Raw genomic sequence first — 183,540 nt, forward strand, 5'->3', positions numbered from 1 at the left:
CCTGCCGTCGCTGGCCCGGCTCGCCCCGGGCGCCCGGCTGCTGGTGCCTTTGGGGGCGCTCCGGGCGGTTCCGGGGCTGCGCAGGCTCACCGCGCTCGACATCACCGAGATGGCGCCCGGCGACGTGACGTCCGTCGGACCGCTGGCGGTGCGGGCCGTGCCCGCGCTGCACGACGGGCGGCGGCTGCCCGTGGGGAGGCGCCGCGCGCCCGCCCTCGGTTACGTGGTCGAGGGTGAGGCGCGCACCTACTTCGCCGGGGACACCGGCCTGTTCGAGGACATGGCCAAGGAGACCGGCCCGGTGGACACGGCACTGCTGCCGGTGGGCGGCTGGGGGCCGTACCTGGGCGAGGGGCACCTGGACGCGGGGCGCGCGGCCGAGGCGCTGGCGCTGCTGGGCGCGGCGCACGCGGTGCCGGTGCACTACGGCACGTACTGGCCGATCGGGATGGACGCCGTGCGCCCCCACGAGTTCCACGCGCCGGGGCACGAGTTCGAGCGGCTGGCGGGGCGGCGCGCGCCGGAGGCGGTGGTGCACCGGCTCGGGCACGGCGAGAGCGTGCGCCTGGGGGCCGCGCGGTGACCTCCCCCGCCGCCCTCGTGCAGACGGCCGGCGGCCTGGTGCCGCCGGCGGCCGTGGCGCCCGAGTCCACCCAGCAGGCGATCGGGTATCCGTCGCTGTTCCTGCTGGTGCTCATCGGGGCGCTGGTGCCGGTGGTGCCGACGGGCGCGCTGGTCAGTTCGGCGGCCGTGGTCGCCTTCCACCGGACCGCGCCGTTCCCGATGGCGCTGGTGTTCGTGACGGCGTCGCTGGCCGCCTTCCTCGGCGACGTGGCGCTGTACTGGCTGGGGCGGCGCGGGATGACGTCGAGGAACGGGTCGCGCTGGCTGGAGGCGATCCGGGACCGGGCCCCCGAGGAGCGGCTGGCGCAGGCCCAGCAGAAGCTCGCCGACCACGGCGTGGCGGTGCTGGTGCTGTCCCGGCTGGTGCCGGCCGGGCGGCTGCCGGTGATGCTGGCCTGCCTGGTCGCGAAGTGGCCGCTGCGGCGTTTCGTACGCGGCAACCTGCCGGCCTGTCTGGCCTGGGCGGCGACCTACCAGCTCATCGGCGTCCTCGGCGGCTCGCTGTTCGCCGAGCCCTGGGAGGGCGTGCTCGCGGCGATCGTGCTGACCGTGCTGATCAGCGTGGCCCCGGCCCTGTGGCGGCGGGTACGCCGCACGCCCGCCGGCTGACGCCGCCGGTCACCCGAGCACCCGCGACCCGCCGACCGGCAGGTCCCACAGCCGGTCCCGGGGCAGCCCGGCCGCCTCCCAGGCGGCGCGGACCCGGGTGAGCGGTTCCAGGACCGGTTCCGCGGAGAGCACGAAGGTGCCCCAGTGCATGGGCGCCATGTGCCGCGCCCCCAGGTCCTGGGCCGCGCGCACCGCCTCCTCCGGGTCGCAGTGCACGTCGGCCAGCCACCAGCGCGGGTCGTACGCGCCGATCGGCATCAGGGTGAGGTCGATGCCCGGGTAGCGGCGGCCGATGCGGGAGAACCAGTGGCCGTAGCCGGTGTCGCCGGCGAAGTGCACGCGCCGCCCGTCGGGGGCGGTGAGCACCCAGCCGCCCCACAGCGAGCGGCAGGTGTCGGTCAGGGTGCGCTTGGACCAGTGGTGGGACGGCACGAAGTCGAAGCGGACGCCGTCCAGTTGCGCCGCCTCCCACCAGTCCAGCTCGGTGACGCGGGTGAACCGGCGGCGGTGGAACCAGCGGCCCAGGCCCGCCGGCACGAACATCGGGGTGTCGCGCGGCAGCCGCCGCAGGGTGGGGGCGTCCAGGTGGTCGTAGTGGTTGTGGCTGATGACGACCGCGTCCACGCGGGGCAGCGTCTCCCAGGCCACCCCGACGGGTGTGACGCGGGCGGGCGTGCCGAGGATGCGGCGGGACCACACCGGGTCGGTGAGCACGGTGAGCCCGCCGATCCGCACCACCCAGCTGGCGTGGCCCGCCCAGGTCACGGCGAGCGTGCGGGCGTCCACGTCGGGCACCGGGCCGGGGACGTACGGCAGGCGGGGGATGTCGGCGAGGCCCTCGGGGCCGGGCCGCACCGCGCCCTCGCGGGCGAAGCGGGCGAACGCCTTGAGGCCGGGCAGCGGGGCGGTCAGCCGGTCGTGGAAGGTGCGGGGCCACACCCGGCGCTCGGCGAGCGGGCGCGGTTCGGCGAGCGGGGGGTGGGGGCGGTCCTCGCGGGCCGGGGCCGGGGGGCCGGCGTCCGGTGCCGTGGTCGTCGTGCCGGTCGGCTCGTGCCGCTGCGTCATCGAGAGGACTCCCATCGCCGAGCGTCGTCACGGAGGTCGTCGAAGACCGACATCACCCGGTGCAACGCGCGTCGCACCCATGGCAGTTCCGCCGGTTCGTCCGCGTCCAGGCACTCCGCGCGCTCCTCGGGCGTGGCCCCCAGCAGGGGCGCGGTGCACAGCCGCACGCGCGGTGTCTCGAGGTCGTCGCCGAACCGGTGGCCGCCCGCCGCGGGCATGCCCGACCGGCCGGTGAGGAAGTCCTCCAGTTCCTGGGTGTCGCCGACGCCGCGCGCGGCGAGCGCCGGCGCCAGGGGGGTGAGGTCCACGTAGAGGTGCCGGCCGCACTGCGGGGGCCGGGCCACCGCGCCCGCGGCGACGACGGCGCGGTGCGCGGCGGCGGCCACGCGCGCGTGCGCCCGTACGGACGCGGCGACGCGGGCGGTGACCGGCTCGGGCTCGGACAGCGCGTACCCGGCGGCCGCCGCGACGGGCGTCGCCACGCACGCGTCGAGGGCGGTGAGCACGTCGAGGACGCGCGCGTGCAGCGCGCCGCCCTCCGGGCCCGCCGGGAAGCGGGCGACCGCGGCGGGCCAGCCGGGCGGGAGCAGGGAGCCGGCCAGGTCGGTGACGACGGTGACGTGGTCGGGCAGCATCTCGGCGGGGCTGAGCAGCACCGTGCCGCGCGGGTCGTGCAGCGTGTCGCGCCAGGTCTCGTCGCTGATCAGGTGCAGCCCCTCCCCGGCCGCGGCCTGCAGCGTCTCGTGCAGCAGGTCGGGCGGGGCGACGGTCGCGGTGGGGTCGTCGGCCACGGACAGCACCAGCAGGCGCGGGTCACGGCCCTCGGCGCGCATCCGGCGCACGGTCTCCAGCAGCGCGTACGGGTCGGGGACCCCGCCGCTCTCCGCGGGGGTCGGCACATGGAACACGGGTCGGCCGAGCAGCCGCGCGTACGGCGCCCACCAGGCGGTGCACGGCCGCGGCACCAGGACGTCGCCGTCGATGGCGGCGGTCAGGGCGGTCAGCAGGGCGGGCGCGCCCGGGGCGAGGGCCGTGCGGTCCGGGCGGGCGGGCAGTCCGCGCCGCTCTCCGTGGCCGCAGGCCGCGTCGATGAGCGCGGGGCCGCCGCCGACCGGTTCGGGGCCGCCCCAGGAGGCGGCCGCCGCCAGCACCCCGGCCAGCTCGGGCAGCACCGGCAGCCCGTCCTCGGGGAGCGGCGGCCCGAAGCGGACCGGGCCGTGTCCTTCCGGATCCGTCCGCCGCATCGCCACCTCCGCGCAGTTACCGGTGCCCCGGCGCCGTCTCCCGGCGTCCGTCCGCGCCGCCCTCGGCGAAGTCAGTACCCCGTGATCGGCCCGTCATGAGCGCGGCACCGCATCGGGTGCGTCACCGCACAGCCGTACGCCGTCCGGCGGGCACGTCAGCCGCGCGCCCGGCCGGTGCGCCGGCGGTGCAGGCGGTGCGCGGCGGCGCCGAACGCGCCCGCGATCAGCAGACCGCCCGCGACCTGGGCGGGCACGGAGTCGGTGAACGCGCCGCCCCCGCCCGCCTGGACGCCCTGGTGCGCGGTCGGCGACGGGCAGGGCGTCGTCGTCGGCTCGTGGGTGGGGGGCGGATTGTGGGTGGGGTGGCCGGGGGCCGGCTTGTGGGAGGCGGTGGGCGAGGTCGTGGGCCTGGGCGGAGCGGTCCGGAACGGGTCCGCCTCGGGGCCGGTGGCCTCCGGCTCCACGGCCGTACGGGGCGGGGCCTTGTGGTCCGTGGTCCCGGTGTCCGCGGCGTACGGATCGGCGCCGTGGGGGTCCGTGGCGTACGGGCCCGTGGCGTCGGGGTCCGCGGCTCCGGGGTCCGCCGCCGTGGCCACCGCGCCGGGTGCGCCTTCCGCGCCCTGGGTCCCGGCGCGCTCCTCGGCGTCGGCGTCGGCGTCGGCCTCGGCGTCGGCGTCGGGAATCAGTTCCTCCCAGGCGGTGTCGCCGGACCCGGCCGGGTCGAGGGCTGCGGGCGGCTCCTCGGCCGGCTCGGACGCGAGCGGGTCCGCTTCCCCGGCCTCCCCGGGCGTGAGGCCCTCGGAGGCGTCCAGGGACTCCGCGCCGTAGAGGTCCGCCTCGGTGAACTCCTCCACCAGCGTCCCCGCCCCGGACTCCTCGGCCTCGTGCGTGTCCGCTCCCGCGGGGCTCGGCGCCGCGCTCCTGGACGCGTGCCCCTGCCATCCGTGCCCTCCGGCCGGGGACGCGCACGGGGAGGGGGACGCCCAGGCGCCCGCGCTGCCGGGGACCGTCACGGCGGACGCGGCCGGTGCGAGCGCGCCGAGGACGGTGCCGGCGACGGCGGCGACGGACAGGGCACGGGCGGTGCGGCGCATGGTGCGGGCTCCTTCGGCGACGGCTGGGGGCGCGGCGGTCGCCCCGGTGCCATCACAGCCCGCCCGCCCCGGCCGCGCGCGCGGCCGGGCACCATTCGCGGGACCGGACGCCCCCGTGCGGGTGAAGGACGGTCAGTCCTCGCGGCGCCGGTCCCCCGCGTCGCCGGTCCCCCGCGGTGCTCACTCCTCGTCGGCGTCGCCCATGACCTGCTCCCGCACCCGGCCGCAGCTCCGGCTGATCAGCCGGGAGACGTGCATCTGGGACAGGCCCAGCTCCTGCGCGATGCTGTTCTGCGTCATGTCGTCGAAGAAGCGCATGTAGAGGATCGCCCGCTCGCGCTCCGGCAGCTCGGCCAGCCGGTCCTTGACCGCCTGCCGGTCGACCACGGTGTCCAGCGCCGGGTCGGGGCCGCCCAGGGCGTCGCCCAGCGAATAGCCGCCGTCGCTGCCGGGCATCTCGGCGTCCAGGGACAGGGCGCTGAAGCTCTCCGCCGCCGCCTGCCCGGTGCGCACCTCGTCCTCGCTCAGCCCCGCGCACGCGGCGATCTCGGCCACGGTGGGGCTGCGTCCCTGGACGGTCTGGGAGAGGTCCTGGACGGCGTGCCGGACGCGGTTGCGCAGTTCCTGCACGCGGCGCGGGACGTGCAGGGTCCACATGTGGTCGCGGAAGTGCCGCTTGATCTCGCCGGTGACGGTCGGCACGGCGTAGCTCTCGAAGGCGTTGCCGAGCTCCGGGTCGTACCGGTCGACGGCCTTGACCAGGCCCAGGGCCGCCACCTGGCGCAGGTCGTCGTAGCTCTCGCCGCGGCTGCGGAACCGTCCGGCGAGGCGGTCGGCCATGGGGAGCCAGGCCTCCACGATCTCGTCCCGCAGCGCGTCGCGCTCGGGTCCGTCGGGCAGGGCGGCGAGTCTGCGGAAGGCCGCCGCGGTGTCGGGGGCGTCGTGGTGGGGGTGCGTCTTGGTGCCGGTTCGGCTGGGCATGGTGCGTCGCCAACTCCCTCGGAGGTGCTCGGGGACGGACGGTCACCGTGGCGGAGGCACCCACCGGGACAGGCGCGTCCGGGCGGTCGTCGCCGCCATCACGGACGTGCCTCCTGTCCGAAGCACTTCGTGTGCGCGTGCCCCCGTATCAGCCGTGCAAACCTCCCACGGGCGTGTCACGTGGTTCCGGGTCCGCGTCCCGGGGTGGCAGGACGTAGTCCTCGTAGCGGCCCAGCGTCAGGAGCACGCCGAGCATGAGGGACGGGACGAGCAGGGCGAGCACCGCCATGGCCGGTCCTTCCGGGAGCCGCGTGGGGGGCGTGCCGTCCGGGTCACCCCCGCCGCCGGCGCCAAACCCCGGCGGGCCGGGTCCGCCCTCCGGATCCGGCCCGGATCGCGGTGTCGGCCCGCGCTCCTCGGGTACGCGGTGCGCACCCCCGAAGGATCTGGAGGGAGACATGCAGCGAGGCAATGACCGGCTCAGCGTCCACCGCGACGACGAGATGAAGCACGAACTGCAGGGCCTGCTGCGGTCCGGACACCCCACCCGCACCGAGGAGTGGCACGACCCGGAGCCGTACGCCGACGACGACCCCGCGGTCACGCGCGGACCCGTGACGCCGGGCCGCGACCCGTCGTCGCTGGAGTCGGTGCGACTGGAACTGGCCCGGATCCTGACCCGCGGGGACTTCCCCGCGGGTCCCCGTGAACTCATGCGTGCCCTGGACCGGCGGTACGCGCCCGACGCGCTCGTCGAGGCGCTGGAGCGGCTGTCCCGGAAGGACCGCTACGACAACGTCCAGGAGCTGGCCGAGGCGCTGACCCGGGTCCGGGAGACGGAGACGGCGTGACCGGAAGGGAGGCCGGCCGGCCATGGCCGAGTTCGTGAAGGACGTGATGACCCCCGGCGTGGTCGCGGTCCGCCCGGACGCCTCGGTCGTCGAGGCCGCGCGGCTGATGCGCGGCCAGGACATCGGCGACGTGGTGGTGGCGGACGGACAGCGCGTCGTGGGGGTGGTCACCGACCGGGACATCACCGTGCGGGCGGTGGCCGAGGGCCGGGACCCGTACGGGGTGAGCGTGGGGTCGGTGTGCACGCCGGACCCGCTGACGCTCGCCCCGGACGACACGGTGGCGTCGGCCGTCGCCCTGATGCGGGAGCACGCGGTGCGCCGCATCCCCGTGGTGGAGGGCGGACTGCCCGTCGGGCTGGTGACCCTCGGCGACCTCGCAGAGGCCCGGGAGCCGGGGTCGGCGCTGGCCGACATCAGCCGCGCGGAACCCGACGGCGCCCGCTGACCGGCCGGCGCGACGGAGACCGTACGACCGACAGAACGAAGAACGAAGAACGGATGAAGGGACGTGGCGCCACCATGCGCATCGCATTTCTGACCGCACCCGAGGGCGTCGAGCAGGTGGAGCTGACCGAACCCTGGAAGGCGGCCGAGCAGGCGGGCCACGAGCCCGTCCTGGTGTCGACCGAATCCGGGGAGATCCAGGCGTTCAACCACCTCGACAAGGCGGACACCTTCCCCGTGCAGGAGGTCGTCGGGGACGCCTCGGCGGACTCCTTCGACGGGCTGGTGCTGCCCGGCGGGGTCGCCAACCCGGACTTCCTGCGGATGGACGACAAGGCCGTCGCGTTCGTCCGGGACTTCTTCGAGCAGGGCCGGCCGGTGGCCGCGATCTGCCACGCGCCGTGGACCCTGATCGAGGCGGACGTCGTCCGCGGCCGGGTGCTCACGAGCTGGCCGAGCCTGCGGACGGACCTCGGCAACGCGGGCGCCACCTGGGTCGACGAGCAGGTCAAGGTCTGCGACCACGGACCGAACAAGCTGGTCACCAGCCGCAAGCCGGACGACCTCAAGGCGTTCTGCGAGACCTTCCTGGAGGTGTTCGCGGCGGAGCGCGCCTCCTAGAAGGCGCCGCGCGAGCACTGGACGGGAGCCCCGCGCGAGCGGGGCTCCCGTCCTCGTTCAGCTGCCCGAGGCGGTCGGCGTGGCGGAGTCCCCGGCGGTCCGCTCACGGGCGCCCTCGCGGGTGCGGCCCGGCGCGACGGGGCGGCGCGGGTTGCGCCGCAGGTACTCGCCCTCCAACTGCGCCATGCGCTCGTTGTGGGCCCGCAGCGCGTCGTCGGAACCGTACAGCAGCGTGTCGTGGCGCGTGCGGTGGATGGTCTCCAGCTCCTTCATGAGCTGCTGGTCGTCCAGGCGGTTCGGGTCGACTCCGGTCATCGTGGTGTCCCGCTCCTCGTGTGCGTTCATGCGCCCCGGGTACCCGCCCGGCGGCACAGGCACCACCCCCGAACGGCAACCGGGAGGGAACCATGGATCTCGCATTCCTCGCTCCGCTCTACGAACGTCCCGGCCCCTGGGCCTCCGTCTACGTCGACACCTCCCGGCGTACGGAGAGCACCCCGCACGAACGGCAGCTGACCGCGGAGGCGATGGCGCGCGAGCTGGCCGACCAGGGCGCCGACGAGGCGACCTGCACCGCGGTGCGGCACGCGCTGGAGGAGCTGCGGCACTCCGGCGAACCGCACGGCCGCGCCCTGTTCGCCCGGGACGGCGAGGTGGTGCTGGATCCGCCGCTGGCCCGGCCGCCGCGGCGGGACGGCGCTGAGTGGGCGCCGCTGCCCCGGGTCGCGCCGCTGCTGGAGCTGGCGGGCGAGGACCCGGTGTGCGTGGTCGCGTACGTCGACCGCGCGGGCGCCGAGTTCGAGCTGCGCAGCGCGCTGGGCCGGGAGGACGCCGGCTCGGTGACCGGGCAGCAGCATCCGCTGCACCGGACCAGCACCGGCGACTGGTCGGTGCGCCACTTCCAGCTGCGGGTGGAGAACACCTGGGAGCACAACGCGGCGGAGGTGGCGGACGCGCTGGCCGTCTGCCAGGAGGAGACCGGCGCCGACCTGGTGATCCTGGTCGGCGACGACCGTGAGCGGCGGGCGGTGCGCGAACGGCTGCCGCAGCGGCTGCACGGCCTGGTGGTGGAAGCGTCGCACGGCGCCGGGAGCCGGCTGCTGGACGAGGACGTGGAGCGGCTCCGCGCCGAGCACGTGCGGGACCGTGCCGCGGCCGAGCTGGAGCGGTTCCTCGCCGCGCGCGGCCGCGACGGCGAGGGCCGGGCGGGCGCCGCGGAGGGCGTGCCGGCCCTGGTCGAGGCGGCCCGGGAGCACCGGATCGAGGAGCTGCTGATCCGGCCGGACGGCGCCGACGCGCACCGGGAGGTGTGGATCGGTGAGGACCCGGACCAGCTGGCGGTGCGGCGCACCGATCTGAAGATCCTCGGCGAGCAGAACTCCTGGGCGGCCCGCGCGGACGACGCGCTGATCCGGTCGGCGGTGGCGACGAACGCCTCCGCGCTGTCGGTGACCGCCGCCCCGGACGCCGGGGACGACGCGCCGGTGGGCGGGCTGGGCGCGCTGCTGCGCTGGTAGCGCGCCGCCCGCCGGCGGTCAGCGCGCGCGTTCCACCCGCCGCTCGTCCCAGACCGGTTCCGGGGTCTCGCGGACCCTGCCGTCGCTGCCGAAGACCAGGAAGCGGTCGAAGGAGCGGGCGAACCAGCGGTCGTGCGTGACGGCGAGGACGGTTCCCTCGAAGCCCTCCAGGCCCTCCTGGAGGGCTTCCGCCGATTCCAGGTCCAGGTTGTCGGTGGGCTCGTCCAGCAGCAGGGCCGTGACGCCCTGGAGTTCCAGCAGCAGGATCTGGAAGCGGGCCTGCTGCCCGCCGGAGAGCCGGTCGAAGGTCCGCTCCGCCTGCTGGGTCAGCTCGTAGCGGCGCAGCCGGGACATGGCGGCGCCCCGGTCCTGGGCGTGCTCGGTCCACAGGATGTCCAGCAGGGTGCGGCCGACCAGCTCGGGGTGGGCGTGGGTCTGCGCGAAGTGGCCGGGCACCACGCGCGCCCCGGTCCGCCAGGCACCGGTGTGCGCGACGTCCTCGCCCGCGAGCAGGCGCAGGAAGTGCGACTTGCCGGAGCCGTTGGAGCCGAGCACCGCGACCCGTTCGCCGTAGAAGACCTCCAGGTCGAACGGCTTCATCAGGCCGGTCAGCTCGAGCTGTTCGCAGGTGAAGGCGCGGACGCCGGTGCGGCCGCCCTTCAGGCGCATCCGGATGTCCTGCTCGCGCGGCGGCTCCGGCGGGGGTCCCGCCTCCTCGAACTTGCGCAGCCGGGTCTGGGCGGCGCGGTAGCGGGAGGCCATGTCCGGGCTGTTCTCCGCCGCCTGGCGCAGCGTCAGCACCAGCTTCTTCAACTGGGCGTGCTTCTCGTCCCAGCGCCGGCGCAGCTCCTCGAAGCGGGCGAAGCGCTCGCGCCGGGCCTCGTGGAAAGTGGCGAAGCCGCCGCCGTGCACCCAGGCGTCGGCGCCGGCGGGCCCCGGTTCGAGGGAGACGACCTTCTCGGCGGCGCGGGCGAGGAGTTCCCGGTCGTGGGAGACGAAGAGGACCGTCTTGCGGGTCTCCGCGAGGCGCTCCTCCAGCCAGCGCTTGCCGGGCACGTCCAGGTAGTTGTCGGGCTCGTCGAGCAGCAGCACCTCGTCGGGGCCGCGCAGCAGCGCCTCCAGCACCAGCCGTTTCTGCTCGCCCCCGGACAGCGTGTTCACCTGCCGCCACTGGGCCTTCTCGTAGGGGACGCCCATCGCGGCCGTGGTGCAGATGTCCCACAGCGTCTCGGCCTCGTAGCCCTGGGCCTCGGCCCAGTCCGCGAGCGCCTGGGCGTAGCGCATCTGGGCGGCCTCGTCGTCGACCGTCATGATCGCGTGTTCGGCGGCGTCGACGGCGCGGGCGGCCTCGCGGATGCGGGGCGGCGCCACGGACACCAGCAGGTCGCGCACGGTCGTCTCGTCCCGGACCGAGCCGACGAACTGCCGCATCACCCCGAGGCCGCCGCTCACGGTGACGGTTCCGCCGTGCGGTTTCAGCTCCCCGGACAGCAGGCGCAGCAAGGTGGTCTTGCCCGCTCCGTTGGGACCCACGAGGGCCACGACCGCGCCCTCCCCCACCCGGAAGGAGACGTCGCCGAGCAGCGCCCTCCCCTCGGGGAGGCAGTACTCCAGGTGCGCGGCTTCGAGGTGTCCCATGGGCGCGATTCTGCGGGGCGCCGGGAGCGGTCGGCAACGGGTTTTCCCCGGCCCTCCCCACTCATTGGTCCCACTATATGAGACTTAGGTCTCATCATGTGGCCGCCGCACATAGGGTGGGCGTCCTCACGACGGACGAGGGAAAGGGGTGGGCCCGCCATGCCGCACGCACGGGAGACCGCCGTCTACACGCACGGGCACCACGAGTCGGTGCTGAGGTCGCACACCTGGCGCACCGCGGAGAACTCGGCCGCGTACCTCCTCGGGGCGCTGCGGCCCTCCATGCGGATCCTGGACGTCGGGTGCGGGCCCGGCACCATCACGGCCGGCCTGGCCGCGCGGGTGCCCGACGGGCACGTCACGGGCCTCGACCGGGAGCCCGGCGTCCTGGAACGGGCGCGCGCGGTGGCGGACGGGCGAGGGCTGACGAACGTCGGCTTCGTGACGGGCGACGTGCACGCGCTGGACTTCCCCGACGACAGCTTCTGCGTGGTGCACGCGCACCAGGTGCTCCAGCACGTGGGCGACCCGGTGGCCGCGCTGCGCGAGATGCGGCGGGTGACGAGGCCGGGCGGGTACGTCGCCGTCCGGGACGCGGACTACGCCGCGATGGCCTGGTACCCCGCGGTCCCCGGCCTGGACGACTGGCTGGACCTGTACCGACGGGTGGCGCGGGCCAACGGGGGCGAGCCGGACGCGGGCCGGCGGCTGAAGGCATGGGCCCTGGCCGCGGGGTTCACCGACGTCACCGCGTCCTCGGGCACCTGGACGTTCTCGACGCAGGAGGAACGCGCCTGGTGGAGCGGGCTGTGGGCGGACCGCACGGTGGCGTCCGCGTACGCGGAACGGGCCGTGGACGGCGGGCACGCCACCCGCGAGCGGCTGGAGGCGGTGGCCGCCGCGTGGCGGGAGTGGGGCGCCCGGGAGGACGCCTGGTTCGCCGTGCCGCACGGCGAGATCCTCTGCCGCGAGGACGCCTGAGCCGGCGCGCGGGGCTGCCCCGGGACTCAGTCCCGGGGCAGCAGCGGACCGAGCGGCCCGAGGTCGAGGTTGAGGTCCTCGGGGCGCAGTCCGTAGCGGTTGCGCAGCTCGGCCATCCGGTCCTCGAGCAGCATGAGGGTCAGTCCGACGCGCTCCTCCTGCTCCTCGGTCAGGTCCCCCTCGTCGAAGCGGCGCACCGCCTGGCGCTCCATGAGCTGGCGCAGCAGTTCCACGACGGTCAGCACCAGCTTCACCAGGTCGCGCTCGACCGTGTCCGGCTCCAGGTCGAGGCGCCGGCGGGGCCGGCCGGCGTGCGGTCCGGCGGGACGGGCTGCCGCCGGCTCCGGGCGCGCGTCGAAGGAGGCCGCAGGGTCCAGGGGCGAACGCCCCTCGAAGAGGTCGGCGTCGGTCACCGTGACGGGGTCCGGCGCCTCGGGCGGGCGCTCACGCGGGTCGTCGGTCACAGCGGCTCCTCGAAGGGCGAGGGGACCTGCTGGTTCACCGAGCTGATCAGCGCGTTGAGGTCGATGCGGACCAGGTCGACGTCCGCGATCCGCAGCGTGATGTCACCCGTGATCACCACGCCGCCGGCCAGCAGCCGGTCGAGCAGGTCGACCAGGGCGATCTCACGCCGTTCGACGACGGTCACGTGGTCTCCTCCCCGGCGGCCCCCTCACCGGCGGTCTCCTCCCCGGCGAAGGAGTAGGCCGCCCACGGACCGGTGAGCTCCACCCGCAGCCCCGGGGCGTCGTCCTTCGTCCGGTCCACCTGCTCCACGAACGCCTCCGAGTCACCGCGCGGCACCAGGTAGGCGGCGTTCAGGACGTTGCGGCCGCGGGCGCCGGACAGGGCGGGGTTCTGCGGCGCGTGCAGCCGGGAGTCCTCGGCGACGGCGGCCAGGGTCTCGTGCAGCCGGGTCGCGAAGGTCTCCGCCCGCTGCCACACCTCCTCCCGCGACCGCGTCTGCTGCCGGCGCAGGCGCAGGTAGTCCCGGCCGGACATGGCCGCGGGCTTCGACGCGGGCCGCGCGGGGGTCGGCTCCGGCTCGCGCTCGGACTCCAGGAACACCTTGACGCCCCACTCGACACGGCCCTCCAGCCGGTCCAGCCGGCGCAGGAAGTGCTCCTCACGCGCCTCGATCATCGACCGGAGGCCGCTGTCGTCGCGGAACACGGTGCCGAGCCGCAGCGGCAGCGGGGTGGTGACGGTGGTGAGCGCGTCGATCACCCCCTGGTGGGCCCGCGCGACCGCGGTCAGCCAGTCGAGGTCCTCCAGGTGCGCGCGCAGCGGCTCCTCGGCGAAGTCCTCCTCGGGCACATGGCTGACCACGGCCACCAGGCCGCGGTGCGGCACCAGCCGGGGCGGGTCGCCGGCCACCCCGGTCAGCTGGGCCTGGAGCGGTGTGCCGAAGGGGCGGCAGACCGCGTAGACGTAGCGCAGTCCGGTCACGGGGCCTCCTCCTCCGCGCGGCGCGGCTCCAGCTCCTCCAGCCGGGCCAGGCGCTCGCGCAACTCGGCGTTCTCACGCGCCAGTTCGTCGCGCCGGGCGCGTGAGGACAGCGCCGGGTCGGACTCCCACCAGTCGATCCCCATCTCCTTGGCCTTGTCCACGGAGGCGACGACGAGACGCAGCTTGATGGTGAGCAGCTCGATGTCCAGCAGGTTGATGCGGATGTCGCCCGCGATCACCACGCCCTTGTCCAGCACCCTTTCCAGGATGTCGGCGAGATTGGCGCTGCTGCCCTGGCCGTACGTGTCGGGGAGTCGGCTGGGAGTGGTCATCGACGGCTCCGGCCCTCGGGCTCCTCGTCACCGGTCTCGTCGGCCGGCTCGTCGTCCTCGTACTCCTCGTCATCGTCCTCTTCGTCGACCTCGTCCTCGTACTCCTCCTCCGGGGGCACCCCCTCCTCGTCCTCGTCCTCGTCGGCGGCGGCTTCCTCGTCCTCGTCCTCGTACGGGTCGTCGGGCTCGGGGCCGCCGGCCTCGTCCTCGTCCTCGTACGCGTCCTCGGGCTCGGCGTCTTCGTCGGCCTCGTACTCGTCGTCCTCGTCGTACGCGTCCTCGGGGGCGCCGTCGCCCTCACCGTCCCCGCGGTCCTCGTCGTGCTCGTCCTCGGGTGCGGTGTCGTCCTGGCCCTCGGCCCCGGAGTCCTCCTGCTCGCCCTGTTCCTCCTCCTCGGCCAGGGCGTCCTCGTGGCTGCGGACCACCTCGCCGTCGCGGATCTCGCCGCGCCAGCCGTCCTCGGCCTCGCCCTTGAGCGTGATGAAGCGGGCGAAGTTCTTCAGGTCGAGCCGGGCGCGGCGGCCCTGGGCGCGCCAGATGTTGCCGGTCTTCTCGAAGAAGCCCGAGGGGTAGTACTCGAGGACCAGCAGGACCCGGGTCAGGTTGTCGGCGATCCGGTGGAAGGAGACGACGCCCTTCATCGTGCCCTTGGCGCCCTCCGTGGACCACGCGATGCGGTCGTCGGGGACCTGCTCGTTGGTCGTCGCCTTCCAGCTGCGGCTGGACCACCAGATCTTCGCCTGCCAGTCCGACGTGGTGTCGTCGGACTTGCCGGCGCTCTTGACGCCCTTGGCGAAGGTGCTGAAGTCCTGGTACTGCGTCCACTGGTCGTACGCCGTGCGCAGCGGCACCCCGACGTCGATGTACTCGATGATGACGGTCGGCTTGTTGCCGGACGACTTCTTGCGCTTGCCCTTGCCGCCGCCGAGGTTCTTCAGGGCGCCCTTGACGTTGTCCTTGGCGCGCGTGGCGCCGAGTTCGACGGCGGTGCGCAGCGGGCCCTTGCCCTCGGCGAGCTTGCGGCCGCCGTCGGCGGCGAGCTTGGCGAAGCCCGGGCTGTTGCCCTCGGCGATGTCGTTGAGCTTGTTGGTGGTCTCGCCCAGCTTCTGGCCGACGCCGGTCAGCAGCCGGGTGGCCTGGGCCGCGAGGTAGTCCTGCAGCTCGCTCTTGAGCCGGTCCGCGGCCTCGCTGTGGGCCAGGTCGGACAGGGGGTTCTTCGTGGCGCCGTCCGCGCCGTCGCGTGCGGCGGACGTGGCCCGTCCCAGGGTCTCGGTCATCACTCACCGCCTCCCTTCGAACTGCGGGAACGGGTGCCGCCGCGGGAGGCGGACGCGCTCTTCTTCGCGGCCGTCTTCTTCGCGGCCGTCTTCTTCGCGGCGGTCTTCTTCGCCGGCGCCGCCTTCTTCGCCGGGGCGGCCTTGCGGGCCGGAGCCCTGCCGGTCGCCTTGCGCGCCCTCCGTCCGGTGTCCGGCTCGTCGTCCCTGCCGTCGGTGTCCTCGGCGCCGTCCGTGTCCTCGGCGCCGTCCGTGTCCTCGGCGGCTTCGGCGTCCTCGGCGTCGCGGTCCCGCGAGCCGCCGGTGTCCTCGTCCTCCTCGTCCCGGTCCCCGGAGCCGTTCCCGGCCAGCCGGCCGCGCACGTCGGCGGTGCGGCCGTGCAGCCGGTCGGCGAGCGAGCTGATCTGCCGTTCGACCAGCGCGCCGGAGGCCGCCTTGCCGACGCCGCGCAGGTCACCGCGGAGCTGGTCGCCCAGCTCCTTGAACTGCGGGTTGTCGCGGAGCTGCTGCGACACCAGGTCGGCGACCGCCCGCGGGCTGAGGTTGAGCTTCTTGCCCGCCACCAGACCGCCGACGGCCAGCGCCATTTTCAGCTTCTTGGTCCGCCCGAGCAGATATCCGGCCCCGATGGCGAGGCCCATTCCCGTTCGATTCATTGGTGTGCCGTCCCGTCCCCAGTACCCGCGCCCGTGCGCGTCGCGATCTCCAGCCGATCGAGGAGTGCGTCCTCCTGCTCGTCGAACTCCTCCTCGGTGATCTCCCCGGCCTCCAGCAGCTCCTCCAGCCGGGCCAGCTCGGCACGGATGGTCGCGGGGTCGTAGTAGATGCGTTCCGCTTCCTGCAGGACCTGCCGGATGGCCCAGGCGCCGCCACGCGCCGGGGCGAGCGGCAGCAGCAGCACCTCCGAGATCAGGCCCATGTCGTCACCCCGCTCCGGTGTCCGCCGCGCCGGCCGTCGTGCCCGCCGGCTCGGCGGGGCCGGGCTCGACGAAGCTGTACGGCGGCAGCGGGCCGTTCAGACGTATCTCCAGGTGGGGCATGTCCTTGCGGGCCTGCTCCACCGCGGCCAGGAACTCCTCCGCCGTCTCGCGCTTCACCAGGTACGAGACGTTGGCGAGCCAGCCCGTTGACTCGGGGCCCACGCTCTCCGCGTCGGCGATGCCCCGCAGCGCGTTCTGCAGCGCGGCGCCGTCCTCGGACTCCCGGGCCTTGACCGCTTCGGCGACCATCTCGCCGAGGCGGATCTTGTCGTCGTAACTGCCGCCCCCGGACTGCCGGTTGGCCTCCGCGAGAGCACGGATCTCCGGGTTCGACGCCATGACGTGGTGCAGGACGGCCTCTTCCACGTGGTTGGCCTTGACGTTGTACTCGACGCGGCCGTCGAGGGCGCGCAGCCGCTCCAGGTAGTGGTCGGCCCGCTCGGCGAGGACGTCGGTGACGGACTCGTCGTCCGGGGCGACGCTGCCGAACCGCATCGGCAGGACGCAGCCGCCCGCGCCGATCTCGCTGAGCACGTTCTGGTGCGCGAGCAGTTCCCTGCGCTTGGGGCGCAGCCCCTCGGGCGCGTCGCTGACGACGGCCGCGAGGTCGCCCTGGGTCAGCACCCGCACCGGGTGCGCCGGGTCACCGACGCCGCCCATGCCCTCCGGCAGGGCCGGGTGCGAGGCCGCGGTGATGCCGTAGACGTAGGTGCTCACTCCTGCTCCTCCTTCCGGCGGGACGTGCTCTTGCGGGCCCTCGGCCGCGATTCGGTCTCGCCCTCACGGGACTGCTTGAAGGCGTCGGAGATGGTTTCGGCGGCCCCGGAGAGAGCGCCCTTGGACTTGCCGCGGGCACCGCCCTCGGTGACCTCGCCGACGATCTCGGGCAGGCCCGGGCTCTTGCGGGGGCCGGCCTCGAGGTCGAGGCGGTTGCACGCCTCCGCGAAACGGAGGTAGGTGTCGACGCTCGCCACGACGACACGGACGTCGATCTTGAGAATCTCGATGCCGACCAGGGACACGCGCACGAATGCGTCGATGACGAGCCCCCTGTCCAGAACAAGCTCAAGCACGTCGTAAAGGCCGCTGCTGCCGCCTCCACCGCCGGACTGCTGTGCCGGTACGACTGTCATGCCGGCCATTCCTCCTTGTTGTCGGTGGGTGTGTTGTCTGTGCGTGTGTTGTCCGCGCCCGTGCTCACGCGGGGGCGGCCTAGCGGCCGCCGGACCTGCGCGCGTCGGAGCGTCCCCGCTCGTAGCGGCGGACCCTCCGGTACCCGGTGAGCTGCCCGTCGGGGTCCAGCTCCACCTGGTAGCTCGCCATCAGGCTCATCGTGTCGGGCACCCGCTCCAGCTCCAGGACCTCGACCTCCAGCGACCAGCCCTCCGAGGTCTGCTCGAAGGACGACACGGACTCGGCCTCCATGCCGGTGAGCTCCGCGAGCTGCCCGCGCGCCTGGCGCAGCACCTCCATGGGGCTCGGCCGTTTCCGCTCCGTGGTGCTCTCGGTCGTCCCGCTCCCGGTTCCGGTTCGCTTGCGGGGTGCGGTCTGCTTACGGGGCTTGCGTGAGCTTCGGACCTCCTGCGAGTCCTGGCTCTCCTGCGTGTCTTGGGGTTCCTGTGAGTCTTGGGGTTCCTGTGAACTCCGTGAATCTTCGGTGTTCTTCGTGTTCGACATGACCACCTCCCCCTCCGTGTGGCCGCAAGTGTGTGCGCCAAACCTCCGTGGACTCACCCGTTCGCCACGCCCGGCTCGCCCCCGGCCGGCGCGGGGGCGGGTCCCGGGCGGCCCGTGGGTCAGCCGCGCAGTGCCGCCAGCCGGCGGCGTGCCGGGGCGAGGGAGCGGCCCTTGCGGGACAGCCCGGCCCACGGCTTCGTGTCCGCCTGTTCGACGGCGTTCCCGACCGTCCAGCGGCGGGCGTGCAGCTCCGGGTCGTCGAGCTGCTCCCAGGTGACCGGGGCGGCGACGGGCGCGCCGGGCAGGGCGCGGACCGTCCAGGGGGCGACCGCGGTCTGCGCGTAGGCGTTGCGCTGCACGTCAAGGTAGAGCCGGTCGCCGCGGTCCTTCTTGCGGGCCGCGGTGGTGAGCCGGTCCGGGTGGGCGTCGGCCAGCGTGTCGGCGACCTCGCGGGCGAACTCCCGTACCGCGTCGAAGTCCTGGCCGCCGTCGAGCGGCACGATCACGTGCAGGCCCCGGGACCCGGTGGTCATCAGGGCGGAGGGCAGGTCGAGTTCGCCCAGCAGCTCCCCCAGCAGCCTGGCGGCCTCCCGTACCGCCTCGAAGTCGTCGCCGGACGGGTCGAGGTCGAAGACCAGCCGGTCCGGGCGGTCGACGGCGTCGGCGCGGGACAGCCAGCGGTGCAGGGTGATGCTCGCCTGGTCGACGAGGTAGAGGAGGGTGGCGGTGTCGTCGCACACGGTGTGCGTGACGGTGCCGTCCTCCTTGGCGACCTCGGCCCGGGTGATCCAGTCCGGGTAGCTGTCCGGGGTGTTCTTCTGCATGAAGGCCGGGCCGCCGATGCCGTCGGGCCGCCGGTCCAGCATCAGCGGCCTGCCCCGCAGGTGCGGCAGCATGTGGCGGGCGACGGCCCGGTGGTAGTCGACGAGGTCGCCCTTGGTGTACTCCCGGGCGCCGTCGACGCCCGGGAGGAGCACCTTGTCCGGGCGGCGGATCTCCACCCGGCGGCGGCCGGCCCGTACGGTGCGCGAGCCGCCGTCGCTCACGACACGATCGCCTCCCCCACCAGCAGCCGGCCGGCCGCGGCGATCGACGCGGCGTCGATCCCGGCGGCGTGCAGCTGCTCCTCCGGGGAGGCCGAGCCCGGCATGTTCCGCACGCCGAGCCGCACCAGCCGCGGCACCGGGCGTCCGTCTCCGAACGCCTCGGCGACCGCGTCGCCGAGTCCGCCCTCGGGGTGGTGGTCCTCGACGGTCATCAGGCAGCCGGTCTCCTCGGCGGCGACGCGCAGGGTCTCCCGGTCGACCGGCTTCACCGAGTACAGGTCGACGACCCGCACGGCGATGCCCTCCTCCGCGAGGGCGTCGGCGGCGGCCAGCGCCTCGGGCACGGTGACGCCGGCGGCGACGAGGGTGAGCCGGTCACGGTCGGAGGAGCGCAGCACCTTGCTGCCGCCGACCGGGAACTCCTCGTCCGGGCCGTAAATCACCGGGCTCTCGCCGCGCGAGGTGCGCAGGTAGCGGATGCCCTCCATCCCGGCCATCGCGGCGACCAGGCGGGCCGTCTGATTGGCGTCGCACGGGTACAGCACGGTCGAGCCGTGCACGGCCCGCATCATCGCCAGGTCCTCCAGACCCATCTGGCTGGGTCCGTCCTGGCCGATGGCGACGCCCGCGTGCGACCCGACGAGGTTGAGGCCGGAGCCGCTGATCGACGCCATGCGGACGAAGTCGTGGGCGCGGGTGAGGAAGGCCGCGAACGTGGACGCGAACGGGTTCCAGCCGCGCGCGGCGACCCCGACGGCGGCCGCGACCATCTGCTGCTCGGCGATGTAGCACTCGACGTAGCGCTCGGGGTGCTCCTTGGCGAAGAACTCCAGGCGGGTGGAGTCGCCGACCTCGCCGTCCAGGGCCACGACGTCGCCGCGCGCGGAACCGAGGGCGGCCAGCGCCTCGCCGAAGGCGTTGCGGGTGGCCACCTCCTCGCCCTTGTCCCAGCGGGGCAGCTCGGGCGTCGCGGTCCGCCGGGCGGGGGCCGCGCCGTCGGCGGGCGGCGCCTGGACGGTGATCCGCAGGTCGCGCGGGCCGCCCAGTTCGGCGACGGCGTCCTCCTCCTCGGGCAGCGGCTTGCCGTGCAGTCCCTCCCGGTCCTGCACGGACTCCACGCCCTTGCCCTTGAGGGTGCGGGCGAGGATCGCGGTCGGCTGGCCGCGGGTGGACAGGGCCTCCCCGTAGGCGCGGTCCACCGCGTCCACGTCATGGCCGTCCACCTCGACGGTGTGCCAGCCGAACGCCTGGAAGCGGCGGGCGTAGGCGTCGAGGTCGTGGCCGTGCCGGGTGGGGCCGCGCTGGCCCAGCCGGTTGACGTCCACGATCGCGGTCAGGTTGTCGAGGTTCTCGTACGCGGCCTGCTCGGCCGCCTCCCACACCGATCCCTCGGCCAGCTCGCTGTCGCCGCACAGCACCCACACCCGGTAGTCGGCGTGCTCCAGTCGCTTCCCGGCGAGCGCGATGCCGACGCCGACGGGCAGGCCCTGCCCGAGGGAGCCGGTCGCCGTCTCCACCCAGGGGAGCTTGCGGGGCGTGGGGTGGCCCTCGAGGCGGCTGCCGTTCCCGCGGAAGGTGAGCAGCTCCTCGTCGCCGATGGCGCCGACCGCCTTGTAGGTGGCGTACATCAGCGGGGAGGCGTGGCCCTTGGAGAGGACGAAGCGGTCGTTGGCCGGGTGGTCGGGGCGCTCGAAGTCGTGGCGCAGGTGGTGGGCGAAGAGGACGGCCATCAGGTCGGCGGCGGACATCGACGACGTGGGGTGCCCGGAGCCGGCGGCGGCCGCCGCCCGGACACTGTCCACCCGCAGCTGTTGTCCGAGCTCGACGAGTTCACCGGTGTTCATGCGTCTCCTTCGGTAAATCGGTCGGTACGCCGGACGGGGCCGGGCGCCACGTCCGGGCCGGGGGCCGGCTGGCCGGGTGGCGGGGCGAGGCCGGGCCCGTCGCCGACGGGCTGGTTCTTGGCGGGCTCGCCACCCGGCTGGTTCTTGGCGGGTTCACCACCCGGCTGGTTCTTGGCGGGCTCACCGCCCGGCTGGTTCTTGGCCGCTTCACGGCCCGGCTGACTCCTGGCGGGCTCGCCGCCCGGCCGGTTCTTGGCGGGCGCACCGCCCGGCCGGTTCTTCGCCGGCTCGGCGGCCTTCGCGCCGCCGGGGGGCCGCCCGTTCTCGCGGGGCCCGCCGGGGACGCGCGCGACCTCGGGGGACGCGGTGTCCAGCGGGACGGACCAGGACCGGACGAGGCCCAGCTGCACGGCCTGGCGCGGCAGGACGGCGTCCAGCAGCCAGTCGGCGGCCACCCGCACCCGGTTGCCGGGCATCGCGGCCAGGTGGTAGCCGCGGGTCACCGCGCCGGCCGCCGCCCCGGAGAGGTTGACGCCGAGCGGGTTGGCGGCGGCCTTGACGCCGCCGAGGTCCACCACGAACCCCAGGTCCTTGTGCCGGTACGCGTGCCGCTCCCCGTCGCCGAAGGACGCGGCGATGTTCCGCGCGCACACCTTGCCCTGCCGCCAGGCGTGCTGGGCGGTCATCGGGGTGTACGAGCCGGGGTTCTCCAGGTCGGGCACGGCGGCCGCGTCACCGCAGGCGAACACCTCCGGCCGGCCCGGCACCTGCAGGTGCGGGTCCACCAGCAGCCGGCCGCGCTCCATGGGCAGCCCGAGGGACTCGGCGAGCGGGTCGGGGCGTACGCCCACGCACCACACCAGGGTGCGGGTCTCCACGAACTCGCCGTCGGTCAGCAGCACCCCGTCGGGCGTGGCCTCCTTCACGGAGGTGCCCATCCGCACGTCGACGCCCCGCTCCCGCAGCACCGTGTCGGCGGTGCGGGAGAGCCGTTCGTCCAGCTCGGGCAGGACCCGGTCGGCGATGTCCAGCAGGATCCAGCGGGGCCGCACGCCGGCGCGCAGGGGCTGCTTGGCGACCTGCGCGTCGGTGAAGAGCTGTCCGTGCGCGGCGACCTCGGTGCCGGTGTAGCCGGCGCCCACGACGACGAAGGTGCACCGCGAGGAGCAGCGCTTCGGGTCGTCCGTGGCGGCCGCCAGCTCCACCTGGCGGGTGACGTGGTCGCGCAGGTACAGCGCCTCGGGCAGACCGCGGAAGCCGTGCGCGTGCTCGGCGACGCCCGGGATGGGCAGCAGCTTGTTGACGCTGCCGGCGGCGAGCACCAGACGGTCGTAGGAGAGGGTGCCGCCCTCCCCCTCGGGGCCGGTGTAGTGCACCTGGCGGGCGTCGAGGTCGATGTGGTCGGCCTCGCCCAGGACCAGCCTGACGTGCGGCAGCGTCCCGGAGAGGGACACCGTGACCCGGCGCGGCTCGAGGACGCCGGCGGCGACCTGGGGAAGCAGGGGCAGGTACAGGAAGTAATCGGTGGGGTTGAGCAGCACGATCTCGGCCCGGCCCTTGGCCAGTTTCGACAGGGTCCGGGCCGTGCGGTACCCGGCGAAGCCGGCACCGACGATCACAATGCGGGGTCGACTCACGGTTCGCCTCCGGCGCGGTCGCGTACGTCGGGAGCCTTCCGCGTCCCCCCGAGCGGGACCGCCAAACGTCGGGCCGGTTTCCGCGGGGCGGCCCGGGTACCCGGCCCGGGACCCGGACGTCCCATGTCAGGGAGGCACCCCCATGCCCCGGTACGGCTATTTCCTCTCGTGCGAGCAGTACGGTCCCGCGGAGCTGGTCGAGCAGGCGCGGATGGCCGAACAGGCCGGGTTCGAGGCGCTGTGGATCTCGGACCACTACCACCCGTGGAACGACGCGCAGGGGCAGAGTCCCTTCGTCTGGTCCGTGATCGGCGCGCTGTCCGAGGCGGTGTCCCTGCCGGTCGGCACGGCGGTGACCTGCCCGACCGTGCGGACGCACCCGGCGGTCGTGGCGCAGGCGGCGGCGACCGCCGCCGTGATGTCACCGGGCGGGTTCAGGCTGGGCGTGGGCACGGGCGAGGCGCTGAACGAGCACATCGTCGGCGGTCCCTGGCCGCCCGCGCACGTGCGTCTGGAGATGCTGGAGGAGGCCGTGCAGGTGATACGCCGGCTGTTCTCCGGCGAGGAGGTCAACCACCGCGGCACCCACTACACCGTCGAGAACGCCCGGCTCTACACGCGGCCCGACGAGCCGGTGCCGATCGACATCTCGGGCTTCGGCCCGGCGGCGACGAAGCTCGCGGCACGGATCGGCGACGGCTACATCACGATGATGCCGGACACCTCGATGGTGGAGCAGTACCGCAAGGGCGGGGGCGGCGGGAAGCTCGTCAGCGGCGGCACGAAGGTCTGCTACGGCACCGACCGCGAGGAGTGCGTGCGCACGGTGCACCGGCTGTGGGCGAACGAGCAACTGCCGGGCGAGCTGGGGCAGATGCTGCCCTCGCCGAAGCACTTCGAGCAGGCGCAGACCCTGGTCACCGAGGACATGGTCCGGGAGAACCGGGTGTGCGGCGACGACGTCGACGAACACGTCGCGGCACTGCGCGCGTTCGCCGACGCGGGCTTCGACCGGATCTACGTGAACCAGATCGGTCCCGATCTGCGCGGCTTCTTCGACTTCTACCGCACGAAGGTGCTGCCGCAGTTGCAGCAGGGCGACTAGCGGGGCCGGGCGCCTCGCGTGCGGCGGGTCAGCCCCGGTCGCCGTCCGGGGTGCGGTCGGCGCCGACCGTCGGCGGGGTGGACGGCACCGGGGGGACGGGGGCGGATCCCGTACCGGGGGCGGGCACCCGGCCCGCGGTGGCGGCGCCCGGCGTGTCCGGGCGGGCCGCCGTGCGCAGGACGAAGGCGACCGCGGCCAGGATCACCGCCGTGATCAGGGCCGCCGCCCAGCCCGGCAGGACCAGGTCGAGGGCGAGGCCGACGGAGAGGGCGACGGCCGCGCCGGCGTACAGGGCGGCGGCGCCGGAACCGGCGTAGAGGGCCGCCCTGCGGCGCTGCCCCCGCGTCTGCTCGCGCAGTTCGGCCCGTACGGACTCCCGGGCCACGTGGGCCAGTTCGTCCACCAGGTGCTTGTCCAGATGCTGCATGTGCTCCAAGCGCTGCATGCCGCCTCGGGTACCCGTACCCGGGGCGCCGGTAACTCGCCCCGCGCGTACGGCCGGAGAGAGCGGTGCGGAGACCGCCTGCCCTCCGCCCGCCGCCCGGACCGTCCAACTAGGCTCGGACACATGGAGATTCTGGGTGCCACACTGCGCGTCTGCGTCGACGACATCGAGACCGCCATCCCCTTCTACGAGCGCCTGGCGGGCGGCCGGGCCCTGCGTTTCGAGCGGGGCGGCGTCCAGGTCGCCGCAGTGGGCTGCTTCCTGCTGATGAGCGGTCCCGAGGCCGAGTTGGAGGTGCTGCGCAAGGTCGCCGCGACCATCGCGGTCACGGACGTCGACGAGACCCGCCAGGTGCTCGAGGAGATGGGCGCGGCCGTCCTCGCCGGACCGCTGCCCACCCCCGTCGGCCGCAACCTGATCGCACGCCACCCGGACGGGGCGGTCTACGAGTACGCGGACCGCCGCTCCTGACGCGCCGTCATGGCACGGGCCGCATCCGGAAGTCGTACCGTTCGGGCAGCGGTTCGTCCGTGAGCCGTGCCCACAGCCGTCCGATCACCTCGTCGCCCTCGCGCAGGTCGGCCACCTCGAAGCCCGCGTCGAACACGACGCGGGCCTCCTCGTGCCGCCCCTCGGCGAGCAGCAGCCCCGCCTCGATCAGCCGGAAGCGCCCGCGGGCCCGGGTCTTCGGGGGCAGCCGCTCCCACACCGACCGGGCGTCCGCCGTGCGCCCCACCGCGAGCAGCGCCTCGATCGCCTCCCGCCCGAGCGCGGCCACGACGGCGGTCCACTCCCCGTCCGCGTCACCCCCCGCGCCCCCGGCCCCGCGGCACAGGTCGTCGAAGGCCTGCACGTAGCGGTCGGCGGCGCGCTCGGGGTGGCGTTCCTCCCGGTCGGCGACGGCGAGGCAGCGCAGCACGGGCCAGGACGGTCCGTCCTGCGCCAGCCCCCGCTCCCAGCTGCGCACCGCCTGGGCGCGGTCGCCGCCGTGCCACTGGGCGACGCCCAGGTGGTACTCGGTGAGTCCGGTCGCGGGCGCCGTCTCCAGCATGTCCCGCCAGTGCCGGGCGACCAGCGTCCCGCCCGGCGGCCGGCTGTCCGGCGGCTCGGGGAAGGAACCGGCGCGCAGCAGGTGCAGCCAGGGCTCCTGCTCCTCGCCCAGGGTGCTCGCGTCGAAGGGCGTGCCGGGCAGCTTCCAGCCGGCCCGCAGCACTTCGAGCGCGCCCCACCCGGACCCGGCGGCCAGCCTTTCGCCCGGGTCGGTGTCGGCGGACGGCAGCCAGGCCGCGTACGCCGCGTCGACGTCCGCGCGCGGCAGCACGTCCTCCAGCCGGGCCTCCGCCCCGTCCAGGACGGCGCCCCACTCCCCGTCGCGCCGCGCCTCGAACGGCCCGTACGCCTCCAGCCAGGACACCTCGCTCTCCGGCTCCAGGCGCACGTGTTCCAGCTGGGTGCGGGCGAGTCCGGCCTGGATCTCGCAGTAGCCGCCGGTGCCGGGCTCGGTGAGCCACCGCTGCCAGCTCCGCCCGCCGGGCCCGCGGCCCCACACGAACAGCTTCCGGCCGCGCAGCGTGTCGGTGGAGGTCTGCACGAGACCGTGGCCGCCGGCGTCCAGCGCGGCGATCCAGCGCCGGCGCCGCTCGGGGACCTCGTAGAAGTAGTCGGCGGCGTAGGTGCTGTTCGGCGGGTAGGTGCGGTCGACGCCGTCGTGCTCCGGGACGGGGACCCGGCGCAGGCGCTGCTCGTAGCCGAAGTTGTGTGCCTCCTCGGCGGGGGCGAGGACGCGGCAGTCCTCGGGGACGGCGATGTTGGACCACCAGTACGTCGGGGTCTGCCGCTCGTGCGGATTGCGGATCCGCGCGCCGACGTACAGGAAGTCGGAGCCGTCCGGCAGCCACAGGTCGACCTGGAAGGGCAGGTCGCGCAGTCGCTCCCACTCCCACAGGCGCAGCATCTCCCCGCCGTCGGGGGCCGGGACGCGGGCCGCGTGCACGGGTGAGCAGGACAGGGTGGTGTGTCCGGTGGCGCCGATGTTCCACTCGATGCCGCCGGAGAACCAGGCGCCGTTGAGGGCGAAGTTGGCCGGTTGGAACACCGGGTTCACGTAGAGCAGTTCGCGGTCGGCGGGCTTGTGGACGAGGGAGGCGATCCGGCCGCCGAGGCCGGGCAGGACGGTGGCGCGCAGCCGGTCGTTCTCGATGACCAGGGCGTCGAGGGTCCGGGGCGCGCGGTGCCGGTCGTAGCCGTCGCGGACCGGGACCGGCAGCAGGCTGCGCAGCGGGGCGTAGCCGATCTGCCGGGCCATGTCGCGCGGCAGATCCTTCTTGTCGCGGTCCTCGATGCGGTGGATCTCGTCGAGGGGACGCAGGGCGGGCAGCGGGTTGTCGGCGCCGAGGTGCGCGGCCGGCAGCGTGAGCACCTGATGTCGGATGGTCGTCACGGTCTCCATGGAAGCCGTCGGACGCCCGCCTGAACAGGGGCCGTGCCGTACGGCTTCCGCGCGGGGCGCGGTCAGCTCTCCCCGGTCAGCATCTCGCTGGTGAGCGCCCAGCGTTCGTGGTCGCGCCAGGCTCCGTCGATGAAGAGCATCTTCGGGGAGAAGCCCTCCTTGCGGAAGCCGCAGGCGCGGGCGAGGGCGAGGGAGGCGGTGTTGCCCGGCTGCACGTTGATCTCCAGCCGGTGCAGCCGCATCGGTCCGAAGGCGTACCGCACGACCAGGTCCAGCGCCTCGCGCATCAGCCCGCGTCCCGCCGCGTGCGCGAAGGCGCCGTAGCCCAGCGCCCCGCAGAGGAAACCGCCCTCGACGATGTTGTTGATGTTGACGAACCCGGCGAGCGCACCGTCCGCCTCCTTCTCGCAGACCAGGAACCCCGCCTTGGTCCGGTCCTCGATCAGCCGCTGCGCGTAGACGGCGTAGGCGGCCGGCGTGTCCGGCGGGAACAGCCACGGGTGGTGCAGGTCCTTGCTCTCCCGGGCCCGCGCGGTGAACTCGGCGGCGTCGTCGTAGGTGAAGTGGCGCAGCCCCACGCGGCGGCCTTCGGTGAGGTAACGGGAAGCGGTGTGCGGCACCCTGTCACCCTACGACGGCCGCCGTTCCCGCGTGCCGGACAGAGGCACGCCCCCCACCCGGCACGGGGCCACCCCGGCGCGGCCTCGTGGCCGGCACGGGGCCACCCCGGCGCGGCCTTCCGCCCGGCGCGGGTCATCCCGACGCGCCCTCCCGTCCCTGCGCGCCCGCTCAGCTCAGCGCCGGTTCGTCCAGCGTCAGGGTGCCCGCGTCCGCGTCCAGTTCGGCCGCGACGCCGAACGGCAGCGTCAGCGCGTCGTCGCCGTGGCCGAACCCGAACTGCTCGGCGACCGGCACCCCGAGCCCGCCGAGCCGGTCGGCGAGCAGCGCCCGCACCTCGTCGTACGGGCCGCACTCCGCCCAGGAGCCCAGCAGTATCCCGGCGACGCCGTCGAGCATCCCGGCGCGCAGCAGCTGGGTGAGGCAGCGGTCGAGACGGTAGGTCTCCTCCCCCACGTCCTCCAGGCACAGCAGTCCGCCGCGCGCGGAGGCGCGGGTGTGCGGGGTGCCGATGCCGCCGGCGATCAGGGAGAGGCAGCCGCCGAGCGTCACCCCGCGGGCCCGCCCCGGCACCAGCACGGTGCCGTCGGAGCGGATCGTGCGGACCGTCTCGGGGGCGAGGAGGGTGGCCCGCAGGTGTTCCTGGGCGCGGGCGCTCTTGATGAAGTCGGCGCCCGCGGCCATCGGCCCGTGCAGGGTGACCAGGCCGAGCCGGACCGCGAACGCCTCGTGCAGGGTGGTGATGTCGCTGAACCCGACGAACGCCTTGGGCCCGGCGGCCCGCATCGCCTCCCAGTCGAGGGCGTCGACCATGCGCTGCGCCCCGTAGCCGCCGCGTGCGCAGATCACCGCGTCGACGGCCGGGTCGCACCAGGCGTTCTGCAGGTCGGCGGCGCGGTCGGCGTCGGTGCCGGCGAGGTAGCCGAACTCGCCGTGCCGGTCGAGGACGTGCGGAGCGGCCACGGGGTCGAGACCCCAGCCGCGCAGCACGTCGAGCCCGGCCGCGAGCCGCTCCTCGGGGACGGGGCCGCTGGGGGCGACCACGGCCACCCGGGCGCCGGGGGCGAGGCGGGGCGGCCGCCGCAGCGGGGCGAGCGCGCTCACGGCTCCAGCTCCAGGACCGGGACGCCGGGCGCCTTCAGCCCGAACACCTGCGCGTACAGGGACAGCTCGGCCTCCAGGGCGCGCACCATGGTCTCCGCCCGGCGGAAGCCGTGGCCCTCGCCCTCGAAGGTGAGGTAGGCGTGCGGCACGCCCCGGCCGGCCAGCCGGTCGAGGAACCGCTCGCACTGCACGGGCGGGCAGATCACGTCGTCCAGCCCCTGGAGCAGCAGGAAGGGCACGCCGAGCCGGTCGGCGTGGGTGACGGGCGAGCGCTCCTCGTACCGCTCGGGCACCTCGGCGCGCGGGCCGATCAGGGTCTCCAGGTACTGCGATTCGAAGTCGTGGGTCTCCCCCGTGCTCCAGCCCGTGAGGTCGAGGACCGGGTAGATGATCGTGCCGCAGGCGTAGACGTCGGTAGTGGTGAGCGAGGCGGCGGTGGTCCAGCCGCCGGCGCTGCCGCCGCGGACGGCGAGCCGGTTCCGGTCGGCGGTGCCCTCCTCGGCGAGGGCCAGCGCGACGGCGGCGCAGTCCTCGACGTCGACCACGCCCCACCGGCCGCGCAGCCGGTTGCGGTAGGCGCGGCCGTAGCCGGTGGAGCCGCCGTAGTCGACCTCGGCGACGCCGATGCCGCGCGAGGTGAAGTAGGCGATCTCCAGGTCGAGCACCAGGGGCACCCGGCCGGTGGGGCCGCCGTGCGCCCAGATCACGTAGGGGGGCGGCGCGTCGGCGGGGCCGGCGCAGTCCGGGTTGCGCGGCGGGTAGACCTGGGCGTGGATCTCCCGGCCGTCGGGCCCGGTGAAGGTGCGGACCTCGGGCTCCGGGTAGTAGGCGGGGTCCACGGCGTCGCGGTGGGCGGCGCCGATCACGCGGGCCCGGCCGGTGCGGGTGTCCAGCTCCACCACCTCGTGGGAGCTGCGCGGTCCGGCGCCGACGGCGACGACCCGCTCGCCGAGCGCGGCGAGGGTGGGGCCGAACTCGCTCCACGGGCCGACGGCGTCGACGACCTCGCGGGTCTCCGGGTCGAGCACGCCGAGCCGCTGGGCGCCCTTGCCGTGCAGGACGGCGATCAGCCCGCCGTCCAGCGGGGCGAACCAGCGCAGGCCCAGCTTCCACAGCGGCCCGCCGAACTCCTCCGGGCGCGGGCAGACCGGCTCCCCGTCCCGGTAGAGGTTCCACCAGCCGGTGCGGTCGCTCGCGTACAGCAGGCGGTTGTCGTGGGTCCAGTCGGCCTGGGGGACGGACTCCTCGGGCCCGCCGGCCACGGCGCGGGCGCCGGTGAGGGTGCCGTCGGCGCGGACGTCGGCGACGATCAGCTCGGTGCCGTCCCACGGCATGCGGGGGTGGTCCCAGCCGATCCAGGCCGCGCGCGTCCCGTCGGGCGACAGCCTGGGCCCGGTGACGAAGCGGTGCCGCTCCCCGGTCAGTTCCCGCACCGCGCCCCGGTCGTCGGCGGCCGATCCGTCGAGCGGCACGGCGGCGAGCACCCGGCGCACGTCGCTCGGGCCGTCGCCGGTGAACTCCTCCAGGACGCACCACACCTCGCCGCGCTCCGGCAGCACGGTGGGCTCGGCCCAGCGCAGTCCCAGTCCCACCGGCGACACCGGTGTGAGCGGGCGCGGTTCGCCGCCCGGCTCCCAGCGGTAGAGGCGCTGGTCGGGGAAGTGCGCGAACACCACGACCGGGACGCCGTCGCGCACGGCGCCGGCCCAGGGGCGGCCGCCGTACTCGATGACGCGACTGCGCACGTTCCACGGCGCGGGCAGGACGGACTCCTCGGTGCCGTCCGCGTGCCGCCGCACCAGGGTGCGCCGGCCCGCCTCGGCGGGCCGGGGCTCGGTCCACCACACCTCGTCCCCGACGAAGTCCGCGAACTCGGGGCTGCCGTCGTGGGCCGCGGCCGTCGCCGCGTCGACCGGCGAGGGCCACTCGCCGTACGCCAGGGTCTGCACTGTTTCCCCCACTCGCTCAGGCCGACCGCAGGAACCGGTCGAGCACCTGGACACCGAACCGCAGCGCCTCGACCGGGACGCGCTCGTCCACCCCGTGGAAGAGGGCCTGGTAGTCGAAGCCCTCGGGCAGCTTCAGCGGCGCGAAGCCGTAGCCGGTGATGCCGAGGCGGGCGAACTGCTTGGCGTCCGTGCCGCCGGACATGCAGTACGGCACCGTGTACGCCTCGGGCGCGAACGCCTGGACGGCCTCCCGCATGCGGGCGAACGTCGGCGAGTCCACCGGCGCCTGGAGGGCGATCTCGTGGTGGACGAACTCCCAGTCGACGTCCGGGCCGGTGAGCCGGTCCATGGTGGCCCGGAACTCCTCCTCGGTGTCCGGCAGGAACCGCCCGTCGACGTGCGCGACGGCCTCGCCCGGGATCACGTTGACCTTGTAGCCCGCGTCGAGCATGGTCGGGTTGCTGCTGTTGCGGACGGTGGCCTCGACGAGCTTGGCCGCCCCGCCGAGCTTGTCCAGCACGGCGTCCACGTCGGACAGGTCGGTGTCGATGCCGTACACGGCGGCGATCTCGGTCAGCGCGGCGCGCACCGTCGGGGTGAGCCGCAGCGGCCACTCGTGCTCGCCGATGCGGGTGAGGGCGGCGGCGAGGCGGGTGACCGCGTTCTCCCGGTTGACCTTGGAGCCGTGTCCGGCCCGGCCGCGGGCGGTGAGCCGCATCCAGCCGGTGCCGCGCTCGCCGGCCCCGATCGGGTAGAACTGCCGGCCCTGGCCGTCGTGGAAGGTGTACGCGCCGGACTCGCTGACGCCCTCGGTGCAGCCCTCGAAGAGGTGCGGGTGCCGGTCGGCGAGGAATCCCGCGCCGTCCTCGGCGCTGGCCTCCTCGTCGGCGGTGAACGCGATGACGACGTCCCGGCGGGGCCGCACGCCCTCGCGCGCCCAGGACCGCACCACGGACAGGATCATCGCGTCCATGTTCTTCATGTCGACGGCGCCGCGTCCCCAGACCACGCCGTCGCGGATCTCCCCGGAGAAGGGGTGCACGCTCCAGTCGGCGGGCTCGGCCGGGACGACGTCCAGGTGGCCGTGGAGCAGCAGCGCGTCGGCCGACGGGTCGGTGCCCTCCAGCCGCGCCACGACGTTGGTCCGGCCCGGGGTGCGCTCCAGCAGGACCGGTTCCAGGCCGGCCTCGGCGAGCCGCGCCGCCGCGTACTCGGCGGCGGGGCGTTCCTGGCAGTCGCCTCCGCCCCGGTTCGTCGTGTCGATCCTGATGAGGTCGGACGTGAAGGTCACGACCTCGTCCAGGGCGAGCTGGTCAGCCATACTGCTCCTCCACCGCGGCCGAGGCGATCGTGGTGACCGCCTTGAATGTGCGGATCGCGTCGTACATGGTCTCGCTGGTGTAGATCACCTTGCGCTCGCCGCCGCGGGTCACGCCCGGCACGACGGTGACGGAGGTGGCCAGGTGCTCGGCGTCGAACTCCACCGCCACGGTGAAGGGCCCGCCCCGGACCGGCTCCCTGCGCACCGCCAGCGCGGCCGCCTCCTTGGCCGCCGCGTGGATGTCGGCCGCCGTCCGGGAAGGGGTGCGGCACACGGCGGCGTACCGCGAGACGTGGTCCTTCACGGCGACCTTCAGCGCCTCGGGCGCGTAGCCGAGGGCGTCCTCGCAGGCCACGTCGTCGCCGGTGACGAGGATCACCGGGACGCCGTACTCGGCGGCCACGTGCGCGTTGAGCAGGCCCTCGCTGGCCCGGACGTCGTTGAGCCAGACGCCGGTGACGGAGTTGGCGAGGAAGGTGTGCGCGAGGACGCCCTCCATGCCGGCCCCCGCGTGGTAGCCGACGAAGGCGATGCCGTCGACGTCGCCGCGCTGCACGCCCTCGACCATGGACAGCGCCTTGTGCCGGCCGGTGAGCATCTCGGCGCGCTCGTCGAGCCGCTCCAGCAGCAGGTTGCGCATGGTCCAGTGGGCCTCGTTGATCAGCACCTCGTCGGCGCCTCCGTCGAAGAAGCCCCGCACGGCGGCGTCCACGTCCGAGGTGAACATCGACCGGCACCGCTCCCACTGGGGCGTCCCCGGCAGGACGTCGGCCGGCCAGGTGACACCGGTGGCGCCCTCCATGTCGGCGCTGATGAGGATCTTCATGCGGCACACGCTACGTGGTCCCGCACCGGTCCGGCCACCCTGTGGATAACTCTCACCGGTCCAGACCACTGACGCCCCATACGGTCCGGGGTCCGCGCCTTCGACCTGCGCGGATGCCCGGCCGGTCCTACCGTGAACGGGGACGAACGCCCGTCACGGAGCACAGGAGCGTCGCATGCACGGCACCCGGAACCCGCTGGACGGAAGGACCGCCGTCGTCACCGGAGCGGCACGCGGCCTGGGCGCGGCACTGGCCCGGGAGCTGTCCGCACGCGGCATGAAGGTGGCGCTGCTCGGGCGGGAGGAGCGGACGCTGCGGCAGGTGCGGGACCGACTGCCCGGCGAGGGCGGCTGCTGGGAGGTCGACGTCACGGACGACCAGGGCCTGGCGGAGACCGGCGCGGAGATCCGGGCACGCCTCGGGCCGCCGTCCGTCGTGGTCGCCAACGCGGGGGTGGCCGAGGGCGGGCCGTTCCCCGAGTCCGACCCGGCCGTGTGGCGCCGGGTGATCGAGGTGAACCTGATCGGCAGCGCGGCCACCGCCCGCACGTTCATCGGCGACCTGACCGGCACCGGCGGCTACTTCCTCCAGGTGGCCTCGCTGGCGTCGATCGGCGCGGCGCCGATGATGAGCGCGTACTGCGCGTCCAAGGCGGGTGTCGAGTCGTTCGCGCTCTCCCTGCGGGCGGAGATGGCGCACCGTCACGTGGGCGTGGGCATCGCCTACATCAACTGGACGGACACCGACATGATCCGCGGCGTGGACGAGCACGCGGTGCTGCGCGAGCTGCGCGGCCACATGCCGCCGCCGGCGCGGAAGGTGTACCCGGTGGAGCACGTGGCGCGGCGGCTGGCGGACGCGGTGCGGCGGCGCCGTCCGTCGGTGTACGTGCCCGGCTGGCTGCGCGCGACCCAGCTGGTGCGGGCGGCGATGCCGCCGGTGGTGACGGCGCTGTCCCGGCGCGAACTGCCGCGGTTGGCCGCCGCCGAGCCGTTCGAGGCGACGGGCCTGCTGGGCGCGGGCGGCCTCGCGGACCAGGCCGCGGCCCGAAGCCGCCGGACGCCTTGACCGACACGCTCCCCGGACGGCGCACGGTCGGCGCCCGTCCCCTCCGCGCTCCTCAACGACGTGTGCGCACACCACGGTCGACCATCGCCGCATAGGCGCGGGCCACATTGTGGACGGACCTGACGCGGACCACACTGCCGGACACCGCTCGGCGCACAGTGATCACCCGTGACGGACCGCGCCGCCGGAGTCGTCCGCCGTCGCACCGAGGGGGACGCGGCGGACGCCGCGGCCGGGGGACGACAGGAGTGGACCGGAGCCGCGGAGGGGGACGGCTCCGGTCCACCGGTACGGGGGCGGAACGCTCAGTCCTCGTGCCCCAGTTGCAGGTCGCGTTCCGTGCGGCCCCCGCCGGCCACCTGGAGCACGGTCGCGACCGGCGGGTAACCGGCGGCGATGACCGTGTACCCGCCGGAGGACAGGTCGACGAAGCGGAAGGTGCCGTCGGGTCCGGTGGTGAGGGTGTCCACGACGTTGCCCGCCGCGTCCAGCAGCGTGACCCGCGCGTCCTCCACCGGCCGTCCGCCGCCCGCCCGCACGGTGCCGCGGAGCACCGCGCCGCCCGCCAGCTCGACGTCCTGCCGGGTCTCGCGGGCGGCCTGCACGGTGACGGGAAGCGCCGCCGGGCGGAAGGCGGGGGCGCTGGCGGCGAGGGTGTACTCCCCCGCGACCAGCTCGGTGATGACGTAGCCGCCCTCGCGGCCGCTGCGGGTGCTGGCGACGACCTCGCCGTGCACGTTGGTGAGGGTGACGGCGGCGTCGCGCACGGGGGTGCCGTCGGCGGTGAGGACACTGCCCGCGAGCCGGCCCGCGCCGCCGAGGACGACGTCGAGCTCGACGGGCCGCTCGCCGACGGTCACGGAGACCGCCTGCGGCTGGTGACCGCCCGCGGCGGCGATGAGCACGTACGAGCCGGGTCCGGGGGCGGCCAGCGCGTACCGGCCGTCGGCGCCGCTCGCGCCGCGTCCGGTCTGCCGCCCCTGGACGTCGATGAGGGTGAGCGCCGCGTGGGGCACGGGGGTGCCGTCGGGGTGCTGGACGGTGCCGCAGACGGGGATGCCGCCGCTCTGCGCGCTGCGCGCCTGCGGCACGCGCGCCTCGAACCGCGGTGCTTCCTGGGCCGGGTCGGCGGTGGGGGCGTGGTGGGACACCAGTGGTTTCTCCTTGAGGAAGAAGGCGATGAGCAGGCCGAGGACGAGCACCGGCACGAGGTAGAGGAAGATGCGCGGCATGGCGTCCGCGTAGGCCTGGACGTAGGCGTCGCGCAGCTCGGGCGGCAGGGCGTGCACGAGCTCGGGAGTGATCGACTCGGCGTCGGCCGGCGCGCCGGCCGCGTCGGCGGGGAGCCGCTCGGCGAGCGCGTCGGTGAGCCGGCCGGCGAACAGGGTGCCGAAGACGGCGGCGCCGACGCTGCCGCCGATCCGCCGGAAGTAGTTGTTGGCGCTGGTGGCGGTGCCGAGGTCCGCGGGGCGGACGGAGTTCTGCACGGCGAGGACGAGGACCGGCATCACCATGCCGATGCCGGCGCCGAGGACGAACATCCAGACGCTGTAGTGCAGCCGGGGGGTGCCGGTCTCCAGGCGGGACAGCAGCCACATGCCGACGACGGACAGGGCGGAGCCGACGATGGGGTGGCTGCGGTAGCGGCCGGAGCGGCTGATCATGTGCCCGGAGACGACGGAGGTGCCGACGATGCCGCCCATCATGGGCAGCATCAGCAGGCCCGACTCGGTCGCCGAGGCCCCGTCGACCATCTGGAGGTAGGTCGGCAGATAGCTGGCGGCGCCGAACAGGGCGACGCCGATGACCAGGCCCACCAGGCCGGTGACGTTGAAGACGGAGTCGCGGAACAGCCGCAGCGGGATGAGGGGTTCGGCGGCGAAGCGCTCGACGGCCAGGAAGGCGGCGGTGGCCGCGACGGCGCCGGCGGCGAGGCCGAGCACGACGCGGGAGTCCCAGGCGTACTCGGTGCCGCCCCAGCTGGTCAGCAGCACCAGACAGGTGGAGGCGGCGGTCAGCAGCAGGGTGCCGAGCACGTCGAAGCGACGCCGTCCGGCCGGCTTCGGCAGTTTCAGCACCAGGGCGACGACCGCCATGGTGACGAGGCCGAACGGCACGTTGATGTAGAAGCACCAGCGCCAGGACAGGTGGTCGGTGAAGTAGCCGCCGAGCAGCGGGCCGGCGACCGACGCGAGTCCGAAGGCGGCGCCGATCAGCCCCATGAAGCGGCCGCGCCGCCGGGCGGGCACGATGTCCGCGATGATCGCCTGGACGCCGATCATCAGGCCGCCCGCGCCGACGCCCTGCACCGCGCGGTAGGCGATGAGCTGGTCCATCGTCGTGGCGCGGCCGGCCAGCGCGGAGCCGACGACGAAGACCAGGATGGCGAACTGGAAGACGCCCTTGCGGCCGAGCTGGTCGCCGAGCTTGCCGTACACCGGCAGTCCGACGGTGGCGGTGAGCAGGTAGGCGGTGATCGCCCAGGACATCTTGTCCAGACCGTGCAGCTCGCCGACGATCTTCGGCAGCGCGGTGGCGACGATCATCTGCTCGAGCGCGGCGAGCAGCAGCGCCAGCATGAGCGCGAGGAAGACGAGCCGGACCCGGGCGGGGCTCAGGGCCGGCCCGGTCCCCGGGGCCGGGGACGGCGGGTCCCCGGCCGGTGGCACGGGGGACGGCGGCCCCCCGGCCGATGGAGCCGTGACCGGCTCGTCCTGCGTCAGAGTGATCCCGCCCACGTGCCGCTCCCCTCGTCGCACCGCCGGCCAATTCCCGCGTGAAAGCGACAACTACGAGCAAGCGCGACGAGTTACGGCACAGAGTCGGTCCGCCGAGAGATCACCCGAACCGGTGACGGGAGCGCCAACTCCATCTCGTATGAACGGAGTTGGCGGCGACCGGACCTACTGCGTCTCGACCTCGCCGGCCAGCCGGGCCAGGACGGCGTCGTGAATACGGGCGAGACCCTTGGGGGCGAAGGTGCGCTCGAAGAAGCCGCCGATGCCGCCCGCGCCGTCCCACACGGTGGTCACGACGACCCGGGCGCGGCCCTCGCCGGCCGGGGTGACCCGCCAGGTGGTGACCATGGAGGAGTTGCGGTCCTTCTCGACCAGCTCGCCGTCGGTGGGCTCGGTGACCTCCAGGAGGCAGTCGCGCACCCGCTTGCTGGTGGCCTGGAGCTTCCAGTGCACGAGGGTGCCCTCACCGTCGCCGCCCTCGCGGACCTCGTACTCGCTGAACTGCTCGGGCAGCAGCTTGGCGCGGGTGCCGCTGTAGTCGGCGAGGGCGTCGAACACCGTGTCCGCGTCCGCCGCGACGATCCGCTCCGTAGTGGACTCGACCTGCGCCATCGCATTCCTCCAGGGCTGGGCTCTCCAGGGTCGGGGCAAGCCAACCACCCCCGCGCCCGGCCGCCCAAATCGGGGTTCCGTAACTGACCGAAGATGTCGCTCGCACGATCAAGGGAACACGTGTTCTATTCTGTGCGCAGCGACCCCGAGGAGGCGTCATGCGCTGGGAGAACCTCTCACCGGACTCCGAACACAGCCGTGCCGACACCGCGCTGTTCGGCGCGGAGGCGGTCACGACCCGCACCTTCGACACGCCCGAGTTCCGCGGGATCACCTTCCACGAGATCCGGGCCCGCTCCGTCGTCAACCGGGTGCCGGGCGCCTCCCGCATGCCGTTCGAATGGACGGTGAACCCCTACCGGGGCTGCTCGCACGCGTGCGTGTACTGCTTCGCCCGCAAGACCCACAGCTACCTCGACCTCGACACCGGGCTCGGCTTCGACAGCCAGATCGTGGTCAAGGTGAACGCGCCCGAACTGCTGCGCCACCGGCTGGCGTCCCGCTCCTGGCACGGCGAGCACATAGCCATGGGCACCAACGTCGACTGCTACCAGCGGGCGGAGGGCCGGTACCGGCTGATGCCCGGGATCATCGAGGCGCTGCGCGACCACGCCAACCCCTTCTCCCTCCTGACCAAGGGCACGCTGATCCTGCGCGACCTGCCCCTGCTGCGGCAGGCCGCCGAGGTGACCGACGTCGGCGTGTCGGTGTCGGTCGGGTTCACCGACGAGGAGCTGTGGCGCACGGTCGAGCCCGGTGCCCCGGCTCCCGAACGGCGACTGGACGTGGTGCGCGCCTTCACGGACGCCGGCATCGGCTGCGGGGTGCTGATGGCGCCGGTGGTCCCGTTCCTGAGCGACCGGCCGGAGCAGCTCCGGGCGACCGTGCGGGCCGTCGCGGCGTCGGGCGCCGCCTCGGTCACGCCGCTGGTGCTGCACCTGCGGCCCGGCGCCCGCGAGTGGTTCATGTCCTGGCTGGCCCGGCACCATCCGCACCTGGTCGCCCGCTACGAGCGGCTGTACGCGGAGGGCGCCTACGCGCCCCGGTGGTACCAGCGCCGGATCACGCGTCAGGTGCACGACCTGGCCCGCGAGTACGGCATCGGCCCGGCCCGTGCGGGCGCCCCCCGCCGCGTCCCGGCCCCGGAGCCGGAAGGACCGGAACCGGAGCTGCCGGCCCAGCTGACGCTGCTCTGAGGGCATCCGGGCGCATCCGGCGGCCCGATTGGGTCAACAACCGGCGGAACACGTTCAGGTGGGGCGCCACACCGGGACGATGCCGCGTGAACCGTGAGCCTCGCGGTCCGCGACACCTCGTCCTGGGAGAACCATGAAGAAACGCGCAGCCGTGCTGTGCGGCGCCGCCGCCGTCGTCGTCGCCTCGGGCCTCACGGCCGTGCCCGCCGAGGCCGGCGCCCCGCACGCCCCGGAGACGTTCCGCGCCGCCGCGCCCGCCTGGAAGAAGTGCGGCACCGACGACCACCCGACGTTGCAGTGCGCGTCCGTCGAGGTGCCGCTGGACCACGCCGAACCCTCCGGGCGCACCATCACGCTGGCGCTGTCGCGCATCCCGCACACGGCGAGGAAGTACCAGGGCCCGCTGCTGGTGAACCCGGGCGGCCCGGGCGGCAGCGGACTGACGCTCGCCGGGTTCGTGGCCGCGTCGCTGCCGGAGAAGGTCGCCGCCGAGTACGACGTCATCGGGTTCGACCCGCGCGGGGTGGGCGACAGCCGCCCCGCGCTGGACTGTGTGCCGGGCCACTTCGACGCCGTGCGCCCCGACCCGGTACCCACCTCGCCCGAGGTGGAGCGGGCCAACCTGGACCGCGCGAAGTCCTTCGCCGAGGCCTGCGGCCGCAAGTACGGGGACCTGCTGCCGCACATGACCACCGCCGCCGCCGCGCGCGACCTGGACGTGATCCGGCAGGCGCTGGGCGCGGAGCGGATCAACTACTTCGGCTACTCCTACGGCACCTACCTCGGCACCGTGTACGCCAAGCTGCACCCGCAGCGGGTGCGGCGGCTGGTGCTGGACTCCGTGGTCGACCCCACCGGCGTCTGGTACGACTCCAACCTCGACCAGAACCAGGCGTTCAACGCCCGCCACCGCGCCTTCATGGACTGGGTGGCCAAGCACGACGCGACGTACCGCCTGGGCACGGACGCGGAGAAGATCGAGGCCGCCTGGTACGCGATGCGGTCCGCGCTGAAGGAGGACCCGGCCGGCGGGAAGGTCGGCCCGGCCGAGCTGGAGGACACCTTCGTCCCGGGCGGCTACTACAACGGCTACTGGCCGTACCTGGCCGAGGCGTTCGCCGCGTACGTCCACGAGAAGGACGCACAGCCGCTGGTCGAGGCGTACGAGAACTTCGGCGCGACCGACGTCGCCGGGGACAACGGGTACAGCGTCTACACGGCGGTCGAGTGCCGGGACGCCGCCTGGCCGCGGGACTGGGCGCAGTGGCGCAAGGACAACTGGGAGATGTACGAGCGGGCGCCGTTCCTGTCCTGGAACAACGCCTGGTACAACGCGCCGTGCGCGTTCTGGCCGGTCGAGTCGGCGCGGCCGGAGCGGATCAACACCACCGGCCAGGTGCCGCCCGCGCTGCTGTTCCAGGCCACGGACGACGCGGCCACCCCGTACCAGGGCGCCGTCACCGTGCACCGCCGGCTGGAGCGCTCGAGCCTGGTGGTCGAGTCGGGCGGCGGCAACCACGGGGTCACACTGAGCGGGAACGCCTGCCTGGACCGGCACCTGGCGGCCTATCTCGCCGACGGCACGGTGCCGCGCGGCAGCCACGGGGACGCCGACGCGGTGTGCGCGGCCCTGCCCGACCCGAAGCCGCTGACGTCGAAGGCGACCCCCGGCACGGCCCGCGGCTCGGTCCTCCACGGCCTCCTCGGCTCCCGCATCTGACCCGGGGAGATCCGGGGGCGGGCGCGCGGCACGGTGGGCCATGATGACCCGCATGACCCACCTGACCCGCATACCCGCCCCCGGCGGAGTGGCCCCCGCGGCCCAGTACACGCACGTGGTGACGGGCACCGGCCGCCCGGTCGCCGTCTCGGGCCGGCTCGCCCTGGACGAGGACGGCACGCTCGTCGGCGAGGGCGACGCCGGGGCCCAGGCCCGCCAGGTCTTCGAGAACCTGCGGCGGTGTCTCGCGGCGGCCGGTGCGAGTTTCGACGACGTCGTGAAGCTCACCTACTTCGTCACGGACATGGCGCACATGCCGGCCGTCCGCGTGGCCCGCGCCGCCCACCTCCCCGACGACCGCCTCCCGGCGGCCTCCGCCGTCCAGGTCGCCGCCCTGGTCCGCCCGGAGTTCCTGCTGGAGGTCGAGGCTCTCGCGGTGGTCCCGGAATGACCGGCACGCGCATCCGCCCGATGACCGCCGACGACTGCGCGGCGGTCGCCGGGATGCGGGTCCGCGGGTGGCAGTACGCGTACCGGGGGATGATCCCGCAGGAGTACCTGGACGGGATGGACGTCGCGGCGGAGGCCGAGCGGCAGCGGGCGCGGCTGGCGGCCGGGGACGGCAGCGTGGTCGATCTGGTCGCCGAGGCGGCGGACGGCGCCCTCGCCGGGTGGGCCGCGTACGGTCCGTACCGGGACGGCGACGTGCGCACCGGGGACGGCGAGCTGTACGCGCTGTACCTGCCGCCCGAGCGCATCGGACAGGGGGTGGGGCGCGCCCTGCTGACCGAGGTGACCGGCCGGTGCGCGGCGGCCGGCCGGCCGCGGGTGTTCCTGTGGGTGCTCGAGGGGAACGCCCGCGCCCGCCGCTTCTACGAGGCCGCGGGCTACCGGGCGGACGGCGCGGAGGAGGCCTTCGAGGTGGCCGGGGTCGCGGTGCCCGAGGTGCGGTACGTGCGGCGCCTCACCGGCTGATCCGTCCCGTTCCCGGCGTGTGCCAGGTCTCATGTGAGCCACCTGGCTCCGGGGTCCGGCAGCGGTGTGACGGTCCGTCACCCGCTAGCGCCGTCCGGGGATCCGTCCGCGCGCACCCCCCTGGCGCGGGATGCGGGCCAGGGCGCGCACCGCCGCCTCCGCCAGCACCGGATGGGCGAGGGCCTCGTTCAGCACGGACTCCGCGCGGGGGTCGCCGAGTTCGCCCAGTCCCTCCACGCAGGCGAGCGCGACCCTGCGGTAGGGGTCGTGCGGGCGCAGCCGGCGGCGGAGGGTGGTGATCAGGGCCGGGACCGCCTCGGGGGCGCGCAGCTCGGTGAGCAGGCGGACCGGGTGCAGGGCGTAGGCCACGCGGAGTTCGTTGGTGGCGAGGGCGGCGGCGGCGCGGGCGGTGCGCGGGTCGCCGAGGCGGACCAGGGCGTGCGCGGCGGCGGCGCAGCGCGGCGGGTCGCGGTGGTTGAGGAGGAGCACCAGCGTCTCGAACGCCCGCCGGTCGCCCGCCGTGCCCAGCCGGAACGCGGCCAGTTCACGTGCCCACAGCGGCTGTCCGGGAGCGGTGAGGACACCGGCCAGGAGATCGTGGTCGTCCGTGGCGGCCAGCCGCTCGTACACCGCCGTTCCGCCGGACTCCGCCCGTAAGCGCTCCGTGAGCGTTCGCAGCTCTTCGTCCATGCGACGAGGTTAGGCCGGTCACACCGGACGCGGGAGCCACCTCACAATTCCGGGGGCTGGCGCGCTCGTTACCCGCGGGTTAAGCTCAGACGAGCGAGTTACCCACTCGCATCCTCCTCACGGCGGTCTGGTGACGCGGCCGCTGTGAGTCGCAGTCGGTTCGGTGCCCCGTGCACCGCAGTACGGCTCGGCCCCCGGGACAGGGCCGGCCGGATCCACCGCCGTCTCCTCGGCGGTCCGGGCGTGTGCGCTCGCAGCCCGGCCCACACCCGCATCCACGCACGCACCCGGTGCGCCCTCCGGCGCACCCGGGCGTCGCTTCCGTCGTCACCCTCATTCCTGGAGTCCCGCGATGGCCACTCCCCCGTCCCACACCCCCTTGTCCCCGCTCCGGACCGTCGCCGTGGTCGGCCTCGGCACGATGGGCACCGGCATCGCCGAGGTCCTGGCCGCCGCCGGCCGCGACGTGATCGGCATCGACGTCAGCGAGGCCCAGGCGGCGAAGTGCGTCGCCGCCCTGGAGGCCTCCACCGCCCGCGCCGTCGAGCGCGGCCGGCTGACCGGGCGGCAGCGCGAGGAGCTCCTCGCCCGGGTCACCACCGGCACCGACCTCTCGGCCGCGGCGCCCGCCGACCTGGTGATCGAGGTCGCCCCGGAGTCGTACGAGATCAAGCAGCAGATCTTCCGGGAGCTGGACGGCGTCGTGCGGCCGGACACCGTCCTGGCCACCGGCACCAACGCGCTGTCCGTGACCCGGCTCGCCGCCGACTCCGCCCGCCCGGAGCGCGTGCTGGGCATGCACTTCTTCAACCCGGCGCCCGCGATGAGGCTGGTCGAGGTCGTCTCCAGCGTGCTGACCGCGCCCGCCGCCGTCACCGCCGTCACCGACCTCGCCCTGGACCTGGGCAAGGAACCGGTGGCGGTCGGCGACCGGCCCGGATTCGTCGCCGACGGCCTCCTGTTCGGCTACCTCAACCAGGCCGCCGCGATGTACGAGGCCAGGTACGCCTCCCGCGAGGACATCGACGCCGCGATGCGGCTGGGCTGCGGCCTGCCGATGGGCCCGCTGGCGCTGCTGGACCTGATCGGCATCGACACCGCCCGCACGGTCCTGGACGCCATGTACGCCGCCTCCCGCGACCGGCTGCACGCCCCCGCGCCGATCCTCAAGCAGCTCAGCGAGGCGGGCCTGACCGGCCGCAAGGCGGGCCGCGGCTTCTACACGTACGAGGCGCCCGGCAGCGGCGCGGTGGTGGACGACGCCCTCACCCCGCGTGCGGACGGCCCCTCGGTCCCCGGCCGTCCGGTGCGCTCGGTGGGCGTGGCCGGCTCGGGCACGATGGCGTCCGGGATCGCCGAGGTCTTCGCCAAGGCGGGCTTCGAGGTCGTCCTGGCCGCCCGCGGCGAGGAGAAGGCGCGGGCCGCGAAGGCCCGCGTCGGGAAGTCGCTGTCCCGGTCGGTCGACAAGGGCCGGATGACCGCCGAGGCCGCCGCGAGCACCCTGGACCTGATCCGTCCGACGGGCGCCTACGACGACTTCGCCGACGTCGACCTCGCGGTGGAGGCGGTCGCCGAGGACCTGGAGGTCAAGCGGCAGCTGTTCGCCACGCTGGACAAGGTGTGCAAGCCGGGCGCGGTGCTCGCCACCACCACGTCCTCCCTGCCGGTCGTCGCCTGCGCCCGCGCCACCTCGCGTCCGCAGGACGTGATCGGCATGCACTTCTTCAACCCGGCGCCGGCCATGAAGCTGGTCGAGGTGGTGCGTACGGTGCTCACCGCCGACGACGTCCACGCCACCGTGCGCGAGGTCTGCGGGACGATCCGCAAGCACGCCGTGGACTGCGGCGACCGGGCCGGGTTCATCGTCAACGCGCTGCTGTTCCCGTACCTGAACAACGCGGTCAAGATGGTGCAGGAGCACTACGCCACCCTGGACGACATCGACGCCGCGATGAAGCTGGGCGGCGGCTATCCGATGGGCCCGTTCGAGCTGCTGGACGTCGTCGGGCTGGACGTGTCCCTGGCCATCGAGAAGGTGCTGCACCGCGAGTTCCGCGACCCGGGCCTGGCCCCGGCGCCCCTGCTGGAGCACCTGGTGGCCGCGGGCTGCCTCGGCCGCAAGACCGGCCGCGGCTTCCGCGAGTATGCCAAGCGCTGAGCGGTATCCCGGCGAGCCGTTCCAGGGCGGCGCCGAGTGGGGCGGGCTGCTGGACCCCGGCCGGTTCCCGCCGCCCGCCCGCGGCGCCCCTCCCCCGCCCCCCGGGGGCGGGGGAGGCCCCGGTCACGCGCACCGTGCCGCGCGCATGCAGTACGTTCAGGGCATGTCCCAGCCCGCCAAGTCCGTACGTACGCCAGCCACGACCGAGCCGCCGGAGTCCACCGCCGGCTCGCGTGCCGCCGCCCAGCGGCTGAAAATGCGCCGGGAGCTCGCGGCCGCCGCGATGGAGCTGTTCGCGACCAAGGGGTACGAGGCGACCACCGTCGACGAGATCGCGGCCGCCGCCGGGGTGGCCCGCCGCACGTTCTTCCGCCACTTCCGCTCCAAGGAAGAGGCGATCTTCCCCGACCACGACGACACCCTGGTGCGCGCCGAGGCGGTGCTCAACGCCGCTCCCGCGCACGAGCACCCGCTCGACACGGTGTGCCGGGGCATCAAGGAGGTCATGAAGATGTACGCGGCGCGGCCGGACATCTCGGTCGCCCGCTACAAGCTGACCCGCGAGGTCCCGACGCTGCGCGAGGCGGAGATCGCCTCGGTGGCCCGTTACGAGCGGCTGTTCACCCGCTATCTGCTGGGCCACTTCGACGAGCACGCGCACGACGACGACGCCAACGACGACCCGCTGCTGGCGGAGGTCGCCGCGTCCGCGGTGGTCACGGCGCACAACCACGTGCTGCGGCGCTGGCTGCGGGCGGGCGGCCAGGGCGACGTGGAGGCGCAGCTGGACCACGCCTTCGCGATCGTGCGGAGGACCTTCGGCACCGGGATCATGGCGGGCCGGCGCTCCGCCGCCCCGTCGCGGCCCCCGGCGGCCACGTCCTCCGCGCAGGGCGAGGTGCTGGTGACGGTGGCCCGCACCGACGCCCCGCTGGAAGAGGTCATGCAGGCCATCGAGCAGGCACTCAAGGAGCGCTGAACCGCCCTCCACCGCTGTGATGACGGCCACCCCCCGGGGTGGCCGTTTTGCCATGTCAGGGGCGCTTTTCACCCGTGTTTCCGAGGCGCTTCGATCGATCATCGCTCATCTGAGGCGTAAAGATTTCACCTGAGAGCAAGTTCTGGCACGCAGTGCCTTGCCGACTGACACGGCGTGCCATACGTTGAAGGGGTCCGGGCGAGTCCCGGCGGGTCCACCACCCGCACGTCCGGACGCCTGCGTCACAGGCACCCTCCCGCGCAACCACGCGCTGCCGAAGCACCACCCGCCGAACCGACGGCACCCCTCACCCTCAGCAGCACACCGACGTAACCCTCAGCGCCCCTCCCTCAGGGCGCCCGTCGCCGGAGGCAACACCGTGACCGTCAAGGACATCCTGGCCGCGATCCAGTCGCCCGACTCCACGCCGGAGGACTTCGCCGCCCTGCCGCTCCCCGAGTCGTACCGCGGCGTCACCGTGCACAAGGACGAGACGGAGATGTTCGCGGGCCTCGCCACCCGCGACAAGGACCCCCGCAAGTCGCTCCACCTGGACGACGTGCCGCTGCCCGAACTGGGCCCCGGCGAGGCCCTGGTCGCCGTGATGGCCTCCTCGGTCAACTACAACTCGGTGTGGACCTCGATCTTCGAGCCGCTGTCCACCTTCGGGTTCCTCGAGCGCTACGGCCGCACCAGCGAGCTGGCCAAGCGCCACGACCTGCCGTACCACGTCATCGGCTCCGACCTCGCGGGCGTCGTGCTGCGCACCGGCCCCGGCGTCAACTCCTGGAAGCCCGGCGACGAGGTCGTCGCCCACTGCCTGTCCGTCGAGCTGGAGTCGTCCGACGGCCACAACGACACGATGCTCGACCCCGAGCAGCGGATCTGGGGCTTCGAGACCAACTTCGGCGGACTCGCCGAGATCGCGCTGGTGAAGTCCAACCAGCTGATGCCCAAGCCGGACCACCTCACCTGGGAGGAGGCCGCCGCCCCCGGCCTGGTCAACTCCACCGCCTACCGGCAGCTCGTCTCCCGCAACGGCGCCGGCATGAAGCAGGGCGACAACGTCCTCATCTGGGGCGCCAGCGGCGGACTCGGCTCCTACGCCACCCAGTTCGCGCTGGCCGGCGGCGCCAACCCGGTCTGCGTCGTCTCCAGCGAGCAGAAGGCGGACATCTGCCGCGCCATGGGCGCGGAGGCGATCATCGACCGCACCGCCGAGGGCTACAAGTTCTGGAAGGACGAGCACACCCAGGACCCCAAGGAGTGGAAGCGCTTCGGCAAGCGCATCCGCGAGCTCACCGGCGGCGAGGACATCGACATCGTCTTCGAGCACCCCGGCCGCGAGACCTTCGGCGCCTCGGTCTACGTCACCCGCAAGGGCGGCACCATCACCACGTGCGCCTCCACCTCGGGCTACATGCACCAGTACGACAACCGCTACCTGTGGATGTCCCTGAAGCGCATCATCGGCTCGCACTTCGCCAACTACCGCGAGGCCTGGGAGGCCAACCGGCTCATCGCGAAGGGCAAGATCCACCCGACCCTGTCGAAGGTGTACTCCCTGGAGGACACCGGCCAGGCCGCCCACGACGTGCACCGCAACCTCCACCAGGGCAAGGTCGGCGTGCTCTGCCTCGCGCCCGAGGAGGGCCTCGGCGTGCGCGACCACGAGAAGCGGGCCCGGCACATCGACGCCATCAACCGCTTCCGGAACGTCTGAGGGCGGGCGGAACCATGACAGAGCGCCAGAAGGACCGTCCGTGGCTCATGCGGACGTACGCCGGCCACTCGACCGCCGAGGCGTCCAACGAGCTGTACCGGCGCAACCTCGCCAAGGGCCAGACAGGGCTGTCGGTCGCCTTCGACCTGCCGACCCAGACCGGCTACGACCCCGACCACGTCCTCGCCCGCGGCGAGGTCGGCCGGGTCGGGGTGCCCGTCGCGCACCTCGGCGACATGCGCCGGCTGTTCCAGGACATCCCCCTGGAGCAGATGAACACCTCGATGACGATCAACGCCACCGCCATGTGGCTGCTGGCGCTCTACCAGGTCGTCGCCGAGGAGCAGGGCGCGGACATCACCAAGCTCCAGGGCACGACCCAGAACGACATCGTCAAGGAGTACCTGTCCCGCGGGACGCACGTCTTCCCGCCCGGGCCGTCGCTCCGCCTGACGACCGACATGATCGCGTACACGGTCTCCCGCATCCCGAAGTGGAACCCGATCAACATCTGCAGCTACCACCTGCAGGAGGCCGGGGCCACGCCGGTGCAGGAGATCGCGTACGCGATGTCCACCGCGATCGCCGTGCTCGACGCGGTGCGCGACAGCGGCCAGGTGCCGCAGGAGCGCATGGGCGACGTGGTCGGCCGCATCTCCTTCTTCGTGAACGCGGGCGTGCGCTTCATCGAGGAGATGTGCAAGATGCGCGCCTTCGGCCGCATCTGGGACACCCTCACCCGCGAGCGGTACGGCATCGAGAACCCCAAGCACCGCCGCTTCCGCTACGGCGTCCAGGTCAACTCCCTCGGGCTGACCGAGGCGCAGCCGGAGAACAACGTCCAGCGCATCGTGCTGGAGATGCTGGCCGTCACCCTCTCCAAGGACGCCCGCGCCCGTGCCGTGCAGCTGCCCGCCTGGAACGAGGCGCTGGGCCTGCCCCGCCCCTGGGACCAGCAGTGGTCGCTGCGCATCCAGCAGGTCCTCGCCTACGAGAGCGACCTGCTGGAGTACGACGACCTCTTCGAGGGGTCGAAGGTCGTCGAGGCCAAGGTCGAGGAGCTGGTCGCCGAGGCGACCGCGGAGATCGGGCGGATCCAGGAGATGGGCGGCGCGATGGCCGCCGTGGAGTCCGGCTACCTCAAGTCCCGGCTGGTCTCCTCGCACGCCGCGCGCCGGGCCCGGATCGAGTCCGGCGAGGAGAAGATCATCGGGGTCAACGCCTTCGCGTCCACCGAGCCCAACCCGCTCACCGCCGACCTGGACACCGCCGTCCAGACCGTCGACCCCGCGGTCGAGGCCCGGGTGATCGCCTCGCTGCGGAACTGGCGCGACACCCGCTACCAGCCGCCCTTCAACCACCCGCGCCCCTGCAAGGCGCTGGAGAAGCTGAAGGAGGCCGCGCGCGGCACCGAGAACCTGATGGAGGCCACCCTGGAGTGCGCCCGGGCCGGCGTCACCACCGGCGAGTGGGCCGGCGCGCTGCGCGAGGTGTTCGGCGAGTTCCGGGCGCCGACCGGGGTCTCCTCGGCTCCCGTCGCGGTCGCCGCCGAGGAGGGCTCCGCCCTGTCGGAGGTCCGCCGGAAGGTGGAACGCACGGCGCGGGACCTGGGCGTGGGCAAACTGCGCTTCCTGGTCGGCAAGCCGGGCCTGGACGGCCACTCCAACGGCGCCGAGCAGATCGCCGTACGGGCCCGCGACGCCGGGTTCGAGGTGGTCTACCAGGGCATCCGGCTCACCCCGGAGCAGATCGTGGACGCCGCGCTGGCGGAGGACGTGCACGCGGTGGGCCTGTCGATCCTCTCCGGATCGCACGCCCAGCTGGTGCCGGACGTGCTCGAACGGCTCCGTGTGGCCGGCGCCACGGACATTCCCGTGATCGCCGGTGGCATCATCCCCAGCGGTGACGCCGAACAGCTGCGGGCCGCGGGAGTCGCCGCGGTCTTCACCCCGAAGGACTTCGACATCACCGGGATCATCGGCCGCATCGTCGACGAGATCCGCACCGCGAACAAGCTCGACCCCCTGGAGGTCCCCGCATGACCGCCCGCCCGTCGCCCGCCACCGCCCTTCCAACGGGCGGCTCCGCCGCACAGCCCCCTGTCGACCGCCTCCGCCCCCGGCGTTCCTGCCTGGCGGTGCCGGGCTCGAACCCGCGCTTCCTGGAGAAGGCCCAGGGCCTCCCGGCGGACCAGGTCTTCCTGGACCTGGAGGACGCCTGCGCGCCGCTCGCCAAGCCCGAGGCGCGGCACACCGTCGTGAAGTTCCTCAACGAGGGCGACTGGACCGGCAAGACCCGCGTCGTGCGCGTCAACGACTGGACGACCGAGTGGACGTACCGGGACGTCGTGACGGTCGTCGAGGGCGCGGGACCGAACCTCGACTGCATCATGCTGCCGAAGGTGCAGGACGCCCAGCAGGTCGTCGCGCTCGACCTGCTGCTGACGCAGATCGAGAAGACGATGGGCTTCGAGGTCGGCCGCATCGGCATCGAGGCGCAGATCGAGAACGCGCGGGGGCTGAACAACGTCAACGAGATCGCCCAGGCCTCCCCGCGCCTGGAGACCGTCATCTTCGGCCCGGCCGACTTCATGGCGTCCATCAACATGAAGTCGCTGGTGGTCGGCGAGCAGCCGCCCGGCTACCCGGCGGACGCCTACCACTACATCCTGATGAAGATCCTGATGGCCGCCCGCGCCAACGACCTCCAGGCGATCGACGGCCCCTACCTGCAGATCCGCAACGTCGACGGCTTCCGCGAGGTGGCCGGCCGTGCCGCCGCCCTCGGCTTCGACGGCAAGTGGGTGCTGCACCCCGGTCAGGTCGACGCCGCCAACGAGGTCTTCTCGCCCTCGCAGGAGGACTACGACCACGCCGAGCTGATCCTGGACGCCTACGACTACTACACGTCCGAGGCGGGCGGCAAGAAGGGCTCCGCGATGCTCGGCGACGAGATGATCGACGAGGCCAGCCGCAAGATGGCCCTGGTCATCGCGGGCAAGGGCCGCGCCGCCGGCATGCGGCGCACGTCGACGTTCGAGATCCCGGAGGCCTGACCGGCATGCAGTTCGGACGCACCTACGAGGAGTTCGAGGTCGGGGCGACGTACAAGCACTGGCCGGGCAAGACGGTCACCGAGTACGACGACCACCTCTTCTGTCTCCTCACCATGAACCACCACCCGCTCCACATGGACGCCAACTATGCGGAGAGGACGACGGACTTCGGCAAGAACGTCGTCGTCGGGAACTACATCTACTCGCTGCTGCTCGGCATGAGCGTGCCGGACATCTCCGGCAAGGCGATCGCCAACCTGGAGATCGAGTCGCTCAAGCACGTGGCGCCGACCTTCCACGGCGACACGGTCTACGGCCAGACGACCGTGCTCGACAAGTGGCCGTCGAAGTCGAAGAACGACCGCGGGATCGTGTACGTCGAGACCAAGGGCTACAAGCAGGACGGGACGCTGGTCTGCGTGTTCCGCCGCAAGGTGATGGTGCCGACCGGGACGTACACCAAGGAGCGCGGCGGCGAGCAGCCCGGCCGCCCGGAACTCAGGGAGCAGGAGAAGTAGCCATGGCGCGACTCGCCCAGACGGCCGGTCTGACCGACGTCCAGCAGGAGATCCTCTCCACCGTCCGGGACTTCGTGGACAAGGAGATCATCCCGGTCGCCACCGAGCTGGAGCACCGCGACGAGTACCCGCAGCAGATCGTCGACGGGCTCAAGGAATTGGGCCTGTTCGGCCTGATGATCCCCGAGGAGTACGGCGGTCTGGGCGAGTCCCTCCTCACGTACGCGCTGTGCGTGGAGGAGATCGCCCGCGGCTGGATGTCGGTGTCCGGCATCATCAACACGCACTTCATCGTGGCGTACATGCTGAAGCAGCACGGCACGCGGGAGCAGAAGGAGCACTTCCTTCCGCGGATGGCGGCCGGCGACGTCCGCGGCGCCTTCTCGATGTCGGAGCCGGGCCTCGGCTCCGACGTGTCGGCCATCACCTCCAAGGCGGTGAAGGACGGCGACGCGTACGTCCTCAACGGCCAGAAGATGTGGCTGACGAACGGCGGGACGTCCTCCCTGGTGGCTGTTCTGGTGCGAAGTGACGAAGGACACCCCGAGGGCGCCGCGCCGCACAAGTCGATGACCACCTTCCTGGTGGAGAAGGAGCCGGGCTTCGGCGAGGTCCGTCCGGGCCTGACCGTCCCCGGCAAGATCGACAAGATGGGCTACAAGGGCGTCGACACGACCGAGCTCATCATGGACGACCTGCGCGTTCCCGCCGATCGGGTGCTCGGCGGCGTCACCGGCCGAGGTTTTTACCAGATGATGGACGGCGTGGAGGTCGGCCGCGTGAACGTCGCGGCGCGTGGCTGCGGCGTCGCGCAGCGTGCCTTCGAGCTGGGCGTCCGGTACGCCCAGCAGCGTCACACTTTCGGCAGGCCGATCGCCCAGCACCAGGCCATCCAGTTCAAGCTGGCGGAGATGGCTACCAAGGTGGAGGCCGCGCATGCCATGATGGTCAACGCAGCACGCAAAAAGGACTCCGGGGAACGAAACGACCTTGAGGCAGGGATGGCGAAGTACCTCGCCTCCGAGTACTGCAAGGAGGTCGTGGAGGACGCCTTCCGGATCCACGGCGGCTACGGCTTCTCCAAGGAGTACGAGATCGAGCGCCTCTACCGGGAGGCCCCGATGCTGCTGATCGGTGAAGGCACCGCCGAGATCCAGAAAATGATCATCGGCCGCCGACTGCTCGAAGAGTATCGATTCCAGGGTTGACAGGGGCCAGATGTCCGGATACGGGGTGTTTTCTTGAGGAAGAGGATCACACCCCGTATGCGTTCTTCGGCCGCCGACTTGGTTGCCTGGCTTACCCAGTTGCGGCCCGGAGCCGCTACGATCGCCGGAAAGCCGCCGTCCCCCGCAGTTGCGCGGCATCATCCGCTACGAAGGTCATCCATGCCCCACAGCCAAACCTCTGCACACCGCGACAGCCTCGCCGGCGTACGCCTCGCGCGCGGAGCCTCGCCGTGGCTTCTGCCGACCGTCGCCACCGCAGCCGTGAGCCTGCTGCGCGCCCGCCGCTCGGGCGCCGCCAAGGCCGTCGCCGTCCCCGCCACCGCGCTCGCGGCGGGGATGCTGTGGTTCTTCCGCGACCCCGAGCGTGAGGTCGCCCAGGGCCGCGTCATCTCCCCGGCCGACGGTGTGGTGCAGAGCATCATGCCCTGGAAGGACGGACGCACCCGCGTCGCGATCTTCATGAGCCCGCTCAACGTCCACGTGAACCGCGCCCCCCTGGCCGGCACCGTGACGTCGGTCGAGCACATCCCCGGTGGCTTCGTTCCCGCCTTCAACAAGGAGAGCGAGAACAACGAGCGCGTGGTGTGGCACTTCGACACCGAGCTCGGCGACATCGAGATGGTCCAGATCGCCGGCGCGGTGGCCCGCCGCATCGTCCCCTACGTGCCCCAGGGCACCAAGGTCGAGCAGGGCGAGCGCATCGGCCTCATCCGCTTCGGCTCACGTGTCGACATCTACCTGCCCGAGGGCGTCGAGGTCGATGTCGAGGTGGGCCAGAAGACCGTGGCTGGGGTGACTCGCATTGACCGTGGTTGATCCAGAGACCCAGGCGGGCTGGGTGCCGAAGACCGACGACGCGGACGACGACGAGGAGATGCCTCTGTCGCTGCGCCTGTCGATAGCGGACACCCTCACACTGGGCAACGCCACGTGCGGCTTCATGGCGGTGTACTTCACCACCACGGGCATCCTGATCCCGCACCTGCAGGGCAGCCAGGAGACCGGCATGGCCCGCCACAGCGCGGCCACCGCGGTCATCCTGATGCTGTGCGCGGCGGTCTTCGACCTGTTCGACGGCCTGGTGGCGCGCAAGCTGCGCTCCTCGCCGATGGGCGCCGAGCTGGACAACCTCTCGGACCTGATCAGCTTCGGCCTCGCGCCGGCGTACTTCGTCCTCGTCTACGGCATGGTCGCGGACGACGCGCACCAGAGAGTGGCCGCGGTCGGGGCGATCGTGGTGCTGCTGGCGGTGGTGCTGAGACTGGCGCGGTTCTCCTGCGTCACGGTGAAGGACGGCACCTTCCAGGGCATGCCGTCCCCCTTCGGGGCGCTGACGGTCGTGTCGATCGTCCTCCTCGAGCTGCCGTTCGTGGCGACGCTGCTGGCGATCATCGGCACGGCCTGGCTGATGGTGAGCCGCGTCGAGTACCCGAAGCCGCGGGGGCGCCTCGCCGTGGCGATGCTGTCGTGGATCGTGCTGTCGATGGGGCTGCTGGCGGCATGGGCCTTCGACGCGCCGAGCGGGCAGCTGCTGCTGCAGACCGGGTGCGCTCTGCAGCTGGTGATGGGGGCGGTGATTCCGCTGTTCGCGACGGCGCGGCGGGTGAACAACTTCCGCGACAACCGTCGCGAGGCGAGGGCGGCGCAGTTGCCGTAGCGCCGGCGCGCGGGCTTCACGGGCCCTGGACCCACGGTGTGGGTCCAGGGCCCTTCGCCTTTTCTGCCCGCCCACCCGGCCCGGGTGTTCGAAGGCGGCCGTCAGGCGCCCTCGGCCCGTCCGGCGTTCGAGGGCGAGGCCCGCCAGTGCCGATGCGGGGAGCCGGAGGCGGAGCCCCCGGGACGGGGAGGGCGAGGGCGGGGGGCGAGGACGCCTCAGGTGAGGTGATCGCGGGCGATCCGCTCGCCCGTGCGCTCCAGAAGCGCTCCCGCCTCGGCGACGCACACCGCCACGTCCGGCTCCAGGTCCGTCAGGGCGTACGCACGCCGGATACCGGCCTCGCCCAACACCTCGGCCGGCAAGGCCAGCCGCCCGCACACCGCGACCACGTCCTTCCCCGCCGCCCGCGCAGCCGCGGCGACCCCCGCCGGCGCCTTCCCGTGCAGCGTCTGCGCGTCCAGCGACCCCTCCCCCGTGATCACCAGATCCGCCCGCTCCAGCGCGGAAGCGAACCCCAGCACGTCCAGCATCACCTCGATACCGGGACGGAACCGCGCCCCCACCAGCAACGCCCCGAACCCGAGGCCCCCCGCCGCCCCCGCCCCCGGCGACGCCGCCGGCGCGGAAGCGTCCAGCACCTTCACGAAGTGCCCCAGCGCCGCGTCCAGCCGCTCCACGTCCCCCGGCGAGGCGCCCTTCTGCGGCCCGTACACCGCCGCCGCGCCCTTCGGCCCGGTCAACGGATTGTCGACGTCGCTCGCGAGCACGAACTCCACCGACCGAAGCCGCGGGTCCAGCCCGGACAGATCCGCGGTCGCCACCTCCGCGAGCGCCGCGCCCCCCGGCCCCACCGGATCCCCCGACGCCGTCAGGAACCGCGCGCCCAGCGCCGTCAGCATCCCGGCCCCGCCGTCGGTCGTCGCGCTGCCGCCGACGCCGAACACGATGCTCCGCGCCCCCGCGTCCAGCGCGGCCCGCAGCAGCTCCCCGGAGCCGTACGTCGACGCGGTGAGCGGCGCGAGGACCCCCTCCGGCAGCCGCTGCAGCCCGCTGGCCTCCGCCATCTCGACGACGGCGGTGCCGTCCCGCAGCGCGTAGGCCGCGGTCACCTCGTCGCCGAGGGGTCCGGTGACCCGCACCTCGTGCCGTGCGAACCCGGCCGCCACGGCCGCCGCGACGGTGCCGTCGCCGCCGTCGGCCACCGGCAGCGCCTCGACCTCGAGGTCCGCCCGGACCCGGCGCAGCCCCGCGGTGACCCGCTCGGCGACCTCCACGGCCGTCAGCGACCCCTTGAACTTGTCCGCGGCGACCAGCACCCGCTGTGCCGACGGCGCCGTACACGTACCTCTTCCTGCAGCGTCCGCCACTTGCCTTCCCCTCGCTCATCGGGCCCCGCGCCCGTGCCGGGGCCTGTCGCGCCGCTGCGACCCTAACCGCCGGGCGCCGGGCCCGTCATGCCCCGACCGGCCCGTGGACCGGCACACAACCGTCCGGAAACGGGTAGACCGGTCCCATGACCGCCACGACCGACGTGACCCACGGAGCCGGGCTCGCCGACCGCGTCCTCGGCGGCTGGCTGGGCCGGATCGCCGGCAACATGCTCGGCAAGCCGGTGGAGCAGGGCGAGGTGTGGACGCGGGACCGCATCGACCGCTACCTGCGGGCGACGGACGCGCTGCCGCTCACCGACTACCTGCCCGGCCCGCCGACGGAGGACGACGCACGGGCGCTGCGCCCGGAGTGGCGGGCTTGCGTGCGCGGCCGGGTGCACGGCAGCTGCCGGGACGACGACGTCGACTACGCGATCCTCGGCCTGCACCTGCTGGAGACGCACGGCTTCGGCTTCAGCACCGAGCAGGTCGGCGACCTGTGGCTGCTGCGGCTGCCGTACCTGCAGACCTTCACCGCCGAGCGGGCGGCGTACCGGAACCTCGCCAACGGTCTGCGGCCGCCGCTGACGGCGACGTACGAGAACCCGTACCAGGAGTGGATCGGCGCGCTGATCCGCGCCGACGTGCACGGCTGGACCTCGCCGGGCGCCCCGCGCCGGGCCGCCGCGCTGGCCCGCAAGGACGCGGTGCTGTCCCACACGGGCAACGGGGTGTACGGCGCGATGTGGGCGGCGGCGCTGGTCGCGGCGGCGTTCACGGCGCGGACGGCGCGGCGGGCGGTGGACGAGGCGCTGACGGTGGTCCCGGCGAGCAGCCGGCTGGCGCGCACGGTGCGCCGGGTGACGTCGCTGCACGAGAGCGGGCTGCCGTGGGAGGACACGCTCACCACGCTGGAGGAGGAGACGGCGGGCTTCGGCTGGATCCACACGGTCCCGAACGCGGCCGTGATCACCGCCGGTCTGCTGTACGGCGACGGCGACTTCTCGCGGAGCGTCGCGCTGACGGTGCGGGGTGGTCTGGACACGGACTCCAACGGCGCGACGGCCGGTTCGGTGGCGGGCGTGATGTGCGGGGCCGCGGCCGTGCCGGACCAGTGGAAGGAGCCGCTTCAGGACACGGTGCGCAGCGCGGTCTTCGGGTTCGACGGGGTGCGGATCAGCGAGCTGGCGGAGCGGACGCTGCGGCTGGCGCAGGCGGAGACCTGAGCCCGTGGCGCCGCCGGCCGTGCTCCGGCGCGTGCGCCCGCCGTGTCGATCTTGGGACGGCGTGTGCTGCCGTGCGCCCGGGCGGGCGGACCGCGACCGTCCCGGCGGGGCCCGCGACGGCCGTTACCCTTCCCGCATGACCACCACGCAGGACACCCAGGACTTCGCCGCCTACATCGCCTCCCTCCCCCGTGTCCTCGCCGGGGCCGCCGCCCTCTTCCGCGACGCGCGGGGGCGGGTGCTGCTCGTCGAGCCGAACTACCGGGAGGGATGGGCGCTGCCCGGCGGAACGATCGAGTCGGACGACGGGGAGAGCCCGCGCGACGGGGCGCGGCGGGAGACGGCCGAGGAGATCGGCCTGGACCGGCCGCTGGGGCGCCTCCTGGCGGTGGACTGGGTGCGGACGCCGGGCGTCCCGCCGCTGGTGGCGTACCTGTACGACGGCGGTGTGCTCGGCGAGGACGAGCTGAGGGCGATCCGGCTGCAGGAGGAGGAGCTGCTGTCGTGGCGGCTGGTGGAGCGCGAGGAGATCACCTCGCACCTCCCCGGCTCCCTGGGCCGCCGGGTCCTCGCCGCGCTGGACGTGCTCGCGGACGGTTCGGGCACGGCGGAGCTGGAGGACGGCCGCCGGGTGCACTGACCCGGCAGGAATGCGCTCGCCGGACGTGCCGCGTCCGCCCTACCCTCGTGGCATGAGCAAGCCCCTCGTCGCCCTCCTGACCGGAGCCGGTGTGAGCACGGACTCCGGCATCCCCGACTACCGCGGGCCGGCCGGACTGTGGCGCCGCGACCCGGACGCCGAGAAGCTCGTGACATACGCGTACTACATGGGCGACCCGGAGATCCGCCGCCGGTCGTGGCGGATGCGGCAGGAGACCTTCGCCGCGCTGCCCGAGCCGAACGCCGCCCACCGCGCGGTCGCCGAGCTGGCGCGGTCCGGGGTGGCCGTGCGGGTGATCACCCAGAACGTGGACGGCCTGCACCAGCTCGGCGGCATGCCGGACCGCAAGGTGCTGGAGCTCCACGGCACGGCGCGCAGCGTCGTCTGCACCACGTGCCGGGCGCGGATGCCGATGGAGGACGCCCTGGCCCGCCTGCCGGCCGGCGAGGACGACCCGCCCTGCACGGACTGCGGCGGCATCCTCAAGCCGGCGACGGTGATGTTCGGCGAGGCGCTGGACCCGGCGGTGCTCGGCGAGGCGGTGGCGATCGCGAAGGCCTGCACGCTGTTCCTCGCCGTCGGCACCAGCCTCCAGGTCCACCCCGCGGCGGGCCTCGCCCAGGTGGCCGTCGACCACGGCGCCCGCCTGATCGTCGTCAACGCGGAACCGACGCCGTACGACGCCCTGGCGGACGAGGTCGTACGGGAACCGATCGGCACGTCGCTGCCGGCGCTGCTGCGGCGGATCGCCGCCTAGAACAGGGCCGTCCCGCGTTCGAAGTCCAGCAGGCGCCGCTTGCGGTCCAGGCCGCCGCCGTAGCCGGTGAGACTGCCTGTGGAGCCGACGACCCGGTGGCACGGGACGATGATGCCGACCGGGTTGCGGCCGTTCGCGAGGCCGACCGCGCGGGAGGCCTTGGGGTTGCCGAGGACGCCGGCGAGCTGGCCGTAGGTGCGGGTCTCGCCGTAGGGGATGCGCGTCAGCTGCTCCCACACCCGGCGCTGGAACGGGGTGCCGTGCAGGCGCAGTGGGACGGTGAACTCCTTGAGCTCACCCGCGAAGTAGGCGGCGAGCTGCTCCTTGGTCTCGGCGAAGGCGGAGGGCGCGTCGTCGGGGACGCCGAAGGTCTCCTCCGCCGGGCGGTGCCGCTGGTCGGTCATGTAGAGGCCGCACAGCACGCCGTCGTCGGCGACGAGGGTCAGGGGACCGTAGGGGCTGTCGGTGACGGTGTGCTGTCTCATCGGAGGGGAGTCCTCGGGGTGCGTCAGGCCGGAAGGAAGTTGACGGGGTGGTCGTCGGTCGCCCAGAGGTACTGGACCGCGTAGGCACGCCAGGGGCGCCAGGCGGCGGCGCGGGCGGTGAGGGCGGCCGGGGTGGAGGGGAGACCGAGGGCGCGGGCGGCGCGCCGGACGCCGAGGTCGGTGGGGAGGAAGGCGTCGGGGTCGCCGAGGGCGCGCATGGCGATGACGTCGGCCGTCCAGGGGCCGAAGCCGGGGAGGGCGAGGAGCGCGGCGCCGGTCTCGGCCCGGTCGCTGTCGGGGCCCAGGCGGAGATCGCCGTCCGCGAGCCGGCGGACCAGGGTGGTGAGGGTGGTGCGGCGGGTGCGGGGCATGGCGAGGGTGTCCGGGTCGAGCGCGGCCAGCTCCCCGGGCGTCGGGAAGAGGTGGGTGAGGCCGCCCTCGGGGTCGTCGACCGGGGTGCCGTGCGCGGTGACCAGGCGGGCCGCGTGGGTGCGCGCGGCGGCCGTGGACACCTGCTGTCCGAGGACCGCGCGGACGGCGAACTCCGCCTCGTCGACCGTGCGCGGCACCCGGCGGCCGGGTGCCTTGTCGACCAGGGGCGCGAGCACCGGGTCGGCCCGCAGCTGCTCGTCGACGGCGACCGGGTCGGCGTCGAGGTCGAGCAGGCGGCGGCAGCGGCTGATGGCGACGGTCAGGTCCCGGGGGTCGCTCAGGGCGAGCCGGCAGGCGATGTGGTCGGGGCGTGGGGCCAGCGCCACGATGCCGTGTCCGTACGGGAGCCGCAGCGTGCGCCGGTAGGAGCCGATGGGGGCACCGCCCACGCCTTGAGGGCTGTGGGGGAGCCACTCCTCCACGCCCGGTACGGCGGTGGCGGCGAGGTGGCCGAAGAGGTTGTCGGGGTTGAGCGGGGCGCGGAACGGCAGGCGCAGGGTGAGTGTGCCCGGGGTGTCGCGGGCAGAGGCGTCCCGCGGGGTCCGGGCGCGCAGTTCGCCGGGGGTGAGCGCGTACACCTCGCGCACGGTGTCGTTGAAGGCGCGGACGGAGGAGAAGCCGGCCGCGAAGGCGACGTCCGCCATCGACAGGTCCGTCGTCTCGACGAGCGTCCGCGCGGTCTGCGCGCGCTGGGCCCGGGCCAGGGCGAGGGGTCCCGCGCCCAGCTCGGCGAACAGCTGGCGTTCGATCTGCCGGGTGCTGTAGCCGAGGCGGGCGGCGAGTCCGGGGACGCCCTCGCGGTCGACGACGCCGTCGGCGATCAGCCGCATGGCGCGGGCGGTGAGGTCGGCCCGCCGGTTCCACTCCGGGGAGCCGGGGCTGGTGTCGGGGCGGCAGCGTTTGCAGGCGCGGAACCCGGCCCGCTGGCAGGCTGCCGCGCTCGGGTGGAACACCATGTTCTCCGGCTTCGGCGGGACCACGGGGCAGCTGGGCCGGCAGTAGATGCCGGTGGTCAGGACGGCGGTGTAGAACCAGCCGTCGAACCGCGCGTCCTTCGACCGCACGGCGCGCACGCAGCGCTCGGTGTCGGTGTACATCCCCTGATGCATGTCTCAAGGATCGGGCATCGGGGCGCGGCCGGTCTGGCGGATTTCCGACATGCACGTCGCGGGTGGGTGCGGCTCACCGGGTGGGTGCGGCTCACCGGGCAGGTGACGGCTCACCGGGCAGGTGACGTCAGAAGCTCCCGCATCGTCTCCGCCGCCCGCACCGCCGCGTCCCCGCAGCAGTTGTTGAACAGGACGTGGAGTTCGTCCGTCTGCCGTGCCGCGCGGCGCAGGCGCGGGACCCAGGCGGCCAGTTCGGTGACGTCGTAGTCGTGGCGGAAGCGGTCCTCCTTGCTGCCCCTCCCCCACGCGCCGCTGCGGCCGTGGAACCGTACGACCGCCAGGGCGGGGCGGGTGACCGGGACCACGGGCGGCAGGGAGGCGGTGAGGCCCTGCGCCATGTCGGTGCCGACCGCCGTCATGTCCAGGGAGGCCAGCAGCTCCCGCGTCTCCTCGGCGCGTTCGGGGTGCCACCAGGACGGGTGGCGGAACTCGACGGCGAGCGGCCACCCCTCGGTGCGTTGCGCGCAGTCCTCCAGGACCCGTTCGGCCGGGGCGCCGGGGGTGAACCAGGGCGGGAACTGGAACAGCACGGCGCCCAGGCGTCCGGCCGTGCGCAGCGGGCCGATCGCCTCCGCGAAGCGGCCCCACACCTCGTCCAGCAGGGCGGGGTCCGCCGGTCCGCGTGCGGGCGCCCGGCCGCGCAGGTCGGCCGGGAGCGCCTCGGGGCGGGTGGGGTGCCCGGTCAGCAGGGAGAACGCCTTCACGTCGAAGCGGAAGCCGTCCGGGGTGCGCTCCACCCACAGTTCGCTGTTGCGGCGGCGCGGCAGCGCGTAGTAGCCGGAGTCCACTTCGACGACGGGCAATCGCTCGGCGTAATGCCGCAGCCGCCCTTCGGCGTCGCGCCGTCCGCGCGGATACCAGCCGCTCGTCACGAGCTGGCGGTCCGTCCAGGAGCAGGCGCCGACCAGGATGTCACCCATGGGAGCCCGGTTACCCCGGGCTCCCGTGAGTGTGCCCTGTTACTCGGTGGCCGTGGGCCGGCGGGAGAGGGCGAGTGCCCGGTCCGGGCCGGTGAGCGGGCGCAGCCGGTAGGTGTAGGCGTAGTCACGGTCCGCGAAGAGCTTGAACTCGTCGTGAGTGTGCGCGCCCCAGCTGTCGTCGCCGCCCACGCCCATCTGCCGGTGGTTGACCCGCAGGACCACCGCGTCGCGGGGGGTGAGCTGGTAGTCGTGCCGGACCCCCGCCGACAGGTCCTCCGGGGTGAAGTGCGAGGCGTTGATCTCCACGAGGGGTTCGCCCGTCACCAGCAGCCCGCGCCCCCTGCGGTCGGTGAGGGCGGCCCAGCGGACGCCGGTCTTGTTGCCGTTCTCCTGCGGGCGGATGTACGGCGTCCACTGCTCGGCCACGGTCGAGGAGTAACGGCCCACGTCGGTTCCGGTGTTGCGGTCCCAGTGGTTCTCCTCGGGGCCGCGCCCGTAGTAGTGCAGCCGGTCCAGGCGGCGGGGCAGGAACAGCAGCGTGCCCACCTCGGGGAGGTACGGCAGGCTCGCGGCGCCCGGGTGGAGGGTGTGGTCCACCTTGATCTCGCCGTTGCCGAAGACGGTGTACGTGGTGGAGTACGCGGACTCCACCGTGGTGGGAAGGGTGCCGGTGACGCGGATCTCGACGGCGCGGTCGCCGAGCGGCCGTACGGTGACGTCGGTGACCGTACGGCGGGCGCCCGCGTCGCGCCAGGTCCGGTTGCGCAGGTGCTGGCCGTTGCCCCGGTCGTTGTCGGTGGGGGCGCGCCAGAAGTTGGGCGCCGGTCCGGAGGTGAGCAGACGCGTACCGTCCGCCTCGTAGTCGGTGAGGAGGCCGGTGCGGCGGTCGACGGTGACCGAGAAGCCCTCGCCCGTGATGCGGACCTCGCGGTCGTTCGCCTCGTGCCGCAGGGCGGGGACGCGGGACAGGGGTACGGGCGCGACCGCGGGGGTGTCCGTGTCGAGCGGGAGCTGGTGCCGGGCCACCTCGAAGCCGGCCTCGGCCCAGGGCGTGCGCTGCCGGGTGGTGAAGGACAGCTGGAGGAAGAACTCCGTGCCCGGAGCCGGGTCCCGGGGCAGGCGCACGGGCAGCTCGACGCGCTTCTCGGAGAGCGGCTCCACGTCCAGCTGGTCCCGGGTGAGCCGTCCGCCGCCGATCACCTCACCGTCCGCGACGAGTTCCCAACGGCCCTCGAATTCACGGACGCCGGTGAACAGGTACTCGTTGGTGAGGGTGACGGCGCCCGGTCCGCCGCCGGGGGTGCGGACGGCGCCGATGGCCTGGTGGACGCGTTTGATCTCGGCCGCCTTGCCCCCGAGTCCGCGGTCGGCGGTGACGATGCCGTCCGCCACGAACGCACCGTCGTTGGGGTTGTCGCCCCAGTCACCGCCGTACGCGAGGAAGGTCCTGGCCTCCGGGCGTTTCCGCTCGGTCCTCACGGTGGCGGCGTCGAACCAGAAGCGCACGCCGTCGTCGCCGGGGCCCCGGTCCTCGGAGGCCAGTTCGGCGGCGGTGAGGGCGCGGGCGTAGACGCGGGCGCGGCGGATCGTGCCGTCGAACTCCCGGGTCTGGTCGTCCGCGTCGGAGGCGAGGGACAGCGGGGCGGTGTTGCCGGTCGGCCGGCGGTCGGTGGCGCGGGTGGCGCGGACCGCGCCGTCGACGTGCAGGGTGAGGGTGCCGGCGTCGGCGTCGAACACGCCCGCGACATGGTGCTCTCTGCCGCTCCAGTCGTCCGGCACGGGCCAGTTGACGGCGATCCACTGGCCGTCGGAGTGGATGAAGAACTCCACCCTGCGGTCGGTCTGTTTGAGCGCGTACTGGGTGTCGCCCTTGGCGACGATCGGCTGGTGGTAGCCGGGCACGCCGGGGGTGAACCACGCCTCCAGGGTGAGGGAACCGGTGAGGTCGAGGCTGTCGTGGCGTTCGAAGACGGTGATGCCGGACAGGCCCTGGTCCCGGTCGAGGCGGCCGCGCGTGGCGAGGATCTCGCCGCGCAGCGCGGCAGGCCCCGACTCGGTGAGCAGGACGCGCTCGGGGACGGGGGTGCGGAGGGACTGGTCGGCGAAGTCCCAGATCCAGCCGCCCTGGAGGACGTCGTGCCGGCGCACGACGTCCCAGTACTTCTTGAAGTTGCCGTTGGAGTTCCCCATCGCGTGGGAGTACTCGATCATCACGTACGGCCGGGTGTCGGCGGTGTCCCGGGCGCGCTGCTCGACGCGGCCGGGGCTCTCGTACATCCGGGAGCGGATGTCGCTGATGCCGGGCCGGTCGTCGCCCTCGTACTGGATGACGCGGGTGGGGTCGTACGAGCGGATCCAGTCGTGCATGGCGGTGAAGGTGCTGCCGCCGCCGGCCTCGTTGCCGAGCGACCAGATGACCACCGAGGGGTGGTTCTTGTCGCGGTGGACCATGTTCTGCGCGCGGGCGACGCACGCGGCGGTCCAGTCGGGGTGGTCGCCCGGGTAGCGGTCGCGGATGCCGTGGGTCTCGAGGTTGGTCTCGTCGACGAGGTAGAGGCCGTACTCGTCGGCGAGTTCGTACCAGAGCGGGTGGTCCGGGTAGTGCGAGGTGCGGACGGAGTTCATGTTCAGCCGCTTGACGATCGTGATGTCCCGGACCATGTCCTCGCGGGTGAGGGCGGTGCCGCGGGCCGGGTGCATCTCGTGGCGGTTGGTGCCGCGGAAGGACACGGGGCGGCCGTTGATCCGCATCAGCCCGTCCTTGAGCGCGAACTCGCGGATGCCCACCCGGTGGGAGAGGGTCTCGACGACCGTGCCGGACGGGTCGCGGAGCTGGAGGACGGCCGTGTAGAGGTACGGGTCCTCCGCCGACCACAGCCGCGGGTCGGGCACGGCCCGGGACGCCCGCACGGTGACGTCCCGGCCGGGGCCGGCGCCGGTGAGGTCGGCGGTCCGCCGCAGCGGCCGCGACCACACGGCGTGTCCGCGCGTGTCGTACAACTGCGTCTCGACGGTGTACCGGCCGCCGCCCGCGTCGTCGCCGTACGCCCGCACGTGCGCGGTGACGTCCAGTCGGGCGGCGCTGCAGGTGTCGTTCAGCGGCGTCTCCAGCTTGAAGTCGCGCAGGTGCACGGGCGGGGTGGAGTACAGGTGGACCGAGCGGAAGATGCCGCTCAGCCGGATCATGTCCTGGTCCTCCAGCCAGTCGCCGTCGGCGTAGCGGTACACCTCGACCGCGATCTGGTTGGTGCCGGGACGGAGGCGGTCGGTGACGTCGTACTCGGAGGGCGTGTAGGAGTCCTCGTCGTAGCCGACGAGTTCGCCGTTGATCCACACGTAGTGCGCGGACTTCACGCCCTCGAAGTGGAGGAAGACGCGGCGGCCGCGCCACCCGCGCGGGACGGTGAAGGTGCGGCGGTACTGGCCCACCGGGTTGTAGCGGGTCGGTGCGGCGGGCGGCTGGGGCTCCTCGCCGCGGCCGTTGGGGCCCCAGTAGGGGTAGGTGATGTTCAGGTAGATCGGGAAGTCGTATCCGTGCAGCTGCCACACCGACGGGACGGGGACGGTGTCCCAGTCGCGGTCGTCGGTGTCGGTGCGGTGGAAGTCGGGGTCGCGGTCCTCGGGCCGGTCCGCGTAGGCGAACTTCCAGGCGCCGTCGAGGTCGAGGCGGTACGGCGAGCGGGTGCGGTCGGCGGCGAGCGCCTGCGGCACGTCGGCGTACGGCATGAGGGTGGTGTGCGGGGGTTCGGTGCCGAGCCGGAAGACGCCGAAGTCGTTCCACTCCGGGGGGCCGTCGACGGGCGCGGGGCGCGGGCCGGCCGCGTGCGCGGCGCGGTACGGGGCGGACAGGGCGAGGGCGCCGAGCACGGCGGCGCCGGACTCCAGGAGACGGCGGCGGCTGACCACCGGCCGGACGGGGCGGGCGGGACCTGCGGCGGGAGACACGTGCGGATGCGGCATGACCGTGGCCTTCCTCGGTGCGACAGGGCACTGCGCGGACTGAGGGCGCGCCGGATCCCCCGGCGGCGCGGCGTCACGGCGGCGACGTCACGTCGGAGGAGAACCACGACGGGTGGTGACGGTGCGACTACGGGGCCCGTCACACCCTAGACGAATGAGCCCGATGTTCTCAGTGGTCGTAGGCGATCAGGGACCGTCCGTCCTCGGCGCCGGTGGTCCGGTCGTGCCAGATGCCGGCGGTCCCCCCTGGACAGGGACGGCGCCCCACGGCCTCCCCTCCCTCACGCGGTCACGGAGCACCGGGCCGAACGACCGACCCGGAAGCGGGCGGACCGGGCACCACCGTCCTGCGGCCCGGCGTCCTGGGCACCGGCCGGCCGGCGGTCGCGTGCGGCACGGAGACCTCCTCGGGCCGCGCCGGCCGGGGGAAGGACGGAACGGCACGGGTCATACCCGAGGGCGGCCGGCCGCGGGGGCGGTGCGAGGGCCCCGGTCCGCGGAGGCAGCCGACGGCGATGACCCGAAGGAGTGAGGGGAAAGGGCGGCGTGTGGACGGCGCGTCCCGCTGGACGGCCGCCCAACGGGACGCAGGGCCCCGGCCGGCGGCTGCCCGTCCCCGGTGAACCGGCGGCCCTCCGGGGGACGCGCCCCCGGTGGCGGCGCCTGCCGGCCAGTGGCCCCGGGGTCGCCCCGAAGAGTGAACGTCCCCTGACCGCGTCACCGTGCGCGGTGATTCGGCTACTGTCCGACGCGTGATCCGTGCGATGCCCCCCGCTGCACCCCGTCCGCGTCCGGCCCGGGCGCGGACGATCGCGTCCGGCCCCGTCACCGGCCGGCCGGACGCCGGTGCCCAGGGGCGTATGTGCTGACCGCGGTCACCGGTGCCACCGGCTTCCTCGGTCTGCACCTGGTACGGGAGTTGCTGGCGCGTCGGCAACGGCTGCTGCTGCTCGCCCGCCCGCATCCGCTGCCGGCGCCCGTGCGCGTGGAGCGGTTCCTGCGAGCGTGCGGCGCGGACGCGGAGGAACTGCGGACGGCGCGCACGCACCTGCAGACGCTGCAGATCACGCTGGAGGACGGCTTCCTGGGGCTGGGCCGGGAGCGCTTCCAGCGGCTGGCGGACCGCGTCGGCGCCCTGTGGCACTGTGCGGGCGACATCTCCTTCGGCGCGTCCCTCCAGCAGGCGCGGCGGACCAACGTCGACGGGACCCGGCACGTGCTGCGGCTGCTGACGGCCGGGGAACGGGAGCCCCTGCTGTGCCACGTCAGCACGGTCGCCGTGGCGGGGGCCCGTCCCGACGGGATCGTCGAGGAGAAGGAGCTGGACGCCCCCTTCGGTTTCAACACTCCCTACGAGCAGTCGAAGTTCGAGGCCGAGGGCCTCGTCCACCGCTGGGTCCGCGAACACGGCGGCCGGGCCCTGGTCTTCCGCCCCAGCTGCCTGGCCACCCACCGCCCCGCGCACCCCGACCGCCCCCGCCACCCCCTTCAGGTGCTCGCGAGGCAGGTCGGTGCCGTGCTCCGCCGGCACCCCGGACTCGTCAGGACACCCGGGCCGGTGCCCCTGCCGGTGCCCGCGGGCGCCGGCACCAATGTCCTGCCGGTCGAGCACGCCGCGTACGCGATGGCGGAGGCTGCCGCCCGGCACACCGGCGACCAGCCGCGCGTCTACCACGTCGTCAACCGCCGCAACCTCCCCATGACCGAGGTGATCGCGGCTCTCGGCGGTCACTTCGGCGTCCCCGTGGACACCACCTGGCGTTCCCTGCCGGGACCACAGGACGTGCGGCACACGCTTCCCGCGTACGCCTACTGGCTGTCGTTCTCCCGCACCTACGAGGACGCCCACCTGGCCCGGCTCGGACTCGCCTGTCCCGGCCGGCCCGTCGTCGACCGGGACTACGTCGCGGCGGCCCTGCACTGACCGGCGCCTCAGGGACCGCCGCCCCCTCCCCTCACCACGACCGCAAGGAGACCGTGTTGCGCACGCCGCCTTCCCCACGGCACGACATGCCCGTCGCCCTCGTCGGAGCCGCCTGCCGCCTGCCCGGCGGCATCACTTCACCGGACGAGTTGTGGGCGGCCCTGAGCGAGGGCCGGGACCTGGTCACCGAGGTGCCCCCGGACCGCTTCGACGCCTCCCGGTACCTCGACCGGAACCCCCACCGGCCCGGCAAGACCTACACCGTCGCCGGCGGATTCCTCCAGGACTACGACCGGTTCGACGCCGCCTACTTCGGCATCTCCCCGCGCGAGGCCGCCCGCATGGACCCGCAGCAGCGGCTGCTGCTGGAGATGGCGGTCGAGGCGCTGGACGACGCCGGGATGGACGCCGACCGGATCGCGGGGTCGGACACCGCCGTCTTCGTCGGCTGCGCCGGCTCGTCCGCCCTCGCGATGATGGGCGCCCTGCCGGACGAGACGGACGCCTACACGATGACCGGCGGGGCGAACTCCATCGTCGCCAACAGGCTGTCGCACGTCTTCGACCTGCGCGGCCCGAGCATGACCGTCGACACCGCCTGCTCGTCGGCCCTGACGGCGGTGCACCAGGCCTGCGAGGCGCTGCGCGCCGGCCGCAGCCGCATGGCGTTCGCGGGCGGCATCGGCCTGCTGCTCGACCCCCACCCCTACATCGGGTTCGCCAAGGCCTCGATGCTGTCCCCGACCGGCCGGTGCCGGGCCTTCTCCGCCGCCGCCGACGGCTTCGTACGGGCGGAGGGCGGCGGACTGGTCGTCCTCAAACCGCTCGGCGACGCCCTCGCCGACGGCGACCGGGTGCGCGCGGTGATCCGGGCCACCGGCGTCAGCAGTGACGGACGCACCCAGGGGATGGCCCTGCCCAGCAGCGAGGCACAGGAGGAACTGCTGCGCACGCTCTACCGGGACGCCGGAGTCTCTCCCGACGAACTGGTGTACTTCGAGGCGCACGGCACCGGCACGCAGGCCGGGGACCGCGCCGAGTGCCGGGCCGTGGGACAGGCGCTCGCCGCCGCCCGTACCCGGGGGCCGCTGCCCATCGGATCGGTCAAGAGCAACCTGGGGCACCTGGAGGCGGCCTCGGGCATGCCCGGCCTGCTGAAGGCGTGCCTGGTGCTGCGGCACCGGCACATCCCCGCCACCCTGCACGCCGAACCGCTCGCCACCGACATCGACTTCACCGGGCTCGGACTGGAACCGGCCGTCACCGCCAGGCCGGTGCCGCCCTGTGAGGGCCGTGGCGTGGTGGGGGTCGCCTCCGCCGGGTTCGGCGGGGCCAACGCCCACGTCCTGCTCGAAGCGCCGCCCGACCCCGTCCCGGCGGAGGGGGCCGTCGCCCGGCCGGAGGGCACGGCGCTGCCCGTGCTGGTCTCGGCCCACACCGAGGACGCCCTGACGACCGCCGTGCACCGGATGGCCGACCACCTGGAGACCGTCGGCGCGGACGCCTTCTACGACACCGCCTGGACCGCCTGCCGCCGACGGCGCCTCCACCCGCACCGCGCGGTGGTGCTGGCCCGCACCCCGGAGCAGGCCGCCGACCGGCTGCGGGAACGGGCGGCCTCCCCGGCCGTTCCGCCACCGCCCGTCACCGACCGGGCCACAAGCGGCAGGGTGGTGTTCGCCTTCTCCGGCAACGGGTCGCAGTGGCACGGCATGGGCGCCGGCCTCATGGCCGCGGTGCCCGCGTTCCGCGCCGCCGTGACGGAGGCCGACGCCGCCCTGACCCCGCTGCTCGGCTGGTCGGTGGCCCAGGAACTGGCCGCACCGGGCGCGCACTCCCGCATGGACCGCACGGAGATCGCGCAACCGGCCCTGTTCGCGCTCCAGTTGGGCCTCGTCGCCGCGCTGGCCGAACAGGGGGTGCGCCCGGACGTCGTCCTCGGGCACAGCGTCGGGGAGATCGCCGCCGCCCGCGTCGCCGGCGCGCTGGACCTGCCCGCCGCTGCCCGGGTGGTGGCCGAGCGCAGCCGGCTCCAGGGCACCACCGCCGGCAGCGGCCGGATGGCGGCGGTGGGCCTGCCGGAGCGGGAGGCCCGCGTCCTGCTCCTGCCGTACGGCGGGAAACTGGAGATCGCCGCCGTCAACAGCGTGCGCGACGTCACCGTCAGCGGCGACGAGGAGGCGCTGAAGGAGCTGGGCCACCACCTGGCCGACCGTGACGTCTTCTTCCGCCCGCTGGAACTGGACTACGCCTTCCACAGCCGGCTCATGGACCCGCTCGCCGAGCCCATGAAGGCGGCACTGGCCGACCTGCGCCCGGGCGCGCTGCGGCTGCCCTTCGCCTCCACCGTCACCGGCGGACTCCGGCACGGCCAGGAGGGCACCGGCCTGGACGCCGGGTACTGGTGGCGCAACCTGCGGCGCCCCGTGCTGTTCGCCGAAGCCGCCGCCGCGGCGCTGGAGGAGGGCTGCGGCGCACTCGTCGAGATCGGCCCGCACCCGGTGCTCGCGGCCTATCTGCGGCGGGCCGCCGGGACGGCACGGGTGCCGGCCGCGGTCCTGCCCACCCTGCGCCGCAGCCGGCCGGGCGCGGACGCGCTGGACGAGACCGTCGGCGGCGTTCTGGCCGCCGGGGCCGGGGACTGGACGGCGTTCTTCCCCGTGCCCGGAAAGGTCGTCGACCTGCCCCCGCACGCCTGGCGGCGCGAGCCCCACCCGATGCCGCCGGCCGCGACCTGGACCCGCACCTGCGGGGACGGCACCCTCGACCACCCCCTGCTCGGCGAACGGGCCGCCGCCCTGGAACCGGGCTGGCACCAGCGCCTCGACCCGGTCCGGCTGCCGTGGCTGGCCGACCACAAGGTGGGCGGCGCGGTGCTGATGCCGGCCGCCGGGTACGTCGAGGCGGCCCTGGCGGCCGGGAGCCGGGTCCTCGACGGGCCCGTCGAGGTCACCGCGCTGACCTTCCGGCCGCTCACCCTGCCCTGGAAGGACCCGGACATGAACGTCTGGCTGCACACCTCCCTGTCCGACGAGGACGGGGTGGTGCGCGTGGCGAGCCGGGCCGGCGGCCCCGGGCAGCCCTGGCGGCTCCACGCCCGCGGCCGGGTGCGACGCCTGCTCGGCCGGGCCCCCGAAGCCCTCGACGGCACGCCGCACCGGCAGTTCCCGCACGACGCCGGGGCGGACGAGGTGTACGACCGGGCCCGCCGCGGCGGCCTGGACTACGGACCCCGCTTCCGCGTGCTCGACCGCGTCCGCACCGACGGCCGCGAGGCGGTGGCCCACTACCGCGCCGACCACCTCGACACCGAGGGCTACCTGGCGCACCCCGCGATCCTCGACGGCGCCCTCCAGACCGGTGCCGTGCTGCTGGACGGCACGGAGGGTCTGACGTTCCTGCCCGCGGCCGTCGACACGGTCCGCGCCTGGCGGCCCCCGGCCGTCACCGGACACGTGCGGGTACGCGAGCGGTCCGCCACCGCCGCCGAGGTCGTCTGGGACGTCACCGTCCTCGACGAGGACGGCACGGTCTGCGTGGAGCTCCTCGGCTGTCGGCTGCGCCGCTTCGACACCGGGGCCGGGCCGGCGGTCGGCGAGTACGTCACCGAACTGCGCGCCGCCCCGCGCCCGGGCCACGCCGGCGCGGCGGTCCCGCCGCTCCGCCCGCGTGCCGACGGAGCGGCGTCCGCGACGTCGCCGGTCGTGGTCCTGTCCGAGTCCGAGGCGCGCCGGGGGCTGGCGGTCGTGGACGCGTTGAAGCGGATGACGGCGCATTTCGCGGTACGCGCCGTCGAGGAGATCCTGCCGGGCGGGGAGCGGTTCACCTGGGCCGGGCTGAGCGGTGCCGGGGTCCTGCCCGAGTACGAACCGCTGCTCGGCGTCCTGCTGGAGGTGGCCGAGGAGCACGGTCTTGTGGCGGGCGCGGACGCCTTCCGCTCCGGGTCCGCCTGCCGGATCCTCTCTCCGGGCCGTCCCGGGGAGACGGTGCGGTCCCTGGCGGCCGGGCCCTTGCGGCGCGGCCCGGAGCTGGCCGCGTACGGCATGTGCGGTCAGCGGCTTCCGGACATCCTGACGGGGCGCTGCGACCCATTGGAACTGCTGTTCTCCGAGTCCGGCCGGCACCTGACCGAGGAGCTGTACACCTCCTCGCTCCAGTCCGAGGCCGCCCACCGCGCCATCCGGTCCTGCGTGCGCGCCCTGGCCGAAGCATGGCCCGCCGACCGCCCGCTGCGTGTGCTGGAGGTCGGCGCCGGCACCGGCGCCACCACCCGGGTGGTGACGCCCCACCTGCCGCGCGGACGCACCCAGTACGTCTTCACCGACGTCTCGGAGTCCTTCTTCCCCCGGGCCCGGGCCCGGCTCGCCGCCCACGACTTCATCGAGTACCGGACGCTGGACCTCAACCGCGACCCGCGGGAGCAGGGCTGCGCGGAAGGGTCGTTCGACCTCGTCCTCGCCTCCAACGTCCTGCACGCCACCGAGGACGTCCGGGCCGCGCTGGGCGGACTGTCCTTCCTGCTCGCGGACGGCGGCCACCTGCTGGTGCAGGAGATGCACGACACCGCGGCCTGCGCCCTGGTGTTCGGGGTGCTGAAGAGCTTCTGGAACCGCACCGACCTCGCGGAACGCCCCCGCACCCCGCTGCTGCCGCAAGCACGCTGGCGTGAGCTGCTGCGGGAGACCGGATTCGGCGACGTGACGCACGCCGACGCCGGCGGCCGGCTGGCCCGGGTGGCCTCCGTGCTCAGCGCGCGGCGAGCCCACCGTCCCGGCGCCGTCGCGCCGCCTCCGCTGCCGCGGGCATCCGAGGGGTCCGCCTGGATCGTCGCCGCGGAGCCGGACTGCGACCTGGCGGCCGGACTGGCCGAGGCGCTGACCACGGCCGGCGGCACGGTCCGCCGCATCGGACCGGACGCCGCTGCCGGGACCTGGGCCGGTCTGCTGCCCGGCGGCGACCCGCAGGCGTCGACGGTCACCGTCGTCCTGGTCACCGACACCGACCCGGATGCCCCGACGCCCACCGCGCGGGAGGCCGTCGCCCGCTCCGCGCGGTACACGGCGGCGTTGCGGAACGCGTCAGCGCTGTTGTCCCGTCTGCCCCAGGCCCTCTCGCCCTCGCTGTGGCTGGTGGCCCCGGCCGACGGCGCCGCACCCGCGCCCGAGCCCGTGACCGTCCCCGCCGCCGCGGCCTGGGGCACGGCGCGCTCCCTCGCCAACGAACACGCCCGGATCACCGTGCGGCGACTCGCGGCGGACTACGGCAGCGGAGCGGACGCCGTGCGGCGGATCACGAACGAGCTGCTGGACCCGGGCGACGAGGACGAGATCGTCACCACGCGCCACGGCCGGTTCGTGACCCGTGTGACGGACCGCCCGGCCGTGCCCGAGGCGACCGCCCGGCCGCGGCCGGGCGCCTACGCCCTGCGCGTCCGGCGTCCCGGCCCCGCCTACGACCTGGTGTGGCGACCCGTACCGCCGCCCGCGCCGCCCGGCCCCGGCGAGGTGTCCATCGAGGTCCGTGCCGCCGGTCTGAACTACCGGGACGTCCTCCAGGCGCAGGCCGTGCTGCCGCCGCAGCCCGGCCCCGACGGCACCCGGGAACACCCCGTCGGCTACGAGTGCGCCGGGATCGTCACCGCCGTCGGTGAGCAGGTGTCCCGCGTGGCCCCCGGTGACCGGGTCTGGGCCGTCGCCCGCGGCGCGCTGTGCTCGCACCTGACCGTCGACGCACGGGCCGTGGGCCGCGTCCCGGACGACATGGACCTCACCGCGGCGGCCACCGTCCCGCTCGCCCACCTCACCGCCCAGTACGGCCTCGGTCACGTCGCCCGGCTGAGCCGGGGACAGACGGTCCTCGTGCACGCGGCCGCCGGCGGCGTCGGCCTCGCCGCCGTCCAGTACGCCCAGCGGGTCGGTGCCCGCGTCATCGCCACCGCCGGCACAGCGCACAAGAGGAACCTGCTGCGGCTGCTCGGCGTCGACCACGTCGCCGACTCGCGCACCCTCGACTTCGCCGAGCAGGTCCTCGACGCCACCGACGGACGCGGCGTGGACGTGGTCCTCAACTCCCTCAGCGGGGAGGCCGTCACCCGCAGCCTGGAACTCCTGAAGCCCGGCGGCCACTTCGTGGAACTCGGCAAACGGGACCTGCACGCCAACGAACGCCTGCTCCTGGGCCCGTTCCGACGTGCCCTGACCTTCTCCGCCGTCGACCTCAACGAGATGGTCCTGGAGAACCCGGAACAGGCCCGGCACCACGTCGACCTGCTGGCCGAAGGCGTCACCGCCGGCGATCTCCGGCCGGTTCCGCACTGGGCGCGGCCCGCCGCCGAGGCCGCGGAGGCGTTCCGGTTGCTCCAGCACTCGCACCACGTCGGCAAGCTCGTCCTGACCTTCGACCAGCCGCCGCCCCTCCTTCCGTGTCCCGTGCGCGGGCCGCTCGACCCGCAGGGCACCTATCTGGTGACCGGCGGGCTCAGCGGCTTCGGCGCGAGCACCGCGCGCTGGCTCGCCGAGCGCGGTGCCCGCCACCTCGCCCTGGTGGGGCGCCGGGGCGGACGGACCCCCGGCGCCGCGGAGATGCTGGAGGACCTGCGTGCCCAGGGCGTGCGGGCCACGGCGTACACCGCCGACGCGGCCGACATCGAGGCGATGCGCACCGTCTTCCAGGACGCCGACGACCGCGGACACCCGGTGCGCGGCGTCGTGCACGCCGCGATGCACCTGGACGACGCCCCCCTCGCCGCTTTGGACGACGCGCGCGTCGCGGCGGTCCTCACCCCGAAGATCGGCGGAGCGCTGGTCCTCGACGAGCTGACCCGCGGCAGGGAGACGGACCTGTTCGTCCTGTACTCCTCGGCCGCCGCGCTCATCGGCAACCCCCATCAGGCCCCGTACGCCGGCGCCAACCTCGCCCTGGAGGCACTCGTCCGGGCGCGCCGCCGGCGGGGGGAGACCGGGCTGGCCGTGCAGTGGGGCGGCATCGACGAGGTCGGCTACGTGGCGCGGCTGGACCTGAACGAAATGCTGGAGAGCAAGGGCATGGGGCTGCTGGCCCCCCGCGAGGCGCACGCGCGCCTGGGCCGGCTCCTCGCGGAGCCGGCCGAGGTCGTCGCCGTGGGCCGGATGACGTGGGACGCGCTGCGCTCGTTCTGCCCCGCGGCGGACGCCCCCCGTCTGAGCCCGGTCCTCGCGCCCGCGGAGCAGGTGGCCGGGCACAGCGGCGGCGACCTGCGCCGGCAACTGACCGCCCTGCCACCGCAGGAGGCTCGTCCCCTGGCGCTGAGGGCACTGGCGGAGCTGGCCGCCATCGTCCTGCAGACCACGCCGGAACGGGTGCCGGCTGAGCGGCCGCTGGGCGAACTGGGCATGGATTCGCTGATGGCGGCCGAACTCGCGGTCCTGGTGCAGCGCCACTTCGACTGTGAGATCCCCACCATCGAGGCGGTCGCCAACCCCACCCTGACCGCGCTGGCCGACCTGGTCCTCGGGCAGTACGCGTCCCGGGCCGTCGCCGCGGCCCTGCCGGCCCAGCAGACCGGCGCCCGGCAGGACGCCGCAGCCACCGCACGGCCGTGAGGAGTCCCCGGCGCCCGGGTCCGCCCCGCGGGCCCGGGCGCCGGGCGCACCGGACCGCTGTCCCCGCGGCGGTCCCCGCCCCCGTCAGAACGACCGGAAGGACCCTCCGAGGTGATCGCGTACGACGGCACGAAAACCACGGCCCCCTGCCCGTGGACCTCGGGTACCGTGCGACGCCCGGGCGCCGCGGCACGCCTGTACTGCCTGCCCTTCCTGGGCGGATCCGCCGACTTCTTCCTGCCGCTGGTGCGCGAACTGCCCGGCTGGGTGGAGCCGTGCCCCGTCGAACTGCCCGGCCACGGACGGCGCCTGCGGGAACCCGCCGTGCGTGACGTCCCGGAGCTGGCCCGGCTGCTGGCCGAGGTGGTCGACCGGGACGCGGCCGACCGCCCGTTCGCCTTCTTCGGTCACTGCAGCGGCGGACTCCTCGCCTTCGAGGCGGCGCGGCAGCTGCGGCGCCGGGCCCGTCCGCAGCCGGCGCTGCTCGCCGTCTCCGCCACGCACCCGCCTCACCAGTGGCATCTGATGACCGCCGGGCTGGGGGCACAGCCACTGCACCGTCTGGTGCCCCTGTTCCGGGAACTCACCGCGCGGCGCGCGCTGCACGTGTCCGGCGCGAACGCGGTGCTCAAGCGCGAGGTGAGTGTCTATCTGCGGTACCGGCACGAGGACGAGGCGCCGCTGGACTGTCCGATCAGTGTGTTCGGCGGACGCGAGGACACCCTCGTCCTGGTGGACGCCCTCGGCGCGTGGGCGGATCTGAGCCACGGCCGCGTCCGCGAGCGCATCTATCCCGGCCGGCACTTCTACGTCGACGGCCAGTGGCCCGACATCGCACGCAGTCTCACCCGGGACCTGCGGGAAGCGCTGGGCCCGTCCCGCGAGCCGTAGGCGCTGCCGTCGGACAGGGCCCGGGAGCACGCGGTCCGGGCCGGTGGAGGAGCGGACCGTGGTGCGGGGAGCGGTCACACCGTGGTGGCGCCGTCCAGGTTCATCCTCGCGAAGAGCGCGCGGAAGCGGGCCGCGTCCCTCCCCAGTTGCTCGAGGTGCAGACCGATGCGCTCGCGCGCGTGGTCGCCGACGGCGGTGAAGTCGGTGCGCTCCTCCACGCCCAGCGCGCGCAGCAGCGGCAGCAGCACGCGCTCGCGGTGGACGTCGAGGTCGTAGATGCCGGCTGCGGCGATGCGCAGCGACCGTTCCTGGAAGCCGGGCAGGGCGGCGCCGGGCATCCGGAAGTCGCAGATCACATCGGCCAGGGCGGTGACGGCGGCGTCCGGAGCGAGGTCCAGGGCGGCCCGGTAGAGGTCCCGGTAGAACAGCATGTGCAGGTTCTCGTCCGCGGCGATGCGAGCGGTCAGCTTCTCGCCGAGTGGGTCGCCGCACGCCCTGCCGGTGTTGCGATGGGCCTCCCGCGTGGCCATCTCCTGCACGGTGACGTAGGCCAGACCGTGCAGTACGTCGGGATGACGGCCGGCGTATCCGCGCGAGACGTGCTCCATGCGCTGCTCCTCCAGGAGCACCGGGTCGAGGGCGCGACGGGCGTGCAGGTAGCTGCGCAGCGCGTGGGCGTGCCGGTCCTCCTCCGCCGTCCACCGGTGCACCCAGGTGCCCCAGGCGCCGTCCCGGCCGAAGAGCGTCGCGATCACGAAGTGGTAGCTGGGGAGGTTGTCCTCCGTCAGCAGGCTGACGGTGAAGGAGTCCCGCACGGCCGCGGACATGACGGACTGGCCCTCCCGCCAGGGTTCGCCGTCCAGCGGGCCGTCGTAGTCGGTGGCCTCGCTCCAGGGGGTGTAGGCGTGCGGGAACCAGGGTCTGGCGGCATCGAGATGGCGGTCGAGCAGCCGTGCCACGACCGGTTCCAGGGACACAAGGACGCCGGTCGGCGCGAGAGCGGAATCATCGGACACAGGAGCCTCACACGTAGGGGGGTGTCCGCCGGACGACGACGCACCGGCCGGGTCATGCGGCCCGGTGGCCCGGCCGGCCCCACTCGGCGGACGGGGAGCGGAGCGGCCGGCCCCGCTCCCCGGGGAAGGGGCCTGCTACCAGCCGGTCTTCGCGCTGTCGTAGGACTGCCGGCAGGTGGCGTTGGTCGCCTGGGCGGAGAGCTCCTGCATGGCGTTCCGCCAGACCTTCTTGGCCACGGTCTCCAGGTCCCTGGTCTGCGCCGGAATGGTGGGCGCGTACTTCTTGAACGCTGCCATCGCCGCGGTGGTGAACTTGTTGCACACCGGGCCGCCGGCGTTCTGGTAGCTGGCGTCCAGGTCCCGCGCGACGGCCGGCCCGTTGGCGGTGGCCCAGTTGTTCCACGCCGTGCACGCACGGTCCGTGAAGGCCTTCTGGTCGGCCTCGCCCAGCGCGCCCAGTTCGTTCAGCAGGGTGCTCTTGACCTTGTCGGGGACCGTGAACTGCTGGACGGGGAACTTGTCCTCGGCCTCGGCGACGGCCGACAGGCACGAGGGAGGCAGCTCCACCGCGTGCGCGGGCGTCTGCACCGTCAGCAGGGGAACGGAAAGCAGGGTGACGACGACGGCAGCGCGCCGGCAGGTACGACGGATGGTCATGACGGGAGGTGCCTCCTCAAGAGGAACGCGGACGTTCGGACGGGCCGGAATGACGACCCGATGAGGTAAACGGCCGAAGTCCGCGCGGGTCACGCGGCGTCTGCCGGCACCGGAGGCCGGCCCGCCGCCCGTGGCCCGCGTCGCGGCCGCCCCGTCGCACCCCTTCGGGGGACCGTGGCGGTGCGGTGCCGCGGTCTTCGGGGCGCCGGGCGGACGCCGGGCCTTCCGCTCACCCTGGTCACCGCGGGTCCTGCCGGGCGGCGGTGGGTGCCGGTCGGCGGTGTGGAGGGTGCCGGCTGCGAGGCGGGTGGCGTGGAGGCGGAGCGGGCGTGCCGGTCGTGTGTCAGACGAGGGCGGAGTTGCCGGTCACCGTGCGGGCGTGGGCGAACAGCCGCGCCTCGATGTCCGCCGCTGTCACGGTGCCGATCAGCAGGTCCATGGCGTAGCCGTCTTCGAGGGCGACGAAGGACCGGGCGAGCGCCCGGGGGGTGTCGATGAGGGTGAAGGTCCCGTCGTCCTGGCCGTGCGCGAGGACCTGGCGGTACAGCTCGGTCTGCTGCTCCACGAAGAGCCGGTGCGCCTGCCCGACCGCTTCGTCGCGCAGGGCGACGGGGAAGAGCTCGAACAGCAGCCGGGTGCTCCGTTCGCCCGTCCCCGGCCAGGGCACCCCGCTGCGGATGCACGCCCGCAGCTGTTCCGCCGGCCCCGAGCCGCCGCGATCGCCTCCTTGCGGATGTCGAAGTAGGTCGCGGCGGCGTCCCGGAAGACCGACGTCGCGAACACCCTCACCATGCTCGGCGGCTTCGCCTCCTGCGTGGCCGTCCAGGCCAGCACCAGCCGGCTGATGTTCGTCATGGGCCGTGACAACGTCCTCCCCCGCCCCGTCTTCGGACGCCTGCACGGCAAGCTGCTCACACTCCGGTGCCGAACGTCCTCATCGTGGCCGCGGTCGCACTCCTGGCGACGACCCTGACCCTGGCCGACGCCACCTCGTTCATCAACTTCGGCGCCCTCCTCGGCTTCACCCTGGTCAACGTCTGCGTCATCGCCTACGCCGTACGGCAATGGCGCTCGGGCGACCGCCCCTCGTTGTCCGGCTTCGTGCTCCTGCCCCTGGCCGGCGCCGCCGTCGACGTCTACCTGCTCACCCAGCTCGACGCCACCGCGACCAGGCTGGGACTCGGCTGGATGGCCATCGGTGTCGTCTACCTCGTCGTCCTCACCAAGGGCCTGCGCCGGCCCGCGCCCGAGCTGCGGGTCGACGACCAGGAGCCGACCGCGGCGGCGCGCTGAGAGGCCGCCGTCCGCCGCCGGCCCGCCCGGCCGCCGTGCTGCCCGCGGGTCCCCGCCCGACGCCTGCCCTGCCGGGCGGGACGACACGTCCCCGGACCGCCCGGCCGGCACCCCGAGGCGCCCGGCCCCGCAAACGCCGCCGGGCGTGCCGTCCCGGCGGCACGGCGGGTCCGAGGCGACGCCGCGCCGGATGCGGCACCTGTTCGTCAACCGGGCCGGCATGCTCACCGACGCCGCCCGGAGGACCCTGTCCCCCTGTTCCGGACGCGGGCGAACCCCTGCGGCCGGTTCGAGCCGGACATGAACCGTCGTCTCCGGCGTGGTGCGCCGGATGCGGGCCGAGGCCGCGTGCCTGCCGCACGGCCTGCTCCAGACGTGGGACCGGTCCGGACCCCAGCGCACCCAGGGCGAACCCGCCCACCAGCTGCGCCGCCTGGCCGGCCCCGGTCTCCTCGGAGTGGACGATGCCGCGCCGGCGGCCGACCACTTTCCGCTGCTGACCTCCGGCGCGGTGTCCGAGCGCAGTCACTAGGGAGCCGCATCGCTGTCCGCCCCGGCCCGCACCGCGCTCATCGCCGCCGGGGGGCGGGCGTTCCTCCACGGCCACCTGCCCCAAACGGGTTGCCGAGGACACAGCAGGTCAGCTACTACAGCAGCTGGTCGACACGGCAAGGGGGCCGGCAGGTGCCGTCATCTCATCTCGGTGCGCTGAACGAGTTCTGCTGGATGGACGTCAAGACGCACGACGTGCCGGGCACCGCAGCCTTCTTCTCCGCTGTGCTGGGCTGGCGGTTCGCCGTGGACGGAAGCGACTGGCGCCGCGCGACCAAGATATTCGCCGACGGTCATCAGATCGGCGGCGTGAGCGACCTCAGCTCGCCGCTCTACCCGCCGGGCACTCCCGCGCACATCGCCTACTACCTCGCCGTCGACGACGTCGAAGCCCGCACCGAGGCCGCCACCGCGGCGGGCGCCCACCTCGTGCTCGCGCCGTTCGACGCCGGGGACCAGGGCCGCATCGCCACACTGATCGATCCCGTGGGCGCGGCCTTCTCCCTGTGGCAGACGCACTCTTCCCACCGATGGTCTCCCTCGGCACGCGCACCACAGCGCATGGTCCTCGCCTGCCCCCGCCCCGAGCAGGCCCGCCACTTCTACCAGGACGTGCTCGGCACCGTCCCCGGCTGCGCGGACTTCGTCCCGACACACGGCGCCGAGGAGCCTGGGCCTCGCTGGGAACTCGTCGTCGCCGTTGACGACCCGGACGCCGTGGCCGCCCGCGCACGCGGTCTGGGACACGGGATGCCGGACGGGCCGGATCCCGTCGGCGAGCAGCGTCTGACCAGCCCGGACGGACTGACGTTCCGCGTCCGGGCCGCCGCCTCGTGAAGCTGCCGGGCAGGCGGCTTCCGGGGGCCGATGCGCGGCGCGCGGTGCTGCCTGACGGCCGAAGGTCACACCGAGGCACCCTGCTGGGAGCGTGCGGCGTCCAGGCGGGCGCGGAGGGTGGCGGCGAAGTCCTCGGCGCGGGTCAGCTGGACGCGCAGCTCCTCGATCTTGCGGCTGGCGTCGTGTTCGTAGGCCCGCACCCGCTCCAGGAGTGCCTCGCGCTCGGCGCCGCCGGCCGTCTCGGCATGGTCGAGGCGATCGGTGGCGTCGAGGAGGTCGCGCATCTGCTCCAGGGTGAAGCCCAGGGGCTTCATGCGGCGGATGACCATGAGCCGCTGCACGTCGGACTCCGTGTAGAGGCGGAATCCGCCCTGGGAACGTGCTGAGGGGATGACCAGGCCGGTCTCCTCGTAGTGCCGGATGGTGCGCAGGGACAGCTCCGTCCGCGCGGCGACCTCGCCGATCTGCATGTGCTTGCCGTCCACGCCCGTGTCCCTGGCCCTTCTCCTCGTGGCGGGCCACGTCCCGCGCGACCCCGCCGACCTCTACTCTAACGTTAGGGTAGAGTTATCGACGGTGAGGGCGGCTCGGCCGCCCCGCTGCTGCCGTTCCGGGGCCGACGACGCCCCCGGCGAAGACCCGATTCTTGCAGGAGAGAGCGTGCGCGAGCCCATGACGCCGATCGCCGCCGCCTGCCCGCCGTGACCCTTCGCCCCCGGATGTGAGCCGCCCGGCCGCCCGTGCGCGCCGCCCCGCCTCGCGTCCACCCCCTCGACTTCCGGCCCGCTCCGCGGGCCGTCCGCGGGGCGCCGGCCCGGCCCCCGCGCGTCCTTCCCGCACACCCCCGGCCTGACGTGAGGGGTGTGCCCGAGCACGACAGGTACGCACCTCCTTGTCTTCTGCTGCTGTGACTCCCGCCGCGCGGCTGCGCGGCCTCAAGCCCGACTGGCTGGACGACCCCAAGGTCTGGCGCACCGAGGTCCTGGCCGGTCTGGTCGTCGCTCTGGCGCTGATCCCCGAGGCGATCTCGTTCTCGATCATCGCCGGTGTCGACCCGGCGATCGGCCTGTTCGCCTCCTTCACCATGGCCGTCGTCATCTCGATCGTCGGCGGGCGCCGCGCGATGATCTCCGCCGCCACCGGCGCCGTCGCCCTGGTGATCGCCCCCCTGAACCGCGAGCACGGGCTGGGCTACCTGATCGCCGCCGTCATCCTCGCCGGCGTCTTCCAGGTGATCCTGGGCGCGCTCGGGGTGGCGAAGCTGATGCGGTTCGTGCCGCGCAGCGTGATGGTCGGCTTCGTCAACGCGCTCGCGATCCTGATCTTCATGGCGCAGGTCCCCGAGATGCACGACGTGCCCTGGGCGGTGTACCCGCTGATCATCGGCGGGCTCGCGCTGATGGTCTTCTTCCCGAGGGTCACCAAGGTGATCCCGGCCCCGCTCGTGTCGATCGTCGTCCTCACCGTCATCACGGTCGCGGCCGGCATCGCGGTGCCGACCGTGGGCGACAAGGGCGCCCTGCCGTCCTCCCTGCCGGCGCCGGGCCTGCCGGACGTGCCGTTCACCCTCGACACCCTGACGACGATCGCCCCGTACGCGTTCGCCATGGCGCTGGTCGGCCTGATGGAGTCGCTGATGACGGCGAAGCTCGTCGACGACATCACCGACACCCACTCCTCCAAGACCCGCGAGTCGGTCGGGCAGGGCGTCGCCAACATCGTCACCGGCTTCTTCGGCGGCATGGGCGGCTGCGCCATGATCGGCCAGACGATGATCAACGTGAAGGTGTCCGGCGCCCGCACCCGCGTCTCGACCTTCCTGGCGGGCGTGTTCCTGATGGTGCTGTGCATCGTCTTCGGCCCGGTCGTCTCCGACATCCCCATGGCCGCGCTCGTCGCCGTCATGGTCATGGTGTCGTTCGCGACGTTCGACTGGCACTCCATCGCGCCCACGACGCTGAAGCGGATGCCCGCCGGTGAGATCGCGGTCATGGTGATCACCGTGGTGGCTGTGGTCGCCACGCACAACCTCGCTGTCGGCGTCGTCGTCGGCTCCCTCACCGCCATGGTCATCTTCGCCAAGCGCGTCGCCCGCCTGGCGGAGGTCACCGCCGTGGTCGACCCCGACGGCAAGACGGTGGTCTACCGGGTCACCGGCGAGCTGTTCTTCGCCTCCTCCAACGACCTCGTGACCCAGTTCGACTACGCGGGCGACCCGGAGAAGGTCGTCATCGACCTGTCGGCCGCCCACGTCTGGGACGCCTCCTCCGTGGCCGCTCTGGACGCGATCGAGACCAAGTACACCCAGCGCGGCAAGACGGTGGAGATCACCGGTCTGGACGACCTGAGCGCCGACCTCCACGGCAAGCTCACCGGCGAACTCGCCGGCAGCCACTGACCCCGTCGCCGCACGCCCGAAGCGGAAGACCCCGGCCCCGACCGGCCGGGGTCCTCCGGTCTCGTCCCGGCGCTCCGCTCCGGTCAGGGGCCGCAGCAGGTGCCGAAGGCCCACAAGTCGCCCTCCGGGTCCTGCACCGTGCACACGTACGCCGCGGCACCCGGCCCGAAGCGGGTCTCGTGCGGCGCTTCGAGAACATCGCCGCCGGCGTCGGCCACCCGCCGGCGCACCGCGTCCACGTCGTCGCTCACCACGGGGACCGCGCCGGTGCCCGCCCGCATCCGCCCGTGCACGCTGTCCGTGTGCCTCGTCGAGCCGGACACCGGCGCACCACCGCCAGGCCGGCGCAGCTCCGCGTGCCCGATCCCGCCGTGCTCGTCCGGCGCGGCGGCCTCCCGCTCGAATCCCGGCACGTCGGCCGGGAAGCACAGCGCCGCCTTCGTGTCGTCGAGTGCGGGACCGGCCGGACGGAGGGCGGGGAGGCATCGGGCGCCGTGCCGGTCGTCGTGGGCAGGTGGGCGCCACACCCCGAGAGCCCCACGGGCCGCCTCTGGGAAGCCTGGGCTCCAGTGGCTGTGACCAGCGCCTTCACAAGGGGCCTACGCGACCTCGACCACGTACTTGCCCTGGACCCCGCCCGCCTCCAGTGCCCGGTGCGCCGCTGCTGTCTCCTCCAGAGGGAAGACCGTGTCCACCGCGGGGCTCAGCTTGCCCTCGGCCACATGGCGGGCGAGGTCGTCGAAGTCCGTCCGCGTGGGGTTGCCGCTGAAGAAGCGCACCCGGCCGTGTCCGTGGACCGTGCCGGCCGCGAGGTAGCCGAGCGACGCCACGGGCCGTTTCGGGTCGAAGGCGATGGTGATCATGCGTCCGCCGGGATTCAGCAGGCGCCTGAAGACCCGCAGGTCGGTGCCCACGGTGTCCAGGACCACGTCGAAGCGGCCCAGTTCCGCCGGTCGCACGGTCCGGTGGTCGACGGCCTTGTGCGCGCCGAGACCGCGGACGAAGTCGAGGTTGGCGGCGCGGGCGAGGGCCGTGACCTCGGCGCCGTACGCCTTGCCGAGCTGGACGGCGGCGTTGCCGACACCGCCCGCCGCGCCCCGGACGAGGAGTCGTTCGCCGGGGCGCAGCCGGGCTTTGTCGCGAAGCGCGGTGATGGCTGTGGTGGCCACCGGCAGCGCGGCGGCGTCCACCGGGTCAAGGCTGTCGGGGAGCCGGCCGACCCGCTCGGCGGGCACGGTCACGTACTCGGCGGCGCTGCCGAATCCGGAGGTGCGGCCCAGGACCCCCCATACGCGGTCGCCGACCGCGAACCGTGTGACTCCGGCGCCCGGTGCGGCGACCTCGCCGGTGAAGTCCAGGCCGACGCGCTTGGGGAATCCCCGGCCGCTCAGGAGGCGGAGGCGGCCGGCACGAGCTGCCAGTTCGCCGCCGTTGACGCTGAACGCGCGTACTTTCACAAGGACCTCGCTCGTGGCGGGCTCGGGGCGTGGTACGCGGGCCGTGCAGAGCACGTCGGGGCCGCCGTAGCGGTCGTGGAGCACTGCCTTCATCATGCGGTCGTTCATCGTTCTGCCTTCGCCGCCGGAGGGGTCTGGCGTTGACCGTAAGCTCTTGAGTGGACGCGATCGTCCGTTTGGACCGGAAGCGAGAGACAGTGACGGCGGAATCCTCTCGGATCACAGCCCGGGACGGGGTGCGGGCGGACGCCCGGCGCAACCGGGAGCGCGTCCTCGCCGCCGCGCGCGCGGTCTTCGCGGAGCACGGGATCGATGCCCCGATGGCGACCGTGGCGCGTCGGGCCGGGCTCGGCGTGGCGACGCTGTACCGGCATTTCCCGGACCGGGACGCCCTGGTGCGCGGCGCCTTCGCGCAGCAGATGGAGACCTGCGTGCGGGCGCTCACCGAGGCTCTGGACGCCCCCGACCCGTGGCAGGGCTTCCAGCAGCTGGTCGAGACGGTCTGCGCTCTGCAGCGGGAGGAACGCGGGTTCCCGGCCGCGTTCCTCGCGGCTTTCCCGGAAAGCACCTCGGAACACGCCCGTTCCCGGCAACGGGCCGAGCGGGACTTCACGACCCTGGTGCGCAGGGCACAGGCGTCGGGCGCGCTGCGGGCCGACTTTCACCCTTCCGACCTCGCCGTGGTCCTGTTGGCGCACTGTGCTCTGGTGGCCGCCCTGCCGGATGACGGTGCAGCGTCCCGGCGCCTGGTGGCCTACCTGCTCCAGTCGTTCCGCGCCGACACGGCCACCCAGCCGCTGCCGCCGCCGGCTGCGCTGACACTGCACAGCCTCCCGATCGCGGCCGGCAGTCCCCCGAGGCAACGGCCCTCCCGGGCCTGACACGAACCGGTGCCTGCCGCAGGGCAGAGGGGTCGCGGCCGGACGCGGGACGGCCGGCGTGCCGTCAGCGGCCCGTGGAGGTGCCTTCCGGTTCCGGCGCGCCGTGTTCGCCCAGCCAGCGGGCGAGCTTGCCGCGGCGGCCGATGGCCCGCAGCCGGCGTTCGGTGTCCTCGCGGGTCTCCGGGGTGGCGATGAGCAGGAGTTCGTCGCCGGCGCGCAGCACGGTGTCGCGGTCCGGCACCAGCGTGGCGCCGTCGCGGACGATCAGGGTGACGACGGTCGGGGACGGCAGCCGCAGTTCGAAGACGGCCACGCCGTGCAGCCGGGAGCCCTCCGGGATGCTCACCGTGAGCAGGTCGGCGTCCAGGACGTCGAGCGGCGCGGCCTCCACCTGGATCTCGCGCAGCGCGTCGGTGCGCACCAGGCCCAGGCGGCGGGCGACGGCGGGCAGCGTGGGTCCCTGGAGCAGGGTGAACAGGGCCACCAGCACGAACACGATGTTGAGGATCTCGCGGGCGTGTGGCACGTCCTCCACCACCGGGAAGGTGGTGAGCACGATGGGGACCGCGCCGCGCAGACCCGCCCAGGAGATGAACGCCTGCTGCCGCAGGGGGATCCGGAACGGCAGCAGGCAGAGCAGCACGGAGACGGGCCGGGCGGCCAGCAGCAGCACCAGGCCGACGACGAGGGCCGGCAGTATCGCGCCGGGCAGTTCGCTGGGGTCGACGAGCAGGCCGAGCATGACGAACAGGCCGATCTGGGCCAGCCAGCCGGCGCCCTCGGCGAAGGACCGGGTGGCGGCGCGGTGCGGCAGCTGGGAGTTGCCGAGGACCAGACCGGACAGATAGGCGGCGATGATGCCGCTCGCGCCGACCGCGCCGGCGGCGGCGAAGGCGATGATGCCGAAGCCGACCGTGGCCAGGGGGTAGAGGCCCGTGGCGGGCAGTGCGATGTGGCGCAGCGCGACGGCGCCCAGGAGCCCGGTCAGCACGCCGAGCAGGCCGCCGGCCGCCAGCTGGAACAGCAGGTTGCCGAAGAGGGCCCCGATCGCCGGGGCGTCGGAGGTGGTGGAGAAGACCAGCACCAGGATGATGGTGGGCGCGTCGTTGAAGCCGGACTCGGCCTCCACCAGCCCGGTCAGTCTGCGGGGCAGGGGCAGCGCCCGCAGCACGGAGAAGACGGCGGCGGAGTCCGTCGAGGAGACGATCGCGCCGAGCAGCAGCGCCACGTTCCAGTCCAGGCCGAGCAGCCAGTGCGCGCCCGCGGCGGTGACCAGGACGGAGAGGAACACCCCCACGGTGGCCAGCACGCCGGCGGGCGCCACCAGCCGCCGGACGTCGCCCCACTGGGTGGTCAGACCACCTTCCACGAGAATGAGGGCCAGGGCGGCGGTGCCGAGTGCCTGGGCGAGCTGGGCGTCGTCGAACCGCAGGCCGAGGCCGTCCTCGCCGGCCACGATCCCCACCGCGAGGAACAGCAGCAGACTGGGCAGACCCACCCGGTGCGCGGTGCGGGCGGCGGCGATGCTGGCCAGCAGCACCGTGCCCGCGATGAGCAGCGTCACGTACAGCTCGGGCAAGGTCATCGATCAGTTCCTCGTACCGTCCTCGGCCGTCCGTCCGTCGCCGGTGTCCCGGCCCCTCCGACGACGCTGTGCATCACGATCACACCGGGCAGGGCGGGACAGGCGCACATACACGCCCGGCGGGCACCGGCGTCAACGGGATCAAGGGGGCCGTTCGAACCCTCGCCCGACAGGGCGGGCCGGCGCCATAAGGGTCATCACCCAATTGGAGGCGTGCCGGACATGTACGGCGGGAATGCTCGGTGCACGGACCTCGGCACCCGGGCCGCCACTGGGTAAAGTGGGGGCAAAGGTGCCGGTCCCTCCGCGTGCCGGCCGGCGCCGGCCGAAGCCCTCCACCCCGGGTGAGAAGAGGCGCGACATGGACTCCTGGCTGATCTGGCTGATCGTCGCGGCCGTCCTGGCCGTGGCGGAGATCCTCACCCTCACCGCCGCCCTCGGCATGCTGAGCGTGGCCGCGCTGGTCACGGCGGGGGTCGCGGCGGCCGGCCTGCCGCTCGGGGTCCAGCTCGTCGCGTACGCCGTCCTCGCCTCCGTCACGCTGGTCTTCGTACGCCCCCTCGCCCTGCGCCACATGGCGCGCCCGCGGGGTCCCCGCTTCGGCGTGGACGCGCTGGTGGGCAAGCCCGCGCAGGTGCTGACGGCCGTGTCGGGCACCGGCGGCAGGGTCCGCATCGACGGCGAGGAGTGGACGGCCCGCAGCTACGACGAAACGCTGGTGATCTCGCCCGGCACGACCGTCGACGTCATCGAGATCAGTGGCGCCACCGCGATCGTCTACCCACGGGACTGAAGCCATGGACATCTCCGCTTCCCTCGTCGCCGGCCTGCTGATCGCGCTGATCGCGATCTTCACGGTGATCCGGGCGGTGCGCATCGTGCCCCAGGCGCGCGCCCGCAACGTGGAGCGGCTGGGCCGCTACCACAAGACCCTGACCCCAGGGCTCAACCTCGTCATCCCGTACATCGACCGGGTGCACCCGCAGATCGACCTGCGGGAACAGGTCGTCTCCTTCAGGCCGCAGCCGGTCATCACCGAGGACAACCTGGTCGTCGAGATCGACACCGTGCTGTACTTCCAGGTCACCGACCCGCGCGCGGCCTTCTACGAGATCGCCGACTTCCTCCAGGCGGTGGAGCAGCTGACCGTCACCACGCTGCGCAACGTGGTCGGGTCCATGGACCTGGAGAAGACGCTCACCTCGCGGGACACCATCAACAGCCAGCTGCGCGGGGTGCTGGACGAGGCGACCGGCAAATGGGGGCTGCGGGTCAACCGGGTGGAGATCAAGGCCATCGACCCGCCGCAGTCCATCAAGGAGGCCATGCAGAAGCAGATGCGCGCCGAGCGGGACAAGCGGGCGGCGATCCTGGGCGCCGAGGGCCAGCGCCAGTCGCAGATCCTCACGGCGGAGGGTGACAAGCAGGCGGCGGTGCTGCGCGCGGAGGGCAACCGGACCGCCGCGGTCCTGGAGGCCGAGGGCCAGTCGCGCGCCATCGACGAGGTGTTCCAGGCGATCCACCGCAACGACCCGGACCCCAAACTGCTCGCCTACCAGTACCTGCAGGCCCTGCCCCAGCTCGCGCAGGGGCAGGGCAACAACTTCTGGGTGATCCCGAGCGAGATCACGACGGCGCTGCAGGGCGTGTCGAAGGCGTTCAGCGAGTCGCTGCCCCCGTCGCCGGCCACCCGGGCGAAGCCCGCGGTCGACGACAAGGCCGCGGCGAAGGCCGCCGACGACACGGCACGGGCGGCCCAGGCGGCGGCGGAGGCGGTCGCCGACGCGGCGGAGGCGGACCGGCGTCCGCCGAAAATCTGAGGCCGGGGCGGGGCGGGGCGCGCGGTGCCGCAGGGCGCCCGGCGCTCCTCTCGCCCGCGGCCGGCGGGCCCCGCGTCAGTCGACCGCCGCCGCGAACGCCTCGTAGGCCCGTTCGTCGAAGAGGACGAAGGTGATCTCCTCGACCGCCGTGTCCGCCGTGCGGACCGCCTCCACCGCGATGCGGGCCGCGTCGGGCAGGGGCCAGCGGTAGACGCCCGTGGAGACGGCGGGGAACGCGACCGTGCGGGCGCCCAGGTCGTCGGCGACGCGGAGGCAGGAGCGGTAACAGGAGGCGAGGAGCGCGGAGCGGTCCTCGGTCTCGCTGTGCACCGGGCCGACGGTGTGGATCACCCAGCGGGCGTCCAGGCGGCCCGCGGTCGTGGCGACGGCCTCTCCCGCAGGGAGCCCTCCGCCGTACCGGGAGGCGCGCAGGGCGCGGCATTCCGCGAGGATCTCCGGGCCGCCCCGGCGGTGGATCGCGCCGTCGACGCCGCCCCCGCCGAGCAGGGACGAGTTGGCCGCGTTGACGATCGCGTCGGCGCTCTGCCGGGTGATGTCGCCCTGGACGAGGGTGAGGGTGGGGGTCATGTCTGTCGGAGCCTCCTCCATACCGCCTTGGCGGCGTTGTGGCCGGGCATGCCGTGCACGCCGGGGCCGGGCGGGGTGGCCTGCGAGCAGATGTACACGGCCGGGTGCGGTGTCGTGTACGGGAACAGCGACAGCTTGGGGCGCAGCAGCGCCTGGAGTCCGGAGACCGCGCCGGTGGCGATGTCGCCGCCGACGTAGTTGGCGTTGCGCGCGGCCAGTTCGGGCGGGCCCGCGGTGGCGCGGGCCAGGACGCGGTCGCGGAAGCCGGGGGCGAAGCGCTCCAGTTGCCGTTCGATCGCGTCGGTGAGGTCGCCGGTCCAGCCGTGCGGGACGTGTCCGTAGGCCCAGAAGACGTGCTTGCCGCCGGGGGCGCGGGTGGGGTCGACGACGGAGGGCTGCACCGTGATGAGGAACGGCGCGTCGGGGGCGCGGCCCTCCCGGGAGGCGGCGCGCAGGGCGGCGCCGATCTCCGCGCTGTCCGCGCCGATCTGCACGGTCCCGGCGGTGCGGGCCTCGGGGGCGGTCCACGGGACGGGCCCGTCCAGCGCGTAGTCGATCTTGAAGACGCCGGATCCGTAGCGGTAGCGGGCGTAGTGCTCGCCGAAGCCGGCGATGCGGGCCAGCGCGGTGGGCGAGGTGTCGAAGACGTACGCCCGCGCCGGGGGCAGGTCGTCGAGCCGCTTGACCTCGTAGTCGGTGTGCACGACGCCGCCCAGGTCCCGCAGGTGTCCGGCCAGGGCGTCGGAGAGCGCCTGGGAGCCGCCGCGGGCGACGGGCCAGCCGCGGGTGTGCGCGGCGAGGGCGAAGACCAGGCCCACGGCCGAGGTGGCGAAGCCGCTGAGCGGGGCCATCACATGGGCGACGAGTCCGGCGAAGAGGGTGCGGGCGCGCTCGTCGCGGAAGCGGCGGGCCAGCCAGGTCGACGGCGGCAGGCCGACGAGGCCGAACCGGGCGAGGGTGACCGGGTCGCGGGGCAGCGCGGTCAGCGGCAGCGACATGAAGTCGCGGACCAGGGTGTCCCAGCGGTGCAGGAAGGGCGTGACGAGCCGCCGGTACGCGCCGGCGTCGCGTGGCCCGAAGGAGGCGGCCGTCTCCCCGACCGAGCGGGCCAGCACGGCGGCCGTGCCGTCCGGGAAGGGGTGGGCCATGGGCAGCTCGGGGTGCAGCCACTGGAGCCCGTACCGCTCCAGCGGCAGACCGCGGAAGGCGGGCGAGCTGACGGCGAGGGGGTGGGCGGCGGAGCAGGGGTCGTGCCGGAAACCGGGGAGGGTCAGCTCCTCGGTGCGGGCGCCGCCGCCGACGGTGCCCTTCGCCTCGAAGAGGGCCACCGAGAAGCCGCGCCGGGCCAGCTCCACGGCGGCGGTCAGCCCGTTCGGCCCCGCCCCCACCACGACCGCATCGAGCATCGACGGCACCTTCGGACTCCTTCGTCAGCCGACGGCCACTGAGGGATCAGGATATGCCGGGCCGCGCACGGCCCCGGGCGGCGTCCGGTCACCGCCCGGCACACCACCCCGCGTCGCGCACGGTCAGACCGCCCGCGACAGCAGCTCCACCACCCGGCGCGCGGTGGCCTCGTCCCGCGCCGCGGTGAACGGCAGCGTGTTGCCGCCGCGGATCGCGAACGGCGTGCCCGCGCGGGTGAGATGGGCGCCGCCCGCCTCCTCCACGAGCAGCACCCCGGCCGCGTGGTCCCACGCCAGCTCCCAGTTGAACGCGGTCGCGTCCAGTTCGCCGCGGGCGACCGCCAGGTACTCGAGACCGGCCGAGCCGCAGGGGCGCGGGGCCACGCCGTCGGTGCGCAGGCCGAGCAGGGCGCGCTTCTGCTCGTCGCTGGTGAAGTCGGGGTGCGAGGTGGCGACCCGGAGGTCCCGGCCGGCCTCCGGGGAGCCGGAGCGCAGCGGCTCCCCGTCGAGGCGGGCGCCCTGTCCGCGGACGGCGGTGGCCAGGTGGTCACGGGCCGGGGCGTACGTCCAGGAGGCGTGCACCACTCCGTCCAGGACGAGGGCGACCAGGGTGCAGAAGCCGGTCTCGCCGCGCACGAACTGGCGGGTGCCGTCGACGGGGTCGACGATCCACACCGGCGCGTCCCCCCGTATCGCCTCGTACGACGCCGGGTCGGCGTGCACGCCCTCCTCGCCGACCACGACGGAGCCGGGCAGCAGGCGGGGCAGCTCCGCCGTCAGGTACCGCTCGGCCTCGCGGTCGGCGTCGGTCACCAGGTCGTGCGGTCCGCTCTTGCGGTCCACCTCGTGGGCGGCGAGGCGGCGCCAGCGCGGCACGATCTCCCGCGCGGCGGCCTCGCGGACCGCGGCCTCCACGTCGTGGGCGTGCCGGGTGAGGAACTCGTCGATGGTCGCGTCGGTCTCGATCACTCCTCCATGAGAGCACGCGCCACCGACAGCCCCTGCCCGGCCCGGGACGGTCTCGGGTGCGGGCGGCGCGGAAATGGGCTGCCCGCACCCGGGGCCATGGGCTCAGCGCCCCACCGCGTACCCCTGCTGGCCGCGCGGGTTGGCGGCCGCGGAGAGCACGCCGGTGTCCGGGTCGCGCGCGACCACGCACAGCCGGCCCTCGGACCAGGCGTCGCCGACGGTGACGTCGTGGCCGCGGCGGCGCAGCTCCTCGATCACCTCCGGGTCGGTGCGGGACTCGACGGTGACGCTGCCGGGCCGCATGCCGCGGGGGTAGAAGGAGCCGGGGAAGCTGTCGTTGTGCCAGTTCGGGGCATCGATGGCGCCCTGGAGGTCGAGCCCGCCGCGCACCTCGGCGCGCAGGGCGACGGCGAGGAAGAAGTGCAGCTGCCACTGGTCCTGCTGGTCCCCGCCGGGGGTGCCGAACGCCATGACGGGCACGCCGTCGCGCAGGGCGAGGGACGGGGTGAGCGTGGTGCGGGGGCGGCGGCCCGGGGTGAGGCTGTTGGGCAGGCCCTCCTCCAGCCAGGTCATCTGGAGACGGGTGCCGAGCGGGAAGCCCAGCTCGGGCACGACGGGGTTGGACTGGAGCCAGCCGCCGCTGGGCGTGGCGGAGATCATGTTGCCCCAGCGGTCGACGATGTCGAGGTGGCAGGTGTCGCCGCGGGTGCCGCCGTCGGCGGAGACCTCCGGTTCGCCGGGCACCGGGGAGGCGGGGCCCTTGGCGACGGTCGGCTCGCCGACGCCCATCAGGCGGGAACCGGGCCCGTCGGCGGCCACCACGCGCGCGTGGGCGGCGAGCCGGGGGGTGCGGCCGCCGGGGCTGCCGGGACGCAGGTCGTGGGAGGCGCGGGGGCCCACCAGGGCGCGCCGCTCGGCGTTGTACGCGGCGGACAGCAGGTCGTCGACCGGCACCTCGGCGGCGTCGCCGTACCAGGCCTCGCGGTCGGCCATGGCGAGCTTGCAGTTCTCGATCAGCAGGTGCAGGTAGGCGCCGGAGCCGTACGGCGGCAGCTCGTCCGGCAGCAGGGCGAGTTGCTGGAGCAGCGCCGGGCCCTGGCTCCAGGGTCCGGCCTTGCACACGGTCCAGTCGTCGACGTCGTACGTCACCGGGTCCTCGTAGGTCGCGGACCAGGCGGCGAGGTCCTCGGCGGTGAGGGTGCCGGTGCGGTGCTCGCCGCTGGTGTCCAGGGTGGGGCGGGCGGCCTGCCGCACCAGGGCCTCGGCGATGAAGCCGGTGCGCCACACGTCCCGGGCGGCCTCGATCTGCGCCTCCCGGCCGCCGGCGCCGGCGGCCTCGGCGAGCAGCCGCTTCCAGGTGGCGGCGAGGGCGGGGTTGCGGAACAGCTCTCCGGGGCGGGGCGGGCGTCCGCCGGGGAGGTAGACCTCGGCGGAGGTGGTCCACTCCGTCTCGAACAGCTCGCGCACGGTCTCCACGGTCCCGCCGACCCGCTCCACGGGCGGGTGGCCGTCCTCGGCGTAGCCGATGGCGTACTTCAGGACGTCGGCGAGGGACTTGGTGCCGTGATCGCGCAGGAGGAGCATCCAGGCGTCGAAGGCGCCGGGCACGGCGGCGGCGAGCGGTCCGGTGCCGGGGACGAGGCCGAGCCCGAGCCCCTGGTAGTGGGCGACGGTCGCCCCGGCCGGGGCGACGCCCTGCCCGCACAGCACCCGCACGTCCCCGCCGGCCGGGGCGAGCAGCATCGGCACCTCGCCGGCCGGGCCGTTGAGGTGGGGTTCGACGACGTGCAGGACGAAGGCGCCGGCGACGGCCGCGTCGTAGGCGTTGCCGCCGTCCTCGAGGACGGCCATGGCGGACTGGGAGGCCAGCCAGTGGGTGGAGGACACCATGCCGAAGGTGCCCTGGAGGGTCGGTCGGGTGGTGAACTGCATGCCCTGCCCCAGGTGTTCGCGTCGTCCGGCCCTCCTCCACCACCCGCTCCGGGCCGGCGGCCTCGGCCACTGCCGCACGCAGGGTAGGCGGGTGCCGCCGGGGGACGCCACCCCCGGGCGCCGCACGGGAACGTCCGTTGGCCGGCGTGAAGCCGGGACGCGAAGAGGTCTAGACCCCATACGTCTTACGTCCTACCGTCGAAGGCGGCACCATCTCTGCGCACAAGCCGATTTCCCGGTCCGTCCCAACTCTGGAGGTCTCGTGGGAAGACGCACGACAACCCTGGCGACGCTCGGCGTGTGCTTCGCGCTCGCAAGCGGCCTGGCGGCCGGGGCGCCCTCGGCCACAGCCGTGGAGGCGGGCCCTCGGGCGGCCGGCCCGCTGCCGCCGGTCACTCCGGTACCCCAGTCCCTGTCCCGCGTCGGCGGGGACGTCCCCGTCACGGGCAGGGTGATCGTCGTGGCGGACGCGGAGACGGACGTCCACGCCCGCGCCCGTCTCGTCGCCGAGCTGAAGCGGCACGGCGCCGACCGGGTCGACATCGTCGCTCCCGGGAACGTCCCCCGGGCCGCCGCCGGCCTGCTCACCGTGCGGCTCGGCCCGGCCACCCGCCCCGACATCGCGTCAGGACTCGGCGACACGGCCGTCCCCGGCCGCGCGGAGGGCTACGCCCTGCGCGTCGCGCGGGCCGGGCGGGGAGCGCAGGTCGTCCTGGGCGGCACGGACGGATCCGGCCAGTTCTACGCCGTGCAGACGCTGCGTCAGCTGTTCGTCCGCTCCGGCGGCGGCTGGAAGGTGGCCGGCGCCCAGGCCGGCGACTTCCCGTCGATGCCGCTGCGCGGCACGATCGAGGGCTTCTACGGACAGCCCTGGACGCACGCCGAGCGCCTCGACCAGATGGACTTCTACGGGGACGTCAAGGCCAACACCTACGTCTACGCGCCCAAGGACGACCCCTACCACCGGGACAAGTGGCGCGAGCCCTACCCGGCGGAGAAGCTCGCGGAGCTGGGCGAGCTGGTGGACCGGGCCGCGGTGAACCACGTGCGCTTCACCTTCGCGGTCTCCCCCGGCCAGTCGATCTGCTCCTCCGACCCGGCCGACCGCAAGGCCCTCAAGGACAAGCTCCAGGCGCTGTACGACCTGGGCACCCGCGCCTTCTCCGTCCCCCTCGACGACATCGACCACAGCCGCTGGAACTGCGAGGCCGACCGGGCCGCGTACGGCGCACCCGGCACCGGGGCCGCCGGGAAGGCGCAGGCCGACCTGCTCAACGACGTGCAGCGCACCTTCGTCGACACCCACGAGGGTGTGTGGCCGCTGCAGATGGTGCCCACCGAGTACTACAACCACGCGGAGTCGGCCTACAAGCGGGCCCTGCGGGAGACCCTGGACCCCGCGGTCGAGGTGATGTGGACCGGGGTGGGCGTCGTGCCCACCGGGATCACGAACGAGGACGCCGAGCAGGCCTCGGAGGTCTTCGGCCGCAAGGTGTTCGTCTGGGACAACTATCCGGTCAACGACTTCGGCAACACCAGCGGACGTCTGCTGCTCGCGCCTTACGACAAGCGGGAGGCGGGCCTCTCCGACCACCTCTCCGGCGTCGTGGCCAACCCCATGAACCAGCCGTACGCCAGCAAGGTCGCCGTCTTCGGCACCGCGGACTTCGCCTGGAACGACCGCGCGTACGACGCGGGCCGCAACTGGCGGCACGCCCTGTCCTACCTGGCGGGCGGCGACCGTGCGGCCACCGGGGCCCTGCTCGTCTTCGCCGACCTGCAGCACCTGGCCCCGACCTTCGGCGACACCCCGTGGCAGCCCCAGGCTCCCGGACTGTCCCGCCGCGTCGGGGCGTTCTGGACGGCGTGGGACGAGGGGGACCGCACCGGCGCGCTCCGGGCCCTGCGCCCGTACGCGGCGGCGATCGAACGGGCGCCGGGCACCATCCGTTCCGGCGCCGTGCAGCAGGGCTTCACCGTCGACGCGGCGCCCTGGCTGGACGCCACCGGGCTGTGGGGCACGGCGACGGTCAGGATGCTCGACGCGCTCGCGGCACGGCAGGCCGGGGACCGGGAGACCTCCGACCGGCTGCTGGCCGAGTCGGCCGACCTGCAGGAGCGGGCCCGCGCCGTACGGGTCGACCCGCCGCGCAACGCGTGGGGCGGGGTCCGGCCCAAGGTCGGCGACGGCGTGCTCGATGCCTTCCTCACCCAGGCCGAACTGCGGCTGCGGCTGTGGGACTCCGCGGGCGGCGCACGGAACCTGGCCCTTGAGGGGACGGCTTCCGCCGCCAGCGTGGAGCAGGGCCTCGATCGGCTGGCCGCCCGCCATGTCAACGACGGGCGGCTGGACACCCGTTGGGCCTCCGGCTACGCGGACGACGCCTGGGTCCAGATCGAGCTCGCCGAGCCGACGAAGGTCGCCGCGGTGACCCTGGCCTGGGAGAGCGCCTGCGCGACGGAGTACGCCGTGCAGACCTCCGTGGACGGGGTGACCTGGCGGACCGGGTCCACGCGGCGCCCGGAGTCCTGCGGCACGGACGTCGTCCGGCTCCCCGGCGACGAGGCCGTGCGGTACGTCCGCATGCAGGGCGTGGAGCGCAGGACGACGTGGGGCTACTCGCTCTACGAGCTGGGCGTCTACGGGACGCCCAGCTCGTAGCACGTACGGGGGGAGACCGCCGCCCGGGGCGGCGGCCTCCCCTCAGCCCGCCGCGGCCTCCTCGCCCGCCATGCCGGCCACGAACGCCGCCGTCAGCGCGGTCGGCGCGGTGATGGCGGTGCCCACGACGACGCTGTGCGCGCCCGCCGCCAGCGCCTCGGCGGCCTGCCCGGGGGTCGCGATGCGGCCCTCGGCGATCACCGGCACGGTGATCGCGGCGGCCAGGTCCGCGACGAGGGCGAGGTCCGGCGCGGTCTGGACGGGCGAGCCGGGCACGTAGCCGGACAGGGTCGTCCCCACGAAGTCGGCGCCCTGCTCGGCGGCCTCACGGCCCTCGTCGAAGGCGGACACGTCGGCCATGACGAGGGCGCCCGCCTCGTGCACGGCCTTCACGAGACCGGCGAACGTGCTGCCGTCGGGGCGGGGCCGGGTGGTGGCGTCGGCGGCGACGACGGCGGCCCCGGCCTCCACGAGGGAGAGCGCGTGGCGCACGGTCGGCGTGATGAAGACGCCGCTGTCGCCGTCCTTCCACAGTCCGATCACCGGCAGGTCCACGGCCGCGACGGTGGCGGCGACGACCTCCGGGTCGTTGACCCGTACGGCCGCCGCGCCGCCGGCCCGGGCGGCGAGGGTCATGCGGACCAGGGTGTCGGTGTGCCGCATCGGATCGCCGGGCGGGGCCTGGCAGGACACGATCAGTCGGCCCTTCAGGGCGTCGGCCAGGGGCAGGGTCATCGCAGGGCTCCGGTGGAGGTACGGGGGTGGTGCAGGGGCAGGGTGCGGGTCAGCGCGGCGGCGCCGAGGACCGCGGCGTCGGGTCCGCCGCGCGGCGGCACGGGGCGCAGGCCCCGCAGGGGGGCCATGAGCTCGGCCGCGAACGCGGCGTTCAGGGCGTCCAGGTACAGCGCGCCGATCCGGGGCACCCCGCCGCCGACGACCACGCGGTCGGCGCCCAGCGCGTTGGCGAGGCCGCCCAGGGCCCGGCCGGCGGCCCGGCCGCCGAGCACGATGGCGGACGTGGCGTGCGGATCGCCCCCGAGCGCACGGGCGGCCACGCTCTCCAGACGGTCGGCCGGCAGGCCGCTCATCCGCGCGTAGTGGGCGGTGATCGCCGGGCCGGCGGCGATCGCCTCCAGGTGCCCGGTGGCGCCGCAGGTGCAGGGCAGTCCCTCGGCCTCGGGGCTGGGCAGGTGCCCGAGGTGCCCGGCGACACCGGCCGCCCCGTGCAGCATGCGGCCGTCCACGGCGACGGCGCCGCCCACCCCGGTGCCGACGGCGGCGTAGATCATCGTGCCGCTCCGGCCGGGGGCGCCGGTCAGTTCCGTCGCCGCCGTGGCGCGGACGTCGTTGTCGCAGGCGACGGGGAGGCCGGTGCGGGCGGCGAGGCCGGAGGCCAGGGCGGTGCCGGCCCAGCCGCGGATCGTGTCGGTGGCGCTGGTGACGGTTCCGGTCTCCGGGTCGATGACTCCGGCGGCGGCGACGCCGATCGCGGCGGCGCCCGGCGCCCACACCGCGCGGACCTCCTGGGCCAGCGCGTCGAGCACCGCCTCCGCCCCCGCCGTCGCCGGGGTGGGCAGGGTGTGCCGGGCCAGGACGGCGCCGTCGGCCGTGACCAGGGCGGCGGCGATCTTCGTGCCGCCCAGGTCGAGGCCGATCACCGGGGCGCCGTCCGGGAACCGCGCCGTCATCGGAGCGGGAGGAGGCCGGCGCCGCGCAGCCGCTCCTCGACCTGCGCGACCGACGCCTCGCTCAGCTGGATCTGCGGTGCGGCGGTGGTGCCCCCGGTGAACACCCCGAGCAGGCGCAGCGCGTGCTTGAAGGCGCCGATGGCGGAGGAGTTGCGGCCCATCTCGCTCTCGGGGCCCGCGTCGACCATGCCGAACAGCTCGACGAGCCGCTCCTGCTCCTTGACGGCGGTGTCGAAGTCGCCGGCGCGCACCGCGTCGTAGAGGCGCACGTAGCCCGCGGGGTCCACGTTGCCCAGGCCCGGCACGACGCCGTCGGCGCCGGCCAGCAGGGCGGCGTCCACGGTGAGCTCGGAGCCGGTGAGGACGCTGAAGCCGGGGGCGGGGCCGTCGGCGCGGCCGTGGCGTCCGCCGAGTTCCACGACGAGCCGGCGCAGGCCGCCCTCGTCACCGCTGCTGTCCTTCAGGCCCGCCAGCGTGCCGTCCTCGGCGAGTTCGCGGACCAGGGCGACGGAGAGCTTGCTGTGCACGGAGACCGGGAGATCGTAGGCGTACAGCGGCAGGTCGACGCTCGCGCGCACGGTGCGGAAGTGGTGGGCGGTCTCCGCCGGGTGGGTGCGGGCGTAGAAGGGCGCGGTCGCGACCAGGGCGTCGGCGCCGGCCTCGCGCGCGGCCTCGGCGTGGACGAGGACGCGGGGCGTGGTCATGTCGATGACGCCGGCGAGCACCGGGACCCGGCCGGCGACGGCCTCGACGACGGTCCGCAGCGCGGTCTCGCGCTGCCGGTCGGTGAGGAAGGCGACCTCGCTGCTGGAGCCCAGGGCGAACAGTCCGTGCACTCCCCCGCTGACGAGATGCTCCACGTGCCGGGTGAGCGAGGCGGTGTCGACCTCGCCCGACGCATCCAGGGGGGTGCAGACGGGCGGCACGACGCCGCGGAGGGGCTGGGACGAGGACATGAGTGTTCTCCTGGGCTTACGAGTGGTGGAACGGTGGGAACGGGCCGCCGGGCGCCGGGGTGTCCGGCGCCCGGCGGCCCGTGGCCGTGTTACGGCGCGGTGACGGTGAACGTCGTGTCGCCGTAGGAGTGCTGCCGGCCGCGGACGGTGTACTTCGCGGTGGCCTTCACGCTGCCGGCCGTGGCGCCGGCGGGAACGGTGACGGGGATCTTCATGTTGGCGCCCTGGCCGGGGTTGAGGGCGGGCACGGCGACCTCGGGTGCGCTCCAGCCGGCCGGCAGGGCCAGGGAGACCGTTCCGCCGGGGAGGGTGACGTCGTTCTGGCTGACGACGCGCACGGTGACGGTGGTGGTCTTCCCGGCGGGCAGGGAGGCGGGCGGGGTGACGGTGACCGGGGCGCAGACGCCGCCGAGCCACTGGAGGTCGAAGGACGAGTAGGTGATGTGCCGGTAGTTGGCGCGCTCCCAGAGCATGCCCACGCGGTCGTTGCCCGTGGTTCCGCTGCCGAGCGGGGTGAGCGTGGAGTAGGCGGCCGATCCGGCCTCGACGGTCTTGCGCACCGGCCAGTTCTGCCCGTTGTCGCAGGAGAGACGGACGGTGAGGTTGCTGCGGCTGTTGGTGGTCGCCGTGTTGCTGAACATCAGCCACTTCGCGCGCGGGTGGGAGGCGTCCACGTCCGGCGCGAAGCGCATGACGGAACCGTTGTTGGCGGGGTCGGGCAGCTCGGTGTCCTGCTGGAACGGCGTGTAGGTGACGCCGCCGTCGGAGGAGTAGGCGACCGTGCGGTACGGCGCGGAGCGGTTGTTGAGCATGACGCGGCCGTCGGAGAGCTCGACGGTCTTGTTCTCGTCGCCGCCGGGACCGACGGGGGTGCCCGTCCTCCAGGTGGCGCCGTGGTCGTCGCTGTAGGCGCTGACCGCGTAGTTGGCGCCGTTGTGGCGGATGGCGTACTGCTGGATCAGGCGGCCCTTGTAGGCGCCGTGCCGCAGCTGGATGCCCTCGCCGGAGGCGGCGAACATGCCGGCCCAGGCCGGGTTCTTGATCTCGGCGGTGATCCGCTCGTGCTTCCAGGTCAGGCCGTCGTCGTCGGAGTAGCTGTAGTCGGCCTGGAGGACGTTCGGGTCGTTCTCGTCGTTGCCGGTGGCCGAGCCGAAGAAGCCCTGGTTCACGGAGGCGGCGTAGAAGACGAAGATCCGGCCGGTCTCCCGGTCGACGAGGAGGCTCGGGTCGCCGAAGCCCTTGGGGGCGGCTTCCCTGCGGACGACCTGCTGGGGCTGCCAGGTGAGGCCGTTGTCGGTGCTGCGGCGCAGCACGACGCTCAGGTTGCCGGGGAGGTCGGCGAGGGTGGGGCGGGCGTCGTAGGCCGCGATCAGGGTGCCCTGGGTGGTCCGGGTCAGGGCGGGGATGCGGTAGTAGGGGGAGCCGGTGCCGGCGGTGGCGATGTCCTGCGAGGTGAGGGTGCCGGGGGCGAAGGCCGCGGCCTGGGCGTCGGCGGTGTGCGCGGCGGGGGCGCCGGTGATCAGCAGGGCCAGGGCCGCGCCCACGGTGGTGGCGACGAGGGTGACTCTACGCTGCATGAACGTGTCCTCTTCTCTGAGGGGGTCAGGCGAGCTGGGGATCGTGCAGGGTGGAGATACCGGGGTCCACGGGTCGGGGTGCGGTGAACAGGTCCCGGAGCCAGAGGAGTTGCTCGCGCCGGTGATGGGCGGCGCCGCCCTCGTGACCGTTGAACTCGTAGACCCGCAGGTCCTTGGCGCCGCCGTAGCGGTGGTAGGCGGCGAAGCAGGTGGAGGGCGGGCAGACGGCGTCCATCATGGCGATGGAGAAGAGCGCCGGGGCGGTGGCGCGGGAGGCCAGCACGGCCGCGTCGACGTAGGACAGGGTGGTGAAGACGGTCTCGACGCGGTCGCGGTAGAGGCTGAGGTACTCCGCGATCTCGGTGTAGGGCGGCGCGCCGGCGACGAGCGCCCCGCGGCGGATGTCGCACAGGAACGGGGTGTCGGGCATGACGCCCGCCAGGCCGGGGAGGAGTCCCGCGACGGCGAGCGAGATCCCGCCGCCCTGGCTGTGTCCGGTGACGACGACCCGGTCCGGATCGACCGCCGGGTGGGCGCGGGCGGCCTCGGTGAAGCGCACGGCGTCGGTGTGGACGCGCCGGTAGTAGTGGTTCTCCGGGCTGTCCACGCCCCGGGTCAGGAAGCCGGGGACGTCGCCGTTGAGGGACACGGTGTCGGGGGTGTCGCCGCCCGCCGTGGACCAGCCCTGGCCGCGGGTGTCCATGATGAAGTGGGCGTAGCCGGCGTTCGCCCAGATCAGCTGCTCGTGCGGCAGTCCGCGGCCGCGGCCGTAGCCGAGGAACTCCACGACGCAGCCGAGCGGGCCCTCGGCCCCGGCCGGCAGGTGCAGCCATCCCCGTACGGGTTCGCCCGCGAAGCCGGGCACGGTCACGTCGTAGGTGGTCACCTGGGTCAGACCCGTGTCCTCGCGGACGAAGCTCGGGGTTCCGCCGGCCGCGCGCGCCGTCCGCAGGGTCCGGTCCCAGAACGCGTCGAGGTCGGCGGGTTCGTCGAGGTCGGGGCGGAGCGCGAGGCACTCGGCAAGGGTCAGGTCCGTGAGTGGCATGGAGGGGGTCCCGGTGGGTGAGGCGTGCGCGCGGCGCAGCGCGGTGACGGGAACTGACAGCAGACGTCTGATGTCTGCTGTCCTGGGACCCTAAGGACCGGGGCGGGCGACCGTCAAGTACCCCGCCGCACCGGCCCGCTCCTCCCGCGGGCGGCCGGCGGCCCGTCATGACACGGCGGAGGCAGCCCCGCCGCCGGGGCTGCCTCCGCCGTGGGAGGACCGGGTTCAGCGACGCGCCCGGGCCTCCGCGATGCGCTGCCGGACGGGCTCGTAGTGCTCGCTCAGGGCCGCCGCGAACTCGACGGGGTCGCGGTCGCGCACGGCGTCCACGATCCGCTGGTGGTTGGCGATGGTGGCCGCCTCGTGTTCGTGCGTGAAGACGTCCAGGTGCGGCGCGACGATGACGTAGACGTCCCAGAACGCCGTGGACAACTGCCCGATGAGGGCGTTGCCGAGGGGGGCCAGGAGCAGCGTGTGGAAGGCGCGGTCGGCCTCCACGAAGCCGTGCCCCTCGCCGGCGCCGGCCCGGCGCATGTCGTCGACGAGCCCTTCCAGCCGGTCGATCTGCTCCTCGCTGAGCGCCTCGACGAGCTGTTGCGCCATCCCCCGCTCGAACAGCTCGCGGACCTCGATGAGGTCGCTCATCACCTGGAAGTCGTCGTCCGGGCTGAGCAGACCGCGGAAGGTGAGGCTCTCCACCAGGGCGGACAGGCTCAGTCTGCCCACATAGGTGCCGTGACCGTGCCGCACCTCGACGATGTCGAGGGCGGTGAGAATCCGGATGGCCTCCCGCACGCTGGAGCGGCTGGCCCCGAGGGCCTCGCACAGCGCGGGCTCGGTCGGCAGCGGGTCGCCAGGGCGCAGTTCATTGCGCAGGATGTACGACTTGATGCCGTCCACGACCTCCTGTCGCAACGGCTGGCGCACCGCTCTTGGTTCGGACACAGTCCGCTGAATCGCCCTTTGTCCCACCGCCACCTCTTGACCCCTCTCCCTTGCCCGACTACGTTCCCACGCTATCAAGCATCAGACATCAGACGTCTGATGCATTCACGAAGCGATACGTTCACGCCAGTCCTTCGTGCAGAACCAGCCATTCCGCATCCTCGCCCGTCATGACTCCCCGCCAGGAGGATTCCTTGTCCCCGCGCAGTGCATCCGGCGTCGACCGCCGCACCTTCATGAGATACACCAGCGCCCTCGGTGTGGCGACCGCGATCACCGCGGGCCTGTCCGCCTGCGGCGGACCGGGCAGCACCGGTGACGACTCCAGCGGTTCGGGAGGCAGCACCGACACCATCGAAGCCGGACTCTCGTACCCGCTCTCCACCGGCTTCGACCCCATGATCACCTCCGGCGCGACCCCGTTCGCCGCCAACATGCACATCTTCGAGGGCCTGGTGGACCTCGACCCGGCCACGCTCGCCGCCCGGCCGGCGCTGGCCACCGAGATGCCGCAGAAGATCAACGCGACCACCTACCGGGCCACCCTCCGCAAGGGTGCCACCTTCCACGACGGATCGCCGGTGACCGCCGACGACGTGGTGTTCAGCTTCGAGCGCGTCCTGGACCCGAAGAACGCCTCCCTCATGGCGCAGTTCGTGCCCTTCATCGACCAGGTGACGGCCGTCGACCGGTCGACGGTCGAGTTCAAGCTGAAGTACGCCTTCGCGCTCTTCCCCTCGCGCATCTCCGTGGTGCGCATCGTGCCGAAGAAGATCGCCGGCGCCGACGCCAAGGCCTTCGACGCCAAGCCGGTCGGCTCGGGTCCGTACCGCTTCGTGTCGGCGGTCCGCGAGGACAAGATCGTCATGGAGGCGTACGACAAGTACAACGGACCGCACCCCGCCAAGGCCAAGAAGATGGTCTGGCACCTGATCTCCGACCCGTCGGCCCGGGTCAGCGCGCTCAAGTCCGGGCGCGTGCAGGCGATCGAGGACGTGCCCTACATCGACGTCGCGGGCATCACGGGCAAGGACAAGGTGGAGTCCGTCCAGTCCTTCGGCCTGCTGTTCCTGATGTTCAACACCAAGGACAAGCGCTTCGCCGACAAGCGGGTGCGCCAGGCGCTGCACTACGCCCTCGACACCGAGAAGATCATCTCCACCGCCCTGCTGGGCAACGCCGAGGCCGCCACCGGGTACGTGCCGGCCACCCACCCCGACTACCACAAGGCCGCCACGGTCTACAGCCACGACCCGGCCAAGGCCGAGAAGCTGCTCGCCGAGGCGGGCGTGCGCAAGCTCTCCTTCACCCTGCTGCTCACCGACAACGGCTGGATCAAGGACATCGCGCCGCTGATCAAGGAGAGCTGGGACGCGATCGGCGTCGACGTCAAGCTCGACATCCAGCAGTCGCCCGCGCAGTACGCCAAGATCGACCAGGGCGGCTTCGACGCCCTGGCCGCCCCCGGCGACCCGTCCGTCTTCGGCAACGACGCGGACCTGCTGCTGCGCTGGTTCTACTACGGCTTCTGGCCGGAGAAGCGCTACGGCTGGGCGGGCTCCCCCGCCTACAAGAAGGTCAGGTCGCTGCTGGACAAGGCCGCTTCGGAACCCGACGAGGCCACGCGCAAGGCCCTGTGGGGACAGGTCACCGACACGGTCGCCGACGAGGCCGCCCTGTACCCGATCCTGCACCGCAAGCTGCCCACCGCGTGGCGTGAGGGCGCGCTCACCGGGTTCAGGCCGCTGCCCACCACCGGGCTGTCCTTCATCGACGTCGGCCGCGCCTGACCCGCACGCCCAGGCCGACGGGCCGCCGCTCCTGGACGGGTGGCGGCCCCCGCCCCAATCGCTAGGAAACCCACGATGGTTGCTTTCCTCCGGCTCGCGCTGCGCCGCGTCGCGATGATGCCGGTGATGATCCTCGGCATCGCCCTGCTGGTCTTCGTCGTCCTGCAGTTCTCGCCGGCCGACCCCGCGTACAACGCCCTCGGCGACAGCGCGAGTCCCGAGGCGCGTGCCGCGTTCGCCGAGGCGAACGGTCTCAACGACCCGCTGCCCGTCCGGTACGTCGCCTTCCTCGGTGATCTGATCCAGGGGGACCTCGGCGTCACCATGGCCCCCAGCCAGCCCGTCACCGACCGGATCGCCACCGCGTTTCCGCTCACCCTCCAGCTGACGCTTCTCGGCCTCACGCTGGCCATCGTGCTGGCCCTGGTCTTCGGCGTCCTCAGCGCCGTCTACCGTGACCGCTGGCCCGACCAGGTCTTCCGGGTGCTGTCGATGGTCGGCATCGCACTGCCCTCGTTCTGGCTCGGTGTCCTGCTCATCCAGCAGTTCGCGCTGAACATGCCGGTCTTCCCGACCGGCGGCTACGTCAACCCGGCCGACTCCTTCTCCGGCTGGCTGGAGAGCCTCGCGCTGCCCGCCCTGGCCCTCGCCCTGCCGGTCGCCTCCTCGCTGGCCCGGCTGATCCGCACCTCGATGGTCGCCGAACTCGACCGGGACTACGTGCGCACCGCCCGCGGCAGCGGCCTGCCGCCGTTCATGATCATCCGGTCGGTGCTGCGCAACTCTCTGATCACCCCGCTGACCGTGCTGGGCGTCAAGGTGGGCTACATGCTCAGCGGCGCCGTCGTCATCGAGGCGATCTTCGACCTGCCCGGCATGGGCAAGCTGATCCTCGAAGGCGTCAACGGAGGCGACGTCGGTCTGGTCCAGGGCACCGTCCTCACGATCGCCATCGCCTTCCTCGTGGTCAACGTCATCGTCGACCTGCTCTACCTGCTCGTCAACCCGCGTATCAGGACGGTGTGATGTTCGCCCCACGCTCTCTCGCCGAGCGGCTCCGGCCCGGTACCCGCCTGCGTCGCCTGCCCCTCCCCTCGCGCATCGCGTTCGGCGTCCTGCTGGTGGTCGTCCTGGGCGCGGTCCTCGCCCCCCTGCTCACCCAGGACCCGCTCGCCACCGGCACCCCGGCCCAGCCGCCGAGCGCCGACCACTGGTTCGGCACCGACCGGGCCGGCCGCGACGTGTTCGCCCGCGTGGTGCACGGCGCCCGCTACTCCCTCGTCATCGGCTTCGGCGCGACCCTCCTCGCGCTGGCCATCGGCTCGGTCCTGGGCGCCCTGGCGGCCACCTCGCGCAAGTTCGCCGACGAGTCGGTGATGCGCACGCTGGACGTCGTCATGTCCTTCCCGCCGATCGCCCTGGCCGCCGTGCTGGTCGCCGTGTTCGGCCCCAGTCTCCCGGTCATCATCTTCACCATCGCCTTCGTCTACTCCCCCTCACTGGCGCGCGTCGTCCGGGCCAACGTGCTGGAGCAGTACGGCGAGGACTACGTCGCCGCGGAGCAGGTCATCGGCGCCCGCCGCCACTACATCGTGGCCCGGCACGTCGCCGTCAACTGCGCGGCGCCGGTCCTGGTCTTCGCGACCGTCATGGTGGCCGACTCGATCATCTTCGAGGCCAGTCTGTCCTTCATCGGCGCCGGCGTGCAGGACCCCGACCCCAGCTGGGGCAGCGTGCTGGCCTACGGCCGGCAGATCCTGCTGTCCGGCGGCTGGTGGGCCACCCTCTTCCCGGGCCTGTGCCTGCTGGTCACGGTGCTCGCGCTGAACGTCCTGTCGGAAGGCATGACGGACGCCGCCGCCTCCCCGGACAAGGCCCGCGCCGACGGCGGCGACACCGTCGAGAAGATCGCCGCCGCCGAGCCCGCCACGGACCGTGCCGCCGCCGACGCCGCGCTCACCGAGCTCGCCCGCCGCATCGAGGCCACCGAACCGGCCGTCCGGCCGCTGCCCGACGACGCCCCCGACCTGCTCGTCGTGCGCGGCCTGTCGATCCGCTTCCCCGACCGTTACGGCGACACCCGCGTCGTCGACGGCATATCCTTCACCGTCCGCGAGGGCGAGACCCTGGGACTGGTCGGCGAGTCGGGCTGCGGCAAGTCGATCACCAGCCTGGCGATCATGGGTCTGCTGGCCCGCAACGCCGAGGCGTCGGGCGAGATCCTCTACCGGGGCCGCGACCTGCTGAAGCTGTCGCCGAAGGAACGCCGGGCGCTGATGGGCCCGGAGATCGCGATGGTCTACCAGGACGCCATGTCGTCGCTGAACCCGTCGGTGCTGATCGGCACCCAGCTCAAGCGGCTCACCTCCCGGGGCGGCACCCGCACCCCGGCGGAGCTGCTCGAACTGGTCGGCCTCTCCCCCGAGCGCACCCTGCGCAGCTATCCGCACGAGCTCTCCGGCGGCCAGCGCCAGCGCGTGCTCATCGCCATGGCGCTCTCCCGCAGTCCGCGGCTGCTGATCGCCGACGAGCCGACCACCGCGCTCGACGTGACCGTGCAGGCCCAGGTCGTCGAGCTGCTGGTGAGGCTGCGCGACGAACTCGGTTTCGCGATGGTCCTGGTCTCCCACGACCTCGCCCTGGTCGGCGATCTCGCCCACCGGGTCGCGGTGATGTACGCGGGCCAGGTCGCGGAGGCCGGCGACACCCGCTCCCTGCTGACCGACCCGGCGCACCACTACAGCCGGGGTCTGCTGGGCTCCGTCGTCTCGCTGGAGGCGGGCGCGGAGCGGCTGCACCAGATCCGCGGTGTCGTGCCCGCGCCCAAGTCCTTCGGGTCCGGCTGCCGCTTCGCCTCGCGCTGCACCGCCGCCACCGAGCTGTGCGCCACCACGCCGCCGCCCGCCACCGACCGTGACGGTGCGCCCGACCACCTGTTCGCCTGCCACCACCCGGCGCCCGTGCGCCCGTCGGCCACATCGCTGGAGGGCGTCCGATGACCGCCACCGAGAACACCACGACGGACCCGCTCGTCCGGCTCGACGGCATCCACGTCCGGCACAGGGCGCGCAGCGGCGGCATCCTGCGCCGGGACGCCGTGCACGCCCTGACCGACGCCTCCCTGGAGGTGCGGCGCGGCGAGATCCTCGGGCTGGTCGGCGAGTCCGGCTGCGGCAAGTCCACCCTGGCCCGGGTGGTCACCGGGCTCCAGCGGCCGACCGAGGGCCGGGTGTACTTCAAGGGCCAGGACCTGTGGGAGATGCCGGCCCCGGAACGCCGCAGCCGCTTCGGGGCCAGTGTCGGCGTGGTCTTCCAGGACCCGTCCACCGCGCTCAACCCGCGCCTGCCGGTCCGCCGCATCCTGCGCGACCCGCTGGACGTCCACGCCCGCGGCACCCGTGCCGAGCGCGAGGCGCGCGTCGAGGAGCTGCTGGACCTGGTGGGCCTGCCCGGGCACACCCTGGGCGCGCTGCCCGGCCAGCTGTCGGGCGGGCAGCGCCAGCGGGTGGCGATCGCCCGCGCGCTGGCGCTGGAGCCGGAGCTGATCGTCGCCGACGAGCCGACCAGCGCCCTGGACGTGTCGGTGCGCGCGCAGATCCTCAACCTCCTGGTGGACCTGCGTGACCGGCTCGGCCTGGCGATGGTCTTCATCTCCCACGACGTGCAGACCGTGCGCTACCTGTCCGACCGGATCGCGGTGCTGTACCTCGGCCGCGTGGTGGAGGAGGGCCGCTCGGCGCAGGTCACCGGCGACTCCCGGCACCCGTACACCGAGGCCCTGCTCTCGGCCACGCCCAGCCTGCTGGAGCGTCCCGAGCGGATCGTGCTGCACGGCCCGGTGCCCTCGGCGACGAACCCGCCGTCCGGCTGTCCCTTCCGCACCCGCTGCTGGAAGGCGGACGACGCCTGCGCCACCGTGTTCCCGCCCGCCTCCGACGGCCCGGACGGCCACCGCTGGCACTGCGTGCACCCGCAGCCGGCCGCCGGGGGCGCCGCGGTCCCGGCCGCCGGCGCCGTCTGACGCCCGCACCGGCGGGGGACAGCTCCCGTTCGTCCCCCGCCGGCGTCACGCCACGCCACACCCCCGTGCCGGCACACCGGGTGGAGGCGCACCGGACCGGCCACGCGCGCGGCCGGGGGCGAAGGCAGCGCGTCTCTGCCCGGCGCGGCGGGACCGGGGCATCCGCTCGATGCGGCGCCGAGCGGTGCACAACTGCCGGCGGCGCCTTGAGCGCGAGGGCGGCCGGCACGAACGTGCTGTCAGCCCGTCGGCCTGCGGCTGAGCCGTGGCCGGCCTACGGCCGACCTATAGTCGATCTCATGAGTCGTTGGCAGGAACTGACCGGTGGGACCTCGGGGAGCGCGTATGCCGCCCGCTTCGAGGCGCTGGCCCGCAGCGGGAAGGACGTGCACGGCGAGGCGGCCTTCTGCGCCGCCCTGGCACCCGCCGGGGCCCGGGTGCTGGACGCGGGCTGCGGCACCGGGCGGGTCATGATCCGGCTGGCCGAGCTCGGGTACGACTGCGTGGGGATCGACCTGGACGCCTCGATGCTGGACGTGGCACGGGCCGAGGCGCCGCACCTGCCCTTCTTCCAGGTCGATCTCGCCGAGTTCGATCCTGCCGCGCTCGGCATCGCCGCGGGCTTCGACGTCGTGGTCGCCGCCGGTAACGTCCTCCCGCTCCTCACCCCCGGGACGGAAGCCACCGTCGTCGCCCGGCTGGCCGCGGCCATGCGTCCGGGCGGCCTGCTGGCCGCGGGCTTCGGCCTGGACGCCGCCCACCTGCCCGTGCCGCCCACGATCACGCTGCCGGAGTACGACGCCTGCTGCGCCGCGGCCGGCCTCACGCTCGTCGACCGCTTCGCCACGTGGGACGCCGATCCCTACGAAGGCGGCGGTTACGCCGTCAGCGTCCACCGCAGATCCCCTTGACCCGGGAGGCCGGCCCCGGGTGGTGACCGGGTGGTGCGGCCGCACCGCCCTGCGCGGGTTCGTCCACGTGCTGCGCGGGGAACGGGCCGGGCCGGTGTGCCGACCGAAAGCACCGGCTGCCGGCACGGTGGCGGACCGTACGCCGGGCCCTCGTCACCGGCGCCACCGCGCCCGACGACGGGATCGAGGCGATCGCCGAGGGCGGCACGGTCCTGGAGGCCGTCGCCTGACGCCCCGTGGTCGGGGGTGGCCCCGACCACGGTCTTCCGCGGGCCCGCCCACGGGACCGACGGTCCGTCGCCGCCTTCCACGAGAGCTGTTCCCGGGCGATTCCCCGGCGCTCCCGGTGGGCCGGTAACGGAAGCGGAACGTCGCGGGAGCGCACGGCGGGACCTTCTTCCTGTCAGCACCTCCCCTCGCGGCGACAGAAGGCAGGCATCATGAGCAGCAAGGTCATCGGGACGACGGCGGGCCTCCTCACCTCCGTGGCGCTCACCCTGGCGATCGGCGCCGGAGCCGTCACCGCGGCGGGCCTCTCCGTTCCCGGCTCCGACGAGGGCCCGAACCTCGTCCCGGCCCTCCTGCTCACCCACGGCGAGGGCCTCCACGCCGTCGCCACCGGCACGACCGGCGACGAGGGCCCCAACGTCAGCACCCTCGGCGACGAGGGCCCCAACCTCGGCACCCTCGGCGCGACCGGCGACGGGGGCCCGAACGTCGGCACCCTCGGCGACGAGGGCCCGAACGTCGGCACCCTCGGCGACGAAGGCCCCAACGTCAGCACTTTCGGCACGACCGGCGACGAAGGCCCGAACGTCAGCACCCTCGGCGACGAAGGCCCGAACGTCAGCACCCTCGGCGACGAAGGCCCCAACCTCGGCACCCTCGGCGACGAAGGACCCAACCTCGGCACCCTCGGCGACGAAGGACCCAACCTCGGCGTCGTCTGACCTCTGACCGGGCGCCCCTTCCCGCCCCGCGCGTGCCGCGTCACGCCCCCGGTGGAGCGGCAGGCGTCAGTCCGCGCACCGGTGGCGGCCGGGAATTCCCATGGTGCGGAAGGCGGCTTCCGCGGCGGCGCCCCGCGCGACGGCCTCCTCCGTGTCGTCCAGCGAGCTCAGCGCGTCGGCCATCCCCTGCAGGGCATACGCCTCCTCCACCCGGTGGCCGAACCGGGCCGCCGATTCGTGGGCCCTGCGGTGCAGCGCCAGCGCACGCCGGTGGTCGCCGGTGCGCCGGAAGAGGCGTCCCGCGGTGTTCCACACCATGGTCTCCCGCACCGGGGCGTCCTCGAGGCCCTTGGTGGCCAGCGCCTCCTCCACCCAGCGCAGCGCCTGCTCCTCGTGCCCGAGCCGGCTCTCGGTCTCCGCGGAGAGGACGAGCTGGACCGCTCGTTCCGCCGGGGGCAGCACACCGGGGGCCCGGTCGCGCGCCTGCGCGAGCGTACGGGCCGCGGCCCCTGTGTCGCCCTGGGCCAGCTGAATCTGGGCGAGGTCGCTCAGTCCGACGAGCTCCTTCTCCACGGCTCCGAGCTCGTGGGCGAGTTCGATCGAGCGGTTCACCGTGCGGAGCGCCTCCTCGAACCGGCCCTGTTCCATGTGGACGTCGCTGATGTTCGACAGGGACTCCGCCTCGGCGCGCTTGGCGCCCAGTTCGCGTTTGAGGGCGATGGACCGCTCCAGGCGCACCAGCGCCTCGTCGAAGCGGCCCATCGTGGCGAGCAGCAGGCCGAGGACCCCGGTGTCCTTGGCCTGTCCGCGCAGGTCGCCCAGTTCGACGGCGAGCCGGTAGGCCTCGGTCGCGGCCGTCGTGCCGTCCTCGAACCGTCCGCGCTTCCAGCAGGAGACCGCCAGGTTGGACAGGCTCAGCCGGAGCAGGCCGGGCTCGTCGAGGCGGCGTGCCGCGGCGACGGCGGTGTGACACAGCTCCAGGAACTCGTCGAGCCTGCCGCGCGCGTCCAGGTGGAACACCACGTTCGCCGAGAGGAGGGCGACCTCCCGGTCCAGTCCTCGCCGGAAGGCCAGGGCGATGGCCGCGAGGAGGCTGTCCTGTTCGCGCTCGAACCAGTCGCGCGCGGCGTCGGGGCCTGCCAGCGGCACCAGTTCGGGCCGGAAGGACTCCGCCGGGCGCGGCGTCCGCACCCGGCCGGGGAAGAGCAGGTCGCAGGCGACGTCGGAGGCCGCGAGGCAGAACTCCAGGAGCCGGCCCACCGCTCCGGCCGCCTCCTCGCTGAACTCACCGGTGCCGCCGGAGTCCCGGGTGCGCGACAGCATGTGGGCGAAGCTGCGCACCAGGTCGTGGAAGGCGTAGCGGCCCGGCTCCTGCTGCTGGACCAGGTGCACGTCGAGCAGGTCCTCCAGGACCTCCTCCGCCTGCCGGGTGGTCCTGTCGAGCAGCGCGGCCGCCGTGTAGACGTCCAGGTCGGCGCCCGGGTACTGGCCCAGCTGCCGGAACGCCTTGCGGTAGTCGGCGTCCAGCCCGTCGTAGGAGAGCTGCAGGGTCACCTCCACGCTGCGCTCGCCCGCGCTGAGTTCGGCCAGGCGGTGGACGTCGTCGCGTAACCGGTCGACGAGGTAGCGCACGGTCCAGCGGGGGCGCTTGCGCAACCGGGCGGAGGCGATGCGCAGGGCGAGCGGCAGTTGCCCGCACAGATCGGCCAGTTCGGCCACGGCCTCGGGGTCGGCCGCGGCCCGGTGCTCGCCGATGATGCCGACGATGAGGGCGACGCTGTCCGAGGGATCCATGGTGCCCAGGGAGACCGAGTGCGCCGCGTCGAGGTCGACGAGCAGGGCCCGGCTGGTGAGCAGGACGACCGCGCCGGTCGACGACGCCAGGAGCGGTTTCACCTGTCTTTCGTCAACAACGTTGTCGAGCAGGAGGAGCATCCGGTGCCGGGTCATGACGGAGCGCCACAGCGCGATGCGGCCGGCCGGGTCGTCGGGGATGCGCTCGCCGGGGACGCCGAGCATGCGCAGCAGCGCCTCGGCCGCGGCGGCCGGGGTGAGCGGCTCCTCACCCGGCGTGTGGCCCCGCAGGTCGAGGTGGAGCTGGGCGTCCGGGTAGCGGTCGGCGAGGCGGTGCGCGGCGCGCACCGCCAGGGAGGTCTTGCCGCTGCCGCCCATGCCGTCGATGGTGACGACGAGCGGGCCGGAGCCCGTGGCGTCCTCGATGAAGCCGAGGAGTTTGCTCAGCTCCTCCTCGCGGCCGGTGAAGTCGCGCAGGTCGTAGGGGAGGGTGGAAGGACTGTCCGTCACCGTCTGCGGGGCGGCCTGGGAGGTGACGGGCGCGGCCAGGGCCGGATCGTTGCGCAGGATGGACTGGTGCAGTTCGCGCAGGGCGTCGCCGGGCTCGATGCCGAGTTCCTCGTCGAGGACGGCGCGGATCGTGCCGTACTCCTCCAGCGCCTCGGCCTGGCGGCCCGAGCGGTACAGGGCGAGCATGAGCTGGCCGCGCAGGGTCTCGCGCAGCGGGCTGCCGCTGATGGCCTCGCGGACCTCGGCGACGAGCTCGGCGCTCTCCCCGGCCTGGAGCCTGAGCTCGAAGAGCTGCTCGACGGCGGTGATGCGGCGCTCCTCCAGGGCGGCGGAGGCGGCGTCCACGACCGCGCCCCCGCCGCCGGACAGCACGGGTCCGCGCCACAGGGCGACGGCCTCGCGCAGCAGTGCCGCGGCGTCCGCGGTCCGTCCCGCGGCCGAGTGGGCGCGGGCCTGGTGCAGCGCTTCGGTGAACTGCAGGAGGTCGAGCTGCCCGGAGGTGACGGCCGCGCGGTAGCCGGGCCCGTCGGTGACGATGACGTCGCGCCCGGCGGGGATGCGCTGGCGCAGTTCGGCGACGGCCTTGCGCACCTGGTGGGCGGCGGTCGCGGGGGCGTCCTCGCCCCAGACGGCCTCGACGAGGCGGTGCACCGGCAGCACGCGCTGCGGTTCGAGCAGCAGGGTGACCAGGACGCGTTCGCTGACGGGTCCTCCGACGTGCACCCGGGTGTCCCCGTCCCAGCATTCCACGGAGCCGAGGATGCGGAAACGTATCGACGTGGTGCGATCCATGACGCGTGTGTCCTCTCCTCGGTCCCGAGCGGCCGCCTCGCTCCCGCGAGGGTGGTGCGGCCGCGTCACGAAAACCTGTCACGGCCTTCCCTGCCCCTGTCTCTGCGGACAGCAATGCGTGGCGGTCGTAAACGACGTCACATTCTGACTCATGCCGTGCACATTCCGTCGCAGCTTGACGTGTCTTCATCGTCCTGCGGGGAGCGCATCCGGGGCCGGGCCCGTCGTCCCGCCCGGTGGGGGCCCGGCCGAAGCGGCGGGGGACGGGCGCGAGCGCCCGCGCCTCGCCGCCGGGTCCGCGGGCGTGCGCCCCGTACCCTCGCGCCGCCCTCGGCCGGCGCACGGAACACGCCACTTCCGCGATCGTTCCCCGCCACGACGGCGGTGACGCTCCGTCGCCCTCCGCCCTCCGCCCTCCGCCGCGGCGGGACCGCTCCGGCGGGCGCGGGACCGGGCGGGCACGGGGAGGGACACCGGGCGGAGCGCGACGGCGTCCTGCCGCCCGGTGTCCGGCCCGCACACGGCCGGTGGCCGACGGCGTCCTGCCGCCGGCCACCGACCGTGTCCGTCCGCGGTGCGTCACACCTGTTCCGGGAGAGCGGAACCGGCCTGTTCCGCGTCCGGTGCACGATCCGCTCCCGCCGCGGCGGGTTCGTCGGCGAGGACACCGCCGCGCCCCCAGTGGTCCTGCTCGACGTCGCGGACGAGAACGGTGACGGCCTCCCTGGGGCACTCGGCTATACGCGCCAGGGTCGACGTCAGCTCGTTCACAAGGTCGGCTCGTTTCTTTCGGTCGTTGCCCTTCCACCAGTCCACGGTCACCACGGGCATGTCGTCATCTCCTTCTGCTCAGCGGGGGGTTCACTTGGTCGGTCGTGCGAGGCCGAGGGGGTGCCCGGCCGGGGAGGGGGGTGCGTCGGTCACCGGGAACTGGTCGAACCTGCGCGCCAGTTCCTCCATCGTCTCGGGCGTGGGCTCGGGCGAGGACCGCAGCAGTTCGCCCAGTTCCCGGAAGTACCGCTCCCGGCCGCCGTCCGGGGTGAACATCACCAGCAGGGTGGCGGGATCGGCGGCGGGGTTGGCGAAGGAGTGGGGGGTGTGCGGCGGCACCATCATGAACGTGCCGGGCCCGGCCACGCGCCGTTCCGTGCCGAGGGTGAGCAGCACGTCGCCGCCCGCCACGTAGAACATCTCCGTCAGTTCGCGGTGGAAGTGCAGCGGTGCTCCCGGCGCCCGGGGCGGGAGGCGGTGCTCGGTGAGCCCGAAGCGGCCGTCCGTGTCGTCCCCGGTGACGAGGAAGGAGACGGGGGTCCCTCCGACGTCCGCCGAGGGGCCCGTGCCCGGGGCCACGACTCGCGGCAGCGTCATCGCTCGTCCCCCGCCGTGCCCGCGGCGGACGGGACGGCCGGCGACAGGACCCGCAGGGCGACCGCGGCGGCGCACAGCGCGAGGACGGCCGTCAGCGCGTAGGCGTGTCCGAAGGCCGAGGGGGCGGGCGTGTCCCCGAGCACGAGGACCAGCACCGCCAGGCCCATCGCGCCGCCGGTGTACTGGGTCGTCGTCAGCACGGCGGAGGCGGTGCCCTGGTCGTCGTCCGGGACGTCCTTGGTGCCCGCGATGTACATGCCCGCGAAGGCCATGCCCTGGCCGAGGCCGCTGACGAACAGGCCCGGCAGCACGGCGGTCCAGTAGTCGTCGCCGCCCGTGCCCAGGCCGAGCAGGGCGAGCCCCGCCGCGCCCACGGCGAAGCCGGTGGCGAGGGTGGCGCGGATGCCCCAGGGGCCGACGAGCCGTCCGGTGACGAGGTTGCCCGCCACCACGCTCACCGCCAGCGGCAGGAAGGCGATGCCCGCGCCCAGCGGGCCGTAGCCCCACACGTCCTGGAGGAAGAGCGTGATGAGGAAGAACTCGGCGCCGACGCTCGCCATGTACAGCGCCGACATCACGCTGCCGCCGGCCAGGGAGCGCACCCGCAGCAGCATCGGCGGGACGAGCGGCGCGGTGCCGCGCCGGTCGTGCACCGCCCAGACCGCGCCCAGGACGACGGATCCGGCGAGGCAGCCGAGGCAGGACGGGGCGGTCCAGCCCGCGACGGCCGCCTGGGTGAGCGCCGCCACCAGGAGCAGCACCGCACTGGTGAACAGCGCGGCGCCGGGGACGTTCAGGTGCCGTACGGAGGTGGCGCTGCGGGATCCGGCGGGCAGGGCCCGCAGGGCCAGCACGACGGTGACCGCGATCAGCGGCACGTTGACGAAGAACACCCACCGCCAGGAGAGCACCGCGGTGAGCACGCCGCCGATGAGCACGCCGGCGGCGAGCCCCACCGCTCCGATGGCGCCCCAGATGGCGAGCGCCCGTGCGCGCACGGGGCCGGCCGGGAAGACCGAGCCGATCAGGGCGAGCATGGCGGGGGTGAGCCCGGCGGCGCCGACGCCCTGGGCGGCCCGGGAGACGACGAGCAGCCACTGCTCCCCGGCCAGTCCTGCGGCCAGCGAGCCGACGCCGAAGAGGCCCAGCGCGAGGAAGAACAGCCGCTGGGGGCCGATCAGGTCGGCGGCGCGTCCGCCGACCATCAGGAAGCTGGCGAAGAAGACGGCGTAGGCCGACACGACCCACTGCAGCTGCTCCGGGGGCAGGTCCAGGCCGGAGCCGATGCTGGGCAGCGCGACGTAGATGATCGAGTAGTCGAGGGCGACGAGGAACTGGGCGATGGACAGGGCCAGCAGCGCGGCGGCCATGCGGCCGGTGAAGCGGTCGGTCCGCCGGTCGGTGGCGCCGGACGAGGTGACGGTCATGACAGTGCTCCGGTGGTGTCCGCGAGGAGGGTGGAAAGGGGGCGGTGCGCGGTCGGTGCTCCGCCCAGGAGCACCTCGGTGACCCCGGCGAAGTCGGCCACGACCACGTCGGCGCCGGCGGCGGCCAGGGTCTCGGCGCGGTCGACGCCGCAGGTGACGCCCAGTGCCCGCAGACCGGCCGCGCCGGCCGTCGTCATGTCCGTCGCGGTGTCGCCGACGTACCACGACCCGGCGGCTTCGGCCCCGAGTTCGGCCAGGGCGCGCAGGGCCATGTCGGGGTGGGGCTTGCCGCGTTCGACCATGTCGTGGCAGACGACGGTGGCGAAGCGGTCGAGGATGCCGGTGGCCCGCAGCAGCGCGTGGGCACTGGAGGAGATCTTGGAGGTGGCGACGCCGAGCGGGTGCCCGGCGGCCCGCATCCGGTCCAGGCCCTCCACGACGCCCGGCAGCAGCAGGCCCGGTCCGCGGCTGAGGACCTCTCCCGCGAAGCGTTGCCGGTAGCGGGCGGCGGCCTCGGCGGTCGCCGGGTCGCCGGGGTCCACGCCCAGCAGCCGGGCGAGGGAGGCCTCCAGGGGCTTGCCGACCGTCGCGAGGACCTCCTCGTGGGTGGGCGCGGCCCCGAGCCCGGTGACGACGTCGCCGATCAGCACCGCGATGGCGCCCGGGGTGTCGGCGAGGGTGCCGTCGATGTCGAAGACGAACGCGGACGTCATGCCGCGGCCTCCCGCTCCGGCTCGGCGGTGGCGGCGTAGGCGACCGCGAGCCGTCCGGCGAGGCGGGCGGTGCTGATGAGCACCTCGCGGTTGGCGGCGGCGCTGCGGCCCTCGGTGGCCCGTGAGACCGCCTTCATCAGGTACGGGGTGGCGGCGGGCCCGTGCACGCCGTCCTCCTCGGCGGCGCGCAGCGCGCTCTGGATGACGGCCTCCATGGCCTCGGAGTCGAGGGCGTGCTCCTCGTCGATCGGCGCGGTGACCAGCGGTCCGCCCGGCAGACCGGCCGCCCAGTGCATCCGCACCGCGCGCGCCACGTCGGCGGGGTCGTCCAGCCGCTTCGGTACGCGCAGCCCGCTGGAGCGGCAGTAGAAGGCGGGGAAGTCGTCGTAGCGGTAGCCGATCACCGGAACGCCCAGGGTCTCCAGGTACTCCAGGGTCAGGCGCAGGTCGAGGATGCTCTTCGCGCCGGCGCAGACCACGGCGACCTTGCTCCGCGTGAACTGCACCAGGTCGGCGGAGACGTCGAAGCTCTCGCTCGCGCCCCGGTGGACGCCGCCGATGCCGGCGGTGGAGAAGAAGGGGATGCCGGCCAGGTCTGCGGCGACCAGGGAGGAGGCGACGGTGGTCGCTCCCATGCCGCCGCCCGCCAGGACGACGCCGACGTCCCTGCTGGACACCTTGGGCACCTCGACGCCGACCGCGAACCGCTCCATGTCGTCGGGCGTCATGCCGACGGTGAACTTCCCGCGGTCCAGGCCGACGGTGGCCGGCACGGCGCCGGCCTCCCGCACGGCCTTCTCGATGGCGAGGGCGGTCTCCACGTTGCCCGGGTAGGGCAGGCCGTGGGCTATCACCGTCGACTCCAGGGCGACCACGGGCCGGTCCTCGGCCAGCGCGTCGCCCACCTCTTCGCTGATGCGCAGCAGCGGGTGCATGCGGGATCTCCTGTCGGTCGCGATCACGGTGTCGGCTGCGGAGGGCGTCTTCCGTGAGCTCTTCGCACGTCTCACGCGAGCTCCGCACCAGGGGTCATGAACGCCTCGACTGTCCCGGGTCCCGTTCCTGTTTCGTTCCCCGGCCGGTTCCGCCCGGCGCGGCTCCCGGCCGGGAAGGCCGTGCTCCGGCGAGGGGGCGCGACCGCGGCGGGGACCGTTCGGGCCGGGTCGCGAGGGGCGGCCCGGCGTCGTCGCGCGGCGGGGACTCCCGGCCGGGACCGGGCGGGAGGACGGCCCCCGGCTGCGGGGGGTCTGCGGCACGGGCGCCCGGGTCCGCGCGGCCGTGACACCTCTCGTGTCGTGCGTCCGCGAGCACGGACACGGGCCCACGGACGTCCTCAGGACGTTCCCGCGGCGCCGGCTCCGGTGTCGTGGGGCGGGTTCGGACGGATCACGTCCGTTTCAGGGCGGGCACGGCGCAGCAGCCGTCCGGCGGGGACGCGCCGTCCCTCCGCGGCCGGGGCGGCCGCGTCGCTCCGTGACGGGCTCAGGCGGGGCCGGTCTGCCGGCTCACCTCGGCGCGGAGCAGCCGTTCCGCCGCAGCCACGGTCCGCGCCGCCTCCTGCACGGACGCCGCGGTCAGCACCACGCGGCCCTCCCCCACCCGTCCGCAGCCGGGGACGCGGTCCCCCGGCGTGTAGGGGAAGCGGACCTGGTGCACGCCCGGCAGCTCGGCCACCGCCTCCAGGCCCGTCACCGCCACCAGTCGCCCGGCCGGCAGGCGGTAGGACGCCGCGACCGCGTACCGGTGGGCCAGGGGCGGCTGGACCGGCTTGCCCGCCAAGGCCTGGAAGAGTTCGTCCTCGAAGCAGAAACCCGTCGCGAGGCCGATCAGCGAGGCCAGCGGTTCATCGGGGTAACAGGCCCGGGAGCGCGCCACCTTGGGCCCGTCGGGAGTGAGGACGACCACGGTGTAGGCGAAGCCGAACTCGTACCCGGCCAGGTCGAGGAGTTCCGCCACGACCGCGCGGGTCTCGGCCTCGTCCCGTTCCTTGAGCAGCGCCGGGAACAGGCAGCCGCTGCCCGGCTGCCAGGCGCCGTGCAGCGCCGCGATGCCGATCACGCGGTGCATGCCGTCCGCCGTCAGGGTCACCACCCCGTACTCCGGACCCTCCAGGTACTTCTCCACCAGGTAGGAGCGTTCCGCGGCCGTGCCGTCCGCGCCGGCGGCCCCGTCCTCGGGGGACGCGGGCAGCGGGCGCACGGTGACCTGGGCGCCGATCTCCTCCATCGCGGCGGGCAGCTCCCGCGCGGTGCGGGCGCGGGTGGCGGCCACATAGGAGCGCCGGCTGCCGTTGAGCAGGACCCGCATCCTCGCCGGCTCGCCCAGCAGGGCCTCCGCGTCCGGGGCATTCGGGCTGACACCCAGACGGGCCGCGGTCCGCGTGACGGCCGGCAGTCCGACCGCGTCCGCGAAGGCCAGCAGCGTCTGCGCCCGGTGCTCGCGCACCGCCCTCTCCACCGCCTCCGCCACGGCCGTGCCGTCCGTCAGGTCCACGAAGTCCACCGGGACCGGGAGTCGTTCCCCGTCCCCCTGCCGGTTCGCGTCGGCGAGCACGCGTACGGCGAACCCCGCCGCCGTCGCCGCGCCCACCAGCCGGGCCGAGGGACAGACCAGCAGCAACCGCTGCGGGACGCGTTCCCCGGGAGGGGGTTCGAAGTGGCGGTCGTCCGTCGCGTTCATGGGGCAACTCCTCGTCTCCTGGGGGGCGGTGCGGCGGTGCGGGCGCCACGGCGCCGGACGCCCCGCACGGGTCGTGCGACCGGTGGTCCGCCCCTGTCCTGTCGTGTGTTCCTCGCGGAACGGCGACGCCGGACCGTACGGCCGCGGATCGCGCCCGCGCGTGACGGAACCGGTGTCTCACCGGGATCGTCCGGCCGGCCGTTCCCGTCCCGCTCCCCCGCCGTTCCCGGAGCGGAGGAACAGCGGCGGCCCCGCCGCGGGAACGGCGGGAACCGTGGGGGAAGGGAACGGGAACGGCTGCGCGCACGCTCTCCTGAGAAGCCTGAGCGAACCGGCGGCCGTCACGGACTCCTCCTTCCCCGGAAGGCCGCCGCCTCCCCGCACGCGCCACCGTCCGGCCCCGTCGCCGACGGTCGCCGCCTCCTGACACTGGAGCCCTCGTGAGCATGCCTTCCAAGGAGCCCGCCTCTGTCCTGCCTTTCCGGCCGCCTTCGAGAACCGCCGCGCGCGCACCGCGGCCCACGGCCACCCCGCCCGACGTGTCCGGGGCCGGTCTGCTGCGTCTGATGCGCGAGGACCTGGACGTCGTGGTCGCACGCGACCCCTCCGTCCGCAACCGCCCCGAGGCCGCGCTGCACCCCGCCCTCACCGCCCTGTGGACGCACCGCGTCGCCCACCGCCTGCACACCGCGGGCCACCGGATCACCGCCCGGCTGCTGGCCCGCTGGGCCCGGCGGCTGACGGCCGTGGAGATCCACCCCGGAGCGGTCCTGGGCCGCCGGGTGTTCATCGACCACGGGGCCGCCGTCGTCATCGGCGAGACCTGCACGGTCGGCGACGACGTGACGCTCTACCACCAGGTCACGCTCGGCGCGGTCGGCTGGTGGAGCGACAACCGGCGGCCGGAGGGCGCGCGCCGGCACCCGGTCGTCGGCCGCAACGTCGTCCTGGGCACCAACGCCACCGTCCTGGGCCCGGTGACCGTCGGGGACGACGCCGTCATCGGCGCGCAGGCCCTGGTCAACAAGGACGTACCGGAGGGGGCGCGGATGCTGGCGGCGACCGCCTCCGGGACCGCGCCGGCCCCCGCCGAGGACGTCTTCGCCACCATCGCCTCGGCCGGTTCCTGGTGAGTGGTCCCCTCCGCGCACAGCACCCGTCCCCGCCGCCCGCCCGTCCAGATGAGGAATGACGCCATGCGCACCCTGGAATCCCCCGTCCCCGGCACCCTGCCGGCCCGTCCGCCCGTCGCCGACGGCATCGACGACCTGGTCGGAGCCACCCCGCTGGTCCGGCTGCGGCTCGAAGGCCTCGCGCCGGGCGCCGAGGTCCTGGCCAAGCTGGAGGCGGCCAACCCGATGTCGTCCAGCAAGGACCGGGCGGCCCTGTACATGCTCAGGGCGGCCGAGGAGCGAGGCGAACTGCCGCCGGGCGGCACGATCGTGGAGGCCACCTCCGGCAACACCGGGATCTCGCTGGCCGCGCTGGCCGCCGCCCGCGGCTACCGCTGTGTGATCGTGCTGCCCGACAACGCGACCACCGAGCGGGTCCGGCTCCTGCGGGCGCTGGGCGCCGAGGTGGTCCGCACCCCCGCCGACCTGGGCTATCCGGGGGCCATCGAGAAGGCCCAGGAGATCCACGCGTCCTCTCCCGGCTCCTGGTTCCCCTGCCAGCACGAGAACCAGGACAACGTCGAGGCCCACTACGCCACCACGGGCCCGGAGATCACGGCGGCCCTCGCCGCGACGGGGCGCCGTGCCGCCGCCCTCGTGTGCGCGGTGGGTACCGGCGGCACCCTCACCGGCGTCGCCCGCCACCTGCGCGAGCAGGACGCGTCCGTGCGGATCGTCGCCGTCGAGCCGACGGGTTCCCCCCTGCTGTCCCGCGGGCAGGCGGGCCGGCACCGCATCCCGGGTCTCAACGGCGGTTTCGTCGCGCCCACCACCGACGTCTCCCTGATCGACGAGGTGATCGCCGTCTCCGACGACGACGCGCTGGACACGGCCCGCCGGCTCGGTTCGGGGGCGGGACTGTTCGTGGGCGTCTCCTCCGGCGCCGCCGTCCACGCGGCGCGGCTGCTGGCCGCCCGGCCCGAGTACCGGGACCGGACCGTCGTCACCGTCCTGCCGGACACCGGCGAGCGCTACCTCAGCATGTGGGACGTGACCTCATGACGCTCCTGACGGCCAGTCTGCAGAGGTTCGGCGAGGCCTTCAAGGTCCGCATCGGCGAGACGACGACCACGCGGTTCATCGCGGTCGCCGCGACCACCGACGGCCGGCTCGGCGTGTTCCACCACCACATGCTGCCCGGTGCCGCCGGCGCCTCGCCGCACTACCACACCAAGATCGCCGAGTCGTTCTACATCCTCTCCGGCGAGGTCTCCGTGCACGACGGGACAGCCTGGCGCACGGCCCGCACCGGGGACTTCCTGCACGTCCCGGAGAACGCCGTGCACGGCTTCCGCAACGACAGCGACGCCCCGGCGGAGATGCTCATCATCTTCACCCCGGCCGAGAGCCGCGAGGGCTTCTTCACCGGCCTGGGCGAGCTGCTGGCCGACGGGAACACCCCGACCCGGGCCGAGCTGACGGCGCTCATGGAGAAGTACGACCAGTTCGAGGTCGACGAGCCCTGACCGCACGCCCCACCCCCGTACCGACCGTCCCCTTCCCCTCGACACCCCTGGGAGCACACCGACATGCATCCTCTCAACTGGGCCCGCTTCGGGCTGCTGGCCGCCCTGTGGGGGTGCAGCTTCGCCTTCATCAAGGTGTCGCTGGACGCCTTCGCCCCCCTCCAGCTCGCCTTCGGCAGGCTCCTCGTGGGCGCGCTCGTCGTCGCGGTGATCCTCGCCGTGACCAAGGGCGGCCTCCCGGACCGCGCGGCCTGGGGGCACATCGTGGTCGCCTCCGTCTTCGGCAACGTCGTGCCGTTCACCCTCTTCGCCGTGGGCGAGCAGCACACCACCTCCACCGTCGCCGGCGTCATCCAGGGCGCCACGCCACTGGTCACCCTGGGCCTCGCGGCCCTGGCCATCAGCACGGAGAAGCCAACGGCCCGCAAGGTCACCGGGCTGGTCGTCGGCTTCCTCGGCCTGGTCGTGGTGGTCGGGCCCTGGCGGGCCGAGGGCTTCGGTTCCGTGGGCGGCCAACTGGCCTGCGTCGGAGCCGCCGTCAGCTACGCCGTCAGCTTCGTCTACGTCCGCCGCTTCATCGCCCCGTACAAGATCCCGGCGCTGGCCGTGACGGCGGGGCAGCTCACCTCCGCCATGGTCATCACCGGTCTGGTCACCACGTTCGGCATCGGCTGGGACCTTCCGGGCGAGCTGACGGTGAAGCCGCTGCTGTCGCTGATCGTGCTCGGGGGAGCCTCCACGGGCATCGCCTTCGTGCTGATGAACCGGCTCATCACGGACGCGGGACCGACCACCGCCTCGGGCGTGAACTACCTCGTCCCGGTCTTCTCCGTGGTCGTCGGCGCGGTCGCCCTGCAGGAGGCCGTCACCTGGAACGTGCCGGTGGGCGGGGCCGTGGTCATCGCCTCGCTCGCCCTGGCGGAGGGACGCGTGCTGCGCCGCACCCAGGCGCCGCCCGCCCCCGCGGCCGCGTCCGCCCCGGCGCGGACGGCCGTCGCCCAGAAGACCGGCTGAGCCGGCACCGTCCCACGGGGTCCGCGGCAGGACGCGGACCCCGGCACGGCGCGGCGCGCCCCGTCCACGCGGGGCGCGCCGCGCCGTGCCGTCGAGGGGCCGGGAGCGGAACATCCGCCCCCGGCCCCTTCCTCATGCGGCACCGATGCCGTTCCCGCGCCCTCCCCCGGGCCGGGAGCGGCCCGGGACACGACCGGGAATCCGCCGCGCGAACCTTGCACAGCAGTGCGAGAGAGCGACGGCGGACCCGTCGCACCACGCTCCCGGTCACCACCGCGGGGACGGCCCGCGGCCCCTCCGCAGCGCCCCGACGGCCGGGCGTCACGTCACCACCGCACCACCGCACCGAGCGGGTCCGGCCCCTCACCCGGCGCCGGACGGACCCGGTGCACCGCGACGTCACCGCGTCACGGCGGCGAGCGGACCCCGCGACGCCGCGGGCCGCACGCGACGTGTCCCCGGCGGCAGTCCGCCGCCGCGGGCCCGCGTGACCGCACACCGGGTCCCGCCGGCTCCGCCCCGTTCCTCTCCCCTCCACCGGCAGTCCGGTGCCACCGCACCGGCCTTCGAACAGGAAGCAGCCACCGGCATGTCCCCATCCACCGCAGCCACCGCACTGGGCGACGCCCGCATCATCACCGCGGCCGAGCTGGAGTTCCGTCCCGTCGCCGACCCCACCGCCCGCACCACCGTGGCGACGCCCGTCAGCCCGGCCGCGGGCGCCACCCACGTCACCCTCCACGTCGTCCGCGTCGCCGCCGGCGAGTCCTTCGTTCCCGACGACAGCGCCGCCGAGGAGAACACCGCCGTCGTCTTCGCGGGGTCCGGAACGGCCGACGTCGGCGGCGACAGCCGTCCCGTCGAGCGCGGTTCCGCCGCCTACGCGCCCACCGGCCGCGCCCTGACGCTCACGGCCGGCGCGGAGGGGCTGACGGCGTACGTCTGGCGCACCCCGCTCGCGGGCGCCGTCAACGGCGCCGACCCGACGCTGCACTCCTCCCTGTGGGACGAGACCACCCAGCTGCGCGGCTTCGGCGGCACCGGTCAGGTCGGCGCCGCCGAGCGGCGCGCCACCATGAACTTCGTCTTCTGGCCCGGCACCGGCAGCAGCCGGCTGTGCCTGCACTGCGGCATCCAGCAGCCCGGCGAGACCTTCAACGTCCACCTCCACCCCGACAGCGACGAGGCGTTCATCGCCTTCGAGGGCGTCGGCCAGATGTACCTGCGCGACCGCTGGATCGACGTCGCGGCGGGCGACGTCCTGTACGCCGCCCCCGGCGTCCTGCACGGGGCGCGCAACCCGCACACCGGCCCCACCGCCCGCCGCTTCGTGACCTGCGGCGGTCCCAGCCCTTCCGATCCGGCGCTCTACTCGGCCGCCGGCCACTCCTCCCAGGTCAGGTGAGCACGGCATGTGCCGCATCTACGGAACCTTCAACGTCCGCTCCGAAGAGGCCGAACTGCGCCGCGTCTCCGGCCTGATGCACCACGGGGGCCCCGACGCGCAGGGCTTCGCCCACCGGGCCGACTGGGCGCTCGGCAACAACCGTCTGTCGATCATGGACCCCGAGGGCGGGGCCCAGCCCTACCGCCTGGGCCGCGTCACCGTGGTCTTCAACGGGGAGATCTACAACCACGAGGAGCTGCGCGAGCGCCTCACCGGGCTCGGCTTCCACTTCGACGACCACTGCGACGGATCGATCCTGCCGGCGCTGTACACCACCTACGGCGAGCGGTTCCCCGAGCACCTCGACGGCATGTACTCGGTCGCCGTCATGGACCTGCGCTCCGTTCCCCGCATGGTCCTGGCCACGGACGACGCGGGCATGAAACCGCTGTACTACCACTGGGAGGGCAACGCCGGACGGCTGCACTTCGCCTCCGAGCTGCCCGCCCTGCTCGGCTTCGCCGGGGTGCCCGCCGAGGAGGACGAGACGGGCCTGGACGCCTACCTCACCTCCAAGACCCCCTTCGGCGACCGGACCATGTTCCGCGGCGTGAGGGTCCTGCCGCCCGCCGCCACCGTCGTCGTCGACCACCGCGACGGGCTGCGGATCAAGCACCGGCCCATGGCCCACGAGCAGGGCCTGCGCCCCGCGGCCGGCCGCACGCTGGAGGAGTCCGGCACGCAGCTGCGCGACCTGCTGTCGCGCGAGGTGTCCCGGCTGCTGGTGGCGGACGCCCCCGTCGCCGCCGTCACCTCGGGCGGCCTCGACTCCAGCCTGGTCACCGCGCTCGCGGCACAGGCCTTCCGCGCCTCCGAGGGCGCCGGCTCCCTGCACACCTTCAACATCGCCTACACCGGCACCTGGCCCAGCGACGAACGCGCCTACGCCGCCGAGGTCGCGCGCAGCGTCGGCGCCCGCCACCACCAGGTCGAGATCGACCCGGCCACCTTCCCCGACCTGATGACCGACGTCGTACGGCACCTGGGGCAGCCCAACGCCGACCCCATCACCCTCTCGACGTTCTCCCTCTTCCGCGCCGTGCGCGACGCCGGGTTCAAGGTCGCGCTCACCGGCGACGCGGCCGACGAACTCTTCGGCGGCTACAGCCGGATGACCCAGGCGGTCGCCGCCGCCCACGGGGAGGACTGGGCCGGGGCCTATCTCGACCACCTCGCCGCCGTGCCGCGGGCGCTGCGCGAGAGCCTCTACACCGACGAGTACGCCGCCTCCGTGCGGACGGCGGAGCCGGCCGTGCCGGCCGACGTCCCGCAGACCCTGCGCCTGGATCTCGGCACCCGTCTGCGGCGCATCACCGCGGTGGAGCAGCGCTACCGCCTTCCCGCCTACCACCTGCGCCGCGTCGACCACCTGTCGATGGCGAGCTCGGTGGAGGTGCGGCTCCCGTTCTGCCAGCCGTCGGTCACGCGCTTCGCCGCCACCCTGTCCGACAGCCACAAGCTGGTTCCCGGGCAGGGCGTCAAGAGGGCCCTCTACCGCGCCGCCGAGGGGCTCGTCCCGCGCAGTGTCCTGGAGCGGCCCAAGCAGCCCTTCACGCTCCCGATCACCGCGATGCTCGCTCCCGGCCAACGGCTGTGGACGCTGGCGCAGGACGCCCTGGACCCCGCGACGCTCCGCGCCGACGGCCGCATCCGGCCCGAGCGGGTCGCGGCGCTCTTCGCCGAGCAGGCCGCACGCCCCGACGACACCGTCGCCCTGGCCCTGTGGTCGCTGATGTCCCACCAGCTGTGGCGCCAGGAGTTCTTCGGCGCCGCGGGCGCCCGGCTCCCCCTGACGGCTGCGGCCCCGGTCCTTCAGGAGGCGGCATGACCATCAACCTGGCCAGGGCCCACGGCACGCCCTGCCCCACCGCCGTCCTGGACGCACGCGCCCTGCCCGACACCGAGCCCGAACTGCTCGCCCGGCTCTCCGCACTGCGGGAGGCCCTCAGCGCGCACGGGGCCGGCGACGTCCTGAAGAACGCGCTCGTCCAGCCGTCCCGGCACCCGCTGTTCGACCTGGACTACCGGTTCGTGCAGTCCCTGCCCGACAGCCTCGACAGCTTCGACCTGCGCGGCTCCTGCGGCCACTCCATCCTGGCCGCGGTGGAGGTCGCCGCCCGCACCGGCATGATCCAGCCGCTCGTGCCCGGCTGCCGGGTCCGGGTCAACGTGCTCAACAACGGCGACAACGTCGTGTGCGAGGCCGAGGAGACCTCCGAAGGGGGCACCCGCTTCACCGCCCACTTCCTGTGCTCACCGCCCCGTCCGGTGCAGGAGCTGCTCCTGGCCGGCGTGCCGGTCGTCGGCATCCCCTTCGAGGGGCGGGTCGTGCCCGTCTCCCTGGTGTCCATGGGCAACCCGTACATCTTCGTGCACGCCGCGGAGCTCGGCGCTCCCACCGTCGACGCGCTCTTCGCCGACGACCCCGCGCTCTTCGAGAGGATGACCCGGCTGCGCCACGCGGTCTGCGTGGCGCGGGGCTGGGACACCGCCGGGGCCTTCCCCAAGGTCGCCGCCCTGCTTCCGGACGCCGAGGGCGCCCTCGCCGTCCGCGCGGTCTCCGTGCCGTCCTGGCACCCCACGGTGGCGCTCACCGGCGCCACCTGCCTGGCGGCGGCCGCGGCGGTCGAGGGGACCGTGCCCCACCTGCTGGCCGGTGAGACCGGGCTGCCGGAGGGCGGCACGCTCGCCCTGCGCACACCGGGCGCCACGATCCGCGTCTCGGCCCGTACGAAGGGCGACCGGCGGAACCGCGAGCTGGCCTGGATCTCCGTCGCGGAGAAACAGGTCGACTACCGAGGAGAGATCGTTCCCGTCCCTGTTCCCGAGGAGTTGGCATGGCTTCCGCTGACAGCCTGACCCTGTCCGACGCACCGCTGTTCCCCCGGGGGGCGCCCGTGATGCCGGCCCGCGGACTGACCGCGCCGGTGCGCGAACGCCTCGCCGCGTGCGCGCGAGCCGCCGACGCCGGCGGTGAGCCCGACCTGGAGGCCGTGGCCCTGCTCCGCGACAGCGGACTGCTCGGCCTGGCCCTGCCCTACGAGTACGGGGGCGCGGGCACCGACGCGGAGGGGCTGAACGCGGCGGTCGAGCAGGTGGCCCGCGTCAACGCCTCCGCCGCCATCATGCTCTTCCAGCACTACGCGGTCAGCCGACGCGTCCTGGAGCACGGTGACGCGGCCCTGCGGCAGTGGCTGCTGCCGCGGCTCGCGCACGGCGACTGGCTCGCCGCCTCCGCGTGGAGCGAGACCGGCGCGGGCGCGAACAAGAAGCAGCTGTCCACGACGGCCCGCCGCACCCCCGGCGGCGGCTGGGTCCTCGACGGTGCCAAGTCCTTCACCACCAGCGCCGGGGTGGCGGACGTCTACCTGGTGCTGGCCCGGACGGAGTCCGCCGCGTCGGACGCCACCCCCGAGACCGGATACGGCGCCGCCGGGCAGACGTTCTTCCTGGTCCAGGCCGACAACCCGGGTCTGGAACCGGACACTTCGCTGCGGCTGACCGGCATGCGCGGCTCGGCGACCGGTTTCGTCTCCTTGCACGACTGCCACATCCCCGACACCGCCCGCCTCGGCCCGGTGGGCGCCGCCGCCTCGATCATCGCCGGCGTCCGCGACAGCGGCGCCACCCTCGGCGCCGTCGCCGTGGGCCTGGCCCAGGCCGCGCTCGACCTCGCCCACGCGCACGCCGAGCGGCGCGGCCTGCTGGACCAGCAGGCCGTCCGGCACCGGCTGGTGGACCTCTCCACCGAGGTCGAGGCCGCCCGTGCCGTCGTCGAACGCGCCGGACGGCGCAGCGCCGCCGACCCCGGCATGGCGACGCTGCACTCCAAGCTCTTCGCCTCCGCCGCGGCCGGCCGGGTCGTCGCCGCCGTCGAGCAGATGCTCGGTTCGGCCGGCTACGTCGCCGCGCACGAGATCAACCGCTACGGACGCGACGTCCGCGCCGTCGCGCTGATGGGCCCGACCAACGACCTCTGCAAGGAACTGGTGAGTCTGACGTGGAACAGCTGACCGACACACCCGCCGACCTGATCGTCGAAGGCGGCCGCCTCGTCACCCCCGACGGCGTCCGCGAAGGAGCCGTCGTGATCCGCGACGGCCGCGTGGCCGGCCTGCCCGCCCCCGGCGAACCGCTGCCCGCCGGCCCGCGCCTGGACGCCCGGGGCCGCTACGTGCTCCCCGGCCTCATCGACTCCCACGTCCACTTCCGCGTCCCCGGCCTGGAGTACAAGGAGGACTGGGAGCACGGCAGCCGGGCCGCCCTCGTCGGGGGCGTGACCACCGTGCTCGACATGCCCAACACCCGCCCGCCGTCCCTGGACGAGGCCGCCCTGCTGGACAAGGCCGACCTGATAGCCGGCCGTTCCTGGGTCGACCACCGCTTCCACCTGGGGGCCGACCCCGACCGCCCCGAGCTCCTGGCTGACGTGGACCCGCGCGTCGCGACCTCCGCGAAGGTCTTCATGGCCGGCCACCACACCGCGCCGGTCGTCTTCCGCGACGGCGAGCAGTTGCGCCGGGCCTTCGCCGCCGCGGCCCGCGGCGGCGTGCGGCTGGTCCTGCACGCCGAGGACCAGCACGTCTTCGACCTCCTCGACGCGGGTTCGGGCCTGGGCCGGCCGGACTCCTACGGCCAGTACGAGCCGCACCGGCCGCGCTCCGGCGGCATCGTCGCCGTGGCCCGGGTGGTGCGCCTGGTGCGCGAGTACGGCACGAAGGCGCACATCCTCCACGTGTCCTCGGCGGAGGAGGCCGACCTGCTCTCGGCGGCGGCCGCGGAAGGGCTGCCCCTCACCTTCGAGGTGACCGGCCACCACCTGTCGTTCACCCATGACGACACCACCCGGCGCGGCCCGCGCACCCGGCTCTCGCCGGCCATCCGGGACAGCCGTGACCAGCGGCGCCTGTGGCGGGCGGTGCTGGAGGGCGAGGCCGCCACCATCGGCAGCGACCACGCTCCGCACACGGTGGAGGAGAAGAACCGCCCGCCGGCCGAGGCGCCGCCCGGACTGCCCGGCGTGCAGGAGCTGGCCACGGCCGTGTGGACCGGTCTGCGGATGCGGGACACCGCGCCGGACGAGGCGGCCGCCCACCTCGCCCGGCTCATGGGGGACGGGCCCGCCCGGCTCTTCGACCTGCCCGGCAAGGGACGCCTGGTGCCGGGCGCGGACGCCGACCTGGCCCTGCTGGACCCGGACGAGCGCTGGCAGTTCTCGGCGCGCGACGTCCGGTCGCTGTGCGGCTGGTCGGCGTACGAGGGCTGGACGTTCACCGGCCGCTTCACCACCACGCTGAAGGACGGCCGGGTCGTCTGGGACCTGCGCGAGGGGTTCACCGGCAGGCCCTCGGGGCGCTGGCTGCGGGGCGCCGCCCGTCCGCTGGAGGCGGCCCGGTGACCGGGACCCTGCTCGCCGGCCGACCGGCCCACGGCACGGCGCGGGAGGTGGCCGAGGCGTTCCGCGCGGCGATGTCGGCCATGGCCGCTCCCGTCACCCTCGTCACCTGCTACGACGACCAGGGCGCGGCACGCGGTCTGACGGCCAGCGCCGTGGCCTCCCTGTCCCTGGACCCGCCGCTGTTCCTCGTCTGCCTGGACCGGCGCTCCCGTACGCACGACGCCCTGACCGGCGCCGACGCCTTCACGGTCCATCTCCTGGCGCCGGGCGACGAGCACCTCGTCGCCGGCTTCACCCGGCCGCTGGAGGAACGCTTCGACGGCATGGCACTGGCGGCGGACCCCCATCCGGCGCCGGTGCTGCGCGACGCGGCGCTGACCCTGCGCTGTCTGCGCCACGACCTGCTGGAAGGAGGTGACCACACGATCCTCGTGGGCCGGGTCGCCGGCGTCGACGGCGACCCGGGCCGGGCGGGCGGCCTGCTCTGGCACCGGCGGGGCTTCGCGCACGCGCGCCGCCCGTGATCCGCCCGCTCCCGCGCGCCGCGGAGCCGTCCCGCCCGGTGCCGACGACCGGCTGCGGCGCGTTCCACCGCACGGCCCGGCCCCGGGACGGCACGGCGGGGCATCGCCGTGAGCACGACGCCCACGGACCGCACCTCCGTGGGCGTCGGCTCCGCCGCCCCGCCCGGCGTCACCTGATCGGAACGGACGACATCGAACTGCGCCGAAGCCCTGCGCGTCCGTTCACCACAGGCGAGCATTAAGGTGCGATCCGAAGGATGTACACATCTGTCCGCATACCGGAGCGGCAGGCTCAGGACACGTGCAGCGCACTGGAAGGAAACGAAGCCGTGCATGGCGAGTACAAGGTGCCCGGCGGCAAGCTGGTCGTCGTGGATCTGGATGTCGAGGACGGTGTCCTGCGCAACGTACGAGTCGCCGGGGACTTCTTCCTGGAGCCGGACGAAGCGATCCTCGCGATCAACGCGGCCCTTGAGAGGTCGCCCTCGTCGACGGACGCCGCAGGGCTGGCCGCCCGGATCACGGCGGCGCTGCCGGAGTCGACCGTGATGTTCGGGCTGACGGCAGAGGGCGTCGGCATCGCCGTGCGGCGCGCTCTGGCCCACGCGACCGAGTGGAGCGACTACGACTGGCAGCTGGTGCACGGGGAGCCGCAGGCGCCGGCCCTGCACATGGCGCTGGACGAGGTGATCACCGCCGAGGTGGCCGCCGGGCGGCGAGCCCCGACCCTGCGGGTGTGGGAGTGGGCCTCGCCCGCCGTGGTGATCGGCAGCTTCCAGTCCCTGCGGAACGAGGTGGACCCCGAAGGGGCCGCGAAGCACGGGATGACCGTGGTCCGCCGCATCTCCGGCGGTGGGGCCATGTTCGTGGAGCCCATGAGCACGATCACGTACTCCCTGTCCGTGCCGGAGTCCCTGGTCTCGGGCCTCTCCTTCGCGGACAGCTACGCCTACCTCGACGACTGGGTGCTCGGCGCGCTCGGCGACATGGGCATCAAGGCCTGGTACCAGCCCCTGAACGACATCGCCACCGAGGCCGGCAAGATCGCCGGTGCGGCCCAGAAGCGCGTGGTGGGCCCCGAGGGCGGCCCTGGAGCCGTCCTCCACCACGTGACGATGTCCTACGACATCGACGCCGACAAGATGCTCGAGGTGCTGCGCATCGGCAAGGAGAAGATGTCCGACAAGGGCACCAGGAGCGCCAGGAAGCGCGTCGACCCGCTCCGCCGGCAGACGGGCCTCGCGCGGGAGCAGGTCATCGAGAACATGATCGCCTCCTTCCGCAACCGCTACGGGCTGACCACCGGCGAGGTCACGGCGGAGGAGATGGCCCGCGCGGAGGAACTGGTGCGGACGAAGTTCGCGACCGAGGAGTGGACCGCACGCGTGCCGTGAACGCCGTGCCCCGCCGGGTGCCGCCTCGCACACGGCAGGGCACGGTCGCGGGCCCGCGCGGCGGCCCCGGCGCGGCGCCGCACCACGTGACGACGTCGTACGACGTCGACGCGGACAAGATGCTCGAGGTGCTGCGCATCGGCGGGGAGGAGCTGTCCGACAAGGGCACCAGGAGCGCGGAGAAGCGGGTGGGCCCGCCTCGCGCGGCGGACCGGTCCGCCGCGCGGGGCGGCCATCGACCGGAATGGGTCGCCCGGGTGTCCTGACGCTCAAATCCCCCTATTCGCAGAGGAAAAGCGGCAAGCGGCCACCGATGCGGAACCGCCCCGTCACCACGCGCCTACGGAGCGAGGTGAGCCCTTCCGCACCCTGACGAAGCGTGTGACACTGGCGTCCCGTCCGCAGTGCGGACCCCTTCCGCACCGTCCCTCACGAGAAGTGCGCCGTGCGTTCCTTTCCTCTGCCGATCGCCCTGACCGCCCGTCTGTCCCCGGTGATCGTCCTCGCCGCGGCCGGATGGGCGCTGTCCTCCGGTCCGTCGGCCGCACCCGAGGCCTCCGAGAAGAAGCCGGCCGAGAAGGCCGCCACGCAGTCCCCCACCGCCCCGTCCGAGACGCAGGCGGTGAAGACGTACACCGCGGCGCCCGCGCCGTGCGACGCGCTGTCCGCCAGGACCGTCAAGTCCCTTGTGCCGGGCGCCAAGACGGCCGGCAAGGAGATACCCTCCACGGACTCCGGCCTGCGCCGCACCTGCTCGTGGAACGCCCTCGAGGAATACGAGTACCGCTGGCTCGACGTGTCCTTCGAGGTGCTGGACACCGACGAGGCCGCGGAGCAGTCGTACGACGGGCGGCTGGAGGAGAGGAGCGGCGGGGGCGCCGTCCCGGGGGTCGGGGACGCGGCGTACTCGGTCGTGAACCTCACCACCGAGGACGGGCAGGAGACGCGTGAGGGCGTCGTGGTGGCGCGGACCGCCAACGCGCTGGTGATCGTCACGTACAACGGCAGCGACTTCGAGTCGAAGAAGGCGCCGGACACGGACGAGATCAACAAGGGCGCGATCAAGGCCGCCAAGGAAGCGGTGGCCGCGCTGCAGAAGACGCAGGGCTGATCCGGAACCGTTGGTTCCGTGACATCCGTCACAGCGGGCAGGCGAGCTGACCGGGTCGCTTAGTAGACGCGGCGGCGGCGACATGGGGGACTTGTCCGGCTTGACGGGAAAGCGGACCGGGCCCGCACGGACGGCGGGCCGGCCGGGATCCGGGGGCCCCCGCTTCGTCGCCCCGCGCCGCTTTCTGACGTGACGGCAGGCGGTCCGGGCGGCCCCGTACGGACCGCCCGGCACGCTCCCCCGCCCGTCGCAAGACCCCCAGGGGTCTACGAGGCCGGGTAGTACATGAGCCCTTTGCGCTCCGCGCCGGGCCGTCCCGAGAATGACCAGCCTCCGCACACCAGGGGTGAGGTCACGTATGGGAAAGCATCGCCATCAGCAGCAGTACCGGCGGACGGTCGTCACCGCGGTCGCCGTCGGCGTCATAGGCATACCCTCGGTCGCCATGGCCTGCACCGACTGGCCGGACGGCGGACAGCGGGAGGACCGCGCCACCTCGGCGCCGTCCGCCGGCGAGGACCGCTGGGACGGGCCCGGCTGGTACAGCCGCTGGAGCGGCAAGCACCACGGCGACCCCACGCCCGTCGCGCCGGACTCCCCCAGCGCCTCCGCCGGGCCCTCGAAGGACGCCCGCGAGCACCATGGCGGCAAGCACCACGGCGGCAAGCCCTCACGGAAGCCGGAGAAGCCGGCCGCCAGGCCGGCCACCTCGGCCCCCTCCACCACCACGGCCGCCCCGGAGTCCACCACGGCCGCCCCGAAGCCCTCGACGGCGGCCCCCGCGCCCACCACGGCCGCCCCGGAGCCCTCGACGGCGGCCCCCGCCGCCCCCGAGCCCACGACCGCCGCGCCGAAGCCCGCCGCCACGGCGTCCGGCGCCGTCGCCCGGGTCGTGGAGCTGGTCAACGCCGAGCGCGCCGAGGCCGGCTGCTCCCCGGTGACGGCCGACGCCGCCCTGAACACGGCCGCGCAGCGGCACAGCGAGGACATGGCGTCGACCGGCGCCATGTCGCACACCGGCTCGGACGGGTCCGACCCCGGCGAGCGCATCACCCGTGCCGGGTACGCCTGGAGCACGTACGGCGAGAACGTCGCCCACGGTTACTCCACGCCCGAGCAGGTGATGCAGGGCTGGATGACCAGCCCCGGACACAAGGCGAACATCCTCAACTGCTCGTTCGAGGAGATCGGCGTCGGCCTGTCCGGCACCTACTGGACGCAGGACTTCGGCACCGCCCGCTGACCGGTTCAGCCGCCGAGCGCCGGGATGATCTCCGCGCCGTACGCGTCGATCGTCGTCTCCTGCGCGTCGTGCATGTCGTACACCGCGAACTGGCCGACGCCCAGGTCGCGCAGCGCGCGGAGCTTCTCGATGTGCGCCTCGGGCGGGCCGAGCAGGCAGAAGCGGTCCACGATCTCGTCGGGGACGAAGTCCGTGGACGGGTTCCCGGCCCGTCCGTGGTGGCTGTAGTCGTAGCCCTGGCGGCCCTTGATGTAGGCGGTGAGCGCCTCGGGGACCATCCCGGAGTGCTCGCCGTAGCGGGCGACCAGGTCGGCGACGTGGTTGCCGACCATCCCGCCGAACCAGCGGCACTGCTCGCGGGCGTGCGCCAGGTCGTCGCCGACGTACGCGGGGGCGGCGACGCAGACGGTGAGCGCGTCGGGGTCGCGGCCGGCCTCGGCGGCGGCGTTCCGCACGGCCTTCACCATCCACTCGGTGAGGAACGGGTCGGCGAGCTGGAGGATGAAGCCGTCGGCCTTCCGCCCGGTGAGGGCGAGGGCCTTGGGGCCGTAGGCGGCCGTCCAGACCGGCAGTTCGCCGTCGCGCACCCACGGCAGCCGCAGCCGCTGTCCGTCGACCTCGGCCTCGCGTCCCTCGGCGAGGTCGCGGATCGCGTCGATCGCCTCGCCGAGCCGGGCGAGGGTGGTGGGCTCGCGTCCGGCGACGCGCATCGCGGAGTCGCCGCGGCCGATGCCGCACACGGTGCGGTTGCCGTACATGTCGTTGAGGGTGGCGAAGGTGGAGGCGGTGACCTCCCAGGTGCGGGTGCCCGGGTTGGTGACCATCGGGCCGACCCTGAGGGTCGTGGTGCGGGCCAGGATCTGGCTGTGGATGACGAAGGGTTCCTGCCACAGCACCGCCGAGTCGAAGGTCCACCCGTGGGTGAACCCGTTGCGCTCGGCGCGCTGCATCAGGCTGATCACCCGCGAGGCCGGCGGGTCGGTCTGCAGGACGAGGCCGAAGTCCATGCGCTCCGCTCCTAGGTGAGGTACTGACAGGTGGAACGCGGGGTGTAGACGCCGTGCCCGGCGCGTCCGGTGTACTCCCGGTCGGTGATGACGGGGACTCCGCGCGAGAACACGGTCTCGACGCGGCCGGTGACCCGCTTGCCCTCGTACGCCGAGTAGTCGACGTTCATGTGGTGGGTGTCGGCGGAGATGACCTGCTCGGCCGCCGGGTCGTAGATCACGACGTCGGCGTCGGCGCCCGGCGCGACGGTGCCCTTCTTCGGGTACAGGCCGAACATCCGGGCCGGGGCGGCGCAGGCGATCTCGATCCAGCGGCGGCGGGTGAGGTGCCCGTCGAGAACGGCCTGGTGGAGGAGGTCCATGCGGTTCTCGACGCCCGGCAGTCCGTTGGGGATCTTGGAGAAGTCGCCGCGGCCGAGCTCCTTCTGGCCGGTGAAGCAGAAGGGGCAGTGGTCGGTGGAGACCACCTGGAGGTCGTCGGTGCGCAGGCCCCGCCAGAGCGCCGCCTGGTGCTCCCTGGGCCGCAGGGGCGTGCTGCACACGTACTTGGCGCCCTCGAAGTCCGGCTCGGCGAGGTTGTCGGTGGACAGGAACAGGTACTGCGGGCAGGTCTCCCCGAAGACGGGCAGCCCGTCGTCGCGGGCGCGGGCCAGTTCGGCGACGGCCTCGGCGGCGGAGACGTGCACGACGTACAGCGGGGCGCCGGCGACCTGGGCGAGCCGGACGGCACGGTGGGTGGCCTCGGCCTCCAGGAGGGCCTTGCGCACCTCGCCGTGGTGGCGGGGGCCGGTCTCGCCGCGGGCCAGGGCCTGTGCGACGAGGACGTCGATGGCGATGCCGTTCTCGGCGTGCATCATGATCAGCCCGCCGTTGTCGGCGGAGCGCTGCATGGCGCGCAGGATCTGGCCGTCGTCGGAGTAGAAGACCCCCGGGTAGGCCATGAACTGTTTGAACGAGGTGACGCCCTCCTCCACGAGGAGGTCCATCTCCTTCAGGGTCTCGTCGGTGACGTCCGAGACGATCATGTGGAAGGCGTAGTCGATCGCGCAGTTGCCCTCCGCCTTGGCGTGCCAGGCGTCCAGGCCCTCGCGCAGGCCGTGCCCGACGCTCTGCACGGCGAAGTCGACGACGGTGGTGGTGCCGCCCCAGGCGGCGGCCCGGGTGCCCGTCTCGAAGGTGTCGGAGGCGAAGGTGCCGCCGAACGGCAGCTCCATGTGGGTGTGCGCGTCCACGCCGCCCGGGATGACGTACTTCCCGGTGGCGTCGACGGTCCGCTCGGCGGTGAACGCCTCGGCGGCCGGGGTGCCGGAGGCGGCGAGGGCGGCGATGCGGCCGTCCTCCATCAGGACGTCGGCGTGGATCTCGTCGGAGGCGGTGATGACGAGTCCTCCGCGGATGACTGTGCGGGTGCTCATGTCCGGGTCGCTCCTCGAGGTGGTCCGTGCGGGTCTTCCGTGCCTTGTCGTGATCGCGTCTTCCGTGCCTTGTCGCGCTCGCGCGGCGGCAGCCGCGGATCGGTACGGCCCCGCGCCCCCGGGCCGGCCGCTGTCGCCGGGGCGGGAGGCGGGCCTCCGCCGGACCTCCTCGACCTGCGGAAGGCGGGTCTCGCGGTACGCGCCGGGGCAGCCGCCGCCGGTGTCGGTGCCGGGCTACTGGATGCTCCTCAGGGCATCCTCGAGGATCGCGGCGCCCTCCTCGGCCTCCGCGACGTTCAGGGACAGCGGCGGGGCGATGCGCAGGGCGCTGGTGTCGTGGCCGCCGCCCTTGCCGATGAGCAGGCCGCCGGCGCGGGCCGCCTCCAGAACGGCGGACGCGGCGTCGGGGTCGGCCTCGTCGGTGCCGGGCTTCGTCAGCTCGATGCCGATCATCAGGCCGCGTCCGCGCACCTCCCGGACGGCCGGGACGTGGGCGGCGGCGGCCCGCAGCCGCTCGATGAGCAGGCCGCCGACCCGGCGCGCGTTGCCCTGGAGATCGTGCTCCAGCAGGTAGGTGAGGTTGGCGAGGCCCGCCGCCATGGTGATCTGGGTGCCGCCGAACGTGGAGATGCTGTTGGCGTCCAGGCAGTTCATGATCTCGGCGCGGGCCACGACCCCGCCGATGGACATGCCGTTGCCGATGCCCTTGGCGAAGGTCAGGATGTCGGGCGGTCCGCTGCGGCCGTGCGCCTGCCAGCCCCAGAAGTGCTCGCCGGTGCGGCCCCAGCCGGTCTGCACCTCGTCGGAGATCCACAGGATGCCCCGCTCGTGCAGCACCTCGCGGAACGCCGCGTAGAGGCCGTCGGGCGGTGAGGTGAAGCCGCCGACGCCCTGGATCGGCTCGGCGATCAGCGCGGCGGGCGGGCGGGCGTGGCCGAGGAGGTCCTTGAGGTCGTCGACGCACGCGGCGACGAAGTCGTAGTCGTCGAGGTGGGCGAACGGGCCCCGGGTGCGCACCCCGCCGTGCACGTACAGCGTCTGCAGCGGGGACAGGGAGGTCGGGGACCAGCCGCGGTTGCCGGTGACGCCGACCGCGCTGAAGGAGCGGCCGTGGTAGCTGTTGCGCATCGCCAGGATCGTGTTGCTGCGCCGGTGGGTGGTGGCGAGCAGCAGGGCGGTGTCGTTGGCCTCGGTGCCGGAGGTGGTGAAGAAGACCCGGGCGTCGGGGATGCCGCTGAGCTTGGCGATCCGTTCGGCGAGGTCCACCATCGGCCGGTTGAGGTAGAGGGTGGAGGAGTGGATGATCCGCCCGGCCTGTTCGGTCACCGCCTTGGCGACCTCGGGCAGGGCGTGGGCGGTCATGGTGGTGAGGATGCCGCCGAAGAAGTCCAGGTAGCGGTTGCCCCGGGCGTCCCAGACGTGGCGTCCCTCGCCGTGGGTGATCTCGAGGGGCTCGTCGTAGTAGAGGGCGAGCCAGTCGGGCAGCACGGTGCGGTGGCGGCCGAGCAGGTCGTCGGTCACGGGCGCACCAGCCCCTCGTAGGCGTCGGGGCGGCGGTCGCGGTAGAAGGCCCACTGCTGCCGCACCTCGTCGATGAGGCCGAAGTCGAGGTCCCGGACCATCAGTTCCTCCTCGCTGCCGCTGGCGACGTCGCCGACGAACCGCCCGCGCGGGTCGACGAAGTAGCTGGTGCCGTAGAAGTCGTTGTCGCCGTACTCCTCGACGCCCACGCGGTTGATGGCGGCGACGAAGTACTCGTTGGCGACGGCCGCCGCCGGCTGTTCCAGCTGCCACAGGTACGCCGACAGACCGCGGTGCGTGGCCGACGGGTTGTAGACCAACTGGGCGCCGTTGAGGCCGAGTTGCCGCCACCCCTCGGGGAAGTGACGGTCGTAGCAGATGTAGACGCCGACCTTGCCGACGGCGGTGTCGAAGACGGGCCAGCCGAGGTTGCCCGGGCGGAAGTAGAACTTCTCCCAGAAGCCCTTGACTTGCGGGATGTGGTGTTTGCGGTACTTGCCGAGGTAGGTGCCGTCGGCGTCGATCACGGCGGCGGTGTTGTAGTAGTGACCGGACTGCTCGACCTCGAAGACGGGGGCGACGACGACCATGCCGGTCTCGCGGGCCAGGTCCCGCATCCGGCGGACGGTCGGGCCGTCCGGGACCTCCTCGGCCCAGCGGTAGTGCTCGGCGTCCTGGACCTGGCAGAAGTAGGGGGCGTTGAACACCTCCTGGAACCCGATGACCTTCGAGCCCCGCCGGGCCGCCTCGCGGGCGTGCTCCTCGTGTTTCGCCAGCATGGACTCGGTGTCGCCGGTCCAGGTCGCCTGGACCAGGGCGGCTGTTACGACGTTGGGCATGAGCTGCTGCTCCTTCGACGCGACGTCAGCGCCTCTACGCCCGGGGAAACGGCCATAGAGGGACGAACGTAAGCCTCCCGGGCGGCCTTGCCAAGACCATCGTCGTACGGCCCGTGGAGTCGATCGTGATTGACACCCCTGTGGGCGAGTGCGGCCGGCCACCGGCCCCCGGTCAGGCGGCCGGGCCCGCGGGCGTGCGGCGCGCGGGGCGTGCGGCGCACGCCGGCGCCGCTCCGCCGACACGGCCGGCGGCCGTCAGCGGCCACGGCACCAGCCGTCCCGGGTCCGGTGCCGCCGCGCGGGCGGCGTCCCGCGGGGTGCGCGTCCGGACACGGGCGCCGAACGCGGCGGCGGGAGCCGTCCGCCGGCGCGAGGGCGGCGTGCCCGGTCCCGCCGGCCGGCCGGACGACTCCCTGCCGCGAGACCCGCCGCCGGACCTTCCGGCAGTTGTTCCGCAGCCGTGGCCGACTCCCGCCGGCCCTCGGAGTGCTCGCCTCCGTGGACAGCACCCGGTGGGGTACGGCGACGCTCCGGTGAGTCCTCCGGCAGGGCGCCGGCCGGCACCGGCCCGCTCAGGCCGCGATCGACGCGTCCGCGGTGTCCGGCGTCTCCGGCGCGCAGCGCCCGATCAGCTCGTCCATCGACAGCCCGAGCGTCCCGGCCAGCGCGGCCACGGTGAAGAACGCGGGGGTCGGCGCCCGCCCCGTCTCGATCTTGCGGAGCGTCTCCGGGGAGATGCCGGCGCTCGCGGCGACGTCCGTCATGCTGCGGGCTCCGCGCGCCTCGCGCAGCAGCCTGCCGAGCCGCTCACCGCGTTCACGCTCTTCCGGGGTCAAGGGGGTGCGCACCATGGCACCCATTCTAATACCGGTATAGTAATTGGCATGGTGGAGCTGAAGACCGACGCATCGATCGATGCCATGTACGAGACCGGCCAGGTCGTCGCGAACGCGCTGACGGCCGTACGGAAGGCCGCTGACGTGGGCGTTTCCCTGCTGGAGCTGGACGAGGTGGCGAGGGAGGCGCTGAGCGCGGCGGGCGCGACGTCGCCGTTCCTGGGGTACCGGCCCTCGTTCGCGCCGACCCCGTTCCCCGCCGTCATCTGCGCGTCGGTCAACGACGCGATCGTGCACGGCATCCCGAACGGGTACCGGCTGCGCGACGGGGACCTCGTGTCCATCGACTGCGGCGCCCACCTGGGCGGCTGGGCGGGCGACTCGGCGATCAGTTTCGTCGTGGGCTCCGCGCGTCCGGCGGACGCCCGGCTGATCGAGACGGCCGAGCGGGCGCTCGCGGCCGGCACGGAGGCGGCGGTGGTCGGCAACCGCATGGGCGACATCGCGCACGCCATCGGCACGGTGTGCCGGGGCGCGGGTTACGGGATCATGGAGGACTTCGGCGGCCACGGCATCGGCCGGCGCATGCACGAGGACCCGCCCGTGCCGAACGAGGGCCGGCCGGGCCGCGGGATGCCGCTGCGGCACGGCATGGTCCTGGCGATCGAGCCGATGCTGATCGCGGGCGGCCGGGACACCTACCGCACCGACCCGGACGGCTGGACCCTCCGCACGACCGACGGCAGCCGCGCGGCCCACGTCGAGCACACGGTCGCCATCACGGAGGCGGGCCCCCGGGTGCTGACGGCGCGGAACTGAGGCGGGCTCCGGCACCGATGCGCGCCGTGCCACGCCCCTCCGGCGGCGAAGGGCTCGCACGGCAAGGGCGCCCGCACCTCCGGGAGACGCCCCGCCACCCCTCGACGGACCGGGACGGAGCCGGACGGCGGCGCCCCCGGGCCACGGACGGCCCCGGTGCGGGCGGCACCCCCTCGCGACGGCCGCCCGCGCCCGGTGCCGCCCCGCCGGGCGTGCCCGGACACCGCGGATCCGGACATGCCCGCCTCGACCGATCGTGTCATCGTGGGCATGAGCGCGCCCCGCCCGGGTTACCCGGCCCCGGCACGTCGACCCAGCGAAGGAACGGATGACGATGACGAGTGGTTTCGTCGGCCCGGAGGGTGACCCGTTCGCAGAATTCCTCGCCCGCTTCTTCGGCGGGCAGCGCCCCCGTCAGATCGACATCGGCAGGCTTCTCAGCCAGCCCGCCCGGGAACTCGTGCGCGGCGCCGCCCAGTACGCGGCCGAGCACGGCAGCCGTGACCTGGACACCCAGCACCTGCTGCGCGCCGCCCTCTCCGCCGAGCCGACCCGGAGTCTGCTCAGCCGCGCGGGCGCGGACCCGGACTCGCTGGCGTCCCAGATCGACGACCGGTCGGGACCCGTGCAGCACCCTCCCGGCGAGGCCCCGCCGCCGACCTCGCTGTCCCTGACGCCCGCCGTCAAACGGGCGCTGCTGGACGCGCACGAGATGGCCCGGGCGAGCGGCGCCGGGTACATCGGCCCGGAGCACGTGCTCAGCGCCCTCGCCGCCAATCCCGACTCGGCGGCCGGGCACATCCTGAACGCGGCCCGGTTCGCCCCGTCCGGCCCGCCCGAGGCTCCGGAGGCCCAGCAGCCCCGCACCGAGCGCCCCCGGCCCGCGACGGGCACGCCGACGCTGGACAAGTACGGCCGTGACCTCACCGCGCTGGCCCGCGAGGGCCGCATCGACCCGGTGATCGGGCGGGACACGGAGATCGAGCAGACCGTCGAGGTGCTGTCCCGCCGCGGCAAGAACAACCCCGTGCTGATCGGCGACGCGGGCGTCGGCAAAACCGCCGTGGTGGAGGGGCTGGCGCAGCGGATCGCCGAGGGCGACGTGCCCGACATCCTGCTCGGCCGTCGCGTGGTCGCCCTGGACCTGACCGGCGTGGTCGCCGGCACCCGCTACCGGGGCGACTTCGAGGAACGGATGAACAACCTCGTCGACGAGATCCGCGCCCACTCCGACCAGCTGATCGTCTTCATCGACGAGCTGCACACCGTGGTCGGTGCGGGAGGAGGCGGCGAGGGCGGCTCCATGGACGCGGGCAACATCCTCAAGCCGGCCCTGGCGCGCGGCGAGCTGAACATCGTCGGCGCGACGACCCTGGAGGAGTACCGGCGGATCGAGAAGGACGCGGCCCTGGCCCGCCGCTTCCAGCCGATCATGGTGCCGGAGCCGACGCCCTCGGACGCGGTCGAGATCCTGCGCGGCCTGCGCGACCGCTACGAGGCGCACCACCAGGTCCGCTACACCGACGAGGCGCTGGTGGCGGCCGTGGAGCTGTCCGACCGCTATCTCAGCGAGCGGCGGCTGCCGGACAAGGCGATCGACCTCATCGACCAGGCGGGCGCCCGGGTGCGGCTGCGGGCGCGCACCAAGGGCACCGACGTCCGCGCGATGGAGCGTGAGGTCGAGCAGCTGACCTGCGACAAGGACCAGGCGGTCGCGGACGAGCAGTACGAGCAGGCCATGCGGCTGCGGGACCGCATCACGGAGCTGAAGGAGCGCATCGCGCAGGCCGGCGGCGGCGACGAGGTCGACGAGGGCCAGAGCCTGTGGGTGGACGCCGAGGTGATCGCCGAGGTGGTGGCCCGGCAGACGGGCATCCCGGTCAGCCGGCTCACCGAGGAGGAGAAGGACCGCCTGCTGGGCCTGGAGCAGCACCTGCACCAGCGGGTGGTGGGCCAGGAAGAGGCCGTACGGGTCGTCTCGGACGCCGTGCTGCGCTCCCGCGCGGGCCTGTCCAGCCCGGACCGGCCGATCGGCAGCTTCCTGTTCCTCGGCCCGACGGGCGTCGGGAAGACGGAACTGGCGCGGGCGCTCGCCGAGGCGCTGTTCGGCAGCGAGGACCGGATGGTGCGGCTCGACATGAGCGAGTACCAGGAGCGGCACACGGTGAGCCGTCTGGTGGGCGCCCCGCCCGGCTACGTGGGTCACGAGGAGGCCGGGCAGCTCACCGAGGTGGTGCGCCGGCACCCGTACTCGCTGCTGCTGCTCGACGAGGTGGAGAAGGCCCACCCGGACGTTTTCAACATCCTGCTGCAGGTGCTGGACGACGGCCGGCTGACCGACTCGCAGGGCCGCACGGTGGACTTCTCCAACAGCGTCATCGTGATGACCAGCAACCTCGGTTCCGAGGCCATCACCCGGCGCGGCGCCACCCTGGGCTTCGCGACGGGCGGCGCGGAGGCCGACGAGGAGGCGCGGCGGGAGCAGATCCTGCGGCCGCTGCGGGAGCACTTCCGGCCCGAGTTCCTCAACCGGATCGACGAGATCGTGGTGTTCCGCCAGCTCACCGCGGAGGAACTGCGGCAGATCACCGACCTGCTGCTGGAGAGCACCCGCCGCCGGCTGAAGGGGCAGGGCATCACCGCCGACTTCACCGACGCGGCCGTGGACTGGCTCGCCGAACGCGGCTACGAACCGGAGTACGGCGCCCGCCCGTTGCGCCGCACCATCCAGCGGGAGGTGGACAACCAGCTGTCCCGGCTGCTGCTGGACGGCCAGGTGAAGGAGGGCGGCCGGGTGACGGTGGACACGCAGGACGGACGCCTGACGTTCCGCACGCGGGAGACGCCGACGCCGGAGCTGTGACAGCTCGCACGGCTCGGCCCGGCGCCCCTCGCGGGGGGTGCCGGGCCGACGGCTGTGACCGGCCATCGCTCCGGGTGGACCTGACCACCGCTCCAGGTGGACGGCTACCGCTTCGGGTGGACGACCATCGCCGAGCCGCCGCCCCTGCGGGTCCTCTCCGCCGCGGCGAGCCAGGCGCCGCCGGGCAGCCGCTGCACGCCGGTGGTCGCGCCGATCTCCGGGTTCTCGCGGAAGGAGTGCCCGACGGCTTCCAGGCGCTGCCTCAGTCCGCTGTCGTACAGGCCCGGTTCGAGTTCGGTCCGGGCGGCGTTGCGCTGGCTGGCGCGCGGCGCGGCGATCGCGTCGACGAGGGGCAGGCCCCGGTCGAGGAAGCCGGTAAGGGTCTGCAGCACGGTGGTGATGATGGTCGCGCCGCCGGGTGAGCCGAGCGCCACCACCGGCCGGTCGTGCCGGTCGAGCACGATCGTCGGCGCCATGGACGAGCGGGGCCGCTTGCCGGGGCCGGGCAGGTTCGGGTCGTGCACGGCCGGGTTCGCCGGGGCGAAGGAGAAGTCCGTCAGCTCGTTGTTGAGCAGGAACCCGCGTCCGGGCACGGTGATGCCGCTGCCGCCGGTCTGCTCGATGGTGAGCGTGTAGGAGACGACGTTGCCCCACCGGTCGGCGGTGGTCAGATGCGTGGTGCTCTCACCCTCGTACGTCGTCGGCGCGGCCGTGCCGCCCTTCGCGCACGGCTTCGGGTCGCGGGGGTCGCCGGGGGCGAGCGGGCTGGTGAGGACGGCGTCGTCCTCGATCAGGCAGGCGCGGGAGTCCGCGAACCGCTGCGACAGCAGTTCCTCGGTCGGCACGTCCTCGAAGGCGGGGTCGCCGACCCAGCGGCCCCGGTCGGCGAACGCGATCCGGCTCGCCTCGATGAAGCGGTGCAGGTAGCGCGCGTCGCTCGCCCTCGACAGGTCGGTGCGCTCCAGGATGTTGAGGGCCTCGCCGACCGTCGTGCCGCCGGAGGACGACGGCGCCATGGAGTAGACGTCGAGGCCGCGGTAGGAGGTCTTCGCCGGCGGCTGGGACTTCGTGCGGTAGGCGGCGAGGTCGCGCAGGGACAGGTCGCCGGGGCGGGCGTTCCAGCCGGACGCCGGGTCCACGGGCGGCTTGCCGACCGTGTTCACGATGTCGCGGGCGATGCCGCCCCGGTAGAGGGCGTCGGCGCCCTTGCGGCTCAGCTCGCGGTAGGTGCGGGCCAGGTCGGGGTTCTTGAAGGTGGAGCCGACGGCGGGGAGTTCGCCGCCCGGCAGGAACAGCTCGGCGGTGTCGGGGAAGTACCGGAAGCGGGCCTCGTTGGCGGCGGTCTGCGCGCGGAACGTCTCGTCGACGGTGAAGCCGTCACGGGCGAGGCGTTCGGCGGGCCTGAGGACCGTGGCGAGGCTTCTCCTGCCCCACGTGTCGAGGGCGCGCTGCCAGGTGGCGGGGGTGCCGGGGGTGCCGACGGCGAGTCCGCTGCTGACCGCCTCGGCGAACGGGATCGGTGCGCCGTTCTCCAGGAAGAGGCCGGAGCCGGCGGTGAGCGGGGCGGTCTCGCGGCCGTCCAGGGTGTGCACGGTGCGCGACCGGGCGTCGTAGTAGACGAAGTAACCGCCACCGCCGATGCCGGCCGAGTAGGGCTCGGTGACGCCGAGCGCGGCGGCGGTGGCCACGGCGGCGTCGACGGCGTTGCCGCCCTTCCGCAGGACCTCGATGCCGACGGCGGTGGCGTCGGCGTCGACGCTGGAGACGGCGCCGCCGTGTCCGACGGCCACCGGCGTCTTGGGGGCCGGGCGGGTGTGGGGGGCTCGTTCGCCGTGGGGAGCGGGCGGCGCGGCCGCTCCCACCGAGACGACGGCGGTGGTGACCGCGAGGACAGCGAACTTCCGTGCGACAGGGCGACGCATCCGCACCTCCAGTAAAGGGCCGTGCGGGCAGCTTAGTTCGCTGCCATGCCCGCGTCAGGGAGGCCGTACGGGCGTGCCGCCGCGCGCGGCCGGGGGCGTACGGGAGCGGCCGGCGCCCGGGTGCACGGCCGCCGCGCCTCCGGTCCCGGTACATCCGCCGCCCCCGGGGGGGGTCGGCATGACCGCCTGTGGACGGCGACGCCCGGCACGGCGAAAGGGCAGCCGCGCTTCCACCGGGACTCCGAGGCGGCCACGGCCCGGCCCTCGGTCCCCCACGTCCTGCTTCCTCCTCCGCGCGGCACGGCGCCCGCGTGCCTGTGCGGCAGGCGGGAGCGGAGGCCGGACCTCCTCACTCCGGGCGGCCGAAGCGGTGGGCGGCCCAGACCAGGGCCGCGGCGCCCACCGTCAGGAGGGCCGCGGCCTCCAGCAGGAGGGAGGGCTGCCGGCCGAACCACTCGATGCCCGCCGCCGCGTGCTCGGGCACCCGGAGGGCGATGCTCCGCCGGAGCAGGTCCACGCCGTGGGCGAGCGGGTTGACGGAGGCCAGGGCCCGCGCCCAGCCGGGCAGCGCGTGCAGCGGGAAGAAGGCGCCGGAGAGGAACAGCAGCGGCATCATCACCAGGCCGAGCAGCATGCCGAACACCTCGGGGCGGGCCAGGGTCACGGCGAGGGCCAGGGACAGGGCCGTGATGGTGAAGGAGGCCAGCACCATGCAGGCGAGGAGCAGCGCCAGGAGGACCGGGTCGTAGGGCAGGCCGACCGTTCCGGCGAGGGCCAGCAGGACGGCCCCCTGGACGGCGGCGACCGCGGTGCCGCCGGCACAGACTCCCAGCAGGAGCGTGGAGCGGCCGACCGGAGCCATCAGCAGTTCGCGCAGGTAGCCGCTCTGGCGGTCGGTGATCAGACGGATGCCGACCGTGAGGGCCGGCGTCTGGACCGTCATCATCAGGATGCCGGGGAACAGGTAGGCCTGGTAGCCGACGCCCAGCGTCGACTCGGGGATGAGGGCGGCCAGCCCGCCTCCGAGGGCGAAGAGGTAGAGCACCGGCTGGACCAGCATCAGGGCGGTGTGGACGTGCTGGGAGGAGAGGCGCAGCAGGTCGCGGTGGACCAGGGCGTGGACCGCGCGCAGCTCACGGCGCGGACGGGACGGCCGTGCCGGAACGGGACCGCCGGGGGTGTCCGGTTCGTACGGGACTCCCGTGGCCCGGGGGGCGGGAGCGGGTGCGGATGCGGTCACGGGCGCCCTTCCGTCGTCGTGGCGCCGGCCGGTCCGGCGGGGACGGGCTCCGGGGGCGCCGCGGTCCCGTCCGGCGGGGCGGGGGCGGACGGCGTGGCGGGCCGTCCGCCGTGGATGCTCCGGCCGGTGTGGTGGAAGAAGACGTCGTCGAGGGTGGGCGGGGTCGCGGAGGCGGCGTGCACGGGGATGCCGTGGGTCTCCAGCGCCGCGCACAGGCGGGGGATCCAGGAGCTGCCGTCGGGTACGCGCAGGCGGACCCCCTCGGTGTCCAGGGCGACGTCGGCGCCCTGGGGCGCGGCCCGGCGCACGACGCGGCACGCCTTCCGGTCGTCGCCGGTGCGCAGCACCACCCGGTCGTCCCCGATCGCGTCCCGCAGCGCGGAGGGCGTGCCCTGTGCCACCAGGCGGCCGCGGTCGATGATGGCGAGCCGGTCGCAGTTCTCCGCCTCCTCCAGGTAGTGGGTGGTGAGGAAGAGGGTGGTGCCGTACCGGTCGCGCAGGTCGCGCAGGTGCTCCCAGACCTGGGCGCGGGCGTGGGGGTCGAGGCCGGTGGTCGGTTCGTCGAGGAACAGGATCCGGGGGGCGTGCAGCAGGCCGCGGGCCAGCTCCAGGCGCCGTCGCATACCGCCCGACAAGGTGCGGACCGGGGACCGCCGGCGGTCGGTCAGTCCGACGGCCTCGAGGGTCTCGGCGGTGCGTCTGCGGGAGTCGCGGCGGCTCATCCCGTACAGGCGGGCGTGGATCCGGAGGTTCTGCTCGGCCGTCAGGTCCGTGTCCAGGGCACTGTGCTGGAAGAGCATCCCGACCCGCTGCCGCACCCGGTCCGGCCGGCCGAGCACGTCGACGCCGGCGACCGTGGCCCGGCCGGCGGTGGGGCGTGCCAGGGCGCACAGCAGGGCGATGGTGGTGGACTTCCCCGCCCCGTTGGGGCCGAGGAAGGCGAAGGTCTCCCCCTGGCGCACGTCCAGGTCCAGGCCGTGGACGGCGTGGGTGGTGGTGCCGTCGGGGCCTGGGTAGCTCTTGACCAGGCCGCGGGTGCTGATGGCATACACCTCCTCGGAAGCGGGTTCCGTGGTGTCCGGGTGTCCCGGGGCGGCGGTCAGGAGGGACGTCCGGACGGGGGCGTCGTCACCGGCGCTCGGCTGCATGGTCGGGTCCTCGTCTGCGGGGCGTCGGCTGTGGAGCCGGCGGGCAGCGGTTCGCGGGCGGGCCGTTCGGGGCCTGGGTGCGGTTCGGTGCGCGGCTCCCGCCGCCGGGCGTGTGCTCCGGCCGGCGGCCGCCTGGGGCGGTCGCCGGCCGGAGACGTGCGAGCCCTTCTCGTCCTGCTCCGGGTCATGCCGCCGAGGGGGCGCCGAGCGTTCCCCGCCTGCGGGGAACGCTGCTCAGCCCCTCCCCGGCACGGCCGCCGTCGTCCCGACCGGCACCGGAGCCGAAGGGCTTCTCACCGTCGGTCAGGCGCAGCTGACGCCGACGCAGACGGTGTTGAGGAGCGTCAGCAGGCCGACGCACTGGCAGGTCGCGGCGAACGCCGCTCCGTCGGCGCCGACCGGGTCGGTCTCCGGCAGGGCGTGCAGTTCGGCCAGCAGTTCGAGGTCGCGGTTCTCCATGGCATTCTCCCTGTGGGTGAGAGTCGGCGGCGGGAATTCCCGCCGCTCAGCCCGGCCGGTCGATCAACCAGTGCCGGGAGTCGGTGTGACGGGTCCGCAGGAGGAACGCCAGGATTCCCGCGGAGCCGTCGCTCCAGCCCGTCGAGACCTCCCCGTACTCGTTGGGGAAGACGACGTGACCGTTGCGGTGGGCCCGTTCGGAGACGATGAGGCGGGCCAGGTCCTCGGCCGACGCGCGGTAGGCGGGGTCCCCCGTGGCCGCGGCCAGGTCCAGGAGGAAGTCGCCGTTGCCCGCCAGTCCGTGGCATTGGGTGAGGGGTGCGCGCGGGGCGCGTTCCGTCACGGCGCGGGCGGCCCGTCGGGCGAGCCGGCCGAAGCGGTCGTCCCCGGTGGTCTCCCACAGCCTGAGCAGGAAGGAGCCGATGCCCGCCGAGCCGTGGCACCAGTACGGTGCCGTGGGCACGTCACCGGTCTGGGCGGGCCACTGGGCGGCTCCGCCGATCTCCACGGCCGCGGCCGCCAGTCCCTCCCCCGCCTCCACCGCCAGGTCCAGGTACGGCCGATGGTCCGAAACGGCCGCGGCGGCGAGGAGGAAGCACCCTATGCCGGCGGTGCCGTGCGCGAAGCCGAGGTAGCGTCCGCCGGCCTCCCCGGAGGCCCCTCCTCCCGAGAGGGTTTCCGCAGGGACCGGCCAGCTGACGCCGGTCGGATCGCGCCGGGCGGCGGCGACCAGGCGGTCGGCCGCGTCGGCCACGAATTCGGCGAACCGCGGGTCGCCGGTGCGGTGCCACAGGTGTGCGGCGGCCAGTCCGCTCCCCGCGGTGCCGTGGGTGACGTCGTGGCTGGGCGTGGGTTCCTGCGGGGCCAGGGCGAGGGCCTGCGCGTGGTCCATGAGGGCGCGGTCGTCGACGGCACGGGCGGCGTCGTACAGCGCCCAGGCCGTCCCCCGCCCGCCGAAGTGCAGGCCGGGGCGGGTGGAGCGGGTGTCGGTGCGGGCCGCCGTCCAGTGGCCCGCCGTGGAGATCAGCTCCGGCAGACGCTCGTCGCCGGTGAGCTCGAAGTACCGGGTCAGGACCGCCAGGACGCCGGCCGCGCCCTGCTGCACGGTGCAGGGGCCGGTCTCTCCCGCCAGGGTGGACACGGGCCACAGGCGCCGCTCGTCCTGCGGGGTCATGGAGTCGACGAGGTGGTCCACGATGCCCGCCACCACGGCCTGCGTCGCGTCGTGCCCGCCGTCCTCACGCGCCGGGGCGGTGACGGGGCGCACGGCGGAGGTCCGCCGCGTCCGGCGCAGGGCGGCGCGCGCCCGGGCCGGGTCCCAGCGCTCGGCGGGGTCGTCCCCCATCAGCCCGAGGATCATCCCGGTCAGGCCGTCCGGCAGGCGGAGGGTGCCCGCGCAGGCGTCCAGCCATGCGGCGAGCCGCTGCTGCGGGGTCCGGTCGGCCGGCTCCTCGGGGAGCAGGTGCGGTACCCGCCCGGCGAGGACGAAGCACACGGTGGCGCCGAGGCTGTAGTAGTCGGCGCTCGGCGCGACGGGCGCGCCCGTCAGCCGCTCGGGGGCGCTGAAGCCGGGGGTGCCCACGGTCGTCGGGAGGGCGGCGTCGCTCTCCAGGACGGCGAGTTCCAGGTCGATGAGGCGCAGTTCGCCGTCCGGTCCGACCATGATGTTGCCGGGCGTGAAGTCCCGCAGGACGCAGCCTTGTTCATGGGCCGCGGCGAGGAGATCCACCAGGCGTTCCGTCAGGGCCAGGGCGTCGGTGCGGTACTTTTCGCTGCCGACGTCGCGGAAGTGCTCGGCGACCCAGTTCCGCAACGGGACGCCCGGTATCTCCTCCTGGGCCAGGAACAGGTGCCCGCCGTGCTCGAACATCGCGAGGCATTCGGGCGCGAGCCCCGTGCCGGCCAGCTTCTCCAGGGTGCGGGCCTCGGCGCGCAGCCAGTCGCGCACGTCGCGGCCGGCGGCATCGGCTTCCACGTGCGGCCGGGCCTCCTTGACGACCACGGGCCGGCCCGTGGTGGCGTCCGTCCCCCGGTAGACGCCGCCCTTGTTGGTGTGGCGGATCGCCTCCCGTACGGAGAAACGGCCGCCCAGCAGTACCGGTCCGCCCGGCGCCTTCCGGGGGCCCGGCGAGGGCTGCGCCGGGGCGGGGAAGGGGCTCACCGCCCAGGGGGGCGGGGAGTACGTGCCGGTGCGCTCGTCCTCGACGGGGTTGCCGGCCGGGTCCTCGATGAACCACACCAGCAGGCCCTCGTCGGAGAGCCGGCGCCGACCGGTGAAGGCGCCGTAGCGGTAGTGCACCAGGCTGTTCACGGCGTAGGGCTGGTCCGACAGGATCCGCGGGCCGGCCAGGCCCGCGGTGGCTCTGTGCAGTTCCAGCGCGATCCTGGCCGCGTCGGTGTCGGACCGCGGGTAGACGGTGATGAACTTCCCCGAGCTCCCCCGGGGCGTGGCGCGGGAGTTGAGCACGCTCACCTGTTCCAGGGACCGGGCGAACTTGAACGCCGACTCCTCCCGCAGCAGCACGTCCAGCGCCTTCTCCAGGACCGCCGGCGCGGAGACGGACGTCGCCGACACGTGCAGCTTCCAGCCCTGCTTGCGCACCGTCGCGGACGGGGGCGTGAGGCGGCACCACATCTCGTCCGCTTCGACGGTCCAGCGGGAGCCCTCATCGAGGGCGTCCAGCGCCCGGCGGAGCAGGTCTTCGAGGTCGACTTCGATTGCGCGGCTCGTCATTCGCGTCCCTCTCGACGGCGAGAACCACCGACTGAACGGGTCATCGATAGGAAAGTACGACTCAACGCTTACGGGCAGAAGACCTTTCGGCAGGTGCGTGGGAGTACTGGGACACCCGCCGGTGCGGACCGGCGCAGAATGTGAGCGTAAAGGAATGAAAGGGCGTATCCACATCTCCGCACGCCCCCCGGAAATACGTGCCACCGGACCGAACGAAGAAACCCAGGAATGAATTACTCCGGATACCGGATGCCCTTCGTCCCGCCTCCCTCCAGATTTCGGAGGAACAGGTCCGGACTCCACCGCCCGGACCTCCACGCGAGCGGCGGCCGGCGTCGCGCATGAGCGCTTCACCGGCACGACCTGCCCCTTCCGGGTGCCGCGCACGGCCAGGGGTGGCGCCCGGAAGCACAGCGAGCACCACCGGCGCCGCCGGCCAGGGGTTTCCGCCCCGCCCCTTCTTCGGGGAATCGAACGCGGCAAGGATTCCGGTCACGCCAAGACCGCGCTCTCGCACAGACATGCGATCCCGCACCGTCACGGTGCGCGGCCAGGACATCCGCACGAGCATCCGACTCGGAAGAAAATCGCCAACAATCAGCGATTAAGAGCCTTGAATTGACTCAAAAAACAAATTCGGTCCATCTGGAGCTCACCATGGAATCGACCGGAGTGAGGGACCGAAGCGACGGAATCCGGACGCCCTCGGCCCGACGGGCCCGGAAAGGGCGAGGCGGCCGCCCGTGAACCGTCCGGGTGCGGTGGGGACTCGACCGCTCGGGAGGAAGCGGGAGCCGGCTCACGGCCCAGGGACGTCGAGCGACCCCGCCCAGAAGGGGGGACGCACGTCCGCCGAGCGAAGCGCCTCGCCCGGAGGCGGCCGAGGCGGACACCTCCGGGGCGGGGCAGGGCCGGGAGGGCACGCCGTCGCGAGCGGGCGGGCGCGCCTCAAGGCGGGCGCGAGAGGGCGCCCCGCAGGGGGCGTGGGCGGCACCACCCGTCCGGCGCGCAGCTGACCTTCTCCTCGCCTGCGGGCGACCGTGGCTCGGTCGCTGCCGCCGGGAGCAGTGATCTCCGGCTGCCGCCGGACGGGACCGGCCTGTGTCATCCGCCGCCCCGGCTGGGCGGGCGGTCCCCTCCCGGCGGCGACGTCCCCGCTTACGCCGCGAAGTCTCCTCCCCCACCGGGACGGAGGGAACATCGTAGTCGAGGTCCGGGTGGACAGGTTTCCGTACGTCATGGCAACCGCCGCAACATAACCGGGCAAGATCGCCAGAACGCCGCGACACGCACTTTCCGGACATAAGCCGTATTTACATCGGGTGACAGGGCGCGCGAGGGGGCGCGCACGTCAGCCTTCCGCCACCTCGGCGTAGAGCTGCGACAGTTGGGGCGCGCCGTCGGCCGCCCAGCGGTGTCCCGCGTCGACGACGTCGAACTCCCGCCCGCCGACGAGCCGTACGACCGGCTGTCCGTCGGGACGGAGGTCCCAGGCGGCGCCCGCCACGGTGCGCACGATCACGGTGCCCAGGTACAACCCCGCGTCGTTTCCCAGCCAGTCGGAGGCGTCCTCGTCGTCCCGCCATCTCGGGACCAGCTGGTCGAGGGCCTCCAGCGAGGCCGGGCCGTCGTCCAGCCGGACTCCCTCCCGGTCCGCCTGGGAGCGCAACAGGGCGCACTCGGCGAGGAGTTCGGCGAGCCCCTCCGGGCCGGGGAGCTCGTCCTTCCGGCGCCGCTTGCCCAGGAACGGGATCTTCATACTGCCAGCCTGTCATTCGAACCACCCCACGCACCACAGGCGCGCGGGGTCCGCCGGCGGCAGGCCGGCCCTCGTCACACGTCCAGGTCGACCACGACCGGGGCGTGGTCCGAGGCGCCCTTGCCCTTGCGCTCCTCACGGTCGACGTAGGAGTCCGTGACCGCCTTGGCGAACGGCTCGTTGCCGTACACCAGGTCGATGCGCATGCCCCGGTTCTTGGGGAAGGCGAGCTGGCGGTAGTCCCAGTACGTGTACGGGTGGTCGTACTTGAGGGGGCGCGGGACCACGTCGGTCAGGCCGGTCTCGCGCAGGGAGGCGAGGGCGGCACGCTCGGCGGGGGTGACGTGGGTGGAGCCCTCGAAGGCGGCCCGGTCGTAGACGTCGTCGTCGGTCGGCGCGATGTTGTAGTCGCCGAGGACCGCGAACGGGCGGTCACCCGCCGCGTCGCCCGCCACCGCCGCCTTCAGCGCCTCCAGCCACCGCAGCTTGTACGCGTAGTGGGGGTGCTCCACCTCCCGGCCGTTCGGCACGTAGACCGACCAGACGCGCACCGGGCCGCAGGTCGCGGAGACGGCGCGCGGCTCGGCGGAGCCGTCGTACCCCGGGTCGCCCGGGAGGCCCTTGACGACGTCCTCCAGGCCGACGCGGGAGAGCACCGCCACGCCGTTCCACCGGCCGGTGGCGTGGACCGCCGACTCGTAGCCCAGCTCGCGCAGCTGCTCCACGGGGAACTTGTCCTCGGCGACCTTGGCCTCCTGGAGGCACAGCACGTCCGTGCCGCTGCTCTCCAGCCAGGCCAGGAGCCTCGGCAGGCGGGCGGTGATCGAGTTCACGTTCCAGGTCGCGATGCGCATGCCTCACAACCTACCCGCCGCGTCCGACAACGCGCGGCCGGCGGCCGCCGCCTGTGGACGACCGCCCCGCGGTCAGAGCCGGACCGCGTCCCCGGGGGCCAGCCGCAGGTGTTCGGAGCCGCCGAGGGCGCCGATCTGGCGGTCGTAGATCGGGCGGGCGAGATCGGTGAGCAGGGCGTCGTGGATGTCGTAGGCGCGCTGCGGACGTACCTCGCGGACGTAGTCGATCACCTCGGCGATCTTGTTCCAGGGCGCCATCACGGGCAGCATCAGCGTCTCGACCGGGTGGTCGGGGACGGTGAGCGCGTCGCCCGGGTGGAACAGCCTGCCGCCGTCGACGAGGTAGCCGACGTTGGTGATGCGCGGGATGTCCGGGTGGATCACCGCGTGCAGCTCGCCGTGCACCTGGACGTCGAAGCCGGCGGCGGTGAAGGCGTCGCCGTGACCGACGGTGTGCACGCGGCCCGGAAACGCGGCGGAGATCTGGTCCGCGACCGCCTTCAGCGTCCAGATCCCGGCCGCCGGGTTGGCCTCCATGGCGGTCCGCAGCCGGCCCTCGTCGAAGTGGTCCGGGTGCTCGTGGGTGACCAGCACCGCGTCCGCGCCGACGGCGGCGTCCTCCTCGCTGAACCCTCCGGGATCGATGACGAGGACCCGTCCGTCCTTCTCCAGCCGGACGCAGGAGTGCGACATCTTGATGAGCTTCATGGCTCCATCCTGCATCCGCGGCGCGGGGCGGCGCGCCGGGTGCAGGGGCCTGCGACCGGGCACCGGGGACCGGAGGCCTGCGCCCCGAGGCCGCGGGGAACCTGCGACCGGGGTCAGAGAGCCGGGGTGCGGCCAGGGATCACTCCGGCGGGGTGGTCTCCTCGCGGATGACCTGCCGCGCCACGCGGAAGGCGCCGCTGGCGGCGGGGACGCCGCAGTAGACGGCCGCCTGGAGCAGCACCTCCTTGATCTCGTCCGGGGTGAGCCCGTTGCGCAGGGCGGCACGGGTGTGCACGGCGAGTTCGTCGAGGTGACCGCCCGCGACGAGGGCGGTGAGGGTGACGCAGCTGCGGGTCCGGCGGTCGAGGCCGGGGCGGTTCCAGACCTCGCCCCAGGCGTACCGGGTGACGAGCTTCTGGAAGTCCTCCGAGAAGGCGTCGGTCTGCTCCAGGATCCGGTCGACGTGCGCGTCGCCCAGCACCTCCCGGCGCACCTTGATGCCGGTGTCGTACGGGTCCGGGACGCCCTGCGCCTGCGGGGGCACGGCGGCCGGGGCGATCTCGGCGACGGGGGCGGGCTGCGGTGGGACGGCGGCCGGCGTCTGGGGCGGCCGGGGCGCGGCGGCGGGCAGCACGGTCTGGCCGGTGGCGGTCTCGGGGAGCGGCTGCCAGGCGGTGGAGAAGTGCCGGACCAGCAGGTCGGTGACGGCGGCCGGCTGTTCCACCGGCACCAGGTGGGAGGCGCCGGGCACGACGGCGAGCCGGGCGTCCGGGATGCCCGCGACGAGGGTGCGGGCCTCGGCGGGCCCGGTGACCTGGTCCTCCGAGCCCACGAGCACGAGGGTCGGGACGCCGACGCTGCCGAGTCCCGCCCGGACGTCGAAGGAGGCGAGCGCCTCGCAGGCGGCGATGTAGCAGCCGGGGTCGGTGGTGCGCACCATCTGCACGGACCACTCGGTGATCGCGGGCTGGGCGGCGGCGAACCCGCCGGTGAACCAGCGTTCGGGCGCCGAGCGGGCGATGGGGTCGAGGCCGTTGGTCCGCACGATCACGCCGCGCTGGCGGAACTCGTCGGCGGTGCCGAAGCGGGGCGAGGCGGCGATCAGCGCGAGCGACGCGAGGCGTTCCGGATGACGCAGGGCCAGCTCGATCCCCACGGCGCCGCCGAGGGCGCAGCCGGCGTAGCCGAAGCGGTGCACGCCGAGGCCTTCGAGGGTGGCGAGCAGCCGGGTGGCGAGGTCGGTGACGGAGGCCGCGGGGTGGGCGGGGGCGCCGCCGTGCCCCGGCAGGTCGAACCGGAACACCCGCCATTGCCTCGTCAGTTCGGGGACCTGCCGGTCCCACATGTGCCATGTGGTGCCCAGTGAGGGACCGAGGATCAGGACCGGGGCCTCTTCTGGCCCGTCAAAGCGGTATTGCAGGGTGTTCGACGGTGTCTCACTCACGCCCCGCACCCTCTCACGTCTCACAGACGCCCCTATAACGCGGGGGTGCGGGGAACCGGTCCGGCCAGGTTGAAGACCTCGCGGGCGGCATATCGCTTAAGGCACCGGATGATCTCCCGTCGGGTCTTGCCTTCCTGGGTGCGGCGTTCGTAGTACGCCTGGTGCGCGGGTCGTGACGTAGCCGGGTGAGGACGATGCGGTGCAGGGCGGCGTTGGCCTGGCGGTCGCCGCCGTGGTTGAGCCGGCGCGTGCTCCGCCGGCCCGAGGAGGACTCGATGGGGCTGACTCCGCAAAGGGCGGCGAAGGACGCCTCGGTGTTCAGCCGTTCGAGGTTGTCTCCCGTGGTGATCAGGAGAGTGACGGCGCTGTCCGGACCGATGCCCACCGGTACGAGCAGCTGCGGCGCGTGACGTTCAACGAGCCGGGTCAGTCGCTGGTTCAGCTCATCGATCTGTCCGGTGAGCTGCTCGATACGCTCCGCGAGCATTCTCAGAGTCATATGGGTGGCCTGGGCCACCCCGTTCTCACCCTCCTCGCCGTCGCCTGGCCCGAGGCGTGCGCAGGTGCGGAACAGCTCGCGGTTGCCCAGGCTGGACAGTCGTTCCCGTAGTGCGGGATCGGCGATGACCAGGACGGCTTTGAGCTGGTTGATCGCTTGGGTGCGAGCCTTGACCGCGGACTCCTTGGCGAGCTTGAAGATCCGGGCGCTGTGCACCGGACCGTCGCCGGACTTGGCCCGGGCCCGGGCACGACCGCTGAGCACGGCCCGCGCGGCGGCCTGAGCGTCGAGCGGGTCCGACTTCCCCAGCAGTCGGCGGGCCGAGCGATCGGGCCGGTTCACTTCGAAGACCTGAATCTGCTGGGCCAGCAGGTAGCGGGACAAGCCCGCGCCGAAGGTGCCGGTGAATGGCACCGGCCTGCTCGGGCGGTCTGAACCGTGATGGCGCCTGAAACTCGGCAAGGCCCCTATAGGGATACGCCCTGTGGCTCGGTGACAGCAGAAACCATCCCGCAACGGCAGTCGACAGGTCCGTGACTGGACACTTCGGTCATAGATCTCACGAGTCAGGCCCCGTCCGGGATGACACTGCACAACCGTCCCATCGATCGCGGTACAGCGGCGTAACTCGATCACTGCCGGATGACTTCGGCCGAACCGATACTCAACCTGACTGAGCGGGCTGACAAGGCGTTGACTCTCGTCCACCCCTGACCGGCATTGACAGGCAGACGTCACGCAAGGAGGCGGTGCTCACCGGCTGCGGCAGCTGCGGCTCCTCCCCCGTAGAGTGTGAGCAGGACACTCTGGTCAGGCATCTCAGGAGTCAGACCCCGCCGCAGGACAGCACCCACCTACCGCTCTCCGTCTATCCAGCTTGCAGCCACGTCAGCTCGCTCGTTCGGACGAATTGAGTCGAAGCACCGGTCGTCTACCAACGGAACTGGCACCATGCCGCCGTCGTACGTCACTTCGAGTCGAAGGCGGACCATTGGAACGGCAGGTCAACGAGCGGCAGCTCTCGGTGTTGCAGTGGGTGGAGGCCGGGTGCCCTGCCGGCGTATGGGAGACCAACTCCTACAAGACCACCTGTCAGGCACTGCACAACCGGGGCCTGGTCACGGTCTCCCGGAAGGCCGGGCAGTGGAGCGTCGCCCTGACGAGCGACGGCCGACACTACCTGGCACACGGCACATACCCTCCCCGCGGATCACGCCCGCGGAAGACCCAGGCCGCCACTGCACGACCCCAGCCCACCCGAGCACAGGCAACTCTGGCCGCCGGGCGGAAACCACGCCCTCCCTCACAGCCTCGTGTGACGCTCACGGAGCAGCTGTTACAGGAGCTCGCGGAGGCCGGCGACAGGATCGTCAAGAGCGGCAGCGGTCCCGGCTTGGAGAAGTGGCCGTCCCGCGTCGCCGCCGCACGCAGGTCCGGAAGGGTTCCGGAGACGAAGGAGCTGTACGGAAACTGGTGCCGCGACGGGTACGAGATCAAGCTCGTCGACATCCCCGCCTGGCGCCTTGCCGTCCTGGACCCCGTCCCCGTGCCCTCGCGGCTCACTCGGCCGCACACCGTGGTGCGGGCCATGCAGAACGAACGCCAGCCGCTGGGCCTGACCAAGCCCGTCCAAGGACGCGTTCTCCGGCTCATCCAGGCACTGATCACCGCCGCCGAGGCCGAAGGGCACACCTGCTCGGCCGGGCAGACCGGCTTCGCACCCCCACCTCATCGCCGCCGCAGGGCAAATCCCCACTTCACCATCACCGCACAGGGCCAGACAGTGGGGTTTGTCGTCCTCCAGGAGCAGGACCGGGCCGAGCACGTCGCCACCGAGAAGGAACTCGCCGACGCCAAGAAGCACTCCTGGGTCAGAATCCCCCGCTTCGACTACACCCCGTCCGAACGCCTCCGCATCATCCTCAGCGGCGGCCAGCCACACCGGGCGAGCGAATGGGCCGACGCTCCCGGCCGCGCCCTCGAACAGCAGCTCGCCGAGATCGCACAGGAGGTCACGCTGCGCGGCGAAGCCGCCGAACGCAGACGCCAGGACGAGCTCGAAGCGACCGGCGTCCTCCTCGGCCAACTCCCGCTCAGTCGCGACCGGGTGTGGCTGGTCGTGCGAGACGCGGACCTGACGGATCGGCAGGTGGGCGACTCGTGGGGGAACGCTCCCTGTCAGCCGACCTGCTGCACCTTGATCGCGTCGTTCACCCGAACCGTCCCGGCTGGGACACCGAGCACGATGCCGGGATCCGCCGGGAGTTCGTGGACGGTCGAAGTACGCGTCAGCTGTCCCGAAGACCGACCGCCAGCGTCAGTTCGAGGACCCGGTGTGGCGATGCGAGATCCGGAAACAGTTCCCGCAGCTGCGACATCCGGTACCGGACGGTCTGGGGATGGACGAACAACGCCGCCGCGACCTCGTCCCGCCTGCCTTGGTGCAGCAGCCACGCCCGCAACGTCTCCTCCAGCCGCCGTGCGGTCGTGACAGGCAAGGTGTGCAACGGTGCGAGGGCTCGGGCACGCAGGTCTGCGTACGCGTCGACGTCGGCGCTCAGCACGAGCTCGGGCAGGTGGTCCTCGGTGTCGCGGATATCAGAGGAGAGGGAGCGCGCGCGTAGGGCTCGTGCGTACGAGGCGGACGCACGAGTCCATGGCCGGGCCGGGCCGACCACTGCGGTGCGGTCGGTCAGCTGCCGCAAGAGATGTGATCGGTCGGCATCGGGGACGAGCAGCACACCGGTGGCGTCCGGCAGATCGTCGAGGACGAGGGTGCTCGGGTCGAGCGCGCGGTAGGCAGGCCGGGCCTGGGCGGCGGGCAGCAGGACCGCCGTCAGCGAGTCCGGGGGCTGCCATCCGGCACGTTGAGCAGAGGCCAGCAGCACGTCCGGGCTCGCGCCGGCGAGGAGGTCGCGGGCCAGGTGTTCCAGGTGGCGCTCGTGGGCCCTGTCCCGGGCGACCAGTTCGTCGGCGTGGCCCGCGGCGCTCGCGGCGGAGAGCTCGTCGATGTAGGCGAAGGTCAGCTCGGCGAACTTGGCGACCTCGGCGGCGGGCAGACCTGCGGACACGGCGCCCGCTGCCAGGCATCGCCAGGCCACGCGGGCGCCGACGCGGTAGGCGCTGAGCAGGGCGTCCATCGAACGGCCGTCGCGCACCTCGCCGCGGCCCAGCTCGTAGGCCGCGTCACCGCCGCCGCCGCCCGTGGCGTTCCCGCTCGCGAGGTCCAGGTAGTGCCCGAGGGCGGTGCGGACGGCTCGGCGGATGGTGCCGCCCATGCTGCCCGAAAGGGCGTTGGCGTAGGGAGGGACCTCGTCGATGATCGCCTGGACGACCTCGTCGGCGGTGGTCTTCAGCGCGGCCCGAAGTGCGGTGACCGTCGTCTCATCCAGGGCCAGTTCGCTGGCCCTCCGGATTGCATGGCTCACGTTTTTGTTCCCTGTGAACAATTCAGCCGACCAGATTCACATCCTGCGGTCAGGACTTTACGCCTCAAGGCGCAGCAAGCTGGAGTCATGAGTAGTGCAGCCCTCCGCAGCAGGGCGTGGAAAATGCTGGAGCTGGTCACGACGCCGCTGCTGCCGTCGGACTACCTCGACCTGGTCAGCCCCCTGCGTGCGGGCGCTGACCTGCGGGGGCGCATCGAGGCCGTGCACCCCGAGACGGATGACGCCGCGACTGTCGTGATCAGGCCGGGACGGGGCTGGCGCGGCCACACGGCCGGTCAGTACGTGCGGATCGGGGTGGACGTCGACGGGGTGCGCCTGTGGCGTGCCTACTCCATCACCTCGCCGACCGACCGCCAGGACGGCCGCATCACGATCACCGTGAAGGCGATCCCGGACGGCAAGGTCAGCAACCACCTGGTCCACAGGGCGAAACCGGGCACACTGATTCAGCTCGACCAGGCGATCGGTGACTTCGTGCTGCCGCAGGCCAAGCCCGCCAAGGTGCTCTATCTGACGGCTGGCAGCGGCATCACACCGGTGATGGGCATGCTGCGTGACACCGAGTTCGACGACGTCGTCATGGTCCACTGCGCGCCACGGCCGCAGGACGTGATCTTCCGCGACGAACTGCACGGCCTGGTCGCGGACAAGAAGCTCCGGCTCACCGAGGTGCACACGGACACCCACGGCATGCTCGACATCGCCCGTCTCGACGAACTCGTGCCCGACTGGACCGAGCGCGAGACCTGGGCTTGCGGGCCCGCGGGTCTGCTCGACGCCGCCGAGAAGCACTGGAGTGAGCACGGCGTCCCAGAGCGCTTGCACATCGAACGCTTCCGCCCCAGCGTCGTCGCCACCGGTGACGGCGGCGAGGTCACGTTCAGTACCACCGGCAAGACCGTCGACGCGGACGGCGCCACCCCGTTGCTGGACGTCGGCGAGGAGGCCGGCGTGCTCATGCCCTCCGGGTGCCGTATGGGCATCTGCTTCGGCTGCGTCACGCCGCTCAAGGCGGGTGCCGTCCGCGACCTGCGCACCGGCGAGATCACCGAGGCCGAGCCGGGCGTCCTCATCCAGACCTGTGTGTCCGCCGCGGCGGGCCCTTGCGACATCGAACGGTAGGAGCACTTTGACCGCCATTGACCCCACCGCCCACCTGACGGCGGAGCAGATCGAGGAGCTCGGCCGCGAGCTGGACGCGATCCGCGACGAGGTGATCGCCGGCCGCGGCGAGAAGGACGCCGCCTACATCCGCAAGGTCATCTCGGCACAGCGCAAGCTCGAGCTGGTCAGCAGGGGCGTGCTGCTGTTCTCGATCTTCCCGCCCGCGTGGCTGCTCGGCACCGCCGGTCTGTCCGTGGCGAAGATCATGGACAACATGGAGATCGGCCACAACATCCTGCACGGCCAGTGGGACTGGATGCGGGACCCGAAGATCCACTCCACCACCTGGGAATGGGATCACGTCTCGCCGGCCGACCAGTGGAAGCACTCGCACAACGAGCTGCACCACACGTACACCAACGTGATCGGCAAGGACAACGACCTCGGCTACGGCATCATGCGCGTCGACGAGGACCAGAAGTGGCACCCGTTCCACCTCGGCCAGCCGCTGTGGAACTTCATCAACGCCTGCTTCTTCGAGTACGGCATCGCAGCTTACGACCTGGAGCTCGGCAAGAACCTGAGCAAGCACCGCCGCAAGAACCCGGAGTTCCGCGCGCGGGCCAAGGCCGTGGGCCGCAAGATCCGCAAGCAGGTGCTCAAGGACTACGTGATCCACCCGCTGCTGTCGGGCCCGTCGTTCCTCCCCACGCTCGCCGCCACGTTCACCGCGAACCTGGTCCGCAACATCTGGTCCCACTCCGTGATCATGTGCGGGCACTTCCCCGAGGGCGTACAGGTCTTCGAGCGCCGGTCGATCAAGGGCGAGACACGCGGCCAGTGGTACCTGCGCCAGATGATGGGCTCGGCGAACATCAGCGGCAGCAAGGCCATGCACTTCATGACCGGCAACCTCTCGCACCAGATCGAGCACCACCTGTTCCCGGACCTGCCGAGCAACCGGTACGCCGAGGTCGCGGTGAAGGTGCGCGCGCTGTTCGAGAAGTACGAGCTGGAGTACGTCACCGGGCCGCTGCCCAAGCAGGTGTTCTCCGCGTGGCGCAAGGTCTTCCGGCTCTCGCTGCCGAACAAGAAGCCCGAGGTCAAGACGCCGGACCGTGAGCAGGAGCTCGTCGCCGCCTGATTGTTGCAAGCGCCTGGCTCACGAACCCGAGGTCAGGCGCCCTTGTCCGCAGGCTCCAGAATCGCCACGCACTTCACGTGATGCGTCATCGGAAACACGTCACAAGGTGTGTGGACGGGAGGAGAATGTGCAGTTCACATGGGGTGCCTTGGGCGCGGGCTGTGAGGCGGCCGGAGCGTCAAATGAGCGTCATGTCTGGCGGATTTTCTCTCCTCGTGGCCGGTACCGGGCTGTCCGCGTTTCTGATGCCCGTGGCCGTCATGTTGCTGCTCGGGCGGCAGGTCAGCTGCTGGAGGTGCTGCGGGATGCCCGGCGCAGCGCTCGCCACCAGGCCGCCCGGGCCGACCCGGTGGGCCGGTGATGAGGCTGGACATCAGGACCGACTCGTCGCCGGGTTTCACCTCGTGCACATCGGCGTCCGCCCCCGGACGCCTGCCCGAGTGTGGCTCATGCGTCGAATATGACGGGGCGAAGGGCGGCCTGCCCTGGCGGTACGCGCCGGACGGTTCGGTCGCCCTCGCCTCCCCGTCGAAGGAGAGCCGCGAGTTCCACGGCCGCCCCCACGTCATGGAGTACGGCATCACCACCGACTTCGCCTTCGTCTGGGCCTGGCGCGGCGACCTGCACGGCAACAAAACAGATTGCCGCCTTGTGTCAGACCCACGATCCCGTGAGCACGGTGGCTGAGGCGGCGTACGGCCTCGGTTCAGCCCAGCGCGTTGACGCCTTCTGCGACCGCGGTGCCCTGTTCGCCGAGAGCCAGGTCCGAACCGGCACACACGCAGTGAAGGCCCGGTGGATACCGGGCCTTCACGTTTGAGTAGCGGGGACAGGATTTGAACCTGCGACCTCTGGGTTATGAGCCCAGCGAGCTACCGAGCTGCTCCACCCCGCGTCGGTACGGTGAACTGTACGGCACCGATCGGAATCGACCCAATCGACTTTCGCATGCGCTCGTCGCGCTGGTCGTCATCCGCCTGTGAACAAACAAGCAGACTCGTCGGACGAGCGAGCACCCCCGGAAGCTCCCCGTCGAGACCGCACACCCACAGTCATGCACATGGCCGCCTGTCCATGCAGGCCGGAGGAGGACGCCATGTCCACTGCGGCGTCCGAGCGTCGGTTCCGCCCAGGGGGACTCGGTGGTGTCCGGAGGAAGGCCGCCGCATCGCCGACGTCTTGCTCGGCAGGATTGATGTCCAGGGTGGTGGTCTCGTCGCCGGTTACCTTCACCGCGCAGGAAGAGGGTGCTGCGGAACCGCCACGACGACTTCGTCGGCGTACGGGAAGGGGGCGACGGTCGCGAAGACGGGTCGGGCGTCGCAGACGGTGACCCGGTACCCGAGTAAGCATGCGGCCTGGCTGAAGTCGACGGCGCCGAAGATTGGCAGCGGGGCGGAGCACATGTACGGGAACGAGGACTGAGAGCTTCTCGGGGCAGCTGTCAGGGTCCCCCTCCGGTATCGATCACGGCGTGCCCGGATTCCCTGAACGTGTGTGTTGCCGCTCATGGTCGAGCACGTCCTGGCCACCGCCATTCCCTCATGTCTTCCGCCTCGAACACGGGGCGCCTACCATCGCAGGTCGACTGAAGACCGCTGTCTCGCCTTCTCTCGCTCCTCTGTCCCTACCCTGCCCCACCAAGCGCCGCATCCCGGAAAACAGCCGACTTGCAGACAGGACTGCGGCGGATTTCAAGCAGGGGGATGCCCAGGGACCGCCCCGCCCGTCCCGGAGCAACACGCGGCAACGTGTGTGACAAGCGGCGCGAGCCCGAACCCGGCGCGGTCAGTAGGTGGCGAGGGAGATGGCGGCGTAGTGCGCGGTGAACACTGCCACGGTCAGGGCATGGAAGACCTCGTGATAGCCGAACCTTGGAACACCAACTGGACCTGGCTCCGCATCTCGAGGCGAGCCAGCTCGATGTGGAGGGCGTCGCCGGCGTCGCAGTGGTCGCAGCCGCCCACTCCGATGGCTATGCGGCCACCGGCCATCTCCTCGGGCTGCTGGCCGCGCTGCCTGCCCCTACCGCGGCAGGAGAGCGCTTCTGGTCGGACCTGTGGAGGTCTTCGGGCACCGCGTACCTGCTGCCCGTCAACATCAAGGATCCGGTGCTGCGTTCGCTGGCAGGAGAGGGAACCGGCCTGGCCCGGCAGATCCTCTCGGCCGTCGATGAGATGCCCCCGCCCCAGCGCTTCGCGGCCGGGGAGGTGATCGGTCAGGCCCTTGTCGAGTCCGACCATCTGCCCGACCTCAAGACACAGGTCATCGGAGAACTGTGGCTTCGAGATCTCGAGCTCACCGCCTGGCGCGTCCTGCACGCAGACCGCAGGCCGGACGATCCGGCTGGGCGGAAAGCCTTCCTCGATGCCTGGACGAGCGTCTGAACGTCGGCTCCTCCGAGCTGCACGGTAGCCGCGCCAGACACGCGACTCCCGTGCCCGACGACGCGTGCAGCGACTGAGGTCAGGAAGGTTCAAGCCGAAGTGGCAGCGGCCCCGGGCCTTCACAGATCAGGGCCGCGCAGCCATTGCTGCGCGGCCCTGATCTGTGAAGGCCCGGCACGAGAGCAGGCGCCTTCGTCCAGGTGGGCGTCGGCCACCGGACGCGGCGCGCACGATCCCGCGAGCAGGTCTGCGAGGTCAGGCCAAGTTGATGTTCTCGGCCTGCGGGCCCTTCTGGCCCTGGGTGACGTCGAAGGTCACGGCCTGGCCCTCCTGGAGCTCTCGGAAACCGGTGGAGTTGATCGCGGAGTAGTGCGCGAAGACATCCGGGCCGCCGCCGTCCTGGGCGATGAAGCCGAAGCCCTTCTCCGCGTTGAACCACTTCACAGTACCCGTTGCCACGTCTATGCCTTCCAGTCGATGAACGCCTACTACTCCGTATGGCAGACGGAGGTGATCGTCCTGGTTCCCGCGGCACAGCACAGCAAAACGCCCACACCAAAGGCGCGGGCAGGGAAATCCCCACCACGACAGCTGACGCAGACGCTACACGCGCACACACCGGGTCACCACAGGAATGATCACGCCACACACGAGATCGTGCGTGCGGTGCCCGCCGACGCTGACGGGCACGGACGCCCCTATAACGCAGGGGTGCGGAAAGCCGGTCTGACCAGGTTGAAGACCTCGCGGGCTGCGTATCGCTTGAGGCATCGGATGATCTCACGGCGGGTCTTGCCCTCCTGGGTGCGGCGTTCGTAGTACTCCTGGGTGCGTGGGTCGTGACGCAGGCAGGTGAAGACGATGCGGTGCAGGCGGCGTTGGCCTGCCGGTCCCCGCCGTGGTTGAGCCGGCGCGTGCTCCGCCGGCCGGAGGAGTACTCGATGGGGCTGACTCCGCAAAGGGCAGCAAAGGATGCCTCGGTGTTGAGCCGCTCGGGGTTGTCTCCCATGCTCATCAGCAGGGTGACGGCGCTGTCCGGACCGATGCCCACCGGTACGAGCAGCTGCGGCGCGTGGTGTTCGACGAGCCGGGTCAGGCGTTGGTTGAGCTCGTTGATCCGCGCGGTGAGCTGTTCGATGCGCTCGGCGAGCATGCGCAGCATCATGTGGGTGGCCTGGGCCACCGCGTCCTCGCCTCCCCCGCCCTCGGATGGGCCGAGGGTCGCGCAGGTGCGGAACAGCTCGGCATTGCCCAAGCCCGACAACCGTTCCCGCAGAGCGGGGTCGGCGACGACCAGGACGGCTTTGAGCTGGTTGATCGCCTGGGTGCGGGCCTTGACCGCGGGGTCCGTCTTCGACGAGCCGTAGGCGGCGAGCGGATACTGCGACTCGACCCGCTCCGGGTCGTGGGTCAGCGTGAACGACCCCAGACCGCTGGTGACGTTGACGACGGACGGGGCAGTTGCCTTACGCAGCAGGGGCAGGAACGCGTGCGTGACGCGCACCAGGCCGAAGACGCCGGTTTCGCGGACGTGGCGGATCTGGTCGGCCGTCATGTCCTCGGGCGTGGTCACTTCGCCGGGGATCCCGGCGTCGTTGACGAGAATGTCCAGGTGGCCCGCCCGAGCGCGCAGCGTCTCGACCGCCGAGCCGGTCGGCGGCCTTGCGTCCGTTCCCGACGTCCCGGGCGCCGGTCCAGACCGTCTGGCCCGCCTGGACGAGTCGGCGCGCGATCTCGTGGCCGAGGCCCCTGTTGCCGCCGGTGATCAATGTGGTGGTCACATCGTGTCTCTCCTGTGCGTGTCGTCGGAGCGGGTGCTCCCGGAAAGCGGTCACCGGGAGCACCCAAGGGACTGGTTCCGCGGCGGTGTGCTCCGTCGGTGCCGACCCCGGCGCCGGCGGGCGCCCTGCTCTCGTGGGCGGGACGGAACGGACGCAGCAGGCGGATGCCGTCCTCGATGGATCCGTCGATCAGTTCGAGCATCTGCGGGACGAGTTCCCGCATCCGGGGCGCGGCGAGGTGTGCGTCGAGGTGGGCGCGGGTCTCCCAGCGTTCGTAGATGACGAACTCGCCGGGTCGGCCCTCGACTTCGTGAGACTCGTAGTCGATGTTGCCGGGGTCGTTGCGCGAGGGGGTGACGGCGGCGGTGATGAACGCCTTGAGGTCGTCCTCCCTGCCCGCCTTCGCCTTCGCGTCCCGGACGACGGTCACGTAGCCGGTGGGTGTCGCGGTCATGGTGATTCCTTCTCTGTTCCGTGTCGTGTTCCGTGCCGACGGGCTGTGTGTCGGTACCGAGCCGGGTCAGCTCTTGATGAAGTCGAGGAGGTCTGCGTTGACGGTGTCGGCGTTGACGGTGCACATGCCGTGCGACAGGCCCGGGTAGACCTTCAGGGTCACGTGCTCGACCAACGTGACCGCCGACCGGGCGGAGTTGGCGATCGGGACGATCTGGTCGTCGTCGCCGTGCAGGAGGAGCGTGGGCACGTCGATCGCCCGGAGGTCGTCGGTGAAGTCCGTCTCCGAGAACGCTCTGATCCCCTCGTGGTGCGCCTGCGCGCTGCCGGCCATTCCCTGGCGCCACCAGTTCTGGATGATGCCCTGGGAGACGTCCGCGCCCGGACGGTTGAACCCGTAGAACGGCCCGGAGGCGATGTCGAGGTAGAACTGGGAGCGGTCGGTGGCCACGCCCTCGCGGAAGCCGTCGAAGACCTCCACCGGCAGCCCTGCCGGGTTGGATCTCGTCTGGACCATGAGCGGCGGGACCGCTGCGACGAGGACGGCCTTGGCGACCCGGCCGGCACCGTGCCTGGCGACGTACCGGGCGACCTCTCCGCCACCGGCGCAGTGGCCGACGTGGACGACGTCGCGCAGGCCGAGGTGCGCCACCACGGCGGCGGCGTCCGCCGCGTAGCGGTCCATGTCGTGTCCGTGGCCGACCTGGGCGGAGCGTCCGTGCCCGCGGCGGTCGTGGGCGACGACGCGGTAGCCCCGCCGGACGAGGAACAGCAGCTGGGCGTCCCAGTCGTCCGAGCTCAGCGGCCAGCCGTGGTGGAACATGACCGGTCGGCCCGAGCCCCAGTCCTTGTAGAAGATCTCGACTCCGTCGCCGGTGGTGACGAACGGCATGGTCCGCTCCTCGTGGTCCCACCCGGGTACCGGGCGGATTCGCTGTCTCCACGAGAATGGCTGGGCCGCCGTGCCGACAGCCTCCGTCAGCTGACTGACATCCGGCCGACGGCTCGCTCACGTCAGTACCGGGGCAGTGCCGAGACCCGGCCGGTGGCTCCCGGTGGACGTTGAGTCCGCTTCTGGTAGCGGCCTCGTCCGGGTTGAGTGAGGAAGCCTCGGCGGGTGAGGTGTCCGAGGCGGCTGCGGGTGATGTCGACGGATGCCTCGTCGGTGGGCATGCCGAGGCGTTCGTGCGGTTCACGGGCTCGGAACTCTTGATCGGGATGCTGGTCGAAGGTGTTCACGATGGCCTGGTGGGTGGTGTTCGCAGGGGCAATGAGCTGATCTTGAAGCCCTGACGGGCAGTCTGAGTGCCCCGGAGGGGCCACAGCCTCGTACGAGGGTGATGCTCTGGCCTTTGCTCCCCTGGGTGGGCACAGTCCCGGTAGCGTGCCGCCGGCTACGCGATGTGAAGGGCGGGGCCGCGGTGGCGAAGCGGCGGCCCGGTACGTGATGCCGGTGATGGCCGATGTCGACTGCGACGACGACGAGGTGACCCGGGTGGTCACGCTCCCGGAGGAGGTCCGCGAGGACCGCGGCGACATGGGGCACTTCCTTATCCACGACGAGAAGTTCGTCCGCCGGAACGGCGACGAGCAGCCCCAGGTGCACGCGTTCTGTGGGGGCGAGCCTCGCCGGGAGCATCCGCGGTTCCGGGCTGGCGGGCCGGTGAACTGGCTGGAGACCTCAGCGGGGGAGGAAGGCTTCGGCCTGACTGAGGCGGACGACCGGTATGCGGAGATCAACCCGTACGAGCTGCGGGAGCGGTAGAAGGACAGCGGAGGGCCCCGGCCGGGAGCCTGGTGTTCGCGGTGGTCAGGCCGCTGGCGTGAAGAGTTCGAGCAGGCGTTCCTTCTGCCGGGCGCCCAGGCCCTGGACGCGGCGGCTCCCGGGGATTTCGAGTTCGTCCAGGAGCTGTGCGTCGCGGACCTTGCCGATGCCGGGCATCGGCTCCAGCAGGCGGCGGACGCAGACCTTGCCGACCACGGTGTCCTCGCGCTCCAGCACCTCCTTCAGCGAGACCTTGCCGTCCTTGAGCTGGGCGAGGATCTCGCCGCGCTCCCTGCGGACAGCGGCGGCTTTCTTCAGCGCTTCGGCGCGGGCCTCGGCGGTCAGTGCGGGCAGAGCCACCGGGGACCTCTTCCCGTACGGCGTTGCGGCGGACATCATCACCCCGCCGTCGGGCCGGTGACCAGCAGGTTTACGGATTCGCCCCTGGCAGGGTGCCGACTTCGCCCTGGGCGGTCCAGGTCTTGAGCACGTGTTCGCGGCCGTCACCGGCTTCGATGAGGCGGATGACCACGCTGTCCTGGCTGCCGTACAGCCCGACCCAGCCGCGGTACGTGCGCAGGGCGGGAGCGTCGTCGGTCCATTCGCCGGTGACGGCCGGGCCGCCCTCTTCGAACTGGAGGACCGCGAGGTACCGGGTGGGCTCCGGCTGGTCCGCCGTACGCGGGGCGGGAACGTCCCTGGCCTTCAGGGCGGCGAAGACGGCGTGCGCGGCCTCGACGGCTTCGGGGTACGCCTCGCGCTCGGCGTGTTCGGCGAGCGCCCGGTGGATGCTGGCGACGGAGGGGTTCCGTCCCTTGCGCTTGCCGGTGGGGATGATCAGGTCGGGCTGGATCTGCTCGACGGACTCGCCGCCCGCGCGGCGGCGGAGCACGGTGTGGAGCATGTCGGCGGTGACGACCGGGGGCCGGCCGCCGTGCCTGCCCTTGCGGGCCGCGGTGTCGAGCCCTTCCAGCGGCGGCTCCGGGATGTTCTCCCGTTCGGTCTCCGCCATCGCCGCGAAGAACGCGAACAGCAGCTTGCCGGGGCCGGTAGGGCCGTAGATGCCGGGCAGGGGCCCGGCGAGCATCTCCAGGACCAGGCCGTGGGCGGTGAGGTGGTCGGCGAGCGCGGTGAGTCCGGCGGCGTCGCGGCCGAGCCGCTTCATCTCGTACACGGTAAGGATGACGCAGCGGTGCGGGGCCTGGGCCTTGACCTCCCGCGCCGTACGAGCGCCTCCTCGAACCGGGCCCTCCGCGGACGCGGGTGCTGATCTTCTCGCTGAAGATCTCGTCCCTCGGGATGCCGTGGCCCGCAAGGCGTCGAGCTGGGAGTCGTCGTCCTGCCCAAGGGCGGAGCAAGGGGCGCGGGTGGTGCCGTCTCCTACGCCGGCCTCCGCGCCGGTTCTCGTGATCGTCACGGACCCATGGCAGGCCGAGCCCTCCACGGTCCGCGCACGCGTGGAACTCGTCCACGGTCAGCGTCGGATGCGCAGGGCTCGGCGGCACGGGGAAGGGCGGTCCGGCCCCGCGTACCTCGATGATCTCCGGGCGGGGTCTCGTCGCAGCCGTGTGTCTCGTGGAGGCGGGCCCGGAGAACGTCACTCGATGTGGGTCGTTGCCCTACCTGCCGGCCAGGGCTGCTGATACTCGATGAGCCGGCCTGCCGGGTCGTGTCGGCGGTTGGGTGCGAACAACAACTTTGTTCAAGAAGCAGCGCCGGGTATGCGGCCCGAAGAAGGGAGTGTCTTGTCGCATACTCGGCGCTGAGCGGCAGAGTTACGCCGTCGTGGCTGCTGTCTCGGTGGCTTCGACTGCGGACTTGAAGTCGGGGTGGACCCCGATTTGATCAAGCCACACGCTCATCGAGTTGTAGCAATTGAACCTTTCGACCTTTCCGTCACGGAGATACCAGAGGTCCGCCGCCGGCACGTCGATCCGGTTCCCGGTCGGCGGGATCTCGCCGACCGGAGTCGGAAACCCTCCGAGATGCGTGCCCTGGATTCGCAACTCGACGGCGACGACATCACCGAACGCATGTACCTCGAGCAGCTCACGGTGCACATCGGGGAACGAGCGGGCGAGGCCCGCGATCACCTGGGGAATCTGCTCTCCACGGAAACTCTGCGAGGTCGACATGTCGTTGAACGACCCGTCCTCGGTGAACAAGGCCAGGAAACCGTCACCGTCGAGAACGTTCCCTTCCGCGAGCCGGTAAGCCTCGCGAATGGTCTTTTCGTTACTTTCCATTCCTGTTCTCCTTCGAATTCGCAACACGCTCACGGTCCGCGCTTGTCCTTGATCGGCCCTTCCCGGCCGTCGTAACGATAATCGTTACATCAGATTGCCGCAACTTCCACTGTTACGACTGCACTGTCGTAACATGGAGCGTTGCGACCGGAGGAGGGATCATGAGCGCCAACAGCAGGCTGACCATTGCCGCCCATGCGCTGGCCTGGATCGGTCTCTACCAGCGCCAGGGCCACGAGGTCGCCACCTCCGAGCAGATCGCAGCCAGCGCGAACACCAACCCCGTGGTGATCAGGCGGCTGCTCGGCGAGCTGCGCAGGGCCGGGCTCGTGGAGTCCCGGCGGGGCGCGGGCGCGGGCTGGTCGCTGGCGCGCGAGCTGGGGTCGATCACCCTGCTCGACGTGTACGAGGCAGTGGAACCCGGCCCGCTGTTCGCGATGCACCGCACCACCCCGGACCAGGGATGCGTGGTGGGTCACGGCATCCAGCCGGCAATGCGGGGCATCTACCAGGACATCGAGGAGACCCTGAGACACGAACTGGCCCGCGTCACGCTCGAGAAGGTACTCAGGGACGTACTCGCGGCACCTCGCCAGCCTCTCTGATCAGCTGGGCGACCCCGTGCGAACCGTAGGGTCCGGCGTGGGTTCTGCCCACCGGGGCGGAGTGACGTGAGCGTGGAGATGGAATCCCGCGCCGAACGCGTTGGATCCGCCGCCGGAACAGACGGCGGGCGCAGGCCGAGCTCACCGCGGACCAGGCCGTGCTCGTCCAGCGGCTCCACGACGACGAGCGGGAGAAGACCGTCCAGCAGATCCCCGACGGATTCGGCGTGCCCCGTTTCACGGTGCACGGGCACCTCGACAAGCCCAGGCCGTCCCCCGCCAGGCCCAGAAGGCTGCGACCGCCCACCCAGCCGGACAGGCCATCAGCTGCCGCACTTCCTCAGGCCCCGGGTTCCTCCGGTGACGTCGGCGGCTCGGCCGGCGTCGGCAATCGAGGGCGAGGGACCCCTTCCTGTTCGCCCTGGACACCGGCGCCTCCACCGGTGTCGTCGACGACGACGCCGTCCTCGAACTCCCCGTCCCCTGACGTCCGGGGCCTGCACCGGCGGCCCCGGAACCCTTCTGGTCCGGAAATCCTGACCGCCTGCTTCGCTCCGCTGCCGAGGTTCGGCTTCCGGCGCGTTTCACCCTTCCACCGCACGACTTGGTCCGGCGGCGTGTCCGGCGGGGCCGTTGCTCGGGCTGATCAAGATCAGGGATGCGAGCCGGGGCGGACCGCAGACACCTCGAAGGTCCCGCCACACACCTGGAAGGCACGAGCCGGCGTGCGCAGCGCCCAGGTGGAACCCGGCGGGTACGCCTGCACCGACGCGGCGGGCCGTCGGCAGGGTTCGTCCGAGATCCCCTTGTTCAGGGTGCGCAGGGCGGCGTACGCGCTCTCCCCCGGCGCCAGGACGACCGCGGGCCGCATGTCCCCCGAGCGCTGTGCCGGAGCACCGATCCGCTCGCCCGAGGCGTCGAGCAGCGTGACGCCGGGGAAGCCTTTGAGGTGGCAGGCCGCTGTGCCCTTGTTGGTGAAGACCAGGGGGACGTGGAGATTGCCCGCGCCCGGCGAGATCCGGCCGAGGGAAAGGGCGAGGCAGTCACGGGTGCAGCGGGGGGCGTCACCGGGTGGGTCCGGTGACACCGACGGCGTGTTGCGGGAGGAGGAGGGTGCGGCCGGACCCGGAGTGGCGTCGGCGGAGGCGGAGGAGGTCACCGTGGTCGCCGTGCCGGTTGATGTGCCCGGTGGGGAGGGCGCCGAGGTGGTGACGCCTTCGCCGCCGCAAGCCGTCAGGGCGGCGAGCGTGACGAGGACGACGGTGCCGAGCGGACCTCGGCGTAACCGGGGGACGCGGCGGGGTGAACCGGACCGCTGCATGAGGAGTCCTCCCTCAAGACCGTGGCGGACACAGGGACGGGCACCGCGTTCCCTTCCGCGGGGGGGCTCACACGCCCCGCCTCCGGCTGGGCGGACATCCCGTCGGCGCATGCGGTGCCGTGCCGGCCTTGAAGCCGTTCTCGGCTTCCGCACCGCTGAACGGTCGGCCGCTCGCACACCGAGCAGCACGCGCATCCCGGCAGGCACACAGACCCGGAGCCGGCCGGGGGTACGACGCCCACGCCCCCATTCGCGCCTGCCACGTGTCCCGCGCGGCACCACGGGTACCCGGTCAGCACCGCATCCCGTACCAGTGAACGCTCCGTTCGAAGGGATGATCCGGATGCTCATACTCGGACTGCTCCTCCTCGCAGCCGTAGGAGCCTTCACCGGCCTGGTGATCGCCGGCAATCTCTCCGGTGGCCCCGAGTACACCGTGTCCGTGCTCGGCCAGGACATCGCCACCATGAACACGCTGGCCGTCTTCTGCTCCGGCCTGGCCCTCGCGCTCATCTTCTGCGCGGGCCTGAGCGCGGTGGCGGGCACAGCGGCCCACCGCCGCCGCGAGCGCCCCCGCAGGCACGCGACTCATCCCGGAGGCCCCGGCCGGTGAGACGGGCTCGGCACCCGACTCGAGGGCATGTGCGGGCCGGGCAGCCAGGGAGGGGCGCGAGACAGTGGAAGCCTTCACCGCCCGCAGTCACCCGGCGAGCCGGGGAACGGCCGAGGTGACGGTTCCGCCCCTCGCGGGGCGACCGTCCGGTGCGGGTATCGCGGCAGTGGACCCCGTCCCCCGGACCTGGTCCGCGCGCCGCTCGTCGGTAGTGCCTGCCGCGGGTCCCTCCGGAGAGCCGCTTACGACGGCGGCGTCCAGGGCGAGCCCGTTCAGGCAGGTCCATGCCGGTCGCCATGCTCAGCGGCCTGCTGTCCGACGTCGCGGTGGCGCGTTTGCCGCTGCGGCACGCCGTCCATGGCGCTTCCCGAGCCGTGTTGCGAGCGGGAGATCACGCTGAAGCTGCCGTCCGTCTCCAGGACCACCGCGTGTACCAGCTCCAGCGCCCCGGTCCCCTGGGCGCGGATCGCCTGACGCACCTCGTCCGGTGTGACCCGTTGGCGTCGCATCGCCTCATGGAGCAAGCGGCCCTCGTGCAGCAGCAGGGTCGGCTCGGCCTTCACCAGCCGGCGAACACCCCGGAAGCGGACCGACGCCCAGGCGGTGACGAACTGCAGCGTCACCAGCGAGCCGAGGGCGAGGGCCCCCTCCCAGAGGGCCACCTGCCGGTTGAGCAGGATGGTGGCCAGGGTCGATCCCAGCGCGACCGTGACCACCAGGTCGAAGGCGTTCATCTTCGACAATGTCCGCTTGCCCGACGCACGTACCGCGGCGATGAGGATCGGGTAGGCCAGCCCCGCCATGACGAGTACGCGGAAGATTTCATTCCAGGAATCGAAGAACACGAACCCTCTGGTACCCGGCGCGAGGGCCCCTCCCACAAGGACCAAGGTCCGAAGACCGGTCCGTCAGGTCGGCGGCCGTCCCGGCACCGCCTGGCCGAGCCTCGAACGCCTTTCGGCCTCGCGCCTGCCGCCGGGAGGGCACGGCCGGCTGCGTGGTCCGGCTCGCCGGCCGCCGGCTCGGCCGGCATGCGCCCGGAGACCGACGATGAGGCGCGTGCCGTCGTGCCGGACCGGGTATGCACCACGCTCCGGCCCGGCGGTGGACTCGTGGGTACACCTGTGCGGATTCAGGTCACGGTCTCCTCGGTTCCTCCGGTGACCGCTCGGCGGTAGAGGGCCAGACCGGGGGCCGTGGTGACGCCGTGCACGACGGTGCTGGCCACGATGACCAGCGTCCCGGCCGCCAGCACCCCGGGGTCGGCGCCGAGCCGGTGGGCCTCCATGGTCAGGTAGAACAGGGCCGAGACGCCGATGGGGCCGAACCAGCCCAGGAAGACGGCGTCCCGCCAGGACAGGGACAGGGAGCGCTTGAGGGCGAGCAGGACCGGCAGACGGCGCACCAGCAGCGCGCCGAGAACCAGCAGGGTGCCGCGCCACCAGCCCAGCTCGCCCCACTCGTGCCAGGGGATCATGGCTCCGAGCAGTACGAACAGCGGCAGGACGAGGAAGCGGTTGACCGCTTCATCGATCTTGTTCTCACTCGCTCGTTCGTCCACCGAACTGACCGCGTTGAAAGTCAGGCCGCTGACGAAGACGGCCAGAACGCCGTCGAAGCGCAGCAGCCCGGACGCGCCCAGCACGAAGAGGGCCAGCAGCAAGGTGTACACCAGCAGCGGGCCGGATGAGATGCTTCCGCTCCTCTCCGCCACGCGCAGTACTTTCCCTCCCAGCCAGCCCGCTGCCACTCCGAGGACGAGCGCGCCCAGCACCTGCCACAGGGACTCGGTCAGCGCTCGTGTCCCCGTCAGCGGTCCGGCGATCGCCACAGCGGCGAGCACCAGGGGCAGCGCGAGCCCGTCGTTGGCGCCCGACTCCAAGGAGAGCAACTGCCGGGTCCGGGCGGCGATCCCCTTTTCTGCGGGCTCGCCGGTGACGACGCTGGAGGCGAGCACCGGGTCGGTCGGGCACAGAGCCGCTCCCAGCAGCGCCGCCGTACCGAGTCCGAGTCCGAGTACGGCAGCCGACACCACCGTGGTGAGCAGTGCCATCCCGGCCATGGCCACGATCAGCAGGACGAGCAGCGGTCTCGCCCGCGCTCGCACCTCACGGAACGGATAGCGCAGGGCCACGGCCATGACCGAGACCGCCAGGAGCAGACGGGACACCTCGTGCAGTTCCTTGTGTCCCTCCACCACTGTGGGCAGATCAACGGCTCCCAGCACCTCCGGGCCGAGGACCATTCCTGTCAGCAGGGCCAGGAGCGGCGCGCTCAGCGGGACGCGCCGGAGAGGCCCGGAGAGCGCCGCCACCACCAGTCCCAGGGCACCGACCACCGTCAGCAGGACGTTCAGCATGCCCGTCTGCTTGCCCGGCCGTGAAAGGAACATGTCCTTTCAGCCCGTCAACCCGCCCGATGGACCAGCCCCGCCACAGCCGACTGCTCCGGGTCATCGGACAGGTCCGGCGTGTTCCCCGGTGCTCCCAGGGCTGGGCAAGCGGCTCGGCACCGCGTGAGCCATCCACCGAAAAACTCCAGAAGGCACAAGAAGTCGATCCAGGGGAGGAAGGGACGAGTCCAGGAATCAACGCCGTGGGGCCCGCCATGGTCAATTCCGCGAACGGGGGCGCGCACCCCGGCGCCCGGCCCGCGGGAATCGGTGGGGAACGGCCCGACAGTGCGCGGGAGGAGGCGAGAGAGCCTTATTCGCGCATTGTCGTGCGTCCCGTGGGCAGTCCTCTGCCCTTGGGGGTCGTGGGGCTGTCCGGTGGCACCTTCGTCCTGGCGGGGCTGCAACTCGGCTGGGTTCCGGTGGCTCAGTCGCACGCGGTCGCGCTGGTGCTGCTGGCCTTCGTCTTCCCGGTGCGGGCGCCGGCGAGCGTGCTGGGGTTCCTGTGCCGTGACGCCGTCGCGGCACAGGCATGGGTGCACTGGCCGGCACCTGGCGGGCGATGGGTGCGATCATGGCGAGCGGTCCGCCGGGGCCACCGGCGAAGCCGCCGGGTTGCTGCTCCTGCTGGCCGGGCTCGCGCTGCTGATACCGGTCACGGCCGGCGGAGCCGACAAACTCGTCGCCTCCGTGGTCCTGGTCACGTCGTCACTGCGCTTCTTCCTCACCGGCGCCTACCACCTGTCCGGCGGCACGGCAGGGAAGGAGGCGGCCGGCATCACGGGCCTGGTGCTCACCGCTGTCGCGCTGTACGCCGCACTGGCCTTCGAAGCCGAGGACGTCAGGCACCGTGCGGTGCTGCCGACGCTGCGGCGAGGCTCGGGGGCCGGAGTGCTGCACGAGATCATCACCAACGGCTGGATCGACCGCGACTACATCGACGCCCACGTCGTGGGTTTCGACGAGTTGAGCGAACGGGTCGAGGACTATCCGCCCGAGCACGTGGCGGAGATCTGCGACGTGCCCGCCGACCGGATCCGTGAGGCCGCCCGCGTGCTGGGCACCGCGCGGCGGCTGATGTCCACGGTGCTCCAGGGCTTCTACCAGTCCCACCAGGCCACCGCCGCCGCCGTCCAGGGTCAACAACCTGCGCCTGGCCCGCGGCATGCTGGGCCGGCCCGGCTGCGGTCTGCTGCAGATGAACGGCCAGCCCTCGGCGGAGAACACCCGCGAGTGCGGCGCGGACGGCGATCTCGCGGGATTCCGCAACTGGTCCAACGACGCACACGTGGCCGACCTGGCCCGCGTGTGGAACATCGACCCGATGCGGATTCCGCACTACTCCCCACCCACCCACGTCATGCAGATGATGCGGTACGCGGAGGACGGCTCCCTGCGCATGCTGTGGGTCAGCGCCACCAACCCCGCGGTCTCCCTGCCCGGACCGAGCCGCATCCGCTCCGTACTGGCCCAGAAGCGGCTGTTCCTGGTGGTCCAGCACCTCTTCCTGACCGAGACGGCACAGCTGGCGGACGTGGTGCTGCCCGCCGCCACCTGGGGCGAGAAGACCGGCACCTTCACCAACGCCGACCGCACGGTCCACCTGTCGGAGAAGGCCGTCGACCCTCCCGGCCAGGCACGTGCGGACCTGGACATCTTCATCGACTACGCGCGCCGCCTGGACCTGCGCGACAAGGACGGCCGGCCGCTGGTGAAGTGGCACGACGCGGAATCGGCCTTCGAGGCGTGGAAGGAATGCAACCGCGGCCGGCCGTGCGACTACACCGGCCTCACCTACGACAAGCTGCGCGAGCGCGGCGGGAGCGCGGGGTGCGGCGGAGGCACCGGTGCCACGCCGTTGCGGTCCGGCTCGCGCTGACGCGCCCGTCGTGCCTGGTCCGGAAAGCGGGCCGGCGGGCCGGTCATGGCGCAGACCTCCATGGGCCAGAACGACGGCACTTGTGTGTTCTCGGTGTTCCGGGCGCAGCGGATCCGGACGGCAGCGCGCGATGAACAGGTGCTCGGCGGATACGCATACCGGGCCCGGGCCGTGGCAGAGGACAGGACAGAGGCGCCCGCCGATCCGGGCCGGCGCCGCAGGGCCCGGCCGACAGCGGGGAGCGTTCCAAGTGGTACTCGTCATCGTCTTCGGAGCGGCGCTGTTGGTGGCCGTGCTGCTGTCCGGGCTGGCCGCCCGCTCGGTGCTGTCCACCTCGCTGCTGTTCCTGGTGGGCGGCGCGCTCGTCAGCGACGGCTTCCTCGGCCTGATCCACATCACCCCGGACAGCGACATCGTCCGGGTCACCGCGGACCTGGCGCTCTTCGCGGTGCTGTTCACCGACGGGATGCACGTCTCCTTCCCGGCCCTGCGCCGGTCCTGGCGCAACCCGGCCCGCGCGCTCGGCCTGGGCATGCCGCTGGCCTTCCTCGGGGTCGCGCTGCTCACTCACTTCCTCGTCGGCCTGGACTGGACGACGTCCTTCCTGATCGGCGCCGTACTGGCACCCACCGACCCGGTGTTCGCCTCGGCCATCGTGGGCCGCGAGGAGGTCCCCGCCCGACTGCGGCAACTGCTCAACATCGAAAGCGGCGTCAACGACGGCCTCGCGCTGCCGTTCGTCCTCGTCCTCATCGCGGCGGCCGCCCCCGCCGGCCACACCGAGGACGTGGGTGCCGCCTCGATCGCCGGGGAACTCCTCCTCGGGCTCCTCTTCGGCGTGGCCCTGCCGCTGCTGGTGCACTGGCTGGTCCGCTTCCGGCTGCTGGGCGCGGAACTCTCGCTCCAGCCCCTGCTGCCGCTGGCGGTCGGTGTCATCCTGTACGCGGCCTGCCACCTCACCCACGCCAACCCCTATCTCGCCGCCTTCTCCGCGGGCGCGGTGATCGCCGCACTCGCGCCGCAGGCCAAGGACGCCTTCGAACCGTTGGGGGGAGCCCTCGCCGAGCTCGCCAAGTTCGCGGCGCTGCTGGTCTTCGGCGCGCTGCTCACCCCGCACCTCTTCGGCGAGCTGTCGATCGGCGGCTACGCGGTGGCGGTCCTGTGCATCGTCCTCATCCGCCCGGCCTCACTGCTGCTGTCCCTGGTGGGCACCGACTTCAACCGCAAGGAGAAGCTCACCGCGGCGTGGTTCGGCCCCAAGGGCTTCGCCTCGGTGGTCTACGGACTGCTGGTGCTCCAGGCCGGCATCCCGCAGGGCGAGGAGGCGTTCACCCTGATCGCCGTCACCATCGCCTTCTCGATCGTCGCCCACAGCAGCACGGACGTACCGATCGCACGGATCTTCGACGTCGAGAAACTGATCGGCCTCCCCGACGACGACGGAAACCCACAGCATCGGCCGGACCCCGGCGCGCCGCAGGGGCACAGCGGCACGGGAACCGGCAGCCACGACGACCGGCCCCGTACGCACTGAGCGGCCTGCCCGCGAGGATCCGACCGGTCAAGCGCCCAGGGCCATGACGGCGCCGGTGGTGCAGCACTCCGGGGCACTCTGCGGGCCGGGGCTCGTCACCGGACGGGAGCCCTTGACGTGGCTCGGCCACCAACAGCGCTCCGCCCGGTCAGGTGTCACCTGTTCGTGCAGCAGTCCCGACGTTGTTCTCGACGCGGTACGTCGAAGGCTCGGTCCTCGGTGAGGTGACGGCTGCCCATGAGAATGCCCATGGCCTCGCCGACGAGGTGACACGCGGTGACGGCTTGTTCCACCTGGTCGTGGGTGCGGGCGCCGGAGCGGGCAACTGCGGCGTGGGAGTCCGGCAAACAGCCGGCCGTCTCCCCCTCCTCGGTGAAAGAGCCGGGCTTGCGGGGGTACAGGTCGAGCACCCAGAGCTCTTTGACATGGAGCAGGAGCCCCTCATGCCGCCCACGCCCAGCTCCCGGGCCCTGGGCGCGAAGGAGGGCCGGCGGGGCGCTGGTCCTGGGTGAAGTCCTTGGTGCGGTTCGCTCTTTCCCCGCCTTCGTGGGAACCGCGTCGAGACACGGTCCCTGGCCCAGCCGCTCCTACAGCCGGTCGCTGTCGACGACCAGCTGTCCCGTCGGGGCGGGAGAGTCGGCCTCCTGGCCCACAGAATGAGGATCCCCGCCTCGTCGAACCCCTCCACCAGATCGGTCGCCGCTCCCGGTGATCCGCGCCGGCGTGTCCTCCACGGACTTCCGCGCCAGCAGATCCCGCGCCCGGGAACGAGAACGTCAGCTCAGCCTCGCACACGCGGACCAACGGGCAGCCCCACGACGGGCAGGGCCATGCACTGCGGCCCCGGGCATCACGGCATGTGGCCGGCCGGGTGGCGTGGTTCCCGGCGCCGTCCGCGGACACCACCTCGCGGCCGGACGGGCTCCGCACCGGATGCCCGGCCCGGATCAGCGCCGGCCGGCCCCGCGGGTGGTGAGCCGGCGGGGGGCGAGCTCCCTGCTGTGCCCTCACCCGGTGCTCGTGCCGGCTCCCTTGCCGGATGCCGTTCGGACCGGCAGGGCCGTCAGTGCCAGGACGGCGAGGTCGTCGCGCAGCCGTTCACCCCACCAGCGGCGGGCGTCGTCCAGCAGGGCGGTGGCCACGTTCTCGGCGGGGCCCGCCGTGCCGGTCGGCGCCAGGGAGGCGACGATGGCAGCGAGGTCTTCCGGGTCCCGCTGGTCCGCGGCACCGGCCCCTTCGGTGAAGCCGTCGGTGTAGAGCACCAGGGTGTCGCCGGGGCGTAGTTCCACTTCGGTGACCGCGTGGCTCGGCGTCTCCAGCACGCCCAGCAGGGTGCCCCGCGTGTCCAGTGGCGCGGTGTCGCCGTTCGCCCGGCGCAGGAGCGGTGCGGGGTGGCCGGCGCTGGCGATGTGGAGGCGGGCGGGGGAGCGGGTGGCGTCGAGGACCACGTAGACGAGGGTGCAGAAGGGAGTGCTCTGGCGGCGCAGCGCGTTGTTGACCAGGCTGAGGACGTGTGCGGGGTCGCTGGTGTGCTGGGCGGCGGCCCACACGGTGTGGCGGACCAGGCCGGTGATGGCGGCCGCGTCGGGTCCCTTTCCGCAGACGTCTCCGAGGACCAGGACGTGACGGCCGTCGGAGGCGGTGAAGGCGTCGTAGAAGTCACCGCCGATATGCAGCCCCTGGCTGAAGGGGGCGTAGCGGGTGGCGAGGTCGAAGCCCGGCAGGTCGGGCAGTGTGGGTGGGAGCAGGGGACGTTCGAGGGCCCGGGTTGCCTCGCTGAGGCGGTTGAGCAGGCGGTCCTGTTGCGTGCCCACGGCTATCTGGTCGGCGATGTTCTCCAGGGTGGTTATGACGGAGCCGGGCAGCGCCAGGCTCGTGGTCAGCGACAGTACGCCGAGCAGGTCCCCGCCGGAGATGAGAGGGAAAGCGGCGAAAGAGCCCCGGCCGCCCGTGGGCGAGGAGGCGTGCGGGTCGGTGCGGGGCGGGACGTCCAGGTGCGGGCGGCGTGCCGCGACGACCTGTTCCACCAGAGCGCGCTGCGTCGTTCGGCAGAAGGACGTGTCGGGGGATTCCGCGTCGTCTTCGGCACAGACGGCGTGGACCAGTTCGCCGTGGGTGTTCAAGCTCCAGATGCACACGCGGTCGGCGCCCAGGCAGTCGGTGGTGGCGCGCACGCACGTGTGCAGGCGTTCGTCCAGTGGCCCTGGCGCCGTCATGGCGGCGGCGACTTCGGCGGTGAGCAGGGCGTGGCCGGTGCGTTCGGCGAGCTTGCGCTGGGCGTGCAGGCGGTCGGTGACGTCCTCGGTGAGGACGAGGGTGCGGCTGCGGCCTTCGGTGTCCAGGAGTTGGCGTACAGCCATGCGCAGGGCCTGGGAGGTACCGTCGCTGCGGACGCGTTCGAAGACCGCGTCGGGCTCGGCGTCCCGGTCCGGCCCGGAGGTGGTCAGGTGGCGGTGCAGCGCGGTGCGCTGGTCTTTGGGGAACAGGTCGGTCACCGGCCGGTGCACCGAGTCCGGCTCCGTCAGCTCCAGGATGTCGGCGGCCCGGGGGTTCCAGGCGATCACGGCGTCACCGTCCAGCATGAGCACACCGATCGGGGCCTGGGTCAGGAACTGTCCCAGCAGCCGCTCCCCCAGCTGCCGGTCGATCGAGGTTCCCGAAGACAGGTGCCGTTGAGCAGCGGCCTGCGCCGCGGCGTGCGCATGGCGGTGGGTGAGCCGCTGCAGCAGCTCGCTCACGACCTGTGGCATCCGCTGCGCTGTCTCGCTGTCCTGCACACGGTGAACGACATCGTCGGGGAACAGAAGCGGGAGCACGGCGAGCCTGTCCTGCGTGGCGGGGGCCGCCATCACGGCGACCGCCAGATCCGCGGGGTGGGGCCGCAGGGAGTGAACGACGCCGACAGGCGCCGTGACCCCTTCTCCCAGTACCGCCACCGTGAGCCGGCGCAGACCGGGCGTTCCGCCGGTATGGACCAGCACGTCCTCGACCGTCGACTGGACGATCTCGGTCGTTGAGGCCAGCTCGGCGGTGAGGGCGTTGACCGTCCGCTGCGGGACCTCGACAAGCAGCAGCAAGGGCAGACCGTGGTTCATCGCGTCAGCCCTCGAGGAGCGGTTCGTCGAGCAGGGCTCTGCCGGTCCACACCCGCAGCAGGTCGGTCACCGGGGACATCACGTGCGCGGCCCGCGCGTCGCGCAGCAGGCGGTGCAGGGACGAGTGCTCGCCGTAACCGACACCGCCGACCAGGGTCAGTGCGTCGTTGACGGTAGCCTCGGCGGCCTCGGCCACCTCGGCCTTGGCGGAGGCCAGGCCCAGCAGCGCCTCCGGGGCGCCGATCTCCGCCTCGGCGGCGGCGTGGTAGATCAGCCGCCTGGTGCGTTCCACACGGGCCCACATCGTGCCCAGACGGTGCTGCACCACCGGCTGCCCGGCCGCGGACCGGCCCGCACGCGTCCCTTTGCGCCGCAGCAGATGGGTACGGGTTTCCTCCAGAGCCGCCACGGCGACACCGAGGTAGGTGCCGGCCATGGCCATCAGGAAGTAGGGGGCGACGACATTGAAGACGTACCAGATCTCGTCGCCCTCCTCACCCAGCAGGCACCAGTCGGCGATCTCGACTCCTCGCAGCTCCAGCCCGCGCGAGGCGTTGCCGCGCATGCCGAAACCCTGCCACTCGGGCCCCCACTCCAGACCCGGCACGCCGGCGTCGACCACCGTGCAGGAGAACTGCCCCGGCGGCGTGCCCGGCCCGGCGGCCAGGGTCGACAGGACATAGGAGTCCGCGTGGCCGGCGTTGGTGACGAAACTCTTGGCTCCGGTCAGCCGCAGCCGGTCCTCCGCCATCCGCTCCATACGGGTCTGCGGCAGCCAGAACTCCCCGCCCGTCCCCGGCTCGGACAGGGCCAGAGTCGTCAGATGCTCACCGGCCGCGATCGGCTCCAGGTAATGCTCCTGCTGCCGGCGGCTGGCCTTCGCAGCGATCACCGCGGAGCCGACGAGGTGCATACCGAAGCAGATCGACGTCGAGGCGCAAGCACGCCCCGTTGCCTCACCGACCTGCGCCACCGCCAGCAGCCCGTGCCCCATCCCGCCGCACTCCGCCGGTACCACCAGCCCGCCCAGACGGGACCGCAACGCGGTCATGCCCTTTTCCGGCCACCTCTGCTCCGCGTCCACGGCCACGGCCTCCGGGGCCAGAACCCCCTCGGCGATCTCCCGCGCCATGGCCACCGCAGTCCCGAGCTCGACTCGCGCCACCGCTGCACTCCCTTGCTTCACACGGCCCGGCCGACAGCATCGGCGGGCATGACAGACCTCCTTCGGCGCACTACTGCCAGACGCCCATGCACCCTCAACTTTATGGCGTACTCGGTCATCGCTTGCACGGCCCCCGAATCGCCTGCTGGGCGCGGTTCCGCAGAGCATCCCGCGGCGGGGGCCGACTGCGGAGGAGGCGCCGACGACCAGCCCTGACGACGGCTTCGACCGGTGGCTTCCCGCACGTGCCGGGTTCATGTGAGGCAGAGCACTTTCAGGAACCGTAGGCAGCGGCGGCCACGCCAGCCTAAAGTCCTGGGGTTTGCGGAGCGTTTACCTCCGCACCACCCGGCCCGGCCGTCCGCTCCGTGCACGACCTGTACGCGCATGCGGAAACCGGGCCGATTCCCCGACTCACGAGGAACCGGGAAGCATTCGCATGAGCACGTTGGAAACCTGGGTCGTCGAGCTCAACGACGTCTTCTGGACATACCTGCTGATTCCACTGGTCGCCGCCGCCGGCATCTGGTTCACGCTGCGCTCCAAGGGCGTGCAGATCCGTCTGATCCCGGAAATGTTCCGGGTCTTCAAGGACAAGCCGCAGTCCGGCGTCAGCCCCTTCGGAGCCTTCAGCATCTCCGCCGCCGCGCGGATCGGCACCGGCAACATCGCCGGTGTGGCCACCGCGATCACCATGGGCGGCCCCGGAGCCGTCTTCTGGATGTGGATGATGGCCCTGGTCGGCGGTGCCTCGGCGTTCGTCGAGTCGGTCCTGGCCCAGCTGTACAAGGTGCGCGACACCGAGCCCGGCACGTACCGAGGCGGCCCGGCCTACTACATGCAGAAGGCGCTCGGAATGCGCTGGCTCGGCGTGGTCTTCGCCGTTCTGATCACGCTGACGTTCGGGCTCGTGCTGACCGCGGTGCAGTCCAACACCATCACGGTGGCCGCCAAGGGCTCCTTCGGCTCGGACGCCTCCTGGTTCGACCCCGTCCTCGGTGTCGTGCTCGCCGTGCTGCTCGCGCTCGCGGTGCTCTTCGGCGTGAAGCGCCTGACGGCCGTCACCAAGATCCTCATCCCGGTGATGGCCGGGCTCTACCTGCTGGCCGGCCTGGTCATCGTGCTCCTCAACCTCGGCAACGTGCCGGGCATGCTCGGCGACATCGTCGGCGGGGCTTTCGGCTTCCGCGAGGTCGCCGGCGGCGCCGTGGGCACGGCGATCCTGCAGGGCGTGCGACGCGGCATGTTCTCCAACGAGGCGGGCATGGGTTCCGCCCCGAACGCCGCCGCGGCCGCGGAGACCACGCACCCGGTCAAGCAGGGCCTGGTCCAGACCCTCGGCGTCTACTTCGACACCCTGGTCATCTGCAGCATGACCGCCTTCGTGATCCTCTCCGCCGACCCGACCCTCGGTGAGCGCGGCGGCGCGGACGTCACGCAGTCCGCCTTCACCAGCGCGCTCGGCGACTGGGCCGGTCACCTGCTGACCCTGGTGGTCTTCATGGTCGCCTTCAGCTCCATGATCGGTAACTACTACTACGGCGAGTCCAACATCCAGTTCATCACCCGCAGCAAGAGCGTGATGAGCTCGTACCGCGCCATGGTCATCGCCTGCGCCGTCCTCGGCGCCATCGGCTCCGTCCCGCTGGTCTGGAGTCTCGCGGACGTCACGATGGGCGCGATGGTCCTGGTCAACCTGATCGCGATCATCCCCCTCGGCGCGGTCGCCTTCCGCCTCCTCGACGACTACACGGCCCAGCGCCGCCAGGGCCTCGACCCGGTCTTCCGCAAGGACCAGGTGCCGGGCCTGCGCGGCGAGGTGGAATGCTGGGGCGCGTCGGACGAGGACGCCACCTCGAAGGAGCGGACGCCGGTCGGCTCACTCTGACACGAACGCGCCCCCGCGCGACCGTGCACGTCGAAGGGCGGCACCCTGGAAGGGTGCCGCCCTCGGGTGTCACGGGGCCGGACCCGGCTGCGGCGCGCAGGGGTGCGCGGCCCGCTGCGCCGTCGAGCGTTTGATGCGCGAGGACAGCCTGAAGCGGCCGGCGGCGCAGGTGCCAGGCGTCGAATCGCCGCTCGGCACCGGGCCGCCGACGCCCGTCCGGCGGGTGTGGCCGAGCAACCCGTGCGGCTGCGGGAGGCGTTCGGCGATCCGGTCGGGGCCGCCGGCGAAGAGCGTGCCACCCGGGCCGAACGCGGCGCCACGGTCGGCCCGGGGCCGGGCGGCCGGGTTCGGCCACGCCGTCGGCCGTCATGCGGTGCGCGCACGTCGGGCAGGTGTCGCGGGCGGGCGTCGGTGCCGGCGACGAAGCCGTGGACGGCGACGGCGGTGTCCGCCTCGCCGGCAGGGTGGCCGGACCTGTTCCAGGCACCCCCTCGCCGCAGCGGTCCTCGGCCCCACCGTGTCCCAGGTGGTCCTGGATCAGGCCATACTGCGGGCGGCGGACGGCCTCGCGTCCGCCGAACGGCCGGCGGCGGACGATCGCCCCGATGCGCATGGATCCGGTCGTGCCCCGGTGCGCCGGCACTGTCATCTCGGCTGATCCGGTGGGGAGATCACACGCCCCTGGGCGCGAGCGGTGGCTGAAATCCGACGGTGACGGCGAGGCCCGCAGGTGGACCTGTGCTCGTCGTCCGCGGCGGGGTACCCGTCGGCGCACGAGTTCCCTCGTCCTCAGGAGGCACCCCCCATGACGTTCAATCCCCTGGAGCAGCGGGGCATCCCGCTGGACCGTCAGCTGCGCAGCTGGCGTGAGCTGAACGTGGACCCGATCGACCCTGACCACTGCGACCCGTACACCCGGTGCCGGATCATCACGATGAACGGGATCGAGGTGGAGGCGATCCAGTTCAGCCACCAGCTCGCCCGGCACACGCGCGATCCCGAGATCAAGCGTCAGCTGGCCCGGACCCGGTACATCGAGGCGCAGCAGCAGAAGGTCGTCAACTGGCTGCTCCCGGGTGTCTCCTCGGTGCTGGAGACGACCATCGCCTACGAGCAGGTGGCCGTCGACCTGACCGCATGGGTGGCGCGGATGGAGCCGGACCCGTACCTGAAGCAGGCCTACCAGTTCGGTGTGCTGGAGGACTTCGACCACCTGTACCGGTACGCGAACCTGTACGAGAT

General features: G+C 73.3%; 154 protein-coding genes, 1 tRNA gene and 5 pseudogenes (1 of these 160 running past the window's edge). 70 read left to right on the forward strand and 90 right to left on the reverse strand.

Annotation, left to right across the window (positions count from 1 at the left end; all coding sequences use genetic code 11):
- Positions 1 to 583, forward strand: partial view of an MBL fold metallo-hydrolase gene (locus ACIQ8B_RS15570; RefSeq protein ID WP_403547253.1) — the 3' portion only. It extends 191 nt beyond the left edge of the window; 583 of the gene's 774 nt are visible here — the last part of the coding sequence; its start codon lies beyond the left edge, outside the window; the stop codon is at positions 581 to 583.
- A 17-nt stretch (positions 584 to 600) separates the two neighbouring features.
- Positions 601 to 1,233 carry a DedA family protein gene (locus ACIQ8B_RS15575; protein ID WP_290006496.1) on the forward strand — a complete coding sequence of 211 codons (633 nt, stop codon included), beginning with the start codon at positions 601 to 603 and terminating at the stop codon, positions 1,231 to 1,233.
- Between the two features lie 9 nt (positions 1,234 to 1,242).
- Here ACIQ8B_RS15575 and ACIQ8B_RS15580 read toward each other — a convergent pair whose 3' ends face one another.
- The 5 genes from ACIQ8B_RS15580 to ACIQ8B_RS15600 form a co-directional block, all read right to left on the reverse strand.
- The gene (locus ACIQ8B_RS15580; protein WP_403547254.1) at positions 1,243 to 2,298 is read right to left on the reverse strand and encodes an MBL fold metallo-hydrolase; all 1,056 of its coding nucleotides are present in this window, start codon (positions 2,296 to 2,298) and stop codon (positions 1,243 to 1,245) included.
- Complete coding sequence (locus ACIQ8B_RS15585) at positions 2,295 to 3,542, reverse strand: aminotransferase class I/II-fold pyridoxal phosphate-dependent enzyme (RefSeq protein ID WP_403547256.1); 1,248 nt, start codon at positions 3,540 to 3,542, stop codon at positions 2,295 to 2,297. The genes ACIQ8B_RS15580 and ACIQ8B_RS15585 overlap by 4 nt, the downstream gene beginning before the upstream one ends.
- Before the next feature lie 155 nt (positions 3,543 to 3,697).
- Positions 3,698 to 4,636: a hypothetical protein gene (locus ACIQ8B_RS15590; RefSeq protein WP_403547257.1), complete on the reverse strand. Its 939-nt coding sequence runs from the start codon at positions 4,634 to 4,636 to the stop codon at positions 3,698 to 3,700.
- A gap of 180 nt (positions 4,637 to 4,816) precedes the next feature.
- Positions 4,817 to 5,617: an RNA polymerase sigma factor SigF gene (locus ACIQ8B_RS15595; RefSeq protein ID WP_403547259.1), complete on the reverse strand. Its 801-nt coding sequence runs from the start codon at positions 5,615 to 5,617 to the stop codon at positions 4,817 to 4,819.
- Between the two features lie 148 nt (positions 5,618 to 5,765).
- The gene (locus ACIQ8B_RS15600; protein WP_290006255.1) at positions 5,766 to 5,906 is read right to left on the reverse strand and encodes a hypothetical protein; all 141 of its coding nucleotides are present in this window, start codon (positions 5,904 to 5,906) and stop codon (positions 5,766 to 5,768) included.
- 169 nt (positions 5,907 to 6,075) lie between these two features.
- Between ACIQ8B_RS15600 and ACIQ8B_RS15605 the strand changes: the two genes are divergently transcribed.
- The 3 genes from ACIQ8B_RS15605 to ACIQ8B_RS15615 all read left to right on the forward strand — a co-directional run bounded on the left by ACIQ8B_RS15605 (position 6,076) and on the right by ACIQ8B_RS15615 (position 7,536).
- Positions 6,076 to 6,468 (forward strand): DUF2795 domain-containing protein, encoded by a 393-nt coding sequence (locus ACIQ8B_RS15605; RefSeq protein ID WP_403547261.1) that lies wholly within the window; start codon positions 6,076 to 6,078, stop codon positions 6,466 to 6,468.
- A gap of 22 nt (positions 6,469 to 6,490) precedes the next feature.
- The gene (locus ACIQ8B_RS15610; protein WP_403547263.1) at positions 6,491 to 6,916 is read left to right on the forward strand and encodes a CBS domain-containing protein; all 426 of its coding nucleotides are present in this window, start codon (positions 6,491 to 6,493) and stop codon (positions 6,914 to 6,916) included.
- 74 nt (positions 6,917 to 6,990) lie between these two features.
- A complete protein-coding gene (locus ACIQ8B_RS15615) occupies positions 6,991 to 7,536 on the forward strand; it encodes a type 1 glutamine amidotransferase domain-containing protein (RefSeq protein ID WP_106411528.1) in 546 nt (181 codons plus the stop codon).
- Between the two features lie 57 nt (positions 7,537 to 7,593).
- Here the strand turns inward: ACIQ8B_RS15615 and ACIQ8B_RS15620 are convergent, their stop codons facing one another.
- Entirely contained in the window at positions 7,594 to 7,881 is a 288-nt protein-coding gene (locus ACIQ8B_RS15620; protein ID WP_106411529.1) for a DUF6158 family protein, read from the reverse strand.
- A 62-nt stretch (positions 7,882 to 7,943) separates the two neighbouring features.
- Here ACIQ8B_RS15620 and ACIQ8B_RS15625 point away from each other — a divergent pair, with 62 nt between their 5' ends.
- Entirely contained in the window at positions 7,944 to 9,053 is a 1,110-nt protein-coding gene (locus tag ACIQ8B_RS15625) for a Vms1/Ankzf1 family peptidyl-tRNA hydrolase (protein ID WP_290006260.1), read from the forward strand.
- Positions 9,054 to 9,071: 18 nt separating this feature from the next.
- On the opposite strand, the gene ACIQ8B_RS15630 is transcribed toward ACIQ8B_RS15625, so the two are convergent.
- Entirely contained in the window at positions 9,072 to 10,691 is a 1,620-nt protein-coding gene (locus ACIQ8B_RS15630; RefSeq protein WP_403547266.1) for an ABC-F family ATP-binding cassette domain-containing protein, read from the reverse strand.
- Between the two features lie 159 nt (positions 10,692 to 10,850).
- Between ACIQ8B_RS15630 and ACIQ8B_RS15635 the strand changes: the two genes are divergently transcribed.
- Complete coding sequence (locus tag ACIQ8B_RS15635) at positions 10,851 to 11,672, forward strand: methyltransferase domain-containing protein (RefSeq protein WP_403547268.1); 822 nt, start codon at positions 10,851 to 10,853, stop codon at positions 11,670 to 11,672.
- A 26-nt stretch (positions 11,673 to 11,698) separates the two neighbouring features.
- On the opposite strand, the gene ACIQ8B_RS15640 is transcribed toward ACIQ8B_RS15635, so the two are convergent.
- From ACIQ8B_RS15640 to ACIQ8B_RS15700, 13 genes are all read right to left on the reverse strand, one after another.
- Positions 11,699 to 11,956 carry a gas vesicle protein K gene (locus ACIQ8B_RS15640; protein WP_026243351.1) on the reverse strand — a complete coding sequence of 86 codons (258 nt, stop codon included), beginning with the start codon at positions 11,954 to 11,956 and terminating at the stop codon, positions 11,699 to 11,701.
- Positions 11,957 to 12,132: 176 nt separating this feature from the next.
- A complete protein-coding gene (locus tag ACIQ8B_RS15645) occupies positions 12,133 to 12,321 on the reverse strand; it encodes a gas vesicle protein (RefSeq protein ID WP_106411534.1) in 189 nt (62 codons plus the stop codon).
- Positions 12,318 to 13,121, reverse strand: coding sequence for a GvpL/GvpF family gas vesicle protein (locus tag ACIQ8B_RS15650; RefSeq protein ID WP_403547270.1), 804 nt, complete (start codon positions 13,119 to 13,121; stop codon positions 12,318 to 12,320). Before ACIQ8B_RS15650 ends, ACIQ8B_RS15645 begins: the two co-directional genes overlap by 4 nt.
- Positions 13,118 to 13,453 carry a gas vesicle protein gene (locus ACIQ8B_RS15655; protein WP_106411536.1) on the reverse strand — a complete coding sequence of 112 codons (336 nt, stop codon included), beginning with the start codon at positions 13,451 to 13,453 and terminating at the stop codon, positions 13,118 to 13,120. The genes ACIQ8B_RS15650 and ACIQ8B_RS15655 overlap by 4 nt, the downstream gene beginning before the upstream one ends.
- Positions 13,450 to 14,730, reverse strand: a complete 1,281-nt coding sequence (locus ACIQ8B_RS15660) for an SRPBCC family protein (RefSeq protein WP_403547272.1) — start codon at positions 14,728 to 14,730, stop codon at positions 13,450 to 13,452. Before ACIQ8B_RS15660 ends, ACIQ8B_RS15655 begins: the two co-directional genes overlap by 4 nt.
- A complete protein-coding gene (locus ACIQ8B_RS15665; protein ID WP_403547274.1) occupies positions 14,730 to 15,383 on the reverse strand; it encodes a DNA primase in 654 nt (217 codons plus the stop codon). The genes ACIQ8B_RS15660 and ACIQ8B_RS15665 overlap by 1 nt, the downstream gene beginning before the upstream one ends.
- The gene (locus tag ACIQ8B_RS15670) at positions 15,380 to 15,646 is read right to left on the reverse strand and encodes a gas vesicle protein GvpG (protein WP_106411539.1); all 267 of its coding nucleotides are present in this window, start codon (positions 15,644 to 15,646) and stop codon (positions 15,380 to 15,382) included. The genes ACIQ8B_RS15665 and ACIQ8B_RS15670 overlap by 4 nt, the downstream gene beginning before the upstream one ends.
- A gap of 4 nt (positions 15,647 to 15,650) precedes the next feature.
- Complete coding sequence (locus tag ACIQ8B_RS15675) at positions 15,651 to 16,424, reverse strand: GvpL/GvpF family gas vesicle protein (RefSeq protein WP_403547276.1); 774 nt, start codon at positions 16,422 to 16,424, stop codon at positions 15,651 to 15,653.
- Entirely contained in the window at positions 16,421 to 16,840 is a 420-nt protein-coding gene (locus tag ACIQ8B_RS15680; protein ID WP_106411541.1) for a gas vesicle structural protein GvpA, read from the reverse strand. The genes ACIQ8B_RS15675 and ACIQ8B_RS15680 overlap by 4 nt, the downstream gene beginning before the upstream one ends.
- A gap of 79 nt (positions 16,841 to 16,919) precedes the next feature.
- Positions 16,920 to 17,384, reverse strand: a complete 465-nt coding sequence (locus tag ACIQ8B_RS15685; protein ID WP_403547278.1) for a gas vesicle protein — start codon at positions 17,382 to 17,384, stop codon at positions 16,920 to 16,922.
- Positions 17,385 to 17,503: 119 nt separating this feature from the next.
- Positions 17,504 to 18,430: a non-homologous end-joining DNA ligase gene (gene ligD, locus ACIQ8B_RS15690; RefSeq protein WP_403547280.1), complete on the reverse strand. Its 927-nt coding sequence runs from the start codon at positions 18,428 to 18,430 to the stop codon at positions 17,504 to 17,506.
- The gene (locus ACIQ8B_RS15695; protein ID WP_403547282.1) at positions 18,427 to 20,274 is read right to left on the reverse strand and encodes a transketolase; all 1,848 of its coding nucleotides are present in this window, start codon (positions 20,272 to 20,274) and stop codon (positions 18,427 to 18,429) included. Before ACIQ8B_RS15695 ends, ligD begins: the two co-directional genes overlap by 4 nt.
- Positions 20,271 to 21,911, reverse strand: coding sequence for an FAD-dependent oxidoreductase (locus tag ACIQ8B_RS15700; RefSeq protein WP_403547284.1), 1,641 nt, complete (start codon positions 21,909 to 21,911; stop codon positions 20,271 to 20,273). The genes ACIQ8B_RS15695 and ACIQ8B_RS15700 overlap by 4 nt, the downstream gene beginning before the upstream one ends.
- A gap of 142 nt (positions 21,912 to 22,053) precedes the next feature.
- On the opposite strand from ACIQ8B_RS15700, the gene ACIQ8B_RS15705 reads away from it, so the two are divergent.
- Entirely contained in the window at positions 22,054 to 23,016 is a 963-nt protein-coding gene (locus tag ACIQ8B_RS15705; RefSeq protein WP_403547286.1) for an LLM class F420-dependent oxidoreductase, read from the forward strand.
- Between the two features lie 28 nt (positions 23,017 to 23,044).
- Here ACIQ8B_RS15705 and ACIQ8B_RS15710 read toward each other — a convergent pair whose 3' ends face one another.
- Positions 23,045 to 23,461, reverse strand: a complete 417-nt coding sequence (locus tag ACIQ8B_RS15710; protein WP_403547288.1) for a phage holin family protein — start codon at positions 23,459 to 23,461, stop codon at positions 23,045 to 23,047.
- A gap of 123 nt (positions 23,462 to 23,584) precedes the next feature.
- On the opposite strand from ACIQ8B_RS15710, the gene ACIQ8B_RS15715 reads away from it, so the two are divergent.
- The gene (locus ACIQ8B_RS15715; protein WP_290006286.1) at positions 23,585 to 23,932 is read left to right on the forward strand and encodes a VOC family protein; all 348 of its coding nucleotides are present in this window, start codon (positions 23,585 to 23,587) and stop codon (positions 23,930 to 23,932) included.
- Between the two features lie 7 nt (positions 23,933 to 23,939).
- Here ACIQ8B_RS15715 and ACIQ8B_RS15720 read toward each other — a convergent pair whose 3' ends face one another.
- The 6 genes from ACIQ8B_RS15720 to ACIQ8B_RS15745 all read right to left on the reverse strand — a co-directional run bounded on the left by ACIQ8B_RS15720 (position 23,940) and on the right by ACIQ8B_RS15745 (position 31,728).
- Positions 23,940 to 25,910 (reverse strand): DUF5107 domain-containing protein, encoded by a 1,971-nt coding sequence (locus ACIQ8B_RS15720; RefSeq protein ID WP_403547290.1) that lies wholly within the window; start codon positions 25,908 to 25,910, stop codon positions 23,940 to 23,942.
- 62 nt (positions 25,911 to 25,972) lie between these two features.
- On the reverse strand, positions 25,973 to 26,530 hold the full coding sequence (locus ACIQ8B_RS15725) for a GNAT family N-acetyltransferase (protein WP_290006289.1): 558 nt from the start codon (positions 26,528 to 26,530) through the stop codon (positions 25,973 to 25,975).
- 169 nt (positions 26,531 to 26,699) lie between these two features.
- Positions 26,700 to 27,632, reverse strand: a complete 933-nt coding sequence (locus ACIQ8B_RS15730; RefSeq protein ID WP_403547292.1) for an LD-carboxypeptidase — start codon at positions 27,630 to 27,632, stop codon at positions 26,700 to 26,702.
- Complete coding sequence (locus ACIQ8B_RS15735) at positions 27,629 to 29,581, reverse strand: LpqB family beta-propeller domain-containing protein (RefSeq protein ID WP_403547294.1); 1,953 nt, start codon at positions 29,579 to 29,581, stop codon at positions 27,629 to 27,631. The genes ACIQ8B_RS15730 and ACIQ8B_RS15735 overlap by 4 nt, the downstream gene beginning before the upstream one ends.
- A gap of 16 nt (positions 29,582 to 29,597) precedes the next feature.
- Entirely contained in the window at positions 29,598 to 30,902 is a 1,305-nt protein-coding gene (locus ACIQ8B_RS15740; protein WP_106411552.1) for a M20/M25/M40 family metallo-hydrolase, read from the reverse strand.
- Positions 30,895 to 31,728, reverse strand: a complete 834-nt coding sequence (locus ACIQ8B_RS15745; protein ID WP_290006296.1) for a M55 family metallopeptidase — start codon at positions 31,726 to 31,728, stop codon at positions 30,895 to 30,897. Before ACIQ8B_RS15745 ends, ACIQ8B_RS15740 begins: the two co-directional genes overlap by 8 nt.
- A gap of 175 nt (positions 31,729 to 31,903) precedes the next feature.
- Between ACIQ8B_RS15745 and ACIQ8B_RS15750 the strand changes: the two genes are divergently transcribed.
- Positions 31,904 to 32,797 carry an SDR family oxidoreductase gene (locus ACIQ8B_RS15750; protein ID WP_290006297.1) on the forward strand — a complete coding sequence of 298 codons (894 nt, stop codon included), beginning with the start codon at positions 31,904 to 31,906 and terminating at the stop codon, positions 32,795 to 32,797.
- Positions 32,798 to 33,102: 305 nt separating this feature from the next.
- On the opposite strand, the gene ACIQ8B_RS15755 is transcribed toward ACIQ8B_RS15750, so the two are convergent.
- Both ACIQ8B_RS15755 and ACIQ8B_RS15760 read right to left on the reverse strand, forming a co-directional pair.
- The gene (locus tag ACIQ8B_RS15755) at positions 33,103 to 35,535 is read right to left on the reverse strand and encodes an MFS transporter (protein WP_403547297.1); all 2,433 of its coding nucleotides are present in this window, start codon (positions 35,533 to 35,535) and stop codon (positions 33,103 to 33,105) included.
- Positions 35,536 to 35,700: 165 nt separating this feature from the next.
- Complete coding sequence (locus tag ACIQ8B_RS15760; RefSeq protein WP_403547299.1) at positions 35,701 to 36,147, reverse strand: SRPBCC family protein; 447 nt, start codon at positions 36,145 to 36,147, stop codon at positions 35,701 to 35,703.
- Positions 36,148 to 36,305: 158 nt separating this feature from the next.
- On the opposite strand from ACIQ8B_RS15760, the gene ACIQ8B_RS15765 reads away from it, so the two are divergent.
- The 4 genes from ACIQ8B_RS15765 to ACIQ8B_RS15780 all read left to right on the forward strand — a co-directional run bounded on the left by ACIQ8B_RS15765 (position 36,306) and on the right by ACIQ8B_RS15780 (position 40,038).
- Positions 36,306 to 37,343 (forward strand): Rv2578c family radical SAM protein, encoded by a 1,038-nt coding sequence (locus ACIQ8B_RS15765; RefSeq protein ID WP_403547301.1) that lies wholly within the window; start codon positions 36,306 to 36,308, stop codon positions 37,341 to 37,343.
- 133 nt (positions 37,344 to 37,476) lie between these two features.
- Positions 37,477 to 39,063: an alpha/beta hydrolase gene (locus ACIQ8B_RS15770; protein WP_403547303.1), complete on the forward strand. Its 1,587-nt coding sequence runs from the start codon at positions 37,477 to 37,479 to the stop codon at positions 39,061 to 39,063.
- Positions 39,064 to 39,115: 52 nt separating this feature from the next.
- The gene (locus ACIQ8B_RS15775; protein WP_403547305.1) at positions 39,116 to 39,514 is read left to right on the forward strand and encodes a RidA family protein; all 399 of its coding nucleotides are present in this window, start codon (positions 39,116 to 39,118) and stop codon (positions 39,512 to 39,514) included.
- The gene (locus tag ACIQ8B_RS15780) at positions 39,511 to 40,038 is read left to right on the forward strand and encodes a GNAT family N-acetyltransferase (protein ID WP_403547307.1); all 528 of its coding nucleotides are present in this window, start codon (positions 39,511 to 39,513) and stop codon (positions 40,036 to 40,038) included. The genes ACIQ8B_RS15775 and ACIQ8B_RS15780 overlap by 4 nt, the downstream gene beginning before the upstream one ends.
- Positions 40,039 to 40,122: 84 nt before the next feature.
- Here the strand turns inward: ACIQ8B_RS15780 and ACIQ8B_RS15785 are convergent, their stop codons facing one another.
- A complete protein-coding gene (locus ACIQ8B_RS15785; RefSeq protein WP_403547309.1) occupies positions 40,123 to 40,728 on the reverse strand; it encodes an adenylosuccinate lyase in 606 nt (201 codons plus the stop codon).
- Between the two features lie 352 nt (positions 40,729 to 41,080).
- Here ACIQ8B_RS15785 and ACIQ8B_RS15790 point away from each other — a divergent pair, with 352 nt between their 5' ends.
- The 9 genes from ACIQ8B_RS15790 to pssA all read left to right on the forward strand — a co-directional run bounded on the left by ACIQ8B_RS15790 (position 41,081) and on the right by pssA (position 52,047).
- On the forward strand, positions 41,081 to 42,886 hold the full coding sequence (locus ACIQ8B_RS15790; RefSeq protein WP_403547311.1) for a 3-hydroxyacyl-CoA dehydrogenase family protein: 1,806 nt from the start codon (positions 41,081 to 41,083) through the stop codon (positions 42,884 to 42,886).
- A gap of 163 nt (positions 42,887 to 43,049) precedes the next feature.
- Positions 43,050 to 43,865, forward strand: a complete 816-nt coding sequence (locus ACIQ8B_RS15795) for a TetR family transcriptional regulator (RefSeq protein WP_403547313.1) — start codon at positions 43,050 to 43,052, stop codon at positions 43,863 to 43,865.
- Positions 43,866 to 44,244: 379 nt separating this feature from the next.
- Positions 44,245 to 45,588 carry a crotonyl-CoA carboxylase/reductase gene (gene ccrA, locus ACIQ8B_RS15800; RefSeq protein WP_290006314.1) on the forward strand — a complete coding sequence of 448 codons (1,344 nt, stop codon included), beginning with the start codon at positions 44,245 to 44,247 and terminating at the stop codon, positions 45,586 to 45,588.
- Between the two features lie 14 nt (positions 45,589 to 45,602).
- Positions 45,603 to 47,630: a protein meaA gene (locus tag ACIQ8B_RS15805; protein ID WP_403547315.1), complete on the forward strand. Its 2,028-nt coding sequence runs from the start codon at positions 45,603 to 45,605 to the stop codon at positions 47,628 to 47,630.
- Complete coding sequence (locus ACIQ8B_RS15810; protein WP_290006318.1) at positions 47,627 to 48,643, forward strand: CoA ester lyase; 1,017 nt, start codon at positions 47,627 to 47,629, stop codon at positions 48,641 to 48,643. The genes ACIQ8B_RS15805 and ACIQ8B_RS15810 overlap by 4 nt, the downstream gene beginning before the upstream one ends.
- A gap of 5 nt (positions 48,644 to 48,648) precedes the next feature.
- Complete coding sequence (locus ACIQ8B_RS15815; protein WP_403547317.1) at positions 48,649 to 49,161, forward strand: MaoC family dehydratase; 513 nt, start codon at positions 48,649 to 48,651, stop codon at positions 49,159 to 49,161.
- 2 nt (positions 49,162 to 49,163) lie between these two features.
- On the forward strand, positions 49,164 to 50,369 hold the full coding sequence (locus ACIQ8B_RS15820) for an acyl-CoA dehydrogenase family protein (RefSeq protein WP_290006322.1): 1,206 nt from the start codon (positions 49,164 to 49,166) through the stop codon (positions 50,367 to 50,369).
- A 180-nt stretch (positions 50,370 to 50,549) separates the two neighbouring features.
- Positions 50,550 to 51,206, forward strand: coding sequence for a phosphatidylserine decarboxylase (locus tag ACIQ8B_RS15825; protein ID WP_106411567.1), 657 nt, complete (start codon positions 50,550 to 50,552; stop codon positions 51,204 to 51,206).
- Positions 51,207 to 51,264: 58 nt separating this feature from the next.
- Positions 51,265 to 52,047: a CDP-diacylglycerol--serine O-phosphatidyltransferase gene (gene pssA, locus ACIQ8B_RS15830; RefSeq protein WP_004922882.1), complete on the forward strand. Its 783-nt coding sequence runs from the start codon at positions 51,265 to 51,267 to the stop codon at positions 52,045 to 52,047.
- A 215-nt stretch (positions 52,048 to 52,262) separates the two neighbouring features.
- Here the strand turns inward: pssA and ACIQ8B_RS15835 are convergent, their stop codons facing one another.
- Positions 52,263 to 53,363, reverse strand: coding sequence for a glycerate kinase (locus tag ACIQ8B_RS15835; protein ID WP_290006498.1), 1,101 nt, complete (start codon positions 53,361 to 53,363; stop codon positions 52,263 to 52,265).
- 197 nt (positions 53,364 to 53,560) lie between these two features.
- Between ACIQ8B_RS15835 and ACIQ8B_RS15840 the strand changes: the two genes are divergently transcribed.
- From ACIQ8B_RS15840 to ACIQ8B_RS15850, 3 genes are all read left to right on the forward strand, one after another.
- Positions 53,561 to 54,643 carry an ADP-ribosylglycohydrolase family protein gene (locus ACIQ8B_RS15840; RefSeq protein WP_403547320.1) on the forward strand — a complete coding sequence of 361 codons (1,083 nt, stop codon included), beginning with the start codon at positions 53,561 to 53,563 and terminating at the stop codon, positions 54,641 to 54,643.
- A 136-nt stretch (positions 54,644 to 54,779) separates the two neighbouring features.
- Positions 54,780 to 55,283: an NUDIX domain-containing protein gene (locus tag ACIQ8B_RS15845; protein WP_403547322.1), complete on the forward strand. Its 504-nt coding sequence runs from the start codon at positions 54,780 to 54,782 to the stop codon at positions 55,281 to 55,283.
- A 52-nt stretch (positions 55,284 to 55,335) separates the two neighbouring features.
- Positions 55,336 to 56,061: an SIR2 family NAD-dependent protein deacylase gene (locus ACIQ8B_RS15850; RefSeq protein ID WP_403547324.1), complete on the forward strand. Its 726-nt coding sequence runs from the start codon at positions 55,336 to 55,338 to the stop codon at positions 56,059 to 56,061.
- Here ACIQ8B_RS15850 and ACIQ8B_RS15855 read toward each other — a convergent pair.
- The 4 genes from ACIQ8B_RS15855 to ACIQ8B_RS15870 all read right to left on the reverse strand — a co-directional run bounded on the left by ACIQ8B_RS15855 (position 56,058) and on the right by ACIQ8B_RS15870 (position 63,027).
- Positions 56,058 to 56,546, reverse strand: a complete 489-nt coding sequence (locus ACIQ8B_RS15855; protein WP_403547326.1) for a methylated-DNA--[protein]-cysteine S-methyltransferase — start codon at positions 56,544 to 56,546, stop codon at positions 56,058 to 56,060. The two genes, ACIQ8B_RS15850 and ACIQ8B_RS15855, sit on opposite strands and share 4 nt — an antisense overlap.
- Positions 56,547 to 56,569: 23 nt before the next feature.
- Positions 56,570 to 58,075: an AlkA N-terminal domain-containing protein gene (locus tag ACIQ8B_RS15860; RefSeq protein ID WP_403547463.1), complete on the reverse strand. Its 1,506-nt coding sequence runs from the start codon at positions 58,073 to 58,075 to the stop codon at positions 56,570 to 56,572.
- Positions 58,076 to 58,197: 122 nt separating this feature from the next.
- Positions 58,198 to 59,067 carry a DUF72 domain-containing protein gene (locus ACIQ8B_RS15865; RefSeq protein WP_290006331.1) on the reverse strand — a complete coding sequence of 290 codons (870 nt, stop codon included), beginning with the start codon at positions 59,065 to 59,067 and terminating at the stop codon, positions 58,198 to 58,200.
- Between the two features lie 39 nt (positions 59,068 to 59,106).
- Positions 59,107 to 63,027 carry a glycoside hydrolase family 2 TIM barrel-domain containing protein gene (locus ACIQ8B_RS15870; protein ID WP_403547328.1) on the reverse strand — a complete coding sequence of 1,307 codons (3,921 nt, stop codon included), beginning with the start codon at positions 63,025 to 63,027 and terminating at the stop codon, positions 59,107 to 59,109.
- A gap of 862 nt (positions 63,028 to 63,889) precedes the next feature.
- Here ACIQ8B_RS15870 and ACIQ8B_RS15875 point away from each other — a divergent pair.
- From ACIQ8B_RS15875 to ACIQ8B_RS15885, 3 genes are all read left to right on the forward strand, one after another.
- Positions 63,890 to 64,951, forward strand: coding sequence for an SDR family oxidoreductase (locus tag ACIQ8B_RS15875; RefSeq protein WP_290006335.1), 1,062 nt, complete (start codon positions 63,890 to 63,892; stop codon positions 64,949 to 64,951).
- A 56-nt stretch (positions 64,952 to 65,007) separates the two neighbouring features.
- The gene (locus ACIQ8B_RS15880) at positions 65,008 to 72,531 is read left to right on the forward strand and encodes an SDR family NAD(P)-dependent oxidoreductase (protein WP_403547330.1); all 7,524 of its coding nucleotides are present in this window, start codon (positions 65,008 to 65,010) and stop codon (positions 72,529 to 72,531) included.
- Positions 72,532 to 72,699: 168 nt separating this feature from the next.
- Positions 72,700 to 73,422, forward strand: coding sequence for a thioesterase II family protein (locus ACIQ8B_RS15885; RefSeq protein ID WP_403547332.1), 723 nt, complete (start codon positions 72,700 to 72,702; stop codon positions 73,420 to 73,422).
- Positions 73,423 to 73,496: 74 nt separating this feature from the next.
- On the opposite strand, the gene ACIQ8B_RS15890 is transcribed toward ACIQ8B_RS15885, so the two are convergent.
- The 3 genes from ACIQ8B_RS15890 to ACIQ8B_RS15900 all read right to left on the reverse strand — a co-directional run bounded on the left by ACIQ8B_RS15890 (position 73,497) and on the right by ACIQ8B_RS15900 (position 75,762).
- Positions 73,497 to 74,438 (reverse strand): acyl-ACP desaturase, encoded by a 942-nt coding sequence (locus ACIQ8B_RS15890; RefSeq protein ID WP_403547334.1) that lies wholly within the window; start codon positions 74,436 to 74,438, stop codon positions 73,497 to 73,499.
- A gap of 135 nt (positions 74,439 to 74,573) precedes the next feature.
- Complete coding sequence (locus ACIQ8B_RS15895) at positions 74,574 to 75,095, reverse strand: hypothetical protein (protein WP_290006340.1); 522 nt, start codon at positions 75,093 to 75,095, stop codon at positions 74,574 to 74,576.
- A gap of 343 nt (positions 75,096 to 75,438) precedes the next feature.
- Positions 75,439 to 75,762, reverse strand: a complete 324-nt coding sequence (locus tag ACIQ8B_RS15900; protein WP_403547336.1) for a TetR family transcriptional regulator C-terminal domain-containing protein — start codon at positions 75,760 to 75,762, stop codon at positions 75,439 to 75,441.
- Positions 75,763 to 76,034: 272 nt separating this feature from the next.
- On the opposite strand from ACIQ8B_RS15900, the gene ACIQ8B_RS15905 reads away from it, so the two are divergent.
- The 3 genes from ACIQ8B_RS15905 (at position 76,035) to ACIQ8B_RS15915 (ending at position 77,777) form a co-directional block, all read left to right on the forward strand.
- Complete coding sequence (locus tag ACIQ8B_RS15905; RefSeq protein WP_403547338.1) at positions 76,035 to 76,388, forward strand: hypothetical protein; 354 nt, start codon at positions 76,035 to 76,037, stop codon at positions 76,386 to 76,388.
- Positions 76,389 to 76,707: 319 nt separating this feature from the next.
- The gene (locus tag ACIQ8B_RS15910) at positions 76,708 to 76,920 is read left to right on the forward strand and encodes a TetR/AcrR family transcriptional regulator C-terminal domain-containing protein (RefSeq protein ID WP_403547340.1); all 213 of its coding nucleotides are present in this window, start codon (positions 76,708 to 76,710) and stop codon (positions 76,918 to 76,920) included.
- A gap of 152 nt (positions 76,921 to 77,072) precedes the next feature.
- Positions 77,073 to 77,777, forward strand: coding sequence for a VOC family protein (locus ACIQ8B_RS15915; RefSeq protein ID WP_403547342.1), 705 nt, complete (start codon positions 77,073 to 77,075; stop codon positions 77,775 to 77,777).
- 65 nt (positions 77,778 to 77,842) lie between these two features.
- Here the strand turns inward: ACIQ8B_RS15915 and ACIQ8B_RS15920 are convergent, their stop codons facing one another.
- Positions 77,843 to 78,262, reverse strand: a complete 420-nt coding sequence (locus ACIQ8B_RS15920) for a MerR family transcriptional regulator (protein ID WP_403547346.1) — start codon at positions 78,260 to 78,262, stop codon at positions 77,843 to 77,845.
- A 407-nt stretch (positions 78,263 to 78,669) separates the two neighbouring features.
- Here ACIQ8B_RS15920 and ACIQ8B_RS15925 point away from each other — a divergent pair, with 407 nt between their 5' ends.
- On the forward strand, positions 78,670 to 80,175 hold the full coding sequence (locus ACIQ8B_RS15925) for a SulP family inorganic anion transporter (protein WP_403547348.1): 1,506 nt from the start codon (positions 78,670 to 78,672) through the stop codon (positions 80,173 to 80,175).
- An 83-nt stretch (positions 80,176 to 80,258) separates the two neighbouring features.
- Here the strand turns inward: ACIQ8B_RS15925 and ACIQ8B_RS15930 are convergent, their stop codons facing one another.
- Positions 80,259 to 80,702, reverse strand: a complete 444-nt coding sequence (locus ACIQ8B_RS15930) for a VOC family protein (RefSeq protein WP_403547350.1) — start codon at positions 80,700 to 80,702, stop codon at positions 80,259 to 80,261.
- A gap of 72 nt (positions 80,703 to 80,774) precedes the next feature.
- Complete coding sequence (locus tag ACIQ8B_RS15935) at positions 80,775 to 81,740, reverse strand: NAD(P)-dependent alcohol dehydrogenase (RefSeq protein WP_403547351.1); 966 nt, start codon at positions 81,738 to 81,740, stop codon at positions 80,775 to 80,777.
- Between the two features lie 89 nt (positions 81,741 to 81,829).
- Between ACIQ8B_RS15935 and ACIQ8B_RS15940 the strand changes: the two genes are divergently transcribed.
- Positions 81,830 to 82,513, forward strand: coding sequence for a TetR/AcrR family transcriptional regulator (locus tag ACIQ8B_RS15940; protein WP_403547353.1), 684 nt, complete (start codon positions 81,830 to 81,832; stop codon positions 82,511 to 82,513).
- 64 nt (positions 82,514 to 82,577) lie between these two features.
- Here ACIQ8B_RS15940 and ACIQ8B_RS15945 read toward each other — a convergent pair whose 3' ends face one another.
- Positions 82,578 to 84,098 carry a potassium/proton antiporter gene (locus ACIQ8B_RS15945; protein ID WP_403547355.1) on the reverse strand — a complete coding sequence of 507 codons (1,521 nt, stop codon included), beginning with the start codon at positions 84,096 to 84,098 and terminating at the stop codon, positions 82,578 to 82,580.
- Positions 84,099 to 84,459: 361 nt separating this feature from the next.
- Here ACIQ8B_RS15945 and ACIQ8B_RS15950 point away from each other — a divergent pair, with 361 nt between their 5' ends.
- Complete coding sequence (locus tag ACIQ8B_RS15950) at positions 84,460 to 84,891, forward strand: NfeD family protein (RefSeq protein ID WP_290006362.1); 432 nt, start codon at positions 84,460 to 84,462, stop codon at positions 84,889 to 84,891.
- Positions 84,892 to 84,895: 4 nt separating this feature from the next.
- On the forward strand, positions 84,896 to 85,918 hold the full coding sequence (locus tag ACIQ8B_RS15955; protein WP_403547357.1) for an SPFH domain-containing protein: 1,023 nt from the start codon (positions 84,896 to 84,898) through the stop codon (positions 85,916 to 85,918).
- A 75-nt stretch (positions 85,919 to 85,993) separates the two neighbouring features.
- On the opposite strand, the gene ACIQ8B_RS15960 is transcribed toward ACIQ8B_RS15955, so the two are convergent.
- The 4 genes from ACIQ8B_RS15960 to ACIQ8B_RS15975 form a co-directional block, all read right to left on the reverse strand.
- On the reverse strand, positions 85,994 to 86,506 hold the full coding sequence (locus tag ACIQ8B_RS15960) for an O-acetyl-ADP-ribose deacetylase (RefSeq protein WP_290006365.1): 513 nt from the start codon (positions 86,504 to 86,506) through the stop codon (positions 85,994 to 85,996).
- Positions 86,503 to 87,912: a phytoene desaturase family protein gene (locus ACIQ8B_RS15965; RefSeq protein WP_403547360.1), complete on the reverse strand. Its 1,410-nt coding sequence runs from the start codon at positions 87,910 to 87,912 to the stop codon at positions 86,503 to 86,505. Before ACIQ8B_RS15965 ends, ACIQ8B_RS15960 begins: the two co-directional genes overlap by 4 nt.
- Positions 87,913 to 88,035: 123 nt before the next feature.
- Positions 88,036 to 88,881 carry an inositol monophosphatase family protein gene (locus ACIQ8B_RS15970; RefSeq protein ID WP_290006367.1) on the reverse strand — a complete coding sequence of 282 codons (846 nt, stop codon included), beginning with the start codon at positions 88,879 to 88,881 and terminating at the stop codon, positions 88,036 to 88,038.
- 102 nt (positions 88,882 to 88,983) lie between these two features.
- A complete protein-coding gene (locus tag ACIQ8B_RS15975; protein ID WP_403547362.1) occupies positions 88,984 to 90,813 on the reverse strand; it encodes a gamma-glutamyltransferase family protein in 1,830 nt (609 codons plus the stop codon).
- A 262-nt stretch (positions 90,814 to 91,075) separates the two neighbouring features.
- Between ACIQ8B_RS15975 and ACIQ8B_RS15980 the strand changes: the two genes are divergently transcribed.
- On the forward strand, positions 91,076 to 93,475 hold the full coding sequence (locus ACIQ8B_RS15980; RefSeq protein ID WP_403547364.1) for a beta-N-acetylglucosaminidase domain-containing protein: 2,400 nt from the start codon (positions 91,076 to 91,078) through the stop codon (positions 93,473 to 93,475).
- 42 nt (positions 93,476 to 93,517) lie between these two features.
- On the opposite strand, the gene ACIQ8B_RS15985 is transcribed toward ACIQ8B_RS15980, so the two are convergent.
- The 6 genes from ACIQ8B_RS15985 to ACIQ8B_RS16010 form a co-directional block, all read right to left on the reverse strand.
- The gene (locus ACIQ8B_RS15985; protein WP_403547366.1) at positions 93,518 to 94,210 is read right to left on the reverse strand and encodes an N-acetylmannosamine-6-phosphate 2-epimerase; all 693 of its coding nucleotides are present in this window, start codon (positions 94,208 to 94,210) and stop codon (positions 93,518 to 93,520) included.
- A complete protein-coding gene (locus ACIQ8B_RS15990; protein WP_403547368.1) occupies positions 94,207 to 95,163 on the reverse strand; it encodes an ROK family protein in 957 nt (318 codons plus the stop codon). Before ACIQ8B_RS15990 ends, ACIQ8B_RS15985 begins: the two co-directional genes overlap by 4 nt.
- The gene (locus ACIQ8B_RS15995; RefSeq protein ID WP_290006374.1) at positions 95,160 to 96,119 is read right to left on the reverse strand and encodes a dihydrodipicolinate synthase family protein; all 960 of its coding nucleotides are present in this window, start codon (positions 96,117 to 96,119) and stop codon (positions 95,160 to 95,162) included. The genes ACIQ8B_RS15990 and ACIQ8B_RS15995 overlap by 4 nt, the downstream gene beginning before the upstream one ends.
- 89 nt (positions 96,120 to 96,208) lie before the next feature.
- Positions 96,209 to 97,696 (reverse strand): exo-alpha-sialidase, encoded by a 1,488-nt coding sequence (locus ACIQ8B_RS16000; protein ID WP_403547370.1) that lies wholly within the window; start codon positions 97,694 to 97,696, stop codon positions 96,209 to 96,211.
- Positions 97,697 to 97,721: 25 nt separating this feature from the next.
- The gene (locus ACIQ8B_RS16005) at positions 97,722 to 98,741 is read right to left on the reverse strand and encodes an acetylxylan esterase (protein WP_403547372.1); all 1,020 of its coding nucleotides are present in this window, start codon (positions 98,739 to 98,741) and stop codon (positions 97,722 to 97,724) included.
- 225 nt (positions 98,742 to 98,966) lie between these two features.
- A complete protein-coding gene (locus ACIQ8B_RS16010) occupies positions 98,967 to 99,719 on the reverse strand; it encodes a FadR/GntR family transcriptional regulator (RefSeq protein WP_106411601.1) in 753 nt (250 codons plus the stop codon).
- A gap of 137 nt (positions 99,720 to 99,856) precedes the next feature.
- On the opposite strand from ACIQ8B_RS16010, the gene ACIQ8B_RS16015 reads away from it, so the two are divergent.
- From ACIQ8B_RS16015 to ACIQ8B_RS16040, 6 genes are all read left to right on the forward strand, one after another.
- Positions 99,857 to 101,476 (forward strand): ABC transporter substrate-binding protein, encoded by a 1,620-nt coding sequence (locus ACIQ8B_RS16015; RefSeq protein WP_403547374.1) that lies wholly within the window; start codon positions 99,857 to 99,859, stop codon positions 101,474 to 101,476.
- A 75-nt stretch (positions 101,477 to 101,551) separates the two neighbouring features.
- Positions 101,552 to 102,502, forward strand: coding sequence for an ABC transporter permease (locus ACIQ8B_RS16020; protein WP_290006381.1), 951 nt, complete (start codon positions 101,552 to 101,554; stop codon positions 102,500 to 102,502).
- On the forward strand, positions 102,502 to 104,475 hold the full coding sequence (locus tag ACIQ8B_RS16025) for a dipeptide/oligopeptide/nickel ABC transporter permease/ATP-binding protein (protein ID WP_403547376.1): 1,974 nt from the start codon (positions 102,502 to 102,504) through the stop codon (positions 104,473 to 104,475). The genes ACIQ8B_RS16020 and ACIQ8B_RS16025 overlap by 1 nt, the downstream gene beginning before the upstream one ends.
- Positions 104,472 to 105,497, forward strand: coding sequence for an ABC transporter ATP-binding protein (locus tag ACIQ8B_RS16030; RefSeq protein WP_290006385.1), 1,026 nt, complete (start codon positions 104,472 to 104,474; stop codon positions 105,495 to 105,497). Before ACIQ8B_RS16025 ends, ACIQ8B_RS16030 begins: the two co-directional genes overlap by 4 nt.
- Positions 105,498 to 105,796: 299 nt before the next feature.
- Positions 105,797 to 106,408 carry a bifunctional 2-polyprenyl-6-hydroxyphenol methylase/3-demethylubiquinol 3-O-methyltransferase UbiG gene (locus tag ACIQ8B_RS16035; RefSeq protein WP_290006387.1) on the forward strand — a complete coding sequence of 204 codons (612 nt, stop codon included), beginning with the start codon at positions 105,797 to 105,799 and terminating at the stop codon, positions 106,406 to 106,408.
- 440 nt (positions 106,409 to 106,848) lie between these two features.
- Positions 106,849 to 107,358: a hypothetical protein gene (locus ACIQ8B_RS16040; protein ID WP_403547379.1), complete on the forward strand. Its 510-nt coding sequence runs from the start codon at positions 106,849 to 106,851 to the stop codon at positions 107,356 to 107,358.
- 66 nt (positions 107,359 to 107,424) lie between these two features.
- On the opposite strand, the gene ACIQ8B_RS16045 is transcribed toward ACIQ8B_RS16040, so the two are convergent.
- From ACIQ8B_RS16045 to ACIQ8B_RS16075, 7 genes are all read right to left on the reverse strand, one after another.
- Positions 107,425 to 110,454 carry an AfsR/SARP family transcriptional regulator gene (locus tag ACIQ8B_RS16045; RefSeq protein ID WP_403547381.1) on the reverse strand — a complete coding sequence of 1,010 codons (3,030 nt, stop codon included), beginning with the start codon at positions 110,452 to 110,454 and terminating at the stop codon, positions 107,425 to 107,427.
- 579 nt (positions 110,455 to 111,033) lie between these two features.
- Positions 111,034 to 111,285, reverse strand: a complete 252-nt coding sequence (locus ACIQ8B_RS16050) for a 4-oxalocrotonate tautomerase family protein (protein WP_106411609.1) — start codon at positions 111,283 to 111,285, stop codon at positions 111,034 to 111,036.
- Between the two features lie 30 nt (positions 111,286 to 111,315).
- Entirely contained in the window at positions 111,316 to 111,822 is a 507-nt protein-coding gene (locus tag ACIQ8B_RS16055) for a cupin domain-containing protein (RefSeq protein WP_106411610.1), read from the reverse strand.
- Positions 111,819 to 113,249 (reverse strand): MFS transporter, encoded by a 1,431-nt coding sequence (locus tag ACIQ8B_RS16060; protein ID WP_403547383.1) that lies wholly within the window; start codon positions 113,247 to 113,249, stop codon positions 111,819 to 111,821. Before ACIQ8B_RS16060 ends, ACIQ8B_RS16055 begins: the two co-directional genes overlap by 4 nt.
- On the reverse strand, positions 113,246 to 113,962 hold the full coding sequence (locus ACIQ8B_RS16065) for an HAD family hydrolase (protein ID WP_106411612.1): 717 nt from the start codon (positions 113,960 to 113,962) through the stop codon (positions 113,246 to 113,248). The genes ACIQ8B_RS16060 and ACIQ8B_RS16065 overlap by 4 nt, the downstream gene beginning before the upstream one ends.
- Positions 113,959 to 114,897, reverse strand: a complete 939-nt coding sequence (locus ACIQ8B_RS16070; RefSeq protein WP_106411613.1) for a pseudouridine-5'-phosphate glycosidase — start codon at positions 114,895 to 114,897, stop codon at positions 113,959 to 113,961. The genes ACIQ8B_RS16065 and ACIQ8B_RS16070 overlap by 4 nt, the downstream gene beginning before the upstream one ends.
- Positions 114,898 to 115,444: 547 nt before the next feature.
- Positions 115,445 to 116,641, reverse strand: a complete 1,197-nt coding sequence (locus tag ACIQ8B_RS16075) for a hypothetical protein (RefSeq protein WP_403547386.1) — start codon at positions 116,639 to 116,641, stop codon at positions 115,445 to 115,447.
- Between the two features lie 554 nt (positions 116,642 to 117,195).
- Between ACIQ8B_RS16075 and epsC the strand changes: the two genes are divergently transcribed.
- From epsC to ACIQ8B_RS16145, 14 genes are all read left to right on the forward strand, one after another.
- Positions 117,196 to 117,774, forward strand: coding sequence for a serine O-acetyltransferase EpsC (epsC, locus tag ACIQ8B_RS16080; protein ID WP_403547465.1), 579 nt, complete (start codon positions 117,196 to 117,198; stop codon positions 117,772 to 117,774).
- Positions 117,775 to 117,837: 63 nt separating this feature from the next.
- A complete protein-coding gene (locus ACIQ8B_RS16085; protein ID WP_403547388.1) occupies positions 117,838 to 118,815 on the forward strand; it encodes a PLP-dependent cysteine synthase family protein in 978 nt (325 codons plus the stop codon).
- The gene (locus ACIQ8B_RS16090) at positions 118,812 to 119,279 is read left to right on the forward strand and encodes a cupin domain-containing protein (RefSeq protein WP_290006406.1); all 468 of its coding nucleotides are present in this window, start codon (positions 118,812 to 118,814) and stop codon (positions 119,277 to 119,279) included. The genes ACIQ8B_RS16085 and ACIQ8B_RS16090 overlap by 4 nt, the downstream gene beginning before the upstream one ends.
- 63 nt (positions 119,280 to 119,342) lie before the next feature.
- Positions 119,343 to 120,293 (forward strand): DMT family transporter, encoded by a 951-nt coding sequence (locus ACIQ8B_RS16095; protein WP_403547390.1) that lies wholly within the window; start codon positions 119,343 to 119,345, stop codon positions 120,291 to 120,293.
- Between the two features lie 589 nt (positions 120,294 to 120,882).
- Complete coding sequence (locus ACIQ8B_RS16100; protein WP_290006409.1) at positions 120,883 to 121,698, forward strand: cupin domain-containing protein; 816 nt, start codon at positions 120,883 to 120,885, stop codon at positions 121,696 to 121,698.
- Between the two features lie 7 nt (positions 121,699 to 121,705).
- Entirely contained in the window at positions 121,706 to 123,568 is a 1,863-nt protein-coding gene (gene asnB, locus ACIQ8B_RS16105) for an asparagine synthase (glutamine-hydrolyzing) (protein WP_290006411.1), read from the forward strand.
- A complete protein-coding gene (locus ACIQ8B_RS16110) occupies positions 123,565 to 124,599 on the forward strand; it encodes a PrpF domain-containing protein (RefSeq protein WP_290006412.1) in 1,035 nt (344 codons plus the stop codon). The genes asnB and ACIQ8B_RS16110 overlap by 4 nt, the downstream gene beginning before the upstream one ends.
- Before the next feature lie 41 nt (positions 124,600 to 124,640).
- Entirely contained in the window at positions 124,641 to 125,753 is a 1,113-nt protein-coding gene (locus ACIQ8B_RS16115) for an acyl-CoA dehydrogenase family protein (protein WP_403547467.1), read from the forward strand.
- Positions 125,741 to 127,138 carry a dihydroorotase family protein gene (locus ACIQ8B_RS16120; RefSeq protein WP_106411621.1) on the forward strand — a complete coding sequence of 466 codons (1,398 nt, stop codon included), beginning with the start codon at positions 125,741 to 125,743 and terminating at the stop codon, positions 127,136 to 127,138. Before ACIQ8B_RS16115 ends, ACIQ8B_RS16120 begins: the two co-directional genes overlap by 13 nt.
- Positions 127,135 to 127,662, forward strand: a complete 528-nt coding sequence (locus tag ACIQ8B_RS16125; protein ID WP_241911167.1) for a flavin reductase family protein — start codon at positions 127,135 to 127,137, stop codon at positions 127,660 to 127,662. Before ACIQ8B_RS16120 ends, ACIQ8B_RS16125 begins: the two co-directional genes overlap by 4 nt.
- A 329-nt stretch (positions 127,663 to 127,991) precedes the next feature.
- Positions 127,992 to 129,056 carry a biotin/lipoate A/B protein ligase family protein gene (locus tag ACIQ8B_RS16130; protein ID WP_403547393.1) on the forward strand — a complete coding sequence of 355 codons (1,065 nt, stop codon included), beginning with the start codon at positions 127,992 to 127,994 and terminating at the stop codon, positions 129,054 to 129,056.
- The gene (locus ACIQ8B_RS16135; protein WP_403547395.1) at positions 129,053 to 129,322 is read left to right on the forward strand and encodes a hypothetical protein; all 270 of its coding nucleotides are present in this window, start codon (positions 129,053 to 129,055) and stop codon (positions 129,320 to 129,322) included. The genes ACIQ8B_RS16130 and ACIQ8B_RS16135 overlap by 4 nt, the downstream gene beginning before the upstream one ends.
- A gap of 179 nt (positions 129,323 to 129,501) precedes the next feature.
- Entirely contained in the window at positions 129,502 to 130,167 is a 666-nt protein-coding gene (locus tag ACIQ8B_RS16140; protein WP_403547397.1) for a hypothetical protein, read from the forward strand.
- 358 nt (positions 130,168 to 130,525) lie between these two features.
- On the forward strand, positions 130,526 to 131,410 hold the full coding sequence (locus ACIQ8B_RS16145) for a CAP domain-containing protein (RefSeq protein WP_403547399.1): 885 nt from the start codon (positions 130,526 to 130,528) through the stop codon (positions 131,408 to 131,410).
- Positions 131,411 to 131,415: 5 nt separating this feature from the next.
- On the opposite strand, the gene ACIQ8B_RS16150 is transcribed toward ACIQ8B_RS16145, so the two are convergent.
- The 5 genes from ACIQ8B_RS16150 to ACIQ8B_RS16170 form a co-directional block, all read right to left on the reverse strand.
- A complete protein-coding gene (locus ACIQ8B_RS16150) occupies positions 131,416 to 132,417 on the reverse strand; it encodes a TIGR03842 family LLM class F420-dependent oxidoreductase (protein ID WP_403547401.1) in 1,002 nt (333 codons plus the stop codon).
- Between the two features lie 11 nt (positions 132,418 to 132,428).
- The gene (hydA, locus tag ACIQ8B_RS16155; RefSeq protein WP_290006421.1) at positions 132,429 to 133,832 is read right to left on the reverse strand and encodes a dihydropyrimidinase; all 1,404 of its coding nucleotides are present in this window, start codon (positions 133,830 to 133,832) and stop codon (positions 132,429 to 132,431) included.
- 234 nt (positions 133,833 to 134,066) lie between these two features.
- On the reverse strand, positions 134,067 to 135,353 hold the full coding sequence (locus ACIQ8B_RS16160; RefSeq protein WP_403547404.1) for an aspartate aminotransferase family protein: 1,287 nt from the start codon (positions 135,351 to 135,353) through the stop codon (positions 134,067 to 134,069).
- Positions 135,350 to 136,192: a nitrilase-related carbon-nitrogen hydrolase gene (locus tag ACIQ8B_RS16165; RefSeq protein ID WP_403547406.1), complete on the reverse strand. Its 843-nt coding sequence runs from the start codon at positions 136,190 to 136,192 to the stop codon at positions 135,350 to 135,352. Before ACIQ8B_RS16165 ends, ACIQ8B_RS16160 begins: the two co-directional genes overlap by 4 nt.
- A gap of 572 nt (positions 136,193 to 136,764) precedes the next feature.
- Complete coding sequence (locus ACIQ8B_RS16170) at positions 136,765 to 137,043, reverse strand: helix-turn-helix domain-containing protein (protein WP_290006427.1); 279 nt, start codon at positions 137,041 to 137,043, stop codon at positions 136,765 to 136,767.
- 33 nt (positions 137,044 to 137,076) lie between these two features.
- Here ACIQ8B_RS16170 and map point away from each other — a divergent pair, with 33 nt between their 5' ends.
- On the forward strand, positions 137,077 to 137,847 hold the full coding sequence (gene map, locus ACIQ8B_RS16175; RefSeq protein WP_106411630.1) for a type I methionyl aminopeptidase: 771 nt from the start codon (positions 137,077 to 137,079) through the stop codon (positions 137,845 to 137,847).
- 334 nt (positions 137,848 to 138,181) lie between these two features.
- On the forward strand, positions 138,182 to 140,710 hold the full coding sequence (locus ACIQ8B_RS16180) for an ATP-dependent Clp protease ATP-binding subunit (protein WP_403547409.1): 2,529 nt from the start codon (positions 138,182 to 138,184) through the stop codon (positions 140,708 to 140,710).
- Between the two features lie 104 nt (positions 140,711 to 140,814).
- Here the strand turns inward: ACIQ8B_RS16180 and ggt are convergent, their stop codons facing one another.
- The 11 genes from ggt to ACIQ8B_RS16235 form a co-directional block, all read right to left on the reverse strand.
- Positions 140,815 to 142,632 carry a gamma-glutamyltransferase gene (gene ggt / locus ACIQ8B_RS16185; protein WP_403547411.1) on the reverse strand — a complete coding sequence of 606 codons (1,818 nt, stop codon included), beginning with the start codon at positions 142,630 to 142,632 and terminating at the stop codon, positions 140,815 to 140,817.
- A gap of 349 nt (positions 142,633 to 142,981) precedes the next feature.
- Entirely contained in the window at positions 142,982 to 143,764 is a 783-nt protein-coding gene (locus ACIQ8B_RS16190) for an ABC transporter permease (protein ID WP_403547469.1), read from the reverse strand.
- 104 nt (positions 143,765 to 143,868) lie between these two features.
- Complete coding sequence (locus tag ACIQ8B_RS16195) at positions 143,869 to 145,020, reverse strand: ATP-binding cassette domain-containing protein (RefSeq protein ID WP_403547413.1); 1,152 nt, start codon at positions 145,018 to 145,020, stop codon at positions 143,869 to 143,871.
- A 303-nt stretch (positions 145,021 to 145,323) separates the two neighbouring features.
- Entirely contained in the window at positions 145,324 to 145,479 is a 156-nt protein-coding gene (locus tag ACIQ8B_RS16200) for a VenA family class IV lanthipeptide (protein ID WP_290006436.1), read from the reverse strand.
- Between the two features lie 46 nt (positions 145,480 to 145,525).
- Positions 145,526 to 148,213 (reverse strand): class IV lanthionine synthetase LanL, encoded by a 2,688-nt coding sequence (gene lanL / locus ACIQ8B_RS16205; protein WP_403547415.1) that lies wholly within the window; start codon positions 148,211 to 148,213, stop codon positions 145,526 to 145,528.
- 1,351 nt (positions 148,214 to 149,564) lie between these two features.
- On the reverse strand, positions 149,565 to 149,972 hold the full coding sequence (locus tag ACIQ8B_RS16210) for a DUF6278 family protein (RefSeq protein ID WP_106411633.1): 408 nt from the start codon (positions 149,970 to 149,972) through the stop codon (positions 149,565 to 149,567).
- A gap of 74 nt (positions 149,973 to 150,046) precedes the next feature.
- Positions 150,047 to 150,826: an exodeoxyribonuclease III gene (locus ACIQ8B_RS16215; protein WP_106411634.1), complete on the reverse strand. Its 780-nt coding sequence runs from the start codon at positions 150,824 to 150,826 to the stop codon at positions 150,047 to 150,049.
- A 72-nt stretch (positions 150,827 to 150,898) separates the two neighbouring features.
- On the reverse strand, positions 150,899 to 151,534 hold the full coding sequence (locus ACIQ8B_RS16220) for an MBL fold metallo-hydrolase (RefSeq protein WP_290006442.1): 636 nt from the start codon (positions 151,532 to 151,534) through the stop codon (positions 150,899 to 150,901).
- A gap of 139 nt (positions 151,535 to 151,673) precedes the next feature.
- Positions 151,674 to 152,978, reverse strand: coding sequence for a 4-carboxymuconolactone decarboxylase (gene pcaC / locus ACIQ8B_RS16225; protein ID WP_403547418.1), 1,305 nt, complete (start codon positions 152,976 to 152,978; stop codon positions 151,674 to 151,676).
- Between the two features lie 13 nt (positions 152,979 to 152,991).
- Positions 152,992 to 153,891, reverse strand: a complete 900-nt coding sequence (locus ACIQ8B_RS16230) for a transposase (RefSeq protein ID WP_403547419.1) — start codon at positions 153,889 to 153,891, stop codon at positions 152,992 to 152,994.
- Between the two features lie 1,874 nt (positions 153,892 to 155,765).
- The gene (locus ACIQ8B_RS16235; protein ID WP_403547421.1) at positions 155,766 to 156,905 is read right to left on the reverse strand and encodes a PucR family transcriptional regulator; all 1,140 of its coding nucleotides are present in this window, start codon (positions 156,903 to 156,905) and stop codon (positions 155,766 to 155,768) included.
- Between the two features lie 87 nt (positions 156,906 to 156,992).
- Between ACIQ8B_RS16235 and ACIQ8B_RS16240 the strand changes: the two genes are divergently transcribed.
- From ACIQ8B_RS16240 to ACIQ8B_RS16250, 3 genes and pseudogenes are all read left to right on the forward strand, one after another.
- Complete coding sequence (locus ACIQ8B_RS16240) at positions 156,993 to 158,048, forward strand: ferredoxin reductase (RefSeq protein WP_290006449.1); 1,056 nt, start codon at positions 156,993 to 156,995, stop codon at positions 158,046 to 158,048.
- 7 nt (positions 158,049 to 158,055) lie between these two features.
- Complete coding sequence (locus ACIQ8B_RS16245; protein WP_403547423.1) at positions 158,056 to 159,174, forward strand: fatty acid desaturase family protein; 1,119 nt, start codon at positions 158,056 to 158,058, stop codon at positions 159,172 to 159,174.
- 468 nt (positions 159,175 to 159,642) lie between these two features.
- Positions 159,643 to 159,807: pseudogene (locus ACIQ8B_RS16250) on the forward strand (succinyl-CoA--3-ketoacid-CoA transferase); the annotation flags it as partial.
- A gap of 188 nt (positions 159,808 to 159,995) precedes the next feature.
- Here the strand turns inward: ACIQ8B_RS16250 and ACIQ8B_RS16255 are convergent.
- Positions 159,996 to 160,069 (reverse strand) — tRNA-Met (locus ACIQ8B_RS16255).
- 893 nt (positions 160,070 to 160,962) lie between these two features.
- Positions 160,963 to 161,046: pseudogene (locus ACIQ8B_RS16260) on the reverse strand (hemolysin III family protein); the annotation flags it as partial.
- 2 nt (positions 161,047 to 161,048) lie between these two features.
- Between ACIQ8B_RS16260 and ACIQ8B_RS16265 the strand changes: the two are divergent.
- Positions 161,049 to 161,561, forward strand: coding sequence for a hypothetical protein (locus ACIQ8B_RS16265; RefSeq protein WP_403547425.1), 513 nt, complete (start codon positions 161,049 to 161,051; stop codon positions 161,559 to 161,561).
- Between the two features lie 255 nt (positions 161,562 to 161,816).
- Here ACIQ8B_RS16265 and ACIQ8B_RS16270 read toward each other — a convergent pair whose 3' ends face one another.
- From ACIQ8B_RS16270 to ACIQ8B_RS16285, 4 genes and pseudogenes are all read right to left on the reverse strand, one after another.
- Positions 161,817 to 162,020 (reverse strand): cold-shock protein, encoded by a 204-nt coding sequence (locus ACIQ8B_RS16270; protein ID WP_030052720.1) that lies wholly within the window; start codon positions 162,018 to 162,020, stop codon positions 161,817 to 161,819.
- A 469-nt stretch (positions 162,021 to 162,489) separates the two neighbouring features.
- A pseudogene (locus ACIQ8B_RS16275) lies at positions 162,490 to 163,194 on the reverse strand (SDR family NAD(P)-dependent oxidoreductase); the annotation flags it as partial.
- Positions 163,131 to 163,796: a putative quinol monooxygenase gene (locus tag ACIQ8B_RS16280; protein ID WP_403547427.1), complete on the reverse strand. Its 666-nt coding sequence runs from the start codon at positions 163,794 to 163,796 to the stop codon at positions 163,131 to 163,133. The pseudogene ACIQ8B_RS16275 and the gene ACIQ8B_RS16280, both read right to left, overlap by 64 nt.
- A gap of 66 nt (positions 163,797 to 163,862) precedes the next feature.
- A complete protein-coding gene (locus ACIQ8B_RS16285) occupies positions 163,863 to 164,687 on the reverse strand; it encodes an alpha/beta fold hydrolase (RefSeq protein ID WP_403547429.1) in 825 nt (274 codons plus the stop codon).
- 564 nt (positions 164,688 to 165,251) lie between these two features.
- Here ACIQ8B_RS16285 and ACIQ8B_RS16290 point away from each other — a divergent pair.
- A complete protein-coding gene (locus ACIQ8B_RS16290) occupies positions 165,252 to 165,560 on the forward strand; it encodes a hypothetical protein (RefSeq protein WP_403547431.1) in 309 nt (102 codons plus the stop codon).
- A gap of 45 nt (positions 165,561 to 165,605) precedes the next feature.
- Here ACIQ8B_RS16290 and mihF read toward each other — a convergent pair whose 3' ends face one another.
- The 3 genes from mihF to ACIQ8B_RS16305 form a co-directional block, all read right to left on the reverse strand.
- A complete protein-coding gene (gene mihF / locus ACIQ8B_RS16295; RefSeq protein WP_403547433.1) occupies positions 165,606 to 165,920 on the reverse strand; it encodes an integration host factor, actinobacterial type in 315 nt (104 codons plus the stop codon).
- A 70-nt stretch (positions 165,921 to 165,990) separates the two neighbouring features.
- The gene (locus ACIQ8B_RS16300; protein ID WP_403547435.1) at positions 165,991 to 167,004 is read right to left on the reverse strand and encodes a recombinase family protein; all 1,014 of its coding nucleotides are present in this window, start codon (positions 167,002 to 167,004) and stop codon (positions 165,991 to 165,993) included.
- A 331-nt stretch (positions 167,005 to 167,335) separates the two neighbouring features.
- Positions 167,336 to 167,806 carry a nuclear transport factor 2 family protein gene (locus ACIQ8B_RS16305; RefSeq protein WP_403547437.1) on the reverse strand — a complete coding sequence of 157 codons (471 nt, stop codon included), beginning with the start codon at positions 167,804 to 167,806 and terminating at the stop codon, positions 167,336 to 167,338.
- Positions 167,807 to 167,967: 161 nt separating this feature from the next.
- Between ACIQ8B_RS16305 and ACIQ8B_RS16310 the strand changes: the two genes are divergently transcribed.
- Complete coding sequence (locus tag ACIQ8B_RS16310) at positions 167,968 to 168,411, forward strand: Rrf2 family transcriptional regulator (protein WP_184827358.1); 444 nt, start codon at positions 167,968 to 167,970, stop codon at positions 168,409 to 168,411.
- Positions 168,412 to 169,063: 652 nt separating this feature from the next.
- On the opposite strand, the gene ACIQ8B_RS16315 is transcribed toward ACIQ8B_RS16310, so the two are convergent.
- The gene (locus ACIQ8B_RS16315; RefSeq protein ID WP_403547440.1) at positions 169,064 to 169,732 is read right to left on the reverse strand and encodes a DUF4232 domain-containing protein; all 669 of its coding nucleotides are present in this window, start codon (positions 169,730 to 169,732) and stop codon (positions 169,064 to 169,066) included.
- A 343-nt stretch (positions 169,733 to 170,075) separates the two neighbouring features.
- Here ACIQ8B_RS16315 and ACIQ8B_RS16320 point away from each other — a divergent pair, with 343 nt between their 5' ends.
- Positions 170,076 to 170,345, forward strand: coding sequence for a hypothetical protein (locus ACIQ8B_RS16320; RefSeq protein ID WP_403547442.1), 270 nt, complete (start codon positions 170,076 to 170,078; stop codon positions 170,343 to 170,345).
- 272 nt (positions 170,346 to 170,617) lie between these two features.
- Here the strand turns inward: ACIQ8B_RS16320 and ACIQ8B_RS16325 are convergent, their stop codons facing one another.
- Together ACIQ8B_RS16325 and ACIQ8B_RS16330 are read right to left on the reverse strand one after the other, a co-directional pair.
- A complete protein-coding gene (locus tag ACIQ8B_RS16325) occupies positions 170,618 to 171,190 on the reverse strand; it encodes a DUF421 domain-containing protein (protein WP_290006485.1) in 573 nt (190 codons plus the stop codon).
- 287 nt (positions 171,191 to 171,477) lie between these two features.
- Positions 171,478 to 172,737: a cation:proton antiporter gene (locus tag ACIQ8B_RS16330; protein WP_403547444.1), complete on the reverse strand. Its 1,260-nt coding sequence runs from the start codon at positions 172,735 to 172,737 to the stop codon at positions 171,478 to 171,480.
- Positions 172,738 to 173,628: 891 nt separating this feature from the next.
- Here ACIQ8B_RS16330 and ACIQ8B_RS16335 point away from each other — a divergent pair.
- Positions 173,629 to 174,559: pseudogene (locus ACIQ8B_RS16335) on the forward strand (molybdopterin-dependent oxidoreductase); the annotation flags it as partial.
- 307 nt (positions 174,560 to 174,866) lie between these two features.
- The gene (locus ACIQ8B_RS16340) at positions 174,867 to 176,150 is read left to right on the forward strand and encodes a cation:proton antiporter (RefSeq protein WP_403547446.1); all 1,284 of its coding nucleotides are present in this window, start codon (positions 174,867 to 174,869) and stop codon (positions 176,148 to 176,150) included.
- A 155-nt stretch (positions 176,151 to 176,305) separates the two neighbouring features.
- Here the strand turns inward: ACIQ8B_RS16340 and ACIQ8B_RS16345 are convergent, their stop codons facing one another.
- From ACIQ8B_RS16345 to ACIQ8B_RS16355, 3 genes are all read right to left on the reverse strand, one after another.
- Complete coding sequence (locus tag ACIQ8B_RS16345) at positions 176,306 to 176,560, reverse strand: ANTAR domain-containing protein (protein WP_403547448.1); 255 nt, start codon at positions 176,558 to 176,560, stop codon at positions 176,306 to 176,308.
- A 597-nt stretch (positions 176,561 to 177,157) separates the two neighbouring features.
- Positions 177,158 to 179,227 carry a SpoIIE family protein phosphatase gene (locus tag ACIQ8B_RS16350; protein ID WP_403547450.1) on the reverse strand — a complete coding sequence of 690 codons (2,070 nt, stop codon included), beginning with the start codon at positions 179,225 to 179,227 and terminating at the stop codon, positions 177,158 to 177,160.
- Between the two features lie 22 nt (positions 179,228 to 179,249).
- Complete coding sequence (locus ACIQ8B_RS16355) at positions 179,250 to 180,410, reverse strand: acyl-CoA dehydrogenase family protein (protein WP_403547452.1); 1,161 nt, start codon at positions 180,408 to 180,410, stop codon at positions 179,250 to 179,252.
- A 439-nt stretch (positions 180,411 to 180,849) separates the two neighbouring features.
- Between ACIQ8B_RS16355 and ACIQ8B_RS16360 the strand changes: the two genes are divergently transcribed.
- Positions 180,850 to 182,298: an alanine/glycine:cation symporter family protein gene (locus tag ACIQ8B_RS16360; protein ID WP_403547454.1), complete on the forward strand. Its 1,449-nt coding sequence runs from the start codon at positions 180,850 to 180,852 to the stop codon at positions 182,296 to 182,298.
- Between the two features lie 805 nt (positions 182,299 to 183,103).
- Positions 183,104 to 183,540: pseudogene (locus ACIQ8B_RS16365) on the forward strand (hypothetical protein); the annotation flags it as partial.

The organism is Streptomyces sp. NPDC096105 (assembly GCF_044763335.1).
Lineage (GTDB): Bacteria > Actinomycetota > Actinomycetes > Streptomycetales > Streptomycetaceae > Streptomyces.

Excerpts from the sequence above, each read along its gene's own strand:
- ACIQ8B_RS15655 (WP_106411536.1), bottom strand. The coding sequence starts at position 13,453 with ATGACCACTCCCAGCCGACTCCCCGACACGTACGGCCAGGGCAGCAGC.
- ACIQ8B_RS16240 (WP_290006449.1), top strand. The coding sequence starts at position 156,993 with ATGAGTAGTGCAGCCCTCCGCAGCAGGGCGTGGAAAATGCTGGAGCTG.
- ACIQ8B_RS15935 (WP_403547351.1), bottom strand. The coding sequence starts at position 81,740 with ATGAACGACCGCATGATGAAGGCAGTGCTCCACGACCGCTACGGCGGC.
- ACIQ8B_RS15795 (WP_403547313.1), top strand. The coding sequence starts at position 43,050 with ATGTCCCAGCCCGCCAAGTCCGTACGTACGCCAGCCACGACCGAGCCG.
- ACIQ8B_RS15815 (WP_403547317.1), top strand. The coding sequence starts at position 48,649 with ATGCAGTTCGGACGCACCTACGAGGAGTTCGAGGTCGGGGCGACGTAC.
- ACIQ8B_RS15960 (WP_290006365.1), bottom strand. The coding sequence starts at position 86,506 with ATGACCCCCACCCTCACCCTCGTCCAGGGCGACATCACCCGGCAGAGC.
- ACIQ8B_RS16055 (WP_106411610.1), bottom strand. The coding sequence starts at position 111,822 with ATGACGCTGCCGCGAGTCGTGGCCCCGGGCACGGGCCCCTCGGCGGAC.
- ACIQ8B_RS16115 (WP_403547467.1), top strand. The coding sequence starts at position 124,641 with ATGCCGGCCCGCGGACTGACCGCGCCGGTGCGCGAACGCCTCGCCGCG.
- ACIQ8B_RS16150 (WP_403547401.1), bottom strand. The coding sequence starts at position 132,417 with ATGGACTTCGGCCTCGTCCTGCAGACCGACCCGCCGGCCTCGCGGGTG.
- ACIQ8B_RS16090 (WP_290006406.1), top strand. The coding sequence starts at position 118,812 with ATGACGCTCCTGACGGCCAGTCTGCAGAGGTTCGGCGAGGCCTTCAAG.
- ACIQ8B_RS15715 (WP_290006286.1), top strand. The coding sequence starts at position 23,585 with ATGGAGATTCTGGGTGCCACACTGCGCGTCTGCGTCGACGACATCGAG.
- ACIQ8B_RS15985 (WP_403547366.1), bottom strand. The coding sequence starts at position 94,210 with ATGACCCTGCCCCTGGCCGACGCCCTGAAGGGCCGACTGATCGTGTCC.
- ACIQ8B_RS16075 (WP_403547386.1), bottom strand. The coding sequence starts at position 116,641 with ATGAACGCGACGGACGACCGCCACTTCGAACCCCCTCCCGGGGAACGC.
- ACIQ8B_RS15950 (WP_290006362.1), top strand. The coding sequence starts at position 84,460 with ATGGACTCCTGGCTGATCTGGCTGATCGTCGCGGCCGTCCTGGCCGTG.
- ACIQ8B_RS16290 (WP_403547431.1), top strand. The coding sequence starts at position 165,252 with ATGGCCGATGTCGACTGCGACGACGACGAGGTGACCCGGGTGGTCACG.
- ACIQ8B_RS15695 (WP_403547282.1), bottom strand. The coding sequence starts at position 20,274 with ATGAACACCGGTGAACTCGTCGAGCTCGGACAACAGCTGCGGGTGGAC.
- ACIQ8B_RS16170 (WP_290006427.1), bottom strand. The coding sequence starts at position 137,043 with ATGGTGCGCACCCCCTTGACCCCGGAAGAGCGTGAACGCGGTGAGCGG.
- ACIQ8B_RS15630 (WP_403547266.1), bottom strand. The coding sequence starts at position 10,691 with ATGGGACACCTCGAAGCCGCGCACCTGGAGTACTGCCTCCCCGAGGGG.
- ACIQ8B_RS15845 (WP_403547322.1), top strand. The coding sequence starts at position 54,780 with ATGACCACCACGCAGGACACCCAGGACTTCGCCGCCTACATCGCCTCC.
- ACIQ8B_RS15975 (WP_403547362.1), bottom strand. The coding sequence starts at position 90,813 with ATGCAGTTCACCACCCGACCGACCCTCCAGGGCACCTTCGGCATGGTG.
- ACIQ8B_RS16095 (WP_403547390.1), top strand. The coding sequence starts at position 119,343 with ATGCATCCTCTCAACTGGGCCCGCTTCGGGCTGCTGGCCGCCCTGTGG.
- ACIQ8B_RS15665 (WP_403547274.1), bottom strand. The coding sequence starts at position 15,383 with ATGAATCGAACGGGAATGGGCCTCGCCATCGGGGCCGGATATCTGCTC.
- hydA (WP_290006421.1), bottom strand. The coding sequence starts at position 133,832 with ATGAGCACCCGCACAGTCATCCGCGGAGGACTCGTCATCACCGCCTCC.
- pssA (WP_004922882.1), top strand. The coding sequence starts at position 51,265 with ATGCCTCTGTCGCTGCGCCTGTCGATAGCGGACACCCTCACACTGGGC.
- ACIQ8B_RS16100 (WP_290006409.1), top strand. The coding sequence starts at position 120,883 with ATGTCCCCATCCACCGCAGCCACCGCACTGGGCGACGCCCGCATCATC.
- ACIQ8B_RS15750 (WP_290006297.1), top strand. The coding sequence starts at position 31,904 with ATGCACGGCACCCGGAACCCGCTGGACGGAAGGACCGCCGTCGTCACC.
- ACIQ8B_RS16030 (WP_290006385.1), top strand. The coding sequence starts at position 104,472 with ATGACCGCCACCGAGAACACCACGACGGACCCGCTCGTCCGGCTCGAC.
- ACIQ8B_RS16280 (WP_403547427.1), bottom strand. The coding sequence starts at position 163,796 with ATGACCGCGACACCCACCGGCTACGTGACCGTCGTCCGGGACGCGAAG.
- ACIQ8B_RS15620 (WP_106411529.1), bottom strand. The coding sequence starts at position 7,881 with ATGAACGCACACGAGGAGCGGGACACCACGATGACCGGAGTCGACCCG.
- ACIQ8B_RS15680 (WP_106411541.1), bottom strand. The coding sequence starts at position 16,840 with ATGACAGTCGTACCGGCACAGCAGTCCGGCGGTGGAGGCGGCAGCAGC.
- ACIQ8B_RS15705 (WP_403547286.1), top strand. The coding sequence starts at position 22,054 with ATGCCCCGGTACGGCTATTTCCTCTCGTGCGAGCAGTACGGTCCCGCG.
- ACIQ8B_RS15965 (WP_403547360.1), bottom strand. The coding sequence starts at position 87,912 with ATGCTCGATGCGGTCGTGGTGGGGGCGGGGCCGAACGGGCTGACCGCC.
- ACIQ8B_RS16025 (WP_403547376.1), top strand. The coding sequence starts at position 102,502 with ATGTTCGCCCCACGCTCTCTCGCCGAGCGGCTCCGGCCCGGTACCCGC.
- asnB (WP_290006411.1), top strand. The coding sequence starts at position 121,706 with ATGTGCCGCATCTACGGAACCTTCAACGTCCGCTCCGAAGAGGCCGAA.
- ACIQ8B_RS16315 (WP_403547440.1), bottom strand. The coding sequence starts at position 169,732 with ATGCAGCGGTCCGGTTCACCCCGCCGCGTCCCCCGGTTACGCCGAGGT.
- ACIQ8B_RS15785 (WP_403547309.1), bottom strand. The coding sequence starts at position 40,728 with ATGGACGAAGAGCTGCGAACGCTCACGGAGCGCTTACGGGCGGAGTCC.
- ACIQ8B_RS15660 (WP_403547272.1), bottom strand. The coding sequence starts at position 14,730 with ATGACCGAGACCCTGGGACGGGCCACGTCCGCCGCACGCGACGGCGCG.
- ACIQ8B_RS15775 (WP_403547305.1), top strand. The coding sequence starts at position 39,116 with ATGACCCACCTGACCCGCATACCCGCCCCCGGCGGAGTGGCCCCCGCG.
- ACIQ8B_RS15870 (WP_403547328.1), bottom strand. The coding sequence starts at position 63,027 with ATGCCGCATCCGCACGTGTCTCCCGCCGCAGGTCCCGCCCGCCCCGTC.
- ACIQ8B_RS15990 (WP_403547368.1), bottom strand. The coding sequence starts at position 95,163 with ATGACGGCGCGGTTCCCGGACGGCGCCCCGGTGATCGGCCTCGACCTG.
- map (WP_106411630.1), top strand. The coding sequence starts at position 137,077 with ATGGTGGAGCTGAAGACCGACGCATCGATCGATGCCATGTACGAGACC.
- ACIQ8B_RS16040 (WP_403547379.1), top strand. The coding sequence starts at position 106,849 with ATGAGCAGCAAGGTCATCGGGACGACGGCGGGCCTCCTCACCTCCGTG.
- ACIQ8B_RS15710 (WP_403547288.1), bottom strand. The coding sequence starts at position 23,461 with ATGCAGCGCTTGGAGCACATGCAGCATCTGGACAAGCACCTGGTGGAC.
- ACIQ8B_RS15805 (WP_403547315.1), top strand. The coding sequence starts at position 45,603 with ATGACAGAGCGCCAGAAGGACCGTCCGTGGCTCATGCGGACGTACGCC.
- ACIQ8B_RS16200 (WP_290006436.1), bottom strand. The coding sequence starts at position 145,479 with ATGGAGAACCGCGACCTCGAACTGCTGGCCGAACTGCACGCCCTGCCG.
- ACIQ8B_RS15590 (WP_403547257.1), bottom strand. The coding sequence starts at position 4,636 with ATGCGCCGCACCGCCCGTGCCCTGTCCGTCGCCGCCGTCGCCGGCACC.
- ACIQ8B_RS15605 (WP_403547261.1), top strand. The coding sequence starts at position 6,076 with ATGCAGCGAGGCAATGACCGGCTCAGCGTCCACCGCGACGACGAGATG.
- ACIQ8B_RS15955 (WP_403547357.1), top strand. The coding sequence starts at position 84,896 with ATGGACATCTCCGCTTCCCTCGTCGCCGGCCTGCTGATCGCGCTGATC.
- ACIQ8B_RS15720 (WP_403547290.1), bottom strand. The coding sequence starts at position 25,910 with ATGGAGACCGTGACGACCATCCGACATCAGGTGCTCACGCTGCCGGCC.
- ACIQ8B_RS15625 (WP_290006260.1), top strand. The coding sequence starts at position 7,944 with ATGGATCTCGCATTCCTCGCTCCGCTCTACGAACGTCCCGGCCCCTGG.
- ACIQ8B_RS16110 (WP_290006412.1), top strand. The coding sequence starts at position 123,565 with ATGACCATCAACCTGGCCAGGGCCCACGGCACGCCCTGCCCCACCGCC.
- ACIQ8B_RS15760 (WP_403547299.1), bottom strand. The coding sequence starts at position 36,147 with ATGGCGCAGGTCGAGTCCACTACGGAGCGGATCGTCGCGGCGGACGCG.
- ACIQ8B_RS15580 (WP_403547254.1), bottom strand. The coding sequence starts at position 2,298 with ATGACGCAGCGGCACGAGCCGACCGGCACGACGACCACGGCACCGGAC.
- ACIQ8B_RS15895 (WP_290006340.1), bottom strand. The coding sequence starts at position 75,095 with ATGACCATCCGTCGTACCTGCCGGCGCGCTGCCGTCGTCGTCACCCTG.
- ACIQ8B_RS16145 (WP_403547399.1), top strand. The coding sequence starts at position 130,526 with ATGGGAAAGCATCGCCATCAGCAGCAGTACCGGCGGACGGTCGTCACC.
- ACIQ8B_RS16195 (WP_403547413.1), bottom strand. The coding sequence starts at position 145,020 with ATGCAGCCGAGCGCCGGTGACGACGCCCCCGTCCGGACGTCCCTCCTG.
- ACIQ8B_RS15820 (WP_290006322.1), top strand. The coding sequence starts at position 49,164 with ATGGCGCGACTCGCCCAGACGGCCGGTCTGACCGACGTCCAGCAGGAG.
- ACIQ8B_RS15780 (WP_403547307.1), top strand. The coding sequence starts at position 39,511 with ATGACCGGCACGCGCATCCGCCCGATGACCGCCGACGACTGCGCGGCG.
- ACIQ8B_RS16065 (WP_106411612.1), bottom strand. The coding sequence starts at position 113,962 with ATGACGTCCGCGTTCGTCTTCGACATCGACGGCACCCTCGCCGACACC.
- ACIQ8B_RS16070 (WP_106411613.1), bottom strand. The coding sequence starts at position 114,897 with ATGCACCCGCTGCTGCGCATCAGCGAAGAGGTGGGCGACGCGCTGGCC.
- ACIQ8B_RS16085 (WP_403547388.1), top strand. The coding sequence starts at position 117,838 with ATGCGCACCCTGGAATCCCCCGTCCCCGGCACCCTGCCGGCCCGTCCG.
- ggt (WP_403547411.1), bottom strand. The coding sequence starts at position 142,632 with ATGCGTCGCCCTGTCGCACGGAAGTTCGCTGTCCTCGCGGTCACCACC.
- ACIQ8B_RS16305 (WP_403547437.1), bottom strand. The coding sequence starts at position 167,806 with ATGGAAAGTAACGAAAAGACCATTCGCGAGGCTTACCGGCTCGCGGAA.
- ACIQ8B_RS16015 (WP_403547374.1), top strand. The coding sequence starts at position 99,857 with ATGACTCCCCGCCAGGAGGATTCCTTGTCCCCGCGCAGTGCATCCGGC.
- ACIQ8B_RS16210 (WP_106411633.1), bottom strand. The coding sequence starts at position 149,972 with ATGAAGATCCCGTTCCTGGGCAAGCGGCGCCGGAAGGACGAGCTCCCC.
- ACIQ8B_RS15685 (WP_403547278.1), bottom strand. The coding sequence starts at position 17,384 with ATGTCGAACACGAAGAACACCGAAGATTCACGGAGTTCACAGGAACCC.
- ACIQ8B_RS15595 (WP_403547259.1), bottom strand. The coding sequence starts at position 5,617 with ATGCCCAGCCGAACCGGCACCAAGACGCACCCCCACCACGACGCCCCC.
- ACIQ8B_RS16005 (WP_403547372.1), bottom strand. The coding sequence starts at position 98,741 with ATGCCACTCACGGACCTGACCCTTGCCGAGTGCCTCGCGCTCCGCCCC.
- ACIQ8B_RS16220 (WP_290006442.1), bottom strand. The coding sequence starts at position 151,534 with ATGAAGCTCATCAAGATGTCGCACTCCTGCGTCCGGCTGGAGAAGGAC.
- ACIQ8B_RS16310 (WP_184827358.1), top strand. The coding sequence starts at position 167,968 with ATGAGCGCCAACAGCAGGCTGACCATTGCCGCCCATGCGCTGGCCTGG.
- ACIQ8B_RS15855 (WP_403547326.1), bottom strand. The coding sequence starts at position 56,546 with ATGAGACAGCACACCGTCACCGACAGCCCCTACGGTCCCCTGACCCTC.
- ACIQ8B_RS15615 (WP_106411528.1), top strand. The coding sequence starts at position 6,991 with ATGCGCATCGCATTTCTGACCGCACCCGAGGGCGTCGAGCAGGTGGAG.
- ACIQ8B_RS16360 (WP_403547454.1), top strand. The coding sequence starts at position 180,850 with ATGAGCACGTTGGAAACCTGGGTCGTCGAGCTCAACGACGTCTTCTGG.
- ACIQ8B_RS15610 (WP_403547263.1), top strand. The coding sequence starts at position 6,491 with ATGGCCGAGTTCGTGAAGGACGTGATGACCCCCGGCGTGGTCGCGGTC.
- ACIQ8B_RS15810 (WP_290006318.1), top strand. The coding sequence starts at position 47,627 with ATGACCGCCCGCCCGTCGCCCGCCACCGCCCTTCCAACGGGCGGCTCC.
- ACIQ8B_RS15840 (WP_403547320.1), top strand. The coding sequence starts at position 53,561 with ATGACCGCCACGACCGACGTGACCCACGGAGCCGGGCTCGCCGACCGC.
- ACIQ8B_RS16000 (WP_403547370.1), bottom strand. The coding sequence starts at position 97,696 with ATGCAGCGTAGAGTCACCCTCGTCGCCACCACCGTGGGCGCGGCCCTG.
- ACIQ8B_RS15995 (WP_290006374.1), bottom strand. The coding sequence starts at position 96,119 with ATGTCCTCGTCCCAGCCCCTCCGCGGCGTCGTGCCGCCCGTCTGCACC.
- ACIQ8B_RS16330 (WP_403547444.1), bottom strand. The coding sequence starts at position 172,737 with ATGTTCCTTTCACGGCCGGGCAAGCAGACGGGCATGCTGAACGTCCTG.
- ACIQ8B_RS16320 (WP_403547442.1), top strand. The coding sequence starts at position 170,076 with ATGCTCATACTCGGACTGCTCCTCCTCGCAGCCGTAGGAGCCTTCACC.
- ACIQ8B_RS15745 (WP_290006296.1), bottom strand. The coding sequence starts at position 31,728 with ATGAAGATCCTCATCAGCGCCGACATGGAGGGCGCCACCGGTGTCACC.
- ACIQ8B_RS15770 (WP_403547303.1), top strand. The coding sequence starts at position 37,477 with ATGAAGAAACGCGCAGCCGTGCTGTGCGGCGCCGCCGCCGTCGTCGTC.
- ACIQ8B_RS16020 (WP_290006381.1), top strand. The coding sequence starts at position 101,552 with ATGGTTGCTTTCCTCCGGCTCGCGCTGCGCCGCGTCGCGATGATGCCG.
- ACIQ8B_RS16215 (WP_106411634.1), bottom strand. The coding sequence starts at position 150,826 with ATGCGCATCGCGACCTGGAACGTGAACTCGATCACCGCCCGCCTGCCG.
- ACIQ8B_RS15635 (WP_403547268.1), top strand. The coding sequence starts at position 10,851 with ATGCCGCACGCACGGGAGACCGCCGTCTACACGCACGGGCACCACGAG.
- ACIQ8B_RS15765 (WP_403547301.1), top strand. The coding sequence starts at position 36,306 with ATGCGCTGGGAGAACCTCTCACCGGACTCCGAACACAGCCGTGCCGAC.
- ACIQ8B_RS15865 (WP_290006331.1), bottom strand. The coding sequence starts at position 59,067 with ATGGGTGACATCCTGGTCGGCGCCTGCTCCTGGACGGACCGCCAGCTC.
- ACIQ8B_RS15740 (WP_106411552.1), bottom strand. The coding sequence starts at position 30,902 with ATGGCTGACCAGCTCGCCCTGGACGAGGTCGTGACCTTCACGTCCGAC.
- lanL (WP_403547415.1), bottom strand. The coding sequence starts at position 148,213 with ATGACGAGCCGCGCAATCGAAGTCGACCTCGAAGACCTGCTCCGCCGG.
- ACIQ8B_RS15825 (WP_106411567.1), top strand. The coding sequence starts at position 50,550 with ATGCCCCACAGCCAAACCTCTGCACACCGCGACAGCCTCGCCGGCGTA.
- ACIQ8B_RS15585 (WP_403547256.1), bottom strand. The coding sequence starts at position 3,542 with ATGCGGCGGACGGATCCGGAAGGACACGGCCCGGTCCGCTTCGGGCCG.
- ACIQ8B_RS15945 (WP_403547355.1), bottom strand. The coding sequence starts at position 84,098 with ATGACCTTGCCCGAGCTGTACGTGACGCTGCTCATCGCGGGCACGGTG.
- ACIQ8B_RS15790 (WP_403547311.1), top strand. The coding sequence starts at position 41,081 with ATGGCCACTCCCCCGTCCCACACCCCCTTGTCCCCGCTCCGGACCGTC.
- ACIQ8B_RS16180 (WP_403547409.1), top strand. The coding sequence starts at position 138,182 with ATGACGAGTGGTTTCGTCGGCCCGGAGGGTGACCCGTTCGCAGAATTC.
- ACIQ8B_RS16285 (WP_403547429.1), bottom strand. The coding sequence starts at position 164,687 with ATGCCGTTCGTCACCACCGGCGACGGAGTCGAGATCTTCTACAAGGAC.
- ACIQ8B_RS16165 (WP_403547406.1), bottom strand. The coding sequence starts at position 136,192 with ATGCCCAACGTCGTAACAGCCGCCCTGGTCCAGGCGACCTGGACCGGC.
- ACIQ8B_RS16050 (WP_106411609.1), bottom strand. The coding sequence starts at position 111,285 with ATGCCCGTGGTGACCGTGGACTGGTGGAAGGGCAACGACCGAAAGAAA.
- ACIQ8B_RS15670 (WP_106411539.1), bottom strand. The coding sequence starts at position 15,646 with ATGGGCCTGATCTCGGAGGTGCTGCTGCTGCCGCTCGCCCCGGCGCGT.
- ACIQ8B_RS16035 (WP_290006387.1), top strand. The coding sequence starts at position 105,797 with ATGAGTCGTTGGCAGGAACTGACCGGTGGGACCTCGGGGAGCGCGTAT.
- ACIQ8B_RS15860 (WP_403547463.1), bottom strand. The coding sequence starts at position 58,075 with ATGTACACCGACACCGAGCGCTGCGTGCGCGCCGTGCGGTCGAAGGAC.
- ACIQ8B_RS15600 (WP_290006255.1), bottom strand. The coding sequence starts at position 5,906 with ATGGCGGTGCTCGCCCTGCTCGTCCCGTCCCTCATGCTCGGCGTGCTC.
- ACIQ8B_RS15850 (WP_403547324.1), top strand. The coding sequence starts at position 55,336 with ATGAGCAAGCCCCTCGTCGCCCTCCTGACCGGAGCCGGTGTGAGCACG.
- ACIQ8B_RS16060 (WP_403547383.1), bottom strand. The coding sequence starts at position 113,249 with ATGACCGTCACCTCGTCCGGCGCCACCGACCGGCGGACCGACCGCTTC.
- ACIQ8B_RS16045 (WP_403547381.1), bottom strand. The coding sequence starts at position 110,454 with ATGGATCGCACCACGTCGATACGTTTCCGCATCCTCGGCTCCGTGGAA.